Genomic DNA, 227,033 nt, shown 5'->3' on the forward strand with positions numbered 1-227,033 from the left:
TTGCCGGAGTGGACGGTTCGGTAGGGGATTCGGCGGCGGAGCATCCGGCCACCAGCACACAGGCTGTTGCCACCGCAACCAGGCGCGCCCTCATCGGCGGTACTGCTCGAAGTGCAGGGCGTCGTCGAGGGGACGCCGAGAGCGCCAACCGAAACGCTCCAGATCCGGCACCTCCTGGAACGACTCGACCGGGCCGACGCACAGCCAAGCGATGGGACGGACCGGAGCGGGGATATCGAGCAACTCGGTGAGGTACGCCTCGTCGTAGAACGAGACCCAGCCGACGCCGACGTTCTCGGCAATCGCTGCCAGCCAGAGGTTCTCGATCGCGAGCACAGCAGAGAACAATCCGGTGTCGTCGACGGTGTCGCGGCCCAGGACGTGCCGTCCTCCGCGGTTCGGATCGTAGGTGACCACCACTCCGGTCCCGCTTGTTTCGATCCCCTCGATCCGAATGGGGTCGAACGTCTTTCGGCGTTCGGCATCGAGCTTGTCGGCGAAGTCCTGTCGGCAGCCCGCGACGTGGGCGGCGAATGCGCTCAAAGTGTCGGGCTTGCGGACCACGACGAAGTCCCAGGGCTGGGTGTTGCCGACGCTCGGGGCCTGATGCGCGGCACCGAGGATGCGGCGCAGCGTGTCGTCGTCGACGACGGTTCCGTCGAACTCGGCACGGACATCGCGTCGAGATCGAATCGCAGCGTACACCGACAGGGCTGCCTCGGTCATGGTATCCGTTCTCCTGTAACAGTTTTCAAGCGAGTGTTCAGTTCGGCGACGAGGGCGGGCAGTAGATCCGATGAGGTGGGTCTGCCGAGGTGGTACCCCTGGGCACGCCCGCATCGCAGTTCGCGTAGCGCGGTCATCGTCATCTCGTCCTCCACGCCCTCTGCAGTCACCGACAACCCCAGCGTACGGGCGAGCTCGACGGTCGATCGTACGATCGCGGCGTGCGCGGGATCGTGGGCCATCCCGCCGACGAAGGCTCGATCCATCTTGAGCTCCTGCACCGGTAACCGTTCGATGTAGGCGAGCGAACTGTAGCCCGTGCCGTAGTCGTCGATGGCGACCTGTACGCCCATCGCATGCAGAATCGACAGCATCTCGGTTGCACCCACAGGATCGGTCATGGCCGAGGTCTCTGTCACTTCCAGTGTCAATCGTTCTGCAGGGCAGTGGAATTCACTCAACGCGGTGCGTACCTGCGCGATCAGGGTGTCGTCGAACAGGTTGCGGGTCGAGATGTTGACGGCCATCTGTAGATCCAGTCCGTCCATTGCCCAGAGGCTGCGTTGGGCGAGCGCACGGGTGAGCACGTAGCTCGTCAGCGGCCGGATCAGCCCGGTCCGTTCGGCGGTGGGTAGAAATGCGCTGGGTGCAAGCAGCATCCCGTTCGGATGATGCCACCGCAGCAATGCCTCCACGCCGACGACAGTCATCGACTCGAGATCGACCTGGGGTTGATACAGCAGTTCCAGCTGGTCGGATTCGAGTGCGGTGGTCAACTCGCCGAGCATGATCAGTTGCGCGCTCGTGTCGCGGTCCATGGACCGGTCGTAGAACGCGACGCGCGACTGCGTCGCCTTCGCGGCCTGCACGGCGAGATCGGCACGCTGCACCAGGCGATCCGGGGTGGCCTCGTCCTCGCCCTCGGCGATGGGAAGGCTGAACGCCACCCCCACACTCGCCTCGATCAGCAGCGTCATGGTGCCCACATCGAACGGGGCGGCGAACCGGCGCTGAATCTCGTGAGCCAGCGCGGTCGGGTTCATCGAATCCGCCGTCCCGCACAGTGCGAACTCGTCACCTGCCAAGCGCGCCAACATGATCGAATCGTCGACGACACCCCGCAGTCTGTCGGCGACCGCCACGAGAACCTGATCGCCCAGGCCGCGTCCGAACGTGTCGTTGATTTCTTTGAATCGGTCGATGTCGACAGTCAGCAAGGTTGTGTCGCCCGCGTTCTGCCAAATTCTGTGTTCCAGGGCGCGAAGGTTGGCGAGACCGGTGAGGTGGTCGGTGTCGGCGGCGGCGCGGAGCCGCACGGTTTGCGTGTGGAGCAAGCGCAGCAGATCGGTGATGCGGTATATCACCAGAATCACCAACGCCGATGCACAGAGCAGAACTGCCCAGCCCCATTGCGCGATCGGCTCGTCGCGAATCACCTCGATGAACATGACCGTCGGAGCCGTCAGGGTGGCAGCGGTCAAGACGACGACCGTAGGGGTGGTGAACGACGCCATCAGGTGTGCTTCGGGTTCGATGTTCGGGCTCGTTATTCGCCGCATGGACGGATGCAGGGCCGCGACGCCGATGAGGACGTACGACATGGTCCACCCGACGTCGATCAGTGAGCGCTCCGACGACGGCTCCGAAACGATCGAAAAATTGTTGACGATATCGGTGACGACCAGCAGCAATACTCCCGCCGTCAGGAACCGGTACGACAGAGTGCGCCATTGTCGTGAGCCGACGAAGTGGGCCAGTAACCCGAGTAGAAAGATGTCCATGGCGGGGTACGCCACGTCGACCAGGCCTGCTGTCCCCGAAACAGCGTCGTCGCCGAGCGTCGGCTGCACGGCGAACACCCAGGTGAGCAATCCGAACGCGACCATGACGATGGCGCTGTTGGCGACGTGACCGCGCTCGCTCGCTCGCCATTTGTGCCGGACCAGCAGAAACAGACCGAACCCGTAGATCGGGTAGGCCGTCAGATAGACCGCGTCGGCGAGCGAGGGTTCGGGAACGCTGCCCCGCGTGACATCGATCCACTCGAACACGATGTCGCCGACGACCCAGAGCCCGGTGCCCAGCGCGATGGTCAACCACGCAGTGCGATTGGTCGGACGGTGCATCCTGGTGCCGATCACGGTGGCCGCAACAGCGGACGCACCGACGAGCACGAAGATCGACTGTGCCGCGGCGATGCTGGGAACTGCGAAGTAGGCGACGCAGCCGAGTACGCCGAGGGCTGCGTACCACCGCCACCAGGCCGTCACGATTCTCTCCAGCCGTTCACGCCGATCCGACGACATCAACAATGGCACACTCGGTGATCTGGGTCACTTCGGCTGTCTCGATTGCTCTGCTTGTGTATCAAGAGTATGTCGGTAGCCCGTGCGAGCATGGATTCGTGGAGTCCACCGGCAGACCCGTGGCGAGCATCATGCACGCCGACCTGGACTCCTTCTATGCCTCGGTGGAGCAACGTGACGATCCCCGGCTGCGCGGTAAGCCGGTCATCGTCGGCGGGGGAGTGGTGCTCGCCGCCAGCTACGAGGCCAAAGCGTTCGGGGTGCGCACCGCAATGAGTGGCGGTCAGGCCAGGGCCGTGTGCCCCCAGGCCATCGTGGTGCCGCCGCGCATGGAGGCGTACTCGCAGGCGAGCAAGGACGTGTTCGACGTCTTTCACGACACCACCCCACTGGTGGAGGGCATCTCCATCGACGAGGCTTTTCTCGACGTCGGTGGGTTACAGAAGATCGCGGGCAGTGCAACGGAGATCGGACAGCGTCTGCGGCAGGAGGTGGCCGAGCAGGTGGGGCTGCCCATCACCGTCGGGATCGCCACCACCAAGTTCCTGGCGAAGGTCGCCAGTGCGTTCGCGAAGCCGGACGGTCTGCTGCTCGTACCGCCCGGCGGCGAACTCGAGTTCCTGCACCCGCTGAACATCGAAAGACTCTGGGGCGTAGGGAAAGTGACCGCCGAGAAGTTGCACGTTCTCGACATCAGGACCGTCGGCGACATCGCGGCCTACGGCGAGCGGTCGTTGGCCTCGGTGCTGGGCAAGGGTGCGGGCGCGCATCTGTATGCGCTGGCCATGGGCCGTGATCCCCGACGCGTCCAGCCCGGCAAGTCGCGTAGTTCCATCGGCGCACAGCGGGCTCTCGGACGCGGCAGGCACGACGCAGCCGAGGTGGAGGCATCGTTGATCGGGCTCGTCGATCGCGTCACACACCGTATGCGCGCAGCGGAGCGAACCGGTCGAACTGTCATGTTGCGCTTGCGTTTTGCCGACTTCACCCGCGCTACCAGATCGCACACACTCGATCGCGCAACCGCCGACACCCGAGATATTCTCGACGCCGCGCTGGAATTGCTGCACGACGCGGCACCGATGATCACGGAGAAGGGCATCACCCTCGTCGGTGTCACCGTCTCGAGCATCGACAAGGGCGGCGCGGAGCAACTGGAACTGCAGTTCGACGCACCGCAGGTGCGCAAGCCCCCGGAGGCATCGGCTCTCGACCGTGCGCTCGACGGGGTGCACAAGAAGTTCGGCTCCACGTCGTTGACGCGTGGGGTGCTGCTCGGCCGAGACCCGGGAATCTCGGTCCCCCTCCTACCGGACTGACTACGTGCGAACTGTGGGCCGAACCCGAAAGCCCTCGGGCATCATGGTCAGTCGCTCCTGGACCTTCAGACGGTACGACGGGTCGGCCTGCAGATCGAAGCGCTGCAGGATGGTCCCGAGTACCAGAACTGCTTCGTGGATAGCGAATTGTCTTCCGATACAGGCGCGTTCGCCGGTACCGAAGGGTTTGTACACGTGCGCGGGGCGTGCCTTGATGCGATCGGGTAGAAAATTGTCGGGATCGAAGTCGCTCGGACGGTCACCCCACACCGGATCGCGGTGCAAGGCCGTCACCAGAACGACTGCCCAGTCGCCGGCCGCCATGCGGTAGTCGTCGCCGATGACGGTGTCTGCCCGCGCGCCGCGTCCGAACGCGGGAACCGTCGGCCACAGGCGCAGCGATTCGTCGAGGACTCGGCGGACGTACCGCAGTTTGGGAACCTGACCGAACTGGGGTTTGCCCGTGCCCCAGACCTCGTCGACCTCGGCGCGGGCGCGCTCGAACACCTCGGGGTGGTTCGCCAAGTAGTACAGCGCGAAAGACAGTGCACCCGAGGTGGTCTCGTGGCCGGCGATCAGGAACGTCAGGATCTGATATCCGATGTTGGCCTCGCTCAGCGCATTCGGATTGTCGGCGTCCTTCGCCGCATCCATCATGATCTGCAGCAGGTCGCTGAAGTCCTCGTTCGATCGGCGGCGGGTTCTGACGACATCGGCGAGGACGTCGGCCAAGTACTGCTTGTTGTGTGCGTATCTGCGATCGGACTTGGCGAACAAGGGCCTTGCGAACGCAGGGATCGACAGCAGCGACCGCCGCTGGTTGTACGTCAGTGCGCCGACCATGGCGGCCACGAAGGGATGCGGCTCGGCGCGCGCGAACGAGCCGAAGCTGTAACTGAAGCCGGTGCGTCCGATGGTCTCGAGTGTCAGTTTTGTCATGTCCGAAGAGACGTCGGTGTCGGCACCGCTACGAGAGCGGCCCTCCCAGTGCTCGATCAGGTCGTCTGCGACGTCGACCATGATCTCGTGGTACCCGCGCATGGCACCCGCAGTGAAGGCCGGACGCAGAAGGTCATGGGCGCGTTGCCAATTCGGCTCGTGGTTGTAGGCGGTGAACAATCCGTCCGCCCCGATATCCCGTAGATTCTCGACTCCAGGGGGCAGGAACTTCTCGAAGCGTTTTTCGTCGCACAGCTCGCCCACCACGTCGGCACCGGAGGCGAAGACGAAGCGTCGCCCGAGAATTTCGCGCTCGAACATCGGGCCGAGTCGGCCGGCCAAGACGGTGGAGTCCTGAATCGGGGTGCGGGGATCGACGCCCACGACATCGCCGAGTACGGGGAGTCGGTAGGGAGGATGCGGTAGCGAGCCGTTTCGCACCGCGAACTGTGTCGACATTGCCGCTCCCTCGTTGACGAACCGCGTGCTGTTGAACTGATGTGTAATAGTGACCGTACTCACTGTTGAACTCGTGTCAAGTAAGATCCGAAGCCCATGACCACACCCCGTAAGCGCATGACGCCGGCGCAGCGTCGCGCGCAGTTACTCGAGATCGGTTCCGCATTGTTCGCCGAGCGGCCGTACGAGGATGTGTGGATCGAGGAGGTCGCCGATCTCGCGGGAGTGTCCCGTGGGTTGATGTACCACTACTTCCCGTCCAAGCGGGAGTTCTTCGTCGAGATCGTGCGCACCGAATCCGAGCGCAACCTCGACGTCACCGCGCCGGACACATCGCTGCCCGTCCTCGAGCAGGTCGCAGCCGGACTCGACGCCTACATCGCCTACTCCGACGAACACGCGCACGGCCTCCGTGCCGTCAACCGGGGCGCGTTGCTCGGCGACCATCGGATCAACGACATCCTCACGCGAGAGTTCGCTGTTCAGCAGGAGCGGATCCTTGCTGCGCTGCCCCCGGCATTCGCCGACGACGAGATGGTGCGAACAGCGCTGCGCGGCTGGATCGCGTTCGTGCGAGCGGTGTGTCTGGATTGGGTGGAGCGAAGAACCCTCGATCGTGAGCAGGTTCGTGAGCTGTGCCTTCGCGCGCTGTCGGGTCTTCTCGAGGTGTGAGCTGCGGGGTTATCGTCGACACATGTGCCGAAACATCACCACCCTTCGAGGGTTGGAACCACACGCAACCGACGAGGAAGTCGAAGCTGCCGCGCGACAGTACGTCCGCAAGATCAGTGGCGTACAGAAGACGTCCGACGCCACGCGCGACGCCTTCGAGCTGGCCGTCGCCGAGGTGACAGCAACGACGCATCGGCTCCTCGATGCACTGCCGGACCGGCGTCAGCCACCTCCCACGGTGCCGCCGCTGCGGCGTCCCGAAGTGCAGGCGAGGATTGTAGCCAAGGCCGGCGCGTCCTAACGGGTGCTGTCCGGTGGCACCGCCGGCAGTCCCTCGCTCACGCGCAGTTTCTCGGCCATCGAGCTGAGTAGGTTCTGCGATTCCTCGGACAGGTCGAACGCGCGGGCAGACAGGCGGCGTAGGCCGTATCCCTGCAGTCGGCCCAGCAATTCGAGGTCGTGATCGACCTTGGCCGCGTAGATGTTGTCGAAGAAGTAATCGGGCTTGACCTTGAAGAAGGCAGCCAGTGCCGTCACGGTGTCGGCGGACGGGTTGGCGCGTTGGCCCGACCGCAGTTGCGAGATGTACGGCTTGGAGATCTGGTGCCCGCGCAGGGCGAGAGCGTCGGCCACCTCCGCGTTGGTGTGTGGCTTGCGTCCCGCAGGGTGGATCGTGGAGAACAGATGGTTCAGACGTGCGGCGAAATCAGCGGACATCGGGGATGTGTTTGCCTTCCTGACACGGCCGCTGCCCACCGGGCAGATCGATCCGCCGAGGACCGAACCGGTTGATAGTAGCCGGTGCCATGGTTCCGCTGGACCATGGCTGACCTGCAGAAACTTAGCCGAAGATAGTACTGATCGGTTTCCTGATCTTGCGGGCACGCCGGTGGGTCCAGCGTGCTTCTATAGTGGACCGTCTCGATCGAACAGATGGTTTTCGAGCAGAATTCGTCGCACGATCGGCACCTCGGTGGCACACTGGATTGCCAGGCGAAGGGGGTGGAGATGGCCGATCGTCGACGACGAACGTTCGATTCACGCGACGGTGACGCGGAGGTGGTCGAACCACTGCTGCGCGCGGTTCTGTCCTACGCTCCGCGGGACGAGTCGCCCCCGCCGCATCCTTCCGAGGGAATCACTCTTCGAGCCGAGAACGGCTCCGGCTGCATTCGGCTCGAACTTGCCATCGCGGGCGATCTCGGCACGGGCATTCCCGGGCCGTTCGGATCCAGGTTCTACGAGTGCGGATCGTACGAAGTCATTGTGCCGCAGCGAGATCCGCACGACGGCGCGCTGCTGATGATCCATCTTCTCGCCCCGCAGGCACCGCACAGATTCGAGTTCACGACGTCGATGCCGCCGTTGTGGAGTCTGCGGCTCGAGCACGATGGCTCGGTGTCGGTACTGGACGAGGTCGGCATCGCCGTGATCTTCATCGGCCGTCCGTGGGCGTTCGACGGTGATCTGCAGCCGGTGCACGTGCACTACACCATCGAGAACGGTCTGCTGGTGCAGAACGTCGGAGTTACCCCGGATACCGGATACCCCATCCTCATCGATCCCGATCCCGATGCCATCATCACCGGAGACGGCCGACTCGTCACCGAGGCCTGGACTCCACGTCTGGTGGTCGGCGGGGTTGTCGAGGACGTGCCACCGAAATCGTTGTCCAGCTGAAAAGCGTTGCGGCACAATCAGAATGGATCGTGCTGAACATGCTCCATCGGGGTACCGACCTTGCGTAGTGCGTACAGCGTGGTGCGCACCATCGACGGCGACCCGCAGATCTGAATCTGGCGATCGGCCCACGAGCCGAATCGGGTGACGACCTTTCCCACCGCACCGTGCAGTCGATGGTGCATTCCCCACGGCAGCTCGCGCGCCGGGCCGGAGTACCACCACGGATCTTCCAGCTCCTCGGTTACCGGGACCACCGTCAGCCATGGATTGGACAGCGACAACTGCCACAGGGTGTCCAGATCGTAGAGATCGCACGGATACGTACCGCTGACGAACAGATGCACCCGCGGATTGTTGCTGCGCTGAGCCATCTCCATGACCTGAGCACGCAACGGAGCCAGGCCGGTGCCTCCCGCGATCATCAACACGTCCTCGTGGATCGCGCGATCGACGTGCATCCCGCCCAGTGGTGGACTGATGGACCAGCGATCACCGACCCGAGTCTCGGTGACCATGGCGGGAGACACCCAGCCGCCGGATACGCGTCGAACATGGAACTCGATCTCGCCGTACGGGTTGCTCGGAATGGCCGGGGACAGGTACCGCCACAGCTTGGGTCGCTGCGGGATCTGCACACTCACGTACTGCCCGGGGAAGTACGGGATCTCGCCGTCGGTCTTCAGTCGCACCACCGCGAGGTCGTCGAGGAGCCGTTGGTGTTCGACGACGGTGGCACTCCAATACGGCGGCAGTTCGTCGTTGTCTGCGGCGGCGGCCATCGCGTTGCTGACCACGGTGAGTGCGTCGTGCCAGGCCGTCTCCACCTCGTCGGTCCACATCTCGGTGCCGGCGAACGTGCGGAACGCGCTGATCAGAGCCGAGCTACCCGCGCGGAAGTGCGCGCCCGAGATGCCGTGCTTGCGGTGGTCTCGGCCGAGTTGCTCGAGGAAAGGCTCGACGCGGTCGGTGTCGTCGAGATGCTCGAAGACGTAGCCGAGCGCCAGTACGAAGTGTTCGCGAAGTGAATCCATCGAGGCGGGAAACAGGGATCGGAAGTCCGGGTACTCGGCGAAGAGGTGTGCGTAGAAGGACCTGGAGAGTCGGGCAGGGCCGTCCGGCGACGCGACGACGGCTTTGAAACCGGTGCGAACCAGGGAGATCGTTCGTGCGTCGAGCATCGATCAACCTCCACCCCACCGATTCGCCACCGAGTTCGCCGCCGATGACACAGCCACTGTCGACCGTCACCAAAGTAGACCGATCGAGACTTTCGCGCGAGAGGGCGCTCGAGAAATCCAAGGTTGAGCGGAACAGACTCAACTTGTCTATGGTTGTACCCAGCGACACGCAAGAACCGATCCGAGAAAGAAGGTGACCGGTGGACAGTTTCACTCCCACCACGAAGTCGCAGGCAGCGCTCTCTGCTGCTCTGCAGGCCGCATCCGCGGCCGGCAACCCGGATATCCGTCCGGCACATTTGTTGGTGGCGTTGCTCGATCAGACCGACGGCATCGCCACTCCACTGCTGAAGGCCGTCGGCGTCGACCCTGCAACGGTGCGTCGAGAAGCGCAGAACCTCGTCGACCGCCTGCCCTCGGCATCCGGCTCGACCACCACTCCGCAACTCGGCCGTGAAACCCTCGCCGCGATCACCGCAGCGCAGCACCTGGCCACCGAACTCGACGACGAGTACGTCTCCACCGAGCATCTGATGGTCGGGCTCGCGACTGGTGACTCCGACGTCGCCAAGCTCCTGACCGGCCACGGAGCCGGACCCAACGATTTGCGCGACGCCTTCCAGGCCGTACGGGGCAGCGCTCGGGTGACCAGCGCGGATCCGGAGAACACCTATCAGGCGCTGGAGAAGTACAGCACCGACCTGACCGCGCTGGCCCGAGAAGGCAAGCTCGATCCCGTCATCGGTCGCGATACCGAGATCAGGCGCGTCGTGCAGGTTCTTTCGCGCCGCACCAAGAACAACCCGGTGCTCATCGGCGAACCCGGCGTCGGCAAGACGGCCATCGTAGAAGGACTCGCGCAGCGCGTCATCGCCGGCGATGTACCGGAAAGCCTGCGCGGCAAGACCGTCGTCTCGCTCGATCTCGGTTCGATGGTCGCGGGCGCGAAGTTCCGCGGTGAGTTCGAGGAGCGGCTCAAGGCCGTGCTCGACGACATCAAGAACTCCGCAGGCCAGGTCATCACGTTCATCGATGAGCTGCACACCATCGTCGGAGCCGGCGCGACCGGCGAATCCGCCATGGACGCGGGCAACATGATCAAGCCGATGCTCGCCCGCGGCGAACTGCGACTCGTCGGTGCGACGACCCTCGAGGAATACCGCAAGTACATCGAGAAGGACGCCGCCCTCGAACGCCGCTTTCAGCAGGTCTACGTCGGTGAACCGTCGGTCGAGGACACCGTCGGCATCCTGCGCGGGCTCAAGGAGCGCTACGAGGTGCACCACGGTGTCCGGATCACGGACTCTGCCCTGGTCGCCGCGGCAACCCTGAGTGACCGGTACATCACGGCCAGGTTCCTGCCCGACAAGGCGATCGACCTCGTCGACGAGGCCGCGTCGCGGCTGCGCATGGAGATCGACTCGCGGCCCGTCGAGATCGACGAGGTCGAACGCGCCGTGCGTCGCCTCGAGATCGAGGAGATGGCGCTGGCCAAGGAGACCGACGACGCGTCGAAGGCTCGCCTGGACAAGCTGCGTCAGGAACTCGCCGACCTGCAGGAGAAGCTGGCCGGGCTCAGCACCCGTTGGCAGAACGAGAAGAACGCCATCGACTCGGTGCGAGTGCTCAAGGAAGAGCTCGAGAATCTGCGTGGCGAATCCGACCGCGCCGAACGCGACGGCGATCTCGGCAAGGCAGCCGAGCTTCGATACGGACGCATCCCGACGCTCGAGAAAGAACTCGCCGTCAAGACCGAGGCGTCACCCGCGCAGGGTGACGTGATGCTCAAGGAGGAGGTGGGGCCGGACGACGTCGCCGACGTGGTGGCGGCCTGGACCGGAATCCCGGCAGGCCGGATGCTCGAAGGCGAGACCGCCAAACTGCTCCGCATGGAAGACGAACTCGGCAAGCGAGTCGTCGGACAGAAGGACGCGGTGCAGGCGGTGTCCGATGCCGTCCGTCGAGCGCGCGCAGGTGTGGCCGACCCCAACCGTCCTACGGGATCGTTCCTGTTCCTCGGGCCCACCGGCGTGGGTAAGACCGAGCTCGCGAAAGCGTTGGCGGAATTCCTCTTCGACGACGAACGCGCGATGGTGCGGATCGACATGAGCGAGTACAGCGAGAAGCATGCCGTCGCTCGTCTGGTCGGGGCACCTCCGGGCTACGTGGGCTACGAGGCCGGCGGACAGCTGACCGAGGCGGTGCGCAGGCGGCCGTACACCGTGGTGCTCTTCGACGAGGTCGAAAAAGCGCACCCCGATGTGTTCGACATCCTGCTCGCAGTGTTGGACGAAGGCCGCCTCACCGACGGCCAGGGCCGGACCGTCGACTTCCGCAACACGATCCTGATCCTCACCTCGAACCTCGGTGCCGGCGGTACCAAGGAGCAGGTTTTGGACGCGGTGCGACGCTCGTTCAAGCCCGAGTTCGTCAACCGACTCGACGACGTCGTGGTGTTCGACGCCCTGTCCGAGGACCAGCTCGAGTCGATCGTCGACATCCAGCTCGGCTTCCTCACCAAGCGTCTTGCCGCTCGTCGTCTGACGCTCGAGGTGTCTTCGCCGGCGAAGATGTGGCTCGCGGCCAGAGGCTACGACCCGCTCTACGGCGCTCGGCCGCTGCGGCGACTGATCCAGCAGGCCATCGGCGATCAACTGGCGAAGCTGCTGCTTGCCGGGGACGTCCACGACGGCGACGTGGTGTCGGTCAATGCAAGCCCGGACGGCGAACGCCTCATCCTGGGTTAGCAGGTCTGCGAGACGGGCCCGCACGAGCACTGCTCGTGCGGGCCCGTTCTGTGTCGCCACCTGCGTTCTGCCGGGTAGGTACCCTCGTGGAATGACGAATCCGGACGACCCACGGTCACCGCGGGAGCGCGACCAGGATGCGGCCGAGCGCAACCGACCCGACGACGCTCATCCCACCGAGGCGTATCCGACTCAGGCGTACGGAAGTCCGGGGTACCAGAACCCGGGGTATCAGGACCCGGCCCAGCAGAACCCGGCCCAGCAGAACCCGGCCCAGCAGAACCAAGACCCACAGGCGTATCCGCCGGGGTATCAGCCCACGCAGGCGCTGCCGCCGTACGACCCCGATCAACAGGCAGCAGCAAATCAGGCCTACGGCCAGACCCAGCAGTACGGCCAACCGCAGTACGGCCAACCGCAGTACGGCCAGACTCAGCAGTACGGCCAACCGCAGTACGGCCAGGCCCCGGGTTACGAGACTCAGCAGTTCGGCCAACCCCAGCAGTTCGGCCAACCCCAGCAGTTCGGCGGGCCACCCGCCGAGGAACCTGCCGCCGATTCGGGTGGCAAGGGTCCTCGCCCCTGGGTTCTGGCCCTGATCGGTCTCGTCGTCCTCGCGATCGTCGTAGTTTTCGGAATTTCCTTCCTGAGCGGTGGATCGGACGACTCGAGCACCACGGCTGCTGCGCCGTCGACGTCCATTCGGCCCTCGCCGTCGAGTACGCCCACGACCACGCCGCGTCCCGCGGAATCGGGTGCGACGACCACGCCGGAGCTGATCCCCGGTGGAATTCCGGAGATCCTCGGTCAGCTCGGTTCGTCGGTGGGAACGATCAGCGCCAACGATGGTTCGAGTCTGACGATCGACGGACTCGATGGTGCGCCGGTCACGGTGCAGACCACGCCGCAAACCCAGATAATCTCGTTGTCCGGCACCGATGTGGCGTCGCTGAAGGTCGGCGCTTTCGTCGTGGTGCAGGGAGAAGCCGTCGAGGACGGGACCATTCGCGCGAACGTCATCATCGAGACCCCGAATCTCGGCGGTTAGCAACCAGCATTGTCGTAGGGATCGTTCACAGGACCCGGCGGTGGTGGGCGGAGACGGTGTGGATGTCGATTAAGGTGGTTCGCGATGACGGCAATGTGGTTCGGCCTGGCGGCGATTGCACTGGTAGGTGCAGTGGCCCTGCTCTACATCGACAGGTCCAAGCGAGATCAATCCGGGCGGCTGCGGCAGATGTGGGCCAAGGCGCAGGGATACGAGTACCGACCGCACGATGAAGAACTGGTCACCCGGTTCTCCCGTGCGGCCCTGTCCAAGCCCGAGTTCGACGTGGCTCTCGGCGTGGTGACCGGTGTTCGACGGGGTGAGGAGTTCGTTCTCTTCGACGTCGAGGAAACGGGCACCATCGTGGCCGTGCAGCGCTCGGTCGGTTCCGATGTCGACATAGACCTACGGCCTCGCTCGACGCCACCGCCGCGCGACGAGGACATGGAACTGCTCGGGTCCATCGGCCCGCGCGTGGTGTTCGCCACCGATGTCGATATCGCTCGCCGGGTCTGCGATCAGCGAATGGCCGCTTTCACCGAATCCGTTCCCGAAAATCTTCAGTTGCTGTGGAGCGAGAAGGACTGGACACTCGGATCGCTGCCGCTGGGCAGCTCGGGACGTGATTGGGACGCGGCTATCGATGCGGTCGCACGACTGTCCGGCATGCTGCACGTGCTTCCCCCCGTGCGCGGTAGCGCGGTCTACGGCGCCCGCGCTGGCGAGCCCGGCCGTGATCGAGGCGATCCGGGCCGGCCGTTGGTCAAGGAAGCTCGCCCCCAGCAAGCCCAGCCGCAGCCGCGAGTTGCCGAGCCCACCAGGTCCGAGCCGCGGGTTCGACCTCCCCAGGCGGCTCGTCCCCAGGTAGCGCGTCCCGAGATATCCCGCCCTCAGGAGCCCCGTCCTCAGGAACCCCGTCCTCAGGAACCCCGCGACCACGAGCCGCGTCCTCAGGAACCGGGTCGCAGGCCGCGTCCACCCAGGCCCGATGCGGCGGGTCCGCAGGCCGTACGTTCGGCGAATCCGTCGCGTTCGGTACCGCGTCCGCCTGCGTCGCGTCCGATTCCCTTCGATTCGGAGCGTCGGCGCAATCAGCCCTGATTTCTTTCGGGCGTGTTTACGGGCTCGGAAGCTCGGACGCGGCTAAATTCGTACCTCGTGACGGTTTTTGTGGTTGTGGCCATCGTGGTTGTCGTAGTCCTGTTGCTGGTCGGTTACGTCGCGAGCACGGTGCGTCGGCTGGGTCGGTACAGCGAGCAGACCGAGCAGAGTCTGCGGCTGGTCGACGTAGAGCTCGAGCGGCGGCACCAGCAATTGGTGCCGTTCATCGAGGCCGCAGACGCTTCCGGGTTGTCCGCCGATGCAGTGCGCCAGCTCGGCGGTGCTCGCTCGTGGTCCAGGGCCGTGCGTGATCGCGACCTGGGACCGTCGGCACAGGCGGCTGCCGAGAATGCGCTGTCCGCCGCCTTTCACGCCGTTCTCGCCGAGGCGGACGCGGGCCGGAACGTGTTGGGCAACTGGGCGTTTCAAGGGCCGGCCGGGGAGCTGGCCGTGACCGAACGCCGAATCGCGGGGGCGGTGCGGGTGTACAACGACACCGCCTACCGACTGTCGCAGGCGATCGGCACCTTCCCGTCGTCCATCGTCGCCAAGTCTCGTTCTCTGACGGCCCCCGAACCGTTCGTGGAGACGAGGGACGTCCTCGACGAGCAGTTGTCGGACCAGGTCGCAGCGTAGGGGCGGAGCGGCCGGAGTGGCGAGCCGCCAGGAACGACCCGCTTTGTTGTGGGTAAGTTCGTAGCGACCTTCGAAGATCCGTGGTGCGACGAGAGGAACCCCGACATGGCCGAGAGTGCCGCGAATTCGGACCGGCAGGAACTGGCCGACTTGGTGAAAGAGCTTGCCGTGGTGCACGGGAAGGTCACGTTGTCCTCCGGCAAGGAAGCCGATTACTACGTGGATCTGCGTCGGGCGACGCTGCATCATCGGGCGGGCGCGTTGATCGGCTCGCTGATGCGTGACTTGGTTTCCGATTGGGATTTCGTGTCGGTCGGCGGGCTGACCATGGGCGCAGATCCGGTGGCGATGTCGATCATGCATGCCCAGGGTCGTCCGATCGACGCGTTCGTGGTGCGCAAGGCTGCGAAGGCGCACGGCATGCAGCGTCAGATCGAGGGACCGGACATCGTCGGCAAACGTGTTCTGGTAGTGGAAGATACGACAACGACCGGTAACTCACCGCTCACTGCCGTCAAAGCTCTGCGGGACGCGGGCGCGACGGTCGTCGGGGTGGCCACGGTGGTGGACCGGGCGACCGGGGCGGACGAGGTCATTGCTGCAGAGGGGCTCGAATATCGATCCCTGCTCGGCTTGGCAGACCTCGGCCTGTAACCCCGGCCCGAATCGGCTTGCTAGCGCACCAATTGCGCGACGACCACAAAGTTGTCGTCGGTCGGTTCGCCGCCCTGGACGTCGCAGTTGGCCAGGATCAATCGTCCCGGTACCGAACGTCTGAGTTCGTTGTCGGCCAACAGGGATCCCTTCGGCAGGGGACCGACCGATTCGACGGCGTACTCCAGAGTGCCGCTTGCCGTACGCAGCACGACCGTGTCGCCAGGGGTCACCACCCGCAACGCCTTGAACGGAGCGTCCCGCTTCGAATAGTTGTGTCCGGCAACAACTACCGTCTGCTCGGTCGAGGTACCCGGCATGCCGCTCTCGGCCCACCAGGCCGGTAGTTCGTCCACTGGGTTCAGCACCTGGCCGCTCTCTCCGCCGCGGTAGAGCGGATCGGGGTGGATGGGGCTGCTCAGATAGGTGGTGCCGTCCGAAGATCGGAGCTCGATGTACTCGGGCTGGGCAGGAGCGACGTCGCCCGCAGGCGCAGCCACCGAAATCTGTGACTGCACCGGCGAGCGATCGGGTGCGGCGATCCCGACTTCGTCACTCGCACAACCTGATACGAGTAGAACGAAAGTCAGGATCGCCGTACACAGCCAGCGGGTACTACGAGGTGGCATCGGAAGAGTTGCGGCGACGCAGGTAGAACGCTCCACCCGCTGCCGCTACTACGACCACGCCCACTCCGGCGAGAATCACCGGGGTGTTGGACGAGCTGTCCGATCCGCCCGACGCCTCGTTCGAGGAGTCGCCGAGTGCGAGATCGACCGGCGGCAGATCGCCGGCAACGCTGACGACACCGTTCTCGTCGGTGGTGAAGTAATCCGCGACGGTGAACGATCCGTCCTCGTTCTTGACGCCGACCAGCGAGACGCCGGTCTTGTCGACGACGACGGTGTTCTCGTCGACCTCGGTGACCGGAACATCTTCGCGGACAACACTTCCGAGGTTGATGGTCCAACTGAACTTCGGTCCGCTGGCGGCCAATTCGGCTGCTTCGGCCTTGAGGTCCGCCTCGGCCTTGGCCTTGGCGTCGGAGTTCGCCTTGGCTGTCGTCGCCTCGGCCTGTGCGGCGGTAAGCGCGGTTGCGGCGTCCGTGGCCTTGACCTTGGCAGCAGCGGCTGCGTCGGTCTTGGTCTGCAGATCGGCATCGGCTGCTGCTGCGGCAGCGTTGGCATCCGTCAGTGCCTGCGCGGCTTTGTCGGCCTCGGCCTGCAGGGCTGCGATGTCGGCGTCGGACGGCGCTTCGTCGAGTGCTGCCTGAGCGGCGGCTGCTGCCGCCGCCTTGGCGTCGGAATCGGTCTTGGCTGCGTTGGCCTTGTCGCGGGCCTCGGCTGCTGCCTGCTCCGATGCGGTGTCCTCGCCGGCGGCGGCCTCTGCTGCTGCTTCGAGGTTCTTGGCGTTCTGCTCGGCCATTGCCGCTACTGCTGCCGCGGTCTGCGCTTCGACGTGCAGTGCGAGTGACTTTGCTGCGGTGGCAGCTGCGGCCCTGGTTGCTGCGATGACCTTGGCGAGATTGAAGTTCTTGAACGACTCCTGCAGCGCCGCGACCGAGTCTTCGACTGCCTTGTTCGACGCATCGGCCTCGGCCTTGGCGGTTGCGGCCAGTTCGGCTTTTGCAGTGGCGTCTGCGCGAGCGGCCTCGGCTGCTGCTGTCGCTTCGGGGTCTCCCGAGACGGCGGCTGCTTCGAGGTCGGCGGCAATCTTCTCGGCTGCTGCGGCGTCGGCTGCGGCCTGATCGGCTGCGGCCTGGGCCTCGTCGGCCGTGGTCTTCAGCTCAGCGGCGTCGTTCTTGGCTGCGGTGACCGCGGCGCTCGCGGCCTGGCTGGAGACTCCGGCCTTCTTGGCTTCCGCGGCGGCGGCCTTTGCCTTGACGTCGGCTTCGGCGGCAGCAACCTCGGCCTTGGTGGCGTCGCTACTCGCGGCGGTGTCGGCGGCCTTGGCTGTGTCGAGGCGCACCTGAGCGGCGGCTGATGCTTCAGCGGCGAGCTTGCTGGCGGCTTCGGCGTCGGTGATCGCCTGCTTCTCGGCGTCGGACAGCTGCGGAATGATGTCGACGTTCACGGTCGCGGTGCCGTCGTCGTTGAACACGACGCCACCGGTGATCTGCGGCATCGGGCGGATGTCCGACGGGGCCGCGGGAGCCGGCACGGCTGCGGCGGCAGCGGCGGCCGCCGCTGCATCCTCGGGGGTGACGGCCGGAGCGGGTGCTTGGATCTGCCCCTCGACCGAGGCTGTGCCCGATCCGTCGACGGTCGCACCCTCTTCGGCTGTGGGGGCTCCGGATTCGGTGCTGCCTTCGGTGGCCGGCTGCTCGACAGCGGGGCTTTCCGGCGTTGGAGTCTGCGCACTGGCAATTCCCGGTGCGGCGATGGAGAGGGACAGTGCCATGGCGGCCCCGGCAGCGGCGAGGCGCGCCTTCTTGGACCTGGCGATCGACTTCTGCGACATGGAGATTGAGGCCCTTCGGTCAGTGGCAGCATCGTGCTGCGCGCACCCGTCCTCCCACGCGGAACGAGTGTTGTTGGTGAGTCACACGAACAACCGTGATGGGGGAACCGTAAACCAACCGTCCGGTCCAGCAAACAGAAAAGGGCTTTACCAGTGGTTTGGTTATAAAAGTGTTACGGATGAGGCTCATGTGACGAAAGGGGCCGCGGATACGACGCGACGGCCGAGATCCGTGATCTCGACCGTCGCGAAAAGGCTTTCGGATGAACGTAATTCAGTCGCCGACCGTCACAGCCCGGGCCTCGTCGATGCTGTGAGGTGCAGGTTCGTGGTCGTCGACGTGAGCGAGCACCTTCCGTCCGGTGGCAAGGACGACGATCGCCAGCGCGGTGCACGCGGCACCCACCCAGAACGGCACGTGCATGTTGGACTCGCCCAGCTTGCCTGCCAGGTACGGCGCCGCTGCTCCACCGGTGAAGCGAACGAAGCTGTAGGCAGCCGATGCCGTCGACCGCTCGACCGGTGCCGAGATCATGACCGTCTCGGTGATCAGGGTGTTGTTGACGCCGAGGAACAACCCGGCCACGACGGTGCCCACGATCAGGACCGTCTTGTTCTCGGTGAACATCGCCATGACGGCCAGGTCGACGGCGAACAGCAGGAGCGCGAGCATCATCATGTTCAGCGTTCCGAAGGCCCGCTGCAGCTTCGGTGCGATGAACACCGACGCCACGGCCAGGCACAGGCCCCAGCCGAAGAAGATGAATCCGATCGAGTAGGTGCCCATGTCCAGCGGGAACGGCGTGTAGGCCAGCAAGGTGAAGAAGCCGTAGTTGTACAGCAGAGCAGTGATCCCGACGGTCAACAGTCCGCGGTGCCGAAGCGCGCGAAACGGATCGAGGATCGATGTGGTGTGCGCGGGCTTGGGGGTGTCCGGGAGCATGACGATGAGCAGGATGAACGCGACGGCCATCAGTGCCGCGACGCCGAAGAACGGTCCACGCCAGCTGAATCCACCCAGGACACCGCCGACGAGGGGGCCGGTCGCGATGCCGATGCCCAGCGCGGCCTCGTAGAGGATGATCGCGCGCGCGACTCCACCCGACGCGGCACCGACGATGGTCGACAGCGCCGTGGCGATGAAGAGCGCGTTGCCCAGTCCCCAGCCGGCGCGGAAGCCGATGATCTCGCCGACCGATCCGGACGTGCCGGCCAGCGCGGCGAAGACGACGATGATCGCCAGGCCCACCAGCAATGTCCGCTTCGGGCCGAAGCGGCTGGACACCACTCCGGTGATCAGCATCGCGACGCCGGTGACGAGCATGTAGCTGGTGAACAGCAGTGACACCTGGGACGGCGAGGCATCGAGTTGCTCACCGATGGGCTTGAGAATGGGATCGACGAGGCCGATGCCCATGAAGGCGATGACGCTGGCGAATGCGACTGCCCATACCGCGCGCGGCTGCTTCAGCAGGCTGTCGGGGGAGGTGCTGGTGGTCACGAAAGAGTTCCTCTCATTCCGTGATCGACGGGCTCGAGGATGCTGCGAAGCTCGCCCAAGCCGTCGGTCAGTTTCTGGATCTGTTCTGGGTCGAGGTCGGACAGGTAGGGGACCAGTCCGTCGACGAGGTGACGTCGACCGTCGGCGAGCCAACGGTGGCCGGCCTCGGTCATCTCGACGAGCACGGCGCGCGAGTCGTCGGGGTCGGATCGTCTGGTGACGAGGTCGGCGTTGCTCAGCTTGGCGAGTAACGCCGTCGCCGACGGTTGGGAGCATCGATCCAGCTCGGCGAAGGTGCTGATGCGCAGTGGCTGATACTCCTCGAGCAACGACAGGGCCCGCATCCATGCTCGCGGCCATTCGTCGCTGCCGAACCGGGCGGCCAGTCGGACGAAGCGCGACGAACTGGTGACCAGCTGCGAGAGGAGGTCCCGGATGTCTTCGTCGGAGTGGCTCACCGATTTATTGTTACATACACTAACTATCTATCGCAACGCGGGGCTGACCCCGCGGATAACGGGGGAGCCAGGGGGCGAGTCAGTGTCGGCTCAGGAGATCGGCGATGTCGCGATCCCACTCGGCATTACGCCGACCGTCGTACCGGAAGCACATCACGTGGTAGAAGCCGATGAGAACCACCGCGACCAGCACCCAGCTACCGACTGCGTTGAAGATGGATGCGGCGACGACGTCCGCCGACGTCAGTGGTCGCAAGCTCAGATTGCCGCTGTTGTCGACCCAGATCTCGGTGGTGGTGCCCGCCGGAGAACCGGTGTCGACGCTGACGCGCCCGGTGTGCTCGACGCCCCGATAGACCCAGCGCGAGTCGACGGCAGTGGCAGCGGCGGCCCCGGACGAGCCGAACTCGGTCGAGGCAACGGACGTCGTCTCCGCGGTTGCCGTAGTGGTTGCGGTGACCTGGTGGATCGAGCTGCTCTGATTCTCGAGGCGTTGTTGCTGATCGGCGTGGGCGCTCAGCCCGAGCCACAGCGACACCGGAGTCATGACGATCAGCAACGCGGTGACCCAGTGCCTGATGCGGGCCTGACGGACGTCGCAGTCCCGGAGCAACGGGTTGGGGTAGCCGGAGAAGTCGGTGTGTGCCGAGCGGGCCTGCCCGGTGAGTTTACGGCGCATGATGGTCCCCACTACTTCGAAATGATTCCGACCGACCTTTCCACGATGACGAGCCGACCTGCGAGTATCAAGCAGGAGGGGTCAGCGTCACATGTGATGTCCGTTGTGATGGGCTCGGTGAAAGGAGTGGAATGACTGTCGACCGGGTGCGTCGTGCCCGCGGTGCTGCTCTGGTTGCCGGGGCCGTGACGGTGGTCGGAGCCTGGACCGGCTCGACGCCGTTGCAACGCATCGCCAAGCCGCTGATCGTGCCTGCGCTGGCGACCGGGCTCGATCCGGCTCGCGATCGAGTGCTGTTGGCCGGTCTCGCCGCGGCGACGGCAGGTGATGTTCTGTTGATCGATCCCGACGACGATTCCGCGCTGGAATGGGGCGCGCGTGCATTCGCGGTGATGCAAGGAAGTTATGCGTGTCTGCTTCTTCGCCGGGGTGCACGACCGGCACCGATCGACGCGATTCCGAGGTACGCCGGATGGGCGGCCGCGGCGGTACTGCTGGCCCGACGGCAGCCGGCGGTGGCGTCGACCCTGTCGGCGTACGGAGCGGTGCTGGCGACCACGTCGACGCTCTCTGCCGTTTCCCCGGCGCGCGGCGGCGATCGACGGCTGATGATCGGCGGCGCGCTGTTCACCGCATCCGATGCGCTGATCGTGTTCCGGCGACTGTTCCTGTCCGAGGAACGTCATCGCAGGACGGCGGAGGCGATCATCCTGTCGACGTACGTAGCGGCGCAGGTGCTACTCGTCGAGGCTCTGCGGTCGGGGCAATAGCAGCACCCGTTCACGATGGGCCGGGTCGACGCGGACCGCGATCACCGTCCCCGGCTCGAACCGGGCGGTATCGGATTCTGGGATGTCGTAGACGATCTTGCCGAAGTAGCTGCTCGAGCCCGGCACGGTGAATTCCAGGTCCAGCTCGGCTGTGTCGTGGTCGATCCGGCGGATGGCATCCACCGTCGCCCAGCCTTCGACGCCGTGCTCGATCAGTTCCTTCTGCTCACGCGTCGGGCGGCCGGCGATCATCATCGCCAGTCCGAGAGCCGCGCCGAATCCGGCGACCAGGGCGGCGAGCTGGTACGGAAGCGTTCCGGGCGGCGTTCGAGGGTTCAGCCAGCCGATCCAGATCGCCAGCACGACCGCGTACACGACCGTCACGACGACGACGGCACGCACGATTCTCGTGTTGTTCACTTCGACACTCCTGGGCCGCCTGCAGCGGTGCTTCGATATTCGACGATAGGGGGTTACCGGTAAGTAGGGTTACATGTACGGTGTTCGATGTGACTCGACCAACTGTCTTCATCTCAGGCGCGGCAGCAGGTATCGGCCGCGCAACTGCTCTCAAGTTCGCGGCCGGTGGCTACCTCGTCGGTGCGTACGACATCGACGAGACCGGCTTGGCATCACTCGGCAAGGAAGCTGCCTCGCTCAGCGGCCGTGTAGTTACCGGCGTCTTGGATGTAACCAACTCCGACCAGTGGGAAACCCGGTTGAAGGAGTTCGTCGGGGAGGGCGACGGTCGACTCGACATTCTGATCAACAACGCCGGAATCCTTGCCGCGGGTGCCTTCGAGGACATGCCGCTGTCGGTGCACCGTCGTCAGATCGACATCAACGTCAACGGGGTCATCTACGGCACCCTCGCGGCCTTTCCCTACCTCAAGGACACCCCCGGCGCGCAGGTCGTCAACCTGTGCTCCGCGTCGGCCATCTACGGTCAGCCCGAGTTGGTGACCTACGGTGCGTCCAAGTTCGCGGTGCGCGGCATCACCGAGGCGTTGGATCTCGAGTGGAGCAAGTACGACATCTCGGTCAAGGCCATGTGGCCGCTGTTCGTTCAGACGGCGATGACCCAGGGTGTCTCGACGGGCACAACCAGTTCGTTGGGAATCAAGCTCACAGTGAAAGACGTGTCCGACGCGATCTTCGCCGCGACCCGTCCGGTGAAGCGGCGGTTGCACAAGGTGCATTTCCCGGTCGGCTTGCCGTCCAAGGCGCTCTCGCTCGGGTCACGCTTCTCGCCCGCATGGCTCACTCGTGAGGTCAACCGGCGCCTGAGCCACACCTAGGACTTCTCACCGAACGATGCCGGCGGCACGCCGGTATCGTCGGTCTTTCGAGCAATCGGTGTCGAAAGGTGGGTCGGGGTTTTTTCATGCTGAGCACGTGTGGTTCGAGCAAGTTGGGTTCGAGCAGGGCCAGGAAAATTCGTTCGGTGCGAGGTTGGCTGGTCGGGATCGGGGCGGCCACGGCCCTCGTTCTCTCCGGTTGCAGCGGTGAGTCGGCCGCTCAGCCCCCACCGCCGACGTCGACCACAACGCCTGCCCCGACGACGACCGCGCCCACCACCACCGTCGCTCCGGTGACGACAACCGAGGTGCCGCTCCCTCCGCCTCCGCCGCCAGTCGAACCGCCGCCCACCGCCGAACCGCAGACGACGTACGCCGCCATCGGTGGTGCGTACTACTTCAGTTCTCCCGACGGTCTGTTCCAGTGCGGCATCGTGCCGTTGTCCAGCCGTACCGAGGCCGGGTGTCAGGGCACCACCAACCCGGTTCCGCCACGGCCTGACGATTGTATGATCAACTGGGGCAACGGAATTCGGGTCACCAACGAGGGTCCCGCGGCATTCATGTGCTCGGGCGGAGTGGTGTACACCTCGGGCGGGGAAACGATCGATCCACCGTTGGCTGTGGGCGCGACCATCGCGGAGGCCGGCTTCACCTGTACATCGGCCGAGAACGGCATCTCGTGCGTCGACGACGCAACCGGCCACGGATTCCGCATCGCACCGGACAGCAACGAAGTCTATTGAGCGGCGACAGCGCAACTCCGTCGGAGGACATCGGACCCACCGAGTGGGGCGACAACCCCAACGGCGTCGGCCCCTGGGCCGATTCCCACTCCGAACCGCCACCCGACGATCCGCGGTTGGATCCCGAGCTTCTCGCCGGTGGTGACCGTCGAAACGTCGTCGACGCCTACCGCTATTGGCGGCGCGAGGCCATCGTCGAAGACATCGACACTCGACGCCACTCGCTGCACGTCGCTATCGAGAACTTCACCAACGACGCGAACATCGGCACGGTGGTGCGCACTGCGAACGCCTTCGCCGCCCAGGCTGTGCACATCGTCGGGCGACGTCGATGGAATCGCCGCGGCGCCATGGTCACCGACCGCTACCAACATCTCCATCACCACGATTCGGTGGAGGCGTTGATGGCGTTCGCCGCCGAGCAGGGCTTGGTGGTCGTCGCCGTCGACAACACCCCGGGATCGGTACCGATCGAGACGGCCGAGCTCCCGCGAGAGTGCCTGCTGCTGTTCGGCCAAGAGGGACCGGGCGTCACCGACGGAGCCCGCGAATCGTCGTCGATGACGGTATCGATCGCCCAGTTCGGCTCCACACGCAGCATCAATGCAGGTGTCGCCGCTGGGATCGCCATGCATGCATGGATTCGGCAGCATGCCGACCTCGACACTGCCTGGTGACAGCGCGCTGATCCGGGGCGGGATGTAACGAATCAGCAACGGTAGTGGCAGGATCTTCGGTATGCAGGAGTTGTGGTCGCAGCGTGCGGACGCTGCGGAGGGGGCCGTCGTCGCGCGGCACATGCGTCGGCTGTGGGGGCTGCCGGGCACGACGCTCGGGGTCGTCGCCTGGCCTCCGGTCCGCCGTGAGCGGCTGTTCCTGCGTTGGCACTACTGGTGGCAGGCCCATCTGCTCGACTGCGCAGTCGACGCCGCAGATCGCGAACTCACTCCCAAGCGCCGTCGCAGACTGAACAAGATCACCCGAGCGCATCGCACCCGCAACATCAGCGGATGGACCAACAGCTACTACGACGACATGGCCTGGCTCGGGCTGGCACTCGAACGCGCGCAGCGGCAGCACTTCGTCGGCAATCGCGGTGGCATTCAGCAGATCGAGATGGAGCTGTTCGACGCCTGGGCTCCGGCCGAGGGTGGCGGCATTCCGTGGCGCAAGAAGGACGACTTCTACAACGCCCCGGCCAACGGTCCGGCCGCGATCATGCTCGCGCGTACCGGTCGACTGTGGCGTGCCCAGGAGATGTCGGACTGGATGAATCGGACTCTCCGGGACCCGCGAACCGGCTTGATCATCGACGGAGTGCACTCCACTCGCGCGATCGTCGACGCGGGTGAACAGGCCGAGCTGGAACGTGCGATCTACAGCTACTGTCAGGGAGTTACGCTCGGCCTCGAGACCGAACTCGCGGTCCGACTCGGCGAGCCCCGGCATGCGAAGCGAGTCCACACACTGGTCGACGCCGTGGAGAATCACCTGACCCGCAACCTCGTCATCACCGGCGGCGGCGGGGGAGACGGCGGACTGTTCAATTCCATCCTGGCGCGTTACCTGGCCGTGGTTGCGGTGGAGCTCCCCGGAGACTCCGACGCCGACGATCGTGCCCGCGAACTCGCCGCGGCAATCGTGCTGCACTCGGCCGAGGCCGCGTGGGAAAACCGACTCGAAGTGGAAGACAACCCGCTGTTCGGAGCCGACTGGACCCGCGAAGCGCGATTCCCGGGCCAGGGACTGCATATCGCCACCTTCGCCGAAGGCACCGTCCGACCGTCCGACGTACCCGAGCGAGATCTGTCGGTCCAACTCGGCGGCTGGATGCTGATGGAAGCGGCCTACCGCGTCAGCGCAGCAGGTTTCTAGGGCCTACTCGACGACCTCTTCGACCTCGATGGTCTCCTCGGGCCGTGCCATTTCCTTGCGGTATTGCCAGATTCCCAAGCCGGTTCCGACCACGAGCAGCACGATCATGCTGATGAGAACCGCGGGCAGCAGCCACGGGATCTTCTCCAGGAACGACCCGAAGTAGAAACCGATCAGCAACAGCACCGGTGCCCAGATGATCGCGCCGAGGGTGCTGGCGATGGTGTAGCGGCGGTGATCCATCTTTGCCGCGCCTGCGACGAGCGGGCACAGCGTGCGCACCCAGGGGATCCATCGTGCGACCAGCACCGCCCAGAATCCGTGCTTCTCGAGCAGGAGATTCACCTTGTGCAGGTTCTTGGTGTTGAGGTATTTGCCGTTCTTGCGGGCCACCAGCGTCGAGCCGGTTCGGTGGCCGATCATGTACCCCACCTGATTACCGGCGATGGCGGCAACCATCGCACCGACCGACAGTGCCCAGATGTGACCGGTGCCCGACGCGTGCGTCGCCATCACGATTCCTGCTGTGATCAGCATCGAGTCCCCGGGGAGGAACAGGCCGATGATGACGGCGCATTCGATGAACACGAAAGTCATCACGACGACCCAGACGACGAGCGGGCCCGCAGTCTGCAGTGGGCCGAAGCTACCGGCTGCTTGCGTGGACATGTCCTGCAGCGCCGTTGCGCTCAGAGCGGTGGTAATCGAATGCACAGGCTCGATCACTTTCGGAAGATCACTATCAGGACTTGGTGTCCGGGGCGTCGGCTTCGATCGCGTCGGTTGCCTCGCCGAGCGGAGTCTTACGGGCCTTGATCATTCGCTTGCCGACCTCGATCACGATGGGCAGTACGGAGACGGCCACAATGATCAGGAAGATGATGTCGACGTGCTCGCGGATGAACGCGATCTGCCCGAGCAGGTACCCCAACACCGTCACGCCCGCGCCCCAGAGGATGCCGCCGACGACGTTGTAGGTGAGGAACAACGAGTACTTCATGTGCGACGCACCGGCGACGACCGGCGCGAACGTCCGCACGATCGGAACGAAGCGCGCGAGGATGATGGTGATCGGACCGTGCTTCTCGAAGAACAGGTGCGACTCGTCGATGTATTTCTTCTTGAAGAATCGAGCGTCGTTGCTCTTGAAGAGAGCGGCACCGCCCTTGGTTCCGATGAGGAAGCCGACCTGGTCGCCGAGAATCGCCGCGATCGGAATGAGGATCACGAGCGTCCAGATCGATGCGAACGGCTCGATCTCGGTGGACTTCGACGCTGCGATCAACCCGGCCGTGAAGAGCAATGAATCGCCGGGTAGCAGCGGGAACAGCAGGCCCGACTCGATGAACACCACCAGCAGGAGCCCGATGAGCACCCAGTGTCCGAAAGAGTTGAGCAGGTTCACCGGGTCGAGGAATCCGGGCAACAGGGCCAGATTGGTCGTCACCGATTCCGAGGCAGCTAGAAGACTCACCGCGCCCACACTACCGGCCGAAACTGGTAACTCCTGAACAGTCGGTGAGCGGGAGTGAAGCCTGCGGAATGACCGGGGTGATGCGGGTATGCACGACACCGAGCCCGGTAGTTGCCATACTGCACGGGACACAATCGAACTTTCAATGGAGGAATGACGCCGTGCCTATCGCAACTCCCGAGGTCTACGCCGAGATGCTGGGCCGGGCGAAGGAACACAAGTTCGCTTTTCCGGCAATCAACTGTGTGGGTTCCGAGTCCATCAACGCCGCTATCAAGGGCTTCGCCGACGCTGGTAGCGACGGCATCATCCAGTTCTCGACCGGTGGCGCCGAGTTCGGATCCGGACTCGGTATCAAGGACATGGTCGTCGGCGCCGTGGCGCTCGCCGAGTTCGCGCACGTGATCGCCGCCAAGTACGACGTCACCATCGCTCTGCACACCGACCACTGCCCCAAGGACAAGCTGGACACGTACGTGCGTCCGCTGATCGCGATCTCGCAGGAACGCGTCGACGCAGGCAAGAACCCGCTGTTCCAGTCGCACATGTGGGACGGCTCGGCCATCCCGATCGACGAGAACCTCGAGATCGCCAAGGATCTGCTCGCCCGCGCTGCAGCAGCGAACATCATTCTCGAGGTCGAGATCGGTGTTGTCGGCGGCGAGGAGGACGGCGTCGAGGCCGAGATCAACGACAAGCTCTACACCTCGAACGAAGACTTTCTCAAGACCGTCGAGGCGCTCGGTGCAGGCGATGCGGGCTCGCGGTACCTGCTGGCGGCCACTTTCGGCAACGTGCACGGCGTGTACAAGCCGGGCAACGTCAAGCTCAAGCCTTCCGTGCTCGCCGACGGGCAGAAGGTCGCGACGGAGAAGCTCGGTCTGGCTTCGGGTTCCAAGCCGTTCGATTTCGTCTTCCACGGCGGATCGGGCTCGGCGAAGAGCGAGATCGAAGAGGCTCTCGAGTACGGCGTCGTGAAGATGAACGTCGACACCGACACCCAGTACGCGTTCAGCCGTCCCATCGCCGGACACTTCTTCTCCAACTACGACGGTGTGCTCAAGATCGACGGCGAGGTCGGCAACAAGAAGGCCTACGACCCGCGCAGCTACCTCAAGAAGGCCGAGGCCGGCATGACGGCCCGTGTCGTCGAGGCGTGCAACGACCTCAAGTCCGCCGGTCGCAGCGTGAGTGCCGGCTAGCCGGCAGTGGCGTGGATAAGTGCCCCCTGGGGCACATAGGAGCGGAGCCTGCGGAGCGACCCGCAGGCTCCCTCGCGCCACTGCAGCGTCAGCTGCACACCTTCCACTGATCGCCTTCCAGGCTCAGGTCGAAGGTGCGCGGCGACCGATCGTTCGGATTGGCATCGGTGTGCGCGATCACCTGCGCGATCGCGGTGGTGGCGTCGGTGACCTGAATGGCGTCGATGCTGTCGACGGTCGGAATGCTGCCCTGCTCCACGGAGACACGGTGGACGTCGGCGAACTCGGTGTCCGGGATATCGCGGTAGAAGGTCGCCAGATCCCCGCACGAGGTGCTGCGAAGCGTGGCCAGGTCACCGCTGGCCAGCGCCCTCGTGAACGATTCGACGGTCGACCGGATCTGCGCTTCCGGTGAGTTGTCCTCGCTCGTACGGTCGATCAGCAGGTATGCCCCGGCGGCAACCACTGCGATCACGACCACCGCGGACACCAGTGCCGCCCACCACTTCTTGTGGCTCGGCTTCCTCGGCTCCGCCGGCGGCGGTCCGACGCGCTGGGGAACTGCCTGTTTGGCACCGGCACCGACCTGTTTGGCACCGGCCTGCTGCGGATCGATCTTGCGGGGCCCGACCGGTTGCGGCACCACTGCCGGTGCTTTCTTCTCTGCCGCAACAGCTTTCGAGGAACCAGCAGTGGTGTCTCTTGGCGGAATACGACGCGGTGCTGCGGTCGGTTTTGCGACAGGCTTGGCTGCCGGTACCTCCGCTGGATCAGTGGCGATCTTCTCGGTCGGAGTGTCGGCGGGCTCGTCGACCGGCTTCTTCTTGCCCAGATCGATTTTCTCGGTGGCGGCGTCGTTCTCGGCGGCGGCGTCGGCCTCGGAGGGTGCATTCTTCTTCTCGTCCGGCATGCGTTCTCCCTCGTTCACCGAATTCTTGCAAGAGCGGTATGTCTGAAATTTCGTCAGCTGGCAGCCTATCGACCGCATCTGCGGTCCGGCACGAGCGATGCGGGGGTGTTCGGACACGATTCGGTGACGTAGGGGCACAATGAGCGCCATGACTTCTTTCGGTGATCTGCTCGGACCCCAACCCACACTGTTGCCCGGCGACGACGAGGCCGAATCCGCACTGCTGAATCACGAGGCCCCCGAGACGGTCGCAGCTGCGCATCCGACCGCGTCCATCGCGTGGGCATATCTTGCCGAGGGCGCGCTCGAATCGGGTGCCACCATCACCGCCTACGCCTATGCGCGTACCGGATATCACCGAGGTCTGGACCAGTTGCGTCGTAATGGATGGAAGGGATTCGGGCCGGTCCCGTACAGCCATGAGCCCAACCGCGGATTCCTCCGATGCGTCGCAGTCCTCGCCAAAGCCGCCCGCGACATCAACGAGAACGACGAGTACGCCCGTTGCCTCGACCTCCTCGAAGACTGTGACCCCAAGGCAGCAGAAGCGCTCGGCCTGGGCTGATCGAGCCCGCGCCAGCCGCTCGCGGGGGCGCACCCGGCTGAAATCGGGCAGTGCTCGGCTGAAGTTGTCGCTGCTGCCCATCATTCAGTGCGCGTTGGCCGCAGGTGTGGCGTGGTTCGTCGCGACGGACATCGTCGGTCACGAGAGCCCGTTCTTCGCGCCGATCGCCGCTGTCGTCTCGCTGGGCGTCTCGCTAGGCGCTCGCCTGCGCCGATCGGCGGAGCTCGTCGTCGGAGTGACGGTGGGTATCGGCATCGGCGATCTGTTGATCTCGCTGATCGGTAGCGGGCCGTGGCAGATCGCGTTGGTGGTCGTGTTGGCGATGTCGGCCGCGGTGTTCCTCGACGGTGGTCCGATCATCGCGATGCAGGCCGGATCGTCCGCCGTGCTGGTGGCGACCCTGATCCCGCCGGGCAACATGGGTGGCCCCAACCGCATGGTCGACGCGTTGGTCGGCGGTTTGGTCGGCATCGCGATCGTGGCGTTGATTCCGACGCATCCGGTCTGGCGGGCCCGCAAGGATGCCGCGAACGTCCTGGCTACGGCTGCAAGTGTGTTGCAGAAGGTGGCCGACGGTTTGGTGGCGAACGATCCCAAACCGATCGAGGAGGCGCTGCGTAAGGCGCGTGCAACGCAGTCGGGTATCGACGCGCTCCGAACCGACCTCAAGGGCGGCCGGGAAATCGCCCGGATCTCGCCGATGTACTGGAATCATCGCAATCGTCTGGCCGCGCTCGCGGCGACGGCCGATCCCATCGACAATGCCGTCCGCAACATTCGGGTGCTCGCTCGGCGGTCGCTGACACTGGTGCGAGACGACGAGATTCTCGATCCACGTGTCGTCGACGAGGTGGAGAAGCTGGCGCATGCGGTGGAAGTTCTACGCCAGATGATTCTCGCCGATCCGGGACAGAAGCCGGATGCGGCGGAGGCTGCGCGGGTATTGCGTTCGGTTGCGGCCGGTGCCAAGCCTGAGTTGATCTCGAATGCCGGTCTGTCGGCAACGGTGGTGTTGGCGCAGTTGCGGTCGATCATCGTCGACTTGCTGCAGGTCGCCGGGCTCAAGCGCATTTCTGCGTTGGCGACGCTTCCGCCGACGGTGAAGCATCCGCACGTCCCGCCGGAGTTGTGAACCGGAGCCTGTAGGCCGCACGACACCATTGCATATATGCGTATGTACGCATATGGTGACTGCCGGAAGCAGATACAGGCACGCAAAGGGGAGTCATGGGCGCCGGTCACGGGCACAGTCACGGTGTGGGCGGTCATTCGCCCGCAGGGCCACCCAAGTCCCGCGTACGCAAGATGGTTGTCGCTCTCGCCATTCTGGTGGTGTTCCTCGTCGTCGAGGCAACTGTGGCGCTGGCGATCGGCTCGCTCGGACTGCTCGCCGACGCCGGCCACATGCTGACCGACGTACTCGGTATGTCCATGGGTTTGATTGCACTTCTGTTGGCACGTAAGGGAAGTGCTGCCGCGGCAAGAACTTTCGGTTGGCACCGCGCTGAGGTGTTGACCGCCATCGCCAATGCTGTTCTGCTGCTGGGTGTTGCGGCCTTCATCATGTACGAGGCAGTATCGCGGATCGGTGACGCTCCCGAAATCCCGGGCCTACCACTCATTCTCACTGCGGCCGCCGGTCTCGCGGCCAACATCGTTGTCATGCTGCTCATTCGCGGAGACGCCAAGGACTCGCTCGCGGTCCGCGGCGCATACATGGAAGTCCTGGCCGATGCGGTCGGCAGTGTGGGGGTGCTCGTCGGCGGTGTGCTGATGCTGCTGTTCCAGTGGACCTGGGTGGACATCGTCGTGGGTGTGTTGATTTCCCTGTGGGTGATTCCGCGAGCGATCAAGCTGGCCGGCTCTGCGCTACGCATTCTCACCCAGGCCAGCCCGGCGGACGTCGACGTGGACGCGTTGACCGGGGACCTGAGCGCACTTCCCGGAGTGACCGGGGTGCACGACCTGCACGTGTGGACGCTCACCACCGGAATGGATGTGGCCACAGTGCATCTCGAGTGCGAGGGTTCGTCGTCGATGGTGCTCGATCGTGCCAAGTCGTTGTTGTCCACCTACGGACTCGACCACGCCACGGTGCAGGTCGAGCCGGCGGCACACGGCCGAACGTGCAAGGAAGAGATCACCTGGTGACGGTGCGAACCTCGCTGCCCGGACGCCAGACGCCGATCTGCATGTGATCGTCCACCAGGGACGTCAGCACGACCTCGGTGATGTCGAGGTCGAACACGTGGTACGGCACCAGTTCGCCCGGCGCGGCGTCGAATATCGGTTGCAGCACAGCGGGATCGGTGATCTCTACGGCCACTCCGCCGATCTTCGCATCGCCGCCCTCCATGGAATGGTGCCCCGGATTGCTGTGCAGCGCGAACCGTCCGTCGCGTTGGAGGTCCCGCGCCTTGACCGCACCGAGCATCGACCCGAGGCGCACTACGCCGCTCGCGTCGAATTCCACCTCGGTTCCGCTCACGCGCGGCGAGCCGTCTGCTCGTAGCGTCGCAAGAACATGGTGCTTGTGAGCGGTGAATCTTGCCCGCACCGCCGAGGCCAGGTTCGGTGCTGCTGTCGAGAACTCGTTCCACGTCGTCATGGTGACGAGTATTCGCCACCATTACTGACACCTTGTGTCAGTAATATCGAGACATGCGTTCCGCGCGGTTGCTCCGCATCATGCTGCTGCTCCAGCAGGGGCGAACGGCGACTGCACAGTCCCTGGCCGACCAGGTCGAGGTATCCGTCCGAACCATCTACCGCGACATCGGCGCACTCGGTGCGGCCGGAGTGCCACTGTGGACCGAAACCGGCCCCGGCGGCGGCATCCGGCTGCTCGACGGGTGGCAGTCCGCACTGACCGGTATGACCGGGACCGAAACGTCGGCGCTGATGCTTCTCGGGATGCCCTCGATCGCTGCCGACCTGGGTCTGTCCGATGTCACCGCTGCGGCCGAGAGCAAGCTTCTCGGCGCATTGCCGGTTCCGTTGCGGGCGAGCGCGCAACTGTGGCGTGAGCGTGTGCACGTGGACGTCCCCGGGTGGTTCACCGTGCCCGCCGCGAACGATGTCGTGCCGGTGCTGGCTCGTGCTGTGCTCGGTGGTCGGGAGATCGAGATGGCTTACCGCGGTGGGAGACGGGTCGTCGGGCCGCTCGGTCTCGTGGTGAAGGCGTCGGTCTGGTACCTGGTGGCCACGCGTGGCGAGCGCGTCCTGTCGTTTCGGGTCGACCGGATCGGCAGCGTCACGGAGTCGAAAAATCCCGTCGTTCGGCCCGAGGGATTCGACCTCGCGCAGTGGTGGAACGCGTCGATGGCGGAGTTCGATCGGTCGCTGCTGACGTACGCATGTCGTGTGCGTCTGTCCGACTCCACAATTCGCGCTCTGCCCCGGGTGATCGGTGCCACGGCGATGCCGGCGACTGCGCCGCCCGACGACGACGGCTGGACCACCGTGGACCTGATGCTCGAGAGCGAGGAAGTGGCGCTCGGACAACTGATCGCGCTCGGTGGGGGAGTCCGGGTGCTCGAGCCGACCTCTCTGCGTATATCTCTGCGCGACCTCGCGTCGAACATCGCACTCGACAACGGTTGAGCTACACCCAGAATCGCATCAGGTAGTTGCCGTTACCGGCGAAGAACTCGGGAACACCGGACAGCCCGAACAGGGTGTAGATCGCTCCGAAGAATGCAGAGTTGACTGCGGGCACGAACAGCAAGGCCACGAGTACGAGCAGACCGTACGTCTTGAACTGCGCCAGCGATGCCCGCGTGGCGGGTGAGAGCGAGGGCTCCAGCGCGGCGTATCCGTCGAGTCCCGGTACCGGAATCAGGTTGAGGATGGTGGCCATGATCTGCAGGAACGCCAGGAAGCTGAGCCCGTACCAGAACGCGGGGTGAGTACCGTCCGTGCCGAACAGTCTGATGACGACCAGAAGTGCTACGGCGACAACGGCATTGGCGAACGGACCGGCCAGGGCGATGCGCCGTTGCGTCGACGCCGAGAACTGGCCGGTGCGCAGGTACACGGCGCCGCCCGGTAGTCCGATTCCGCCGATCGCGATGAACACCACCGGCAGGATGATCGAGAGCAACGGGTGGGTGTACTTCAGCGGGTTGAGCGTCAGATAGCCGCGGAGCTCGACTTCGCGGTCGCCGGCGCGAAATGCGGTGAAGGCGTGGCCGAACTCGTGCAGGCAGACCGAGGCGATCCAGCCGGCGAGGACCAGAACGAATACCCCCAGCCGCGCCGTGAACGACGTGACGTCCTCGGCCGTCCAGGCCAGCGCGCCGCCCACTCCTGCGACAGCCAGAACGGCGACGAACACCGGGCTCGGCAGAACGGGACTGCGCCGCAGCGGAACGGTCATCGGATCAGTGGGACGGTCATCGGACCAGCAACCACTCCTGATCGTGGCGGTAGAACGTGGATCTCTTCACCGTTCTGTCGCCGGCGATGCCGTCGCGCAGCAGTTGAGCTGCGGGGGAGCCGAGTTGCATCGCCCGCCCGCTCACCCAGCGGCGGGGCAGCAGACGTCGACGGCCGATGACTCGCGCGCGCAGGCCCGGCAGCTCCGGGGTGGGTGCCACCTCGACGCCGGGTACGACGCCGGAGAACAGGCGAGTGTCGTCGACGTACGCCTCGCCCTCGAGTTCTGCTCCGTCGGCACCGCCGAGGAGCGCCCGACCGACGACGGCTTTGCCTGCGTCGTCGCGAATCAGGGGTGTGCTCGACGCCGTCCCCGTGAGCGCCACTTTGGCGGCGCGCGATCCGGTACCGAGCTTGTAGATGTGGGCTGCGTTGGTCGCGGTCTCCGGTACGAAGGCGACTTCGACGTGCAAGCGGTCGGTACGCATCAGTCGGGTCAGTACTGCGGCCAGGGAGGCGTCGTCGCCCAGGACGATGATGCGGGGTGCAGGAGCGGATTCGATGTCGGCGAAGAGAGCGCTGCAGTCGTCGTCGGTCGGTACGGCATCGGCGCTACGCAGCGGGACGTCGGTCAGCGCGATCGGCAGCAGCGGACTTCCGCAGTGCAGAACGAACGGTGTCACGGCGCTCCTCGGTCTTCGGTCGAACCTCGTCACGACCATAGTGCCCTCGTTTCGGTTCCACCGTAGCGGCATGCGGGCCAGCTCACCGGCTCGGCTAGACTGTTCTCCCGGCCACTGTCGCGCCTGCGACAAATGGTGACTGCTGCATTCGTTCGAGCAAATCTGCAGCACGTCCTCGCACGAAAGCAACGTAGGAGAGCACATGCCGGCGATAGTCCTGATCGGCGCCCAGTGGGGCGACGAGGGCAAAGGCAAAGCCACCGACCTTTTCGGCGAACGCCTCCAGTGGGTCGTTCGTTACCAGGGCGGAAACAACGCCGGGCACACCGTTGTGCTTCCGAACGGCGACAAGTTCGCGCTACATCTGATCCCGTCGGGAATCCTCACGCCGGGCGTGAAGAACGTCATCGGCAACGGCGTCGTCGTCGATCCCGGTGTGTTGCTGACCGAGCTCGACGGGCTGGAAAAGCGCGACGTCGACACCTCGAACCTGCTGCTCAGCGCCGATGCGCACCTGATCATGCCGTACCACGTGGCCATCGACAAGGTGACCGAGCGTTTCCTCGGTGCCAAGAAGATCGGTACCACCGGACGCGGTATCGGGCCCTGCTACCAGGACAAGATCGCCCGCGTCGGAGTCCGAGCGGCCGATGTGCTCGACGAGAAAATTCTGACCCAGAAGGTCGAGGCCGCACTCGAATTCAAGAACCAGGTGCTCTCGAAGATCTACAACCGGCGGGCGTTGGATTCACAGCAGGTTGTCGACGAGGTGCTCGAGCAGGCAGAGGGCTTCAAGCACCGCATCACCGACACCAGGCTGCAGCTGAACCTGGCGCTCGAGCGCGGCGAGACCATTTTGCTCGAAGGATCGCAGGGCACGCTTCTCGACGTCGATCACGGCACATATCCCTACGTGACGTCCTCGAATCCGACGGCGGGAGGCGCATCGGTCGGCTCCGGCATCGGCCCCAACAAGATCGGGACCGTGCTCGGCATCCTGAAGGCCTACACGACGCGTGTCGGCTCGGGCCCGTTCCCGACGGAGCTGTTCGACAACCACGGCGAGTACCTGGCCAAGCAGGGCGGCGAGGTGGGCGTCACCACCGGTCGCGCCAGGCGCACCGGTTGGTTCGATGCCGTCATCGCGCGATACGCCACCCGCGTCAACGGCATCACGGACTACTTCCTGACCAAGCTGGACGTGCTGTCCAGCTTGGACACCGTGCCGATCTGCGTTGCCTACGACGTGGACGGTGTGCGGCACGACGAAATGCCGATGACTCAGACCGGCTTCCATCACGCGAAGCCGATCTACGAAGAGATGCCCGGTTGGTGGGAAGACATCTCCGGTGCCCGCACATTCGAGGAACTGCCGATCAATGCGCAGAACTACGTCCTGCGTCTCGAAGAGCTGTCGGGTGCGTACATGTCGTGCATCGGTGTCGGACCGGGTCGCGACGAAACCATCGTTCGCCGGGACATCCTGCGGTAGGTATTTCGATCGAGACCGAAGCCCCGAGGCATTGAGCCTCGGGGCTTTTTCGTGCGCTCCGGACGACGCACCCACGCTGATCTCCGCGGCTCTACGAAAACAGCGGGCAGTGTTGGGAAATTGCGTCAAGTGATGACGCATCCGCTGTTGAGTGCGGTCTCACCAGCAGCGTCGTCCAGCGGAGCAGGCAATCTTACGTTCTCTGATGCTTTACAACAAAGAATAATGTGTAAACGTAGAGTTCGAAATAACCGACCAAAAAGTCTTCTGGACTTTTACCTTCACTTGGGTAACGGGCCACGTAGTCGTGGCGAAACAATGAGCATCGCACCAGTTGCGGAGGCCTCTTCGGATGGCCGACGACCCGACCGGGTCACCCCCCTCGGCCTTGCAAGGCCACCGAAGAAAGTAGAACGAATGAACAAGGCAACCAAAGGCGCCATAGCCGCGGGGGCGGCAGCTGTACTGCTGCTCGGCGGTTTGGGATCCTATGCATTGTGGCAGGACGAGCGAACCATCGCGGGCGGCGAGATCAACTCCGGTGAACTACAATTCGTGTCGAACGCGCCGGGTGCGTGGACCGAAACCACATCCGGAACTGCCATTGGGTCAGATCCGTCCGGCTTCCTGATCGTCCCGGGCGACATCCTGACATACAGCAGCTCGTACACCATCGAGTCTGCCGGCCCGAATATTCGGGCAACGTTGACGGCCGATTTCGACGAGGTCTTCGCGGATGACACGAGCGATCTGGCGGCGGCGCTCGACCCTGAAATAACCGTAACGGGGGCGGGTGGAACGGTCACGTCCGGTCAGATTGTGCCGCTGACCCTGACAGCTGGCAGCCAGGTTGTAAACGTCACGGTGAAGTTGACCTTCGACGCGGATACCACAGACTTGATCGCACAGAACGAGAGCGTCGACCTCAACGCCATGACCCTCACGCTCGACCAGGTTCGTCCCTGATCTGTTGCAGTGACGAACAAGTACGGCCGGTATTGGGCATTGGCAGCCGCGTCCGTCGCCGTGGTGGTCTTCGGATCAGCACAGGCGACGGGCGCGCTGTGGCGTGACCAGCAGACCATCGCCGGCGGGACCATCAATTCCGGCACCCTGGATATCAAAGTCGGTCAAAACGGAGCAGAAGTGAACGATTACGTGCTCGCTGCGCTCGGTTCGGCGAACCTGGGTCCCAACGGCTTCTCCCAAGCTCCACTGTCGATTCGCAACGCCGGTAACGTGCCGTTCAACTTTCGGCTGCAAGGGACCACATCGACCGGAACGGTTCCTCTCGCCCTGACCGTCACAACTGTTGTCGCCGAATCGAACTGCCCGGCTACGGGTGCGCCGACAGGGCCCGCGACGGTCCTCTACACCGGAAACGCCGCTGGAGCTCAAACTTCTGCCACCGGGCCCCTGGCTGCAGGTGCGCGTGAGCTGTGGTGTTTTCGTCTCGCTGCCGGTGTCACCCCGCCGCAGAGTGCGTCGTCGACGGTGACGTTTTCGTTCAGGGCTGATCAGACATGAACGCCGACGACGATACAGATGTGATCGACACTGTGGCAGCCGTTTCCGATGGCGAACGGACTGGCCTCCAGTGGTGGGTGAGCCGGATCGTGTCGTATACGCTGCTGGTGGCAATGTTGTTCGTTCTCGCTGTGACCGTTGTGATTCCGAGGGTCACCGGTTCGACGCCCTACACGATTCTCACCAGTTCGATGAAACCGACGTACCCGCCCGGAAGTCTGGTCGTGGTCAAGCCGGTCGATGCAGTCGAGCTTGCAGTCGGGACGGCCGTCACCTACCAGATCCGTTCCGGGGAGCCCGATGTGGTGACGCACCGCATCGTGGCGACTCGGCAGAGTGGCGCGGGGGAGCTGACGTTCATCACTCGCGGCGACAACAACGGTTCCGACGACGAGAATCCTGTGCAGCTCGGGCAGATTCGCGGAAAAGTCTGGTACTCGGTCCCATACATGGGATATGTCAACAACTGGCTCAACGGTGAACAGCGAAAGATCACAGTGACTGTCATCGTCATCGGATTGGCCGGGTATGCACTGTTCATGTTCGCCGGTGCCGCCGTCGATCATCGAAAGAAGCGGAAGGAGTCCACGCCGCCATGACGAACAATGCGGCTGTGGTGACCGCCGCTGGAGGTGCACTGCTCGCGATCGTCGTGCTGATCGGGGCCGGAACTGCGCGTCCGGTTCAGTCCGTAAGCTACAGCACCGACGGTCGGCTGTGGCTGCAGAGCTTGGCCGAGCCTCTGTTGGACAAGGACATCCGGTGGGTTCCGGGTGACAGCCGGACATCGGAGTTTCACATTCACAACGGCACCGACAGAGACGGCCGACTTCAGGTGATCGTGAACAGCGATAATTCGGCTTTCGTTCGCGCACTGAGCGTGTCCATTGCCGGCGGGTCATTCGGTGCCTGCGCGCCGGTGGAGGTGCCCGCCGGTGAGAAGAAGCGAATCGACGCAACGGTCACCATGTCCGATGTGGCCGGAAACGATACTCGAAACTCCTCTGCCGAAGTGGATCTCGTTCTGCAGTGGAGCGACAACACCAGCTCTGTGTGTCCGGAATTCGCGGGCCGAGAACTCGAACAGGAAGGGGCGCAGCCCTGATGGCGCGTCATGAAGACGCCGTCGGATTCGCGACGGTTCTCCGCCGGATCGGTACTGCGCTGATCAGTGCCCGCGCCCGGGCCATCATGTCGATCGGTATAGTTCTCGGCCTCGGAGCGGTGGGAACGCTTGCAGCATGGTCGGATACGGCAACGGCGACGTCAGGCACCTTCACGACCGGCAGGCTCGATATCAAGGTCGGCAACCCCGCCGTGGACAACGATCCGACTGCGTTCTCGACGACCCTGGCCAATCCCGCAATTTTTCCCGGCGATACCGTCGCGGCCGGACTGCTCGTGTCCAATGCGGCCGGGTCCGTAGCCAACACGTACACGATCTCAGTGGTGGCCAGTAACGCCGCTCTGGGAAACAGGCTCAACTCTTCGGTGCACACCGGTCTCCCATCCGGCGCGGCGTGCGCGGGTCCGACAATCAGTACAGTCACCGGCCTGGAAACCTCGAAGCCGTTTCCAGCTCTGAGTCGGCCTCTCGTCGTGAACGGATCCGATCAGCTGTGTATCAGCGTGACGATGACAGCGGGGGCTCAGCCGAGCCCCGCGCTGTCCGGCACCGTCACTTACACAATCACCGCGACGTCGAGCTAGATCATGTCCGACGCCCACACCGCCCCCAGCACCCGCGTGCGATCCGGCCCGCGTCTGCTTCGCGAGATCGCGCTGACCGCAGGCGCTGTCGCCGGGCTCGTCTGTGTGCTGTTCGCGCTCGCAGCCGTGTTCTTCGGTATCACCCCGTTGGTCTTTCGGTCCGGGTCGATGGCCCCCGCGATCGATACCGGCGCATTGGCTTTGAGCAAGTCGACCGCGGCCGCGGACATCGAGGTCGGCGACATCGTGAAGGTGACGAACGCGTCGGGTACCGGAATCACCCACCGCGTCGTGCAGATCGGGGCGGTCGGAACCGATAGCGCACAGCTGTTCCTTCAGGGTGACGCGAACGCTGAGCCCGATGCCGAGAGCTATGTGGTGTCCGAGGCCGATCGTGTGTTTTTCAGCGTCGGGAAGCTCGGTTACGCGGTCACCTGGCTCAGTGGCCCGGTCGCAGTGTTCATCGGCGGCATCGCTGTCGGCGCACTTCTCATGACCGCGTTCGGATTTCGTAGGTACACCCAGGAGTCTCCTGCGCAGCCCGACGACGACGATCGACGTCAGGAACGGTCCAGTGGGCGGCACAGCGCCCAGGGACGCGGGACGCCCACCCTCGGTGTGGTGCTCGCGCTTGCGGCCATCTCGGCGGTTGGCATCAGTGCCTCGAACACTCCGACAACCCTTGCGGCTGGACAAGATACGGCGACGGCCCTAAGTGGCACCATCACCACGGCGTTGCCGATTCCGGTACCGCAATCGATATTGTGTACCAACCGTGCTGGAATTGCTGGACTCCTCGGAAATTATGTGACTCTGTCCTGGACGTCCGCGGGAGCGGGATTCACCTACAAGTGGACCATCCGTCAAGCCGGTCAAACGGATGTCACAGGCAACGTCTCGGTGAACTCGGTCGACCTTCAGAACGGACTTCTGCTCGGTGGCACCCGGACCGGTACCTGGATCTTTTCGGTCCAGACCGTATCCGGTGCTCGATCATCTACTGCTAGCGCTACCCAGAATGTGATTATGAACGGGGGACTGCTGCCCAGCTCTCGTTGTGAGACGCCAGGCACCGCCGCCCGCAGCGCCCCGCGAGCGATCGTTCCCGAAGCCACAACGCCGTCCCCTACAGTGACGTCCCCGCTCGTTCCGGAGTCGACACTCGTACCGGTCCCGACAACAACGGATCCTTCGCTGACCGATGAGGCTCCGGCTCCGCCGCCAGTCGAGGTTCCGTCGACCACGTCGACAACGACGACCACGACAGTTCCGCCGATCACGACGACAACCACAGTTCCCGCACCACCACCACCGACCACCACGACGGCACCCGCAGCTCTTGCGTCTCCGCAGACTTCGCCTTCGGGTGCGTCGACTGCCCGGGTCGTAGATGTCGACGGCGCTCCGACGCTGCAGATCGTCGACTCCGCCGGCACCGTTCAGTACAGCGCTCCCGCCACGTCCAGTGAGGCCTACGGCTACGGCGTGCAATGGTCGACGGGAGATCAGCTGTGGATACTCGGCCCCGTTCAGCTGGTTCGTCTCGACAGCACCGGCGGTTCATGGTCCCGGACGCTGATCGATCCGACGGCCACCGATCAGATTCCACCGGACATTCTTGCGCTGTTGAACTAGTTATTCATACATATATGTCCGAATCGAACTGCGCATCTGCTCAACGGAGTGGATAATTGCCGTCAGGTAAAGCGACGGAAGGTCGGGCGATGACTGAGAATTACAATGGATTGGAAGTTTTCAGCTACCAATTCGATCGCTTCGCTTACGAACACCCGTGGATCGGCGCGCAGACCGGTGAATTCATGCTCGGGCCCGAAGGCGGGGGAATGCTCGATTTCACGCACGCCACCGTGTTCGCGCTACCCGAAGGTGGCGCGCACGAGGTGCACGGTCCCATCCTGGACTGGTACCTGGGACATGGGGGACCCTATGGCGCACTTGGCTATCCGATCAGCAACGAGCGCCCGACACCCACCGGTTCAGGTAGATACAACCTTTTTCAGCGTGGAGCCATCGGCTGGTTGCCGGAAGTGGGTGCGTTCACCATCGGTGGTCGATCGGATGAATCGGACGTCAGCCCCGGGCCGGACGCTGTATTGGTATCGGCAGTCGACGGCCCTCTTTCTTCGCTGGAAGTTTCTGCCTGAAAACTATTCCTCTTCCCTGTTTCACGCCTCTTATCCGATCGTGGAGTCCGAATTACGACCGCGGTAATTCAGAACAATGTCGGCTCGTCGAACCCCGGTACTCCCTCGATGCCGAGAATTCGTTGTTTGGTGTTCGCTCCGCCCGGTGCCGAGAAGCCTCCGACTTCCGTGCCCGCGCCGAGTACTCGATGGCACGGAACGATGATCGGCACGGGATTGCGGCCGAGTGCTCCGCCTACCGCTTGGGCCGCACCGGGATGGCCGAGTCGGCGGGCTATGTCGCCGTAGGTGAGGGTCGAGCCCCGGGGAATTTCGCTGCACACGGTGTATACCGTGGCGTCGAACTCGGAGACGTCGAGAACCAGCGGAATCGGCCTCATATCGACGTTACGTCCGCCCAGCAGGCCGACAATACGGTCGATCGCATCGGCGGCGAGTGCATCTACCTGCCCGTGCGCCGCGCCGAAGCCGGCCAGGTAATCCTCCATTGCCTCGTCCGACGGTTCGGGCAACGCAACGGCGACTACTCCGTCCTCGGTCCACGCGATACCGCAGCGTCCGATGGCGGTGTCGAAGAGCGTGCTGCTCGGCATGGATCCAGTATCCACCCGTTGCCTTGGAGCAGTCCAGTTGATCGGTGAATGGACTTGAATGTTCGATACCAGTGCGCGAATACTGGGGAGCATGGCCTCGAGAGTTCTCAATGCAACGTCACTGGCCCGCGATCTCGGTAGCTGGCGCGCCGACGCCTCCGCAGATGGATCCGGCAAGCGCAAGGCCTCGCGTCCGACGTATCGCGCGTTGGCAGACGGCGTGCGTCTGCTGATTCACGACGGCCGGATTCCGCTCGGCGTAGGGCTGCCGAGCGAGCGCGATCTGTCGGCGGCACTCGATCTGAGTCGCACGACGATCACCTCCTCGTATTCGGTGTTGCGCGACGAGGGATACCTGATCAGTAAACAGGGCTCGCGCAGTACGGTCGCGTTGCCTTCCGCGCCGACGCCCAATGGCATGTTGATCCAGTCGACGTCGCCGTCGGGTCCGGTGGTGGACATGTCGCACGCGGCGATGTCGGCCGCGGACGGCACCATGACGGCCGCGTACGAGTCTGCGCTGCAGGCACTTCCGGCGTACCTGCCGACGCACGGTATGGAGCCCATCGGTCTCGCGGTGCTGCGGGAGGCCATCGCACAGCGCTTCGTCGAACGTGGACTGCCGACAACCGCGGACCAGATCATGGTCACCTCCGGTGCGCAGCAGGCAGTTCGGCTTCTGCTGGGCACACTCACCTCGCCCGGCGATCGCGTGCTGATCGATCACCCCACGTATCCCAACGCGCTCGAGGCCATCAGGCGCGTCGGCGCGCGGCCCGTGCCGGTGCCGGTGCGCCCCGCGGACGGCGATTGGGATCTCGACGGAATCCGCAGCGCGGCGAGACAAACAGCAGCCAAGGTGGCGTATCTGATTCCGGACTTCCACAACCCGACCGGGCAGGTGCTCAGTGCCGAGGGGAGGGCCGAACTCGCGCGCATCACCCGTGACACCCGAATGACGCTCATCGTCGACGAGACCATGGTCGACCTGTGGCTCGACGCGCCGCCGCCGCCACCGGTCGCATCGTTCGGGCGGGTCTCCGGATCCGATATCGTCACGATCGGTTCGGCGTCCAAGTCGTTCTGGGGTGGCCTGCGCATCGGGTGGATCAGGGCACACCCGTCGCTGGTCTCTCAGCTCGCGGGTTCGCGGGCAGCACACGACCTTGGTACGTCGATCATGGACCAGTTGGCGTCGTCGTTTCTGCTCCAGGACGCGGAACCGGCCCTGGATCTGCGTCGATCCCAACTGCGTGAGCGTCGGGACATTCTCGAAGATGCTCTGGCCGAACATGTTCCGGACTGGCGCTATCGCCGTTCCGAGGGCGGCATGTCGCTGTGGTTGCAGCTGCCCGCTCCGGTATCGAGTGCATTGGCCGCCACGGCTCCCGCATTCGGAGCGGTGCTGGCCGCGGGGCCGCGATTCGGCGTGGAGGGTGCTTTCGAGCGCTACCTCAGGCTGCCGTACACCCGTGAGCCGCAAGAACTTCGGGCTGCGGTGATGGCCACGGCTGCTGCGTACCGAGCCCTTGCCCCCAGCTCCGAATCGGAACAGCCGGCACTGGTGTTCTGAGCGGCTGTGTGCTGACGGCGAACTCGAAGTTACGGACGGAAATCAGCCGAAAATTGTCCACAACTTCGAGTTCGGCACACGTCAGCTCCAGACCGACGCGATGTCGGTTGCGGTGGACGGCGGTGGCGTCGGGACTCCGTTTTCGGTGCGCGAGAACCGCGGTGCCGGACGGTGCTGCGTGACGCCGCCGACGTCGATGAGCGAGTCTCGATCTTTCATGTGCGGGTGGTTCGGGGCCTCGGCGAAGGTGAGGACCGGCGACACGCACGCGTCGGTGCCGTCGAAGATCGTGGCCCATTCGTCGCGGGTCTTGGTCAGGAATGTCGAGGTGAATTTCTCGCGTAATTCCGGCCAGCGCGACTTGTCCATCTGCGACGGTAGGTCCGCATCGGAGAGGCCGAGTCCGGTGAGCAGCTGGGCGTAGAACTGTGGCTCGAGCGAGCCGACTGCCATGTACTGGCCGTCGGAGGTCTCGTAGGTGTCGTAGAACGGTGCGCCGGTATCGAGAAGGTTGGTGCCACGGTCGTCGCTCCACGCTCCGACGCCACGCCACGACCAGATCATGTGCGAGAGAGCGGCGGTGCCGTCGACCATGGCCGCGTCCACCACCTGGCCCTGCCCGGAGTTCTGTCGCTCGTAGAGCGCCGCCATGATGCCGAAGACGAGGAACATCGAGCCGCCACCGAAATCGCCGACCATGTTCAGCGGCGGCACCGGGCGCTCGCCCGCACGGCCGATGGCGTTGAGCACCCCGGTGACCGAGATGTAGTTGATGTCGTGGCCCGCGGTCTGGGCCCAGGGGCCTTCCTGGCCCCAGCCGGTCATGCGGCCGTAGACCAGGCGCGGGTTGCGGGCAAGGGCGTCGTCGGGTCCGAGGCCGAGTCGCTCGGTGACACCGGGGCGGAATCCCTCGATCAGCACGTCGGCGCGCTCGACGAGGCCGAGAACCTTCTCGATGTCGGCGGGGTCCTTGAGGTTCGCCTCGACGATGGTGCGGCTGCGCAGCTGGTGGTCGTGGGGAGAGATCTGTCCGGCGCGTTGCACGCGCACGACGTCTGCGCCGAGGTCTGCCAGCAGCAGTGCCGCGTGCGGGCCGGGCCCGATTCCTGCGAGTTCGACGACGCGGAGCCCTGCGAGCGGTCCACCAGTGTTCGACACGTTGATTGCCTCGTTCCGACGTTGTGCGCTGCGATTGTGCATGGAGACTAACTTGTACTAGGTCGTCCAAGTAATGTGGGTGTGGATAATAGGGCTGTGACTGCCCCAGATCCCGTCCGCATCGGTACTCCACTGACTCCCGGCGCGACCCGGGTCATGCTGCTCGGCTCAGGTGAGCTGGGCAAAGAAGTCATCATCGCGTTCCAACGCCTCGGTGTCGAGGTGATCGCCGTCGATCGCTACGACAATGCTCCCGGCCATCAGGTGGCCCACCACGCATTCACCATCGATATGAGCGACCCGGAAGAGCTTCTGGCACTGATCGATTCGCAGCAGCCCGACTTCGTGGTCCCGGAGATCGAGGCCATTGCCACCGACGCCCTCGCCGAGGTGGAAGCCCGAGGCCGAAGCGTGGTGATTCCCACGGCTCGGGCGACGCAGTTGACGATGAACCGCGAGGGCATCAGGCGATTGGCAGCCGAGGAACTCGGGCTACCGACCTCGCCCTACGCTTTCGCCGATTCGCTGGACGACGTTCGTCAAGCATTGTCCACCATAGGTTTTCCGGCCGTCATCAAGCCGGTCATGTCGTCGTCGGGCAAGGGTCAGTCCGTTGTTCGCAGCGACGCCGATGTCGTGGCGGCCTGGGAGTACGCCCTGAAGGGTGGTCGCGTCGACCTCGGCCGCGTCATCGTCGAGGGATTCGTCGACTTCGATTACGAGATAACACTTCTCACCGTGCGAGCCGTCGACGGAACCTTCTTCTGCGAGCCTGTCGGCCACCTGCAGGAATCCGGCGACTACATCGAATCCTGGCAGCCGCAGCCGATGTCCGACGCGGCCCTCGCCGGTGCCCGCGACGTCGCCGAGCGCATCACGACGGCGCTCGGTGGGCGCGGGCTGTTCGGTGTCGAGTTGTTCGTTCAGGGCGACACCGTGTACTTCTCCGAGGTCAGCCCCAGGCCGCACGATACGGGTCTGGTAACGCTTCGGACGCAACGGTTCTCGGAGTTCGAGCTGCATGCCCGCGCCGTGCTCGGTTTGCCGATCGACACGACGCTGCTCTCGCCCGGCGCGTCGGCCGTGATCTACGGCGGTGTCGATGCGGACGGCATTTCCTTCGAAGGCGTCGCCGATGCGTTGGCGGTTCCCGAGACCGACCTGCGCCTGTTCGGTAAGCCGACGAGTTTCGTCCGGCGCCGGATGGGTGTCGCGGTGTCGACCGCGTCGGACATCGAGACGGCGCGGAGCCGGGCCCGCGAGGCGGCAGGCAAGGTTCGTCCTGTCGTCTGACCCGGCACAGGGCACACTGAGCTCATGAGCACGCTCGGAGAGGTCCTGGTCGGCCTGGTGATTCTGGTCGGCCTCGTCGGCATCGTCGTCCCGATTCTGCCCGGCACCATCTTGATCTTCGCGGCGGTCGCGGTGTGGGCGTGGCTCACCGGCGGAGCAGCCGCGTGGACGGTGTTCGCGATCGTGACGATATTGCTGGTGCTGAGCGGCGTCGTGAAATACACCTGGCCGGGCCGTCGCATGCGGGAGGCGGGCGTGCCGATGCGGTCGTTGATGGTCGGCGGCCTACTCGGCATCGTCGGATTTTTCGTCATCCCCGTCGTCGGGCTCTTCATCGGTTTCATCGCAGGCGTCTACGTGGCCGAAGTGCCCAGGCACCGAAACCATTCCGAGGCCTGGCGATCGACGGTGCACGCCACCAAGGCCGCGGGGTTGTCGATCCTGGTGGAACTGTTCGGCGCGCTGCTCGCCTCAGCGGTGTGGCTCGGGGGAGCAGTACTCGTCTGAGGGCCTAGGGGACCCGATACCAAGCCCGGGCATTACCGTCGAGCACGGCGGGTAGGTCGCCGCCGACAGCATGGGTGATGATGTCGATGTCGTTCTCCGAGAACGGGCGTGGGGCACGGGTGCCCGGCAGATCGGTGCCGAACATCAACGCCGCGGGGTTGACTCGATGGATCTGCTGGAGTGTGTCGGCGATGTCGAGATCCACTCGGCCGAATCCCGTTGCCTTGACGCGTACTCCGCGGTCGACGAGATTCAAAAGGTACGGCAGACCCTGGGTCGACAGCCCCAGGTGGTCGATGCTCACGGCCGGTAGCTTCGCGAGAATGGGTTCGAGCGAGAGCAGCAGGGACGCGTCGACGTACAGCTCGGCGTGCCATCCGACCAGTTCGTGCACACGACGTGCCTGGGTGGTGAGCATCTCGACATCCGTCTCGCCGCGTTTGAGGTTGAACCGCATACCGCGCACGCCCGCCTCGTCGAGCGCGACGATGTCCTCGTCGGAGCAGTCCGGATCGATCTGGGTGACGCCCACCCAGCCGCGCCCGAGGGTCTCCAGAGCGGCCAGCAGGTAGCTCTGGTCGGTGCCCTGAAACGATCCCGAGATCACCGCACCGCCGGTGATGCCGAGCCCGTCCACGTCGTACAGATAATTCGAGACGGTGTATGGATCGGGCAAGAATCCGTGGTTCTCGATCAGCGGAAAACGGGGGTCGATGATGTGCAAGTGGGCGTCGAACACGGGTCTCAGCATGCCAGCTCGCTGATTCGCCGTCGCGGCCCGGTGTCGCGGTGTTTGAATGCGAAACATGAAACCGGAGACCACTGTCGTTCTCGACGGCTACACCTATTTCGAATGTCCGCGCTGGCACGAAGGGAGGATCTGGGTATCGGACTTCTATTCGCATCGCGTCGTCTCTGCCCTCGAGGACGGATCCGACGTGCGAGTCGAAGCCGAGGTGCCCAATCAGCCGTCTGGCCTGGGGTGGTTGCCCGACGGCCGGTTGCTGATCGTGTCGATGCGCGACTACAAACTGCTGCTGCGCGAGCACGACGGTTCGCTGACCGTCCACGCCGACCTGTCGACGTACGTGACGGCGAACCTCAACGACATGCTCGTGGACGCCCAGGGGCGCGCCTACATCGGGAATTTCGGGTTCGATCTGATGAACTTCGCTCCCGTCGAGACGGCCGATCTGATTCGCGTCGACCCGGACGGTTCTGCACACGTCGTGGCATCGGATCTGTACTTCCCCAACGGGATGGCGTTCACGGGTTCGGGTGAACTGCTGGTCGACGAGACGGTCGGTAACCGGGTCAGTGCGTTCGACATCGCCGAGGACGGTTCACTGGGGGAGCGGCGTGATTGGGCGACGTTCGGTGAGCTGCCGTCGTCGACGGACATGGCGACGGCTCTGGGCGAGGTGAAAGTAGCTGCCGACGGATGTTGCATCGACACCGACGGCACGATGTGGATCGCCGATGCGTTGGGTCAGCGGGTGCTGCACGTCGCGCAGGGTGGAGAGGTACTCGATCAGCTCGATTTCGATCTCGGAGTATTCGCCTGCGGACTCGGCGGATCCGACGGCCGCACGCTGTTCGTCTGCGCTGCACCGGATTTCAACGAGCATCAGCGCAAGATCGAGACCGAGGGAAAGCTGCTGGCGGTTCGGGTGTAGAGCGCTTCGCGCAGTGGTGTGGTCATGTGCCGCAGAGGGCACACGGGAGTGGAGCCTGCGGAACGACCCGCAGGCGCAACCACACCACTGCCGCAGGCACTCAGGCCTTGTCGGGCTCGGAGGCCTTCAGCATGTCCTCACGCTCGACGACCTTCACGCGCTCGCGGCCCTCGGGCTCACCGAGTGAACGCTCGTGGGCGTCGAGGCGGTACCAGCCGTCCCAGGTGGTGAAGGGCACCTGCTTGCCTTCGAGGAACGACGTGACGGCATCGAGATCCGGCTCGGCCGCACCGGCGAAGTTCGGCGCATCCTCGAGCAGGTTCGCGACGGTTTCGTTGGCGTCGCCCTTGGTGTGACCGATGAGGCCGACGGGTCCGCGCTTGATCCAGCCAGTGACGTACGTGGCGGGGACGGGAGTGGTGGAGTGCGGTGACTCGACGACGCGTCCGGCCTCGTTGGGGATGGTGCCTGCCTGCTCGTCGAACGGGAGCTGGCTGATGTTCTGGCTGAGGTAGCCGACGGCGCGGTAGACGGCTTGAACGTCCCAGTCGTTGTACTTGCCGGTGCCCTTGACGTTGCCGGTGCCGTCGAGCTCGGTGCGTTCGGTACGCAGTCCGACGACCTTGCCGTCCTCGCCGAGTACCTCGCTGGGCGATTCGAAGAAGTGCAGGAACAGCTTGTGCGGGCGGTTGCCGACGTCGCGGATGGCCCAGTCCTGCAGGGTGTTGGCGACCATGTCGACCTGCTTGGAGTTGCGGCGGGCCTGCTCGGAGCCTTCGTCGTAGTCGATGTCCTCGGGGGCGACGATGACCTCGATGTTCGGCGAGTGGTCGAGCTCGCGCAGCTCCAACGGGGTGAACTTGGCCTGAGCCGGTCCGCGACGTCCGAAGACATGCACCTCGATGGCTTTGTTGGCCTTGAGACCTTCGTAGACGTTGGCCGGGATCTCGGTGGGGAGCAGTTCGTCGCCGGTCTTGGCGAGGACGCGTGCGACGTCGAGGGCGACGTTTCCGACGCCGAGAACGGCGACCTTCTCGGCCTCGAGCGGCCAGGTGCGTGGGACGTCCGGGTGGCCGTCGTACCAGGAGACGAAGTCCGCGGCACCGTAGCTGCCGTCGAGGTCGATGCCGGGGATGTTCAGTGCGCGGTCTGCGTTGGCACCGGTGGAGAAGATGACGGCGTCGTAGAAGCGACGCAGGTCGTCGAGGTTGATGTCGGTGCCGTAGTCGATGTTGCCGAGCAGGCGGACCTGTGGCTTGTCGAGCACCTTGTGCAGGGCGGTGATGATGCCCTTGATGCGCGGGTGGTCGGGGGCCACGCCGTAGCGAATGAGCCCGAACGGTGCAGGCATCCGCTCGAAGAGATCGATGCTCACGCCCGGTCCGCTGACATTGTGGTCGGACTTCATGAGCGCGTCGGCGGCATAGATGCCGGCCGGTCCGGCACCGACGATGGCGACGCGGAGTGGACGAGTCTGATCAGTCATGTGCAGCGAGCTACCTTCTTCGAGGGAAGTGCGGACACCCCAGCATAAATTAAGCATCACCTGAGCTGGGGCAGTGGGCAACTTGCCGTATTTCCCGGTTTCCGGTAGGAATTGACCCGTGGAGACGACATACCTGGTCCGACGGTTCACCGTCGACTTCTGTCGTACCTGCACCAACATGTGTTGTCGGTGACCTGACCCGACGCCCTTCCCCTCCTTCCGGACGAGATCCGCTGGGACGGGATCCCTCTTTCGACGGCAGCGCTGCCTGAATCAGCCCTTTCGCCGTGCACAGATTCGAGGACACATGACCACTCTGGAACAGACCGCCACCCTCACGCTCGACAAGCTCGGCCCGTCGTTCGGGGCCGAGGTCATCGGCCTCGACGTCGCATCGGCGTCCGATGCGCAGATCCACGCCGTGCGCCGAGCCCTCGTCGAATACAAGGTTCTGGTGCTGCGCGGGCAAACGCTGGACGACGCGGCACACGTCGAATTCGGCCGCCGTCTCGGTGACCTCACTGCCGGTCACCCGGTTCACGACAGTGGCCACGTCGCCCCCGAGGTGTACGCGCTCGACAGTCAGGACAACGGGTTCGCCGACGTCTGGCACACCGACGTCACCTTCATGGAACGTCCGCCGATGGGGTCGATCCTGCGCCCCGTCGTCCTGCCCCCACACGGCGGCGACACCAACTGGGCCGACAGCCAGCTCGCCTACGAGTCCCTCTCCTCGCCGGTACGCCGAATGATCGACGGGCTCACCGCGATTCACGACGGTAACCGCGAATTCGGCTACTACCTCGCGCAGAAGCGCGGCGGTAAGGGCAACGTGTGGGACGGCAAGGAAGTCACCGCGCTGGTCCCCGTCGAACATCCCGTCGTGCGGGTGCATCCGGAAACGGGCCGCAAGGGGCTGTTCGTCAATCCTGGTTTCACCTCCCACATCGTGGGCGTGTCGGAGGCGGAGAGCCGCGGGATTCTGGACCTGCTCTACGCGCACCTCACCAAGCCCGAGCACATCGTGCGACACCGCTGGCGTCTCGGTGATCTGGTGCTGTGGGACAACCGGAGCACCTCGCACTACGCCAACCGCGACTACGGCACCGAGCACCGCAAGATGCACCGCATCACGTTGCGCGGAGACATTCCCGTCGGACCCCGGTAGTTCCGGGCCCGTTGGATCGAGGAAGATTGCCTACATGGCGTCGTGGAGTGAACGTAGGCAGCAGTGGGTCGACAGTCGTGAGGAAGCGCGCAACAACGCGTCCGAAGCGGCCGCAGACTCCGGTGAGCAGCGTCCGCCCAACGCGTGGCCGTTCATCATCGCCGCGGGCATCGTCGTCGTTCTGCTCGTCGGTATCTTCGCGGCGTCGAAGTTCGCGCCCGCCGAGAACAACGTGACGCAGGCGCAGCTGCTCACCGACGCCGTCGACGGATTCCTCGAAGCACAGAACACCGGCGATGCGGATCTGTTGCGCGAGAACACCTGCTTCGACCAGGTTGCGCTCCTCGTTCCCGGCGACGACGCGCAGTACCGAACCGATCGAGCAGGCGAGGTCGAGCGCAACGGCGAGACGTCGATCGACGGGGTGCCGTCGGAGTACGAGGTCAACGGCGACCGCGGCAGGGTGACCGTCCCGCTGAAGGAAGAGAAATCCGGAGTGCAGACCGACGACGAGTGGAAATTCGTCCGCGTCGACGACAAGTGGCTGGTCTGCAATGTCTGATCTCGGTATGTGTGATGTATTGGCAAGTGACGGAAGGCTGATCCAGTGACCTACGCAGGTGACATAACCCCGGAAGCGGCGTGGGAGTTGTTGCAGAGCAACCCCGAGGCTGTGCTCGTGGACGTTCGGACGCGCGCCGAGTGGCAGTACGTCGGTGTTCCGGACACCTCCGGTATCGACCGTCCGACGCACCTGATCGAGTGGGTCAGCTACCCCGACGGTGCGCGCAACACCGATTTTGTCGAAGACCTGAAAGCCGCAGGCGTGGACGGCGATCGGCCGGTGGTCTTCCTGTGCCGCTCCGGTCAGCGGTCCATCGGTGCCGCGGAAGCCGCGACGGCAGCGGGCATCGGTCCGTCCTACAACGTGCTCGACGGTTTCGAGGGTGCCACCGACGCCGACGGCCACCGCGGAGCCACGGGTTGGCGTGCGGTCGGGTTGCCCTGGAGGCAGTCGTGAGCGGGAATCCAGGCGGCGGGCAGGAGCGCAGCGACAAGGGGATTCCCAAAGGTGGCGGATTCGACAAGCCCTTGCCCGAGGGTGTGGGTCAGGGAACGCTGGGAGTTCGCGGCGGCCTGATGCGATCCGGGTTCGACGAGAACGCCGAAGCGCTGTATCTCTCTTCGGGTTTCGTGTACGAGAGTGCCGGCGCGGCCGAGCAGGCCTTCACCGGCGACATCGATCACTTCGTGTACTCGCGGTACGGCAACCCGACAGTGAAGATGTTCGAGGAGCGACTGCGGTTGATCGAGGGTGCCGAGGCATGCTTCGGGACGTCCAGCGGCATGTCCGCGGTGTTCACCGCGCTCGGTGCGCTGCTGAAGGCCGGCGACCGATTGGTCGCTGCGCGTAGCCTTTTCGGGTCGTGCTTCGTGGTGTGCAACGAGATTCTGCCGCGCTGGGGCGTCGAGACCGTCTTCGTCGACGGCGAAGACCTCGAGCAGTGGGAGCAGGCGCTGTCGGTGCCGACGACGGCGGTGTTCTTCGAGACCCCGTCCAACCCGATGCAGTCGTTGGTCGATGTCAGGCGCGTCTCCGAGCTGGCGCATGCTGCCGGCGCAACGGTGGTGTTGGACAACGTGTTCGCGACGCCCCTGCTGCAGCGCAGCCTCGAACTCGGGGCCGACGTGGTCGTGTACTCGGGCACCAAACACATCGACGGCCAGGGCCGGGTACTCGGCGGTGCGATCCTGGGCTCGAAGGAATACATCGAAGGCCCGGTGCAGACTCTGATGCGGCACACCGGCCCTGCACTGAGCCCGTTCAACGCCTGGACCCTGCTCAAGGGGCTCGAGACGATGCCGGTGCGGGTGCGGCATTCGGTGAACTCCGCGCTGCAGATTGCCGAGTTCCTCGAAGCTCACCCTGCGGTGCGCTGGGTGAAATATCCTTTCCTGCAATCACATCCGCAGTACGAGCTGGCGAAGTCGCAGATGTCGGGCGGCGGAACCGTCGTGACCTTCGAGCTCGAAGCACCTGAGGGTGAAGGCAAGAAGCGCGCCTTCGAGGTGCTCGACGCGTTGCGTATCGTCGACATCTCCAACAATCTCGGCGACTCGAAGACACTGATCACCCATCCGGCCACCACCACGCACCGCGCGATGGGGCCGGAAGGTCGTGCGGCAGTGGGCATCACCGACGGCGTCGTGCGCATCTCGATCGGCCTCGAAGACACCGAGGACCTGATCGGAGACCTGGACCAGGCGCTGAAGTAGCTGGGTCAGAGTGTCACCGGTACCGGCTTGTCGATGAGGGAGTAGTGCGCGGCATCGCCGGCGACCACTCGGCTCTTCTCTCCGTTGGGGTGTACCGGCACGTCGCCCGCCAGGGTGATGCGTTCGAGGCGGCGGTACTGATCGTCCCAGTCTGCGACGGCGTAGTGCTGGGTGGCGCGGTTGTCCCAGATGGCGACGTCGCCGAGGCTCCAGGTCCAGCGAACAGTGTTCTCCAGCTTGGTCACTCGATTCTGTAGGAGATCGAACAGCGTCTGCGACTCTTTGGTCGACAACCCGATGAAGTTCTTCACGAAGTGGCCCAGAACCAGGGTCTTCTCACCGGTCTCGGGGTGTACTCGCACCACCGGATGCTCGGTCTCGAAGTAGGTGGACTGGAATTCCTTCCGGTACTCCTCGGTCTTCGAGTTCTGAATTTTCTCTGCCGCTGTCGCCGCATAGTCGTAGGTGTTCGAGTGGGTGGCCCAGAGGTTGTCGACCAACGCCTTCAACGAATCCGGCAGCTGCGCGTAGGCGGCAGTCTGTGACGCCCACGTGGTGTTCCCGCCGTACTCCGGGAGGCTGACCGCACGCAGGATCGAGGCCTTCGGGATGCGGTCGACGAAGGTCACATCCGAGTGCCAGCTGTTGGCCTTGCCGTAATCGGAGTCGATGGACAGCGTTCTGGTGCCGCGAGAAGTGACCGTGGGGTGCGGAGTGGTCGGCGATCCGAGTAGCTCCGCGAACGCATACTGGCTTTCGTCGTCGAGGTGGTGCTGGCCGCTGAAGAAGATCACCTTGTGTTCGAGCAGAGCGCGCCGAACGAACTCGACGGTGTTCGCATCCAGGTCGCCACCGAGTCGTACTCCCTCGATGCGGGCACCGAGATTGCCGCCGATCTTGATCGCACGCAGAGCTGTGTCATTCTCGACAAGAGTGTCCACCGACATGTCGGTACCTTTCGCTGGTTGAAGAACTGCCCGAATTGCGCCGGTGCAGTGTGGAATTCAACAAGCTGACCATTGTCGATCGTCGATGTACACAGTTCGATTCACCGTGATCTCAACGCGACGGGCGATCGGTAGCGGTGTACGGAGCGACGTCAGTGCTCGAAAACGCTGAGTACCGTGCGGAACTTGGCCGTGGTTTCGTTCAGTTCGGCGTCGGGGTCGGAATCTGCGACGATGCCGCCGCCCGCTGTGGCCGTTCCAGAAAGTCCGTCCGCAGCGAGTTCGATGCAGCGGATCGTGACCATCCACTCGCCGTCGCCGCTGCCGTCGGTCCACCCGACGGCTCCGGCGTAGAAGCCGCGGGAGCCCTCGACGTCTGCGATCGCAGCCATGGCCGCGGCTCGGGGTACGCCCGCGACGGCAGCGGTGGGATGTAGCGCCAGCGCGAGGTCGAGCGCCGAGGTCGCGGGATCGGCCAAGGTGCCGACGATGGGTGTCGACAGGTGCCACAGCTGCGGAGTGCTGCTGAGTTGAGGTGACTCGGGCACATCGAGCGTCTCGCAGTACGGCTCCAACGCAGCACGGATCTCGTCGACGACAAATCGGTGCTCGGCCTGATCCTTGGCGCTGGCCGCCAACGCTGTGGAGATGCGCGCTTCTTCGTCTGGATCGGTGGAACGCGCAGCCGTGCCGGCAAACGGATGGCAGGTGACGACGTTGCCGCGCTTGCGAACCAACAGTTCCGGGCTCGCGCCGATGATGTGCCTGCCGGTCTTACCTGCGGGCGACAGATCCGCCAGAAAGCCGTTGCCCATCGGATCTCGGGTGACCAGCGCGCTCAACACGGAGGCGGGATCGATCTGTGCATCTGCGGTCACTTCGATGGCCCGAGCGAGCACGATCTTCTCGGCCACACCGGCTTTCAGCTGCTCGACGACATCGCGTACTCGCTGCACATGGACGTCAGGATCGGGAATCTGGCGCGCGACGGTCACCGCCGGTAACGGCGGTTGAGCATCGACCGTCGACCAAGGCCCGTCGAGTCGGTAGAACTCCTCCGGCTCGATGAGGGCGGTGGCGTCGGACATGTCGAAAGGAATTGCGCCGACGACGTTTCGGCCCTCCCGCACCGCGGCCACCGCGTCGGCGACATCGGGAAAAGCGTGCCGGACGCCAAGTCCGACGACGTGGTGATCCTGCCGGGACAGGACGAATTCGAGTGTCATCAGAACGGGTTCTGAGTGCGGCCCACCAGGTCTGCGACGGAATCGAGGACCTTGGTCGGTCGGTACGGATACTGCTCGACGGACTGGACCGTCGAGATTCCGGTGAGAACCAGGATGGTCTGCAGTCCGGCTTCGAGACCGGAGAGCACGTCGGTGTCCATCCGGTCGCCGATCATCAGTGTGTTCTCGGAATGGCCGCCGATCGCACGCAGAGCCGACCGCATCATCAACGCGTTGGGCTTGCCCACGTAGTAGGGCTCTTTGCCGGTGGCCTTGGTGATGAGCGCGGCGACCGAACCGGTCGCCGGCAGCGAGCCCTCACGGGACGGGCCGGTGGCGTCGGGGTTGGTGGCGATGAAGCGCGAACCCTTCTCGACGAGACGAATGGCGGTGGTGATGGCCTCGAACGAGTACGTCCGGGTCTCGCCGAGTACCACGTAATCCGGGCTCGAGTCGGTGAGGGTGTAGCCGATGTCGTGCAGGGCCGTGGTCAGGCCCGACTCGCCGACGACGTACGCGCTGCCGCCGGGACGCTGATTGCCGAGGAACGTCGCGGTGGCCAGAGCGGAGGTCCAGATCGACTTCTCCGGAATGTCCAGACCGGTGAATGCGAGACGTGCGCGCAGGTCACGGGGGGTACGAATCGAATTGTTGGTCAGCACGATGAACGGGATCTCGTTGGCCTGCAGCTCGGCGAGGAACGTGTCGGCACCGGGAATCAGGTGATCCTCGTGCACGAGAACACCGTCCATGTCCATCAGATACGTCCACTGCTGGGGCTTCTCGGTTTCGCTCACCCCTCCATTGTGAACTACCGGGTCGAGCCGCAAGGTCGACTGCCGAACTATCGGGTCGTTCCGCCGGCTTGACTCCTGCTACTAGCTCGCCTGCCGTTCGTCGGCACGTCGGGAGCTGGCTCGGTGCTGTTGTCGCTCGCGGGCAGTCGTTCCGCCCCACACTCCGAACGGTTCGTTGGCTGCCAGCGCGAACCGTTTGCATGCGTCGAGCACTCCGCAGCCGGCGCACACCTGCTTGGCGCGATCCTCGCGTTGGCGACGCGCCGTTCGCCCCTCACCCGACGGGGAGAAGAAGATCTCCGAGTCCTGACCTCGGCACAGTGCGTCGATCTGCCAGTCCCAGGATTCGGTGGTGGAGGAGATTCTGCGTTCGATCATGGCGATTGCGGTGTTCTTCGACGTGGCAGAGCTGTTCGGCATCGTGGCGACCCATTCCTTTCGTCGACGCTGCGCGAGACCCAGCCCGCACAGAACGATTCGCTACCGACAAGGCTCGCCGCGTCGGGGGCGCGACGCAATGGTTGAAATCAGGCTGATTCGAGGGGCTGTACTCGGTGCGCTGCCGACGTCTGCGCGGTGTTCCGGCATGTGTCTTCGTGGCATGGTGGCGGTATGACTCGGCCGCTCAGGTTTTCCGCATTCGTCATGAACACCACGTCTCATATCGTGCACGGTGCGTGGCGCAGTCCGGAAGCAGAGCAGACGAATTTCGCGTCCCTCGAACACTGGGTCTCGCTGGCCCGACTGCTCGAGCAGGGGAAGTTCGACTTCATCTTCTTCGCGGACGTCGTCGGCCTGTACAACGACCACCGAGGCTCGTCGCGCAAGTTCGTCGAGTCCGGATTGCAGATCCCGAGCCACGATCCATCCGTAGTTGCGTCGGCGATCGCCTGTGCGACAGAACATCTGGGCATTGCGATCACGTCGTCGATCCTGCAGGAGCATCCCTTCAACTTCGCTCGCAAGATGTCCACCCTCGATCACGCGTCGCAGGGTCGGATTGCCTGGAACATCGTGACGAGTATGTCGGCCAACGCGTGGCGCAACTTCGGCTTCGGTGATCTGGCCTTGCACGAGGACCGATACGCCTGGGCGGACGAGTACGTCGAGGTGGTCTACAAGCTCTGGGAAGGTTCCTGGGACGACGGAGCTCTGCTGCAGGACAAGGAGACCGGGGTGCACGCGGACTTCTCCGAAGTGCACACGATCGATCACGTGGGCAAGCGCTACCGCGTCGAAGGGCCGCATCTGTCTGCGCCGTCGCCGCAGCGCACGCCGGTGCTGTTTCAGGCAGGTTCCTCGCCGACGGGTCGACGCTTCGCGGCCCGAAATGCCGAAGCGCAGTTCATCGCGTCCCCGTCACCCGAAGCCGCCCATGCGCTGATTGCCGACACGCGACGGCTGGTGGTCGACAATGGCAGAGCAGCACACGATCTCGAGTTCTATCAGGGGCTGTCGTTCGTCATCGGGAGCACCGATGACGAAGCGCGGCGGAAGGAAGCGGAGCTGGACGAGTTCGTCGACGACGAGGCGATGATCGCGCATGCCGCCGGCGGAATCGGCATCGATCTCGGCTTCTACGATCTGGACACCCCGATCGGCGAAGTGCAGGGGGAGGGGTCGCAGAGCACGTTGGCGTGGCTTCGCGAAGCGATCACCGACCGAGAACCCACCGTTCGCGATCTCGCGCACATGCGGACTCGGAGCGGCCGTGTAGTGGGAACGCCCGAGTCCATCGCCGATCGTCTCGAACAGTGGCGCGACGCCGGTGTCGACGGGATCAACGTCATCAACTCCACCCTTCCCGGAAGTTACGTCGAGTTCGTGGACCACGTACTGCCGGTCCTGCAGCAGCGGGGGTTGGCCAAGCGTGAATACGAGGCCGGCACCGTCAGGCGCAAGCTGACCGGTCTCGATCGCCTGCCCGACGCGCATCCCGCCGCCCGCTTTCGGGGAGCATTCGGCCGATCGCTCTGACGGCAAGGGTTGAAATCATCGTGATTTCAACCCGAAGTGACACTCGCACTTGACTTTTCAATCCGACGTTCTATACATTCCTGTCACCATCCAGAGCGACCGAGAGACCTTGGCTCGATGACGTCGCAGCAACCCCCTTCCTCGCCGAAGGTGTGGGTGCTACCGCCAGGACCGATGGAGGCACTGCTGATGAGCACCTGTACCTGTACGCACGTTTGACGATTCGCGTACTCACAGCTCGAATTCCTCGAAAGGCAACACAGCGATGATCGCTGCCCATCCGGCCCGGCGGTTCCGGTGACTCAACTACAAGCTCGACCGGCGGCCTCGAACCCAGGTGATGACGCACAGGTCCCCGACGAGCAACTCGTGCTGGCCAGAAAATGGCATCCATGGCGTTGGGTGATCAGCATCGCCACCCTGGTCGTGGTTGCCCAGTTCCTGCACGGCTTCGCTACCAATCCGGGTTGGGACTGGGGCACGTTCGCCCAGTACTTCACCGCGCAATCGGTGCTCTCGGCCCTGTGGCTCACCATCCAGCTCACGTTCTGGGGCACCCTGATCGGCTTCGCGCTCGGTATCGCTTTGGCGGTCGCGAGATTGTCGAACAACCCTGTCCTACAGGTGATTGCGTGGTTCTACATCTGGGCGTTCCGATCCATTCCTCTGATCGTGCAGCTGCTGTTCTGGTTCAACATCGCGTATCTCTACCAAACCCTGTCGGTGGGAATTCCGTTCGGACCCAGCTTCTTCGAGTTCGACGTCAACAACGTCATCAGCGGGTCGACGGCTGCGATCGTCGGACTCGCTCTGCATCAGGCTGCATACTCCGCCGAGATCGTCCGCGCCGGTATCATTTCGGTAGACCAGGGGCAGCTGGAAGCATCTGCAGCACTGGGCATTCCGAAAAGACGAGAGTTCGTCAAGATCATTCTTCCGCAGGCGATGCGAGGCATTCTCCCCAACGCTGCCAACGAGGTGATCAGCCTGTTCAAGGGCACCTCGATCGTCTCCGTCATGGCCATCGCCGAGCTGTTCTACCAGGTCCAGGTCATCTACGGCCGAAGCGGCCGAGTGGTACCGCTGCTCATGGTGGCCACCGTCTGGTACATCATTCTCACCTCGATTCTGTCGGCGGTGCAGTACTACGTGGAGCGGCACTACGCCAAGGGTGCTGTCCGCAACATCGAGCTGACGCCGATCCAGAAGCTACGGAAGCAGCTGGCCGAGATCACTCTCGCACCGCGAGGAGCGACACGATGACCACACTCGATGCCACGACGACCGCGAAGACCTATGCCGTCGAGGTGCGCGGCGTACACAAGTCCTACGGTGCCCTCGAAGTGCTCAGAGGCGTCGACCTCGTCGTCCGGCCCGGGGAGGTCACCGCCGTCATCGGCCCGTCCGGATCGGGTAAATCGACCCTGCTGCGCATCATCAATCACCTCGAGAAAGTCGACCAGGGCACCGTGCGGGTGGACGGCGATCTGGTCGGCTACGAACGCAAGGGTGCCAAGCTGCACGAGCTGAGCAACCGTGAGATTCTGCGTCAGCGTTCGCAGATCGGGTTCGTATTCCAGAACTTCAACCTCTTCCCGCACCTGACCGTGCTCGAGAACGTCGTCGAGGCTCCCATCTCGGCGCAGAAGCGTAAGCGCGTCGACGTCGAGCCCGAGGCGCTTGCGCTGCTCGAGCGGGTCGGTGTCGGCGCGAAAGCGCACGACTACCCGCGTCGGCTTTCCGGGGGCCAGCAGCAGCGAGTGGCCATCGCGAGGGCACTGGCGCTGCGCCCCAAAGTGATTCTGTTCGACGAGCCCACCTCGGCGCTCGATCCGGAGCTCGTCGGCGAGGTACTGGAAGTCATCCGCGGACTTGCCCGCGATGGTGCCACGCTGGTGATCGTCACCCACGAAGTCGCCTTCGCCCGCGACATCGCCGACACCATTGTATTCATGGACGCCGGCGTCATCGTCGAACAGGGAACTCCTGCAGCGCTTCTCGATTCACCGCAGCACGAGCGGACCAGAGCTTTCCTCTCCCACGTTCTGTAAACCACCTCACTTCAGCGAAAGACGGACAACACTCATGTCGAAACCATCACGCAGGCTGACGGTCATGGCCGCAGCACTGGCCATCGTGGCGCTCACCGCGACCGCCTGCAGCGAACCCGAGGCCGAGTCACAGGTCGTCACCGAGGACGGGCAAAGCTTCGACCTCACACCCGAGCAGACCGAAAGAGTCCGAGTCGACAAGGTCGACGAGATCGCCGCAAAAGTGCCACAGGCCATTCGAGATCGAGGCACGCTGATCGTCACCGGCGCGGGCGGAACTGCGCCGCCGCTGCGCTTCTACGCCACCGACGACACCACCATCGTCGGATCCGAAGTCGACTTCTCCTACCTCGTCGGAGATATTCTCGGGCTGGACGTCGATCTGCAGGTTGCCGATTGGTCGCAGAACTTCGTCAAGATCGACTCCGGTGAGAACGACGTGTTCATCTCCAACGTCACGGTCACCGAGGAGCGAAAAGACAAGTACGACTTCGCCACCTACCGGCTCGACAATCTTGCGTTCGAGACCCAGAAGGACACCGACTGGAAGGTGGAGAAGCGTCAGGACATCGCCGGCAAGAAGATCGGCGTCGGGTCCGGCACCAACCAGGAACAGCTGTTGGTGGACTGGAACGAGGCGAACGTGGCCGAGGGTCTCGCGCCGGCTGAGCTGGCCTACTACCAGAACACCTCCGACTACTACTTGGCATTGGGATCCAAGCGCATCGACGGTTATCTCGGGCCGAACCCCTCTGCCGTCTACCACGCCGCGACCAGTGGCGAATCGAAGGTTGTCGGCACCTTCTCTGGGGCCGGTGACGCGCTGCAGGGTGAGATCGCGGTGCTGACCAAGAAGGACAACGGTCTCATCGAGGCCGTCCGCGAGGCGCTCCAACATGCCATCGACGACGGCAGCTACCAGAAGGTGATCGATCGCTGGGGTCTGCAGTCCGAGGCTGTGTCCGAGTCGGTCATCAACCCGCCCGGGCTGCCCCGCAAGCCCGCAGCGTAGGCAGACGGTGAAAGTGGTAGTCGTCGGTGGCGGCATCATCGGAGCGTCGTCGGCGTGGCAGATTGCGCGACGCGGTCATGACGTCACCCTGCTCGAGCAGTTCGGGCCGGGGCACAAGAACGGTGCCTCGCACGGCAGCTCGCGAATTTTTCGGCACGCATATGCCGACGACTACTACGTGGCACTGGCCGCCCGGGCACACGGACTTTGGCGTGAGCTCGAAACCGCTACCGACTCAGAATTGTTGGACATCACGGGAGCCGTCGATCATGGAGATCCGAGCACGGTGAATCCGAGGATCGGCGCACTCGAGCGGGCGGGTCTGGAGTTCGAAGTGTTGGAACCCATTGCTGCGCAGCGGCGGTGGCCCGGTCTACGATTCGACACCACAGTGCTGTTCCATGCTGCGGCCGGGCGACTTCACGCCGATCACAGCGTCGCCGCAGCTGTAGCGGCAGCTCGCTCACGCGGTGCGACGGTCGAATACGAGACGCCCGTGCGTGAGATCTCCGGCTCCGACGTGGTGACGGATACCCACACCTACGGTGCGGACGTGGTCGTTCTCGCGGCGGGAGCATGGACGGCCGAGTTCGCGCCGTACGGTGCCACTCCGCCGTTGGTCACCACGCAGGAGCAGCCGGCGCATTTCGCGCCGTTGCTTTCCGACGAATTGTGGCCGAGCTTCATCCACCACCCCGGTGCACTTCTCGATACTGCCGGCATCTACGGGTTGTCGTCGCCCGACGGCATCAAGATCGGCGAGCATGCCACCGGACCGGTCGTCGATCCGCACACCCGCGACTTCGTGGCCGATCCCGCGGGAGTCGATCGCCTGATCGAGTACGCACGGACGTGGCTTCCTGGAGTGAACGCCGATACGGCCGACCCGCTGACGTGTCTGTACACCAGTACTCCCGATTCCAACTTCGCTATCGGGCGCAGTGGCAACACCGTTGTCGCTGCGGGATTCTCGGGCCACGGATTCAAGTTCGCCCCTGCGGTCGGGGAATTGGTCGCAGATCTGGTCGACGGATAATCGAGACAGGAAGCTCATGAGCGCAACGTTCGATCTGAACACTCGCACTGGCGACACCGGTCCAGTTCGGCTGAACTTCGTCGAAGTCGATCAGAACGATCCACTTGCGACGCCTCTGCTGCAAGAGCTGGCGGCCGAGTATGCGTCCAGGTACGGCCGCAGTCCCGGCGTTCAATATCAAGAACTGAAGTCCTATCCCGCTCAGGAATTCGCCCCTCCGGGCGGTGTGCTGGTGATGGCGTTGGACGACGGTGTTCCGGTTGCCGGCGGCGCGTACCGGCAGTACGACTCGACTACCGCCGAGCTCAAGCGAATCTGGACCTCGAAAGCGCACCGCGGTAGGGGATTCGGAAAACTCGTTGTGGCCGAGTTGGAACGCAGCGCACGCGATCGTGGATATCGCCGGGTGTATCTGACAACCGGCTGGAATCAGCCTGAAGCAGTTGCCCTGTACCTGGCAGCCGGATACACCCCATTGTTCGACCGGAGCTTGCCGCCCAAGACTGTCGGATCACATCCCTTCGAGAAGAGTCTCGAATGAATCCGCGGCAGTGAGTTCCCGGCTTACTCCGTAGGTGGGTGCGGCACAGCCGAGGAGCGTTTCGGTGCCGGTCAGCCGGCCGCGGTGGTGTTGTGTTCGAGCGCCGCGGCGATCCAGAATTCCAGCGCTGTTTCGCCCGTCAGTGCGTTCGCATCGACGGTGATCCACCCTGCGCCCATCGACCGACCTTGGCCCATCACGGCATGGTCTGTTCCGTCGCGCTCGAGGTATTCGGGTTCGCGAACTCCGTCCACCCGAACCAGCAGAGCACGATTCCCGGTGCCGACGCACACCACCATCTTGTCTCGCACCATGAAGGCCAGACCGCCGAACATTTTCTGCTCGCGCAGACTTTCCTGATCGGAGAGGATGTCGCGAACGCGGTCTGCAAGTAGCTCGTCGTACGCCATGTGCTTGCGCCCCTTCGATGGTCGTTGCCCTTATCGAAGACCTGATCGGTAGTGGGCGCAAGAGTAGATCACTCGCCGTGTGGCATGCCCTTGGCTTCAGCGAATGTCTGTGCAGCAAGCAGAGCTGTGCCGTGATGCTGGTGTAGGTCGTCATGCGGGTTGTCGTGGTTCCTCGTCTCCGGTGTCGCCAGTGTCGTCGTGGTGTTCGGGTGGGTAGAGGACTTCTTCTGGGTGGTGTGCGTGGTTGATCAGCCCACGGCGCTTGGGGTCCATTCCGGTGGGTGGGTGCCAGAGGGTGCGGCCTGGGTAGCGATGTCCTGCTCCGGTTTTGGTGGTCGCCCATTTTCCTGGTCCGGTGCCGACGAGGGCGTGGTGCATGTCGCAACCGAAGGTGAGGGAGTCGATGTCGGTGTAGCCGCCCTCGACCCAGTCGTCGAGGTGGTGGGCTTGGCACCAGGTCGCGGGGCGGGTACAGGAGGGGAAGCTGCAGCCCCGGTCTCGGGCGATGAGCACGATGCGTTGGTCTGCGGAGGCGATGCGTTTGGATCGGCCGAGGTAGAGGGCACGTCCGTAGTCGTCGAAGATGGTCAGGTAGTGGTGGGCGTGGGACGCCATACGGATCGCATCGCGGATGGAGACGCGCGATCCGGTGCCGGTCATCGCGTAGCCGCAGCCGGCGTCGAGGTCTTTGAGGGTCATGGTGACGATGGCGGTGACGGGCAGGCCGCGGTGGGTGCCGAGAGTCCCGGAGGCGAGTGTGTGCCGGAGGGCCAGTTTCAGGGCGTCGTGACGGCGTTCGTTCTGGGTGCGTCGATCCCGCGCGGCAGCAGCATCCCGCGCGGCGGCAGCATCCCGCTCTGCGGCAGCATCCCGCGTAGCGGTGTCCGGACCTGCATCGTCGCCGCCGGTGTCCGATCCCAAGGCGTTGTCTGCATCGGTTGCGTCGTCTGAGTCAGCAGGGTCGTCGGGTGCCGCGGTGTCATTGGGTGCAGATGTGCCGTCGTGCGTTGTCCCACAACGATATTCGGGATATTCATCACATTCGTCGTCGCACTCGTCGTCGCCGTCGTAGTTCTTCTCATCCCACAGGCCTGCATCGCTGGAGTCTGCTTCGTGGGTGGTCGGCTCGGGCTTCGGCGCTGTAACACTGCCGTTCTCGTCGTCGTGGACGACCGATGTCGGGTCGGCCGGGTTGTTGAGTCCCGGCTTCGCGGCTTTGGAGAACAAAGCCTCGAGATAGGCGCGTAGTTCGGGGTCGACGCAGAAGTTGCCTTCCGACATCCCGTCGGCACCCTGCTCACCGAGGTAGAAGAACGCATCGCGTCGTTTGCGTGGCTTGGGCTTCCCGTCCTCGTCCTCGTCCTCGTCGTAGTCGCCGTCGGGGTTGAGGATCGAGTCCAGGTGCGCCACCAATGGTGCGAAGTCGTCGGGGAGTCTGGTCGAGGCGTAGCCCACCAATTGCTGTTCTGCGAGATCACGGGTCTGCGGGTCGACACTGGCCGGCAAGTGCTTGAAGAATTCGCGGATCATCTGCACATGCTTGGCATCGAGCAACCCCGCCCGTAGTGCTGCCGCGGTGTGCGGCAACAACGGAGGGAGGACTTCCCCGGACAGTGCGGTGCGATCGCCCAACTCCGCAGCCAGACGCACCCGTGCACCGGCTGCTCGTGGGGTGATCCGCAGCATCCACGCCACCGACGACGGCACCGACCCCGGATACACCTCGAGGCCGTGTTGAGCGATCAACTCGTTGAGCCAGGTGTACGAGTACGCGGTGACCGATCGGGTGAGTGTTTCCATGCGTTGGATCACCGCACGCCGGTCGGCGTTGGTCCACGACACCGACCCCTGTTCGGCCAATTCGGCGACCGCGGACTCGACGCGGTCCACCAACACCGACAACTCGGGATCGGACACGACAGGGGCGGGCGGCACCGTCTCGATGCCGTCCACCCCTGATCCGCCGTCCCCCGAAAGCATGAACAGAATCTATCGCGACCCACCGACAAGTATTCGAACACACGTTCCCGGTCGTATTTGTCCGTCGAAACCGGCGGAGCATCGCACTATGTGGGGGATTACACATCGATCGAAAGTGTGACGTTGTCGATCTCGCGTAACGAGGGGTCGCGTAGATGCTGGTGGCGGGGTTCAATATCCCCCAAGGCGGACGTAACGACCTCAGCAGCGTTGCTTGTTTCGGTGACGAAAGCCGCTGCTTGTCAGTACCTCCGAACTCGACTGTCGGGTCGGTGTCCAATGTTGTGTGTTGACCCAGTGGGGACGATCGACATGAACGACGCATTTCGTTTCGCCGCTTCGTGCAGTTCACCGAAGGAACTGATCACTCGACTTCAGTTCGGTACGACGGACCTGTGGCCAGAGGACGTCGCCCTTCCGACCCGTTGGCGCTACATGGCCGATCTGATCGATTCCGATCGAGGCATGCTCGTCGAACTCGACGGTGCACTGTCGCGACCGGTTGTGGACGCGCTCGTTGCGACGGCGGAATTGTGCAGGCAATCGGCCACCGAGTCTGTGCCCGCGGCCGACTGGGAGTATCTCCGGCGGGCGTTGGGATGGCTCGAGCGCGGTAGTTCCGGTGTCGATCGCGCTCTCATCGCCGTGGGCGACGAGTTGGCACTCATGGGCCTCGACGGGGTGGAACAGGATTTCTCGGTTGCGACCTGGCTGTGCATGGACGTGCTGGATCGGTTTGCCTCGGCCGACGAAACGGTCGGGTATTGGGTGCATCGTGTGAACGCTCGGGTGTCGAATATGGCTGAGCAGCAGCTTGATTCGGTCCCAATCGAAAGCGAGAACGCTGAGCTGACAGTGGCCGTCTGATTGGTAGGATTGGTCCTGTCCGGACTCTTCGAGGCTTCAGTCGGTGTGGGATTTCTACCCCAGTTGGCAAGTGCGCCGACCCTCTCGTAGTATCGGACACGTAGGACCATCCAGAGCGACCGAGAGACCTGGCTCTATGACGTCGCAGCAACCCCCCGCTTGTCGGGTGAGGGTGCTACCGCCGGGACCGATGGAGGAATACACGTGAACACTCGAGTCGCCTCAGGTTTCGTCGACGGATGCCGTCGGATTCATGTCGATCTGTGCCGTCTGAACGGTTCGACCTGTCTTAGCTGACATTTCGGCACCGCACTTTTCGACACCACACCTCATCATCTGCACGAACTCCTTCCTGGGCGCACCTGGCTCGGACGCGGGAGCTCTCGTGCGATCGACCAGATACCGGAGACACCCACGTGTCCACTCGCCCTGTTCTTCTGGTGGCCGGAGTAATCGCCGCCACCGCCACACTGCTCGCCGGGTGCGCAGGTAGCGCCACCACCTCGGCCGCCGACGCGGGCCCACCGCAGTCCGGAGGGACGCTGCGTTACGGCCTGTCCGGGGCTCCTACCTGCTCCGACCCGGCTCAGGCGGGTACAAATCAAACCATCTACGTCACCCGGCAGGTGATCGATTCGCTTACCGACCAGAACCCTGAAACCGGAGAAGTCGAGCCATGGTTGGCCGAGAGTTGGGAGGTCGGTGCCGACGCGAAATCCTTCACCTTCCAGCTGAAGGACGGTGTGACGTTCAGTGACGGCACCCCGCTCGACGCCACCGCCGTCAAGGACAATTTCGACGCCATCACCGGCACCCTCGGTGCCGCCAAGGCACCGCTGGCTGCGAGTTACCTGACCGGATATCAAGGTGCCACGGTCGTCGACCCGCTCACCATCCGCATCGACTTCTCGGCACCCAATGCGCAGTTCCTGCAAGCGAGTTCGACGCCTCAGCTCGGCATCCAGGCCGTCGCCACCTCGGCGCAGTCGGCGGAGTCGCGGTGCTTGGGTACCAACATCGGATCGGGACCGTTCACCTATGCGGACTACCAGCAGGACCGTTCCGTCACGTTGGCCAAGCGAAGCGGATACGACTGGGGCTCTGCGGTATTCGGTCACGAGGGCGAGGCATACCTGGACCGTATCGAGTTCACCATCGTGCCCGAATCGGGTGTACGTACCGGCAGTCTTTCCTCTGACCAGCTCGACGCCGTCAGCGACGCGCTACCGCAGGACGCTCCGCAGATCGAGGCGACCGGTGGCCGGATTCTGACGGCATCCAACCCGGGCGTTCCGTTCGGCATTCAGCCCAACGTCACTCGCGGTGCGCTACAGGACCCCGCCGTCCGGACGGCCCTTGTACCGGCGATCAACCGTCAGGAACTCGTCGACACGGTCCTCGGACCCGACTTCCGAACGGCGACAAGTACGTTGGCCAGTGCCACCCCGGGTTACGTCGAACTCGCCGATGTCACCTACGATCCAGAGAAGTCGAAGTCGTTGCTCGACGCGGCCGGATGGGTTCCAGGTGGAGACGGCATCCGTGAAAAGGACGGGCAGAAGCTGAGTTTCAAGGTCATGTACTCGGCGGTGTTCGCCGGCAACCAGGCGATTCTGGAACTGACCCAACAGCAGCTGCGGGCCGTGGGTGTCGACCTACAGCTCGAACTGGTCTCCACTTCGGAGGCGACGGCACGGCAAGGCACAAAGGACTACGACGCGACGTACTACAACAGCACCCGCGCCGACGGCGACATTCTGCGCACCTCGTTTGCCGTGGACGGACGGAACTTGAACGCGCGCGGCCCGATTCCGGATCTGGATGCATCGTTGACGGAGCAGCTCTCGACCACCGACGTGGCGGCCCGCAACGAGATCCTCGCAAGCGCGCAGCAGCAGGTGCTCGACAACGGACTGTGGATTCCCACGATCGAACTCTCGCAGGCAGTCGGCGCGGCGTCGAAAGTACAGGATCTGAAGTTCGAGGCCTCCGCTCGCCTGCAGTTCTTCGACACTTGGCTGAGCGGGCAGTAGAGCCATGACCCGCTACATCGGACAGCGAGTACTGCAGGCACTGGCAGTGCTGTGGGCTGCGTTCACCATCTCGTTCATCGTGCTCTTCCTCCTTCCCTCGGACCCGGTCAGTCTTGCCGTGGACTCGGCCGGCTCGGGCACCCCGGCAGATGCTGCGGCGATCGCTGAACTGCAGGCTCGTTACGGTCTCGATCAGCCGGTGCTGGTGCAGTACTGGCACTCGCTGGTCGGGGCCGTGCAGGGTGATTTCGGATTGTCCATCGCCACCGGCCAGCCGGTGACGACGGCCATTCTCGACGCGGTGCCCAGCACACTCGGCTTGGCGGGGACGGCCCTGGTGCTGGCCGTCGTATTCGGATCAGCGGTGGCTTACGCAGCCACGTACACCCAGATCGTCTGGCTGAAGAACCTGCTGCTCGCGCTCCCACCGCTCGGGGTGGCGGTGCCGACGTTCTGGGTAGGACTACTGCTGCTGCAACTGTTCTCGTTCCGACTGCGCTGGTTCCCGGCGTTCGGTGACGACGGGGCAGCGTCGTTGGTGCTGCCTGCGGTGACACTGGCACTGCCGACCGGTGCTGTCATCGCTCAGGTCCTGGCTACCAGCATGGCCACCACGTGGAAGCAGCCGTTCGTGGATGTGGCTCGCGCCAAGGGGGTCTCACGCCTTCGGGTGCAGACGCGACACGTTCTGCGACTGTCGTCGATCCCCGCCTTCACGATTGCCGGGGTCTTGGTGGGCACCCTGCTGGCCGGATCGGTGGTGGTCGAGACGGTGTTCTCGCGCGCCGGAGTCGGACGGCTTACCCAGACATCGGTGCTGGCCCAGGACATTCCGGTGGTGCAGGGCATCGTCGTTCTGACCTCGCTGGTCTTCGTCCTGGTCAATCTCGTAGTCGACCTGCTCTATCCGCTGATCGATCCGCGCATCGTGCGCGAATACCGGCCCGTGCAGGCCAGTGCAGAACCGGAGAAAGCTCATGTCTGACATCCTGATTCGCGAGACCGCCGTCCATTCGGCAGTTCCCCCGGTAGTCGAAGAAGCACCGGCACCCGCGCGGCGCAGGGGTCCGCGAGACGTGCTGAAGCACATCTGGCTCGGTGCCTCCGTGGTCGTGCTGTTGCTGGCTCTCGGGTTCGCGCTGTTCCCGACCGTCTTCGCCAGCGGCGATCCGCTGGTGGGTACACCGGCCGACAAGCTGCAGGCACCTAGCGCGGCGCACTGGTTCGGCACCGACAACATCGGCCGTGACGTCTTCACCCGAGTGGTCCACGGTTCCGGATTGTCGCTGACGGCAACGCTGTTGGCAGTCGGCATCGCCCTGGTGGTCGGCTCGATCATCGGTCTGGTCTCGGGGGCCGTCGGCGGAGTAGTTGACGCCGTGCTGATGCGCATTGTCGATGTGCTGCTGTCGATTCCGACGCTGTTGCTCTCGCTGGCGCTGGTGACCGCTCTGGGCTTCGGCACCGTCAACGTTGCTATCGCCGTCGGAGTCACGCTGATTGCCAATTTCGCCAGAGTGATGCGCTCGGAGGTGCTGCGGGTGCGCAGATCACTGTACGTCGAAGCGGCCTACGCCTCGGGTGTGCGGTGGTTCGATGTCTTCCGCAGGCACATCCTCAGAAACTCGTACGGCCCCGTGATCGCGCTCGCTGCAGTCGAATTCGGTATGGCAGTTCTCGCGGTATCGGCGCTGAGCTTCCTCGGCTTCGGCGCTGCTCCGCCCACCCCGGAGTGGGGATCGCTGATTTCCGAGGGCCGCAACTTCCTGGCCACCGCCTGGTGGATGACCACACTGCCGGGATTGGTGATCGTGGCCGTCGTCGTGTCCGCGCACCGCGTAGGGCACGCGCTCGAGAGGCGATCACAATGAGCCCCATTCTCGAAGTAGAGAATCTGCACGTCAATTACGGTGAGACGACCGCCGTCTCCGGCATCGGGTTCACCGTCGACCGCGGTGAAGTGGTGGCCGTGGTCGGCGAATCGGGCTCCGGAAAGTCGACGACTGCCCACGCCCTCATCGGTCTGCTCTCGGGTTCCGGCCGCATCGTGGGCGGATCGGTGACGTTCGACGGGCAGCGGCTCGACACAGCCTCGGACAAGACGTTGAACCGGTTGCGCGGCCGTCATATCGGGCTCGTCCCGCAGGATCCGACCACCTCGCTGAACCCGGTGGTTCGCGTCGGCGACCAGGTTGCCGAGGTGCTGCGGGTGCACGGTCTCGCAGATCGCCGGTCCGCGAAGGTCGAGGCAATTCGCATCCTCACCGAAGCGGGTCTGGACAACCCCGAGGTGCGGGCGCGGCAGTATCCGCAGGACCTGTCCGGTGGGCAGCGTCAGCGCGTACTGATCGGAATCGCTCTCGCGTGCCGCCCGGAACTGGTGATCGCCGACGAGCCGACCAGCGCCCTGGACGTCACCGTGCAGCGACGCATCCTCGATCATCTCGACGCCAGGATCGCCGAGACCGGTGCCGCTGTCCTGCTGATCACTCATGACTTGGGCGTGGCTGCGGACAGAGCCGATCGCCTGATTGTCATGAGCGCGGGTCGGATTGTCGAAACCGGCCCCACCGCAGAGGTACTGGCGAACCCGACGCACGCGTACACACGTCAACTGTTGGCCGCTGCGCCGTCGCTGAATACGACCGTACGACCCGCGCGCACCACGGCAGTCGATCCGATCCTGACGGTCGGCGACGTCTCGAAGCGGTTCACCATAGGCCGAGGCGTCCACCTCGATGCGGTCAAGGGAGCCACGTTGACCGTCGAACGTGGGCGGACGGTCTCGCTCGTCGGCGAGTCCGGGTCCGGCAAGTCCACGTTGGCGCGCATCGCGATCGGCCTGGAGACCGCGTCGTCGGGATCGGTCACGTTCGACGGTGTGGACGTCACCGGTCTGCGCGGTAAGGCCAGGCGTGAACTGCGACGGCGTGTTCAGATCGTCTATCAGAACCCGTACGCGTCACTGAACCCAAAGCTGCGCGTCGGCGAGATCGTGCGAGAACCGTTGGACGCGTTCAAGGTCGGTTCCTCGCGTGAGCGTTCCGAGCGTGCCCGGACGTTGCTGGATCAGGTGGCACTCACCAGCGACTACCTGGCCCGCCGGCCTGCCGAGCTGTCGGGTGGGCAGCGCCAGCGCGTCGCCATCGCCAGAGCGTTGGCTCTCGCGCCGGAACTGGTGGTGCTCGACGAGCCGGTCTCGGCCCTCGACGTATCGGTGCAAGCACAGATCCTGACATTGCTCGACGATCTGCAGTCCGAGCTGGGCCTGAGCTACCTCTTCATCTCGCACGATCTGGCCGTGGTTCGTCAGATCAGCGACACCGTGGCCGTCATGCAATCCGGCGTCATCGTGGAATACGGCGACACCGCAGCACTGTTCGACAATCCACAGCAGGATTACACCCGCGAGCTACTCGGGGCCATTCCCGGAAGCGCGCGCGAGAAAGCGAGTACCAGTGTCTGACAAGCTGTTCCTGACCGCGATAGAGCTGAAAGGCACCGGCGCACATCCGCAGGCCTGGCGTCGCCCTGACTCTCGCGCCGAAGAGGTGTTCACAGCAGGGTTCTGGATCGACCAGTTCCAGACTGCAGACCGAGCGGGTATCGATCTCGCGTTCCTGGGCGATTCGTTCGCCAGTCGGACGCTCGAGGCCGCAGCCATCGCGGCACGGGCAGCCGCCGTCACCGAGAAGATCGGGCTGGTGCCCACGATCACCGTCACGCACACCGAGCCGTTCCACATCTCGAAGCAGATCGCGAGCCTCGATTTCGCTTCCCACGGCCGGGCCGGATGGCAGGTCGAGGTGAGTCCGGGTGCCGAGCAGGCAGCGCTGTTCGGTCGGAAAGCGGAGCAGGACAACGGCAGCCTGTGGCGCGAGGCGGACGAGGCAATCGAGGTCGTCACCAGGCTCTGGGACAGCTGGGAGGACGACGCGGAGATCCGTGATGTCGAGTCGGGGCGGTTCATCGACCGAGACAAGCTGCACTACATCGACTTCGAGGGTGAGAACTTCTCGGTCAAGGGTCCGTCGATCACTCCGAGGTCTCCTCAAGGACAGTCGCTGGTCGTGATTCGCGGTGACTCCACGGAGTCCGTGTCGGTGGCCGCTGCGCGTGCCGACATCGTCCGAATCGTCGCCGACTCGGTCGAGGATGCGGCAACGACCGCCGCCCGCGTTCGACGGGCGGTCGTTGCCGAAGGCCGTGACCCGGCCGAGGTGTTCGTCCTGTTGGACGTGGAGACCTTGGTATCCGACTCTGCCGCTGAGGAACTCGCTCAGCTCGACAACTGGGCGGGGCACGTCAGAGCCGCTGAGAGCGTGTCGCATGTCGGCGACCTAGCAGGCTTGCATCTCCTGCTCGGTTCCATCGAAGCGGCCGGGCTGGACGGGGTCACCCTGGTACCGCTCGCCCTGCCGTCTGGAGTGGCGGCACTACCGGCCACCGACACCCGCAGCGGATCGACTCTGCGCGAGCGTCTCGGCCTGACTCGCCCCGTCAATCGCTATGCACTCGAAGGGAAGAGCCTGTGACGAAGAAGCAGATACATCTGGGTGCCCATTTCCCCGGCGTCAACAACACCACCGTCTGGGCCGATCCGGAATCGAAGAGCCAGATCGAGTTCGATTCGTTCGTACACCTCGCCGAATCGGCCGAACGCGGTCTGTTCGACTTCTTCTTCCTCGCCGAGGGACTGCGACTTCGGGAGCATCGCAACCGGATTCACGATCTCGACGTGGTCGGTCGACCGGATACGCTCACCGTCCTCAATGCGCTTGCGTCGGTGACGACCAAGCTGGGACTTGCCGGGACGATCAACACCACGTTCAACGAACCGTTCGAGCTCGCCAAACAATTCTCGTCGCTGGATCACCTGTCCGACGGTAGGTCGGCATGGAACATGGTGACGTCCTCGGACGCGTTCACCGGCGAGAATTTTCGGCGGGGCGGCTATCTCGATCGTGCCGACCGTTACGTGCGGGCCAACGAGATCATCGACGTCGCGCGAAAGTTCTGGGATTCTTGGCAGTCCGACGCGCTAGTCGTCGATCGTGAGCGGGGAATCTTCGGTCGCGAGTCCGGGATCCGAACCGTGCGGCATACCGGGCCACAGTTCGAGGTCGAGGGCCGCTTCACACTTCCGCGCAGTCCGCAGGGGCATCCGGTTCTGCTGCAGGCGGGCGATTCCGACGAGGGCCGAGAGTTCGGTGCGGCCAAGGCCGACGCCATCTTCACCATCCACGGCACGCTCGAGGACGGACAGAAGTTCTACTCCGACGTCAAGGGTCGGCTCGCCAAGTACGGCCGCGAGCACGACGACCTGAAGGTGCTGCCCGCGGCGACGTTCGTGCTCGGAGATTCTGCGCAGGACGCGGTCGACAAGGCGGACCACATCCGGCATCAGCAGGTCAGCGGTAAGACAGCTATTTCGTTCCTCGAACAGGTGTGGGGACAGGACTTGTCCGCGTACGACCCGGACGGGCCGTTGCCGGATATCGAACCCAGCGGCGATGTGTCCATCAGCCGTGGCCGTGCGCGACACGGCGACCCCAGAACCATTGCCCAGCAGTACCGCGAGCGCGCCGAAGCAGACAACCTGAGCATTCGTGAACTGATCATCGCGATGACGACGCGGCAGCAGTTCGTCGGAACCCCAGCACAAGTGGCCGAGGAAATCGACAGCTACGTGCAGAACAACGCGAGCGACGGCTTCATTCTCGTCCCGCATATCACCCCAGCCGGCCTCGATGAATTCGTCGACAAGGTGATTCCGGAACTTCAGGACCGCGGCAGCTTCCGCACCGAATATGCCGGAACCACCTTGCGTGACCATCTCGGTCTGCGGCACCCGTACGAACAGCGTGAAGGAGTGCGAGCATCATGAGCGATTTCGAGCAGGACTGGACGCAATGGCATGCCGACCGAGAGGCGTCCTACGGTGATCCTCTGGGTTGGGTGTCGTTGACCGGTTTGTATTGGCTGACGGATGAATTCGAGTCCGTCGCGGACCTTCCCGGCCGTTGGAAGGCCGATGCCGATTCGGTGACTGTCGAGGGGTTCGACGGTGTGACGACGCTGAATCCGGTGGAGGGTGCACCGGGCATCCTGGTCGAGGACGGAGATCGACGGATCGAGGTGATCCGTCGGACCGGTTCGGTCGCGCTGCGGGTACACGACCCGGATGCGCAGACCCTGCAGTCCTACAGCGGTATCCCGATCTACGAGCCGAGCGAGAAGTTCGTTGCCACCGGGACGTTCACGCCGTACGACTCACCGGTCACCGTCACGACCGGAGCAGTGGTGGAAGGACTCGAACACCATCACTCGGCCGTGGGCACTCTCGACTTCGAGTTGGCCGGTACCGCTGCGCAACTGATTGCGTTCGGCGGCATCGGCAACGGTCTGAAGGTGCTGTTCACCGATGCCACGAGCGGGGTGACCACCTATCCGGCTGCGCGGATCCTAGCAGTGCCCGCTCCGGTAGACGGAACCGTCGTTCTCGATTTCAACCGGGCATCGAATCTTCCGTGTGCGTTCACCGACTACGCGACGTGCCCCGTCGCGCCGGCCGAGAACAGACTGACCGTCGCCGTCGAGGCAGGGGAGAAGAACCCGAGATGACGCGAGTTCCGTTGTCCGTTCTCGATCTGTCCCCGATCAGCGAGGGGTCGACCGTCCAGCAAGCGCTTCGTAACACCCTGGATCTGGCGCGCCAGACCGAAGAGTGGGGGTACGAGCGCTATTGGGTGGCCGAGCACCACTTCGTGGCGGCGGCCAGTTCTTCACCCGCAGTGTTGATCGGTCTGATTGCCGCTGCCACCAACCGGATTCGTGTCGGATCGGCAGCGGTCCAGCTGGGTTTCACTACAGCTGCTGCCGTCGTCGAATCCTTCGGCACGGTCGACGCCCTGTATCCGGGACGCATCGATCTGGGTGTCGGTAGGTCCGGGCAGCGCAGAGCAGCAGCCCTGGCCGGTGCGCAGCAGGCTGCGCCCGAGCGCGCGGTGTCTTCGGAGCCCGGCGGACTGTTCCCAGTTGCCCCGGCTTCGGCGGCACCACGGAAGACCCCGCTGCTGGCTGCGTCTCTGGCTGCGCTGCAGCAGCCGCACGCTCAGTCCCCGGATTTCGTCGATCAACTCGACGACCTTGCTGCGCTGCTTGCCGGTACTTACGAGCGCGACGGGGTGCCGTTGACGGCACGCCCGGGTGTCGGGGCCGACGTGGCGCTCTGGCTGTTCGGCAGCAGCGCTGGGCCGACTGCCCGTGAGGCCGGTGCCCGCGGTTTGCCGTTCGCAGCGAGCTACCACTTCAGCCCGGGGACGACTCTCGAGGCGATCGACGAGTATCGCCGTGCTTTCGTGCCATCGGCTCGGCTGTCCTCGCCGTACGTGGCGGTGTCGGCCGATGTGGTTGTTGCAGAAACGGATTCGCAGGCGCGAGAGCTGGCAGCGTCTTTCCCGCACTGGGTACACAGCATTCGCAGCGGTCATGGCGCGATTGAGTATCCGGATCCGAAGAACGTGGCACCGCTGACCGGCGAGCAATACGAGCTCGTCGCTGATCGAGTGGACACCCAGATCGTCGGATCCGCGGCAACGGCATCGGAGAAGTTGGAGGCGCTGCAGGAAGCAACCGGCGCGGACGAAGTGGTGATCACCTCGGCCACGCACGACCACGCGGACCGGCTGCGCTCGTACGAATTGCTCGGTAAAGAATGGGGACTGCCGCGCCTGCGGGTCTGAGCGGAACATTTGCGTCGTGGTGACCGTTGTACCGCGCATGACACGAGTTGCAGTTGCAGCGTCCTACGGTGGACCGGACGCCATCGAGATCGTCGAACGAGAGCTGCCCGAACCGTCCGAAGGCGAGGTTCTGATCGAGGTCAAGGCGATCGGCGTCAACCCCTTCGACTACAAGAGTTACAGCGGTGCATTCGGCACAGACGAATCCAAGCTCCCGATTGCGCTGGGCAGCGAGGCGTCGGGCATCGTGGTGGCGGTCGGCGGAGTCGTCGAGGGCCCGAGCGGGCCTATCGCCGTCGGCGACGCGGTTGTCGTGTCGGGCCAGAACGGTACCTACGCCGAGCGGATTCTGGTTCCCGCGCGGTTCGTGTTCCCGAAGCCGGAAGCACTGGACTGGAACGTTGCTGCGGGTGTACTCGCCGTGGCCGGAACTGCGTACGACGCACTGGAATCCGTCGGTGTCAAGAGCGGAGACACTGTTCTCGTGCACGGAGCGGCAGGCGGTGTCGGGTCCGTGGTGGCCCAGCTCGCTGTCGAGCGCGGTGCCACCGTCGTCGGCACTGCGCGCCGACAGAACCACGATGCACTCCGGGCGTACGGTGCCGAGCCCGTCGAATACGGCGACGGGCTGATCGACCGTGTACGGGCAGCCGCACCGAATGGGGTGGACGCGGCAATCGACACGGTGGGCACCGACGAGGCCGTCGACGTATCGCTCGAATTACTCACGGACAGATCGAGATTGGTCAGCACGGCAGCTTTCGGCCGGGCGTCGGCAGACGGGTTCCTCACCGTTGGTGGGCCGGCGAGCATGGAGCGTCGACGCCTCGCGTCACCGGTGCTGCTGGAGCAGGCAGGTGCAGGTGTGTTCGAGGTGACGGTCGCGAAGACCTTCCCGCTCGCCGACGCCGCGACGGCGCATGCTGAACTGCAATCCACGCACCCGCGCGGAAAGTTCGTCCTGGTTCCATGACGAAAGGGCTTGACGTAGTGGGTCTCACGAGTGCCCGCTGGGTCTGATGAACTCCTCGGTCACCCGGTGCGCGATGCCGTCGGGGTAGGGGCCCGGGAGGATGAGAACGACGTGATCAAATCCCGCGGCTACGGCGTCACCGATGTCGTTTCTCGTCTTCTCGGGTTCCTCGAACGACACCCCGAGAGCGACCGATCGGGTGATCGTCGCTGGATCGCGCCCGATCTCGGCACAGAACCGGTCGAGTAGTCTCGCTCGGTCCATTGCGTCGTCGAGGTCCCCGCCGGGGATGTTCCACGTGTCGGCGTGCGCGGCGACGAGACGCAGCACACCTGCTGCTCGGCCGCCGATCACGATCGGTGGGCCGGGTCGCTGAACAGGTTTCGGGTTCTGGAAGGCCCCGACGAGGTCGACGTGGGTACCGTGAAAGTCGAAGGGTTCGTCCTCGGTCCAGAGCCTGCGAATCACGGTGAGCGATTCACCGAGTCGCGCCACCGCTTCCGCGGCGCCGCTGTACGGCAGACCGTTGCCGTCGTACTCCCGTCTCGCCATGGGCACGCTCGGCCGTGACCCGGCACCGATGCCGAAGTCCAGCCGACCATTCGACACCACATCGACCGTAGCGGCGATCTTTGCGAGGATCGCCGGCGGACGAATGCGGTTGCTGGTGACCATGATTCCGAGTCTCAACCGCTCGGTCTGGGCGGCCATCGCGGCCAGCATGGTCCAGCCGTCGAAGATCGGGCCGTCGAGATCTCCGCCGATGGGCATGAGGTGATCGAACAGCCACGCATGCTCGATCTCCGGAATATCGTCTGCCTCGCGCCACACCCGGCGCAGGTCTACGTAGGAGACATTCTGCGGAGGGGTCATGATCCCGAAACTGGCCATGTCAGCGTCTCCGCAGTGACGCGTCTAGCAGGGCGGGTGGGGTGTCGAACTTGTCGCCGGGAGCGAGATCGACACCGGGCGCCACGATCTCGTCGAGCCTATCGAGGATATCGCCGGTCAGGATGGTGTCTGCAGCAGCGAGTTGCGAGTGTAGATGGGCGACAGTACGCGGCCCGACGATTGCACTGGTGACTCCCGGATGTGCCGTCACGAAACCGAGAGCGAGTTGGATCAACGTCAGCCCGGCATCGTCGGCGACAGCGACAAGTTTCTCCATAGCGTCGAGTTTGGCCTGTCCGGTGGGAGTGTCGGTACCGAAGCGTTCGGGCATCATCATGGCGCGTTGGGAGGTCGCGGCCTGCCCGGCCCGGATGGCACCGGAGAGGAATCCGCCCGCCAGGGGGCTCCACGCGAGCACTCCCATTCCGTATTCCTGGGCGACAGGAAGGACATGAGATTCGATGCCGCGCTGCAGGATCGAGTACGGCGGCTGCTCGGTGACGAACCGTGCGAGATGGTGTTCCTTCGCGGCCCATTGCGCCTGCACTGTTCGGTAAGCCGGATAGGTGGAGGAGCCGAAGTAGCGGATCTTCCCGGCTCGCTGCAGATCCGTCAGGGCGGAGAGGGTTTCCTCGTCGCTCGTCGTGGGATCCCAGCGGTGTATCTGGTAGAGGTCGACGTGATCGGTGTCGAGTCGGCGCAGGCTGTTCTCGAGTTCGGCGACGATCCAGCGGCGGGAGCTGCCCTGATGATTTCGTTCGTCGCCCATCGGGTTGAACACTTTGGTGGCCAGCACGACGTTCTCCCGCCGACCTGCGATCGCCCTGCCGACCATCTCCTCGGACTGCCCCTGGCTGTACATGTCCGCGGTGTCGATGAGGTTGATGCCGCCCTCGAGTGCGGCATCGACGATTGCGGTGGCCTCGTCCTGCGTAGTGCGCCCGATGGCTCCGAAGTTCATCGCGCCGAGCGAGAGCGTGCTGACCTGGACGCCGGTTCGTCCCAGTGTGCGGTACTGCATGGTGATCTCCTCTTGGCCACTGTGGGGCTACTGTGTGGGTAAGCGGAACGATGTTCCGTAAGCCAACATACGGAACATTGTTCCGTTTGTCGATGCATGGAGGGACAGTGACCGAGGCCGAAGCCGAGCAGCCCAGGAAACGAGCGGATGCGAGGCGGAACGAAGCGACGTTGCTCGACGCGGCTGCAACTGCGTTCGTCGACTCGGGAGTAGAGGTACCGGTGCGCGAGATTGCCCGGAGGGCCGGCGTCGGCGTGGGCACCATCTACCGGCACTTCCCGACGCGTGGTGACCTCGTCGTTAACGTCTTCCGGCATCAGGTGGAGGCGTGTGTCGTCGCGGGTCAGGAGCTCCTCGCCGGCCGCGAATCACCGCACGCCGCGTTGCTGCTGTGGATCGACCGATTCGTCGACTTCCTGGCCACCAAACATGGTCTGGCCGAGGCAATGCAGTCGGACAGCGCCGGATTCGAAACTTTGCACAGCTACTTCCTGGATCGGCTGATCCCCGTGTGCGAGTCACTGCTCGACGCCGCTGCGGACTCGGGGGAGATTGCACCGGGGCAGACCGCCCTGGAGCTGATGCGCGCGGTCGGCAACCTCTGTATCGGTGCACAGGATTCTCGCTACGACCCACGAAAAATGGCGCGGGTCTTGGTAGCGGGACTGCGTATCACGACGGAACCTGACCGGATCGGTTGACGGACGGTCACTTTCGCTGGGATCGGATAGCGTGGGCGCATGAACTCGGCCACGGACTACCTGGTGAAGCGCTACCTCGACGCCCTGCATCGCGCCGACCTCGATGCGATCGTGAGTCTGTTCGCGCCCGGTGCCGTCGTGCATTCGCCGTTGTACGGTCCCACGCCAGCACCCGACTTCTATCGGGCATTGTTCATCGATACCTCAAGCGCCGAGCTGACGTCGAAGGGCGTGGCCGAGGGACGCACCTCGGCAGGAACGCGGCTCGTCACCTTCTGGTTCCATTTCGACTGGCGGTTACCCTCCGGGGTGGCTGCCCCGACGATGGCCGCATCACAACACTGTCGATCGTGTACGACACCGTTGACGTGCGACCAGCTTTCGAGCGGGAGACCGGATCTTCCTGGAGGTCGACGGAACAGGATCGGTAGCGCCAGCCTTTCGAATCAGCGTGATTGCAACGGGTGCACTATCTGAGCGGCGAGCCTAGCGTCGCGTCCATGACCTGGCTCAGAACACGACTGACGGCGATCATCGATCGCCTGGGATCGCAGCCTGCCTGCACCCACGCTGCCGTCGACTTCGGAATCCGCGGGTGATGATGCACCCGCAATGTAAGCGTCGAACTGAAGTAGACGCTCACTGCATGTCCGTACGCAGGCACGATCAGCCGTAGTAGGAATCCCACCACGTCAGCACTCGGGTTCCGATCAGTGTCAGCCACTTCGAGCGTTCACCCTCTGGTACGTCGGTCGCGAACCACGCCTCACCTGGATGAGGGTGACCCTGCAACCACGTTCCATCGTTCTGGCGGGCGGCTCTGATGATTCCTATCGCCTCCTCCATGCGGGGATCCGGCGCTGTCCCATCGAGCAGGGAAGCCTGCCGAAAGTAGTCGGCGGCACTGAGGGCGTTGTACGTCCAACGGGATGGGTAGAAGAATTGATCCACCCATGGCCCGACTTTCTCAGCCGTGGACAACGTGTACAGGAGCTTTCGCGTCAGCAAGTACTTTTCACCGGCGCGCCGGGCAGCTCGAGTTTCGTCCGTGCCGCCGAGGGCTGTGTCGTACTCCAGCAATCCTTTCAACGAGTTCAGTGTCGAGTGAAATGACGAGCGGGTCGATCCCTCGACCCACTCGCAGTTCCAACCACCGTCCGGCAGTTGGTGTTCGAGAAACCACTGAGCGATGCCCTCGACGTCTGCACCCAGCCACACCCCGTTGGCGACCGTCCACGCGTTGATGCAGCAGTCCACCTCGCCGCCCCAGTACGGCAGGTTGTCGTACTCCCACCGACTGTTCCTGTCGAGCAACTCGACCGTGCGGCGCGCTCGCAGGACCGCGGGGTCGAGACCCCACTCGCGCAGCGAATTCAGCGACCACGTGGTGGCAGTCCAGGGTTGCCCCGGAGCCGCGGAACTATCGAAATTCGCAGGGAAGAATGCGCCGCCGGCCCATTGCCCGTCCGGATCCTGCAGCGCAAGAAGCCTTGCACCGAAACCTTCGGTGGCAACTCGGGCGCGAGTTGCTTCCCAAACTTCGGACGGCTCGTCCAAGAGATCGCGCTCCACCTGCCAACGCAGCGCTGGGTCCGAGTCGACAAGCCAGTTGCGCAGGAAATCGGCGACCATGATCAGGCAGCCTATCGTCGTTCGGCCATTCGTCCTGAGTGTTCACATCTGTATTCCTCGGTTTGCCTCATGCTGATTCGAACCCTTCATTCTCGAGCGCATCTGCGGCAACGTGGGCTGTTGCGCAGATATCGATGCATGCCCCGGAGAAAGCAGGATCACGATGAGTTCGGAGTTGATCAGCCTCAGCGAAGCCGTGGCGGGCGAGGCCACGTTGGTGGATGTGCGAAGCGCGCCATCGAGGGTCGAATTCGGCACGGTGGCAGGTGCGATCGTGGTCGACAATGGCTGACACCTTGTACTTTGCCCTCGAACTCGACGGCTACGACGAGTCACCCGAGCGGCTTCGCCGCAACGTCGCGGAGGCCGAACGCGCAGGTTTCACGTTCGTCACCTTCGGTGATTCTCTGGTCTCGGCCCGGAATCGACTCGATGCAGGCACGCGCGCTGCGTTCGTCGCCTCGACCACGTCGACCATCGGGCTGGCTCCCACCGTCCACACAGTCACTACCGAACCGTTCTTTCTCGCAACACAACTCGCCAGTCTCGACCATGCATCCCACGGCCGAGGAGCCTGGGTGATCGGCGCAGACAATTCGCCGGCCGCTCATGCAGCAGTGGGATCGGAGGTGCGGTCGAGCGTGACCGCCGAGATCCGTGACGTCATCGACGTGTCTCGGCGGCTGTGGGATTCGTGGGAGGACGACGCGGTTATCCGTGACGCGACGACCGGTCGATATCTCGACCCAGCCAAGGTGCATCACGTGCGGTTCGAGGGCGAGTTCTTCGATGTCGTCGGGCCCTTGATCACTCCACGTTCGCCGCAGGGTCAGGTGGTCGTCATCGGAGATGTAGATCTGGGCGTCACCGATCTGCTGGATGTGGCGTTGGTGCGCGGCGACGATGTGGCGGATCGGGCGGCAGCGGCGCGCGCCGATGGAGCAGCCCTGGTGTTCGCCGACATCGACGATCTGTCCGACGCCCAATCGCTGGCCGGCGTGGTCGACGGCATCCGGTTACATCTCGGGACTGACGCCGTGAAAGACCTTGCCGTCCCGGCACATCTGCTTCGCAGGCCGACCCCTGGACTCTCGCTGCGCGAGAATTTGGGACTGGCGCGTCCGGTCAGCCGCTACGCCGCTTCGGCTCGGAAATAGGGAGAAGAATCATCGTGAGCACCAACGACCAGCACCCGGACACCGGCGCACCGTTCGACCCGAATGCACAGATTCATCTGGGCGTGTTCTATCCGGGAATCGGTGCCCAGACGGTCTGGGAGGATCCGAAGGCACCCGATCAGGTTGCGACGGACACCTTCGTCGAGGTGGCAACCAAGCTCGAACGCGGTCTGTTCGATGCATTCTTCCTCGGCGACGGTCAGCGGGTTCGGGAGAACCGCGGTGCGATCCTCTCCACCGACATCGCCGGCAGGCCGGACGCGATCACACAGCTCGCTGCGTTGGCGTCGGTGACCGAGCGCATCGGACTGGTCGCCACGCAGAACACCACCTACAGCATCCCCGTCGAGCTCGCGCGGCGGTTGGCGAGCCTCGACGTCCTGTCCGACGGGCGCGCCGGATGGAACATCGTCACCACCGACAACGCATGGACGGGTGAGAATTTCCGTCGCGGAGGTTGGCTGGACCACGAACGACGCTACGAGCGGGCAACCCAGGTAGTCGAACTGGCGAAACAGTATTGGGCGGGTTCGGATATCGACGCAGATACCGATCTGCTGAAAGCCCATGCAGCACCTAATGTTCGGTCCAGTTCGCAGGGCAGGCCCGTGCTCTTTCAGGCCGGGGATTCTTCGGGTGGACGCGATCTGGCAGCGAGGCACGCCGACGTCGTTTTCTCGGCCAACAACGCCTACGACGCGGCGGTGGCGTACGCGCGAGATCTCCGCGCACGAACGGCTGCGTACGGTCGCGCCGCCGATGCGGTCAAGATTCTGCCGGGTGTCACCGTGGTACTCGGTGACACCGAGGCGGAGGCGGAGGAGAAGGTTCGCTGGCTACGGTCCAACGCCTACAACGGAGTTCGCGCCATCGCGTTCCTCGAGCACTATTGGGGTAAGGATCTCTCGAGCTACGACCCGGAAGGTCCGCTGCCCGACATCGAACCGGTAGAGGACGAGCTCGATCCGTCCCGTGGCACCCTCGCGGTCGACGCGCGGACCGGCAAGCTCGATCAGATTGCCCAGTGGCGCGCGTTGTCCGAGGAGAAGGGCCTGTCGATCCGCGAACTGGTACTCGAGATCTCGCCTGCGTCTCGGTTCCATTCCGGCACGCCTGCGGCTTTGGCTGATCGATGGGCCGATCTGGTGCGGCACCGGGTGGTCGACGGATTCAACATCAACCCCTATCACTTGGCTGATGCCATCGACGACCTCGTGGACAAACTGGTCCCTGCCCTACAAGAGCGCGGGGTGTATCGAACCGAGTACACGAGCACCACGCTGCGCGGGCACCTCGGTCTCGACGAGGAGACCGCGTCGGAGCGGGAGCAGGCCTCGTAGGGCGCTTCGGAGCGCCCTACGAATCGGGCCGAGGGACGAGCTCGGTCAGCTCAACTCTGCGCGCGACCATTCGTTCACGAACTCCAGGCCACTGCGCACGAAGAGCTGGGTCACCGGGCAACGGCGAGCGACCTCGGAGACGAACCTGTCGAAGGTCTCCTGGTCGGCGTCGGTCTGTACCGTCGCCTCGACCTTCACGGCCTCGAAGTTCGCATTTCCTTCGTCACCGTTCACGAGCACTGCGGTGTCGAGGTCGCCTTGGATGCGGAACGTGAACTCGCCGAGTGTGATTCCCAGATCCTTGGCGACGAGGGCGGCCGTCACCTGGTTGCACGAGGTCAACGCACCGAGCGCGTAGAACAACGGGCTGGGTGCCTCGTCCTTACCGCCGAATGCGGGATAGGCATCGGTGTCGAATTGGTGGCCTGCATCGCCCTCGGCGACGAGGTGCTGGGCGACCCCGGTGCCGCTGGCATTGATCACGAAGGGAACGACGGACGTTCGAATAGAGCTGGTTGTCATGAATTCCGACGATGGCCCTCCGACGACCGAAGCGGAACGGTTCGGCTCACAGTGATTCGAACTCGGCACGAGCACGGGCTGTCCGGGACGCGCGCCGACGATGGAAGCTAACGATCAGGTCTCGACTCGAGTGGGGTACTGCTCTGCACGATCTACGATGTCCTCATGACTGCCGATCCGACCACGCCCGCACCGTCGACCAGCTCGGCGAACTGGAAGAGGCGGGGCATCCTCGTCGGAGCCGGCATCGTCCTGTTGTTGATTGCGTACTTCATCCTGGCGGCGTTTCTTCCGCGCTGGTGGAGTCTTCGGGTCGAAGAACTGGCCGACCGTACGTTCACCAAGGGCATTCTGTGGGGCCTGTTGTTCGGCATCGTCTGCACGTTTGCACCGCTGGTGTTCTTCTGGAGCGCCTGGACGGTCCGCAAGGGTAGGGCGGGTAAGCAGCTTGCCATCGGCTCGGTGATCCTCGCTGTCGTCACTGCGATTCCGAACCTGTTGACCCTCACCATCGTCCTCGGTACCAGCAATGCCGCCCATGCCGGTGAACGCACCCTCGACACCAGCGCGCCGGGTTTCCGCGGCGCAACGGCACTCGGTGCAGTGATCGCCGTGGTTCTGGTTGCACTGCTCGTGTTCGTAGTGGTCCGTCGAAACCGTCGACGCAGAACTGCTGCTCTGCCGCAGTAACTTTCAGGCGCTGCGCAATATCGTCGGTTGGGTGACTACGCGGATTCCCGGTTCCGGGTCGAAGCGGTACCCGGTTCCTCTGACCGTGGTGATCAGTCGACCGAATTGGCCTAATTTGGTGCGCACCCTCGACAGGTGGACGTCGACGCTGCGTCCGCCGTCGGATGTGTTGAGCTCGGATCTCGCAACGACGACCCGTGGATGCTGAGCCAGATACGCGAAGATCTCGAACTCGGTGTGACTGAGCCGAATGCTTTTTCCGCCGAGGATCACGTCTCGGGCAGGGATGTCGATGACCAGGGGAGCGTTCAGATCGTTGACCCGAACATCGAATCGCGTCAGGATCTTCGCATGCGGCGCATAGCTTTTGGTGGCACTGCGAAGCGCATCGGCGAGTGCGTGCAACTGCGGTCGGGTCAATCCCTGCAGGGACGATGTGCCGGAATCGGAGATGTGGACAACGACGGTGGCTTCGGTGGTCATGCTGGAGAGCTCCTGAGACAAGGGTGTGCTGCGGATACCGGGCAGTTGGTCAGCGTGGGCAGCGACAGTTCTTGTTCACCGTCACAGAGTGATCGACGGCGGGCTCGTGCGCCAGAGATGCGCTCACCGTGATCGCAATTGTTGACCCCATGACCGTCGACGTGTTGCGATCGGGCGTGACCGATGTATGCCGATCCCGCGCCGCCCTGTTCACCCGAGCCGTCGACTGGGATCACCCCGACGCCGAAACCCTGCGCGCGGCGATGGCCGCCGAGGTTGGTCCCCGCTACGCAGACCGGGCCGCTCTGATGTCGAAGACCCAGGCCAACGCCGTCGACGAGAGCACTGTGCACCGGACGTTCGTCGTGTATCGCCGTGAAGCGGAGGGGGATGAGCATGCCGTCGGGCATGCAGCGCTGCGTTGGAACGGGGCGGACCTCGAGCTCAAGCGCATGTTCGTGCACCCCGACCATCGCGGCACGGGAGTATCGGCTGCCCTGCTGGAGGCGTCGGAGAATGCCGCCCGCGACCAAGGGCTGCCGCGGCTGATATTGCAGACGGGAGACCGTCAGCCCGACGCGGTTCGACTGTACGAGAAGAGCGGTTACACCCGAATCCCGGTGTTTCCTCCCTACGAGGTCCTGCCGTTCTCGAACACCTTCGAGAAGCGCCTGTAGTCAGACCCGCAAGGTCATGATTTCGGCACCGTCGTCGGTGATGACCACCGTGTGCTCGCTGTGCGCAGTACGGCATCCCGTCGTACTGCGCAGGGTCCAGCCGTCGTCGTCGGTGATGAGCTCGTCGGTGTCTTCCATGATCCACGGCTCGAGTGCCAACATCAGGCCGGGACGAAGTCCGTAGCCGCGGCCCGGCCGCCCGTTGTTGGACACATGTGGGTCCTGATGCATGGTGGACCCGATGCCGTGACCGCCGAACTGCATGTTGATCGGGTAGCCCGCCTCGCCGAGGACGGTGCCGATGGCATGCGAGATGTCGCCGATCTTGTTTCCCGGACGTGCCGCTGCGATCCCCGCAGCCAGAGCCCGTTCGGTGGCGTCGATCATGGCGGTGTCTTCTTTTCGGGGCTCGCCGATTGCGAAGCTGATGGCAGAGTCCGCTGCGACGCCGTCGAGGACCACAGCGAGATCGAGAGTCAGCAGATCGCCGTCAGTCAATGCGTAGTCGTGTGGAAGGCCATGCAGCACAGCATCATTGACGGAGGTGCAGATGTAGTGACCGAACGGGCCGCGACCGAAGGACGGCGCGTAGTCGACGTAGCAGGACGTTGCCCCGGCTCCGAGGATGATGTCTTTGGTCCACTCGTCGATCTCGAGCAGGTTGGTGCCGACGGTGGCACGCTCGCGGACGGTCTCGAGGATTTCGGCGACCAGAGCGCCGGATTTGCGTGCGAGGGGGATCTTGCTGGGTGGGAGAATCTCGATCATGTGATGCCTTTCGTCGTGTGACGAATAACTATACCGGTATAAGTATTGGTGTCGACATTGACGGTGCGTTGACCGTCGACCGTTCGTGCGACTCTATTTGCTGTGTCTGCTCATCCTCTCGACGACCCCGTCCGCAATTCCCTCGACGGCGCACTCTCGCGCTTTGCGGTCCGGCGCGGACGGGTCGTGCGGGCGGATCCCGAAGTGTCTCCGTTCCTGGTGCACCCTGACGTGCTCGATCCGCAGGACTGGGACGACATCGCGGCCTTGTTCGGCCCCCGAACCGTGGTGGCGCTGAACGGACCGGAACGCGCACTGCCCGAGGGGTGGTCGCATGTGGAGACCTTCGGTTTGGTGCAACTCGTGGGCACGCACCTCGAGACGAGGCCCTTCGCTGACGCCGTCGCGCTCACGGCAGCAGACGTCCCCGAGATGCTCGAATTGGTTCGCCGCACCGAGCCCGGACCGTTCCTGCCCCGGACCATCGAACTCGGCACGTACCTCGGAGTCCGACGCGGAGGGGCGTTGATCGCGATGGCCGGTGAGCGCATGCACCCTCCGGGGTGGACGGAAATCAGCGCGGTGTGCACCGACCCGGCATTCCGAGGGCAGGGTCTGGCCACGGACCTGGTGCGCGCGATCGGTCACGGTATCCGCGCCCGCGGTGAGGAGCCGTTCCTGCATGCATCGGCCGCGAACGTGCGCGCCATCGACCTCTACCTGTCCATCGGATTCGAGTTGCGTCGTACCTCCCACCTCACGTTGGTCCGTACGCCCGCACCGAACGCGGGGCATGCCGACTGACGAGTGCGATGGTCGGTCGGTGGCTTCCGCTGGACGTGATGCGTCCCAGGAAGGACACTGCAGTGGTGCTGACTATCCGCCGCATCTCGCCGGTTTTCACCCCCGACGATCCTGAACTGGTTGCCCATCTGATTCGCGAGCGCATGACCGCACGCGCGTGACGCGCCCCGACGAGCGGTTCACGCTCGCCAGTGAGCGCACCTTTCTCGCGTGGCTGCGGACCTCACTCGGGCTCCTGGCCGGCGGTATCGCGATCGTCCATCTGGTTCCCGATTTCAGTACCGGATGGGTGCGGACGGCACTCGGTCTGATTCTGATCGGACTCGCCGCCGCGGCACCGGTCATCGGCCTGCGGCGGTGGATGCGGGTGCGCGCTGCCCTGGAACGCGGTGCACCGATGCCGGAGTCCCGGGACCTGTGGATCTTCGCGATCGGTATCGGTGCGGTGGCCGTATTGGCTGCAGTGGTCACCGTTCTGGGGATCCAGTAGTACTCAGCCGACCACCGCGGGTGCACAATCGAAGAACTAGGACGACCAACGACAGGAGTTCGGCGTGGCGCAGGGTCTCAAACTCGGTTACAAGGCATCGGCGGAGCAGTTCGGGCCGCGTGAGTTGGTCGAGCTCGGTGTTCTCGCCGAGCAGCACGGAATGGACTCCGCGACGGTCAGCGACCATTTCCAGCCGTGGCGGCACGAGGGCGGGCATGCGCCGTTCTCGCTCGCGTGGATGACTGCCGTCGGTGAGCGGACGAACACGATCCAGCTCGGTACCTCGGTGCTCACCCCGACGTTCCGCTACAACCCGTCGGTCATCGCCCAGGCATTCGCGACGATGGGCTGCCTGTACCCAGAGCGCATCATGCTGGGTGTCGGTACCGGCGAGGCGCTCAACGAGATCGCTACCGGATTCACCGGGGAATGGCCGGAGTTCAAGGAACGATTCGCGCGCCTGCGTGAGTCCGTGCGCTTGATGCGCGAGCTGTGGCTCGGTGACCGTGTCGATTTCGAGGGCGAGTACTACACCACCAAGGGTGCGTCGATCTACGACGTCCCCGAGGGCGGCATCCCGGTGTACATCGCGGCCGGCGGACCCGTCGTGGCGCGGTATGCAGGACGCGCGGGCGATGGTTTCATCTGCACCTCGGGCAAGGGCATGGAGCTCTACACCGACAAGCTGCTTCCGGCTGTGGAAGAGGGTGCGGGTAAGGCCGAGCGCGACGCCGGTGAGATCGACAAGATGATCGAGATCAAGATCAGCTACGACACCGATCCCGAACTGGCACTGGAGAATTGCCGCTTCTGGGCCCCGCTGTCGCTGACGCCCGAGCAGAAGCATTCGATCGACGATCCGATCGAGATGGAGAAGGCCGCCGACGAGCTGCCGATCGAGCAGGTCGCCAAGCGCTGGATCGTGGCATCGGATCCGGACGAGGCCGTGGAGAAGGTCAAGCAGTACACCGACGCGGGCCTGAACCACCTGGTGTTCCATGCCCCCGGTCACGATCAGAAGCGGTTCCTCGAACTCTTCGAGAAGGACCTCGCGCCGCGCCTGCGGAAGCTCGGTTAGTTACGACGAACCACCGAGATCGGCCGCGAGTGCGAACAATCGCATGTCGCGGTCGGTCCTGGTTTCGTACTCGCCGTACACCTCGACCATCGCGTCGAACTGTCGGTAGATGCGGGCCTTCTCGTCGCCGGTGATGCGGGTGGCCGTCACCGGAATCTTCTTGCCGCCGATGGCCACCACGGCCTTCGGATCGGCGAGGAGGTTGGACGTCCATGCCGGGTGATGTTGCTGACCGAAATTGGAGCCCACGACGAAGATCTTGTCGCCTTCGCGGTAGTAGAGCAGCGGGCTCGTCCTCGGCTTGCCGGATTTGCGGCCGGTGGTGGTCAGCAACACCACCGGTGCCGCGATAGGGCCGAGGACGGTGAACCGGCCATCGGATTTGGTCAACAACCAGCGGTCGACGCCCGCGAGGTTCCTGATCACCCACGAACCGGGCTTGGTCGACGCGAACTTGACGGCGGGCTTGCGGATGAACGAGGTCTCGCTGCCCCAGCGCACGTCCGGGAACGGTGAATCGGCCATGGTTCATAGGACAGCCCGACCGCGCCCGGTGTCAACACCCCACCCACTGGGCAGGAGTGGAGCCTGCGGAACGACCCGCACTAAGCTGGCGGGCATGGCTGAGCCCAGCGGCACCGACGCGTCGGACATGTATCCCTCGAGCATCTACATCGCGTCACCGGAAGGCGACTCCGGCAAGTCCACCATTGCGTTGGGTGTGCTGCAGATGCTTGCTGCTACCGCAGCGAGGGTCGGAGTGTTTCGGCCCATCGCGCGCTCCACGGACGAGCCCGATTACATTCTGGAACTTCTCGTCGAGCACACCACCGCAGATCTGACGTACGAGCAGTCGCTCGGCGTCACGTACGAGCAGGTGCACACCGACCAGGATGGCGCGCTCAGCGAGATCGTCAATCGCTATCACGAGGTTGCTGCTCAGTGCGACGCCGTGGTGATCGTGGGCAGCGACTACACCGATGTCGGCAGCCCGAGTGAGCTCGGCTTCAACGCCCGGATCGCCGTCAATCTCGGTGCCCCGGTGCTGCTCGCACTGCGTGGATCGGATCGCACACCCGACGAGATCGCGCAGTTGGCTGCTCTGTGCCAGGCCGAACTACGCCAACATCACGCTCATCTGGCCGCCATCGTGGCAAACCGCTGTGCCCCCGACGATCTCGATGCGGTCACCGATGCGTTGGCGTCGGTCGGGGTGCCTGCGTGGAGCTTGCCGGAGATCCCCCTCCTCGTGGCCCCGACCATGGCCGAGCTGCTCGACGCCGTCGACGGCACCCTCTACAGTGGTGACTCGTCGCTGCTGCAGCGAGAAGCGTTGCGGGTCATGGTCGGTGGCATGACAGCCGAGCACATCCTCGAACGCCTCACCGAAGGTGTGGTCGTCATCGCGCCTGCGGACCGATCGGACGTACTGCTCGCACTGGTGAATGCCCATGAGGCCGAGGGCTTTCCGTCGCTGGCCGGCATCATCATGAACGGCGGCATCGAGCCCCATCCGGCCATCGCGCGTCTGGTGGCGGGACTCGGCCCCCGGCTGCCGATCCTCACCACCGATCTCGGCACGTTCGATACCGCCTCTGCCGCGGCGCAGACCCGCGGCCGTGTCGCGGTGGGATCGCAGCGCAAGGTCGACACCGCGCTGGGGTTGATGGAACAGCGAGTGGACGCGAAAACCCTTCTGGGACGGCTCGACATCGCCATCCCGACCATCACGACTCCGCAGATGTTCGAGTACCAGCTGATCCACCGGGCCCGTGCCGACCGCAAGCACATCGTCCTGCCCGAGGGCGGCGACGATCGCATCCTTCGGGCTGCCGGCCGACTGCTGCAGCGTCAGGTTGCGGACCTCACGATCCTCGGCGAGGAAGGTCCTGTTCGCCGACGCGCGTCGGAACTGGGTGTCGACCTCGACAAAGCCACTGTGCTCGATCCCAACAACTGCGAGTACACCGAGGACTTCGCGGCCGAATACACCGAACTGCGCAAGCACAAGGGCATGACGATCGAGCGCGCTCGCGAGATCATGGCCGACATCTCTTACTTCGGAACGATGATGGTGCACAAGGGAATCGCCGACGGCATGGTCTCGGGCGCGGCGCACACCACCGCGCACACCATCAAGCCGTCCTTCGAGATCATCAAGACAACCGAGGGAGTGTCGACGGTGTCGTCGATCTTCCTGATGTGCCTGTCCGATCGCGTACTCGCCTACGGTGACTGCGCCGTCGTGCCGGACCCGACAGCCGAGCAGCTCGCAGACATCGCCGTGTCCTCGGCGCAGACGGCGGCCCAGTTCGGCATCGAACCGCGGGTGGCCATGCTGTCCTACTCCACCGGAGAATCCGGTTCCGGCGCCGATGTGGACAAGGTTCGACAGGCCACTGCGATTGTGCGCGAACGGAATCCGGAACTACTCGTGGAAGGTCCGATCCAGTACGACGCGGCCATCGAGCCGTCCGTCGCCGCGTCGAAGCTGCCCGACTCCGAGGTGGCCGGCCGCGCGACGGTGTTCATCTTCCCGGATCTCAACACCGGTAACAACACCTACAAGGCCGTCCAGCGCAGCGCCGGTGCCGTTGCCGTCGGACCGGTTCTGCAGGGCCTGCGCAAACCCGTCAACGATCTGTCCCGCGGCGCACTCGTCGAGGACATCGTCAATACCGTTGCCATCACGGCTATTCAGGCACAGGGCATTGCCGACGCAGCCAAGGAGAACAGCGAATCGTGAGCATCCTCGTCGTCAACTCCGGGTCGTCGTCGGTCAAGTTCCAATTGGTCGACCCCGGCACCGGCGAGTCCGTGGCCAGCGGGCTCGTCGAGCGCATCGGTGAATCCGACGGCCGCGTCGAACTCGACCATCGTGGCGAGAGCGTCGAGCGTACCCAGCACATCGAGGATCACGGTGTCGGTCTGGCACTGGCGTTCGAGATGCTCGCCGACGCCGGGATCGAACTGGGCTCCGACGTCACCGCCGTCGGGCACCGCGTCGTCCACGGCGGTACGGTGTTCTACCGTCCGACGATCATCGACGACGCCGTCGTGCAGCAGATATCCGATCTCAGTAGCCTTGCACCGCTGCACAATCCGCCGAACGTACTCGGCATCGAGGTCGCCAGGAAGCAGCTGCCGAACGTCCCGCATGTGGCGGTGTTCGACACGGCCTTCTTTCATTCACTGCCCGACGCGGCCGCTACCTACGCCATCGACGCGAGCGTCGCCGCCGAGCACGACATCAGGCGCTACGGCTTTCACGGCACCTCGCACCACTACGTCTCGGACCAGGTGGCGCAGTTCTTGGGACGCGATCTCGCAGACCTGAACCAGATCGTCCTGCATCTGGGCAATGGAGCCTCGGCCTCCGCGGTCTCCGGTGGCAAGGCAGTCGACACCTCGATGGGCCTGACCCCGCTCGAAGGACTCGTCATGGGGACTCGCAGCGGCGACATCGACCCCGGCGTCATCATGCATCTGCGCCGCAGCGCAGGCATGAGCGTCGACGACATCGATGCCTTGTTGAACCGGCGATCCGGACTGATCGGACTGTCCGGCGTCAACGACTTCAGGCAACTGCAGCAACGGATCGACGACGGCGACGCCTCCGCGCGGCTGGCGTACGACGTCTACATCCATCGCCTGCGCAAATACATCGGCGCGTACATGCTCGGACTCGGCCGGCTCGACGTCGTCACGTTCACCGCCGGTGTCGGCGAGAACGCGGCCGCCGTGCGTGCCGACGCCCTGGCGAACCTCGAGGGATTCGGCATCGAGATCGACCCGGAGCGTAATACGGTGCGCAGCAGGCAGGCTCGCGTCATCTCGACCGATTCGTCGACCGTGACCGTGTTGGTGGTGCCGACCAACGAGGAACTGGCGATCGCTCGGGCGACGGACAATCTGGTTCGTGACGGCGACTAGAACAGTGAACGTGGCCGGATAGCGTTCGCCAGGTCCACCAGTGAGAAGCGATGCGCGCGATCGGTGGCGTTGCGGGCCAACGCCCGCAGCCCCTTCTCGGTGCCACGCCGCAATCCGTCCTCGGTGAACGGGACGCTGAGAATCGGCTCCCGTTCGGCCGTGGCGGCGTGGCCGGAGACGATCCAGTCCAGGGCCATCGCGAGCACCAGCGTCCGCATCTGTAGTGCCCGGCTCTCCGCCTTGGGTAGCAACGCAACTCGGCGTGCGGCGGAACGGAAGTCGGCTTCGGACAGTTCGGCTCGCGAGCGGTCCATCAGCAGCGTCAGCACACTGGTCATGCGCGCCATAGAGTAGTGCCGTGAACTGATCGGTACCTGGTCGAGAGCGGCGATGGCCCCGGTCTGATCACCGCGCCGCTGCAACTGCCGGGCCAAGCCGAACGCCGAGCTCACGATGCCGCGGTTGGTACGCCACACAGCTCGGTAGAGGCCCTCGGCTCGGGCTCGCCACTTCTCGGCTTCGTCGGCTTTGCCCGCGGCGACATGACCGAGCAATTCCGAGGTGGCACCGAGAGCGAGCTTGGGGGCCAGCTCTCCGGGCATCGCTCCGAGCACGTTGTCGAAACTCGTGAACGCAGAATCGTATTCGTGATGCAGCAGCGCGATCAGGCCTGCGTACCACTGCACCCGCCACGGATCGGCGGCGTCGTCCTCGGACTGCACCTTGGCCAGAATCTCGGTGGCCTCGACGACGTTCCCCAGATCCAGATTGGCTTTGACCTCGGCGAGGGTGATCTCGACCCCCAGGTCGACAGGAGACGAGGAAGTCGTGGAGTCCTTGGGCTTGTCCGCGCCTGCAGTGATGCGTTCGATGCCGTTGCGTTTGGCGTGCTGCAGCGAGTCCAGGGTCTGGCGAGGTTCGACGTGTACGGCCGCCGCGAGCAAGGGCGCGCTCGGATCGTTGGGGTCCACCAGTGGAACGGGTAGCGCCGCAACAACTTCGGCTGCGGTCATGCGTTCGTGGCGTACCGTACCGTCCACGTAGGTGTCGGTCCGGCCCACCGACTGCTCGGTTCCGAAGGTGGTACGGGGCGGGCTGAACACCGTGGACAGGCCGGGGCGCTCGACGCCCGTTCGGATGGCCAGAATCTCGCGTAGCACCCCGGTCGCCTGCCCGGCGAATTCGTCCGCTGATCGAAACCGTCGAGCGGGGTTCTCGTGCGTCGCGCGCAGTAGCAGTCGGTGCAATGACGGAAATTGCTGCAGCACTTCGGAATCTTCGACCGACGGCAGGCCGTCGAGATATTTACCGTTCTTCGAGGGCATGTCCAGCGTCAATACCGCGAGCGTGCGGCCCACCGTGAAGATGTCCGACGCCACCGTCGGTCCCGTCTTGACGATCTCCGGTGCCTGGTAGCCCACCGTGCCGTACAGGTAGCCGTAGTCCTCGATACCCGCGACCGCGCCGAGGTCGATGAGTTTGATCTGGTCGTCGGAGACCATGATGTTCTCGGGTTTGAGGTCGTTGTAGACCAGGCCGATCGAATGCAGGTAGCCCAGTGCCGGAAGCACTTCCAGGACGTAGGCTAGTGCCTGCTCGACGGGCATCCTTCCGCCGTCGCACGTACCGAGGATGTCGCGCAACGACCGACCACCGACGTACTCCATGACGATGAAGCCGACGGTCGACCCGTCGCTGCGGGGTTGCTCGACGAAGTTGTAGATCTTGACGACGCCGGGATGCGCTACCTCGGCCAAGAATTGACGCTCTGCGACCGCGACCGCGTGGGCTTCCTCGTCGCCGAAGTGCAGTAGTCCCTTGAGTACCACCCAGCGGTCGCTGACGTTGCGGTCGATGGCGAGATAGATCCAACCGAGTCCGCCGTGCGCGATACAGCCCTGCACGTCGTACTGGCCGACCACTCGATCGCCCGGCTCGAGCAGGGGCGTGAAGTCGAATGTCGTGCCGCAGTGCGGACACACGCCCTTGGCGATGTCGGGCTCGCCCGGCTCGCTGCGGCCGACCTTGGCGTTGCACTTCCAGCAGAACCGCTTGTGCTGCGGCACCGTCGGATCCGACATCACCGCAGTTTCGGGATCGACCGGCTCCACCCGGGGTACGTCGACCAGCCCGCCCCCGAGTCGACGTCGAAGGCCGGTGCTGCGCGATCGACCTGATCTGGACCTACCCGTCCTGGAACGGGTGGATGCCGCCCGTGTTGCAGCCGACTTCGCTGTTCCGCGTTCGGTCGAGCCGGCGTCAGGAGAAACGGGGCCCGGCGTCCGTGCGGTCCGATCGTCGATCGGTGCCCGTGACACGGCTGGGCGTCTCGACACTGCTTGGGTGCGTTCGATTCCGTCGGTTCCCGACTCGGCCCGAAAGACTGCCTGCGTCTTGTCCGCTGGGGCAGTAGCTTGCTGTTCGTCGTCGTCCATGATGCCTCTAGTCGCTGTACGACGCGGTAGGCGGGCCGGGGGAGGGGCCGAGGACCGTCAGCCATCGGTTGTAGATGCGATTCCAGGTTCCGTCGGCGCGAATGCGCGCCAGCGTTCCGTTGACGAACCGCACCAGATCCTCGTTGTCTCGGTTGATCCCCACCCCGTACGGCTCCGGGCTCAGGCTGTCGCCGACGATCTCGAGGTAGGGATCCTGCGCAGCCAGACCGGCGAGAATGGCGTCATCGGTGCTGATCGCGTCGACCTGTCGTTGTTGCAGCACCACAAGGCAATCCGACCACATCGGCACAGTGACCACGGTTGCTGCAGGTTGCACTCGCTGCAGTCGTCGCAGTGAGGTGGTGCCCTCGACGGCGCACACGCGCTTGCCCGCCAGGTCGCCGACGCCGCGGATACCCGAACCCTGCACCACCAGAATCCGGTGCTGCGCCTGGAAATACACGGTGGAGAACTGGACGTCCTTGCGTCGAGCGCACGTGATGGTCATGGTCTTCACCACGATGTCCACCGAGGAATCCTGCAGGGCCTCCAGCCGTTGTGCCGAGGTCAGAATGCGAAAGTCCAACCTGTTCGGATCGCCGAAGAGGTCCCGCGAGATTTCCCGCGCGATATCGACGTCGAACCCGACCAGCTGCCCGCTCATCGGATCACGGAAGCTGAAAAGGTTGCTGCCCGTGTCGAGTCCGACTACCAGGCGGCCCTTTGCGCGTAGTGCGTCGATGGTCGGTTGCGGTACCGGCGGTGCATCCGTGCCGGTCGTGAGTGGGCGCAGGCTGGCGGTGGGGCGGGCGCACTCGTCGTCGGCCGGGGTCTCGGTCGGCCGAGCGGCCACGGATGCGCCGTCCGGTAGCGGCGGTTCGGAGAACGTCGTATCGACTTGTGGCGCAAAGCTTTCCGGCGGAGTGCAGCCGACCAGCAGTGCGGTGGTCACGAGGCCGACGGCGAGCAGACGTTTCACAGGTACTCACGCAGCCTCGGGAACAGGCCGACACCGAACGCCACCGAGGCGACGACGGTGAGCACGTACGCGCCGTTGGACAAGCCGGACAACACACCGACCGAGCGGTCGATGTTGGACCGTAGTTCGGCTCGCGCGTTCTCTATGCCGTCGACCAGAACACTGTCCAGTGCAGTGAAGGCGGCGGCCGAATCGGATTCCGAGGTTCCGGTGGCGATGGCGACCGCGCCGTTGAAGTCGCCGACTTCGAGCGCGGAATCGATGCGCGCATGCGAGCCGGACCATGTGTTCAGCGCGTCGATCACCGCGGTATCACCCTGGAACATCTCCGACATTCGAGAGACGTTGGCGTCGAACGATTGTCCGTAATCCTGACTGCCGCCGCGGCGTGCGAGATCGAGGGTCTCGTCCGCTCTGGCCTGTTGCGCCATGATGAAACCCGTCGTGTACGACTTCAGCGGCGCGACACCGCGATCGAGCGCGCGGTCGGTAGCGATCGAGGAGATCAGTCCTACCACCAACATCCAGCCGAGCAGGCCGACGACAGCGGCTGTGGCACCGAGGAATCCGACGTTCAACGTTCGACGCGTCGTTCGCGAGAGGTACCACTGCGCCAGGCCGGTCATCATCAGCAGGAACACCACCGACCCGATCGCGAAGAACGGCGGGCTGGTGAACCGTTCCTGATCGGCCGACACCCGTGATGCCTGCTCGGTGTACAACTTCTCGGCCAGCGGCAGCAGACTTGTCTGCATCATCGTCGAGGCCTCACCGAGATATGCCGCCCCCACCGGGTTCCCGCTCCGGTTGTTGGCCCTGGCCGTCTCGACCAGACCGCTGTACACCGGCAGTCCGGCGGCGATCTGCGTCAGCACGGCACTGGTGGCCTCGTCGTTCTCGGTCACTCCGGCCGACGCTGCGATCAGTTCGGACGACGCCTCGCCGAGTGCCTGCGAGTAGCGTTCGCGTACCTCGGCCGGTTCGAGACCGCCGGCGATGAATGCGGTTGCGGCAGCGGAATCGGCCACCGACAGTGCCCCGTACAGATTCTGCGCCGAGTTCGCGAACGGTTCGGTCCGCACCAGCAGCGTGCCCAAGGTGTCCACCCGCTCGGTGACAGCCGTGGACGCCAGATTTCCGACCGTCAACGCCAACACCACCAGCGCGGTTCCCATCGCGACCAACCGCGCAGGCGTCGAACGCATCGTGTAGCGAACCGGTGGCTTGCCGGCAACGGTACCGACGGGAGTGGCCGTTGTCGGAGGCACGGCAGCGGAGGGGGTAATGCCGGCCGCGATCACGTCACCGAGCATATAAGCAGGCGGACCGTACTGCAGCCACTACAGCACAGTCACTACAGGCGGACGATTCCCCTAGGGTGGTGAGCATGCGAGGTGACGGGGACGGGTGGGTGATCGGTGCCGACGGTTCTCGGCACTGGGGAAAGCACGGGGCCGCCGGACTGTTGCTCCGCGCACCGTCGAACACCGGAGAACCACTCGTACTGCTGCAGCACCGCGCACTGTGGAGCCACCAGGGCGGAACGTGGGCGCTGCCCGGCGGGGCCCGTGACTCTCACGAGAGCACCGAGCACGCGGCCGTACGCGAGGCTCACGAGGAAGCCGGTATCGCTGCCGAACAGCTGTGCGTGCGGAGCGAACGGGTCACTGCGAGTGTCGCGAGCGGCTGGTCGTACACCACCGTCGTTGCCGATACCGATCATCCACTGACCACCGTGCCCAACGGTGAGAGCACCGAACTGCGCTGGGTACCGGAATCGATCGTCGCCGACCTCCCGTTGCACCCGGGGTTCGCATCGAGCTGGTCGGCGCTGCGCACCGTGCCGCTGCGGGTACTGCTGGACACCGCCAACGTGCTCGGCTCACGACCGAACGGCTGGTGGAAGGACCGCGCCGGATCGACCGGCGCACTGCTCACCTCGCTCGCCGAGACGTTGCCACGCACCGTCGAACTGCCCGGCGGCCAATACGGGTGGCTCACCAGAATCGAGGCCGTCCTCGAAGGCGAGGCCCGCGACGCGGTGGTGAACGACCCGCGCACCAGGACGATTCTCGCGAACGCCAGCGGCGACGACACCTTGGCCGATCAGGCCCGTCTCGACGGGGATCTGACGGCGCTGGTCACCGCCGACCGCGGATTGCGCGACCGGCTGCCCGACTCGGTGCAGGTGTTGACGCCGTCGACCGTCCTCGGCTGGTTGTAGAGAACCTGGCGTTCGACCGCGGTCGGTTCTGCTCACATGCAGCACACCGGGTACGTCCGTACGGTCGAAGAGGTGCGCAAGAAGTGGCGGTGGCTGGCGGTGGTGCTCGGCATCGCCGTGCTTGTCGCCACCCCCTCGTTGATAGCGCGTTGGCCCGTCGAGGCGTCGAACATCACCGCGGCCGAATTGCTCTCCCGAGTCCAGTCCTCCACCGCGACGCCGTACTCGGGCTACGCCCAGGCGGTCGGCGGTGTCACTCTGCCGGTGACCGACGGACTCGGCGGCCTTCCGGATCTACTGGGCGACACCACGACCCTGCGCGCCTGGTATCGCGGCCCGGACAGCTGGCGCGTCGACACCGTGCGCCTCGCCGGGGAGCGTGGCCTCTACCGGAGCCCGGCTCGGCTGTGGAGTTGGGACTACGAACAGAACACGGCAGTGGTGACACCGGTACCCGAGCCGAGCCTGCGCCTGCCTCGTGAAGCCGACCTGCTGCCCCCGGAGCTCGGGCAGCGGTTGCTCAGCGAAGCGAACGCCGATGAGGTCACCCGGCTGCCGGATCGTCGGATCGCCGGCCGGGACGCCCCTGGCCTCCGACTGATCCCCAGCGAGCCGCAGAGCACCGTCACCGAGGTAGACGTGTGGGTCGATCCCGACAGCGGTCTTCCGCTGCAGGTCGACGTGCTGGGCGACGGGGCCACTCGCCCTATCGTCAGCACCGCGTTCCTCGACTTCTCCTCCGCGACCCCGGACGCCGACACCGTCCGCTTCGTCCCGCCGCCAGGAACCGATGTGCAGCAGCAGGACGGTCTCGACATCGCTTCGTTTGCCGACGGGATCGACGCCGCCGGTCTTCCGTCGACGCTGTCCGGACTCGACCTGATGGACCGCGGCGGCCAGGGTGCGGTGGGAATCTACGGCCGCGGGGTGACCGAGTTGATCGCCGCTCCGCTGCCGCGTCGCGCCGCGCGCGGGCTCATCGACCAGCTGCGGGAAGCCCCTGGCGCAGTCGTCACCGGCAACAGCGTCGCGCTGTCGATCGGGCCGCTCAACGTCCTGATCACCGAGCCCACCGCCGACCGGCGTCGCTACCTGCTGTCCGGCACCGTCACCGCAGAAACCCTGGCCACCGCCGCCCTGCAGCTCGAAGGAGCAGCCACATGATCCGCACGACCGGCCTCACCAAGAGCTACGGATCGGTGCGAGCAGTCGACGGCGTCGACCTCGATGTGCGTGCCGGCGACATCTACGGCTTCGTCGGTGCCAACGGCTCCGGCAAGACGACGACCGTGCGGATGCTGCTCGGCCTGGTCCTGGCCACCTCCGGGCAGATGCAGGTGCTCGGCGAGGAGATGCCGCGGCGACGCAGGAGCGTGCTGCCGCGGGTGGGTGCGCTGATCGAGAACCCCGCCGCCTACCCCAATCTCTCGGGACGCCGGAACCTCACGCTGCTCGACGCGGCCGGGCCGGGTGGTGCCCGGCGCACCCGGACCGCCCGTGTCGGCGAGGCCCTCGAACAGGTGGGCCTCGCCGGGGTGGGACGCAGACCGGTCAAGCAGTACTCGCTCGGCATGCGGCAGCGCCTCGGCTTGGCCGCGGCACTCATGCGCACCCCCGAGCTGCTGATACTCGACGAGCCGACCAACGGTCTCGACCCACAGGGAATCCTGGAGATTCGAGAGTTGCTCCTCGGCCTGCACGCGAAGGGCACCACAGTGTTCCTCTCCAGCCACCTGCTGGCCGAGGTGGAGCAACTGTGCGATCGAGTGAGAGTGCTCGATCGGGGTCGCCTCGTTCTGCAGGATCAGCTCTCCGCGTTCCAACAGCCCACCGGCCGAGTGCTCGTGGGCACCCCGGACCCGGCCGAGGCCGTCGCCGTGCTCGCCGGAGTCCAGCACGCCACCGTGCTCCACCGTGAAGGGCAGCAGCTCGTGATCGAACACCCCGACTCGGCCCTGCTCAATCGACTGCTCGTCGAAGGTGGGGTCCGAGTGAGCGAGCTGACGACGCAGCAGATGAGTCTGGAGCAGTCCGTGCTGGCTGCCACCGGCGCCAGCGCCGACCGAGTCGACGGTCCTGTCCGCTCAACCCGGACGGAGGTGACCGCATGATCGGCGTCGAGCTGCGCGCGATGCTGAGTCGACCCCGCACCTGGGTCGTCATCCTCCTGCTGAACCTGCTGCCCACCATCGTCGCGGGCCTGTTGGCACTCACCGACATCGGTCCGCGGCCCGGCGAAGGCCCTGCCTTCCTGTCGGCGGTGACCACCAACGGCCAGCTCTTCCCGCTCGCCGCGCTCGCCATCGTGCTGCCGCTGTTCCTGCCCGTCGCGGTGTCGGTCATCGCCGGCGACGCCGTCGCGGGCGAGGCCCAGGCCGGCACCCTGCGCTACCTGCTGGCCCGCCCGGTGGGAAGGACCCGACTACTGGTGGCAAAGCTGATCTCGGTGGCCGCCTTCGTGTTGCTGGCCGTGGTCATCGTGGCCGCCGTCGCGTATTTCGTCGGTACGACGCTGTTCGACACCACGTCGTTGGCCGGCGTTTCCAGCGTGTCCGGCACGGTGCTGACCGATCAACAGGTCGCCGTGCGCACCGTCATCGCCGTGCTCTACGTGACGCTGTCCATGCTCGGAGTCGCTGCCATGGGGTTGTTTCTCTCGACCCTGACCGACTCCCCGCTCGCCGCGACGTTGGGCGCGTTGGCCTTCCTCATCGCCAGCTCGTTGCTGCTGACACTGGACGCGGCCGACGCCATCGCGCCGTACCTGCCGACGCGATACTGGCTGGCTTTCGTCGACCTGTTCCGCGATCCGGTGCCGACGCGGGACCTGGTGCGCGGCGTCGGGTTGCAGGGTGTCTACGTCGTGGTGCTCCTGGGTGCGGCGTGGGCGAACTTCACGACCAAGGACATCACTAGCTGAGACGGCTGCAATCAGCTGCGCCGAGCTGGGTGGTGGAGCTGCCCTCCAACTGGGCCGAGACCATCGCCGCGACGAGAGGATCGCGGGGCAGGTTCCCGTGATCGACGGTGGAGTCGGCACACACGCTCTGGACGGGGATGTCGATCGCCCCGTCGAGTTCGGCCGAGGTAGGCGGGGTCACCACCTGATCCACGTCGGTCCAGATCGACACCCACTGCGGCCCCTCCGGGGTCTCGTCGCCGGAGTTCAGGGCGGCCAACACGGAGCTGTCCGGGGCGAGCTGCTGACAGGCCGTCGGGCATCGATCGGGCAGGACCTGGGCCGCCAGCCCCGCCACCTGGGTGCCGTGGTGCGGGGAGCCGAGGGTCACGATGCGCCGGGCCTGCTCGGCGCCGCCCAGGTCGGCGGCCCAGATCCGGGCCACCACGCCGCCTGCGGAATACCCGACGACGTCGACCGACGTCGCTCCCGTCCGAGTCAGAGCTGCGTCGGCAGCGTCACGCAAGGTGCCCGCCTGGGCGGTCAGATCGCCGACGCCACCGTCCGGCAGGGCCACCACGGTGGCGTCGCGACCGTCTTCTCGCAGCGCGGACGCGAGCACATCGAGCGCATCGGTGGAACCGCCGAAACCGGGGACCAGCAGCACCGGGCCGGGCACCGCCTGGTCGACGCTCGCGACGGGGTCATCGGTACGGAGCGACGATGCAACAATCGCGGCGACCACGACGACCCCGACTGCAACCAGGACGAGGAGAGCGAGGACGAACCGGCGACGGGCCGGGGCGAGGGAGGAGAACACTCCGTCCAGTGTGCCCCGGCTAGGCCTGCAGAGCCTGGACCAGCGCGCGAGCGGCTGCCTGTGGGTCCCGGGCCTCGGTGATGGCGCGGACCACCACGATGCGGTCGGCACCGGCTGCCCTGACCTGATCCACGTTGGTGGCATCGACGCCGCCGATGGCGAACCACGGCCGCTCCGGCAGCGCGTCCGCGGTGGCCCGCAGAGTCTCGAGCCCGGCGGCCGATCTGTTGGGCTTGGTGGGCGTGGGCCAGACCGGCCCGACGGCGAAGTAGTCGACGCCGTCCTCGATCGCAGCGAGCGAGGACTGGGCCCGGTTCTGCGTCGAGCGGCCGATCACCACGTCCGGACCGAGGATCTGGCGGGCGTAGTGCACCGGCAGATCGCCCTGACCGAGATGCAGCACGTCCGCGCCGGAGGCCAGCGCCAGGTCCGCGCGGTCGTTGACCGCCAGCAGTGCACCGTGCCGCTTGGTCGCGCCGAGCAGAATCGCCAGTGCAGCCAGCTCGTCCTTGGCCTCGAGCGGCCCGAACTGGCGCTCACCGGCGGAGTTCTTGTCGCGCAGCTGAATGATGTCGACGCCACCGGACAACGCGGCCTCGGCGAACTGCGCGAGATCGCCCTTGTCGCGCCTGGCATCGGTACACAGGTACAGGCGAGCGGACGCAAGACGCTCACGGGGAGTCTGATTGCGGGCGGTCTGAGATGGATGCACAAAGCGAACTGTATTCTCATGGTGGCCGCCACCGACGACGGAGTGGCCGAGATATCGCGGGAGTCCCGAGGATCGTGGGGCTGAGAGTGGGTTCGCCGCCCTTACCGTCAATACCTGAACCCGATCATGCGGGCGCAGGGAGTGAGGACGTGAATCGCGTGCACATCGTCGTTATCGGCGGAGGCGTCATCGGGCTGTCGACGGCGCTGCGCCTGAGCCAGGACGGTCACCGAGTGGTCGTGCACGATCCTGCTCTGGGCAAGGGCGCGTCCTGGGTGGCCGGCGGCATGCTGGCCCCGCTGTCCGAGGGGTGGCCGGGCGAACACGAACTCCTGCACCTGGGTGCTGCCTCGCTGGCGCGGTGGCCGGACTTCGCCGAGCGCCTGCCCGGCCCGTCGGTGTTCTCCGCGTCCGGATCGGTGACGGTTGCCCTCGACTCCGCCGATGCCGCCGATCTGCGGACCGTTGCCGAGTGGGTGGGCGAGCAAGGACACGAATTGGAGATTCTCGGCCGCGCACAGCTGCGTGAGCTCGAACCTGCTCTGGCACAGAACATTCGGCTCGGCCTGCTGGCACCGACCGAGCTGTCCGTCGACAATCGAGCGCTGGTTGCCGCGCTCGAGCAGGGATGCCTGGATGCGGGAGTGGAGTTCGTGACCGCCCCGGTGGAGACCATCCCCGACGTCGATCAGGTGGTTCTGGCCGCCGGGGCACAGTCGGCCGCGCTGTGGCCCACGCTGCCCGTCCGGCCGGTGAAGGGCGAAATCCTGCGGCTGCGTCGTCGACCGAGCGCCGCGCCCCCGCCGCACCGCACAATTCGCGGAACCGTACACGGCAGACCGATCTACCTGGTGCCACGCGGGGACGGATTGGTCGTCGGCGCAACACAATACGAATCCGGGCAGGACACGCAGGTCACCGTCGCCGGGGTACGCGACCTGATAGCCGACGCCGAACGGCTCATGCCGAGCATCGGCGAATACGAGCTGTACGAAACAGCTGCCGGACTGCGGCCCATGAGCCCGGACGGACTACCCATCATCGGCAGGCTGTCTCCCCAGGTGATCGTCGCCACGGGCCACGGCCGCAACGGGATCCTGCTCGCCCCCATCACCGCCGACGCGGTAGCCACACTGATTGCCGGCGAAGTGCTGCCCGAGGCGAAAGCGGCCGACCCCGAACGTTTCTCGCACATTCACAGCCCGCAGATCGAAAGGACACCATGACACAGGTTGCCATCGGCATCACCGTCAACGGCGAGGATCACCTGCTCACCGAGGACATGACCATGACTCGACTCCTCGACAAGCTCGGAATGCCGGAGAAGGGTATCGCTGTTGCCGTCGACGGAGCCGTGCTGCCCAAGAGTCGGTGGGACACCACCGACGTCCAAAAGGGTTGGACCATCGACGTTCTTACGGCGGTTCAGGGTGGTTGATCAACTGGTCATCGCCGATCGCACTTTCAGCTCTCGGCTCATCACCGGCACCGGGGGAGCGGCCAATCTCGCGGTACTCGAAGAGGCCCTCGTCGCGTCCGGAACCGAACTGACCACTGTTGCGATGCGCCGCGTCGACGCCGCGGGTGGGACGGGAGTGCTGGATCTGCTGCGCCGGTTGAACATCGCGCCGCTGCCGAACACCGCAGGGTGCCGAGGATCGGCCGAGGCAGTGCTCACCGCGCAGCTGGGCCGTGAGGCGCTCGAGACCGACTGGGTGAAACTCGAAGTGATCGCCGACGAGCGAACCCTGCTGCCCGACGCCATCGAATTGGTCAAGGCTGCAGAGCAACTCGTCGACGACGGCTTCCAGGTGCTGCCGTACACCACCGACGACCCAGTTCTGGCCAAGCGCCTGGAGGACATCGGCTGTGTGGCCGTCATGCCGCTCGGCTCGCCCATCGGCACCGGTCTCGGGATCGCCAACCCGCACAACATCGAAATGATCGTCGACGCCGCAACGGTGCCGGTGATCCTGGACGCGGGAATCGGTACCGCCAGCGACGCCACCCTCGCGATGGAACTCGGCTGCGACGCGGTGCTGCTCGCCACCGCCGTGACCCGCGCGAAGGATCCCGCGCTGATGGCGTCGGCAATGAGACATGCGGTAGCGGCTGGTTACCAGGCCCGACACGCAGGACGTATACCGAAACGATTCTGGGCGCAGGCCAGCTCGCCGATGTGAGCGGCTGCGTCGGCGGCCCGGCACCTTCCAGGGTTTGCGGCTGCGCCTGGTTGGCCGCGTGCCGCCCATATGACCGACTGTCTCAGGGTGTGTGTCATCCGAAAGGATGATGCAATCGGCGACTGTAGGTCGATGTGCGGACGCGTTCGATCGGGGAAGGTTGACCCCATGATCGAAGTGACAGGATTGACCAAGCAATACGGCGCGGTGACGGCGGTCGACAACCTCACCTTCACCATCAAACCCGGCATCGTGACCGGCTTCCTCGGCCCCAACGGCGCAGGCAAGTCGACCACCATGCGGATGATCCTCGGGCTCGACCGACCCACCTCGGGCTCGGCGACCATCGAGGGCAAGAGCTACAGCCACCTGAAGCAACCACTGCGTACCGTCGGTGCTCTGCTCGACGCCAAGTGGGTGCACCCCAACCGTTCGGCACGTGCTCACCTCGAGTGGATGGCCGCGTCCAACGGCATCCCCAAGTCGCGCGTCGAAGAGGTGCTGCGTCTGGTGGGACTGTCCGAGGTCGCGAAGAAGAATGCGGGCGGCTTCTCACTCGGCATGTCGCAGCGGCTCGGTCTCGCCGGCGCTCTGCTGGGCGATCCCAAGGTGTTGCTGTTCGACGAGCCGGTCAACGGCCTCGACCCCGAGGGCATCGTCTGGATCCGAAAGTTCATGCAGCGCTTGGCAGCCGAGGGTCGTACGGTGCTCGTCTCGAGCCACCTGCTCTCGGAGATGGCCCAGACTGCAGAGCATCTCATCGTCATCGGACGCGGCAAGCTGATCTCGGATTCCTCGGTGCAGGAATTCATCGACCACGCCTCCGAGGCGTCGGTGCGCGTGCGCAGTCCACAGCTCGACGGGCTCCGACAGGCCCTGACCACGGCCGGTCTCACCGTGCGCGAGCCGGACAAGACCGATGAGCTTCAGCCCTCGCTAGTGGTGCTGAACTCCACGACCGACACGATCGGCGATATCGCCGGACGCGCCGGAATCACCCTGCACGAGTTGGCCTCTCAGCGAGGCTCGCTCGAGGAAGCATTCATGAAACTCACCGGAGACACAGTGCAATACCACGGCGCGGGTGCCGAAGACCAGAACACTCAGCAAGCGATGGGCGGGTCACTCTGATGGGCGTCTTGGCAGCAGAAAGAATCAAGTTCACCTCGACCAAATCGCCGTGGTGGTGCAGCGCGATCGTGGTGGTGTTCGGCCTCGGGTTCGGAGCCATCCTCGGTTGGGCCGCAAAGACGGCCATCGGCCCGGATGCTCCGGAGGGGCTACCGCCGACCACTGCGTACGACGTCGTCGGCAGCGGTGTAGGCGGGCTGGGGATCATGGTGCTGATGATCCTGGCGGCCCTCACCGTCACCAGCGAATACCGCTTCGGCCTGATCCGGACGACATTTCAGGCGGTCACCAACCGGGCCTCGGTGCTCGGCGCCAAGGCGCTGATCGTCGGCGTGTACGGCGCGGTGCTGTCTTTGATCCTCGCGTTCGGTGCATTCTTCCTGGCGAAATCGATCGCGGGTGAAGAAGCGGGCGCGCTCCTGAGCTTCGACGTCGACGGCACGTGGCGAGTCATCTACGGCACTGCCGTCCTGGCGTTCGTACAGATCGTTCTCGCTGTTGCGGTGGGTGCGCTCATCCGGCAGTCCGCCGGTGCCATCGCCGTCCTACTGTTGTGGCCGTTGCTGATCGAGAGCCTCGTCGGAGTCATCCCGAAGGTCGGCGAAAAGATTCAGCCGTTCCTGCCCTTCAAGAACGCCGACCATTTCCTCGGCGGCTCGACAGGTACGGACTTCCATTGGGGTCCGGTCGGCAGTCTGATCTACTTCGTCGTCTTCACGGCGGTGATCTTCGGCGCAGCAGTGTTCGTGGTCAATCGTCGGGACGCCTGACACCCTGCGATTTGTCTGGGTAGGGTGTCCGCTATGCGGATTTCCTTGCTTGCAGGTAGCGCCGTCACTGTGTTGATTCTGGCCGGTTGCTCGTCCACCTCGGACGAGGAACCGGCCAGAGTTTTCGCGACACCCGACGGGCCGGGGCTGTCGGCCGCGGTCACCGAGGACGCCCTCGTCGGGCACCTCCAGGAATTGGAAACGATCGCCGCCGCGCACGACGGAAACCGTGCCGCCGGTACCGCCGGATACGACGCGAGTGTCGATTACGTTGTCTCGCAACTCGAATCGGCCGGTTTCGAGGTCACCACTCCGGAGTTCGAGTTCGAGACCTTCGAGGCGCAGACTCAGACCCTGTCGCTCGCGGGCACCGAGATTCCGGTGTTCGCGCTCAGCTATTCACCGACCACGCCTGCAGAGGGCATCACCGCGCGCGTCGTCGGGGCTCCCGCCGGTGCAGACGGATGCGAGGCAGCGGATTACGCGGGCCTCGATCTCGCCGGTGCCGTCGCCGTCGTGCCGCGCGGCGTGTGCCCGTTCGGTGCGAAGCAGACCGTCGCCGCCGAACTGGGTGCGGCAGCCACGATCATCGTCAACAACGAACCGGGACCGCTGGATTCGGGGACACTCGGCGATCCCGAGACCGCAAAGATTCCGACCGGCGGCGTCAGCCAGGAGGACGGCGCAGCGGTCCTCGCGGCACCCGAGGTCACGTTGACCCTCGTCACGACGACCGACACGACCACGAGCCGCAACATCATCGCCCAGACCACCACCGGCTCGACCGAGAACGTTGTGGTGGCGGGTGCTCACCTCGACAGCGTGCCCGAAGGCCCCGGCATCAACGACAACGGCACCGGCACATCGGCAGTGCTCGAGACGGCCCTGCAGATGGGTAGTGCGCCTGAGGTGACCAACGCGGTCCGCTTCGCGTTCTGGGGTGCCGAGGAAGACGGGCTCGTCGGTTCCACCAAGTACGTCGAGGGCCTGTCCGACGACGACAAGCGGAACATCGCCCTGTACTTGAACTTCGACATGATCGGCTCGCACAACGCCGGCTACCTCGCGTACGACGGCGACGACTCCGACAAGGTCGGTGAGCCCGCGGGACCGGCCGGATCCGACGCCATCGAGCGCACGTTCGTCGAGCGGCTGGCCGCCGACGGTGTCGCCGCGGACGGCACCGATTTCGACGGTCGATCCGACTACGGCCCGTTCATCGAGGTCGGTATTCCGGCGGGCGGCGTGTTCAGCGGCGCGGACGAGAACAAGACGGCCGAGCAGGCTGCAAAGTGGGGCGGCACTGCCGATCAGACCTTCGACGAGAATTACCACACCGATCAGGACACCCTGGCGAACGTCGACCGCGCCGCACTGGCGAAGAACGGTGCCGCCGTCGCCTACGGAATCGGCGTCTACGCGCAGTCGGTGGAGGGCCCCAACGGAGTTCCGGTCGGTGCTGCGCGCGAGGCCGCACGCGCCGAAGGGTGAGGCTAAGTATGTGTAACCGTGGGTTACGCTCGATGCTGTGAACGCAGTCGTCTCCTCGGTGGTGGAGTGGGTCCGCACCACCAATCGAGCGCCCACGGTGGTCGGGGCGGTTCGACGTGTGCGGCGAGCACTACCCGGCGACCCCACGTTCGGCGATCCGATGTCCATCGACGGCCCGGGACGAGCATTGGCCGTCGCCCGCGTAGCGGATCGGTTTCTGGCCGCCAACGGACTCGACGACGAACCGGGTGCATCCCGTGAAGTCGGCCTCGGTGCCCTGCAGGTGTGGCAGGCAATCCTCGAGCGGGCCGGCCGCGGCCGCGGCGAATCGGACGTCACGATCGTCTTCACCGACCTCGTCGGATTCTCGTCGTGGTCGCTTCGTGCGGGCGACACCGCCACCCTGACTTTGCTTCGCAAGGTCTCGAAAGCCGTCGAACCCGAGGTCGCGTTCCGCGGCGGTCACGTCGTGAAAAGGCTGGGCGACGGCATCATGGCCGTGTTCTCCGATGCGGACAAAGCCGTCGAGGCCGTGTTCGCAGCACGGGATGCCCTCGGCGCCGTGAATGTCGACGGATACACCCCGACGATGCGAGTCGGTATCCACACCGGCAGCCCGCGTCAGGTGGGATCGGACTGGCTCGGCGTCGACGTCACCGTCGCCGCCCGCGTGATGCAGACCGGCGGAAACGGCAACGTCATGATCTCCGCCGCGGCCCTGGAGGCGGTCCCGCCGGAGGTGCTCGACGCCCTACACGTGGTGGCCAAGCCCTATCGCCGCAGCTTCTTCGCTCCCAAGATCAAGGGCGCGCCCGACGACCTACGCATCCTCCGACTCGTGCAGTCGCCACAGCGGTGACACCGGGCCGTGGCCCGCACCCAGGTCGTAGGACGCGGCCAGGCAACGGGTGACCCATTCCTTACCGAAGGCCACCGCGTCGGGCATCGAGTATCCGTGTGCCAGTGCCGACGCGATCGAGGCAGCGAGGGTGTCGCCGCCGCCGTGATCGTTGCCGGTGTCGATGCGGTCACTGGTGAATTCGAGGAACGTGTCGCCGTCGAACAGCAGGTCTGTGCTGTGGGTGGATGTGCGCAGATGACCGCCCTTGACCAGTGCCCACTGCGCGCCCAAGCCGTGCAGGGCTTCCGCGGCGCGATGCGCGGACGCGTCGTCGACCACCTCGATGCCGGTGATCAACCGGACCTCGTCGAGGTTGGGGGTCACCAGCGAGGCGATGGGAAACAGGGTGTGGCGGATGGCGTCGAGCGCTTCGGCGTGCAGTAGCGGATCGCCGTGCATCGATGCGCACACCGGATCGACGACCAGGGGTACCGGCCGGTCGCGGCCGATGCCCACCTCGGTGCACACGGCGGTGACCGCTTCGATGATAGCGGTGGACGCCAACATCCCGGTCTTCGCTGCGCCGACGCCGATGTCCGAGACCACCGAGCGAACCTGGGCCGCGACTATCTCGGGCGGGATCTCGTGAAAGCCCGTCACGCCGACGGTGTTCTGGACCGTCACCGCGGCGACGGCAACGCACGCATGGACGCCCAACATGGCCATCGTGCGGCTGTCCGCCTGGATTCCGGCCCCGCCGCCGGAGTCGGTTCCGGCGATCGTCAGCGCGCGGACGGGAGTCTCGCCGTTGGGCGTGAGCGGTAGGAACTTCACGAGAGACGACAGTACCGGCGGGCCGGAGGCGACCGTCTCGGTGGCCGAATCCGAACCTGTGAATATTCGGTGAAAACGCGACGTGGCTTCGAATGTTGTTGTATCACAACGTCGAACAGGGCAGCTTATGACCGATACCAGCATTCGAGTCGGGATGGACGGACAAACCTACGCATCCGAAGGTTTGTTGGTAGAAAAGGTGACAGAGCCACCGCGCGCATGTTTAATAGTGGTGCACGTCACATTCGATTCACTCGTTCACCACCCCATACACAGCGAAGGAGGCGTCCCATGCTTGCGAGTTCTCCTAGCGCTGATGTCTCGATCAACAAAGATCAGAACCGGTTCGAGCTTCGATTGAACGGCGATCTCGTCGGGATCGTCGGATTCTTCGAGGTGGAGGGAAACGGCACGCGCGCAACGCGCACGCACGTCGTGTCCTTCATGCACACCGTCGTCACCGAGGACTTCGGTCATCAGGGCTTGGCCGGAATCTTGGTACGGCGCGCGCTGGACAGCGCACGTTCCTACGGTTGGAAGGTCAGGCCGGTCTGCACCTACGTGCAGCGATTTGCCGCGGCGAATCCGGAGTACAACGACATGCTCGTCGCCCTCTGACCGCTGCTGGGATCGTTGCCGGTCGCGGTAGGGCTGGTCACATTCAGGACTCGACTCGGCGACGATCGAGGCACTCGCCTCGCGTCACACGAGCAACACTGGTCTCATAAGTGACATGAGTCACATCATCTCTCGTCGCTCGATCCAGGCGGCACCCGTCGAGCGACCCGTCGTCCGCATCGAGGACGACGTCGATCACAGCAGATTCGATCTCTTCGTCGACGACGAGCTCGTCGGCATCCTCGGCTACCGCTTCGGTGACGGGGATGCGAGCGACGGCTGCGTCGTCGCACTCATGCACACGGTCGTCAAAGAGGAGTACGGCGATCGCGGTTGGGCGGGTGTGCTGGTGCGAGCTTCGCTCAACACCGCGCGCGATCGTCAATGGCGCATCGTCCCGATTTGCACGTACGTCCGGCGCTACCTGGCGCAGCACGAGGAATTCCTGGACCTGATCGCCGAATAGAGAGCACTGCCTCTGCATCGCCGCGCGAGCAGTGGCCGTCGGCCCGGTCCGGCCTGCTCAGCCGATCTCGACGATCACCGGCGCGTGATCGCTGGCTCCCTTGCCCTTGCGTTCCTCGCGGTCGATCGACGCGCCGGTCACTCGGGCCGACAGTGCAGGCGAGGTCAGCGCCATGTCGATGCGTAGGCCTTGCTTCTTCGGAAACCGCAACTGCGTGTAATCCCAGTAGGTATACGTTCTGGGCTCGGGGGTGAACTGCCGCGTCACCTCGGTGAATCCGGCGTCGGCGAACGCGGCGAACGCATCGCGCTCGGCCTGGGAGGTGTGGGTCTTGCCCTCGAACAGTGCAGGATCCCAGACGTCGTCGTCGGTGGGCGCGATGTTCCAGTCGCCCACGAGCGCGATCTGGGTCTGCGGATCGGCCGCAACCCACGCCTGAGCGTCGGCATTCAGTGCGGCGAGCCATTCGAGTTTGTAGGTGTAGTGCGGGTCGGCGAGCTCGCGGCCGTTCGGCACGTAGAGGCTCCAGACGCGGACCCCGTTGCACGTGGCTCCGATGGCGCGGGCTTCCTGCGCGGGATCGATCTCGGGATCCTTGCTGAAGCCGGGCTGATCCTCGAACCCGATCTGAACGTCGTCGAGACCGACCCTGGACGCGATCGCGACGCCGTTCCACTGACTCAGTCCGACGTGGGCCACCTCGTACCCGATATCGGTGAAACGCTCGTACGGAAACTGTGCGTCCTTGCACTTGGTTTCCTGCATTGCCAATACATCGACATCGGATCGCTCCAGCCAATCGACGATTCGATCCTGACGAGAGCGGACGGAGTTCACGTTCCAAGTAGCCAAGCGCACGGGAAGGAACCCTATAGAACCCCTCCGACAGGGTGTTCATCCGATCGCGTCATCACGAATCCGGTCGCGCGTAGCGATAGTGATGATGGTCGACGAAGCCCAGGTCTCGGTACAGGGCGAGCGCGACGGTGTTGTCGACGGCCACCTGCAGGTACGCGTGGGTTGCGCCGCGCTCGCGTCCCCACCGCACCAATTCGCCGCACATCAATGTGCCCAGACCGTTGCGGCGATGCTCGGGAGAGACCCAGAGCGAGGTCAGCCCCACCCAGCGACGACCGTCCGGGGCGGTGGTGACGGCCGCTCGCCCGACTGCGATCGTGCCTGATCCGACTTCGCCGGCCCCGAGCATGCCGAACCCGAGGGTGCCCTCGTGGATCGCCGACGCCACTTCTGCAGCGCCGCGAGGTGCCGCACGGCCCTGGTAGTGCAGTGACGTCAACCAGTCGGCGGTCGGCTCCGCCGTGACGGTGATGGCCGAGTCGCCCTCGCGCAGAACAAGATTCGAGATGTCTGCCGCCATGACGGCACTCTCGTTGTACGACGTCCACCCGGCCGGAGCGGTGCCGAGACGATCGGGTAGCGACAGCGTCGGCGTCAATCCCCGTGCGGTGTATCGATCGCAGATTCTCGCCAGCGTCTCGGGCGTCGTCGACGCCCCGGGCTCGAGCGGTGCCGCCGAATTGGCGCGACCGGTGAAACCGTGACCGAAGCGCAGCTGCCAACCGTCGATCCATTCTCGCTCGACGCCCGGCCATCCGTCGGCGGCGGCAGCTTCGAGTGCCCTGATCTCCGACGTCCGAATCGGCTTCGGGCCCAACGGTTTCAAGGCTACGACGCGCTCGGCGGCAACCTGCACCAACGATCCGTCCCGGCCGCGGACCGAGACGGCATCGGCGTCGAGCGTCACCAGCTCACCGATCACGTCCGTCATCGGATGGGTGTGCCCGGGCGGCAGCCGATAACGGAGCATCACCCGGGTACCCACCGGAATGCTCACTGGTCGACGATCATCGGGTCGGTCAGTCTTCGTCTTCGTCGTCGTGCCCGAACGGATCGTCGACGGTGCCGGGCGTCCAGCTCAGCCCCGGCACGCCCCAGCCGGCGCGCTTGATGGCCTTCTTGGCCGCCCGTGCGTGTCGTCCGATGAGTACATCGGTGTAGAGGAAACCGTCGAGATGGCCCACTTCGTGTTGGAGCATCCGAGCGAAGAAGCCTCGGCCCTCGATGTCGACGGGATCGCCCTTCGCGTCGGTGCCGGTCACCCGAGCCCAGTCGGCGCGGCCGGTGGGGTGCTGCTCGCCGGGAACCGACAGGCAGCCCTCGTCGTCGTCATCGGGATCGGGCATCGTCTCGGGAATCTCGGACGTCTCGAGGACGGGGTTGACGACCTCCCCGCGTCGCCGGAAGACCTTGCCGTCGGCGCCTTGGTCGGGGCAGTCGTAGATGAACAGACGTTTGCCGACGCCCACCTGGTTCGCCGCGAGACCGACGCCGTTCGCGGCGGCCAGGGTCTCGTACATGTCGGCGATCAGCTCGGCCAGCTCGGCGGGTGACTCGGTGACGGGAGCGGTTGCGGTGTGGAGCACCGGATCGCCGACGATCCGGATGGGAAGAATTGCCATGGTCGACAAGGATAGTGGTGCGGGAGTGGAGCCTGCGGAATGACCCAGGGGGGGGTGGTGCGTGTGGTCTCTTGCGCTGCCGGTCTTCGTCGAACACGCCACGCGCCGGTACCTCGCGGGAGCCGTGCCTCGGGCGTCGAGCATGGTTGAATGATTCTCGAAACACAACTGTGTAATTCGGTCGGTGCGCGTACGGGTGCCGGCAGTACTGGGGGAAGCAGATTTCCCCAGGGTCTGTGGTCTCACGAGTTGGTGATCGCACAGGTCCAGGGAGTCGAGAAGTCGAGGAGTGGGATGGACGGCGCAGCAGCGCGTGACTCGAACCAGGCTCAGCAACCGGGAAGTTCGGACGGCTCGCAGGATCCGAACGAAGTCGGTGCAGACGGCCTGAGTCGACGAGAGCACGACATCCTGTCCTTCGAGCGGCAGTGGTGGAAGTACGCCGGTGCGAAGGAAGAGGCCATCAAGGAACTCTTCTCCATGTCGGCCACCCGCTACTACCAGATTCTGAACGCATTGGTCGATCGGCCGGAGTCGCTCGCCGCGGATCCGATGCTGGTCAAGCGCCTGCGCCGCCTGCGGGCGAGCAGGCAGAAGGCTCGCGCGGCACGTCGGCTCGGTTTCGACGTCTGAGCAGGTCCGACTATCGGCGTGTTCCGAGTCGCCGTCGACGGTCGGCTAGGGTCGAGTACGTGAGCAGCCCCAACCCGGAACAGACCGGGCCACCACTCCGCGCTCTGGCCATGGTGTTGATTTCGCTCGCGATCCTGTTCGCGGCGATCGGTGCACTCTCGCTCACCGGCTCCGATTCCGACGAAGCGGCCGCCGAGCCCTCCGCTTCCGAGACGACGAGCGCGCCGGCTGCGGTCGCACCGACCTCGCAGGCCCCCGCAGCGCAGGTACCGGCCGGTGACGCGTCGACCAGCTCCGCGGCCCCCACCACCTCGGGCACCTCCGCCGACGTCGAAGTGCGGGTTCTCAACAATTCCAACGTCTCCGGTCTCGCGGCCGGCACAGCGAGCACGTTGACCGCCGGCGGGTGGAACGTCGCCGAGACGGGCAACTTCAGCGAGGCCCAGTTCGCCCAGACGGCGGTGTACTACGGAACTGCTGCAGGTGAGGAACAAGCTGCGCAGTCGATCGCCACGGAACTCGGTGTTCCGGCCGAGCCCAAACCGACCTCGCTCGAATCCACGGTCGGCGTCGTCGTCATCGTGACGCAATAGGTTATCCAGACCCGAGAGTTCACCACATCGACGACGTGCCCGGTTCGGTCGAATCGGGCGGCACGTTATTATTTTCGAGCCCGGCGAAACTGCCTGAAAGAGGAGCGATTTCCGATGGACATGTTCAAGCGACGCACTGCTGCGACCCGATCGTTGCGTTACGCGGTGCCGGTCCTCGCGATCGCAGCGCTCGGTCTCTCTGCCTGCAGCAACGGCGAGGTTGCGTCCGATACCCCCGGCACAGTTCCGCCGGTCTGGACCGGCGAGTCCGATCCGTCGGCGGCCGCTACGGCAGGCGACGGCCGGGCCGAGTCCGGGTCGGGCTCCGAGGAGACCATCGAGGGCACCCTCCGCAACGCTTCCGGTGCCGAGGTGGGCACAGTGTCGTTCGCGGCCGAGGGTGAGAAGCTCACCGTCACCGCCGAGGTCGAGAACATGACTCCCGGATTCCACGGCTTCCACGTTCACACCGTGGCCGCCTGCGAGCCGAACTCCGTGGCACCCACCGGCGGGGAACCGGGCGCGTTCCTGTCTGCGGGCGGTCACCTGCAGGTCGACGGCCGCACCGAGCATCCGGCCAGTGGTGATCTGACGTCCATCCAGGTCGGCGAGGACGGCACCGGACGTCTCGTCACCACCACCGACACGATCACGCTCGACGATCTGCGCGCCGGCGGTGCGGGAACCTCGGTGATCGTGCACGAGGGTGCCGACAACTTCGCGAACATTCCGCCGCGGTACACACTTCCCGACGGTGCCGCGGTGCCGGACATGACGACCCTGATGACCGGCGACGCCGGTGCTCGGGCTGCGTGCGCGGTACTGCAGTAGTTTGAGCGCTCCCCGGATCGACTTCGCGAGTTCACCTCGCCCGACGCTCGGCGTCGAGTGGGAGATCGCACTGGTCGACAAGAACACGCGAGACCTGGTCAACTCCGCCGAAGCGGTCATGGACGGCGTGCGCGATATCGCCGGGGACACCCCTCGGGTGACGAAGGAATTACTGCGCAACACCGTCGAGCTCGTCACCGGAGTGTGCGAGAACGTCGGGGAGGCCATGGAGGACCTCGGCGGCTCGTTGGACCTGGTGCGCCGCGCCGCGGATCCGCTGGGAATCGACCTGTTCTCGGCGGGCACGCACCCGTTTGCCGAATGGTCCACCCAGCAGCTCACCAGCTCGCCGAGCTACGACGAGCTGATCGCGCGCACCCAGTGGTGGGGTCGGCAGATGCTGATCTGGGGAGTGCACGTGCACGTGGGAGTCTCGTCGCCGCACAAGGTCTTTCCCATTCTCAACTCGCTGCTCCTGCAATACCCACACCTGCTGGCGTTGTCCGCCTCCTCGCCGATCTGGGCTGGAAACGACACCGGATACGCCAGCAATCGTGCGCTGATGTTCCAGCAACTTCCGACAGCCGGTCTGCCGTTCCAGTTCGAGGACTGGTCGCAGTTCGAGGGATTCGTTCGCGATCAGCTCAAGACCGGCGTCATCGAGCAACTCGGCGGCATGCATTGGGACATCCGGCCGGCACCGAAGTGGGGAACCATCGAGGTTCGAGTGTGCGACGGGGCGTCGAGCAAGCGGGAGTTGGCGGCCCTCGTCGCGTTGACACACTGCCTCATCGTCCACCTCGACGAGCGACTCGAAGCGGGGGAGACACTGCCGTCCATCCCGCCGTGGCACGTGCAGGAGAACAAGTGGCGAGCGGCCCGATACGGCCTCGATGCCGAGATCATCCTGGACTCGAGCAGCAACGAACGCCTGGTCACCGACGATTTGCACGACCTGCTCGAGAAGTTGACGCCGACGGCCGTGCGGTTGAACTGCGTCGACGAGTTGGCCGCGGTGGCCGACATTCCCCGGCGCGGGGCGTCGTACCAACGCCAGCGTGCGGTGGCTGCGCAGTCCGGCGGAGATCTGCGAGCCGTCGTGGAGTCGTTGGTCACCGAGCTCCAATCGTGACCGTTTGTATTTAACTTTGTGTTCACTCACCGTTTACGATCAACGGCGTGCTGCAGGGGGACGTCGGGACCGTCGAGGTCGATTCGACACGTGAGAACTCTGTTCGTCCCCTGATCGTCGGCGCTGCCCTCGTTGCCGCGTTCCTGGTGCTGCTGCAGATCATCGCGACGGTCTGGAACTTCCCCGGCCCGCTGCCGAGCGTGTGGAACGACCTGTTCGGCACACCGAAGTCGATGTCGCTGCCGTGGGCGGCGCTGGTCCTGGCCACTGTAGGACTGAACCCTGCTCTCCGTCTGCGCACCCTGGCCATCGCAGCGCTGATCGATGCTGCTGTGCTCGGTGTCCGATTCGGTTTCGACGCCACCCTGACGGTCGGCAACGGCCCGTCCCTCGTGTTGGTCGGGCTCGGGGTCCACGTCGCCCGTCGGGGGGACACTCGGGCGATGCGCGGTGTTGCTCTGGGAGCACTGCTGTTGCTCGCGACCAAGGCGGGCGACGCCTGGTTGCACATCACCACCGTCGCCCGGCCCTACGTTCTGGACGAATACGCATACGCCGCCGATCATGCGCTGGGGAATCCGTCCTGGGTGCTGGGCAACATCCTGGACCGCCTCGGACCGGTCGCCGAAGGAACGCTGCACTGGATCTACATCCAGCTGCCCGTCGCGGCGATCGTCGTTGCGCTGTACCAGCTACGCGGAGTGGCCGCGGGTGCAGCCTGGCCGAGGCACTTCCTGTTCCGCACGTTCCTGCTCATCGGACTCGTCGGACCGGTGTTCTATCTGCTGTTCCCGGTGGTAGGACCGATGTTCGCGTTCGATTCGTGGCCGTCGCAGGTCATGCCGCTCTCGGGCGCGCTCGGCGGGATTCCGTTCGACTCGGAGACTCCGAGAAACTGCATGCCGAGCCTGCACACCGCATGGGCGCTGAGCATCTTCATCCATTCCCGACGCGGCCCCTGGTGGCTGCGCGCCGGCGGCACCCTGTGGTTGCTCGGTACGCTCGCGGCCACTCTCGGATTCGGATACCACTACGGCGTCGATCTGGTGGCCGGTGCAGTGCTGTGCCTGACCCTCGAATCCGTCCTCCGTGACCCCGAGCGCGGCTGGGATCGGGCCCGAATCACGTTGGTGGCCTACGGCTGCGCCGCGATGGCTGCGCTGTTGGTGAGCTACCGCTACCTAGCCGCCGCATTCGCGTCACACCCTCAGGTGTTCGGGCCGCTCGTTCTCGGCGTACTGGCAGCCATGGCGGTCGGCTTCCATGCGGTGTTCTTCGCCGATTCGCCCAGAGCTACCGATCGGACTCGTCCGGTTCCATCTCGTTGACGATCAGCAGGCCGTCGCGGCCCCGCTGCTCTCGGTAGGCCACGCGGCCGACCGTATGAGCGATGACCGGAGCGGTCACCAGGGTGAAAATACCCACCAGCACGAGCATCCAGATGTCGACGTTTCCGCGCAGGCTGATGATTGCCCCGATCAACACCATGATCAGACCGACCACCTGCGGCTTGGTGGCCGCGTGCATCCGCGAGAGAGTATCGGGGAAGCGCACTATGCCCACGGCGGCGGTGAACGCCAGTAGCGCCCCCAACAGAATGAAGATGGATGCAATGACCTGCGCAACGGTGCTCATTCGTCCCTCACCCTGAATCGTGCGATGCTGACCGATCCGACGAAGCTGACCAGCGACAGCGCGACGATGGCCGGTACCAGCGTGGTGTCGCGGCTGTAGACGGCCCATACCGCGAGGCCGCACATGGAGACGGCAAGAATTGTGTCCATCGCGACGAGTCGGTCGAGTGTGCTGGGGCCGTCGAGCAGTCGGAACGCGGTCAGGATCGCGGCGGCGATCAGGAGGACGCCTGCTACGGCGAGTACGACGGTCACGACCAGTCCCCCTTCCTCTTGTCGTCGGTCTTCTTGTCGTCCCGAGGAGCGTCAGAATCGGCCTCGACGGGGTCGTCGCCGAGCACGCCGTGGTACTGCTCGTACTCCTGGTAGTGCAGGGGGCTGGGCTTCCAGTCGGAATCACGCTCGAAGCCGGCGATGAACAGCTTCTCCAGATGTCGGACGTAGGCGTAGAAGCCGTCGACCGCCTTCTGGGTACCCATGTCCAGCACGTGCACGTACAGCAGGCGTCGGGTTCGGTCGATCTCGAGCACCATGGTGCCGGGCACCAGATTCATCGCGTCGACGAACAGGGTGAGCACCAGATCGGATTTGATCGCGATCCGGCAGCGCAGCACTCCGGTGACCGGCGGGGCCTTCGGCCGGATCGCCAACCAGGCGACGCTGACGCTGGATTCGATTGCGTAGTAGAGGAATACGACGGCAAGCTTGACGAGCGAGAACACGTGGATGCGGCCCTCGACCGGCACCCGCGGCAACGGCAGCAGCACCATGATCAGCAGACCCACCGCGATACCGCCGAGGATGTTCGCGGCAGAAACGTTGCCCCACAACAGAACCCAGATGGCCGTCAACCAGGCGAGGGTCCACAGGCGCAGCAGAATCGAGCGGTCCATCTTCATCTTCATCGGGTGCCCTCCTCGTCTGCACGAGCCTGCTCGTAGGCCTGATCGCCGACGAATTCCGCACCGCGCACCGCGTCGATGTACACCGAGCGATCGCGGAGGTCCGCTGCGGCGCGGTCGCTGATGTCGATGATGCGGCCGGCGAATACCGTCATCGCCAAGCCGACGACGACGAGGCCGATCGTCGGGATCAACATGAAGGCCGGCATCCGGCCGACGTCCTCGCGGTCACCGAACTGAATGTCGGACGAGTCGTCGAGCAGGGCGGACGGGCTGTTGTCCGCCAGATCGCCCTCGGGGGCGTCGGCGCGAGCCCGCCAGAACGCCTTGGTCCACACGCGCGCCACCACGTACAGCGTCAGCAGGCTGGTCACGGTGCCACCGGCGACGAGCAGCCAGGCCAACACGCTGCCCTGTTCGCTACCGGCCTGCAGCAGTGCGACCTTGCCGATGAAGCCCGAGAACGGTGGAATGCCACCGAGATTGAGGGCCGGGACCAGGAACACGATCGCCAGCACGGGGCTGGCCGCAGCCAAACCGCCGAGTCGCCGTAGCGACGACGAACCGGCCTGGCGCTCGATCAGACCGACGACGAGGAACAGCGTCGTCTGCACCAGAATGTGGTGCGCGACGTAGTAGATCGAGCCGGACAATCCCGATTGGGTCGACAGCGCGACACCGAAGATCATGTAGCCGATGTGGCTGACGAGGGTGAACGAGAGCAGTCGTTTGATGTCGCTCTGTGCGATGGAGCCGAGGATGCCGACGAGCATCGTCAGCAGGGCGCAGACCATCAGCACGTTGTCGAGTGAGCCGTCCGGGAACAGCAGGGTATGTGCGCGAATGATCGCGTACACACCGACTTTCGTCAGCAAGCCGGCGAACACTGCCGTGACCGGGGCCGGGGCGGTGGGATACGAGTCGGGAAGCCACGTCGACAGCGGGAACACCGCGGCCTTGATGCCGAACGCCACCAGCAGCACGGCGAAGATCGCGGTTCTCGTGCCCGACGGGATGTCGTCCATCCGCACCGCGATATGTGCCAGATTCAGCGTTCCGGTGGCTCCGTAGACCAAGGCGATACCGATCAGGAAGATCAGCGAGGACACCATCGAGACCATCACGTACGAGACGCCTGCTCGCACGCGGTCGGCGCTGGCTCCCAGAGTCAGGAGCACGAACGAGGCGGCAAGCAGTACCTCGAAGCCGACGAACAGATTGAACAGGTCGCCGGCCAGGAACGCGTTGCACACGCCCGCGGTCAGTGCGAGGTATGTCGGCAGGAAGATCGAGACCGGCTGATTCTCACTGCCGTCGCGGATACCCTGACCGATCGAGTACACCATGACCGCGAGCAACACGATCGAGGAAACGACGAGCATCATCGCCGAAAGTCGGTCCACCACAAGGGAAATGCCGAGCGGTGAATCCCAGCCGCCGACCTGAAGTGCGCTGGTGCCGTCGCGATCGGCGAGGTAGAGCATCATCGACGAGATCGCGACCACGGCAGTCAGGGCGACGATGGTGATGAAACGCTGTGCGCGGGGTTTGCGGCCGAGTACCAACGTCAGGGCCGCGGCGAGCATCGGAATGAGAACGGGTAGTGGAGTCAGGGCATCGATCACGCCCGGGGAGATCGTCACTTGTCGTCTCCCTTCGTGTCGTCGGTGCTGCGGTCCTCGGTGCTGCCGTTCTCTGGGCGGCTGTCGTCCTTCTCGGCCGTATCGAGACCGTCGAGCCCGCGGAGCTGTGGGTTGTCGTCGTCGTTGTCGAAGTCGCCGTCGTGCAGATCCTCGTAGCACTCGAGGTCTTCGAGGTTTCTGATCTCCTCGAGGGGAATCGGATTGCCCTTCGAGTCGAATGCATCGCCGCCGAAGCTCGGTTCGCCTGTAACCGGGTCGTCGGAGCGGTCGCGGTCGGGTGCCTCGGCCATCGACCGGCGCTTGGACACCTTGGTGTCCTCGGGGTCGTTCTCGACGTCGTCCTTGGTGTTGAGCGTGAACGATCGGTAGGCGAGTGCGAGGACGAAGGCCGCGATACCCATGGTGATGACGATTGCCGTCAGGATCATCGCCTGCGCCAACGGATCGGCCATGCTTTGGCCCAGGGAATTGTCCCGGCCCACGATGGGCGGCGTACCGGCCGGCCCACCGACGGTGAGCAACAGCAGATTGACGCCGTTGCCGAACAGCAACAGGCCGAGCAGCATCTTGGTGATGCTGCGTTCGAGCAGCAGGTAGACGCCGGCGGCGACGAGGACGCCGACGATTATGAGCATTCCGAGATCAGCGGTCATGGGGCGCTCACTCGGCCTTGGCTCTGCATTTCCACCTGTGCGTCGAGACGTGCGCCGAGGCTGCGCAGCACGTCGAGTACCAACCCGACCACGATGAGATACACACCGAGGTCGAAGAACAATGCGGTGACGAGCTTGATGTCACCGAGAATCGGCAGCGTCACTTCCAACGTCGCCGAGGACAGTGCAGGTGCGCCGAGGAACATCGACGCCACCGCCGTACCGGCCGCGAAGATCAACCCGAGACCCAGGATCTTTCCGGCATCGATCGGCACCGCCTCGCCGAGCTCGTAGCGGCCGCCCGCGAGATACCGCAGCACCAACGCCAACCCGGCCGTGAGGCCACCGGCGAAACCGCCGCCGGGGGCGTTGTGGCCGGAGAAGAAGAAGTAGATCGAGAGCACCATGATCGTCGGGAAGATCAGCCGCGTCGTCACTTCGAGAATCAGCGACCGATGACGCGGATCGATCAGGTCGCCACCCAACAGCCACGTCGTCTCCGCCGCGTAGTTGGAGTCCGAGTTCGACGAGGAGGCGTTCGATGCGGGGGCGTCGGACACCCGCGGAGCGCTGCCGAACCGCCGGTTGCGGAAGACCAGGCTGGCCACGCCAGTTGCGGCCACGAGCAGTACGCAGATCTCGCCGAGGGTGTCCCAGGCTCGGATGTCGACGAGGATCACGTTCACGATGTTCTTGCCGTCGCCCAGCTCGTACGCGGCCTCGGGGAACTGCAGCGACACCGGAGCTGCGCTGCGGGCGTTCATCGCGAATGCGCCCAGCACGCTGACCGTTGCGCCGACGGCGACGGCGAGCGCGGCGCGGGGTCCGCGAGATCCGGCCGAGCCTCGATCGTCGACCTCGGCCGGTAGCTTGCGCAGCACCAGCACGAAGACCACGAGGGTCAGGGTCTCGACGAGGAACTGGGTCAGGGCGAGGTCGGGTGCACCGTGGATGGCGAAGATGACGCCGCAGCCGTAGCCGGTGAGTCCGACGAGGATGACGCTGGCCAGTCGGTTTCGCATGACGGTTGCGCCGAGGCCACCCGCGATCATGATCACGCCGATGACCAACTGGAGCGGGGTGTTCCACAGGGTGTACTCCAGGCCTGGCTTCTGCCCGACGAGCAACACGATGATCGGCAGCAGCACCAGGGTCAGCAGGATGGTGCCCTGGGTGAGGGGGAGCGAACCGCGCTGCGTGGTGCCGGTGAGGCGGATGGACAGGGTGTCCATGGACTTGAGTACGTTGTCGTAGATGCGGTCGGCGTTGCCGAGCGGTGGGTGCTCGAACTTGAGTCGGTTGACCACACGATGAGCGATGAACAGCCCGACGCCGCCGGTGACGACGACGACGGTCAACGCCAGCGGCAGGTTGAACCCGTGCCAGAGCGCCAGGTGATACGGCTCCTGCCCGTACGACGGCAGGGTGCGTGCGTAGGGGCTCACGATGCGGTCGACGATCGAGGACGCGAATCCCGCGACCACACCGAGGACGGCCAGGAATGCAGGCGCGGCCAGGAACAGTGCGGACGGCGCGTGCATGTTCTTCACCGACGGACTCGGACGCTTGAGTTGCTTGCGGCCGAACGCGCCCCAGACGAATCGGATGCTGTAGGTGACGGTGAGAATCGACCCGATCACCAAGCCTGCGACGACGAGGGCGGCGACGGTCGGATCGAGCGTCGGAGTGCTGATCACCGCCGAGAGGGCTGTTTCCTTACCGACGAAACCGATCATCGGGGGCAAGCCGGCCATGCTGGCGGCAGCGAGCGCTGCGATGGCGGCGAGCCACGGGGCCTTCTTGCCCAGGTGGGCGAGCTTGCGGATGTCGCGCGTGCCGGTGGTGTGATCGACGATGCCCACGACCATGAACAGTGTTGCCTTGAACATCGCGTGCGCGATCACCATCGTCAGGCCGGCCAGCATGGCTTTTTCGGAGCCGATGCCCACCAGCACCATCAGGAAGCCGAGTTGGCTGACGGTGCCGAACGCCAGGATGAGCTTGAGGTCGAACGCACGAAGCGCGCGCCACCCGGCCAGGATCATCGACAGCAGCCCCAAGCTGATGATGGTCGCGCGCCACGGACCCGAGTCGGCGAAACCCGGTGCGAGGCGCGCCACCAGGTAGATGCCGGCCTTCACCATGGCCGCGGCGTGCAGGTAGCCGCTGACCGGTGTGGGGGCGGCCATGGCTCCGGGGAGCCAGAAGTGCATCGGCACGATGGCCGACTTGCTCAGCGCGCCGATGAGGATCAACACGATCGCCACGCCGGGCAGCCAGCCGCCCGGGGCGTTCGTGACGACCTCGGACAGGTTGTACGTGCCCGCGGCCTGGCCGAGGACGATGATGCCCACCAACATCGCCAGCCCGCCTGCGGTGGTGACGAGCAGAGCCTGCGTGGCCGCGCGCCTACTCGAGGCACGCTCGGCGTAGTGGCCGACGAGCAGGAACGACAGGACCGTCGTGATTTCCCAGAAGATGTAGAGCACCAGCATGTTGTCGCTGGTGATGAGGCCGAACATGGCACCGGAGAACGCGACCATTTCGGCGGCGAACAGGCCGAGCCGTGGCTCGTCGTCCTCGAAGTAGCGGGCGCAGTAGAGCAGAATCAACGCGCCGATGCCCAGCACCAGCAACGACATGATGGCGGCGAGGGAGTCGAACCGCATATCGATGTCCATCGACAGGCCGGGAACCCACTCGATACTCAGCTTCTGCTCTGTGTTCCAGTTGACGAACACCCAGATCAGACTCAGCAGGGGAACGAGTGCGAGCGGGAAGAAGGCAGTGCGACCCCACCACCGGACGAGGAGCGGGGCGAGCAGCGCGGCGGCGGTGTGCGCAAGAAGAATGGCGAGCAAAAATCACTCCGTCGTCTCGGGTCGCATCGGCTGCGGGGCCGAGGCGGTGGTCGTAGGGCGGCGATGAGTAGGGTTTGGAAATCTGTGTGAAATTCGACCTATGGCTTTGAGAAATAACGAACCGGCCACCGAACGGTGGCACCTCGGTTGTCGGATTCCATCCTACTTTGCGTGGTCGACGGCGGACCCAGCGGTACAAATCGGACGTATCTCGGAAAGAGGAACTGTGCCCGCGAACGGTGAGAGGCTCATTCGGACGGCCGGGTTGGCCTACGTTCGGGACCGTCGAATGATCCAGGCGCGATCGGTTGGCAAATCCGCGTTCTACATGGCGGGCGGCAAGATCGACCCCGGTGAGACGTCAGAGCAGGCATTGCACCGGGAGATCAGGGAAGAACTGGACGTCGCAGTGATCGAAGCTCGGCTCCTCGGAGTGTTCGAGTGCGAGGCCTGGGGACATCCGACGGGAACACCGCTCGAGATCACCTGCTTTCTGGCCGATCTGGTGGGCGAACCGTCGCCGACCAGCGAAATTGCCGAGATCAGGTACTTCACCCGGGACGAGTACGCCGCGATGCCCGACGTCGCGCCGGGATCGCTGATGGTGTTCGACCGGATGAAAGCCCTCGATTTGATCGACTGAAGCGCGTATGTTGGTTGTCGAGAGAACGTACGTTCTCCACAGCCACCGCGAAGGAGTCTTTTATGACGAACCTGTCCCAGAAAGCCACCACCCTGCTCGAGCTGCACAAGCCGGGCAACCCGGTCGTGTTGCCGACGGTGTGGGACGCCTGGTCCGCCAACCTTGCCGTCTCCGCCGGATTCACTGCGCTGACCGTCGGCAGTCACCCGGTCTCGGACTCCATCGGCAAGCCGGACAACGAGGGCATCACCTTCGACGAACTCCTCGCCCGCATCACGCAGATCTCCGGAGCCGTCGACGCACCGCTCTCGGTCGACATCGAATCCGGCTACGGCGAGGACCCCAAGCGCCTGATCGACGGACTGATCTCGGCCGGAGCCGTCGGCCTCAACATCGAGGACACCGTCCACAGCGAGGGCGGACGCCTCCGTGAGGCGCAGGAGCACGCCGACTTCGTCGGAGCACTGCGCGCGGCGTCCGACGCCACCGACGTGCACGTGGTCATCAACGCCCGCACTGACCTGTTCGTCAAGGAGATCGGCGACGAGAACGATCGCGTCGACCGCGCCATCGCGCGTCTGAAGCTGGCCGCCGCTGCCGGAGCCGACTCGCTCTACCCTGTCGGTTTCCACAACGACGCCGACTACAAGCGTCTGGCCGAGGAACTCCCGCTGCCGATCAACGCCATCGCCAACCCCGCCGAGGGCGATCTCTCGCACTTCGCATCCCTCGGTGTCGGTCGCATCAGCTTCGGACCGATCTTCCAGATGGTGCTCGCCAAGCGCGCCGAAGAGGTCCTCGCCCGCTGGAAGTGAGTGCGGCTCCGCCGCAGTGGCGTGTTTAAGTGCCTCAGAGGGCACTCAACCACGCCACTGCCGCTAGGCACTCCCGTAGGCCTGCAGATGCGCCACCTGCTCGGGATCGAGTGACGGCTTGACCGTCGCCCGAGCAGTGGCGACATCGGCAGCAGTGACGGCGGCGGCATCCATCGACCGACGCATCGCCGTCAATGCCGCCTCGCGCAGCAGCGCCGCGCAATCGGCGGCGGAGTAACCGTCGAGATCGCGGGCGAGAGATTCCAGATCGACGTCCTCGGCCAGCGGAATGGACTTGCCCGACGCCTTCAGGATGTCCACCCGGGCATCGGAATCCGGCGGCGGCACGAACACCAGACGCTCGAGCCGGCCGGGCCGCAGCAGAGCCGGGTCGATCAGATCGGGCCGGTTGGTTGCTCCCAGGACCACCACGTCACGCAACGGTTCGACGCCGTCGAGCTCGGTCAGCAGCGCTGCCACGACCCGATCACCGACGCCCGAATCCGAGCTCTGCCCGCGCCGGGGTACGAGCGCATCGACCTCGTCGAGGAAGATGAGCGAGGGGGCAGAATCGCGGGCCCGCTGAAAGAGCTCTCGCACAGCCTTTTCCGAGGAGCCGACCCACTTGTCCATCAGCTCTGCGCCTTTGACCGAGTGCACGCTGAGCTGGCCGGAGCTGGCGAGAGCGCGCACGAGGAATGTCTTGCCGCACCCGGGTGGACCGTAGAGCAGCACACCGCGCGGCGGTTCGATTCCCAAGCGCGCGAACGAATCCGGATGACGAAGCGGCCACAGCACCGCCTCGGTGAGTGCCTGCTTGGTCTCGACCATGTCGCCGACGTCCTCGAGGGACAGGCTGCCGATCGCGAGCTCCTCACTACCCGAACGTGACAGCGGGCGGATCACCTGCAGAGCGCCCACCAGATCGTCCTGAGTCAATGACGCTGCGGCCGAGCTATCCGACGCGCGGGCCGCGGCACGCAACGCCGCCTCACGTGTCAGTGCAGCGAGATCCGCGACTACGAAACCCGGTGTTCGTGAAGCGATCTCGACAAGATCGACGTCGTTCTGCGGCACCTTCTTCAGCAAGTGTTCGAGCAATCCCTTGCGGCCGGCGGCGTCGGGCAGGGTGAGCGTGAGCTCGCGATCGCACAGGTCCTGGCCCCGGAGTCGGGCGTCGGTGGCCTCGGGATGCGCGGTCGTCGCGATCAGCGCCAGCCCCGGAGTGTCGACGGCCCGGCGCAGCACGTCGAGCACGAAGGTCGACGCCGGTTCGGGATCGGACGGCAACAGTGCGTCCACGTCGGTGATCATGAGAACCCCGGAGCCGGCGAGTTCGTCCACCGCCGCAGTGACTCGCTCGACGCGAGCGGACGCCTCGAGCGCGCCGATCGACGGACCGTCCAGTACGACGCAGGCCCGCTCACCGATCACCGCGCGGGCCAACGTGGCCTTGCCCACCCCACCCGGCCCGGTGATCAGCACTCCCAGATGCGGCGACGCGCCGAGTGTGGCCAGCAGTTCCGATTCGTCCAAGGCCAACCGCAGCCACTCGGTCAGCTTGGCGGACTGAACGTTCACGCCCACAAGATCAGCAGCGCTCACTCGTGGGGGAGCAGCCCTGGGCGCATGCGACGCGGATTGTGTTGTACCGGAAGCAGCCACGGTGCCGGTTCCCCAGCTCACCGCCGAGTTGGGCTGAACACTCACCGGCCCACCCGACGGGTCGACGGCCGAGACCGTCAACAGTTCGGTGGTCCAGGCAACCCCGAACGTCCTCGACAGTGCCTGCGTCGCCGAACTCGTCGACGTACCGGGGCCCAGGTCGCGGGGGAGCAGAGATACCGTGTCGCCCACCGTCAACACCTTGCCGAGCAACGCTTGTCGCAGGGTGGCGTCGGAGATGGAACCGGTGGCGAGCGCGGAGCCGGTCACCGTGACGGTCTTGGCGCCGTAGACGGTGACGGGCGCGACTGCGACAGTGGCATTTTCGCGCAAGCCGGCATTGGAGAGAGTGACGTCGTCCAGCAGTGCGGTGCCCTGTGGCGAACCCTCGGGAGCCGCAGCGACGACGGCCGCAGTACGCCGAGAACCGATGAGCGACAACGCATCCCACTCCCGCAGGCCGAGGGCGGCGAGTACCTCCGGATGCAGTCGCACGACGCCTCGTCTGGCGTCGGCCGCCGAGGTGTTCAGTCGGGCGGTGAGAACGAGCTCGGGTGCCTTCGATCCAGAATCGGTCACACGGTCAACAGTAGCGGCGAGGCGCTAACTACGAGGCCGACGCAGTCCCAGGCGTGCCTGCGACCGCCGATTGTTACCCGGCGCGCGTCGGATGGCCCGTCGCTCGGCGCGGCGCTCGGCCGGCTTGGCGTCCCACGTGTACGGGCGCGCGGCAGTCCAGCGCTGTGATCGCACCGCGAACGGGATGTGGACCAGGTAGGCCAGCACCAATCCCATCAGGAGAACCAGCGGGAAGGTGATGAGCGCGGCGGCGAGCAGGGCCACCAGAACCAGCAGGATGGCCGCCAACCGAGGCGGGACCGAGACCGTCTTGAGCGCGAGGGTGGGGATGCGGCTGACGATCAGAGCCGCGGTGACGATCGACCATCCGGCGACGACGTAGAACGATGCCCACCAGCCGTCGCCGAATTCCTCGAATGCGGCGATCGGGGCCAGCGCGATGAGTGCCCCGGCGGGTGCGGGAACGCCGGTGAAGTATTCGCGGGCGTACGCGGGGGTGTCATCCTCGTCGAGCAAGGTGTTGAAGCGGGCCAGCCGGAGAACGATGCTCACCGCATAGACCAGTGCGACGATCCAGCCGCCGCTGCTGCCCTCGAGCAACGTGACGTACAGGACCAGTGCCGGGGCGACGCCGAACGAGATGGCGTCGGACAGCGAGTCCAGTTCGGCACCGATCTTGCTGGTGGCGTCGAGCAGACGCGCGATTCGCCCGTCCAACGCGTCGAGAATGGCGGCGGCACCGATCATGGCGAGTGCGGTGCCGAGCTGACCGTCGAGGGCGAACTTGACCGCGGACAGGCCGGAGCACAGCGCGAGAATCGTGACGACGGACGGGAGCAGACGGATGGCAGCAGGCGGCTTGGCGCGTCTGGTGATCATGTCGGTGTCTACTGCGACAGCTCGGCGAGGACCGTCTCGGCACCGACTGCGCGTTGGCCGCGCTCGACCAGCAGCGTCGTGCCCGCAGGGAAGTAGGTGTCGACGCGTGAGCCGAATCGGATCAGGCCGTACGTGTCGCCGATCGAGAGGGTATCGCCCACCTTGGCGTTGTTGATGATGCGTCGCGCGATGAGACCGGCGATCTGCACGACGGCGACGTCCTGACCGGAGTCGGTCCTGATGTGCATGCTGTTGCGTTCGTTGACTTCGCTGGCTTCGGCTAGATCAGCGGATTTGAACTGGCCGCGGCGATGAACGACCTCCATCACTCGCCCGCCGACGGGAACACGCTGTACGTGCACGTCCAGGACCGAGAGGAAGATGCTCACGCGCGGGACCGGCTCGGAGCCGAGATCGAGCTCGGCCGGCGGGACCGCAGTATCGACGAGCGTGACGAGACCGTCGGCCGGGGCTACGACGACGCCGGGGCGGTTCGGCGGCACCCGTGACGGGTGGCGGAAGAAGGTGGCGCAGGCTCCGGCGGCGACGAGGCCGGCATTGCGAACCCACTTCGAGCGGCGGCCGAGCACTGCAACTGCGAGCGGACCACCGACGAACGGAAGCCCTGCTGGGTGTAGCGGTGGAACCGTTTCACGGACCAAGTCGACGATGTGAGCCACTCCGGTGCGGGGCGGTTGACCAATCGGGGCGGGACGGCGTGCCACGGTCTCCTCTAACTTTTCGTCGGACAGGTGTTGGCAGGTCGTGGTGCTGGAGCAATCGAGTCGCAGACGCACGACTGCCGAGGCCCTCACAGCGTACGTGAGGTGCCCCGGCAGTCGGGAGCTGCGAGTCGATCAGACGCGGCTGCGACCTGTCACGAGCTTGACCAGGAAGAGCAGGATAACTGCGCCGAGGATGCAGGTGATGAAGCTGAAGATCAGTCCGCCACCTTCGACGTCGACGCCGAAGACCTTGAGCAGGTATCCGCCGATCAGGCCACCGATGATGCCGACGACGATGTTCAGGATGATGCCCATCTGAGCATCCGTCTTCATGATCTTGCTGCCGATCCAACCTGCAAGTCCGCCGATGATGATCCAGCCGATGAATCCGAGACCCAACATATGTTGCCCCCACTTTCCGTTCGTGTCGTTTGCTTGTCGAAACGACGGATGCCCGAGGGAAACAAACCTGAAACCTTCCTGAGAAGAATTATTTTTTTCCCAGCTTCTCGCTCTCGACCTTGATGCGGCGCAGGGTGCTGTTCATACCCTCTACGAGTTCGACGTCGAACTGGTCGATGCCGCCGAGGATGCGCTTGACCAGCAACGACGACACCGCCGACGTGCCGCTGGGTGCCTCCCGCTTCTCGACGACGGTGGTTCCGGTGGCGGTGGGGGTCAGGGTGTAGGACCAAATCGTCTTGTTCTCGACGACGCGAAACGCGAGTTCACGGTTGGGCTCGAAGGTGACGACCTTGGACGTCGTCGGCCAGACGAGCAGGCCCTTGCGGTTGACGTTGAGCGTCTTGGTGCCCTTGCCGACCGGTCCGCCGAGGACCTTCATCTTCTTGCACTGCGGGCTCCATTCGCCCATGCGCTGGAGGTCGGAGACGATCGACCAGACCGTCTCGGGGCTCGCGGCGATATCGATCGTGGCTTCGAGAGTCTTGCTCAACGTGGGCCTCCAATTGGTCGTGGTAAGTGCAACTGACTGTCACACACAATCGTGCGCATCCTATGTGTCAGCGGACACAGTTGGCCAGCTAGGTGAGCGGAACTTCGTACCGTGCTACGAGTTACCGCTCACCTGCGAGCGAAGCGAGCTCCACTCCCGCTCACATGCGAGCGAAGCGAGCCAGCACGAATGCGTACAGCCCGTAGAGCGCAATTCCCACTCCGGCGAGGACCAGCAGAACCTGCCCGTACGGCTGGGCACCCAGTGTCTTGACGGCACCGTCGATTCCGGTGGCCTTGGAGGGATCGGACTGCAGTACCGCCACGACGACGAGGATGCCTGCCCCGACCAGCGCCGTGCCCTTGGCTGCGTATCCGGCGATACCGAGTTTGACGACGGCGCCGCTCTGGTGGCCTTCGAGATCATCGAGGAAGTTCTTCGAGACGCCCTTGTAGACGTGGTAGCCGCCCACACCGATGACGACGAGGGCGACGACGATCAGCACCAGCTTGCCGCCGCCGGATTCCATCAACCGGGCCGAGTAGCCGGCGTTCTGCTGGCCACTGGACTTTCCGGAACCGGTCGCGAAACCGTAGGTGGAGAACGCGAACGCGATGTAGACGACGGCCAGTGCCGCAGCCTTGAGACGATCGAGCGCACTTCCCTCGTCGGCGTCGGATTTCTTGCCGACGATCGCTTCGACGATTCGCCACAGGGCCAATGCGACAAAGGCGACCACGGCCACCCACAGGGCGATCTTTCCGCCGGGCTTGTCGGCCAGTTCGGCGAGCGCGCCGGACTGGTCGGCGTTACCCGCCTGACCGAACGCCAGCCGGATCGCGATGTATCCGATGAGGATGTGCAGCACTCCGCTGACGAAGTGGCCGGCGCGCGCCGCTTTCTCGAATGCACCGTTGTCTTGAACGGTGTTGGCCACAGACTTTCCCGACGTGTTCACGAACGTTCCCCGATCAGTTGATTTGAAGAAATGTTTACCCCGAGGAGGGGCCCGAGAAACCGTGTTTCCCCACGAAACGCCGCACGAGATCCCACTGCTGCGTTAACACCGAGCGGACACTGACCGATGTAGCAAGCGGAGTGTCGGGACCAACGAAGAAATTGTTCGGAGTGATCCACCGTGAAATTACAGTCGATAATGCGTCGTACCAGCAGTGATCTACCCCTGTTGAAGACCGCCAGGATGAGCGGGAGCCCGCGCACCTGGCCGGCCGAGAAGCTCGAACGACTCCTCACCCCACACGAACTCGATCTGATCAGACGCGGCCGAATCTGACCCTGCTGTTTCCAGGCCCGCTTGCCTCCCATTCGGGGCGAGCCGGTGGCATGCTCATGAGGTTGGTGAGCATCAGTCCTGGAGGGTCATGAAACCGGTCATTCTCAGTGTCGACGACGATCCCGGAGTATCGAGGTCGGTCGCCCGCGACCTGCGCCGCCGCTACGGCGAGCAGTACCGCATCGTGCGCGCCGAATCCGGTGCCGGGGCACTGGACGCACTCAAAGAACTCACGCTGCGCGGCACCCCGGTCGCGATTCTGTTGGCCGACTACCGCATGCCCCAGATGAGCGGCATGGAATTTCTCGAACAGGCGATGGACCTTTTCCCTACGGCCCGCCGCATTCTGCTCACCGCCTACGCGGATACGGACGCGGCGATCGACGCCATCAACGTCATCGACCTGGATTACTACTTGCTCAAGCCGTGGGATCCGCCCGAGGAAAAGCTCTACCCCGTGCTCGACGCCCAACTCGAGGCCTGGTGCGCGTACGACCACCGCGCCGTCGAGGACACCAAGATCGTCGGCCACCGCTGGTCTGCGCGGTCGTCGGAAATTCGCGAGTTCCTCGCCCGCAATCAACTGCCCTACCGCTGGTACATGTCCGACGAGTCCGAGGGCGCGCGACTGCTGGCCGCGGCAGGTGTGGCAGACGACCGACTACCGGTGGTCATCACCACCGAGGGTGATGCGTTGATCGAACCGTCCGACGCCGAACTCGGTAACCGGCTCGGTCTGACCGTGTCGCCGTCGGAGGAGTTCTACGATCTCGTCGTGATCGGCGGCGGTCCGGCAGGACTCGGAGCGGCTCTGTACGGCGCGTCGGAGGGTCTGCGGACGACGCTGATCGAGCGGACCGCGACGGGCGGTCAGGCCGGTCAGAGCTCTCGCATCGAGAATTACCTGGGATTTCCCGACGGGGTCTCGGGTGCGCAGCTGGCCGAGCGAGCCCGGCGGCAGGCGTTGAAGTTCGGTGCCGAGGTCGTCACCACGCAGGACGTAGTGGGTCTCGACGTCAACGGATCCGCGCGTACCGTGCGGTTCGCCGACGGCCGCAGTATCAGTGCGCAGACGATCATCCTGTCCACCGGCGTCGCCTATCGACGATTGGACGCACCCGGAATCGACGACTTCACCGGCCGGGGTGTGTTCTACGGGTCTGCGATGACCGAGGCCGCACGCTGTGCCGAGCAGGATGTCTACATCGTGGGCGGCGCGAACTCGGCCGGTCAGGCAGCGGTGTACCTCTCGCGCGGAGCCAGGTCGGTCACCATTCTGATCCGTGCCACCTCGCTGGAAGCGTCGATGTCGTACTACCTGATCAAGCAGATCGAAGAGAATCCGAAGATCAGCGTTCGGCCGTGTACCGAGGTCGCGGGCGTGGCAGGCGACGGTCACCTGGAGTCGATCACGCTGCGCAACCGGGCCACCGACGAGACCTCGACGGTCGACGCGCAGTACCTGTTCCTGTTCATCGGGGCTGCCCCGCGTACCGAGTGGCTCGACGGAGTGCTCGTTCGGGACGATCATGGATTTGTGGTCACCGGACCGGATCTCGTCACCGACGGACGCGGACCCGCCGGGTGGACGCCCACCCGACTTCCGCATCACCTCGAGACGAGTGTGCCCGGGGTGTTCGCGGCCGGGGACGTTCGATCCGACTCGGCCAAACGTGTCGCGTCGGCAGTGGGAGAAGGAGCGATGGCCGTGATGTTGGTGCACAGATATCTGGCGAACCCGTGAGCACGCTCGCGTGTGATCCGGAGGAGTTGCGGACGCTGTTCCTGTTCGAGCATCTCACCGACTCTCAGCTGGCGGAGCTGTGTCGGGACGGGCGCATCGAGACGATCGAACCCGGACCGGTGTACGCCGAGGGCGACCCGGCGACGTGCTTCTACGTGTTGATGGACGGTGCGGTTGTCCTCTCGAAGCTCTCGGGCGGCGAGGATCTGGTGATCAACCGAACGTCGCAACGCGGGGTGTATGCCGGTGCGTGGCAGGCATATCTGGGTGATCGGGTGCCGCAGACGTACCAGGGTTCGATGCGGGTGAGTGAGCCCTCGCGCTTCTTCGTGCTCGACGCGGACTGTTTCGCATCGATCGTGCGCGAGTGGTTTCCGATGGCCCTGCATCTGCTCGAAGGATTGTTCTTCGGAAATCAGAACACCAAGCAAGTGGTGGAACAGCGAGAGCGATTGCTGGCGTTGGGTTCTCTGTCGGCAGGGTTGACGCACGAGCTCAACAATCCGGCCGCGGCCGCGGTGCGGGCGACGTCCGCGTTGCGTAATCGGGTGGCGCACATGCGGCAGAAGTTGGCGATGATCGCCGGCGGAACCCTCGACCGCGCCAGCCTGGCGCGTCTGGTCGAACTGCAGAACGAGGCCGTGGAGTTGGTGGCCAAGGCGCCCAAGTTGACGGCCATGGAGGCGTCGGACCGCGAGGACGAACTCGGAGAATGGTTCGAGGACAAAGATATTCGAGACGGCTGGGATCTTGCCCCCACGTTCGTCTCGGCGGGGCTCGATGTGCCGTGGCTCGATCGTGTATCGGCGACCGTCGACGATCCGACCATGCTCGAGGGCGCGATTCGGTGGCTCAACTACACGGTCGAAACCGAGTTGCTGATGAACGAGATCGCGGATTCGACCACGCGAATCTCCACCCTGGTCGGTGCCGCGAAGCAGTATTCGCAGATGGACCGCGCGCCGTACCAGACCGTGGATGTGCGGGAGTTGCTCGACAGCACACTGATCATGTTGGGCCGGAAGATCGGTGACGACATCGCGGTGGTCAAGGAATACGATCCAGCGGTGCCGCCCATCCCCGCCTATGCCGCCGAACTCAACCAGGTGTGGACGAACCTGATCGACAACGCCGTGCAGGCGATGGACGGGTCGGGGGTTCTGACTGTGCGCACGTCTTTGGACGAGGATCAGGTGCAGATCGAGATCTGCGACACCGGACCCGGTGTGCCGCAGGAGATTCGGTCACGCATCTTCGAGCCGTTCTTCACCACCAAGGCCGTCGGCGAGGGTACGGGTCTCGGCCTCGACATCTCGTGGCGCATCGTGGTGAAGAAGCACCAGGGTGACCTGCAGGTGGTGTCCGAACCTGGGAACACGCGCTTCATCGTGAGACTGCCAGTCCAACCCGCTGTCGAGGAGGCATCATGACCATCGAAGGCATCGACCCGCAGGTTCCGCCGTCCGGACCCGGCTGTGTCGAGTGCACGCAGACGCAGGGCTGGTGGGTGCACCTGCGTCGGTGTGCGCAGTGCGGTCATATCGGGTGCTGCGATTCCTCGCCGTCGCAGCACGCCAGCAAGCACGCCGAATCCACTCGACATCAGTTCGTGCGGAGCTACGAGCCCGGCGAGGAATGGTTCTACAACTACGCCGACGAGCAGATGTACGACGGCCCCGAACTTGCTCCCCCGCAGCATCATCCACTCGACCAGACGGTTCCCGGGCCGCGTGAACGGGTGCCGTCGAACTGGCAGAGTTTGATCAACTGACTCGTTCGGCACCGGTGAAACACTGGGTATCGAGAAGGTGAACACCGCAAATCGGGCGCGCGTTGTGGGTAATCTCGCTCCATGACGTTGATTGCGGAGGATCTGCTGCTGTTGTTGCTCGACGACGAGTCGGGCAAACCGTCGGCAGACAGCACCAAATTGCCGCGCGTGCTGGCCGGCGCGTTGGTCGTCGAGCTCGCAATGAGTGGATCGCTGCGCATCACCGGCCCCGATGAGCAGATCAAGAAGGATCACGTGGTCGTGGCGGGGGAGCCGCCCGAAGACGCACTGCTGCGCCGTGTGTTCGATCTCGTGGCAACGACATCACGGCCGATGAAGCCGCAGAAGGTGATCGAGAAGTCGCAGAAGAATCTGGCCAAGGAACTGGCCGCGCGTCTGGCGGCGCAGGGTTTCGTCACCGAGAAGCAGGACAAGGTGTTTGGGTTGTTCCCGACGACGACGTGGCCCGCGCGCGATACCTCGCGGGAGAAGGTGCTGCGAGATGCGCTACGAAGCGCGCTCGTCGACGGCACGACTCCCGAGCCACATTCCGCGGCCCTGATCTCGCTCGTCTCGGCCGTGGATCTCACGCACAAGGTCATCACAGACGCGGACAAGAAGCTGTTGAAGAAGCGGGCCAAGGAGATTGCCGAGGGTGAGTGGGCAGGAGAGGCAGTGCGCAAGGCCGTCTCCGATGTGAACACTGCGGTGATGGCTGCGGTCATGGTGCCCGTCATCGTCTCGACCACGAGTAGCTGAGGCGACATGAGAAGCATTGCGATTCTGTTGTTCGACGACGTCGAGGTGCTCGACGCCTGCGGGCCGTTCGAGGTGTTCTCGGTGGCCAACCGGGTAGCCGAACGTGCCGGTAGCGCAGCGCCTTTCGAGGTTGCGCTCGTCGGGCTCGATGACGGATCGGTACGCGCGCGAGGTGGCATGAGGATCGGCGTCGACACCACGATCGACGATCCGCGGACCTACGACCTCGTCTTGGTTCCCGGCGGCGTCGTCGACGCGGTCGAAGCGGACGGCCGAGTCCTGGAGTGGCTACAGCGAACTCGACCCACCGCAGAAGTGGTCGCGTCGGTGTGCACCGGTGCGTTCGTGCTCGCGGCAGCGGGACTGCTCGACGCGCGTCCGGTCACCACACACTGGGAAGATCTGGAATTGCTGCGGACAAGGTGGCCCGCGCTCGTTGTGCACGAGGGCGTTCGGTACATCGATCACGGCGATCTGGCGACATCGGCCGGTATCAGTGCCGGCCTCGATCTCGCGCTGCATCTGGTCGCGCGGTGGGCGGGCGCGGATCACGCCCTCGCCACCGCGGGCCAGATGGACTACGACTGGTCAGGCGCTGAGCACCCGTAGAACCAGCGCCACGACGGCGAACACGGCGAGTCCGGCGGCTGGGGCGAAGTCCTTGTCCTTGGCGCGAAGGTGCGCGGCAACCGCACCGACGAAGTAGAGGATGACGCCGACAGCAGCTGCCACGCCGATGGGCCAGACCAACAGGCCGACCAGGAGGCCGATGGCACCGAGTATCTCCGCGTAGGCCAACCACGGAATCTTGTCGGCGGGGACGCCGACCTGCTCGAGCATCGGGATGACGGAGGGATTTTTCGTCAGTTTGCCGATTGCCGAGAACGTGAGCGCCACGGCGAGCAGTACCGAGACGACGAGGGTTGCGATGAACATGATCCCTGCTTTCATTTCTGGGGCCACTAGTAAATCAGAAGTAGCAAGGCGGACTGTAGCACCTCGGTAGGGTGGAGTCATGGTCACGAACGAACAGCCACATGACTCCCGTGCCTGTGACGGAGCGTTGACCAAAGCCTTCGGCTTTCTCGGCAAGAGATGGAACGGAATTCTTCTTGCGACGCTGATGAACGGGCCGATGGGATTCTCGGACCTGCGCCGCGCCGTCGGCGGCATCAGTGACTCGGTGCTGTCGGAGCGACTCGGAGAACTCGGCAAAGCGGGGCTGGTGGCGCGCGCCGTCACGGACGGGCCCCCCATCTCGGTGGAGTACAGCCTGACGACCTCGGGTGAGGCGCTGTTGCCGTCGCTCGAGGCGCTCACCGACTGGGCTTCGAAAAACCTCTGACCCCCGCAACACTGTCGCGAGGGCCAGAGATGGATCGATCGGTCAGCCGGGGTGGTTGCTGTCTTTCTGTCCCTCGGCCGAGTCCGCGAACTCCTGAGTGTCGAACACCTCGCCGCCCAGCGGATCGACGGGAGCGTTGTTACTCGAGTATTCGACGGCTCCGGTCTCGGGATGAACCTCGAGCTGTTCGGTGGACACCTCGTGCACCGCGAGCACGACGGTCCCGGTGCGACCGGGCGAAGTGAGTCCCTCCCGTGACGCTGTCAGGCCGGAGAACGTGCTCGAGATGCCTGCCGACGCCCTCTTGCGCGGAGTCGACCGAGCTGGGTCCTGTTCGCTGTCCGCGACCTCCGGCGTAGTGGTCACGCGCACGTACCGCGGGGTGGTGGCGACGTCGTAGCGGAAGGCCTTGAGCATCGACACGCACGCGAGCACCAGAATGATCGAGAACGGCACGGCCGTGGCTATCGACATCGTTTGCAAGGCCGTCAACGATCCTGTTCCGCCGATGAGGAGCAGAACCGTCGCTGCCACGCCTTCGAGAATCGACCAGTACACGCGGGTGATCTTCGGGGGCTCTAGATCGCCGCCAGTGGAAAGGATGTCGATGACCAGCGAGCCGGAGTCGGAGGACGTCACGAAGAAGAACACGATGACGAAGATCGCCAGCACGCTGCTGATCGTGGCCAACGGCAACGTGTCGAGCAGCTGAAACAGGCTCGTGTTGGTGTCGACGGCACCGTCGACCAACAGGTCGCCGTTCTCGCGCTGACGCAGGATGCCGGCATCACCGAAGATCGTGAACCACAGCGATCCGATGATCGTCGGTGCCAGCAGCACTCCGAACACGAACTCGCGGATGGTGCGGCCGCGTGAGATGCGGGCGATGAACATGCCGACGAACGGCGCCCAGCTCATCCACCAGCCCCAGTAGAAGATGGTCCAGTCGCCGGTCCAGCCGTCGTCGGAGAACGGTGATGTGCGCAGCATCAACTCGGGCAACGCCTGGATGTAGCCGCCGAGGTTCTGCACCCACGACTGCATGAGAAACAGGCTCGGTCCGGCAATCAGAACGAAGACTGCCAGAGCCGCGGCCATTCCCATGTTGATGTTGGAGAGCCATTTGAGACCGCGTGAGACGCCGGACACGACGGAGAACGTCGCGAGACCGGTGACTCCGGCGATGATGATGACCGTCACCCAGTTGTTGGTATCGACCCAACCCAGGTACTCGAGGCCGGCCGAGATCTGTTGCACACCGAATCCGAGCGAGGTGGCAACGCCGAACAACGTGCCGATGATGGCGACGGCGTCGATCGCATGGCCGATGCCGCCCTCGATGCGCTTGCGCCCCAGAAGCGGCTCGAGCAGCCAACGCACGGACAGCGGGCGTCCCTTGCGGTAGGTCATGTAGGCCAGCCCGAGGCCGACCACCACGTAGATGGCCCAGGCGTGCAGACCCCAGTGGAACAGGGTCAGCTCCATCGCCTGACGGGCTGCCGGGTCGGTGCTGCCGGGAACGCCGCCTGCTTCGGGTGGTGTGACGTAGTGCGAAAGAGGCTCGGCGACGCCGTAGAACACCAGGCCGATGCCCATGCCGGCGCTGAACAACATCGCGAACCAGGACAGGACGCCGAATTCGGGCTTCTCGTCGTCACGTCCGAGGCGGATGTTGCCGACTTTGCTCAGACCGCAGTACAGCGCGAACAGCACGAAGCCGGTGGTGGCCAGGATGTACCACCAGCCGACTCCGCTGGTGATGGCGTTGTTGAGATTGTCGAATGCGTCGGCAGCAGTGCCGGCGTAGATCACCGAGAAGGCGATCATGACAAAAATGACGATAGATGCGGGGACGAAGACCGGCTTGAGCAGGCCGCCCCACGCTTCTTTTACTGCTTTCACTTACTTGACTTCCTTACAACTCGAGTCGAGGTGATCGGCTGACCACTATCGGTTTGCCGTTCTTTTTCCCTTGTTTTGGTCAAGTACCGGTAATCACCATAAACGACGTCGGCGCGGGCGACGAAACGTGACGGAGCCGGTGAGCAGGGGAGACAAGCCCGCGTCGACAGTCTGCCGAGTCGCCGCGAAGATCCGAACGGACTACAGTTCTGTCGATGTTGCGGTCTCGCCCGGTCGTCCTTCGTGGGAGTCGATGTGCCGCGAGTAGTGCTGTTGCACAGGTGATTCCGTGACTCTCGGTCGGTTGCAGCCGGGCACCGAGTTTGCGGGCTTTCGAGTGCAGCGTCGCCTGGGCGTCGGCGGCATGAGTGAGGTGTACCTGGTCCTCGGTCGCGGACACGATCGGCTCGAAGCGCTGAAGGTTCTCGATCGTGACGCATCGCGGTCACCGCGACTACGCACCAAGTTTCGGACCGAGGCCACCGTTGCCGCGCTGTTGGTGCATCCGAACATCGTGTCGGTGCACGAACACGGTGAGTTCGAGCACCAGCTGTGGATGTCGATGCACTACGTCGACGGGTACAGCGCGGCGCGGCTGGTCGCTCGCGGTCAGATCGCGCTCGACGTCTCCCGGGTGGCGCGCATCGTCGCCGAGGTGGCCAAGGGGCTCGACTACGCCCACTCGAACGGCGTCCTGCACCGGGACGTCAAGCCGTCGAACATCCTCATCTCCACCGAGCGGGTGGACGGCTACGAGCAGGTGTTGTTGTCCGACTGGGGAATTGCGCGTCTGGTCGACGACTCGACGCCGTTGGTCGTCGGCGGAACGGTGCTGGCGTCCATCCACTACGCGGCACCGGAACTGCTCCGCGGGGAAGTGCTGAGCGCGCAGACCGACGTCTACGCACTGGGGGCGACTCTGGTCGAATTACTCACCGGGCGAACGCCGTACCCCTTGGCCACGCCACTCGCGATCACCGCAGCCCATCTGTCGGCCGAGCCGCCCGCGGTGACGCGGCGTCGGAGATCACTACCGCGGGGTCTCGACGCGGTGGTCGCACGCGCGTTGGCCAAGGACCCCGCCGATCGTTTCGAGACCTGTGTGGAACTCAGCGACGCTGTAGCGGCAGCAGTGAAGGCCGGGGTTCCGGAGCCGCCCGTGCGGCGTTCGCCCTTCACTCGATCGAGATGGCTCAGGTTCTCCTGACGATCGGGTGAGCTGCCCGTGCGGGAGACTAGGACATGACGATGACCCGCCGCATGGTTGCGGGGACCTCGGATACGACCGAGTCAGAAGCCGAAGGCTGATCCGGTAGGGAGGCAGACTGATCCGGTGCAGCTGGGGGCGGCGCTGCCGACTGTGAGGGTTACTGGTTCGCTGGTCATTTGGCCTTCTCCGAACAGCGCACCGAATCCGGGTGTTCCATCTACGAGTTGTCTGTATTGGTTACTGTCGATTGTTCTTGTGTAGCAGAACCACGCGATTGTGTAGGTGCCGTCAGGGACGCTGGTATCGGAAATCGTGAGCACGGCGTCCTGGGGGTCCGCGACGTCCACATCGGCATTGAGGATCTCGCCGCCTGGCAAGCCGTCGCCGCTGTCGTCTTCTGCGAAGCCGCAGTAGAACGGAAAGTAGCCGGGTTGTGTGGAGGTGAAGGTGCCGGTGACGGTGTTGCTGCCGTCTGGGTTCGGTGTGGTGCTGAATGCGGCGATTGTGTCGCCGGGTGCGGCTGTGGCTGGTGCGGCGCTGAGGAATGCGAGGGGTATCGCCGTTAGTACGGCGAGTGCTGTGGTCAGGGTTGTGCGCATGTGGTGGGCTGCTTTCGTTTTGTTCGGCTCCCGACCGATTTGTCTGATGCTGCCATGGGTGCTGATGCTGGACTCGTTATATCGAAAATCGGCCATCCGACGGCCCGGGTCTGCGCACTCGAAGCACAGGGGCAGTTCCTCATGCAGCATCAAACATTGACCATCGGCCGTCCAGACATCTTGACGGCATGAGCAGGGCCCCGCATCGAGTCGATGCGGGGCCCTGTTCCTCGGGGTGTGTAAGGGTCACTCCTCCGGTTCGGTCGGACGATTCGCCACCACCGGGTACTGACCGGTGTAGCCCAAGCGTTCCTCGGCGACCGTGAGCACCTTGGTGCGTACCAAGTACCAGCCACCGATCAGGGCGGGAATGATGACCACCAGGGTGGCGATGGTCCACGACCCGATAGGCGCGTCGAAGGCCATCAGTACCAGCACGCCGAACAGGAACACCAGCGTCGCGTAGCTGGTGTACGGCGCGCCGAAGAGGCGGAACTTGGGCCGCTCCACGATGCCCTTCTTGGACCAGCGGTACAGCTGGATCTGGCACAGGACGATGGTTGCCCAGCTGGCGATGATGCCCAGTGCAGACATGTTGAGCACGATCTCGAACGCTTCGCCGGGGGCGATCGCGTTGAGGGCGACTCCGAACAAGGTGATGAAGCAGGTGAGCAGAATGCCGCCGAACGGCACTCCGCCCTTGGTCATCTTCTTGGTGAACTCCGGCGCGCTGCCGTTCATGGCCATCGACCGCAGGATGCGGCCGGTCGAGTACAGGCCGGCGTTCAGGGAAGACAGTGCCGCCGTGAGCACCACGATGTTCATGATGGTGCCCGCGCCGCCGAGGCCGATACTCGAGAAGAACGTCACGAACGGTGAGGTACCGGACTGGTATGCGGTGTACGGCATCAGCAGTGCGAGCAGTACGAGCGAGCCGACGTAGAACAGTGCGATACGTGCGATGACCGAGTTGATCGCCCGCGGCATGATCTTCTCCGGGTTCTCGGTCTCACCCGCGGCAGTGCCCACCAATTCGACTGCGGCGTAAGCGAACACGACGCCGGAGATGACGATGACCAGCGGCCACGCGCCCGACGGGAACAACCCGCCGTTGTCGGTGATGAGACTGATGCCCGGCATCTGGGTACCGACGGGAATTCGGCCCGCGAGGAACACGACGCCCACGATCAGGAAGGTCACCAAGGCGATGACCTTGATGATGGCGGCCCAGAATTCCATCTCGCCGAACCACTTGACCGACACGAGATTCAAGCTCATGACGATGACCAGCGCGATCAATGCGATGACCCACTGCGGGATCACTTCGAAACTGCCCCAGTAATGCATGTACGTCGCGATGGCGGTGACGTCGACGATGGCCGTCATCGCCCAGTTCAGGAAATACATCCACCCGGCGACGAAAGCGGCTTTCTCGCCGAAGAACTCACGCGCGTAGGAGACGAAACTGCCCGACGAAGGACGGTGCAGCACCAGCTCGCCGAGGGCACGCAGAATGAAGAAGACGAAGATTCCACAGAGTGCGTAGGCGAGGAAGAGGCCGGGCCCGGCGCTGGCCAGGCGTCCGCCCGCGCCGAGGAACAGGCCGGTGCCGATTGCGCCACCGATCGCGATCATCTGCAACTGCCGAGGTTTGAGGCCCTTGTGGTAGCCCTCTTCCTCGTGGTCCATCGCCGAGTTGTCGTACGAGGTGTCGACCGTATCGGACATGTTTCGATCCTTACTGTCGGATTTGTAGGGTTTTGTCCGAATTTTGTGGCGTCGAAGCTGTTGTCGCTCAACGGTATTAGCGCCGAGGGTTCGATGCACAGTATTCGGATGTTAACAACGCGTACGGGTGTGAACAGTGTGTGACGAATGGCAGCTCGGCTGAGCATCTGCTCGAGACCTGCGTCGCGCGGTGGCGTCGGGCACGGGGGCGGTGGTGGTTTGCTCGAGGCGGACGACCTTGCACTCGCCATGGTCGAGTGCTAGAAATGCAGTTGGCACTCTCGACACGTGAGTGCCAGGTCGGGACACGGTGAGGCCGGGGAATCAACGACACCCCTGGTCGTCCGTCGCGGGCACCGAGCTCGGCCAGCAATGTGTCACCCCCAATCCGGAGGATCACTTCGCAATGGCCAAGATCATCGCGTTCGACGAAGAGGCACGCCGTGGCCTCGAGCGAGGCCTCAATGCCCTCGCCGACGCAGTAAAGGTGACGTTGGGCCCCAAGGGTCGCAACGTCGTACTCGAGAAGAAGTGGGGAGCTCCCACGATCACCAACGATGGTGTTTCCATCGCCAAGGAGATCGAGCTCGAAGATCCCTACGAGAAGATCGGTGCCGAGCTCGTCAAGGAGGTCGCCAAGAAGACCGACGACGTCGCAGGCGACGGCACCACCACCGCTACCGTTCTCGCCCAGGCACTCGTCCGTGAAGGCCTGCGCAACGTCGCAGCCGGCGCGAACCCGCTCGGCCTCAAGCGCGGCATCGAGAAGGCTGTTGCAGCCGTCACCGAGGCTCTGCTCGCGTCCGCCAAGGAGATCGACACCAAGGAGCAGATCGCTGCTACCGCTGGCATCTCCGCAGGCGACCCGTCCATCGGCGAGCTCATCGCCGAGGCAATGGACAAGGTCGGCAAGGAAGGCGTCATCACGGTCGAGGAGTCCAACACCTTCGGCCTGCAGCTCGAGCTCACCGAGGGCATGCGCTTCGACAAGGGCTACATCTCGGCGTACTTCGCCACCGATGCAGAGCGTCAGGAAGCCGTCCTCGAAGACGCGTACATCCTGCTCGTCAGCTCCAAGATCAGCACCGTCAAGGACCTGCTGCCACTGCTGGAGAAGGTCATCCAGTCCGGCAAGCCGCTCGTCATCATCGCCGAGGACGTCGAGGGCGAAGCTCTCTCCACCCTCGTGGTGAACAAGATCCGTGGCACCTTCAAGTCCGTCGCCGTCAAGGCTCCCGGATTCGGTGACCGTCGCAAGGCGCAGCTCGCCGACATCGCCATCCTCACCGGTGGCGAGGTCATCAGCGAAGAGGTCGGCCTCTCCCTGGAGACCGCCGGACTCGAGCTGCTCGGTCAGGCACGCAAGGTCGTCATCACCAAGGACGAGACCACCATCGTCGAGGGCTCGGGAGATTCCGACGCCATCGCCGGTCGCGTCAACCAGATCCGCGCCGAGATCGAGAACTCCGATTCCGACTACGACCGCGAGAAGCTGCAGGAGCGCCTGGCCAAGCTGGCCGGCGGCGTTGCAGTCATCAAGGCCGGAGCCGCAACCGAGGTCGAGCTCAAGGAGCGCAAGCACCGCATCGAAGATGCAGTGCGTAACGCCAAGGCAGCCGTCGAAGAAGGCATCGTCGCCGGTGGCGGCGTGGCACTGCTCCAGGCAGCGCCCGCACTCGACAACCTCAAGCTCGACGGTGACGAGGCAACCGGCGTGAACATCGTTCGCGTCGCGCTGTCCGCTCCGCTCAAGCAGATCGCATTCAACGCAGGCCTCGAGCCCGGCGTCGTTGCGGACAAGGTTGCCAACCTGCCCGCCGGTCACGGCCTCAACGCCGCGACCAACGAGTACGAGGACCTGCTCGCTGCAGGCATCAACGACCCGGTCAAGGTCACCCGCTCGGCACTGCAGAACGCAGCGTCCATCGCGGCTCTGTTCCTCACCACCGAGGCCGTCGTCGCCGACAAGCCCGAAAAGGCCGGAGCGCCCGCCGGCGATCCGACCGGTGGCATGGGCGGCATGGACTTCTGAGTCCAGCCCCTCGCTGAAGAAGCCCGACTCCCTTTCGAGGGGGTCGGGTTTTTTCGTGCGTACTCGTCAGTCCCGGTGATACGCGATATTGATGACGTTGCCGTCGGGAGCGCGCACGAAGAAGCGGCGCACACCCCACGGCTCGGTTGTCAGTGGATGCACGATCTCGTAGCCGAGCTTCTGCGCTTCGGCGTACGCGCCGTCGACATCGTCGGTGTGCACCGACATCACCGAATCCTCCGGTGCGCTTTCGTCACGGGTGACCAGCTGAACGCTGACAGGGCGATCGGGCGACGTCAGCCGCGCGACCCACCCCATGTCGAACTCCTCGGACGCCAGACCGAGGAACTCGGCGTAGAACGATTTTGCCGCGTCGACGTTCGGAACCCGCAGATTGGTGATGATGCTCGTCGTTCTCATCGAACTCCCTCCGAAACGTGGCCGGTCGACACGAACCGGACGGTTCGACGCTAGCTGCGGAGTCTTTGCTCCGCAGTTGTTTCCCATTGAGTGCGACACCGCGCAGTGGTTAGGGTCGGTCATGACTCGTATTCGCTCGATGGTCGCCGCAGCGGCCGTGACCGCGGCCGTGGCGGGCTGCTCCACCTCGGGAACCGCCACGCCGGCGTCGGCACCGACGACCACTGATGTCACCGTCACGACCGAGCGAGCCGAGCCGACGAGTACAGCGCCGCCCACGACCTCGAATGCCGCCGAGCCGTACGTCGTCGGCAGCACTCGGATCACCGGATCGACGGAGCATGCCACGTACGACGTCGCCATTCCGCAGCTCAGTGGTGGGAATCCCGCCGTGACGGCGGAGTTCAACGAGTCGATGCGGGCGGCATTGCAGGACTTGATCGACGGCCACAACGGACAGGACTTCGCCCTCAGCGACGGCTACTCGACGGGTGCTACCTACGTCGGTCGACGCGTGATCAGTGCCGAGCAGATCACCGATTGGATCGCCGTGCCGCCCGGTGCCCATGGTGACTCGCTGATCTCGACCGTGACGATCGACGCCGACACCGCACAGCCGATCTCCCTCGGCGATGCCTTCACCGACCTCGACACAGGCCTGGCACGGCTGTCGGACCGAGCAGCGAAGATCTTGCCGACCACCCGCGCGGGCGAGAGTTTCGAGCGCTCGGGAATCGAACCGACGCTGGCCAATTTCGCGAACTGGACGGCATCACCGGAAGGGATGAACATTCACTTCGGTGACTACCAGGTGGGGGCCTATGGCATCGGCCTCATCACCATCACCGTGCCATGGACCGACCTGTCCGACGTCCTCGCTCCCGGCATGCAGGACGTGCTGAGCAGTTGACTGTCGGCGCCGACCGCCACCGCAATGCGAGCATGGACCCATGATGATTCGCGCAGGGGTGCTGGACATCGCCTTCGACCGCTTCGGTGATCCGTCCGGCCGCGCAGTGGTGCTGCTGCACGGGTTTCCTTACGACACCAGGTCCTACGACGACGTCGCCAGGCTGCTCGCCGAATCCGGCTACTACGTGGTGGTGCCGTACTTACGCGGCTTCGGACCTACCCGGTTCGTCGACGCCGACACGATGCGCTCCGGTGAACAGGCCGCGATCGGCCACGACCTCCGCGAGCTGATCATCGCGCTGGAACTCGACAAGCCCATCGTCGCGGGCTACGACTGGGGTGGGCGAGCCGCCTGCGTCGTCGCCGCGCTGTGGCCGAAGCTGGTGTCGGGCCTGGTGAGTGTCTCCGGATATCTGGTCCAGGACATCGCTGCCGCTGTGTCCACGCCGGTGCCGCCGCACCTCGAGAAGCGGTACTGGTACCAGTACTACCTGCACTCCGAGCGGGGCCGGGCCGGGCTCGCGGCCTACCGCGCAGAGATCGCCCAGACACTGTGGACGGATTGGTCGCCTACCTGGAGGTTCGGTGACTCCGAATTCGCCGCCACCGCATCCTCGTTCGACAACCCCGACTTCGTGGACGTGTCCGTGCATTCCTACCGTCACCGATACGGCATCGAGGCCGGGGATGCGGACTATGCAGAAACGCAGGACTTGCTGACGCGGCAACCGAGGATCACGGTGCCCACGGTCGTGATCGATCCGACCGAGGACACCGTTGCCTCGCTGTACGGCAGCCCGGACCACGCGGCGCACTTCACCGATCTGATCGATGTTCGTCAGGTCGATTGCGGCCACAACCCGCCTCAGGAGTTGCCCGGGCAGTTCGCCGACGCCATCGTGACGCTGGGCCAGGTGGTCCGGGATCGCGAAAGGGACTAGTCGACCGCGAGCTCGCCCAGTTCGTTCCAGTCGGTGCCGTCCACCTCTTGGCTGATGATCTTCGGCGTCTCCTGCAGGTACGGCGGGAGGTCCTTCTGCGCCTGCTTGAAGTGATCCGAGTTCACGTGCGTCGCACCGGCATCGGGATCCTTGAAGGCCTCCACCAGGACGTACTCGGTGGGGTCGTCGAGGGTGCGCGACCAGAAGTACCAGAGACATCCTTCTTCGGCTTGGCACGCTTCGGTGAAATCGCGTGAGATCTCGGGCCAGTTGTCGGCGTGCTCGGGCTTGACCTTGAACTTGGCGGTGATGAAGATCAACGTTGCTCCCTGTGTTCGATGTGACGGTAGTTGTGGTGACGGCTTTTGGTACTACCCGGTTTCACGGTACGAGAATCGCGCGGCCGCGAACCCGTCCGTTGTCGAGGTCGTCGATGGCGCTCTGGAAGTCGTCCAACGAGTAGGTCTGCGTGTGCAGATTCACCGCGCCGCGTGCGGCGAGGGACATCAGATCGCACAGGTCGTTGTAGGACCCGACGAGATTGCCGACGATGTTCTTCTCCGCCGAGACCAGGTCGATGGTCGGCACGTCGACGTTCTCGCCGTACCCGATGACGTGATAGTCACCGGCCCGCCTGGTCATCGCCAATCCTTCTGCGGTGGAGCCGTTCTCGCCGACGAAGTCGAGTACCACCTCGGCCCCGAAGCCGCGGGTGAGTTCCATGACCTGATCGACCTGGGTACCGTCGGCGACCACCGCGTGATCTGCGCCCAGGGTGAGCGCCAGCTTCACGGCATCGGCATTGCGGTCGATGACGATCAACTCGGCCGGGGACAGCGCCTCGAGTACCTGAATACCGATGTGGCCCAGGCCGCCTGCTCCGATGACGACGCACTTGTCTCTCGGCGTCAGACGCCTGGCCGCCTTCGCCGCCGCGTGGTACGCCGTCAGACCGGCATCGGCCAGCGCGGCGACGGCAGACGGTTCGAGTGAATCGTCGATCTTCACGACTGTCCTGGCGTTGGTCCGCAGATAATCCGCGTACCCGCCGTTGGTGTCGATGCCGGGGAAATCACTCGTCTCGCAATGGACGTCGTCTCCGGATCGGCAGGCGCGGCACAACCCGCACGTCACCAGCGGATGCAGGATCACCTTGTCGCCCTCGCGCACGTTGGTGACCGCCGAGCCGACGGCATGGACCCACCCGGCGTTCTCGTGCCCGATCGTGTACGGCAGTGTGACGCCGGACTTTTCGGCCCATTGGCCTTCGAGGATGTGCAGATCGGTGCGGCACACGCCGGCCCCGCCGATCTTGACGATGACGTCGAGTGGGCCCTGTACTTCCGGAATCGGAACCTCGGCCATCTCCAGATTCCTGTGGTACCCGACCACCTGGACTGCGCGCATCGTGCTCATCGTGACTGCTCCTGTGTAGTGCTGTGCTGGACGGTGAGGGTGGTGAGGGGGATGAACGCGCCTTCCATCCGAGGTATTTGCTGCTCTTCCGACCCCGGGTAGCGGGTCTGCAGCAGTCCGCGACAGAAGTGCGCGTTGCCGTCGATCGAGACGCGGGTGGCGCGGGCGCGCCGCATCACCATCGTCAGATCTCCGGTGTGTGGACGACCGGTGTGATCGACCAGAGCGGGAGCGGCCGGATCGACCCTGAGGCCGAGTGCCTCGCGTCGGCGAAGCAGCGCGGTCGAGGTGCGATCGTCCGCTAGATCTCCGAGAACCACTGCAGCCAAGTCATTTTCGGTCAAGTCGGGATTGGCGCGCAACCATGCCATGAGCGAGCGTTCCATGGCCGCCACATAGGCCTTGCGTCGGAACGTCGCTCGTAATTCCTCGAGATCCTCCTCGGCCTCGTGTCCGAACGTGCCGCGGTAACCGGCGTCGGCGGCGAGGCCGGCGTTGATCTTGTCCGAGTCGTGGTGATCGTCCAGTTCGACGAGAACGCGCTCGGTCCACGGCAACGCCGTCAGCACGTCCTTGGAGTCTCCCGCCATCAGATACGCGAAGTTCGGCGAGCAGAACGACGTCGGCAGTCGAAGATGAACGTGCACCGTGCCGTCGTCGACCTCGAGGGATCGAACGAAGCCGAGATCGGTGATGGGCTCGTCCAATTCGGGATCCAGGACAACACCGAGGGCGGCGTAGGCCTCGTCCTTCCTGGTAGTCGTAGCGGTCGTCATGTCACACCGCCGCGAGGTCGGCGCGTTCGGGCTGACGAGGACCGGTCTCGGTCTCGTCGGCGTCGGGCAGCTGCAGCTCGGCGGGCACCGGGATGTCGTAGAGCTTGGCGGCGTTCAGTCCGAGCACCTTCTTCTTCTGCTCGAGCGTGATGGGTGCGTATTCGTCGAGGGACTCGTGGATCTGGAAGTCGACGAATCCTTCGACCAGCCACTTGGGTGTCCACAGCGCGTAGTCGGAAGAGAAGAAGATGCGGTCCTCGCCGAGCCAGTACAGCAGTTCACCCATGATCTGACCGAAGTACTTCGGGCGCGTGTGCATGAACGGAATGGCCACGGCGAGGCCGGCGTACACGTTGGGCTCCTGGGTGGCGATCCAGCAGAAATCCTCGAGCCGGGGCAGTCCGCAGTGTTCGACGACGAAGTTCAGATCGGTGAAGTCGGTGGCCACGTGATCGACATCGGCGACGTCGAATGCATCGCGATCGAGCGGGCGGATGGTCGGCCCCTTGTGCACGTGGATGTTCTTGATGCCGACCTCTCGGCACACTTCGAGGTAGCGCCGCGTCCAGTCGTCGTCGAGCTTGTAGCCGCGGGAGTCGCCGTGCCACTCGGCGGTGTAGAGCTTGACGCCCTTCAGTCCGAAGCGTTCCGCGTCGGCACGCAGTTGGTCGAGGCCACGCTCACCGTTGCGGGGGTCGAAGTGATGGTTGTAGGTCAGTTTGTCCGGGTGAGCTGCCGCGAGTGCAGAGGCCTCCTCGGTCTGGCCGAAGCCGGTCTTGTAGAACTCCCCGAGGTGAGCGGGCTGGAAGATGGCGTGATCGACGTATCCGATCTCGAACAGGTCGTGCATCAACCGCTCGCCACCCTGGTAGAGGTACTCGTCGTACGTCCACAGTTCGCTTTCGGGGGAAAGATTGCGGTGATAGTCGTAGAAGCAGTCGATGAACTGCTTGCCGTGAATGTTGCGTTGGTTCTCCTGCCGCGCGTCCCACAGTGCGACGTGGGCGTCGACGATGAAGAAGTTTTCGCCGTTTTTCGTGTACATGCGTGAGCCTCCCGAAGTGCGGTTCGTGACGTGGGTCACGTTTGTCTGTGCACGACGGTAAGGCGGTGAGGCCGCCTCCAGGGCCTCTCGTTGTCTCAATTCGAGACGATCGACAGATCGGTATTGCGACTTGCGAATGTAACGTGGGTCACATGGCTGAATCGGAGGGTCTCGCGCGAGCCCGACTCCACTCGGAGCCCCTCGCTGCCGTCTCACACCGTCTTCTCGCGTCCTGGCACCGCAGTCAGCGGTACGGCGTCTCGCTGGACGAGGTTGCTCCCGTCTTCTCGGGAACCTACGACGGTGAATCCCTGTTCTACCGGTGCGGCCGGGAAGTGCTCGACGGCCTGCGTGACACGTTGGCGAACGAGCCGGTATCGATGATGCTGACCGACGCCGACGGCCTCGTACTGGATCGCGTCAGCGCCGACCGTGAATTGCTCGCCGCCCTCGATCGCGTCCATCTGGCACCCGGGTTCTCGTATGCCGAGGATCAGACGGGGACCAACGGACTCGCGCTGGCGCTCGCGGATCGGGTGCCCGCGGTGGTCAGAGCCGACGAACACTATTCACTGTCGCTGGCCGGGTACACGTGTGCGGCCGCTCCGGTGCTCGATCCACTGACCGGCCGGGTCGAGGGGTGCGTCAATCTCACGACGTGGTCGCAGTCGTCGTCGGATCTGCTTCTGGCCCTTGCTCAATCGGCGGCCGGGAACACCTCGGCCATGATGCTCGCACGGTCGCAGGGCCAGCAGCCTCGGCCGGCTCCGCGCGGTGAGGTGTTCCGGGTCGAGACCGCGCACAGCGGAGCGGGATCCGGCATCGTCGACGACCTCTCGCCGGCGTGGCGCAGCGCGTTCGGCGCCGCGAGATCGGCTCTCGCCGATCATGGTTCGGTATTGATGGTCGGCGAGGCAGGATCGGGTCGAGCCACCGCCCTTGCCCGAGCGCTGCGGGCAGCTCGGCCCCGTGGCCGGATCCTCAGTGCCGGTGCACCCGCTGCCCGTGACGCCGAAGCTTGGCTCGACCTGTGGACTCCCGAATTGCCGAAACCCGATACTGCCGTGGTCATCCGTGACGTCGACAGGCTGCCCGCCCGCGCGGCGGATACGTTGGCCGAGCTACTGCGCCGCGCGGGAGCAGGCGTGCCGGTGACCGTGACGGCATCGAACTACGACGACGTGCCGCATGCACTGGCCGGATTGCTGCGCACGGTCGTCGAATTGCCTGCACTTCGGCATCGGCCCGACGACATCGCGCCGCTCGCACTGCACCTGGCGGGCCGGGTGCGCGGCCGGGCAGTCACGCTGACCGGCGCGGCCCAGCGGGCATTACGTGAATATGCCTGGCCGGGCAACGTGGCGGAAGTGGCGACGGTGATGCACCGCGCCGCGATTCGAGCCGATGTCATCGGCGTCGAACACCTTCCGCCGGAGGTGCTCTCACACACCACCCATCGGCTCACTCGCATCGAGACGTTCGAGCGCGACGAGATGATCCGCGTGCTCACCCGCCCCGGCATCACGATGAGCGAGGCGGCGGAGGAGCTGGGTATGAGCCGCGCGACCATCTACCGCAAAAGAGACCGTTACGGCATCACGCTGCGTTCTTGATCGCTTACCCTCGACCTCATGGCCAGTAGCTCTCCGTCGATCGAGTTACCGGTCGGTGACCGCATCGTTCGCATCTCCAATCCCGATCGGGTGTATTTCCCCGAGAGCGGTGCCACCAAGCTGGATCTGGTGAACTACTACCTGAGCGTCGGCGACGGCATCGTGCGCGCGCTACGGGAACGCCCGTGCATGATGCACCGCTTTCCCAAGGGTCTGGCCGGCGACAAGGTGCACCAGAAGCGCGTGCCCAACGGCGCGCCGCCGTGGCTCGAGACGGTGCAGGTGACGTTTCCCCGCTACAACCGCACCGCCGACGAGCTGTGCGTGACGGAATTGGCCCATGTGGCCTGGGCCGTGCAGATGTCGACCGTCGAATTTCATCCGTGGAACAGTCGCCGCGCCGACGTGGAAATGCCCGACGAGTGGCGCATCGACCTCGATCCGATGCCCGACTGTTCCTTCGACCGAGTCCGACGCGTGGCCGGGGTCGTTCAGGAGGTACTGAGCGATCTCGGTGCCGTCGGCTGGCCCAAGACCTCGGGAGGTCACGGCCTGCACATCTACGTTCGGATCGATCCGGCCTACGGATTCAAGGACTTGCGAAGGGCTGCACTGGCTTTCGCGCGTGAGGTGGAGCGTCGCGCACCGGACGACGTGACCACCACGTGGTGGCGCAAGGATCGGGACCCGGCGAAACTGTTCGTGGACTACAACCAGAATGCCCGTGATCACACCATCGCCAGCGCGTATTCGGTTCGCGGAAATCAGCAGGCGACGGTGTCGACGCCGATCGCGTGGGACGAAGTAGCGAGCGTGGATCCGCGAGAATTCACGATCCACACAGTGCCTGCCCGATTCGCCGATCTGGGTGACCTGCACGCCGGCATCGACGATGCGGTGTTCGCCATCGACGAGCTTCTCGAGTGGGCTGAGCGCGACGAGCATGAAGGGCTTACCGAGCCCGAGGAGTAGCCGAACTCGAAGTTATGGACGGAAATCAGCGGAAATCCGTCCATAACTTCGAGTTCGGCGGCAAAAATCAGTCGGTGCCGGACTCGATGGCGGCGTGGTCGAGTGCAGAGGAGTCCACGGAGCTCCCGGGGCTGCTCGCGGCGATGGCGTCGGCTCCGCCTGCGGGCAGTTCGCCGATCAGGTCGCCCCAGGCCGTGAGCTGATTCTGCGCGGCGTACTGCTCGAGTTTGCTGCGGGAATCGGCGATGTCGAGGTTGCGCATCGTCAGCTGGCCGATGCGGTCGCCGGGGAAGAACGCCTGGCCCTGGCTGCGTTCCATCGACAGCTTCTCGGGGTGGTAGCTGAAGTTGGTGCCCTGGGTGTCGACGATGGTGAAGTCCTGGCCGCGGCGCAGACGCACCGTCACACTGCCGCTGACGACGTTGCCGACCCAGCGCTGCAGACCCTCGCGCAGCATCAGCGCCTGCGGGTCGAACCAGCGTCCCTCGTACAGCAAGCGCCCGAGTCGACGGCCCTCGTTGTGGTACGAGGCGACGGTGTCCTCGTTGTGGATGGCGTTGACGAGGCGCTCGTAGGTGATGTGCAGCAACGCCATTCCGGGGGCCTCGTAGATGCCGCGGCTCTTGGCTTCGATGATGCGGTTCTCGATCTGGTCGCTCATGCCGAGGCCGTGGCGTCCGCCGATGGCGTTGGCTTCCATGACGAGGTCGACGGGGCTGTCGAAGCTCTTGCCGTTGATCCGCACCGGGCGGCCGCGCTCGAACTCGACGGTGACCTCTTCGGGAGCGATCTCCACCTCGGGGTCCCAGAACCTGACGCCCATGATGGGGCTGACGATCTCGAGGGACGTGTCGAGGTACTCGAGCTTCTTCGCTTCGTGGGTGGCACCCCAGATGTTGGCGTCGGTGGAGTACGCCTTCTCGGCGGAATCTCGGTAGGGGAGGGTGCGCTGGGTGAGCCACTGCGACATCTCGTGGCGGCCGCCGAGCTCGGCGACGAACGCCTCGTCGAGCCAGGGCTTGTAGATGCGCAGCTGCGGATTGGCGAGCAGACCGTAGCGGTAGAACCGCTCGATGTCGTTGCCCTTGTACGTCGAACCGTCGCCCCAGATCGAGACGCCGTCTTCGGCCATCGCGCGAACCAGCATCGTGCCGGTCACCGCACGGCCGAGCGGGGTGGTGTTGAAGTACGTCTGCAGCGACGAGCGAATGTGGAATGCGCCGCAGGTCAGCGCAGCCAGGCCCTCCTCGACGAGCGGCTCACGGCAGTCGATGAGCCGCGCTTGCTCGGCCCCGTAGGCCAGGCCGCGCTCGGGCACATCGGACAGATCCGGCTCGTCGTACTGGCCGATGTCTGCGGTGTAGGCGTACGGAATCGCGCCGTGCTCGCGCATCCATGCCACGGCCACCGAGGTGTCGAGACCGCCGGAGAATGCAATGCCGATTCGTTCGCCGACCGGGAGGGAGTTCAATACCTTCGTCACGGCAAGCAGCCTAGTCGGACGGGCTACTCGGGCTGTTATGGGTGATCGGCGAGCGACTCCACTGCACCCCGGACCGCATCGAGATGCGCGGTCATGGCGCGTGCTGCCGCGTCGTACTCGCCTGATCGGATGCCGTCGACGATCGCATCGTGCTCCACATTGGACTGCTGCTGGCGGTGGGCGACGAGATTGAGCGTCTCCGATTGCCGCGTCAACGCATCCCGGATGTCGACGATGATCGCCTCGAACACTCGGTTCTTGCTCGCCCGCGCGATCGCGGTATGGAACTGCGCGTCCAGCAGCACCCAGGCCTCGTGGTCGTCCTCGGAGCGCATCTCGTCGGCCAGGCCGGCGAGCACCGTCAGCTCCTCCTCGGTGCGACGCTCCGCGGCCCAGCCGGCTGCGGGGATCTCCACGTGCGGGCGGGCCTCCATCAATTCACGGGCGGCGTAGTTACCTATGTCGAGGTCGCTGCCGACCCGATCCCGGACGACAAAAGTGCCGAGGCCCGTCTTGGTTTCGGTCAGACCGAGGGCATGGCACGAGCGCAGAGCCTCGCGGATGACGGAACGGCTGACGCTGTGCCTGGCGGCAAGGGCCGCCTCGGACGGCAACTTCTGGCCGACGGGGAGATCTCCCGACGAGATAGCTGCGCGTAGATCTGCGAACACCGCCTCGGCTGCGCTCATGCGCGCAGTGGTGGGCTGCCTGACCGCCCAGCTGTCCGACAGGTCCATAACGTGATCCTAGCGTGGGGTTGACCGATGAGGTGTTCTGCGCCACACTATACCTGTCAGACAGCCGGACAGCTGGACACCCCCACTTAGGAGCGCACTGTGGCCGATACCCGTATCGAGAAGGATCTTCTCGGGGAACGTGACATCCCGACGAGCGTGTATTGGGGAATCCACACTCTGCGAGCCCTGGAGAACTTCCCCATCACCGGGCGCCCGATCTCCACCAACGCGCACCTCGTTCGCGGACTCGCGGCGGTGAAGTGGGCGGCCGCCTCGGCCAATCAAGATCTCGGAATTCTCGACGCCACCCGCGGGGAAGCGATCCGCACGGCGTGCCAGGAGATCCTCGATGGTCAGTGGCACGAGGAGTTCGTCGTCGACGTCATTCAGGGCGGCGCGGGCACCTCGACCAACATGAACGCCAACGAGGTCATCGCCAATCGCGCCCTGGAGATCCTCGGGCATTCGCACGGCGATTACAGCATGCTGCACCCCAACGAGCACGTGAACGCCTCGCAATCCACCAACGACGTGTACCCGACGTCGGTCAACATCGCGACCATCTTCGCCGTGCACGAGCTCATCGCCTCGATGAAGGTGTTGCGAGACTCGTTCTCCCGCAAAGCAAGCGAGTTCGCCACCGTTGTCAAGATGGGCCGCACCCAGCTGCAGGATGCGGTGCCGATGACCCTCGGCCAGGAGTTCGGCACCTACGCGATCATGATCGACGAGGACTGCTCACGGCTGGAAGAAGCCGCACTGCTGGTCCACGAGATCAACCTCGGGGCCACCGCAATCGGCACCGGCCTCAATGCACCCGCCGGCTACACCGAATCGGCCGTAGCGCATCTGCGCACCATCACCGGCCTGCCGCTCGTCACCGCGACGGACCTCATCGAGGCCACCCAGGACGTCGGGCAGTTCGTGCACCTGTCCGGTGTGCTCAAGCGAGTCGCAGTGAAGCTGTCGAAGATCTGCAACGATCTGCGGCTGCTGTCCTCCGGACCGCGCGCCGGCTTCAACGAGATCAATCTGCCTCCGATGCAGGCGGGTTCGTCGATCATGCCCGGCAAGGTGAACCCCGTCATCCCCGAGGTACTCAATCAGGTTGCCTACGAGGTGATCGGCCACGACGTCACCATCACGATGGCCGCCGAGGCAGGACAGCTGCAGCTCAACGCATTCGAGCCGATCATCGTCAAATCCCTGTCCGACGGAATGGCGCATCTGAGTGCCGCGTGCCGCACCGTCGCGCATCGATGTGTCGACGGCATCACCGCCAACGTCGACCTGCTGCGTGAGCGCGTGGAGAACTCCATCGGTCTGGTCACCGCGCTCAGCCCCTACCTCGGATACGTGGAATCGACTGCCATTGCGCAGGAAGCACTGGTCAGTGGCCGCAATGTCGTGGATCTCGTACTCGAAAAGGGCCTGCTGGCGCGCGAGGAGCTGGATCGACTGCTGAGCCCCGAGCATCTCGCGAACCTGCGGGTGGCTCCCACCGAGCATGCCGTTGCTCCCGAGACGTCGACGAGGTGACACGATGAGCACCGAGAACCCGACACAGAAGCAGGCCTTCAGCGAAGAGGACCTGGGGTATCGAAAAGAGTTGGCCCCGCGCCAGATTCAGATGATCGCCATCGGCGGCGCGATCGGCACGGGCCTCTTCATGGGTGCCGGTGGCCGACTGCACGACGCTGGGCCGGCCCTGGTGCTCGTGTACGCGCTGTGCGGCTTCTTCGCGTTCTTGATCCTGCGCGCACTGGGCGAGCTGGTGATGCACCGGCCGTCGTCGGGATCGTTCGTCTCGTACTCCCGCGAGTTCTTCGGGGAGAAGGTCGCGTTCGCCGCCGGCTGGCTCTACTGGATGAACTGGGCGATGACGGCCGTCGTGGACGTCACGGCCGTCGCGCTGTACATGAACTTCTTCAAGAAGTACTGGGCACCACTGGGCAACGTCGACCAGTGGGTGTTCGCGCTAGCAGGCTTGGTGCTCGTGCTCGGCTTGAACCTGGTGTCGGTCAAGGTGTTCGGCGAGCTGGAGTTCTGGTTCGCGCTCATCAAAGTCGTTGCGCTGGTGACCTTCTTGGCGATCGGTACCTACTACGTCATCTTCGGCACGCCCATCGACGGGCAGGAACCGGGTCTGAGCGTCCTCACCGACAACGGCGGTCTCATCCCCAACGGACTGTTGCCGGCGATCGTCGTGATCCAGGGCGTCGTGTTCGCCTACGCCTCGATCGAGCTGGTCGGCACCGCCGCCGGGGAGACGCAGAACCCGGAGAAGGTCATCCCCAAGGCCATCAACACGGTCATCGTTCGCATCGTCGTGTTCTACGTCGGCTCGGTTCTGCTGCTGTCACTGCTGTTGCCGTACACCGCCTATCAGGCCGGTGAGAGTCCGTTCGTGACGTTCTTCGGAGCCATCGACGTCGACGGTGCCGACGCGATCATGAATCTGGTGGTCCTCACTGCGGCGCTGTCCTCACTCAACGCCGGGCTGTACTCCACCGGGCGTATCCTGCATTCGATGGCCGTCGCCGGCTCGGCGCCGAAATTCGCTGCACGGATGAACAAGTCGGGTGTACCGTACGGCGGCATCGCGCTGACGTCGGTGGTGACATTGCTCGGCGTCGTCCTCAACGCCGTTGTGCCGGCGCAGGCATTCGAGATCGTGCTCAACCTCGCTGCACTCGGCATCATCAGCGCCTGGGCCGTCATCGTGGCGTGTCAGCTGAAGTTCTGGTCGCTGTCCAAGACCGGCGCGGTCACCCGACCTGCATTCCGACTGTTCGGTGCTCCGTACACCGGATACGCAACGCTAGGCTTTCTGACGTGTGTACTCGTGCTGATGGCCTTCGACAAACCGGTGGGAACCTGGACGGTGGCGTCGATCCTGCTCATCGCGCCGATGCTGATCGGCGGTTGGTACCTGTGCCGCAACAGAATTCGAGAGGTGGCGGCGCGCAGTGAGTGAGCATGTCGCCTTGTTGACCACCGGCGGGACGATTGCCAGCAGTCGAGACGAGCACGGGGTCTCTCGTCCGGTTGCCGGCGCGGGGATCGAACTCGACGGTGTGCGAGTGCGCGAGGTGATGTCGAAGGACAGCTCCGCCCTGGACTTCACGGATCTCGACACCATTCGCACGGCAACGGCCGACGCTCTGGCCGAGGACGGCTGCGTCGGAGTGGTGGTGCTGCACGGCACCGACACGATGGAGGAGTCGGCGTTGTACGTCGATCTGTTCCACGACGACGAGCGTCCGGTGGTGTTCACCGGTGCGCAGCGCACCTCGGATCATCCCGATCCGGACGGTCCGAACAATATCGCTGCAGCGGTGGCGGCAGCGCAGTCCGAGCAGGGTGTCCTGATCGCCTTCGGCGGACGGGTGCTGCCTGCCCGCGGTGCCATCAAGACGCACACCACCGAGCTCGATGCGTTTCGGTCTGCGGCGCTTCCTCGGCCGAAACCCCTGCAGTGGAAGCCCGTTGCCGGGATTCGGGTCGACATCGTCGCCCTGTACCCCGGTGCCGACGGTATGCAGATCGACGCCGCCCGTGAAGCCGGGGCGTCGGGGATCGTGCTCGAGGCGCTGGGCTCGGGCAACACCAATGCCGGAGTCGTGCACGCAGTGAAGGAGGCGGTGGCGGCCGGGGTGCACGTGGTCGTCACGACGCGGGTGCCGTTCGGTGAGACCTCACCGACGTACGGCGGCGGCGGAGGTGGACACGATCTGCTCGATGCAGGTGCAGTGTTCTCGCGGGAACTGCGCGCGGGGCAGGCACGTATTCAGTTGGCGGCGCTGATTGTCACCGGAGCAAGTGACGTGATTGTCCACAATTCCTTCGCGTAAGCGGAAACCCGCCTGCGAAACCGAATAGTGGACACTCAGCGCACCACACCTGAGCCATACCGTTACTCTGGGTAACTATGGTCGCCCTGATCGAGATCGAATTCGCTCCGCATTGGGTGAACGCGGCGCTGGTGCGCACGCTGGCACGGCCGTTCGTCACGATCGACGGCGTCGAGCATCGGCAGTCGTGGACCGAGCCGTCGACCTATGCGCTCGAGCCGGGTAGGCACGAACTCACCGCCTTCATCCGGTACCGCGGCACGAACGCTGCGCTGGGCACCGGCCGGAGAACGGTGAGTGTGCAAGCAGGGCAACAGGTTTCGCTGCGCGCGCGCAACGGCTGGGCCAATCACATGCCGTTCGAGCTAGAGCTCCGACGCGCCCCAGGTCTCGACGTGTAGTTCGTCACCGATCGACACGGTGCCGTTCTGCAGCACCGAGAACTTCGCTCCGAAGGCCACGCCCTTCTGCCGCGCGCGGCGATAGGTGGCCAGGGTGCGCAGGGGTTCGGGGCCGCCCCGCTCACCGGTGGTCTGCTCGACCGTCGTCACCGCACACCGGATGGCCAGTTTGGTGTACGCGAGGCGAGCGGACCCGATCCCGACCTCGCGAACCTCGTCTTCCCGATGCGGTTCTTCCCAGCCGTCGACGACGATGTTGGGGCGAAATCGATCCATCGGCAGTGCGATGTCGAGTCGGGAGTTGAGACCGGCCAGCGTGGCGGTCGAGAGGATGTGCACGGCGGCGCTGTCGGCGAATTGTGCTGACCCGGGTGAGATTCCATCGGTGACTCGGCCGTGGCCGCGTGGGGCGGCGACCAGCCTCGACGGTTCTCCGATCACCTCGGTGAGCCAGGCGGCGACCTCGTCGCCCTGATCGATTCCTCGCATGGGTGCGCGGAACATCGTGATGTCTCGAGGCGCGGAGTCCCGATCGACAGACACGGTCATCGAACCTGCCGATGCGTGTTCGAGAGTCAATGCCCCGTCCGTCATCGAGCACCGAACGACCGCGAGAACGGGATCGCTGCGCTGACTGCGAAAAGCGCCGTCGTCGTCGACGATCATGAACGCCCGATCGTGTTCGAGCCCGGTGGCACTCACCGAGGCCGAATTCAGTGCGACACCTGCGCATCCCTTGACGGGGTAGGTGACCAGAGACGAAATGCGCACGCGTCGAGGATACTGGGCTCCATGACACGTGCTCTGTTGGTAGTGGATGTGCAGAACGATTTCACCGAGGGCGGCGCGCTCGCGGTGACCGGCGGCGCGGAGGTCGCTCGCAAGGTCAGCGCGTACCTGGCGCGTCACGGCGACGAGTACGACCTCGTGGTGTCCTCGCGCGATTGGCACGATGCGGAGGGCGACAACGGCGGACACTTCGCTACCGATGCCGCCCCGGATTTCGTCACCACCTGGCCGGTGCACTGTGTGGCGGGCACGGTCGGAGCCGAGTATCACCCGGACTACGCGACCGGTTCGGTCGACGTGCACGTCTACAAGGGGCAGGGGAAGCCGTCGTACTCCGCGTTCGAGGGCGTCACCGAGGACGGGACACCTCTGGCCGAGGTACTCGCCGCCAACGAGGTCACGGCCATCGACGTCGTCGGACTTGCGACCGACTACTGCGTTCTGGCGTCGGCGAAAGACGCTGTGACCGAGAAGCTCGACGTCCGCGTTCTCACCGACCTCGTTGCGGGCGTTGCGCCCGAGACCTCGGCCGCGGCCCTCGACGATCTGCGGGCGTCCGGCGCGGCGGTGGTCTAACCGTCGATCGTCGTGGTGATGAGGGTGACCGACGGTGCGGCGGGCGTGCTGCCGAAGCCGAAGGTCACCGGGGGAGTGACCGGGGTGAGTGTCCCGAGGTCCTCGCCCTGCCACGATGCCGAGACGTCGGTGACGCGGTGTTGCCCTCGCGCACCGTAGTACTCGCGTCGGCCGCCTCCGGCGCTGCCGCGGGTGCGTACTCCCCGCAGTATCACTCGGGCGATGGGGTCGCTGATCGCGCAGAACCACGGCGCCGTGGACACCGCGTCGGGAACGAGGCTCAGCGCGCGCCCGAGCAGGGTGGGTCCGGCAACGCGGATTCTCACGGACAGATCACCCGCTGTCACCGACCGCCAGTTGTCGGGCTGAGCGGCGAATGTCACCGGCACGATCTCGGTGGCGTCGAAGGTGTATGTGGCGGTGACGAACTCCCGAACGTCCTCGTTGGGCGCGACGAGCAGGCGTCTACCGTCGGCGAATTGGATCATGACGTCGGTGAACTCGCCGAGTGGCGATCGAGTCCAATGCCCGACGACGATTCGCACACCCGACGCTGTGCCTACCCCGTAGATCTCACCGTGAAACCGTGATCTTGTCATCGTGCACCCTTCCCTCGTCAGCACTGTGCGCTCCCGAACTGTGCGGTGCATAGTGGAGGTCATGGCGTCCTCTCAACCCACTGTATTCGTCCTGTTCGGCGCAACCGGAGACCTCGCGAAGCGAATGGTCCTGCCGTCGTTCTACCAACTTCACATCGAAGGCCTGCTGCCCGAGAAGTGGGTCCTGATCGGCAACGGGCGTAAGGACTCGTCCGACGACGAGTTCCGCGATCATGTCCGCAGCGTTCTCGACGAGTTCGTCGAGAACGTGGCCGAGGACGATTGGTCGGCATTCTCCGAGCGAATCCGCTTCGCGGGCAACGGCTTCACCGTCGACGATCCCGGCAAGCTGCCCGAGGTCGTGGCCGAGGTGAAGAAGGACATCGGCGACGACGCCCAGTTGGTGCACTACATCGCGTTGCCGCCGAGCACCTTCGTCGATTACACGAAGGCCCTCGGTGCACACGATCTCGCCGACGGTGCCCGGGTGGTCTACGAAAAGCCCTTCGGCACGTCGCAGAGCAACTTCGAGGAACTCGACAAGGCCGTCCACGAGGTGGTCGACGAAAAGCAGGTCTATCGAATCGACCACTTCCTCGGTAAGGAAGCGACACAGAACCTGCACGTGGCACGGTTCGCCAACGGAATGATCAGTGGCATCTGGAACGCCGAGCACGTGGCGCAGGTACAGATCGACGTCCCCGAGACGCTCGACATCGACGACCGTGCCGAGTTCTACGACGCCACCGGTGCCGTGCTGGACATGCTCGTCACGCACCTGTTCCAGGTCGCGGCCGAGGTGGCGATGGAACCGCCGGCATCGCTGAAGGCCGATGATCTGCAATCGGCTCGCGAGACGGTGATCGGCCAGTTCCGGCCGCTGGACACAGCCGAAGTGGTCCTCGGTCAATACGACGGTTACCGCGACGTCGAGGGCGTCGACGAGGACTCGAAAGTCGACACGTTCGTCGCAGCCAAGTTGTGGGTCGACACCGACCGCTGGCGTGGGGTTCCGTTTGTGCTCCGCACCGGAAAGATGTTGGGTGTCAGCGAACAGCGCGTCTCGTTGGTGTTCCGCAAGCCGGCCGACAGTCCGCTGGGTGAGCTGCCGGAGGACGGCGCGGTGCTCTCGTTCGACCTCTCCGGCGACGGCAGCATCGACATCGCCATGACGGTCAAGGAGCCGGGTCCGGATTTCGACCTGTCCGTCGGACACCTTGCGCTGCCGCTCGAGTCGGTGCCCGATGCCGAGCCGCTCAGCCCGTACGCGCGCCTGATTCTCGACGTGCTGGCCGGCGACCGATCGCTGTTCACTCGGCCCGACGGTTTGGCGCACGTATGGGACGTGGCTGCGCCGTTGCTGAACGACCCGCCCGCAGTGCAGAGTTACGCACCCGGTTCGATGGGTCCTGCCGCGGCCGACGAACTCGCGGCACCGTGCGGGTGGTTGATCACGGGAAAGTGACGACGGCCGATGAGATTCGGCTCCGACGAGTAGGTTTCGTGTCGTCAAACAGTCCGTAGGTCCTTTTTGTCCGAAACCGTGGACCAGGTTGTGAGCGGAACGTTATGTTTCACCCCGCCTGGTCACACGTCCGGACCGGGCCTCAGTCCTGCCTTCGAAAGGTAACCATTCTCATGCTTCTCGATCTCATCACCGGTCTGCTCGGCGGCGGCACCGACGGCGGCGGCCTCGGCGGAATCATCACCGACGGCATCGCCGCAGGCATCTCCGACGCGATCACCGGTCTGTTCACCGGTAGCGCCGAGGGAATCTCCAGCGCCAGCTAGCCGCGAAGCCCCGGCCCGGTTCGTTCGGGTCCGGGGCTTCCTCGTGTTCGGGCTGCGCTGTCATGCGCGACGCGGCACCAGCATCAGGGCGGCAAGGTAGATCAGCACGACGGTACCGCCGGTCAGGACCGCTCCGGCGACGGTGGCGAGTCGGACGACATTGACGTCCCAGCCGAAATATTCGGCGATGCCGCCGCACACACCTCCGATCATCTTCTGTGAACTGGACAGGGTGAATTCTCTGGGTGAACCGCTCTCGAATGTCATGATGAAAAGTCTGCGTCATCAACGGCTTTCGGCACATCGGGGGTTTCACCCATATCGACCCCGATAAACGGATGGTCCGAAAGCGCAGCGCGAACAAGATTCTCGACTTTTCCGGTCGAGCCCTGGACCGGAGGCTTCGGCGAGGATTACGGTCGGACGTGTCGGATGCTTCCGGTCCGTCCCCCTTGCGGACCGGAAGCGCTCTCGATGTGATGATGCGTCGGCTGTTCACCGAATCGCCATGGATTGGTCACCGAGGAGCACTAACTTTCGGCACATGACCGCCAACGATCTTCGCAACGGTGAGGCTTCGCGCACCAACCTGAGCGACTTGCTCGACGTCACCAAAGCTGTGGATCTTGCCGATACGTCGGGTTTCACCGTCGACGACTCCGATGACGACGACCCGGTTCTGCTGACGGTTCCCGACGGGCACGTCGTCGATACCTGGCGGGAGAACTACCCGTACGACGAGCGCATGACCCGGGCGGAATACGACCTGGAGAAGCGCCTGCTGCAGATCGAACTGCTCAAACTGCAGATGTGGACCAAAGAGACCGGTCGACGTCACGTCATCATCTTCGAGGGCCGTGATGCTGCCGGTAAGGGTGGCACGATCAAGCGTTTCATGGAGCACCTGAACCCCCGCGGTGCCAGTGTCGTCGCCCTGGAGAAGCCGTCCGCCCGTGAGTCGACGGAATGGTACTTCCAGCGGTACATCGCGCATCTGCCTGCTGCAGGCGAGATCGTCATGTTCGACAGGTCCTGGTACAACCGGGCAGGTGTGGAGCGCGTCATGGGTTTCTGCACCGACGAGCAGCACGCTCAGTTCGTTCGGCAGGCTCCACTGTTCGAGCAGATGCTCGTGGACGAGGGCATCAGCTTGACCAAGTTCTGGTTCTCGGTGTCGCAGCACGAGCAGCGCACCCGCTTCGCCATTCGGCAGGTGGACCCGGTGCGGCAGTGGAAACTCTCGCCCATGGACCTTGCATCGCTGGACAAGTGGGACGCGTACACCGCTGCGAAGGAAGAGAACTTTCGCGCTACCGACACCGACGTCGCACCGTGGACGGTCGTCAAGAGCAACGACAAGAAGCGCGCCCGCATCAACGCGATGCGGTTTGTGCTCAACAAATTCGACTACGCCAACAAGGACCCCGAAATAGTCGGGGAAACAGACCCATTGCTCGTAGGTCGCGCGAAAGACGTGATCGGCGAATAGTTTTCGACCGGAACGCGGTGCGCTTTCCGGCAAAACGTTGCGGTACCGACTCTTCGGGGTCTCGAGTTGGTACCGGGTACTGCACCGGAGGTGAGTGTGCGGTAGGAACGAGGTAGGTCGTATCACCTACGGCTGTACGTACACACGAGCATCAGGAGATCCCATGGGTTCAGCAGCGCAGTTCATTTCCGACATTGCCACCGGCGTCTACGACGGCATCGTCGATGCGATCGTCGACCAGATCGTCGGCGTGCTGACGTCGGGTAGCGCCGCTTAAACAGTGCGTGACGTGCCGCGGTCGCCGTCGGGGGGCGGCCGCGGCATCGGCGGCACCGTGACCGTTTTGTGATGGCTCACTAAGATTTTCGACTTTTAGTTCCAAATGCGTATACAGAACGTTATCTGTTCGGGTAGAAATCTTCTTGCAGAGGTAATCGAGTGACGACCGTCACGTTCGATCTGCACATCCCCCTCTATCAAGGAGTCTGTCGCATGTCCGCTGAACTCGGTGACCTCTTCACAATCCTCCTCCAGCTCTTCTCGGGTATCAGTTCTTCCTCGGACTAGCCGACCGCCGCGCCGTGGGCCTGAAGGCCCGAACGGCTGACCGCAGTCTCTCGTCCGACGAACCTGCAACGATTCACGATGCTGTGCGGCATCGAATCCCCCTCTCTCGAAGGAGTTTTCATGGAATTGCTCACAATCCTGCTGCAGCTGCTCGCTCTCGGTAGCTCGGAAGGTACCGGCTCGTCCCTCGACGTCCCCGGCCTCCCCACCTGATTCATGGCTTCCTGACCCACGGCTTCGAGCCGGGCCCGACGTACCGTCGGACCCGGCTCTCGTCGTTCGAGGTGTCATCCTGTCGATCGAAATATCCTGAGACAGTGCACTGTTCGGCGGCGGTCCGGTCGATCTGAGTCGACGTCGTCGATGCGGCCGGTAACTCCCATCCGATCATCAGGTGAGGTAGCCCCTCGGGGGATGGGCAGTCGAAAGCCCGCTCCGTCATAGAAGGCCCGCTCCGTCATAGGGTGGGCCGATGCAGACGGTTCCGATTCAGATGCCCGACGGTTCGACGGTGCCGGTGTCACTGTTTCCCGGCGAAGGACGTGACGATGCGCCTGTGATCGTCGTTCTTCCCGGCCTCGGCATTCCCGGGGGTTACTACCGCTTGTTTGCCGAGGCGCTCGTCGCGCGTGGGTTTCATGCCGCGATAGGCGACCTACGCGGTCAAGGCGACAGTGTCCCGAAACCGAGTTCGGCGAGTCGGTACGGCTACCAAGAATTGGTGTCGGTCGATTTTCCGGCGATCTTCGAGGTGGTTCGGGAGCAGTTCCCGGAGGCGACGCCCTACCTTCTCGGTCACAGCATGGGTGGGCAGCTCGGGTCGATGTACGCCGCCCGTATCCGTGGCAGGCTCGGCGGATTGATTCTGGTGGCGTCCGGGTCGCCGTATCACCGTGGCTTCGGCACGACCCGCGGCGTTCCGCTGTACGTGGGCGCGGCCGCCATGGCGATCACCAGCAGCATCGCTGGATTCTGGCCGGGGGACCGAATCGGTATCGGCGGCTTCGGTCGTCAATCCCGTGTCCTGATCGACGATTGGTCCCGATTCGCGCGCACCGGATCGATCGAGCCGGCGGGGGCGGACATGGACTACGAGGAACGCATGGGCAGGCTGACGCTTCCGGTGCTCGCGGTGACCATCGAAGGTGACGACCTCGCACCGCGCGGCTCCATGGACAACCTCGTCCGCAAGCTCGTTCGTGCCGACGTCACCTCGAAGCACGTGGACGAGCCGCTCGGTCACAACGGCTGGATCCGTAACCCCACCGCGGTGGCCGACCTCGTCGCCGAGTGGATGCGCAAGTAGTTCACTCGAATTAACTTTCGGTATTTCGCTCGCTACTCGTCATTTCTACATACTTTCGGTTCGTTTTGGTGTAGAAAGCTTTTGAACCAACAATTGTTCGACGACGTTAGTGAGCACGACTATGAACGGCGTGGGGGATTCGATTCGTCGACGCAGGGGTGGGACGAGGGTCGTCCGGTCGTCCACAGGGCGCAGACTGGCCGTTCTGTGTGTAGCCGCCTGCATGACGGCAGTGGTGCACCCTCTCGCGAACGCGACGCCGATCGACCCGCTGTCGATTCCGTCCACATCGTCCTACGTGGTACGCACCGAGGCGACCGACGACGTGGCCATGACCGCGTTCGTCCACTCGGCGGCGATGGATCGAACGATTCCCCTCGAGATTCTGCGCTCACCCGACCGGACGGCGCCGAGTCCCACGCTGTACCTGCTCAACGGTGCGGGCGGTGGAACCGACGGAATGGACTGGTACACCCAAACCGACGTCGTATCCTTCTTCGCCGACAAGAACGTCAACGTGGTGACGCCGGTGGGTGGGGCCTACTCCTACTACACGGACTGGCAGCACGACGATCCCGTCCTCGGCCGCAACAAGTGGGCGACGTTCCTGGCGGACGAACTGCCCCCGCTCATCGACGACCTGCTGGACACCGATGGGCGCAATGCTATTGCCGGTATCTCGATGGCGGCGACCTCGGTACTGAATCTGGCGATTCGGAATCCGGGGCTCTACAAGGCCGTCGGCTCGTACAGCGGCTGTGCTTCGACGACCGATGCGTTGGGCAAGGCGTACGTCAAGACGGTTGTGTCCATGGCGCTCGGTGCGAACGTGGCGAACATGTGGGGACCGGACAACGACCCGGATTGGATTCGCAACGACGCTGTGGTCAATGCCGAAAGTCTGCGTGGCACAGCGCTGTACGTCTCCAACGGCAGTGGTCTGGCCGGGGCGTCGGACACTCTGGACGGCACCAATCCCAACGGACCGGGCTTCGTGCTGCTCAACCAGATGGTCGTGGGCGGTGCGATCGAGGTGGCCACCGGCGACTGCACTCGGCGTTTGAAGACCGCCCTCGAACGGCTCGACATTCCGGCTCATTTCGAGCTCCGTGACCGGGGTACCCACTCGTGGGGTTACTGGCAGACCGACCTGCACAACTCGTGGCCGATGTTCGAGGCCGCTCTCGCCGGGTGATCAGCGGTCTCCCCCTAGGTGTCGCCACAGAAACTCGTAGGTCAGCGCCGTCTTGAAGGCCAACTGCGCATTGTCCGACGCCCCGCCGTGTCCACCTTCGATGTTCTCGTAGTAGCTCACGTCGTGGCCGAGTTCGGCCAGTGATGCGGCCATCTTGCGAGCGTGTCCGGGGTGGACGCGGTCGTCCCTCGTCGACGTCGCGATCAAGATCGGTGGGTACCGGCGCTCCGACGCGGGCACCACGTTCTGGTAAGGGGAGTACTGCGAGATGAACTCCCACTCGTCCGGGTCGTCCGGGTCGCCGTACTCGGCCACCCAGGACGCGCCCGCGAGCAGCAGGTGGTATCGCTTCATGTCCAGGAGTGGGACCTGACATACCAACGCTCCGAACAGTTCCGGGTACTTCGTCACCATGATGCCCATCAGCAGGCCGCCGTTGCTACCGCCCTGCGCGGCCAACCGATCGGTGGTGGTGATGCCTCGGGTGACGAGATCGCGTGCGACAGCCGCGAAGTCCTCGTGCACCAGATGGCGTCCGGCGCGCAGTACCTGGGTGTGCCAGGACGGCCCGTACTCGCCGCCGCCGCGGATGTTGGCCACGACGTAGGTGCCACCACGTTCGAGCCACGCCCGTCCGGTTGCGCCGCTGTAGCCGGGGGTCATCGAGATCTCGAAGCCGCCGTAGCCGTACAGGAGCGTGGGACCGGGCCCGGAATCGGCGCGGCGGACGACGAAGTAGGGGATCTGTGTTCCGTCGTCCGAGCGGGCGAAGAACTGCTCCACCGTCATACCGTCGGCGTCGAAGAACGCCGGGGCCTGCTTGAGGATCTCGAGTTCTGCTCCCACCGTGCCGAGCAAAAGCGTCGCCGGAGTGAGATAGCCGGAGGAGGAGAGGAAGAACTCGTCACCGTTCTCCTCGGCGTCGGTGCCGACGATCTCGGTGGACGTCAGGTCCGACAACCCGTCGATCGTGCCGGCGTCCCACTCCTTTTCACGTGGGTTCAGGACGTGCAACTGCGTTCGTACGTCCTGCAGCGTGACCAACAGCAGGTAGTTCTCGGTCCAGGCGTACTGATGTAGAGAAGTATGCTCGTCCGGGGCGAACAGAACCGTCAAGGATGCTGTGCCGGACATGAACTCGTCGAAATCTGCAGCGAGCAGTGCGCCGGCAGGATAAGTTTCGTCGCCGACGGTCCACGGCGTCATGGTCCGAACCAGCAACCACCTCTCGTGCACCGAGGTCGACGCGTCGGTGGGCGTCGGGATCCGGGTCAACGTGGACCCGTCGAGTACGTAGGTCTCGGAGTTGTAGAAGTCGGTGGCCCGCTGGACGAAGTCGCGCTCGAAGCCGGGGGTGCGATCGTGCCAGGCGGAGATCGAGATGTCCTGTGCTTCACCCTCGAAGACGGTCTCGGCCTCGACGAGGGGAGTGCCGCGCCGCCACCGCTTGGTGATCCGCGGATAACCCGATTCGGTCAACGAACCGGGTCCGAAATCGGTTCCGACGAAGACGGTGTCGGCATCGATCCAGCCGATGTCGGTCTTGGCCTCGGGTAGCGCGAATCCGCCGTCCTCCGGGGCGCGGAACGTGCGGGAGTCGAGATCGAACTCACGGACCACCGTCGCGTCGGCTCCGCCGCGCGAGAGGGTGACCAACGCCAGCTTCTGATCGGGCCGCAGCACCTGGGCACCGCCCCAGACCCAGTTCTCGCCCTCGCTCTCGGCCAGCACGTCCAGGTCGAGCAGAACGTCCCACACCGGATTCTCGGTTCGGTATTCGTCCATCGTGGTTCGACGCCAGAGGCCGCGGATGTGCTCGCCGTCGCGCCAGAAGTTGTACAGGAACTGCCCGCGGCGTCGTGCGTACGGTATGCGGGCGTCGGTGTCGAGAATCTCGCGGATGCTCGCCTCGGTGGTTTCGAAGCCCGGGCCGCTCAGCGCCTCGACGGTGAGCTCGTTCTTCTCGCGCACCCACGCGAGCGCAGCGTCGCCGGTGACGTCTTCGAGCCAGAGGTACGGGTCGTCCGAAATTGCCATTCCACAGTTCTAGCAGCAGACGCGTCCTCGGGTCGGCCGGTGATCGAGAGGCTACCGACGGGTAACGAAGACCAGGTCGAGACAGTGCGGCAGAGCACGACTACGCTGGGGCCTCGTGACCTCACACTATGACGTCGTTGTCCTCGGAGCCGGTCCCGGTGGGTACGTCGCTGCTATCCGCGCGGCACAACTCGGACTCAGCACTGCCATCATCGAGAAGAAGTATTGGGGCGGTGTGTGCCTGAACGTCGGCTGCATCCCCTCGAAGGCCCTTCTCCGTAACGCCGAGTTGGCGCATCTCTTCACCAAAGAGGCCAAGCTGTTCGGTATTTCGGGTGAAGCGTCCTTCGACTTCGGCGCGGCATTCGACCGCAGCCGCAAGGTTGCCGACGGCCGCGTCAAGGGCATCCACTTCTTGATGAAGAAGAACAAGATCCCCGAGTACGACGGCCAGGGCACGTTCACCGATGCCAACACCATCGAGGTCGAGCTGACCAAGGGCGGTACCGAGACGATCACGTTCGACAACGCGATCATCGCGACAGGCAGCACCACCAAGCTGCTCCCCGGAACCGAGCTGAGCAAGAACGTCGTCACGTACGAAGAGCAGATCATGACCAAGGATCTGCCGGGTTCGATCCTCATCGTCGGTGCCGGTGCCATCGGTATGGAGTTCGGCTACGTGCTCAAGAACTACGGCGTCGACGTCACCATCGTGGAGTTCCTCGATCGGGCGCTGCCCAACGAGGACAAAGACGTCTCGAAGGAAATCGAGAAGCAGTACAAGAAGCTCGGCGTCAAGGTCATCACCGGCGCAGGCGTGCAGAGCATCGACGACGACGGCTCCAAGGTCACCGTCGAGATCAAGCACAACAAGTCCGGTGAGAGCGAGACGTTCACCGTCGACAAGGTGATGCAGTCCGTCGGTTTCGCCCCTCGCGTCGAAGGATTCGGCCTCGAGAAGACCGGCGTGGAGCTCACCGATCGCGGTGCCATCGGCATCACGAACACGATGCAGACCAACGTCCCCCACATTTACGCCATCGGCGACGTCACGGCCAAGCTTCAGCTCGCCCACGTGGCCGAGGCACAGGCCGTCGTGGCTGCCGAAACCATCGGCGGCGCAGAGACATTGCCGATCGACGACTACCGCATGATGCCGCGTGCGACGTTCTGCCAGCCGCAGGTCGCCAGCTTCGGTCTCACCGAGGATCAGGCCCGCGAAGAAGCGCAGGCTCGTGGATCCGACATCAAGGTGGCGAACTTCCCGTTCGCCGCCAACGGCAAGGCACACGGCCTGGGCGATGCCACCGGCTTCGTCAAGCTCATTGCCGACACCGAGCACGGCGAGCTTCTCGGCGGCCACCTCATCGGACCTGACGTCTCGGAGCTGCTGCCCGAGCTGACCCTGGCCCAGAAGTGGGACCTTACGGTCAACGAGCTGGCCCGCAACGTCCACACCCACCCGACTCTGTCGGAGGCACTGCAGGAAGCGATCCACGGCCTCGCAGGCCACATGATCAACTTCTGATCCTCTCCCCGAACACAACGGCGGCGACCACTTCGGTGGTCGCCGCCGTTCGTTCTGTGTGCTCTGCCTACGACTTTCGCCAGTGATCGAACCTGCCCTTGATGTCCGACGCCACGTCGCCGATTCCGTTGCCGACGGCGTCGACGGCACCGGTGAAGCCACTTCCGATGTCGCGAACCGTTTTGATCAGCGGGTCCTCCGAGGTGTCGAAGTTGTTCTTGTAGGTGCGCGCCGCGTTACGGAACTCCTCCGACACCTTGGCCTCGTGGTCGGTGGACCTGCGCGGGTAGTCGCCTCGCAGTACGGTCGCGTAGTCGCCGCTGTCGACCCACTTCTCGAGCTCGGCGGCGCGCAGCACGGAGAAGGGGTGCGAGAGTAGTTCGAGATTGAGCAGTTTGAGTACGCCGTCACGCAGATCCCCACTGGCCTCGTACTCGGCAGCTTGCTCGAGGAATGCGTCGACGTCGATCTCGCTGATGCGTGCGCCGCCCGCCAACTTGAGCTGCACGCGGATCGCGGTGTGCACATCCTGTCCGCACAGCAATCCCGCTCTGTCACCGGACAATTCGGACTTGCGCTGCCATTCCATCAGGCCGGCGATGACCGCGCGCAGGGCCCAGCCGCCCACCGGAACCCAGCCGACGGTGCCGGCGAGGCGCATCAGATGCATCAGCACGGTGCGATACACCGCGTGACCGGACAGCGCGTGGCCCAGTTCGTGGCCGACGACGAATCGCTGCTCCTCGTAGGTCATGATGTCGAGCATGCCGGTGGTCAGGACGATGAACGGGCGGTCCATGCCGATGGTGAACGCGTTGACCATCGGCGACTGAACCACGAACAGTTCGGGTGTCTCCTCGGCCCCGAGAATCTGCACGCAGTCGGTGCGCAGGTCGTTCAGGTCCTTGAACTGGCGTTCGTCGACGCGCACTGCGGTGGCGAGGTACATCAGGCGATGCTGTCGTTCGCGCAACAGCCCGGACAGCGTGCGCAGAACGGTGTCGAACCCTTTGAGGGTGCGCAGGGTGACCAGGGCAGCTCGGTCCGACGGGTGCTCCCACGTGCGAGAGGAGATATCGGGGAATTCGATGCGAGTGCGATCCGGAGGGGTGGTCAATCTGTTTCTCCCAGTAGTCGGTGGAAAATTAAAGTATCAGTAAAGCGGGGCGAGTGGTCCGAACTCGAATCATGAAGCAGTGCTATCGATTCTGTGAACAGTCATAGCCCAGCTGCTGATGAAAACGTCACTTGGTCGAGTGCAGGCTGGTAGCTTTCGATTCTGCGCGGGGGAGTCGCGCTTCTCGTAAGGCCTGGGGGTGGGGAATTGTCGTCGCGAACTTCGACGCTCGCGCGCGTCAGCGACGGGGTGTCCGGTGGATTCAGAACATTCGGTCAGACCCTGGAACTGGGCGTACTTGCCTTCGTTCACCTCTTTCGCGATGTCGTCACGCTGCGTCATCCGTGGCGCGACACCATCGACCAAGCCTGGTTCGTCGTCACCGTCACCGTGATTCCAGCAGTATTGGTGTCCATTCCGTTCGGCGTCATCGTGTCCGTCCAGGTCGGCAGTCTCACCGATCAGATCGGCGCGACGTCCATCGCGGGAGCCGCAGGTGGCCTCGGGGTGATTCGTCAAGGTGCCCCGATCGTTGCGGCGCTGTTGTTGGGCGGCGCCGCAGGCGCGGCGGTCGCTGCCGACCTGGGAGCGCGCACCATCCGTGACGAGATCGATGCCCTGTCGACGATGGGAATCGACCCGGTGCGCAGACTCGTTGCGCCGCGGCTCGCAGCCATCCTGCTGGTGGCGCCGTTCCTGTGCATCCTCATCATCTTCATGGGGTTGGCCGCAGGCTATGCGATCAACGTCGGCTTTCAGAGTGGGACGCCCGGCAGCTACATCAGCTCGTTTGCGTCCTTCGCTTCGGTGGCAGACCTCGTCGTAGCTGTGGTGAAGACCGAGATTTTCGGAGTCATCGTCATCATCGTCGCCTGCCACCGCGGGTTGTCCGCCGCCCACGGACCGCGAGGCGTCGCCAACGCGGTCAACGCCTCCGTGGTTCTCGGTGTGGTGTCCGCGTTCACCGTCAACGTCGTCATCACTCAATTGGTTGCGATGTTCATGCCACAGAAGTTGGGCTGAGATGGCAACTCCTTCTCGGTACACAGTGCACGGCACCGCCCATCTCACGCGTGGCGTCAGATATCTCGGGCGCAAGCCGTTCGATGTTCTCGAAATGCTGGGCCATCAGCTCACGTTCTGCGTCAAGGTGCTGGCGGCCATCCCCCACACCGTTCGCTCCTACCAGCGTCAGATGCTGCTCATCCTCAGTGATATCACCTGGGGCAGTGGCAAATTGATCGTCGGTGGCGGAACGGTCTCGGTTCTGGTGGTGTTGGGTGTCGCGGTGGGTGCATCCGTGGGAATCGAAGGATTCAATTCCCTCGGCATGGTGGGCATGGAGCCGTTGACCGGTTTCATCTCGGCGTACGCCAGCACTCGCGAACTGGCCCCGATGATCGCGGCCATCGGATTCGCGACGCAGGCAGGATGTCGGATGACGGCCGAGATCGGTGCGATGCGTATCTCGGAAGAGATCGACGCCCTCGAAGCTCAAGGCATACAGTCGATGCCGTTCGTCGTCACCACGCGAGTGATCGCGGGAATCGTCACGATCGTGCCGCTCTACCTGCTGACACTCATTCTCAGCTACGTATCGTGCGCCGTGGTGGTTCGCGTGGTCGGCGGGCAGTCGTCCGGCACGTACGACCACTACTTCAGTGCATTCCTGCAGCCGACGGATGTGCTGTTCTCACTGCTCAAGGCGGCTGTTTTCGTCGTGACGATCATCCTGATCCACGGTTATCAGGGGTACTACGCCTCGGGCGGTCCGGAAGGTGTGGGGCGTGCATCCGGACGTGCCATCAGAGCCAGCCTCGTCGCTGTGGTGGTGCTGGACATGATCATGACGTTGGTTCTGTGGGGATTCGACTCTGGCATAAGGATTTCGGGGTAGAGATGGCAGTGTTCGACGATCTGACCGGTCGATCGGCCGGTCCCGCTACGCTCCGTCTGCGGGGCCTGGCGGTTGCGGTTGCCGCGGCTGTTCTGGCCGGCGGCCTCACGGCGTATGCGCAGGGTGCCTTCGACTCGCCGTTCGGGCTGACTCTGGACGCAGCGTCGGTCGGGGACGGTCTGACGCCCGGGTCGGAGGTGAAGTTCCGTGGTGTGTCGATCGGAACGGTGGACAACATCGAGACCGTCGGGTTCGGACGTCAGAGACTGCAATTGGAGATCGATCCGAGTCAGGCGGGTGAGCTGACCGACACCATGCAGGCGCAGTTCTCGTCGTCGAATGTGTTCGGTTCCACTGCAATCGAATTGGTGTCGGACGGGACGGGAAGTCCCCTCGCTGCGAACTCGACGCTCGAGATATCCGGGAACCAGCGGGGTGCAACTGTCACCGGTGTGTTCCGGCGAGTCGCCGACCTCACCGCAGTTCTCGACACCGATCAAGTACAGCACCTGCTGGACGTCATCTCCAACACCTCTGTCGAGGTGAGTCGAAATCTGAAGCCGTACTTCGATACTGCACAGATGATGGCGGACCACCAGATCGATCCGTTGGCCTGGAAGCTGCACCGAGGGGCAGAACTGGGTGATGGAATCGCGAACCTGATTCCGCCCCTGCTCGACCTGGTGGTGGGAGTGGTGGACAAGAGCGTGTACGTGGAGGCCCCCGAAGATCGGGCCAGGACCATCGCCGCCAACGACGGCCTGAGCGATCAGTTGATGGTTCCCGTGGGCGACTTGCTGAAGAAGAACAATCCGGACCTGACCCAACTGCTGTCGACGACGCTCGATCTTCTCGTGCCCATCACGGCATCGATCGGCACCTTCGCGCCCAGCTACAACCGGGTGCCACAGGTGCTCGACGGCATCTCCGACGCATTCCCCATCGTCGACGGCAAGCCGCAGTTGCAACTCGATCTGATTGTCGAGACCATGCCCAATCTGGCCGGAGCCGTTGCCGCACACGAGGAGGCGAACAGGTGAAGAACGTAGCCGGCCCAGCGATCAAACTGCTCGTCTTCTTCACGGTGACCGCGCTGTGTGCGGTGATCATCGTTGCCGCCCTTCGTACCCCGGTCACCGGGCCGCTGTCGTCCTACGGCGCCGAATTCGAAGACGTATCGGGGTTGTACGCCGGTGACGACGTGCGCATGTCCGGGGTACAGATCGGCAAGGTCTCGTCGGTCGAACTCGACGGAGGCATCGCGCGAGTCGAGTTCGAGATCGAAGGCCAGCGGCCGATCTTCGCCAACACACAGGCCGCTGTCCGCTATCAGAACCTCCTCGGGCAGCGGTATGTCGAGCTGATCCAGAAGGACGCCGCCGCAGGTGCCCCGCTGGCGGACGACGAGACGATACCGCTGGATCACTCGATTCCGTCGTTCGATATCTCCACACTGTTCAACGGTTTCAAACCGATCTTCGACACCCTCGACACCGCGCAGCTCAATCAGTTCACGGAGAATATTCTCCGCATGGTCCAGGGTGATGGTTCCGGCCTGGGGCCGGTGCTCCGGGACGTGGACCGCATCACCCAGTTCGCGGTTCAGCGCGAGTCGATCATCGGACTGCTGATCGACAATCTCGGCCAGATCTCCGATTCGATCGGTGGTCAGTCCTCTTCCGTTGCCGACCTTCTCGAACAGCTGCACGGTTTGGTGTCGAAGCTCAGCACCCAGATGGACGGGGTACTGGCCTCGTTGGACCAGGCCAACTACGGGCTCGCCCCGTTCGTCGGTCTGCTGGAGAGTTTGCAAGATGCGTACGACAACAGTTACGCACCGGTCGATGGTGCGCTGCGTCGGTTGCTTCCTCAGACCGATCAGGTCACCGAGTTGCTCGCGCTCACACCGTCCCTGTTGACGGGACTGAACGCAAGCATCCCCAAGCCGGGCAGCCGGACCTACACCTGCAGTCATGGGCAACAAGACATCCCGGGCATCGGCCAGATAGTGCTCGGCGGGCAAAATTTGGTGGTGTGCAAATGACACGGGTGGTTCGCAAGGGTGTTCGCGACGAGCAATCGGAGAACAAGACCCATTTCTTCTGGGGCACAGTCGGTGTCGCGTTCGCTGTGGTGCTCCTCCTCGCCGCGGCTGCGCTGTACACGATCCCGTTCGGTGAGCGGACCTACACTGCGGAGTTCGGTTCGGCAGCAGGGGTGAAGCCCGGTGACGAAATTCGAATCGCCGGTATCTCCGTCGGTTCGGTGCGCTCGGTCGAGCTGGCTGGTGATCATGTCGACGTCGACTTCAGCGTTCGATCGGACGTGTTCGTCGGGGATGCGTCGACGATGACCGTGAAGTTGCTGACACCGATCGGTGGTCACTACGTCATGCTCACCTCGCACGGTGACGGCGAGCTCGGCTCGACGCCGATCCCTCCGGAACGAGTCGAACTTCCGTACGAGCTGTCCGACGCGATCCAGCAAGCAACACCGCTGGTTCGAGATATCGACGGGTCGACGCTGCGCCGGACCGTGGCCGAGTTGGACGAGGCCGTCAGCACGCAGCCACAGTCGACCCGGGCCATCGTGGACAATCTGTCCTCGCTGACCGACGTGATCGCCACCCGCTCGGATCAGCTCGAACGTGGACTCGTCGTATCGGACGAGTACGTCGGCGCGTTGGCCGCCGATCGTGTGATGCTCACCGAGCTGGTACGTGAACTCGGCACCCTGACAAAGGGATTCGGTGACAAGCGCGCAGACGTCGTCAGCGCCTTCGACCTTCTGGGACGAATGTTCAAGCTCTTCCATCGACCCGTGGTCGCGTTCGAGAAGGGGCTGGAGCCGTCGATCGTCCAACTCGAAGAGATCACCCAGAAGCTCTTCGCACAGCTCGGTGACTTCGACGGAGCGATCACGACCATGCAGCAAAGCACGGACGGCCTCGCCGCCCTGATCGGCGGGGGCGAAGGTCCCGTGATCGATCAGTCACAGGACACGGTCGTCGGTGTCGGCGTGTGTATTCCATTGCCGGCGAGAGTGTGCTGATGAGACGCAGAACCGTGCGGATCGCCGTGGCGGCAGCAGTGGTGGTCACGCTCGTCGGTTCGGTCGCATCGGCGACCGCGGTCATCGACACCGCCCCGACCAGTTCCTCACTGTGTGCCGAGTTCGGCGACACGGTCGGGTTGTACGAGGGTAATTCGGTGACGATGCTCGGCGTGACCGTCGGAACGGTGAAAAATATCGAGAACACCGACGGCTCAGTGGTGGTCACGATGGATGTCGACGACGGTCTCAGGCTCCCCGCCGACGTCGGAGCCGTGACACTGTCGAGCTCGATCGTCACCGATCGGCACGTGGAATTCACGAAGCCGTACACCGACGGGCCCGAACTCGATCGTGCGAACTGTATTCCGTTGGAACGCACTCGAACCCCGCTGGGGATCAGCGACACCCTCGACGCCGTATCGGGGCTGGCGTCGGACCTGCTGGGTCCGGCAGACGCCGACGGCAAGCACGAGGAAATCCTGGGCGACACACTTCGTTCGGTCGATGGTTCGCTGCGAGGATCCGGTGCCCAGCTCAACGACAGCCTGCGCCAACTGGCCCAACTGGTCGGCGATCCGGCCGACCGTGACACGACCGTGCGGCGACTGATCGACAACCTCGACGGTCTGATCGATACGTTCGTGGTGAGCTGGCCCGAGGTGGCGAAGCTGCTCGACAACCTCAAACGAGGAATGATCACGCTGTCGGAGTTCACCCAGTCGTTCGGCACCACTGTCGCCCTCACGACCGAATTCATTCCGCCACTTGCGAGCAACGTCGCCAAGTACGACGACAAGGTCTACGCATCTCTCGACCAGGCGGCCCCCGTGGTCGATGTGCTGCTCGGACGGGTGGGCGATATCAAGGACATTCTGGAACAGGTGCCGACCATAGGGCAGAACTTGATGACGATGTACGACAACGACTCCAAGAGTGGTCGCGTGATCTATCACCCGCCGCAGTTCGAGATCGACACCAACTCGCCCAACGAGGTCTGTGCGCTGCTCAACAAGTACGCACCGACGTGTTCGGCGAACCAGCAGCGCGGCGATGTCATCGACGTCGGACTGGTGCAGCTGGTACTCGGTTCGGCGGGATGGCGATGAGGCGCGTCGCCGCCGGGCTGTGCTGTGTTGCGCTGCTGTCGGCGTGCAGCGTCGACCCGGCAGACCTTCCGATTCCCGGTAGCTACGTGTCCGGAGACAAGTACTCTCTGAAGATCGAATTCGCCAGTGTCCTCAATCTTCCCGAGAAGGCGAAGGTCATCGTCGAAGGCGTCGATGCGGGCGTTCTCGACAAGGTCGACCTCGTGGGTTCCACTGCTGTGGCGACGGTCGACCTGTCCGCCGACGTTCAGCTACCCACCGACACCGTCGCCGAGCTTCGGCAGTCGTCGATTCTGGGAGAGATCTACATCTCGCTGCAGCCACCGGCCGATCCCGCGGTGAGCTCGGGCTCGGGCTCGGAGGGACCGTACCTTGGAGATGGTGACGTGATTCCCATGGAGCGGACGGTGCCGGCCGACAATGTCGAGGACGTGTTGCGAGGACTGTCGAACATCGTGACCGGCGGTCATTATGTGCAATTGCAGGAGGCGGTCGACAACGTCAACGCCGCTGTTCCTCCGGATCCGGCCGAGGTCGACAAGATCAATCTGGCCGCTCGGACTGCGCTGACCGATATCGGTGACAACACCGGCGAGATCGATCGGATACTCGCAGCTGCGGAGGGAGTCTCGAATACCGTTGTGTCGCAGCGCGACGGTGTCGAACGCGTGCTCGAGCTCGGTCCGAAGCGATCGGAGGGCCTGTCCGAGGTCCTGTTCAGTGTTGTACACATGATCTTCATGCTGGGATACATGTCGCAGAATATCGGTGACGTTCTCGCGGGCCCATATCCGGAACTCGAGGATGCCGTCGACATCATCGCGCCGGCTCTGATCACGATCTCGAACGCCGACACCACGGTGCCGATGAACGTCGACAAGGTCAATACCCTGTTGCGAGAGCGCTTGATTCCGTACTTCGAGTCCACGCCCAACATTGCAGTTCGGTCGGTGTCGACCGACCAAGGTCCGAGCGCCCTCGCCGACAACATGATCGGGATTCTGCGCGGCATCGGGATCGTCCGATGAAGCCGGGAACAGTGGTCTCGCTCGTTGCGCTGGTGGTGATGACGGTGGCCAGCGTCGGGTACCTGGTTGTCGGTGTACTCGACATCGATCCGACCCGAACGACCGACCACGTGGTGGTCCACATGGAGACTTCCGGCGGACTGATGGATACCTCGCAGGTGACATCCCGCGGAATCCAGGTCGGCCGGGTCGAGTCGATCGCCGTGGTGCCGAGTGGTTTGGACGTCACGCTCGCGCTCGACGCCGCCCACCGCATTCCGAAGGACTCGGAGGTGGTCGTCGCAAACCTGTCTGCCGCGGGCGAGCAATACATGGATCTGCGCCCACGAGGGACAGGCGGGCCGTACCTCACGGACGGGGACGTGATCGGCAGCGATCACGTACGCGCGTCCGTCACCGTCAGCGAAGCACTGAGCCTGGGTGATTCCCTTGCATCACAACTGGATACGAACGCGTTGACGGGATTGACGGAGACTGCATCGGCGGCGATCGACGGTCGTGAAGGCGATGTCGACCGTCTGGTGGAAGCCTTCCGATTCCTGGCGGCGACCCTGCGCGACAAGAGCGGCGAAATTCGACGCCTGTACGACAATGCTCAGCAGGCGGGACGCAACGCGTACGGATACGGCCCGGTGATGACCGACGCCGCACCGTACGTGGGTGCGACGGGCGCGGGTGTCGCGAATCTGCTCGAGGGCTTCAACCAGTATTCCTACGTCGGCGCGGACGTCTGGGACGATCCGCTCGGAAAGATCGGACCGAAGATCGACGAATATCTCACGCCTCTGTCGCCCGACTTGGCTCTGATCGCAACACTTCTCAAGCCGTACACCGAACCCATCAAGCCGATGCGGGTAGATGCGGGGTCCATCGTGGACGTATTGCAGACGGTGTTTCCTCCCGGCGGCCCGGCGAAACTCTCCGTAGAAATTCCGAACTGACAGGAGTCACCCCCTCATGGTCGAGACAGAAGCATCCGAGGCGAAGGCAGCAGTGCCCGATGAGAACACGGCAATGCCCGAGGAGAAGGCGGCAGTGCCCGAGAACTCCACCCGGCGCCGGCGAATTCGGTGGTCCGTGGTCGCTGCCGCGGTACCGGGCATTGCGCTCGCGGTGGTGTTCGGTGTGCTGTGGCGTTCGGCAGCAGGCGATCTGGCCGACGAGCGTACCCATGATCAGGACCGGCAGATGGCGTTGAACACGGCGACCGAATACACCGCGCGGTCGTTGACGTACGACTACCGCAATCTCGACGCCTTCTTCGAGGGTGTCGATCAGGGGGCGTCGCAGTCCCTGCAAGACAGGTACGACGGTGTCCGCGAGGCGCTCACGGCGATCATGAACGAGTCCCAGGTGGTGGCGACCGGCGAAGTTCTGTCGGCAGCAATCGATTCCGAGTCCGGAGGCGAGTACAAGGTTGCGGTGTTCGCTCAGCAGACGACGCAGAACGTGCAACAGCCCGACCCCGGCAAGGTGCCCAACCTTCTGTTGGTGACGGTCACCGATCAGGACGGGCAGTGGATCGTGAGTGACTACGGACCCAAGACTTAGGTCCGTCGGTTCAGCGGACGTTGGTAGCGCTGTTGGTAGCGCTGACGAACTGCGCGAGGCCGCGCACCTCCTGCTCGATCTCGGTCATGCCGTGTGTCTCGAAGATCGACGTGAACTGATTCTTGTCGAACATGCGGATCCCGACGTGTCCCGACACCGCACCCAGAATCGACTTCACCGGCGCGGCACTGCGGCCGTAACTCGTCATGATTGCAATCCGGCCGCCGGGGCGAAGGACGCGGATCAGTTCATCGACGACTGTCAGCGGGTTGGGCATCAGGTAGAGAGCCGCGTAGCAGCAGACGGCGTCGAACGTGTTGTCGGCGAAGGGAAGTGATTGCGCATCACCTCGCATGTAGGCGGCGTGAGGACCGCGATTGTCGCGGACGGCACGCCTGATCATCTGCTCGGAAATGTCGAACCCGATGGCGATGCCATCACCGCTCAGGTGGTCGGAGAGGTACCTGGTGAAATTTCCCGGTCCTGATGCCACGTCCAACACACTCATGGCTCCGGACAGGCGCAGGTCTGCGACGGCCTTTGCCCGTTCGGCGGACATGGACAGTCCGCCGACTCCCATCATCGCGACGCCGGCGGGCCGCCAGAGCTTTTCGTAGATAGACGCCACCAGCGGGTTGTTCATGGCCCGGCTGGCCGCCGTGGGTGACGGTGCAGGCGTGCCGCCGAGCAGTTCCACATAGCCGTCGGTGGTGACGGCACCCGCGCGAAATTCGGGTTCGAGCAATGCCGCGGCGCGTTCGAGAGCCCGACTCTCGAGTTTCGGCGCAACGACGCCGTCGGCCCCGCTGTCCGGATCTACGTCGGGTTCGAGCGGATACGGCGGCATCCCGGTGCCCTGCAAGCGGTATCGGCCCCATGGGTCCACGTCGCTCACCAGGACGGGCACGTCACCGCTGTCGGTGCTGAGTCTGCCCTTGCGGCTGCTGCCTGCGGCCTCCATGAACCCTTGGAGTGCTTCGTGTGGCCGTACTCGTCCGTACCACCGGAAGACGCCGTCGATGGGTTGGGAGTGCCCCCGTAGATCGATCTGAACATCGAACTCCGCGGCCGGATTGTCGAAGGTCAGCATGGCCGGGCCGCGGTAGTCGGGCTTGCCGGACAGATCACTCACGGGTTACTTCCTCCTGGTCGCGAACGAATGCGAGATGCATGGGTCGATCGGATTCGATGCGAATTTCGAGGAGCGCACTCGAGGACTCGACGAGTCCGCGCACGATGGCCGCCAGATGGGCGGTGAATCGTTCGATCGTCATGGCGGGTTCGTGCTGGTCGGAGCTACCCAGCCACCAGTCCGTCGCGGTCGCCACCGCTCCGAACGTCGAATAGGAAACCATCTCGACGGTCGAATTGTCCACTGCCGGTACCTGTATGGCGTCGGCCAGCACGCGGGCGACCATGTTCGACGCGGTTCGCGCGGAATCCAGGGCCGGGTCACCCGCGGAGCCGTCTGCGGTCCGGCGGTCGCCGGTCCGGGTCAGGAAGTGGCCGTGCACGAGAAACCGAAACAGATTGGGGTGATCGGTGACCACTGCCGCGTACGCGGCAACGCCATGATCGATCAGATCGGCAACCGAATCCTCGAAGAGGTTGACGGTGCCCATGATTCGGTCCCACAGCAGGTCCTGGACGTGCTGGACGATCGCGGCATGCAGATCCGATCGGTCGGCGAAATGCCGGTAGAGCTTGGGCTTGGCCGTACCGGCGACCTTCGCGATGTCGCCCATGCTCACGTTCGGACCGTGAACCTCGATTGCCACCAGAGCGGCGGCGACCAGGTCCTTGCGCACCTGAAGTCGGTGCTCACGCCAGCGCTCGGTACGCGCATCGATTTTCTTGCAGTGGGACGAGTGACGACCATGTTCGGGGTTGACACGTCCGGTGACTTGAACCACACTCGTCATATTACCTACTACCGCCGGTACTGGCTACCGCGAGTTTCGGTTACAAGAAGTCGCGGGGGCGTCATCGATCACGAGGGGGATCGGTTGTGAAGCGAGCAAGTGTCGATGAACGGGTGAGTGGCGTGGGGGCCGCGGGGCGCACGGTGCTGACGACCGAGGACCTGTCCGCCACCCGGGCGCGGGCCGTCGGGCCTCGTGAGAAAACCGCGAATCGCTTGCTGAAGTCGACTGCCAACAAGTTCTACGACGGCGAAATCGACATCGACTGGGCTGCTCCGGTAGTCGACGGTATGCGGTGGATGCCGGAGCATCGAGTCTCGCTGTACCGAACCAAGCTGTGGGACAAGCTCTCCGAAGAGCAGCGTCGCGAACTGGGTCGGCACGAGATCGTCAGCATTCTCTCGTTCGGTATCTACGCCGAGGGTTTTCTCAGCGCAAACCTGCTACGGGTGTTCGGAAAAGGGACGTTCTCCGACCATTCGATGTACTCGATAGCCGAGGTGGGCGAGGAATCGCGCCACTCGATCATGTTCGGAAAGCTGATCGAGAAGGCGGGCCTGAAGCCGTACCTCATGCCGAGAGCGGGTCTGATCATCGCGAAGATCGGTCAGTTTCTTCCTCTCGGGCCGGCGACCTACGGCGGGACGCTTCTCATCGAGGAGGTACTCGATCGGGCGCAGCGAGAAGCTCAGAACGATCCCGAAATGCAGCCGCACCTGCGGCAGATGATGCGCATTCACGTGATCGAGGAATCCCGGCACATCACCTACGCCCGTGAGGAAATGGTGCGGGCGATGAAATCGACCAATCGGGTCAACCGCGCGGTCCACCGCGTCATCCTTGCGACGATCGCCAACTTCACGTACCTCGCACTGATCAATCCGCGCGTGTACAGATCCGTCGGTATCAATCCGATTCGCGGGATCGTCACCGCAATGGCCAGCCCCACCTACAAGACCAACATGCAGTTCTTCTCCGAACCCATGATTCGGTTCTTCGCCGATGCCGGCATGTGCGAGGGCGTTGTGACCCGTCGCCTGTGGAAAATGACGCGGGCAATGCCGGACGATCTGGCATGAGCCCACGCTCGTCGGCGGTTCAGTACGATCCGCACGTCGACATCGACTGGGAATCACCCTGGCAGAGTGAGGCGTCGGCGTTGCCGCGAGACTCGGTGACGTTGTACGGGACCCGCCTGTGGGGCAGGTTGGCCGAGCAGGACCGGCGTACCTTGGCTCTGCACGAGGCAGTGAGCAGATGGAGCACGGTGTCGTATCTGTCGGCCATGCTGATCGGAACCCAGCTCAGGCGAGTAGCGGAGGAGGGGCTCAACAGCGCCGATTCTCGCAATGCTCTCGACGAGGTTGCGGGCGGTTCGCGGACCACGATCACTTTCGGACGGCTGGTTCGCGCCACGGAAGTGGCACCCTACAAGCCGCCGCGGGGCACGACCACAGCCGTCAAGCTGTTGGGCTTTCTACCGCTGGGTGCAGCATCGCATGCGTCCGTCTTGTTGGTCGAGGAGACCTTCGCTCGGTCGATGGCCGGTGCGGTGACCGACCCCGGTATCGAGCCCCACGTTCGACAGGCCGTGAAGATCCATGGGCTCGGTAGCGCCGATCGTTTTGCGTCCGCTCGATCGGAAGTGGTTGCTGCTCAGAGTAACTCGAATGCGGTGGCTCGCGCGTACAACCGTGTGCTGCTCGCTCTGCTGGCCAACGTGATTCTTCGTCTCGGAGTGTCGTTCGAGGTGTACCGATCCATCGGCATCAGTCCTGCTCGGGGCGCGTTCGTGTCGCGGCGTCGGCGATCCGAGATCAGGCGGCGGGACGCGGAGAACACCGTTGCCTTCCTCGATTCGGCCGGGATGCTCGACGGCACTATCACCGCAGCGCTGTGGAGACTGACCGGTGTGGTGCCATCGAACGGTCGACGATGACGGTGCACCGCACGGGTGTGCTGATCGTCGGGACGGGGTTCTCCGGGCTCGGCATGGCGATCGAACTCCGTAAGCGCGGGCGCGAGGACTTCCTGGTGCTGGAGAAGGCAGACGAGGTCGGCGGAACCTGGCGCGAGAACACCTACCCCGGATGCGCCTGCGATGTGCCGTCGCACCTGTATTCGCTGTCGGGAGAGCCGAATCCGTACTGGTCGAAGATGTGGTCGGGTCAGCCCGAAATTTTCGCGTACCTGAGGTCCCTCTCCGACAAGTACGACGTGCGCCGGAGCGTCCGTTTCGGCAGCACCTGCTCCGGCGGGTACTGGGACGAGAGACAGGCGCGCTGGCACGTGAGCACCACCGAGGGAGACGAGTACATCGCACAGTTCCTGGTCTCGGGCGTCGGTGCGCTCCACATACCGAACATCCCGACGCTCCCCGGCATCGAGAACTTCACCGGCAAGGCGTTCCACTCGGCCCGGTGGGACCACGAGGTCGATCTCACGGGCAAGCGAGTGGCCGTGATCGGAACCGGTGCGAGCGCAGTGCAATTCGTGCCGGAAATCGCCGGACGAGTGGCGCAGTTGCAACTGTATCAACGCACACCGGCGTGGGTGCTGCCGCGTCGGAACTTCTCGGTGCCGCCGGTGGTGCAACGAGTGTTCGCACGGGTACCGCTGCTACGGAGAGCTTTTCGGAACTCGGTGTACTGGAGCGCGGAGGCGTTGGCCATCGGCCTCAACGGCCACTCCTCGCTGTTGCGTCCCGTCGAATTCGCAGGCAGACGCTTCATCCGCAGAGAGATCTCGGACCCGACACTGCGCGAGAAGCTCACCCCGAGCTACCGAATCGGCTGTAAGCGAATCCTCGGCTCCAACACTTACTACAAGGCGCTGAATTCCACACGTGCCGAGGTGATCACCGGCGGCATCGCCGAGGTACGCGAACGCTCGATCGTCGACCGTGACGGCACCGAACGCGAGGTCGACGTCATCGTCTATGCGACGGGCTTCCACGTCACCGACGGCTTCGACGGCATGAACGTCGCCGGCGTCGGCGGTCGAAAGCTTGTGCAGCACTGGCAGAAAAACGGCATTGCAACCCACCTGGGTATCACCGCAGCGGGATATCCCAACGCGTTCTTCCTACTCGGGCCGAACACCGGCCTCGGTCACAACTCGGTGGTGTTCATGATCGAGCAACAGATCAAGTACGTGCTGCGGGCAGTGCAACTGGTCGAGCAGAGCGACGCGGATGCGATCGCCGTTCGTGAGCAGGTACAGGACCGCTTTGACACAGAGATACAGCGCAAGCTGAGAAACGGGGTGTGGAGCACCGGCGGTTGCACCAGTTGGTATCTCGACAGCACCGGGGTGAACCGAACCGTCTGGCCGGGTTTCACCTGGCAGTACTGGCTGCGTACCCGCACGATCGATCCCGCCGAATACGAACTGCTGCAAGCGAAAGAGAACGTGAACGTATGAAAAATCTCGGAAACAAAGTCGCCGTCGTCACCGGAGCCGGCTCGGGCATCGGACGAGCACTGGCGATCGACCTGGCCGGCCGGGGTGCGCAACTCGCGCTGTCCGATGTCGACGCAAGCGGACTCGCCGACACGGTGGCTGCGTGCGAGAAGGCCGGGGCCAAGACCCGTTCGTACGAGTTGGACGTGTCCGACCGCGCCGCGATGTACTTCCACGCAGACTCGGTTGTGAGCGACTTCGGCCGGGTCGACCTCGTGGTCAACAACGCCGGAGTCGCGCTGAATGCGGACGTGCTCGACATGAGTTGGGACGACTTCGAGTGGGTCATGAACGTCGACTTCTGGGGAGTTGCCAACGGCACCAAGGCCTTCCTGCCCGCGTTGATCGACTCCGGCGAGGGGCATCTGGTGAACATCTCGAGCGTGTTCGGTCTGATGGGTATCCCGGGCCAAAGTGCCTACAATTCCGCCAAGTTCGCTGTTCGCGGATTCACCGAGGCCTTGCGTCAGGAGATGAAGATCGGGCGACACCCCGTCGGCGTGACGTGCGTGCACCCGGGCGGCATCAAGACCAACATCGTGGCCAACGCCCGAGGCATGGACAGCCTGGGCGACGCCGACAAGGTGTCCGAAGCGTTCCAGCGGATCGCCAGAACAACACCCACTCGCGCAGCACAGGTCATTCTCGCGGGCGTGGAGAAGAACAAGCCACGAGTGCTCATCGGCCCGGACGCACGTGGTTTCGACACCATTCCTCGCATCATCGGCCCGCGCTATCAAGACATCATGGCGCCGCTCAATCGACTCGGCACCGCAGCGGGCAAGAAGTTTCGCGTCAGCCAGTAGCGGATCATCTATTCCGGGAGTGGAGCCTGCGGAACGACTATTGGGCCCGGTCTCGCCACTGCTGCTCGGCGACGCCGAGTTCGGTGGCGGGGGAGTCTCCGTAGATCCATTCCCGAGCGATCCTGTGCCAGTTGGCCGTTGCTCCCAGCTGGCCGAGAACGCCGAACGTCAGAAAATCTGCGCGACGTGAGAACAGGTGCTCGGGAGGCAGGCTCTGTCGCTTCATACCGGTGAATTGACCGCCGCGCGGATCGATCGCGAGCATCAGACCACTCGACGCCAGCGACGGTGTCACTGTCATCGCCCGGTCCACGAGGTTCCATTCGGACGCCGCGTAGACGTACTCGAGACACTCGTCGGGGGTGACCCCGGAGGACGCGTCGACGATGCCGCGGGCGATCATTGTGGCGAGCAGATCCTCACCGCGTTCCTCCGAAGCCATCCGTAAGCAGTCGATCTCGAACGCGACGTGTTCTGCTCGCATGCGGTTGAACAGACCGAAGTCGATGAATCCCACGCGGCCGTCGGTGCCGAGCAGGAGGTTTCCCGGATGCGGGTCCCCGCAGAATTCGTCGTACAGGTAGAGCGAACCGATGTAGAAGCGGTAGACGATCTCGCCGATGCGATCACGCTCGGCAACCGGTAGCGAGCGGATGTGATCGAACGAGACGCCGTCGAAGAACTCGGTGACGAGAACTCGCCGTGTGCACAGTTCCTCGATCGCGTCGGGAACGGCGACGAACGGGTGACCGCGAAATCGTCGAGCCAAGACCGATTGGGTGCGGGCTTCTTCGATGTAGTCGAGCTCCCGCTCGAAATTCTGTCGTAGTTCTTCGATCAGCTCCGGTGCCGCCACTGCAGGCAATGCGTTGCGCCAGAACTCGAGGAACAGTGCCAGGTTCTTCAGGTCCGCGCGCACGGCCGCGTCGACTCCGGGGTATTGGATCTTGACGGCGACGGCTCGGCCGTCGGGCAGGTGGGCGCGATAGACCTGGCCGATCGAGGCTGCGGCAATGGGCTGTCGATCGAAGTCTGCGAAGAGGTTCTCCACGGTCTCGCCCAGCTCGTCCTCGATGACGGACAGCATCACCTCGACATCGACTTCCGGTGCGCGATCGCGCAGAGCGGCGAGCTTGTCCTGGAAGCGTTGTCGATGCTGCTCGGGTACCAGGGCGAGGTCGAGTACCGAGAGCATCTGGCCCAGCTTCATCGCCGCGCCCTTCATGCTACCGAGCACTGTCACGAGTTGATCGGCTGCCTGAAGCGATCGTTTCTCCGAGATCCGTTCTCGCAGTTCCTCGGACCGACCGATCATCGACATCCGGGCCCCGGCACCGCGGATGGCCTGACCGGCCACCGCGCGGCCGAGGGCGCTTCCCCGCGCGGCCCGCGAGGTGGGTATCGGACGATCGGTGGGCATCTTCAGCGTTCGGTGTAGTCGCGTTCGACGCGCAGGGTACCGAGAGTGGTTGCCAGGCCGTCGTATTGGGTGACCAACAGCATGAACTCGAGGAGTCGACGTTCGTCGAACTGCGTCGCGAGCTCCGCCCAGGTGGCGTCGGCGAGGGTCTTGGTGGCAACGAGCTCGTCGACGGCGGTCAGAATTGCGCGGTAGCGCGAAGACAGACCCGGTGCATCGGGTCCGGTCTTGATCGACTCCAGCAGGTCGCGGTCGATGCCTGCGCGCCTGCCCAGCCGAATGTGGTGGTCCATCTCGTACGCAGATTCTCGGAGGTGAGCCACGCGCAGGATCACCATCTCGGATTCCTTGCGCGAGATCTTGCCGCCGGGCATCAGGTGCCCGCTGTAGAACAGCCATGCTCGGAACAATCCGCCGGTGCGACCGAGGGTGGTGAACAGATGGGGATTCGGCACACCGGCTCCCTTGGCGATCACCTTGCAGATGACCCAGTTGATGGGCCCGAGAGTTGTGGCGGTACCGGACGGAATGCGTGGAGTGGTCACAGCCACACCGTACCGACTGGGAGGCCGTGAGTCACCGGATACAAATAGGGTAGGCTACCCTATTTGTGATTCCGAACTATGTTCTCACGGAGGACCCTTGACGAAGTTCCATGCCCGCATCACGGCCCTCGCCCTCACCGTCGCCGCCTTCGGGGTGACGGCGACCGCGTGTTCGTCCACCGACGCCTCCTCCGACGGGGCAGGCAGCGCAACGCGATCGATCGAGACCGTCCGGGGAACGGTCGACGTTCCGGAAACCCCACTGCGCGTGGTCACACTCGAGCCGGTCGAGCTCGACACCACCGTCGCGCTCGGCGTCGTGCCCGTCGGCACCGCGGTGCTCAGTGAGGTGAGCGGCGTACCGTCGTATCTCGGTACGGAAGCGGCAGGCATCGCGACCGTCGGCACGGTGGCCGAACCGACCATCGAGGACATCGCGGCCCTGCAACCCGACCTCATTCTCGGCACCGAGACTCGGCACACCGAGTACTACGACCAACTCTCCGCCATTGCGCCGACGGTATTCATCGCCTCCCAGTCCGATCCGTGGCGCGACAGTGTCCGGTTCGTCGGGCGCGTACTCGGCAGAGAGGCGAAGGCCGAGGAACTGCTCACCGCATACGACGACCGTTGCGCGGAGATCGCCGAGAAGTTCGGAACCGAGGGGGAGACAGCACAACTCATCCGGCCACGCAACGGTGAGCTGACCTTGTACGGACCGTCCTCTTTCGCGGGCAGCACCCTCGAGTGCGCAGGGTTCACCACTCCGCCGCGGCCGGAATGGGCCGACGAGATCTCGGTGGACCTCTCGCCCGAACTGGCAGCCCAGGCGGCAGCGGACTTGATCGTCGTCACCGCCACCGATCCGTCGGACCCGGCGGCGATCCCGGCGTCGATCACCGCCAACGCGGTCGCGCTGCCGAATCCGCACGCGGTGGATCAGTCCTACTGGATCACCGGCGTCGGACCCAAGGGTGGACAGGCCGTGCTCGACGACATCGATCGAATCCTGTCGGGGCGCGGTTGACACTGTCAGATCCGGACGGCACCCGCCAGGGCCGCGGCCTGCTGGGCTCGCTCGACCACTCGATCGCGCGAGGAATCGATGTGGGCGAGAAGTAGTTCCAGAGCCGTATCGAGGGTCCCCGCCAATACGTGCTCGACGATGTCGATGTGCTGATCGATCGCCGAGACGACGGCCGATGCATCGAGTCCGCCGAGTATCCGTACCGGACGTACCTTGGCATTGACGGCGCACAGCGCCTCGGTGAGTGCCGAATTGCCGGACGCCGCAAGCAATGTGACGTGGAAGTTCTCGTCCAGCGCCACCAGGTCGTCGGTGGTGTCGGGTGGGTCGGTGCGTAGCGCGACCCAGGTGTCCAGCAGAGTCGACAGTGCTGCCCGATCGAAGGACTGCGACGTCGAACGTGTGATGCCGCGGGCCTCGAGTGTGGCCCGTAACTCGTAAAGATCGGGCAGGTCGCCGAGTCGGGGTCGATAGGCGTGCAGGCCGGCCTCGTCGCGGGTGACGAGGCCGTCGGCCTGCAACCGTGCCAGGGCCTCCCGCACGGGAGTGCGTGAGACCCCGTACAACTCGGCGAGACGCTCCTCGCCGAGCCGCTCGGTGGAGCTGATGGCACCGGAGATCAGATCCCGGCGCAGTGACGAATAGACCTTCTCGCGAAGGTCACTGCGCGGCACGATTCGTCCGGTCAGATCGCCATGGCTGCGCGCACGTCGGCCTCGGACTCGCTACCGCCGACGCCGGTCGAGGTGATGCGGCCGGCCTCGAGGATGTAATAGTTCTGCGCCGACTCGAGGGCGAAGCCGATGTGCTGCTCCACCAGTAGCACTCCGAGACCACCGCGGCGAGTGAGCTCGAGGATGGTGCGTTCGATCTCGGCGACCACCGACGGCTGGATACCCTCGGTCGGCTCGTCGAGAATCAGCATCCGAGGTTCGGTGATCAATGCCCGCGCGATGGCGAGTTGCTGGCGCTGCCCGCCCGAGAGCAATCCCGCTCTGCGGCCGAGCAATTCCTTCAACGCCGGGAACAGGTCGAGTGCCTCGTCGATCAGTGCCTTGCCGCGCTTGCGGCCGTCGGCCACCACCTGCAGGTTCTCGGCCGTCGTCAACTGGCCGAAGGACTGCTGACCCTGCGGCACGTAGGCAAGGCCACGGGCGACGCGAGCGCTGGGTCGCAACGCACTGACGTCCTCACCGTCGAACATGACCTTGCCGGAGTTCACTTTCAACAATCCGACCGCTGCGCGCAGCAGCGTCGTCTTGCCCGCACCGTTGTGGCCCATCACCGCGGCCACACCGTCGGCCGGAACCGTCAGCGAAGCACCGTGAATCACTTCGCTGCGGCCGTAACCGGTACGCACATCGACCAGTTCAAGCATGACCGGCTCCCTCTTCTGCGATCTGTTCGAGTTCCTCGCCCGCCGCTGCGGTGCCGAGGTAGACCTCCTGGACCTTCGGGTCGGCCTGTACCTCGGCCACTGTGCCCTCGGCCAGAACGCGTCCGGCAGCCAACACCGTCACCGAGGTGGCGAACATGCGCATGAAGTCCATGTCGTGCTCCACCACCACCACGGTCCGCTCACCGCCGATGCGCTGCAGCAGCTGGCCCGTCTCCTCGCGTTCCTCGTGGCTCATGCCGGCGACCGGCTCGTCGAGCAGAAGCACGTCGGCGTTCTGCACCAACAGCATTCCGATCTCGAGCCACTGCTTCTGACCGTGCGCGAGGATTCCGGCCGCCTTGTCCCTTTCGGCCGTCAGACCGATGGTCTCGAGGGCCTCCTCGATGGCAGGCAGCACCGATCCGCGACGACGCAACATCGTCAGTACCGATCGTCCGGATCCGGCGGCGATGTCCAGGTTCTGCAGCACCGTCAGATTCTCGAAGATGCTGGCGGTCTGGAAGGTTCGGCCGATGCCGAGCCTGGCGATCTGATGCACCTTCTTGCCCAGCAGTTCGACGCCGGACTTGGTGACCGAGCCGGTGGCCGGAACGAGACCGGTGATGGCGTCGATCAGCGTGGTCTTACCGGCACCGTTGGGTCCGATGAGAAAGCGCAGATCGCCCTGCATCAGCGTCAGATCGACGTTCGTGTTGGCCTTGAAACCGTCGAAACTGACCGTCAGATCGCGGACTTCGAGGTACTGACTGGACATGCCGGCGTTGCCGCCGAACGTGGGCTGCGGGCCTTCGACATGAATCATCGTGCGAGTTCCTTCTCTGGTTCTGCGCTCGACTCGGGGACCGATTCGGCTTCCTGCTTTCGCTTGCGCAAGGCGAAGAGTCCGGCGATGCCTGCGGGGAAGAATCCGACGACCACCACGAACAGCAGACCCTGCGCGTACGTCCAGCCGGACGGGAACTGCTCGGACAGCGTGGTCTGAGCCCACGCGACCCCGAGGGCTCCGAGGACCGGGCCGAGAAGGGTGGTGCGGCCGCCGATGGCGACGCCGATGAGGAACGCGATGGACGGGACGATGCCGACGTCGTTGGGGGAGATGATGCCGACGATCGGAACGAACAGTGCCCCGGCCAGACCGGCGAAGAAGGCCGCGGCGACGTACGCCACGATCTTGACGTTGGCCGGGTCGTAACCGAGGAAGCGGACGCGCTCCTCCTGATCACGCACCGCCACCAGCAGCTCGCCGTAACGCGAGTACATCAGCTGGCGGGTGATGGCGACGACGGCGAGCAGCACGCCTGCGGCGATGAAGAAGAGCATCTGCTTGTTCGCGGGGTCGTTGAGGTTGAACCCGAAGAACGTGCGGAACCTGTTGAGCCCGTTGGATCCGCCGGTGCTCTGCTGTCCGATGAGCAGGATGGCGAAGGCCGCGGCCAGGGCCTGGCTCAGGATCGCGAAGTACGCGCCCTTGACTCGGCGCTTGAACACGCCGAGGCCGAGAACCAATGCCACCAGGGCCGGCACGAACAGGATGCCCAGGATCGTCGAGATGGGTGAGGTGAACGGCACCCAATACGAAGGCAATTCACGGATACCGGCGATGGACATGAAGTCCGGTACGTCGTCGCCGCGTAGATCTGCGTCCGAGATCTTCAGGTGCATGGCCATGATGTAGGCACCGATACCGAAGAACACGCCCTGGCCGAGAGTGAGCATTCCGCCACGACCCCAGGCCAATCCGATTCCGACGGCCACGATCGCGTAGCAGATGAACTTGCCCAGCAAATTCAACCGGAAGTCGCTGAGGACGGCCGGAGCAACGGCGAACAGCAGGATCGCGGCGAGGGCGAATCCCAGTAGAGCGCCGCGCTTGGCGATGAACTCGCTCATACCAGGCTCCTTGTCTTGACGGCGAACAAGCCCTGCGGGCGGGCCTGCAGGAAGATCACGATGAGGACGAACACGATGACCTTGGCGATCGAGGCCGTGGTGCTGTATTCGATGAACGAGTTGAGGATTCCGAGGGCGAAGGCGGCGATCACCGCGCCCTTGATCTGGCCGAGTCCGCCGACGACGACCACGAGGAAGGCGTCGATCAGATAGCTCTGTCCCACAGTGGAACTGGTGGATCCGATCAGAGTCAGTGCCACGCCCGCGACTCCCGCCAAACCGGAGCCGAGGAAGAACGTCGAGATGTCGGTCCTGCGGCTCGAGATGCCCGAGGTCTCCGCGAGATCGCGGTTCTGCACCACCGCGCGGATGCGTCGACCCATCGCGGTCTTCTTCAGCGCGATCGACAGTGCGACAACGGCGACGACCGCGAGGACGAGAATGAAGATTCTGGTCTTGGGCACCACCGCACCGAGAATGTCGACGCCGCCGCTCAGCCATTCCGGGGACACGACGTTGACCGCCGGAGCGCCGAAGATGTCGCGAGCGAGCTGCTGCAGGATGAGCCCGACGCCGAACGTGACGAGCAGGGTGTCCAGTGGACGGTGGTACATGCGCTGGATCAGCGTCACCTCGAGCAGCACACCCATCGCGCCGCCGACGAGGAAGCCGACGATCAGCGAGATGAACAGTGATGCGCCGCCGGTCGAGACGATCTGCTGCACAACGTAGGCCGTGTACGAACCGGCCATGATGAACTCGCCGTGCGCCATGTTGATGACGCCCATCTGACCGAACGTCAGTGAGAGCCCGAGGGCGGCGAGCAGAAGAATGGATCCGATCGACAGGCCGGTGAACAACTGTCCGATCACGACGTCCATGGGGGAGCTCCTTCGGAGCATGTGAGTGGAACCTCGTAGCAGGCTACGAAGTTCCACTCACATGGGTGGTGGTCAGTTGAGGTCGGAGGCCCAGTCGTAGGTCTCGAGGAACGGGTCGGGTGCAATTGCTTCGGGGGACTCCCACACCGTGTAGATCAGTCCGTCGGGGCGGATCTCACCGATGCGGGCGGTCTTGGAGATGTGGTGGTTGTCGCCGTCGATGACGACCTCACCCTCGGGAGCGGCGAAGCTGACGCCGTCGGCCGCGGCCTGAATGTCGGCCACCGCAAAGGAATCGGCCTTCTCGACGGTGTTCTTCCAGAGGTAGACCGAGGTGTAGGCGGCTTCCATGGGATCCGAGGTGGGCTTGTCGGCACCGTACTTCGCTTTGTAGTCGGCGACGAACTTGGTGTTCTCCGGGGAGTCGACGGTCTGGTAGTAGTTCCAGGCGGTCAGCTGGCCCTCGATGTTGGCTGCTCCGATGCCCGCCACTTCCTCCTCGGCGATGGACACCGAGATGACCGGCATGTCAGCAGCTTTGAGGCCGGCGTTGGTGTACTCGCGGAAGAACGCGACGTTGGAGTCGCCGTTGAGGGTGTTGAACACCGCGTCGGCGTCGGCGGAGCGCACCTTGTTGACGATGGTGGAGAAGTCGGTCGAGCCGAGCGGGGTGTAGTCCTCGCCCTTGATCTCGATTCCGTTTGCCGCGGCGTAGGCCTTGATCTCGCGGTTGGCCGTCTGCGGGAAGACGTAGTCGCTACCGACCAGGTAGAGCGACTTGACGCCCTTCTCTTTCAGGTAGTCCAGGGCCGGAATGATCTGCTGGTTGGTGGTGGCACCGGTGTAGAAGATGTTCTTGGATGCCTCGAGGCCCTCGTACTGCACGGGGTAGTAGAGGAGAGCGTCGTTGTCCTCGAACACGGGCAGCATCGCCTTGCGCGACGACGAGGTCCAGCCGCCGAAAACTGCTGCGACACAATCGCTGCTGATCAGCTTCTCGGCCTTCTCGGCGAACACAGTGGGCTCGGACGCGCCGTCCTCGGCGACGACCTCGATCTGCTTGCCGTTGACGCCGCCGGCTGCGTTGATCTGCTCGACGGCCAGCGCGATCGAATCACGCACCGTCACTTCGCTGATCGCCATGGTGCCGGACAGGGAGTTGAGCGAGCCCACCTTGATGGTGTCACCCGAGGTGTCCACGCACGAGGTGGCTGTGCTGCCGCCGCCGTCCGCGGAGGTGGTGTCGCTCGCCTTGCTGCCGCAGGCGGTGGCGACCAGGCTCAATGCAGCCAGAGCTGCGGGAACGACCATGACGCGCTTGACGGACATGCGCTTCGAGACAGCAGGCATCTACGGCCCTTTCGGAGTTTGTATACAGAGGTGTATTCGCGATTGCGAACAGTAAAGGGAAGTTATTGCGCCGGTATGTTGCGCGGTGACGAGTCTGTTTCCCGCGTTACGTCGACGTAAAAGCAGGCGAGTGACAATCATCCTTGACATTTTTTGACAAGCAGAGTTGACTTTTGGGAAATCCGTAGCCCAAAGGAAGGGTCGATCATGAGTGCATTCGTCACAGCAGCCCGATTCGTCGGAGACCTCGACGACGAGTTCTATGCCGACGAGCTGCAACGCGACATCTGGAACGAGGCCTCGGCCGTCGGATTTCAGTCTCTACTGTGGATCGGACTGATCGGTGGCGCGGTCCTGCCCTACGCGGCGGGTGTCACCGGAGCGTGGATGGCGCTCGGCCTGTTCTTCGTGCTGATCTCCGTGTCCTTCGTGGTGTTGGGATACGCCAGGGAGCGAGGGATCGACATGTACGCCTCGCAGAAACTGCGACGCTCGCGGATAGCGTTCGCCGGACTGCTCTTCTTTCTCGCCGGTGCAGGAGCGGCCCTTCGCCTCCTGGCTCACTACGGCGGCGGCAATCTTCAGTCCCTGTGGATCGGGGCTGCGATCGGTGCGCCGGTGGGGCTCGCCGCTGGAGTGGTGGGTATCAAGAATCGGCGGCGTCGGGTGCAGGAGGCCGAGCGCGCCGCCGAGAAGGCCGAACTGCTCGGGTTCGACCCGAACAAGTGACGTAATTACTGTGAATCGTCCTAGACCTGGGATTACAGGACGTAAGGATACGTAAAGGTATCGGTTTCGATCAGTCCGTTCGCAGTTCCGCCGTCCGGGAGGTATGTTCTGTCCGATGACATCACGATTGTCCGGTGTCAGCGGCTGTTGCAGGGCTGGTCGGACGCGGGTTCGTAACGTGGCCGAGCGTGCGCCCGATGATAAGAGAGGCTCGGTTCGAGGCCGATGACGATGTGCACTACCAATCCGCCCTTCGTCGCGCCACGAAGTACCAACGAGACCACGTCGGACGTTCACCTCACGGTGGAGCACGCTAACAGGGAAGTCGAGGCCGTGCGCAGAGACAAGAGCTACCTCAGACTCGTTGGATCGAGCACGCCGCAGCCCACCATCGAGGTTCACGGCGGACCCAAGACCATCACCGTTCACGTCGACAACGTCCTGCCGGGTCAGATGTGCGAGATTCTGCACAACGGCATGCTGTCGCTGAGCCACCGCGTCACCGTCGGCGACAACATCTCCAGCATCGACATCATCACGTTCGCCCTCAAGCCGGGCGAATACAACGTGTCACTCCGTCTCGACGGACGCTTGGACTGCGTCACCGAAGCGCAGACCGTTGTCGTCGGCGAGCAGTTGGAAGTTCGACGCAGCTCGTAGGACTTCCGAACGCCGACCGTCAGCCGCGATCGCGCGCCGACGGTTGGTGCTGGGTGATGCAGTGGATGCCACCGCCTCTCTCGAACAGTGGCCTCGCGTCCACGCTCACCACCTTTCTTCCTGGATAGGCGTCTCGCAATACCGCCGCTGCCTCACGGTCGGCCGGGTCGTCGTAGCTGCAGGCAATCACGCCGCCGTTGACGACGAGATGATTGATGTAGCTGTAGTCGACGAATCCATCCGCATCCCGCAACGTCTGCGGAGCCGGCACCTCGACGATGTTCCACTCTTCACCCGAGCCACTGTGAGTGGCGCGCAGAGTGTCGATGATCAGCGCGCTGACCTCGTGATCGGGGTGAGCCCGGTCTCGTTGACTGTGCACCAGAACGGTTCCAGGAGACGGGATGGCCGCGACGATGTCGACGTGGCCACGGGTGCCGAACCGCATGGAATCTCGCGTCAATCCGCGTGGCAGCCAGATGACATGCTGCGCACCGATGGTCCGCGCCAGCTCCGCCTCGATGTCGGCTTTCGTCAGGCTCGGATTGCGACCGGGATCGAGTTGCACGGTTTCGGTGACCAGTACGGTGCCTGCGCCGTCGACCGCGATGCCGCCGCCCTCGTTGACGATGGGTGACGTAATCCTCTGTACTGCAGCCTGATCGGCGACGAACTCGCCTATGCGGCAGTCCTTGTCCCACTGCGCCCAGTCCTGTGCGCCCCAGCCGTTGAAGATCCAGTCGACGGCAGCAACCGAACCGTCGTCCGAATGAACGAATGTCGGGCCGATGTCGCGCATCCATGCGTCGTTCAGCGGTGCTTCGACGATGTCGATATCGCGAGAAAGGTACGTCGCGGCCACCGCGCGCTCGGCCGGATCGACGACGACGGTCACCGGCTCGAACTCCGCTACCGCATGCGCGACGGCCGCCCAGGTGGAGCGGGCCTCGTGCTTTGCTTCCGGATCGTCGCCGAGGGAGTAGCCCTCGCACGGGAACGCCATCCACACCTTGTCCTGCGGTGCCGTCTCGGACGGCATCGTGTATTGCGTTGCGGTCGTGGTCACTTGATCACCGGCGTCGCAGCGTGTCCGTCGCCGTAGGGGGCGTCCGAGCGCACCGGCTCGGTCAGGCGTGAGTAGGTGTCCGGTCTGCGGGTGAGCAGAAAAGGAAAGAGCTCCAACCATTCTCGACGCTGATCGAGGTCGAGATCCGCGACGAGCACGGCTGGTTCGTCGCGCGGTGCCTGAACCAGGATGCGGCCGTAGGGATCGGAGATGAACGACGACCCGTAGAACGTGATCTCGCCTTCGTCGCCGCACCGGTTGGGCACCACCATGAACAGGCCGTTGGAAATTCCGTGTCCGACGATGACGTGCTGCCACAGCGGCTGGGTGTCGAACGCCGGGAACGACGGCTCGGACCCGATGGCCGTCGGGTACGCGAGTATCTCGGCGCCGCCGAGTGCGTAGCTGCGTGCGACCTCGGGAAACCACTCGTCCCAGCAGGTGGGTAGACCCACCCGGGCACCACCGAGTTGCTCCGGTGAGTAGACGGGGTACGGGTCGTCGGCCGGGCCGGGGCGGAAGTAGGTGTCTTCGTAGTAGCCGGCCGAGATGGGGATGTGCAGCTTGCGGGTTCTGGCCAGTAGTTCGCCGGAGGGCGAGACCATGATGGAGGTGTTGAAGCCCAATCCGTCTGCTGCCTCGGACTTCTCGTACAGCGAGGCATGGACCACGATGCCGTTGGCGGCGGCGGCCTCGGCGGCCAGACCGAATGTGGGCCCGGTCGTCAGATCCTCGGCCGCGCGGCCGGGGTTCGCACCGGCGGGGGTGTCGGCCGGGTAGCGCAGCAGGGTGATCTCGGGCAGGAAGACGACCTGCGCCCCGAGGCCTGCGGCTGTGGAAATGGCCTCGAGCAGTTCGCCTTTCGATGCGGCTGCATCGGGATTCCAACGATGCTGCACCAGACCGACCCGCAGTGGCGGCCGATCGGTCGGGGTGGTCCGGGTCAGCGCCTCGGGTGGCGTGAGGTTCGTGAGGGTCAGCATGCCGATCTCCTGTTAAAACGAATGTGATTCGTTAAGTATCGTTGATGTCTGCCCCGAACGCAACGGATACGGGAGAAATGCTGTGGGAAGACCGTCGGCACCCCTTCTCGACGTCGATCGCATCACGACGGCGGCCCTGACTCTCGTCGAAGAGTCGGGTGGATTCACCATGCCTCAGCTGGCCAAGAAGCTGAAGGTCAGTCCGTCCTCGCTCTACAACCACGTGTCCGGACGTGACGAGATCATCGAATTGCTGCGGGGTCGGGCGATGTCCGAGGTGGAGATGCCGGACGCCGGTATGCCGTGGCGTGAGGCGCTCGCCTGGATCGCGCGCGGGTATCGAAACAGCTACGGGCGCTACCCACGGTTGATCCCATTGCTGACGGCTCAGGCCGTGAACAGCAGTGCTGCGTTCGGGATGTACAACACGTTGGCGCGGGTGCTGACAGATGCCGGCTTCGCGCCTGCCGACGTGCTCCGCATCATCACCGTGCTCGACAGTTACGTGTTGGGTTCGGCCTTGGATCTGGCAGCTCCCGAAGCACCGTGGCTCAGTAGCCGCGACGTGGAACCGGAACTGAAAGCTGCACTGGACGCTGCGGGGGAACTGCACGAGCGGTCCGAGGATGCCTTCGAGTTCGGGCTGCAGGCTCTCCTGATGGGCCTCGAGCCGCGGTAGCGACGCCGCATCGTTGTTGATGACAAGAGGGGTTGACATTTTTTGACAAGTCCGCTTGACTTCTGTCATGAACAACGCGCTGAAAACCAATGCGGTGCGTGAACACCGGAAGGCTGCGCGGCTGACCCAGGCGGAGCTCGGTAAGGCCTGCGGGGTTTCCCGGCAGAGCATCGTCTCCGTCGAAGGCGGCGACTACGCACCGAGCGTCTACCTGGCACTGAAGCTGGCCGGGGCATTGGACACCACTGTCGAAACATTGTTCGGAAACGAGGAGTGACATGAGCACATTCACCAAGACCATGCGAATCGTCGGCGATCTGGACGACGAGTTCTACGACGACGAACGCCAGCGTGATGTGTGGAACGAAGCCTCCGCCATCGGTTTTCAACTGTTCCTCTGGGCAGGCCTCATCGGCGGTGCAATTCTGCCATGGGCGGCGAACACGACCGGAGCATGGATTGCGCTCGGGATTCTCGTCGTCTCCACGTTGATCAGCTTCGCGACGATCGGCTATTCGGCGGTCCGCGGGGTGAACATCTACACCGCAGCAAACGCGGGACGGCTCCGAGGGATCATTGTCGGTGTGATCGCAGCAGTCGGCTACGTCGGAGTCCTCGTCAGGCTGCAGCCGGACGTCTACTCGCAGGTGAGCTCGTGGGCAGGCGCAGCCGTAGGTGCGGTGGTCGGGGGCGGCGTCGTCGCACTGATCATCTGGCAGATGCGTAAGCGCAACGCGCGTTTCGAGGCCGAGGAAATCTGAGCAGCAGTCCTGGGTCGGTCGTCGACGGGTCGCGACTCAGCGTCGAGGTCCGTCACGCGCTGCCCTCGTGTCGGCATCGTGGCCCGATGTGCACGCACAGCTTGACCTTGACGCAACGTCAATGCAGATCATCGAAGCATGAGTCGTATCCGTCTTGCTGTTCCGCTGTACATCGGTGGCGCGTCGTTGTCGCTTTTCGGCAACTCGGCCATCACTATCGTCCTGCCCTGGTTGGTGCTGGCCACGACAGGAAGCCTGGCGTCGGCAGGTCTGATCGCTGCGGCAGCGGGCATCGCAGCGGTGCCGGCAACGTTCGCCGGTGGTCGACTGATCGACCGATTCGGGGCACGCAACGTGGCCGTCGTCTCCGATCTCGGTAGCGCGACTGCGGTATTCGGCCTGATCGTGGTGAGTGCGACGGTGGGGTTGTCGGTGCCATGGTTCGTGGTGCTCGGAGTGGCAGGCGCTGTCTTCGATGTGCCGGGGATGACGGCTCGTCAGGCGATGCTCGCCGACGTCGCGTCGATCTCGGGGACGTCGGTCACGGCGGTGGCCGGGTTCTTTCAGACCGGTTTCTCGCTGGCGTTCCTGGCCGGACCGGCTTTGGCGGGTTTGCTGTTGAGCATGCTGGATCCGATCGACGTCGTGGCCGTCACGGCCGCCTCGTCGGCGGCCGCTGCGGTGCTGACTGCGTTGGTTCCGGTTGTGGGGCAGGCGTTCGCGGCCGGTGCCGCGGGGTCGGGGAGTGCGCTGGACCTGATCCGTCGCACACCCGCGCTGCGCGCGATGCTGCTGTTCGCGTTTCTCGCGAGTCTGGTCACCCCGCCGATGATCAGCCTGCTGCTGCCCGGTCACTTCAACGAGATCGGCGAACCCGGGCAGCTCGGCCTGGCCATGTCGGCGTACGCCGTCGGTGCCTTGGCGGGGTCGGCCTTGTTCGCTTTTGTGGCCGCCCGATCGCGACGGGCCACGTTCGTGACGGGAATGGCTGCGATGACGATCGGTATCTGGCTGTTCGCACAGCTGCAGGGGTTCTTGATCGTCGCGGCCGGGATGCTCGTGATGGGTCTCGGATCCGGGCTGTTCGGTCCGATCTGGAATGTCTACGTGGCCGAACAGGTCCCCGCAGATGTTCGGGGGCGCGTCCTCGGCTGGTTGAACATGAGCGGGCTCGTGGCCGGTCCGATGGGGTTGGGACTGATGTCGGTGGTGCTCCTCGGCGGCGATCTCGGTCTCGGGGCCGTCGTCATGGGAGTCGGATGGACAGCTGTTGCTGCCTATGCGGTGCTGAGTCCGGGTGCGCGTGAGCTGACCGAACCGGTGCAGCACTCTGCCGGAGTGGACGGTTGATCGGCAACAATGGTCGCCATGCTGCGTATCGGTGAGCTGGCTTCCTATGTGGGAGTGACGACCCGAACCGTGCGGTTCTACCACCAGCAGGGGCTGTTGGACGAGCCACGACGCGACACGTCGGGTTACCGTCTGTACGACGGGGAGGCCGTGCTGCGGCTGTCACGTGTTGTTGCTCTTGCCTCGGCCGGTGTGCCACTGGCGCGCGTCCACGAGCTACTCGACGCCTCGCAGGAAACACTCGACCTCGCCTTGCTCGAGATCCACGCCGACCTGAACAGCAGGATCGAACGTCTGGAGAAAGATCGCGACAGACTGGGGCTGTTGCGCGCGGGCGACGCGCTGGTCCTTCCCGATCTGATCGTCGGCCTGATCCAGCACCTGCGCGACGCGGGCATCGATACCGGAGTGGTCGATCACTATCGCGACGCCTGGATACTGACGTATGCCGTCTACCGGCCCCGGCTCGATCCCTGGCTGAAGGAGTTCGGTGCCGTCATGCTCAGGGACCCGGGCTATCTGGCACTCATGGTGCGCTCTTTTCGAGCAGCCGAGCTCGAACCCGAGGACCCACGGATCCAGGAGCTCGCGGACGACACGGTCGAATGGATGATCGACACCTGGGCCAGTAACGCCCGCGAATGGTCGTTCGAGCGCGGTCTCGACGACCCTGCGGCCAACGCACTACTCGCGGAGCAGTGGGCCGACCGGCCTGCCTGGGTGCGCGTCACCGAGCTGATCATGCAAGGTCTGCAGGAGCGCGGCATCGAGCATTCCCCACCCTGACGAAGGCCAGGGGGATCGTCAGTCTTCGACGATCAGTGACGGAGTATCGCGGCGGAGAATGTCGCCCTTGAAGAACTCCGGCTTGCGCAGTGCCACCACCAACATGATGACGATGCCGAGGACGATGATCCCCACGCCGATGAGGAAGACCATCCCGATACCGAACAGTGATGAGCCGCTGCCGAACTCGGGATCCCACGCATCGACCGAGGTCTGCACGAACACCACGGCCATCCCGACCCCGCCGAGTAGCGGCGCGAGGAACTTGAAGAACACGTTGCGCGTGCTGGTGAACAATTCCTCGCGGAAGTACCAGACGCAGGCGAACGCCGTGATGCCGTAGTAGAAGCAGATCATCAGTCCGAGTGCGGCGATGGTGTCGGTGAGTACGTTGTCGCTCACCACCCGCATCACGGCGTAGAAGCCGGCCGACGCGCCGCCCGCCACCAGCGTCGCGAAGCCTGGAGTGCTGAATCGCGGCGTGATGGAAGCGAACCGCTTCGGTAGAGCCTGATAGTGGCCCATCGCCAGCAGAGTGCGCGCCGGTGAGATGAACGTGGCCTGCAACGAACTGGCCGAGCTGCTCAGCACGGCGAGCGAGAGCAGAACCGCGAACGGTCCCATCACCGGCCCAGCGAGAGCCGCGAACACGTTGTCGGTGGTGTCGGGATTCTGCAGTCCGTTCCCGGTATCCCCGGTGCCGGCGAACAGCAGGGTGGCGACCGCGGTGAGCAAGTACAACACGATGATGAAGAACACCGTCACCAGAGCGGCGCGGCCGGGAATCTTTGCGCTACCGGACGTTTCCTCGTTGACCGTCAGACAGACGTCCCAGCCCCAGTACATGAAGATCGACAGCGACAGGCCGGCCGTGAATGCAGAGAAGCTCGGAATGCCGAACGGATCGAACCAATCCAGGCTGAACGAGATGTCGTCGGCCCCGTCGCCTGCCCCGACCTTCACGAACGCGGCAACGATGAACCACGCCATCACCAGCAACTGGAAGCCGAGCATCGTGTATTGAACGCGCTTGGTCTCCTGCATACCGCGATAACACAGCCACGCCGACAGCGCCATGAACACCAGGCACGTGACGATGTTGACGAGCTTGTTGCCGGTGAGGTCGGCCACCGAATCGTTGCTGGTGACCTGCGCGAGAAAGAGATAGAAGAAGTCGACGGCCACTCCGGCGAGGTTGGAGAGCACGATGATGGTGGCCGCGATCAGACCCCACCCGCCCATCCAGCCGACGTAGGGGCCGAAGGCCTTGGACGCCCACGTGAAGGACGTACCGCTGTCGGGTTCGGCCGCGTTGAGCTCTCGATAGCCCAAGGCCACCAACAACATCGGGATGAAGCCCACGATGAAGATCGCAGGCAGGTGCACCCCGACCTCGGTGACCGTCGGCCCGAGCGATGCCGTCAATGCGTACGCGGGTGCGATGGTCGAAATGCCCAGCACGACACTCGCGAGCAGCCCGAGCTGGCCGGCCGACAGGCCCTTGGACTCGACGTCCACTACCTTGTGCTCATTCATCGCCGGCCTCTCTCGGAACAACGATCATCGGAACGGGGACGACCCGAAGCATCTTGGCGGCAACCGATCCCAGGAAGAGCCGGTGAGGCTGCGCGAGTCGAGACGAGCCCACCATCAACACGTCACCGCCGTGCCAGTCCAGGGAGGAGGCGGCCTTCTCGATGCCGGAACCCTCGGCCACCGTCAACTGCACCTCCGAACCGTCGGGCAGTCCGGCTTGTACGGTGCGCAGCACGTCCTCGGCCTTGGCGAGACCTCCTGGCCCCGGTGCTGATCGCTCATCTGCGGAAACGAGGGAGAGCAGGCGCAGTGGCAACTCGGCGGTGGCAGACAGGTCGGTGGCCGCCTCGACGAGTTCGGCTGCCCCCGGACGATTTCCGATGGCGCAGGTGATCTCGCGAATGCGCTGCGGGGGAGAGTGCCGATACCCGCGCGGTGCCAGCGCGAGGGGCACGTGCGCGACGTGCAACAAATCGCTGGTGACGGTGCCGATCGAGTGGCGTCCGAGCAAACCGTCACCGGCCGCGCCGACGACGATCATGTAGGCGTCACACTCGTCCACACAGTCGAGCAGGCCCTGTGCGAACGACTCGTCGAACAGCAGGTGAGTACGAGCCTCGACGTCCTCGGGCACCAATTTCAGTGCCTCGTCCAGCCAATCGGTGGCCTGGTCGATCAAGATGTCGTCGTAGGCCGCCTCGACCGGCGCCTTGGAGGGCACCGGACGCTCCTGCGGCAGCACCAGGCAGATGTCCAGCGAGGCCTGCAGCGAACGCGCGAGCGTTGCGCCCAGGGCGATTCCGTCCGCGCCACTCGGTGTTGCCTGGTACCCCACGATCAGACGCATGGGCGGACCTTCCCTGAGTTCGGGCGAGCTAATGACAGGTGCTACCGGGATCGGTATGGCACGACTTCTGCTCCGACGCCACAACGTCGAGAGAAGGGTTTCGATCGAAGAACCCGAAGGGTTTGAGCCAGAACGAGACCGTGTCCGCGGGCATCACCGGCCAGTCCTCCGGCCGGGTGATGTGGTGGATGCCGAAGGTGTACCAGACGACTACATCGGTGTTCTCGATGCTGCGATCCTTTTCGGTCCACTCCGGCAGGCCGTGATCGATACCGCTCTGGTTGACGAATTCACCACTGGGCCAACGCTCGTCGGGCGAGTTGGGGGTGACCCACACGGTGTGGCCGATCACCTGGGCGCGCTGGAAGATCGGTGACGCCGGATCGAACATCGACGGAATCGCCGCGCCCGGAACCAACTTGTAGGCGGGACGGGTGCCAAGACCGTTGGTGACGTTGTCGTTGACGACCTTCCATGCCTTCTGGGTGTTCCAGTCGTAATCCTGCTTGCCCTCGGACTCGGTGGTCAGGGGAGTGTTGACCTGAGTGAGTGCGAGGCCGTACGGATTGTCGGTGCCCATCGGAACCCGTTGCGTCTCACTGGCATACACGGTGTTCTCGGTGCCGTCGATGTCCAGATCGAGCCGGGCGACGAGAAAGTGCTGGTGATACGGCGCGTACGTACGGTTGTCGACCAGCGTGCCCGACGGGTGGGCGGTGCCCTCGTCGAAGTGCGTGACGACCATGATTCCCGTCGCGCGCACCTCGCACTCGATATTGCCGTCCTGGTAGAACCGCCAGTAGACGAGGTACTCGTAGTTGGCGACCGTTGCGTGGAAGCTGACCGTGAGGCGGCGCATGCGCCGTACTTCGGCTCCGGCGTCGTGATCGACGTGCTTCCACAGCACGGCGTTGTCTTCCTCGTGGATGCAGATCGCATTGGTGATCGTGTACGGCTCACCCTTGCTGTTGTGCAGCACCGCGTCGAGGTAGCGGATCTCGCCGAGGCAGTCGCAACCGAGCTCGAGCGAGGTGGTCATGAAACCCAAGCCCCACTCGCCGATGTCGAACGCGGTACGCCGATAGTGATCCTCGGTGTGATCGCGATAGGGAACGACCATCTCCGCAAACGACATTCGATTCGCAACGGAGCGCACATTTCCGTTGTCGTTGTAGCTGACGGCATGCAGTGTCATGCCCTCGCGGTAGTTGAACCCCACGCGCAACGACCAGTTCTGCCACGTCAACTTGTTGCCGTCGAGCTCGAACGACGGCCCGTCGGATTGAGTGATCTCGAGGGGCTTCAGCGGCGGACGCGTGCTGGCGTTTCTGATTCGCTCCGGGATATGGCGAGGGACGTACTCGCCCATGATCTCCGGCCGCTCGACGCGATACGTGTCCTCGATCTCGAGCAATTCCATCGTGTTCACGTCGATGACGCAGTGGAACCCACCGACCGGCCCGGCGTAGGGATTGGCACCCGCTGCGGCCTTCACCCAGGTATCCGACCAGCCGAGGCGTCGACCCTTGTACTTCTCGGGAGTCACCGCCTCGCCGTAGGTCCAGGTGTCCATGAACACCAGATCCAGATCGGTGATGCCTCTATCGGCAAGGGCGGCAATCACATCGGGGTGGGCGCGTAGGGCCGCGTCGGCCTCCTCCCACTCGTCGACGGTGAAGTTGGGCTGCACGTCCGGAATGTGCGTCCACGATTCGGTGGTGCGATCGTCCAGCGATACGACGGCCTTGAAGGTCGTGTTCTCGTTGCTGTTCAGCACCACTGACACCGCCCGACGCGCAGGCACGGTCCCATCCGCGTCGAACGCGGCGATCTCGGGCTTGGCCGGTTCGATCATCTCGATGGAGGCGTAACGCCAACCGTCGCCGACGCCGTGATCGCGGCCGAGAATCTCGGCTACGGTGGCGAATTCGTCGCTGGACAGGGGATCGAGGGGGTGAGAGGTCATGCGATGGTCTCCGTCGAGCTCATGACGTGCTTGATGCGGGTGTAGTCCTCGACACCATAGGCCGAGAGGTCCTTGCCGTAGCCGGAGTACTTGAATCCGCCGTGCGGCATTTCCGCGACCAACGGGATGTGGCAGTTGACCCAGACGGCACCGAAGTCCAGAGCTGCCGAGATACGCAGTGTGCGTGCGTGATCAGAGGTCCACACGCTCGAAGCGAGGCCGAAGTCCACATCGTTGGCGAGAGCGATCGCCTCGGCCTCGTCGGTGAACTTCTGCACCGTGAGCACCGGGCCGAACGTCTCCTCCTGCACGATGGGATCGGACTGTTGCACGCCCGTGATGATGGTGGGCTCGAAGAAGAAACCCTTGTCGCCGATGCGCTTGCCGCCGGTGACGATGGTGGCATGTGCGCCGATGCCGTCGACCTTGGCGCTGACCTGACCGAAGTGGTTGACGTTGTTCAGTGGCCCGAGGAAGGTATCGGGGTCGTCGGGGAGGCCGACTTTCAGTGTCTTCGCCTTGGCCACAAGGGCATCGACGAGGGTGTCGTGTACCGACTCGTGCACCAGGACGCGGGTGACAGCGGTGCAGTCCTGACCGGCGTTGAAGAACGCGGCCTCCGCGATGCCGTCGGCTGCCTTGGTGATGTCGACGTCGTCGAAGACGATCGCCGGTGCCTTACCGCCGAGTTCCAGGTGCGCCCGCTTGAGCTGCTTGGCGGCGGCCACCGCCACCGCGATGCCGGCGCGCACGGATCCGGTGATCGACACCAGTCCGGGAGTCTTGTGCTCGACGATCGCCGCACCGGTGCCGCCGTTGCCGAGGACGACATTGAGCACGCCGTCCGGAACGATGCCCTTAGAGAGCTTGGCCAACACCAACGTGCTCTCGGGGGTGGTGTCACTGGGCTTGAGCACGATCGTGTTGCCGGCGGCCAGTGCGGGCCCGATCTTCCAGATCGCCATCATGAACGGGTAGTTCCACGGGGTCACCTGGCCGACGACGCCGATCGGTTCGCGGCGCACGTACGAGGTGAAGCCGTCCATGTATTCGCCCGCGGACTTGCCCTCGAGCATCCGGGCGGCACCGGCGAAGAAGCGGATCTGATCCGCGCCGACCGTCACCTCCTCGGCGGCGATGGTGGCCTTGGGCTGGCCGGTGTTGCGGCTCTGCGCTTCGACGATCTCGTCGCTGTGCGCCTCGATGGCGTCGGCGAGCTTCAGCAGCACCTTCTGTCGCTCACTCGGCGTCGTCTTGCCCCAGGTCTCGAATGCACTGGCGGCGGCCGACATTGCGGCCTCGACGTCGGCCGCGTCGGAGATGGGGGAGTGGGCGACGACCGTCTCGTCCACCGGACTGATCACCTCGAGCATCTCGGTGCCCGAGGGCGTGACGAACGCCCCGTCGATGTAGTTCTGCAGGACAGGCACCGTCATCTCACAACCCCTAGCGTCGTCACTCCACCAATATTTCGGTTCTGCAAAGCCTGCACCTACGGACGAGACTTCGCCACCCGACAACATGTCCAACATTCGCCGAAGGATCAGGACGAAATGTCACCGTTGTCGGCAAGAGCTCTGACGCCGGCGATATACGTCTCGAGACCGAGCTTCTCGAACGCCGGACGGGAGGTGGGATCGCCGAGATGTTCGGCCGACGCCAGGATGTGTGGGAACTCCTCGGGATCGAGTGAGTCCATCGTCGACGCCACCTCCCGCTCGACGTGTGCCCGACGCTCTGGCTCGACCTCGACACCGGTGAACAAGGGCTCGGTGATGAGCGAGATGGCGACCCGGACGCCATGGCGGGCGAGTTGGGTGGCATCGGGAAGGGAGAAGCCGGCCTCGCCGAGAGCCTTCAGTGCCAGCTCCATGGCCTCCCTACTGTTGGAAGAGAACAACATTCGAGGAACAACGATGTCGGCTGCGCCCGGGTGGGCGCGCAAGGCGCGCATGAAGTCCTCGAGCACGGTGCGTAGCTGCTGCCACCACGGGGCAGCGGGATCGACGGTGAGCGCTAGGTCTTGGCACACGCGGTCGCCCATAGCGTCGAGCAGCTCGTCCTTGTTCTTCACATGCCAGTAGATCGCCATGGGGGAGACGCCGAGTTCGGTGGCGATCTTGCGGATGGTGAGCGAGTCCAGGCCATGGCGGTATGCGACGTCGAGAGCGGCGTCGACGACGGCAGTCCTGCTCAGGCGCGGCATCGATCGAACTATACAGGCGTACGAGTCGGTGCTAGCGTGACTTGTACTTAGTACGAGAAAGGGGCGGACGGTGGACGACGTCATTCTTGTCGGCGGCGGAATCATGAGCGCAACGCTCGGGACGCTGCTGCAGAAACTTGAACCGAGCTGGTCCATTCGGGTGCTCGAGCGCCTTCCGCGGGTGGCCGCGGAAGCATCCGACGGGTGGAACAACGCCGGGACCGGACATGCCGGTCTGTGCGAAACCAACTACACGACAATACGATCCGACGGTTCCGTCGACATCGACCGTGCCATGCGGATCGCCGAGCAGTTCGCAACGACTCGGCGTTTCTGGGCGACGTTGCCCCAGGCCGACTTCGTGCGCCCCGTGCCGCACATGACTCTGGTCCAGGGTTCCGACAACGTCGAGTTTCTCCGCGCTCGGCATCACGCGCTGAGCAGTCACCCGATGTTCGAGGCGATGGAGTACACCGAAGACGCTGCGGTGCTGCAGCAGTGGTCACCGCTGGTTGCGGAGGGCCGCACCGGCAGCTGGGCTGCGACCCGAGACGTGACGGGTACCGACGTCGACTTCGGCGCAGCGACGCGGCAGCTGTTCGACGCCATGACTTCGGCAGGGGCCAGCGTGGAGACCGGACGGGAAGTACGTGGTCTTTCGCAGGATCGGGATGGATCCTGGCGACTCTTCGTCCGAGGTGGTCGACCGGTGGAGCGCGCCCGATTCGTGTTCCTCGGTGCCGGGGGTTGGGCCCTGAAGTTACTGCGCAGAGCCGGAATTCCCGATGCGCGTGGCTTCGGGCTGTTGCCGATCAGTGGACAATTTCTGCGCTGCGACCGGAGCGAGGTAGTCGATCGCCACGACGCCAAGGTGTACGGGACGCCGCCCATCGGCGCGCCACCGATGTCGGTTCCGCACCTGGACACTCGCATCGTCGACGGGCAGCGCTCCATCCTTTTCGGCCCGTACGCAGGCTCGAACCCGAAATTCCTGAAACACGGTTCGCTGATGGACCTTCCGCGTTCGATCAGTCGAGACAATATTGGATCGCTGTTGTCGATGGCCTGGGCCAACACGCCGCTGATCAGGCTGCTGCTCTCCGAGTTGACCGCCACCAGAGGGAAGAAGATCGCCGCGTTACGCGAGTTCGTGCCGAGTGCCGATTCGGCAGACTGGTCGATCGTCAGTGCCGGTCAGCGTGCCCAGATCGTGAAAAACGGAGAACTGCGGTTCGGCACCGAAGTGGTCGCCTCGCAGGACAGCACGATCGCATCTGTACTCGGTGCGTCACCGGGCGCATCGACGGCCGTACCCATCATGATCGAGGTGCTGAACAGATGCTTCCCCGAACGACAGTGGGACTCACGCCTACGCGAGTGGCTCACCGGCTAGCCTGAGGCGGTGACGGACACAGAGGTGGGATACCGGCAGATCGCCGACGGGACCTGGGCTTTCATGCGGCCGCCCGGCAGTTGGGGACAGACCAACACCGGACTGATCGTGGGCCCCGGTGGCGCGTCGATGTTGATCGACACCGTCTGGGACACGAATTGGGCAGCGCGCGTTGCCGCCGATACTGCCGAACTGATCGTCGATGCGCCGATCACCGAAGTGCTCAACACCCATTCCGACGGCGATCACTGGTGGGGAAACGACTCGGTTCCCGCCTCTGCGCGCATCACCACCAGCGCCGCGTCGTTGCACGCAATGAAGGAAGAGACACCACCCAAAGGGGTGGACGCGTTCGCCTCCTTCGGCGGCAAGATCGGGTGGATACCCGGACCGGTCGGAGCAATGGGCTCGTACATGAACCGAGTCCGGGGTGATGCCACCTTCCCCAGCGCACTGCCGCGGCTGCCCGACCACACCTTCGAAACCACCGAAACCATCGACGTCGCAGGGCGATCCGTCCACCTGCGCTACCTGGGACCGGCGCACACCGAGGGCGACCTCATCGCTCACCTACCCGATGTGGGAGTCGTGTTCGCCGGCGATCTGCTGTTCATCGACGCCACACCGGTGCTCTGGCACGGACCGCTGCAGAACTGGATCGATGCCCTCGACCACCTCCTCGAACTCGATGCAGCCGTCTACGTTCCCGGCCACGGCCCTCTGTGCGGCACCGACGAGATCCGCGCCGTCCGCAACTATTGGACCTGGGTGGGGGAGGCCGGACGTAGCTGCTTCGACGCCGGGCTCGGATCCACCGAAGCTGCCCTGAACCTGCTGAAATCAGGCGAATTCGGGCAGTACGCCCACTGGGACTCGCCGGAACGACTCATCCTGAGCATGAGCACCCTCTACCGCCTGTGGCGAGGCGAGCCGCCAGCGCCACCCACGCTGACGCGTCGAGCACGGGCGTTCGCGGATGCAGGGCGGTTCTTGCGGGAGCGGTAGCTTTCGAATCATGCCGAGCGCAACTGTGGCGCGTCGGCGATGGCAGGGGCACTCTGGAGTCCGTGACCTCCTCTTCGGCCTCGTGGGTTCAGCAGCGCTACCGCGATCCTGCTCTGACAGCGTTGGCGTACACGAACGAGACCATCGACGTTCTGCTGTCGCATCATTCGGTGCGGACGTTCACCGGGGATCCGATCGACAACGCGACGATCGAGACGATCGTCGCTGCAGCCCAATCCGCGCCGACGTCGTCGAACCTGCAGGCCTGGAGCGTCATCGCAGTACAGGACCCGGCGCGCAAGAAGCGCCTTGCGGCGCTGGCGGCGAATCAGGCGTTCATCGCCGATGCGGCGGTGTTCCTGGTGTTCGTGGCCGATCTCGGGCGTGCCCGACGCCTCGCCGCCGGGCACGACGCCGAGCTCGGTGGTGCCGACTACTTCGACAGCACGATTCTCGGTGCCATCGATGCTGCACTCGCGGCGCAGAACGCCGTCGTCGCCGCGGAGTCGCTCGGATGGGGCACCGTATACGTCGGGGCGGTGCGCAACGCACCCGACGAGATTGCTGCCGAGTTGGGGCTGGCCGAACAGTCGATCCCGGTAGTGGGCTTGGCCATCGGCCGGGCGGGCGACGAGACCGCCGGGGTGAAGCCGCGTTTGCCCATCTCCTCGGTGCTCCACCACGAACTGTACGACCCCCAGTCAGCGGACGCGGCCGTGCCCGTCTACGAGCAACGACTTGCGGAATACTATGCAACGCAGGGCCGTACGGCATCCTGGACCGCGTCGGTGTTGTCCCGCTTGCGGAGCGGCGAGGCGATCGGCCCGCGCGTGACACTCAGAGAGTCGTTCGAATCGCTCGGCTGGAAGTCTCGGTAGCACTATGCGCTTTCAGGTCCTCGACATCGTGTTCAACCCTCCCCATCCGGTCACCGGTGCAGTGGTGACTCCGGCCGACAGATTCGACCGGTTGATCGAACTTGCCGTTCTCGCAGAAGAACTGGGGATCGACTCGTTTTCGGTGGGAGAACGGCACGCGGGAGACGTGCTCTCGTCCTCCCCGACGGTCATTCTCGGCGCGCTCGCCCAGGCCACGCAACGCATCCTGTTGTCCACCGGCGTCACCGTACTGTCGGTATTGGATCCGATCCGCGTTGCCGAAGACCTCGGCACCATCGACCAACTGAGTCGAGGTCGCCTCGAAGTCGTCATCGGCAAAGGCAACGAAGTCCTGCAATACCCGCTGTTCGGACTCGACATCGCGCGCCAGTACGAGTATCTCACCGAAAACTACGAACTGCTCCGCAGACTCATCCGCGAGGAGCACGTGGATTGGACCGGCCGGCATCGACATCCGTTGTCCGACGCCACGACACTGCCCAGGCCTTTCGACGGCCCCTTCCGGATCTGGCACGGCTCGGCCACCTCGGTGGAGGCGGTCGATCTGGCCGCCGAGTGGGGGGATCCCATCTTCACGGCAAATGCATTGCAGCCCAGGGAGAACTACAAGGTTCTGATCGACCGCTACCGCGAGCAGTACCTTCATCACGGGCACGACCCGGACAAGGCCTACGTGGGTTCGGGCTCCGGAGGTCTGTTCCTCGGTGCGACGACCGAGGCTGCCGTTGCCGAATATCGGCCGATCTACGAGGGCATCGTCGCGCAGCAGGACAAGCGCACCCACGACCCGGCGGCCAAAGGTAAGGTGACGAGCTTTCGGACCATCGACGACGCCGTCGCGAGGGGGCCGGCCCTGGTGGGTTCCTCGGAACGGGTCGCCGCGAAGATCCTCGATTATCACGATGCGTACGGGCATGACCTGCAGTCGGTTTCGATCAACCACGTCCTGGACTTCGAGCGTCAGAAGGACACGTTACGACAGTTCGCCGAGGAAGTGATTCCGTTGGTGCGGGCCGAGGTGACGACCACGCTGTGGACGACCGAGGACAAGGACCGCGCCCGGGGATTCACTGCGACCTGAACCGCGCCGTCGCAGTCGCCGCGTGAGCGAACAACGTGGTCGGATCCGCTGCGTCCGCGGAGGGTTCGAGTACGACGGTGGTGGCACCGGCATCGATCCAGCGTTGGATATCGATCGTGGCTGCATCCGAATCGGATCCGACCGACACGTAGACGACCACGTCGTGGTCGGGTCCACCGTCGATGTGGTCGATGGCTGTACGAACCTGTTCCGGTGTCGTCTCGCTGGTGAGAATTGTTCCAACACTGTGTCGACCGCTCAGGGCGAGCGTCTTCGGCCCGGTCGCACCGACGAGAAGGGGCGGTGGTTGCAGCGGCGGCCAGTTCAACTTCACCTCGTCGAGCGAGACATAACGACCTTGCACAGTGACCATGTCGCCCGCCAGCAGACTCGTCAGCGCGGTCATCTGCTCGCTCAGCAACGTCAGAGGAGACTGCACTCGCGCGCCGATCTGGCCCATCCACGACTGGACGCCGTGACCTAGTCCCACACGGAGCCGACCCGGGTGGACCCGAGCAATGGTGGCAATCTCCATCGCTGTCGACGCCACGTTCCGCATCGGAGTGGGCAACACCCCGATGCCGACGTTCACCCGATCGGTGCTCGCGAGAATCAGTGCAGCAGTGGACAGTCCGCCGGAGAAGAAGCAGTCCTCCCACAACCACACTTCGTCGACGCCCGCGGCGTCGGCTGCGCGGGCCGCTTCGACCAATGCCTCCGGAGCAACTTCCGGTCTGAGTACAACGCCGATTCGCGTCATGGGAATTCTCCTTCTTCTCAGCGAACGAGATACGGGGACACCGAACTTCGGTGCTCGTCGATGTCGAGGTCCTTGCCCAGCGGCGGGAAGGCGCGTTGTGGGCAATTCGAGCGTTCGCAGACTCGGCAACCCGCTCCGATCGGCGTGGCAGCTGCCGAGCCCTGCACATCCAGGCCGTCGGCGTACACCAGCCTTCCGGCGTGGCGGAGTTCGCAACCGAGGCCGATGGCAAAGGTCTTGCCCGGCTGGCCGTAACGCGCGGCTCGACGCTCCACAGTGCGTGCGATCCACAAATAGCTGCGGCCGTCGGGCATCTCGGCGATCTGCGTCATGATCTTGCCGGGATAGGCGAACGTCTCGTACACATTCCACAGAGGGCATGTGCCACCGCTCGACGAGAAGTGAAAGCCGGTGGCGGACTGCCGTTTCGACATATTGCCCGCGCGATCCACCCGGACGAACGAGAACGGCACACCCCGCAACTCCGGTCTCTGCAAGGTGGAGAGTCGATGGCAGATGGTCTCGTAACTGACCGAGAAAAACGCCGAGAGCCGCTCGATGTCGTACCGGAAATCCTCGGCTACGTCGTGGAAGTGGTGGTACGGCAACACCGTCGCGGCAGCGAAGTAGTTCGCGAAACCGAGCACCGCCAGCTTCTTCGACGACTCGCTGGAGAAATTGCCTTCCTCGGCCATCCTGTTCAGCAGATCTCCGCATTCGAGGTAGGCCAGTTCGGCGGCGTACCTGAACACCTTCTGCCCACCGGACAGATGTGGTGAAATCTCCAGCACTCTGGTCTGCGGGTCGAAACGGTGCAGCACGTTCTCGCCGAGGTCGATGCGATTGACTATCTGCACGTCGTGCACCGTTCGGAGCCGCTTGGCGATCTCACCGCCCACGTCGGCGCGATGGAATCGAATCCTAGATGTCAGTGCCTCCGCCGCAGTGTCCAGATCGTGTAGATAGTTCTGTCGCTGATAGAAGTAGTCGCGCACTTCTTCGTGAGGCTTGCTGATCGAACCACTGCCACTGCCGTCGGAGAATCGTTCCTCGGTCGCGGCCAGCAGCTGAGCCGTCGTATTGCGGTATCGGCGGTGCATGTTGACCATTGCCCGCGCCAACTGTGGGTGCGAGCTGACCATCTGGGCAATCTCGTGTGCGTCGGCGTCGATGCCCATGTCCTGATCGAGCGCTACTTCACGGAGTTCGGCAACCAACCTGGTGTCGTCCTCGGAGGAGAAGAACGACGTGTCGACGCCGAACACCTCGGAGATCCGGAGTAGCACCGGTACCGTCAGCGGGCGCACATCGTGCTCGATCTGGTTGAGGTAGCTGGCGGAGATCCCCAGCTTCTGTGCCAGCGATACCTGACTCATGCTGCGTTCGCTGCGGAGCTGCCGTAGCCGCACACCGACGAAGGTCTTGGACACATCGCCAGGCTACGCCTGCGAAGAAATGCCTTAACACCGTTCGCAACTAGCTGCTGGATCACAATTCGGTGATCATCGGGAACATTAGCCGAAGTAAAGGCGTATACCGGTATACGAGCTATTCACCACGCACCTCGAGGAGCGGTCATGTCCAACCGTCAACGCACATCGGAAATCGTCAGGGACGTCGTCGTCTTCGTCACCGGAGCAGTTCTCGTCGCATCCACCGTCTGGCTCCCGGTTCAGGGAGACCAAGAAGTCACCGGTGCCATCCTCGTACTCGGCATACTCGCGGCATCGTCCGCTCTGTGGGCCATCGGATCCTCGTCGAGGCAGAGCCACTGGACCCACGTGGGCCTCGGTCTGCTGCTCGCGGTGTCTCCCGCATTGATGGTGTTCCCGTCCGGACTGTTGGCAGCGGACCTGTTCGCCATCGTCGGCGGACTCGTGATCGCAGCCATGGGCGCGCTCGGAGTGGTTGCGTCGCGTCGGGCCCCGATCACCTCGCGGGTGGTCGCGTCCAGCGACGAGCACACCGGCGTCCGCATCTGATCCTTCCCTGCAACTGATGCTCCACTCCCGTGGGCGCGTGCGATGAATCTCGTACGCGGGCATGGGAGTGGAGCATTTTCTGCTCTGTGGGTTCATCGCGGCGCCTGATGCAATGGGTGCTCCACTCGGCGCGGTGGATCCGGTAAATCCCTCGTGCGGCCCGGCGAGTGAAGCACGGTGTGCTCTCTCATCGCCGCGATTCCCGACGCCGCCTGACAACCGACGCGATTTCGGCAGCCACCACGTCCGGCGCGGCAAGCACATCGAACGCCGAGTAGCGCAGCACCAACCGGCCACCGAGTACCAGGGCGTTCTGTCTACGTCGATCCTTGCTGAACACCTCTCCTGCACTGTGGAATTCGCGTCCGTCCACCTCGATGATCGTTCGGCTGCGACGGTCGACGAGGTCGCAGACGAACGAGCCGACTGTCGCATTCATCTCCAGATACGGGCCGATCCGATGCAATGCCCGGCCGAAGGCCCGCTCCGGTTCCGAGGCGAACCTCGTCACTGCCAACCGGACCTGACGGGCCAACTCTGTGTTGCCGCGTCGACCAGGGAATCGCTCGAGTAGGCAGATGAGCGACGCAGGGTCGAGTCCGAACTTCAGGCGCTCGTCGATCAGCAACTCGGCCTCTTCTCGGGGGAGTACCGCTAGGCAATCGAGCATCGTCTGCGCAGGAGTGGTGCAGGGCAGAGACTCGACCTCGTCGACGAGCCGGGAATCGAGTGCGCGACGGTGCAGCCGAAGCCACGACGGCGGTCGCAACCGGGCAGTACGAGGGACGGTTGCATCGAGAGTGGACGGCTCGGTAGTCCAACCGCGCAGGTACGCGGCCGACCGGTGACTGAGTACGGCGTCGGGTCGCCACAGCGAGATGGCCCGGCACCGATCCATGGTCGACGGTTCCCCGCGCATGTGGACCGTTGGGAGAACGCGGGTGAACCGACGCGAGACGGTGCTGGGATGGAGTCCGGAGGCGACGAGCTCTCGGAGGGATGTGGGAGTGGAGCCTGCGGAATGACCTTGGGATGTGGGAGTGGAGCCTGCGGAATGACCTTGGGATGTGGGAGTGGAGCCTGCGGAATGACCTTGGGATGCGGGAGTGGAGCCTGCGGAATGACCTTGGGATGCGGGAGTGGAGTTGGCTGTCATGGGTGCAGCGTCGGCGATGGCGTGGGTGGTCTTCGATGCTCGACCTGGGGAAATCGAAAGCCCTGTGGACAGGTGCCAGCCTGTGGACGAGTGCAATTTCTGCTCCACTCGGTGGCGTCGGTCGGGGGATCCCCGCGAAAGTGGTGTCGAGTGGAGCAACCCGTGCCATGCTCACATCGTGGGACGAGACAGCTGTGATGTCGATCACATCACGCTGCAGTTCTGACTCGATTCAGACGCCGTCGCCAAACCGTACAAGCGTCCTGTATGAGTTTTTGTGCATTGCGTTCATCAACTGGGGATTCGTCGCTACCGGCGAGTAACACAGCCGTCCGATCGGCGAGGTTTGTTGCAGTCGAAAATTTGCAAACTTAGCAAGGGTGCGGGGAAAGCTAGCCAAGATTGGCACTAACAACTGGTAGACGCATGTTTTCGGTTGTGCCATTGTTTTGGAGTACACCAGAAGGGCCTGGCAACGATGTGAAGATTCGTCTCGAGGCAGGCCGAGAAGCAGAAGAGACTGGAGCTGAAGATGTCGACCACCGGCACCCCGAAGACCACCGCCGAGATCCAGCAGGATTGGGACACCAACCCCCGTTGGAAGGGCGTCACCCGTAACTTCACCGCACAGCAGGTCTCCGACCTCCAGGGCACCGTCGTCGAAGAAGCGACACTCGCTCGCCGCGGCAGCGAGATCCTCTGGGACCTCGTGAACAACGAGGACTACATCAACTCGCTCGGTGCCCTCACCGGCAACCAGGCCGTGCAGCAGATTCGCGCCGGCCTCCAGGCGATCTACCTCTCCGGCTGGCAGGTTGCCGGCGACGCGAACCTCTCGGGCCACACGTACCCGGACCAGAGCCTCTACCCGGCCAACTCGGTGCCGTCGGTCGTCCGCCGCATCAACAACGCACTCCTGCGCGCCGACGAGATCGCCAAGATCGAGGGCGACACGTCCGTCAAGAACTGGGTCGCACCGATCGTCGCCGATGCCGAAGCCGGCTTCGGTGGCGCACTGAACGCCTACGAGCTGCAGAAGGCCATGATCGTGGCCGGCGCCGCAGGTGTGCACTGGGAAGATCAGCTCGCGTCGGAGAAGAAGTGCGGCCACCTCGGCGGCAAGGTGCTCATCCCCACCCAGCAGCACATCCGCACCCTGACCTCCGCACGTCTGGCATCGGACGTCGCAGACGTGCCGTCCGTCATCATCGCCCGCACCGACGCCGAGGCAGCCACGCTGATCACCTCCGACGTCGACGAGCGCGACCGCGAGTTCCTCGACGGAACCCGCACCGCAGAAGGCTTCTTCGGCGTCAAGAACGGCATCGAGCCCTGCATCGCTCGCGCCAAGGCCTACGCACCGTACGCAGACCTCATCTGGATGGAGACCGGCGTGCCGGACCTCGAGGTCGCCAAGAAGTTCTCCGAGTCGGTTCGCAGCGAGTTCCCGGACCAGCTCCTCGCCTACAACTGCTCGCCTTCGTTCAACTGGAAGGCACACCTGGACGACGCCACCATCGCGAAGTTCCAGAAGGAGCTCGGCGCGATGGGCTTCAAGTTCCAGTTCATCACCCTCGCAGGCTTCCACTCGCTCAACTACGGCATGTTCGACCTGGCTCACGGCTACGCCCGCGAAGGCATGACCGCATTCGTCGACCTGCAGGAGCGCGAGTTCAAGGCTGCCGAAGAGCGCGGCTTCACCGCCATCAAGCACCAGCGTGAGGTTGGCGCAGGCTACTTCGACCGCATCGCCACCACCGTCGACCCCAACACCTCGACGGCAGCACTGAAGGGCTCCACCGAAGAAGGCCAGTTCCACTAAGCAGTTCCGCCTCCCCGGATCTTCAGCGCACTAGTCAGGCGGCCCCAGCGTTTCGTTGCGGGCCGCCTGACTCGTATCTGGGCACGTTTGCTCGTACCCCATCAGAGTTACCCTCATCTCGCCTAAAGCTGTTGTTGTGCAATGCATTTCTAAGGAGTTTGCCTTGACGGTCGAGAGGGTGGGGATCGTCGGAGCCGGGCAGATGGGGGCAGGAATCGCAGAGGTTTGCGCCCGCGCACACGTCGACGTGTTGGTGTACGAGCAGACTCGCGAACTCGCGACAGCCGGTCGCAGCCGTATCCTGCAATCGCTCGACCGCGGTGTCAGCAGCGGCAAGATCACCGAACGCGAGCGTGAGCAAGCAGCATGCAGCCTGCGTTTCACCTCCGATCTCGCAGACTTCGCCGACCGTCAACTCGTCGTCGAAGCGGTACTCGAGGACGAAAAGGTCAAGGCGGACATTTTCGCCGAGCTCGACGCCGTTGTGATCGACCCCGGTGCCGTACTTGCCTCGAACACCTCCTCCATTCCCATCACGACGCTCGGATCTGCCACCACGGCCCCGGACCGAATTGTCGGACTGCATTTCTTCAACCCGGTGCCGGTACTGCCGCTCGTCGAGCTCGTCACCACCGATGCGACCTCCGAGGCAGTTGCCGACCGCGCCGAGAGGTTCGCAGGTGACATTCTCGGCAAGCAGGTGGTGCGCTCCGCAGACCGCTCGGGCTTCGTCGTCAATGCACTGCTCGTGCCGTATCTGCTCTCGGCCATTCGGATGGTCGAATCCGGATTTGCCACCAAGGAAGACGTCGACAAGGCAACAGTGCTGGGACTCGCACACCCGATGGGGCCACTTGCACTCGCCGATCTGATCGGCCTCGACACGGTGAAAGCCATTGCGGATTCGATGCACTCCGAGTTCGCGGAGCCGCTGTTCGCCGCCCCTTCGCTGCTGTTGCGCATGGTGGAGGCCGGGCAGGTGGGCAAGAAGTCCGGAGCCGGGTTCTATCGCTACGAGAACGGCCGGGTCGCAAAGTAGCCGCCGTCTCGTAGCGCTATTGTCGTTTTGCCAGTTCAACCACGTCGATCGCAGGGAGCGCGTCAGTGAGCAAGTCCAAGAAGTCGAACGGTCTGGTCACCAAGGCATTCGGAATCGGATTGGCCGCCACCGGCGCCGCCCACTTCGTGGTCCCCGAGGCTTTCGAGGGAATCACCAAGCTCCCGTTCCCGAAGGACACGCGAACCTGGATCAGTCGCAACGGTGCCACCGAATTGGCAGTCGGCATCGCGATCGCGTACCCCAAGACTCGCAAGATCGGACTGGTCGGTCTGGGTGCGTACGGCCTGTGGCTCGGAGCGAACATCGCCAAGAACGGCTGACGTTACTGTTGCGAACGACTCGTTTAGCCCAGGAATAGCCTGGTCGAAGCGGTAGCTGTGTTGCGCTTACACAGATGCGTAGGTAGCAATGTAGTTATGACTTCAGCTACCGCTTACCAGGCCACTGCTCCGGACGCTCCGCTCGAGAAGGCGACGATCGAGCGACGCGCTCTCGGCCCCAACGACATCCTCATCGACGTCAAGTTCGCCGGCATCTGCCACTCCGACATCCACACCGCCCGCAACGAGTGGGGCGGCACCACGTACCCGGTCGTTCCCGGACACGAGATCGCCGGCATCGTTGCCGAGGTCGGCACCGATGTGACCAGCCGCAAGGTGGGCGACCGCGTCGGCGTCGGCTGTTTCGTGGACTCCTGCGGCGAGTGCGAGGCATGCAAGGACGGCGACGAGCAGTACTGCACCAAGGGCGTCGTCCAGACCTACAACTCGACGACCTACGAGGGTGAGTTCACCAACGGCGGTTACTCCACCCAGATCGTCGTCACGGAGAAGTTCGTGCTCGGCATCCCCGAGGGCGTCGAGCTCGACGTCGCGGCACCACTGCTATGCGCAGGCATCACGCTGTACTCGCCGCTCAAGCACTGGGGAGCGGGCCCCGACAAGAAGGTCGCCATCATCGGCATGGGCGGCCTCGGACACATCGGCGTCAAGATCGCCCACGCCATGGGTGCACACGTCACCGTGCTGAGCCAGACGGACGCAAAGGAAGCCGACGGCAAGGCCTACGGTGCAGACGAGTACTACGCCACCAAGGACACCTCCGCGCTCAAGGATCTACAGGGCAAGTTCGACCTGATCCTCAACACCGTGTCCGCGAACCTGCCCATGGGCAAGTACCTGGGACTGCTGGCCCGCAACGGCACCCTCGTCGAGCTCGGCGTTCCCGAGAAGCCCCTCGAGGTGCCCGCCTTCAACCTGCTGGCCAACCGCCGGTCGTTCGCAGGCTCCATGGTCGGCGGCATCGCCGAGACCCAGGAAATGCTGGACTTCTGCGCCCAGCACCACATCGGTGCCGAGATCGAGGTCATTCCGGCCGAGAAGATCAACGAGGCCTACGACCGCGTCGTCAAGTCCGACGTGCGCTACCGCTTCGTGATCGACGCAGCGACGTTCTGATCCTCGTCACGCTCCACCGAGCATAAAAAAAGGGCCCGCGACCATACGTCGCGGGCCCTTTTCTTTCAGCTCTCGGCGAGACGTTTCTTCTCGAGCTCGACGTCGAAATCGGGTGCGGGCCAATCGAGATCGAGCTGCTCGAGTGCGTCGATCAAGATCTCGGTGACAGCCAAGCGGCTGTACCACTTACGGTCGGCCGGCACGACATACCAGGGTGCGTAATCGGTATCCGTGCGATCGAGAACCCGCTGATACGCCGTCCGGTACTGCGGTAGGAAACCACGCTCGGTGACGTCACCCGGGTTGTACTTCCAGTACTTGTCCGGCCGATCGAGCCGTTCTTGCAAACGCTTCTTCTGCTCGTCCGCCGAGACGAACAACGCGACCTTGACCACGATGGTCCCCTCGTCGGTCAACTCCTTCTCGAAGGCGTTGATCTCGTCGAACCGCTGCTCCCACACCTCTCGTGGAACCAGATCGTGGACCGCGACAACGAGTACGTCCTCGTAGTGGGAGCGATCGAACACCCCGATTCGACCGGCCCGCGGAAGTGCCTTTCGGATGCGCCACAGGTAGTGGTGTTGCTTCTCCTCCTGCGTCGGAACTCCGAACGACGCCAGGTCCACCCCTTGCGGATCGACCATGCCGATGACGTGCTTGACCATCCCGCCCTTGCCCGCGGTATCCATTCCCTGCAGCACCAGCAGAACCGATCGACTGTCACCGGTTCGGCCGTGCGCGTAGAGCTTCTCCTGCAGCGCGGCCAGGACCGCGCCGCGCTCTTCGAGGACGTCGTTGCCGTGTGCCTTCTTGCCGTCGAAACCCGGTGTAGCCGTGAAATCGATGTCCTCCACGCGTGGAGAGGCACTGGCGCGCAGCACATCGACGGGAGATTGCGTCCACAATTTCGACTTGTCGGCCATGACCGATGAGACTACTTCTCTACGATGGAATGCATGGCCCCTACGATTGCAAAAGCTGAATCCGCAACGCGTGAGCAGCTACTCGAGTTCGTCTCTCCGCGGCATCACCACACATTGATCACCCGCAAACGCGACGACGGTCTGCAGGTCTCGCCGGTGTCCGCCGGAGTGGACTCCGAAGGCCGCATCGTGATCGCCACCTACCCCGAGCGTGCGAAAGTGCTGAACATTCGCCGCAATTCGGCCGTCACGGTGCTGGTGCACAGTGACGATTGGAACGGCGACTACGTGCAGGTCGACGGTACGGCCGAGATCATCGATCTACCCGACGCCGTCGAGCCTCTGGTTGAGTACTTCCGCAGCATCGCCGGCGAGCACTCGGATTGGGACGAGTACCGCGCGGCGATGGTGAAGCAGGGAAAGTCGTTGATACGCATCGTGATCGACACCTGGGGCCCGATCGCCGCGGGTGGCTTCCCCCCGGGGAGGGTGTGACAAGCCCCCCGGGGAGGGTGTGACAAGCCCACCAGGGAGGGTGTGACAAGCCCCCCGGGGAGGGTGTGACAAGCCCCCGGGGACTTGTGATCTAGCCCTTCAGTGGTGCTGCGAACAGTGGCACGGCGTTCTCGAGTGCGTATCGGGTGCCCGCGACCGAGGCGGCCGAGAACGCGTTGGACAGGTTCTGGTCGCCGAGTACGACGAGACGTCCGTCGCGTGCGGACGGTAGGCCCTGGATGGACGGGTTGTCGGTGATCACCTCGGGTCCGGTGCCGATGGGGAACATGACGGTGAGGTCGGCGTCGAGGGCGGCGACGTTCTCCTCGGACAGTTCGATGCTGAACGCTCCCGGCTCGGCGAGGTTCTGGACGGCCGGGGTGTTCGTCAGGCCGAGGGACTCGAGGAAGTCGACGCGGGTGTCGCCGCGCACGTAGGCGCCGATCTGTCCGCTGTAGAGCGTGCCGACGGCGACGGTCTTGTTCGCGAACTCCGGGTTGGCGGACACGGTGTCGTCGAAGAGTGCCTTGGTGTCGTCGACGAGCTTCTTGCCCTCGTCGACCTTGCCGAGCGCTTGGGCGACGATGTCGGTCTGGCCGTCCCAGGTGGTGCCGTAGGCGACGTCGGTTCCCGGTGGGGCCGCGACGGTGGGTGCGATGTCGGACAGCTGGTCGTACACGGCTTTGTCGTTGGTGCTGCGCGTCCAGAGGATCAGGTCCGGTGCCAGAGCCGCGACCGATTCCATGTCGACGTCGAAGGTGCCGACGATCGTGGGGTCGGTGTCGTAGGACTCGTCGACCCACGGCCCCAAGCCGTTTCCGCCCACACCGAGCCAGTCGCTGGCTCCGACAGGTTCTACACCCAGAGCAAGCGCTGTTTCGGCATCGGACCAACCGAGGGCCACCACGCGCTGGGGGTTTGCCGGTACTTCGACGTCGCCGAACATGTCGGTGACGACGATGCCGCCGGCCTCGGAGGGATCGGCGCTGTCGCCGTCACCGGCGTCGGAGCTGCATGCGGTCAGGGTGAGAGCGAAGGCGAGGGCTGCCGCAGGCAGAGCCAACGAACGAGAAATGCGCATAGGGCACGCTAACCTATCAAGCGGCGAAATGCTCCACGATCTTTGCGCAGAAGGCCGGCAGGTCGTCAGGGTTCCGGCTCGAGACCAGGTTGCCGTCCACGACTACTTCCTCGTCGACGACCGTCCCGCCTGCGTTGCGGATGTCGGTGCGGATGCTCGGGTAGGACGTCAACGTTCGTCCCTTCAGTACGTCGGCTTCGACGAGCGTCCAGGCTCCGTGGCAGATCACGCCCACCGGCTTGCCTGCGGCGACGAGATCACGCACGAAGGCAACCGCTTCGGCGTCGACGCGGAGTTGATCGGGGTTGGTGGTTCCGCCGGGCAGGATCAGCGCATCGAAGTCGTCGGCCGAGACTTCGGCGACGACGCGATCGACCGTGAAGGTGTCGGCGGCATGGACGTCGCTCTCCATCGCTTGGATGTCGCCGTGGTCCAACGAAACCAACGTGACTGTGGCTCCGGCATTTTCGACGGCTTCACGAGGCTGCACCAGCTCGACTTGCTCGACGCCGTCGGTAGCGAGAATGGCGATGCGGCGTCCGGTCAAGGTATCGGTAGTCATACCCGTTCGAATGTCCGACCGGGCCGATTCTCAAACTGACGAGCGTCAGGACTCGTTCGGCTCGTCGACCAGCGGGTGCGGTTGTGATTTGAATTTGGCGGGGGAGCCGTCGGCCATCGCGACCCCGTGGATTCCGCCCCACATCATCATGCAGAGGTAATCGATCAGATCGTCCGCCGACATGGATTTGTTGGAAATCCACCAGTGTGTTGCCAACTGGACCGCGCCGACGATGGCGAAGGCCCACGGCACCGATCCGCCGGAATCCATCTCGCGCTGGCGGAGTCGCTCACCGAGGACGGTGGAGAGCAGCTCGGCGATCATCCGTTCGGACTCGGCGACGACGTCGCGGTTGTTGCCTGCGTTGTTCGCCATGACGTAGAGGTACACCTCGGGATCGGTGGCGACGGTCTCGACGTAGGCGGTCACCACCACACGGGTGAGCTCGTACTCGTCGAGTTCGTGCGAGATGGCGGAGTAGATCCGCGGGGCGAGCGTCGTCTCGACGTACCGCGACATGGTGGCGCTGGTCAGATCGTTCTTGTCGGTGAAGTACCGGTAGAGCACCGTCTTCGAGATACCGATCTCCGACGCGATCTCGTCCATTCCGATCTCGCGGCCGCGCAACCGGATCGCGGCCAACGTGCCGTCGACGAGTTCCTCGCGTCGAGCGATCTTGTGCTCGCGCCACCGACGTTTGCGGCCGTCCGGCTTCTCGGCCTTGGGCTTCTCCTCGTTCGGCTCGGACTCGCCCAGCTTTGCCTCCGTCGTATTTCTCGCCACAACTCCACCCTATGCGCCTTCTCCGACACCATTGCAGGCCGTGTCCGGTTGATCCGACACATTTCTGGGCACAATGTCGGTTGTGCAGCTCATGAACTTCGACGACGACACCAAGCGTCGCGACCTCCGCAAGATGAAAACGGTCGCGACGGGCTTCCTCGTCTTCGCATCCATCGTCTATCTGTTCTGCCGGTGGCAGGAGTCGACGGGTGCGGGCGCGTGGGTGGGGTACGTACGCGCGGCGTCGGAGGCGGGAATGGTGGGCGCGCTCGCGGACTGGTTCGCGGTGACCGCGCTGTTCAAGCATCCGCTCGGCATCCCGATTCCCCACACGGCGTTGATCAAGAAGAAGAAGGACCAGCTGGGTGCAAGCCTGAGCTCGTTCGTCGGCAGTAATTTCCTTGCGCCCGAGGTGGTGTCGGAGAAGGTCGCGTCGGCGCAGGTTCCGTTGCGGTTGGGTACCTGGCTCGCCCAGCCCGACAACGCCGAACGCGTTGCGGCCGAGGCGGCGACGGTGTTGCACGGTGTGGTCGATGTGCTCAACGACGAGGACATCACCGCGGTGATCGACAGCACCATCGTGCGCCGACTCGCCGATCCGCAGTGGGGGCCACCCATTGGCCGCATTCTCGACGAGTTGCTCCGCGAGAACCGCCAATTGCCACTGATCGACATGCTGGCCGAGCGGGCTCATCAATGGGCTCTCGGCAGCCAGGAAATGATCGATCGCGTCGTGGCCCGGGACTCCCCGAACTGGTCGCCGAAGTTCGTCGACACCCTGCTCGGGGAGAAGGTC

Annotated in this window: 234 protein-coding genes and 3 riboswitches (2 of these 237 cut by a window edge); of the genes, 138 read left to right on the plus strand and 96 right to left on the minus strand. The window is 64.4% G+C overall.

Annotated features, from left to right (window positions below; translation table 11 throughout):
• The 3 genes in view from CH305_RS12710 to CH305_RS12720 are tightly spaced (at most 11 nt apart) and all read right to left on the minus strand, a layout consistent with a single transcriptional unit that may run on beyond the window.
• Window positions 1-94: the beginning of a hypothetical protein gene (locus tag CH305_RS12710; protein ID WP_094703880.1), read on the minus strand. It extends 950 nt beyond the left edge of the window; only the first 94 of its 1,044 coding nucleotides appear in the window; it begins with the start codon at window positions 92-94; the stop codon falls past the left edge of the window.
• Window positions 91-711: a 5,6-dimethylbenzimidazole synthase gene (gene bluB / locus CH305_RS12715; protein WP_170944735.1), complete on the minus strand. Its 621-nt coding sequence runs from the start codon at window positions 709-711 to the stop codon at window positions 91-93. The genes CH305_RS12710 and bluB overlap by 4 nt, the downstream gene beginning before the upstream one ends.
• An 11-nt stretch (window positions 712-722) precedes the next feature.
• A complete protein-coding gene (locus tag CH305_RS12720) occupies window positions 723-2,996 on the minus strand; it encodes a bifunctional diguanylate cyclase/phosphodiesterase (RefSeq protein ID WP_256983716.1) in 2,274 nt (757 codons plus the stop codon).
• Window positions 2,997-3,163: 167 nt separating this feature from the next.
• Here CH305_RS12720 and dinB point away from each other — a divergent pair, with 167 nt between their 5' ends.
• Window positions 3,164-4,351: a DNA polymerase IV gene (dinB, locus tag CH305_RS12725; protein ID WP_032402001.1), complete on the plus strand. Its 1,188-nt coding sequence runs from the start codon at window positions 3,164-3,166 to the stop codon at window positions 4,349-4,351.
• Here dinB and CH305_RS12730 read toward each other — a convergent pair whose 3' ends face one another.
• Entirely contained in the window at window positions 4,352-5,749 is a 1,398-nt protein-coding gene (locus tag CH305_RS12730) for a cytochrome P450 (protein WP_094703881.1), read from the minus strand.
• 96 nt (window positions 5,750-5,845) lie between these two features.
• Between CH305_RS12730 and CH305_RS12735 the strand changes: the two genes are divergently transcribed.
• The gene (locus CH305_RS12735; RefSeq protein WP_032401518.1) at window positions 5,846-6,421 is read left to right on the plus strand and encodes a TetR/AcrR family transcriptional regulator; all 576 of its coding nucleotides are present in this window, start codon (window positions 5,846-5,848) and stop codon (window positions 6,419-6,421) included.
• 22 nt (window positions 6,422-6,443) lie between these two features.
• The gene (locus CH305_RS12740; RefSeq protein WP_094703882.1) at window positions 6,444-6,722 is read left to right on the plus strand and encodes a DUF2277 domain-containing protein; all 279 of its coding nucleotides are present in this window, start codon (window positions 6,444-6,446) and stop codon (window positions 6,720-6,722) included.
• On the opposite strand, the gene CH305_RS12745 is transcribed toward CH305_RS12740, so the two are convergent.
• Entirely contained in the window at window positions 6,719-7,138 is a 420-nt protein-coding gene (locus CH305_RS12745) for a helix-turn-helix domain-containing protein (RefSeq protein WP_032380730.1), read from the minus strand. The genes CH305_RS12740 and CH305_RS12745 overlap by 4 nt on opposite strands.
• A 291-nt stretch (window positions 7,139-7,429) precedes the next feature.
• Here CH305_RS12745 and CH305_RS12750 point away from each other — a divergent pair, with 291 nt between their 5' ends.
• Complete coding sequence (locus tag CH305_RS12750) at window positions 7,430-8,101, plus strand: hypothetical protein (protein WP_141215841.1); 672 nt, start codon at window positions 7,430-7,432, stop codon at window positions 8,099-8,101.
• Between the two features lie 17 nt (window positions 8,102-8,118).
• Here CH305_RS12750 and CH305_RS12755 read toward each other — a convergent pair whose 3' ends face one another.
• Window positions 8,119-9,282, minus strand: coding sequence for a globin domain-containing protein (locus tag CH305_RS12755; protein WP_094703883.1), 1,164 nt, complete (start codon window positions 9,280-9,282; stop codon window positions 8,119-8,121).
• A gap of 200 nt (window positions 9,283-9,482) precedes the next feature.
• Here CH305_RS12755 and clpB point away from each other — a divergent pair, with 200 nt between their 5' ends.
• The 5 genes from clpB to pyrE all read left to right on the plus strand — a co-directional run bounded on the left by clpB (window position 9,483) and on the right by pyrE (window position 15,468).
• A complete protein-coding gene (gene clpB, locus CH305_RS12760; protein ID WP_094703884.1) occupies window positions 9,483-12,029 on the plus strand; it encodes an ATP-dependent chaperone ClpB in 2,547 nt (848 codons plus the stop codon).
• Between the two features lie 91 nt (window positions 12,030-12,120).
• Entirely contained in the window at window positions 12,121-13,077 is a 957-nt protein-coding gene (locus tag CH305_RS12765; RefSeq protein ID WP_094703885.1) for a DUF5666 domain-containing protein, read from the plus strand.
• Window positions 13,078-13,161: 84 nt separating this feature from the next.
• Window positions 13,162-14,178 (plus strand): hypothetical protein, encoded by a 1,017-nt coding sequence (locus CH305_RS12770; protein WP_094703886.1) that lies wholly within the window; start codon window positions 13,162-13,164, stop codon window positions 14,176-14,178.
• A 57-nt stretch (window positions 14,179-14,235) separates the two neighbouring features.
• Window positions 14,236-14,814: a LemA family protein gene (locus CH305_RS12775; RefSeq protein WP_032401525.1), complete on the plus strand. Its 579-nt coding sequence runs from the start codon at window positions 14,236-14,238 to the stop codon at window positions 14,812-14,814.
• Between the two features lie 105 nt (window positions 14,815-14,919).
• A complete protein-coding gene (pyrE, locus tag CH305_RS12780) occupies window positions 14,920-15,468 on the plus strand; it encodes an orotate phosphoribosyltransferase (RefSeq protein ID WP_032401526.1) in 549 nt (182 codons plus the stop codon).
• Window positions 15,469-15,488: 20 nt separating this feature from the next.
• Here pyrE and CH305_RS12785 read toward each other — a convergent pair whose 3' ends face one another.
• From CH305_RS12785 to CH305_RS12805, 5 genes are all read right to left on the minus strand, one after another.
• Window positions 15,489-15,986, minus strand: coding sequence for a class F sortase (locus CH305_RS12785; RefSeq protein ID WP_254925428.1), 498 nt, complete (start codon window positions 15,984-15,986; stop codon window positions 15,489-15,491).
• A gap of 97 nt (window positions 15,987-16,083) precedes the next feature.
• The gene (locus CH305_RS12790) at window positions 16,084-17,928 is read right to left on the minus strand and encodes a hypothetical protein (protein ID WP_094703888.1); all 1,845 of its coding nucleotides are present in this window, start codon (window positions 17,926-17,928) and stop codon (window positions 16,084-16,086) included.
• Between the two features lie 274 nt (window positions 17,929-18,202).
• Window positions 18,203-19,429, minus strand: a complete 1,227-nt coding sequence (locus tag CH305_RS12795; protein ID WP_032401529.1) for an MFS transporter — start codon at window positions 19,427-19,429, stop codon at window positions 18,203-18,205.
• The gene (locus CH305_RS12800; protein WP_052058227.1) at window positions 19,426-19,887 is read right to left on the minus strand and encodes a MarR family winged helix-turn-helix transcriptional regulator; all 462 of its coding nucleotides are present in this window, start codon (window positions 19,885-19,887) and stop codon (window positions 19,426-19,428) included. Before CH305_RS12800 ends, CH305_RS12795 begins: the two co-directional genes overlap by 4 nt.
• A 79-nt stretch (window positions 19,888-19,966) precedes the next feature.
• Window positions 19,967-20,566: a hypothetical protein gene (locus CH305_RS12805; protein WP_094703889.1), complete on the minus strand. Its 600-nt coding sequence runs from the start codon at window positions 20,564-20,566 to the stop codon at window positions 19,967-19,969.
• Window positions 20,567-20,697: 131 nt separating this feature from the next.
• Here CH305_RS12805 and CH305_RS12810 point away from each other — a divergent pair, with 131 nt between their 5' ends.
• Entirely contained in the window at window positions 20,698-21,336 is a 639-nt protein-coding gene (locus tag CH305_RS12810; RefSeq protein ID WP_037148953.1) for a lysoplasmalogenase family protein, read from the plus strand.
• Here CH305_RS12810 and CH305_RS12815 read toward each other — a convergent pair.
• Window positions 21,304-21,756, minus strand: a complete 453-nt coding sequence (locus CH305_RS12815; RefSeq protein ID WP_032380183.1) for a hypothetical protein — start codon at window positions 21,754-21,756, stop codon at window positions 21,304-21,306. The genes CH305_RS12810 and CH305_RS12815 overlap by 33 nt on opposite strands.
• Before the next feature lie 89 nt (window positions 21,757-21,845).
• Between CH305_RS12815 and CH305_RS12820 the strand changes: the two genes are divergently transcribed.
• The 4 genes from CH305_RS12820 (at window position 21,846) to CH305_RS12835 (ending at window position 25,255) form a co-directional block, all read left to right on the plus strand.
• Window positions 21,846-22,634: an SDR family oxidoreductase gene (locus CH305_RS12820; protein WP_032380733.1), complete on the plus strand. Its 789-nt coding sequence runs from the start codon at window positions 21,846-21,848 to the stop codon at window positions 22,632-22,634.
• 158 nt (window positions 22,635-22,792) lie between these two features.
• Window positions 22,793-23,380, plus strand: coding sequence for a DUF6636 domain-containing protein (locus CH305_RS12825; protein ID WP_179278285.1), 588 nt, complete (start codon window positions 22,793-22,795; stop codon window positions 23,378-23,380).
• On the plus strand, window positions 23,377-24,057 hold the full coding sequence (locus tag CH305_RS12830; protein WP_032401532.1) for an RNA methyltransferase: 681 nt from the start codon (window positions 23,377-23,379) through the stop codon (window positions 24,055-24,057). The genes CH305_RS12825 and CH305_RS12830 overlap by 4 nt, the downstream gene beginning before the upstream one ends.
• 61 nt (window positions 24,058-24,118) lie before the next feature.
• Window positions 24,119-25,255, plus strand: coding sequence for a glycoside hydrolase family 76 protein (locus CH305_RS12835; protein WP_037148952.1), 1,137 nt, complete (start codon window positions 24,119-24,121; stop codon window positions 25,253-25,255).
• Window positions 25,256-25,258: 3 nt separating this feature from the next.
• On the opposite strand, the gene CH305_RS12840 is transcribed toward CH305_RS12835, so the two are convergent.
• Window positions 25,259-25,924: a DedA family protein gene (locus CH305_RS12840; protein ID WP_032380735.1), complete on the minus strand. Its 666-nt coding sequence runs from the start codon at window positions 25,922-25,924 to the stop codon at window positions 25,259-25,261.
• Between the two features lie 73 nt (window positions 25,925-25,997).
• Window positions 25,998-26,738, minus strand: a complete 741-nt coding sequence (locus tag CH305_RS12845) for a VTT domain-containing protein (RefSeq protein WP_371828239.1) — start codon at window positions 26,736-26,738, stop codon at window positions 25,998-26,000.
• A 152-nt stretch (window positions 26,739-26,890) separates the two neighbouring features.
• On the opposite strand from CH305_RS12845, the gene fbaA reads away from it, so the two are divergent.
• Window positions 26,891-27,931: a class II fructose-bisphosphate aldolase gene (fbaA, locus tag CH305_RS12850; protein WP_032380186.1), complete on the plus strand. Its 1,041-nt coding sequence runs from the start codon at window positions 26,891-26,893 to the stop codon at window positions 27,929-27,931.
• Window positions 27,932-28,019: 88 nt separating this feature from the next.
• On the opposite strand, the gene CH305_RS12855 is transcribed toward fbaA, so the two are convergent.
• Window positions 28,020-28,841 carry a hypothetical protein gene (locus CH305_RS12855; protein WP_143545280.1) on the minus strand — a complete coding sequence of 274 codons (822 nt, stop codon included), beginning with the start codon at window positions 28,839-28,841 and terminating at the stop codon, window positions 28,020-28,022.
• Window positions 28,842-28,989: 148 nt separating this feature from the next.
• Between CH305_RS12855 and CH305_RS12860 the strand changes: the two genes are divergently transcribed.
• The 3 genes from CH305_RS12860 (at window position 28,990) to CH305_RS12870 (ending at window position 31,557) form a co-directional block, all read left to right on the plus strand.
• Complete coding sequence (locus tag CH305_RS12860; RefSeq protein ID WP_032380738.1) at window positions 28,990-29,406, plus strand: DUF3151 domain-containing protein; 417 nt, start codon at window positions 28,990-28,992, stop codon at window positions 29,404-29,406.
• 64 nt (window positions 29,407-29,470) lie between these two features.
• On the plus strand, window positions 29,471-30,538 hold the full coding sequence (locus CH305_RS12865; RefSeq protein ID WP_170944738.1) for an FUSC family protein: 1,068 nt from the start codon (window positions 29,471-29,473) through the stop codon (window positions 30,536-30,538).
• A 95-nt stretch (window positions 30,539-30,633) separates the two neighbouring features.
• Window positions 30,634-31,557, plus strand: a complete 924-nt coding sequence (locus CH305_RS12870; protein WP_032380187.1) for a cation diffusion facilitator family transporter — start codon at window positions 30,634-30,636, stop codon at window positions 31,555-31,557.
• Here CH305_RS12870 and CH305_RS12875 read toward each other — a convergent pair.
• A complete protein-coding gene (locus tag CH305_RS12875) occupies window positions 31,547-32,014 on the minus strand; it encodes a pyridoxamine 5'-phosphate oxidase family protein (RefSeq protein ID WP_179278278.1) in 468 nt (155 codons plus the stop codon). The genes CH305_RS12870 and CH305_RS12875 overlap by 11 nt on opposite strands.
• 53 nt (window positions 32,015-32,067) lie before the next feature.
• Here CH305_RS12875 and CH305_RS12880 point away from each other — a divergent pair, with 53 nt between their 5' ends.
• Window positions 32,068-33,009 carry a YafY family protein gene (locus tag CH305_RS12880; RefSeq protein WP_094703891.1) on the plus strand — a complete coding sequence of 314 codons (942 nt, stop codon included), beginning with the start codon at window positions 32,068-32,070 and terminating at the stop codon, window positions 33,007-33,009.
• A 1-nt stretch (window position 33,010) separates the two neighbouring features.
• On the opposite strand, the gene CH305_RS12885 is transcribed toward CH305_RS12880, so the two are convergent.
• Both CH305_RS12885 and CH305_RS12890 read right to left on the minus strand, forming a co-directional pair.
• Window positions 33,011-33,784 carry a site-2 protease family protein gene (locus tag CH305_RS12885; RefSeq protein WP_037148949.1) on the minus strand — a complete coding sequence of 258 codons (774 nt, stop codon included), beginning with the start codon at window positions 33,782-33,784 and terminating at the stop codon, window positions 33,011-33,013.
• A 16-nt stretch (window positions 33,785-33,800) separates the two neighbouring features.
• Entirely contained in the window at window positions 33,801-34,505 is a 705-nt protein-coding gene (locus CH305_RS12890) for a hypothetical protein (RefSeq protein ID WP_094703892.1), read from the minus strand.
• 163 nt (window positions 34,506-34,668) lie between these two features.
• On the opposite strand from CH305_RS12890, the gene CH305_RS12895 reads away from it, so the two are divergent.
• From CH305_RS12895 to CH305_RS12930, 8 genes are all read left to right on the plus strand, one after another.
• Window positions 34,669-35,958 (plus strand): adenylosuccinate synthase, encoded by a 1,290-nt coding sequence (locus CH305_RS12895; protein WP_032380192.1) that lies wholly within the window; start codon window positions 34,669-34,671, stop codon window positions 35,956-35,958.
• Between the two features lie 417 nt (window positions 35,959-36,375).
• The gene (locus tag CH305_RS12900; RefSeq protein WP_032401539.1) at window positions 36,376-36,924 is read left to right on the plus strand and encodes an alternate-type signal peptide domain-containing protein; all 549 of its coding nucleotides are present in this window, start codon (window positions 36,376-36,378) and stop codon (window positions 36,922-36,924) included.
• 9 nt (window positions 36,925-36,933) lie between these two features.
• Window positions 36,934-37,485 carry a hypothetical protein gene (locus CH305_RS12905; protein ID WP_032401540.1) on the plus strand — a complete coding sequence of 184 codons (552 nt, stop codon included), beginning with the start codon at window positions 36,934-36,936 and terminating at the stop codon, window positions 37,483-37,485.
• Entirely contained in the window at window positions 37,482-38,084 is a 603-nt protein-coding gene (locus CH305_RS12910) for a signal peptidase I (RefSeq protein ID WP_032401541.1), read from the plus strand. Before CH305_RS12905 ends, CH305_RS12910 begins: the two co-directional genes overlap by 4 nt.
• Window positions 38,081-38,590 carry a hypothetical protein gene (locus CH305_RS12915; protein WP_032401542.1) on the plus strand — a complete coding sequence of 170 codons (510 nt, stop codon included), beginning with the start codon at window positions 38,081-38,083 and terminating at the stop codon, window positions 38,588-38,590. The genes CH305_RS12910 and CH305_RS12915 overlap by 4 nt, the downstream gene beginning before the upstream one ends.
• A complete protein-coding gene (locus tag CH305_RS12920) occupies window positions 38,590-39,195 on the plus strand; it encodes a SipW-dependent-type signal peptide-containing protein (RefSeq protein WP_032401543.1) in 606 nt (201 codons plus the stop codon). The genes CH305_RS12915 and CH305_RS12920 overlap by 1 nt, the downstream gene beginning before the upstream one ends.
• Window positions 39,196-39,198: 3 nt before the next feature.
• On the plus strand, window positions 39,199-40,830 hold the full coding sequence (locus CH305_RS12925) for a signal peptidase I (RefSeq protein WP_094703893.1): 1,632 nt from the start codon (window positions 39,199-39,201) through the stop codon (window positions 40,828-40,830).
• 89 nt (window positions 40,831-40,919) lie between these two features.
• Window positions 40,920-41,360, plus strand: coding sequence for an LGFP repeat-containing protein (locus tag CH305_RS12930; RefSeq protein ID WP_032401544.1), 441 nt, complete (start codon window positions 40,920-40,922; stop codon window positions 41,358-41,360).
• A 68-nt stretch (window positions 41,361-41,428) separates the two neighbouring features.
• On the opposite strand, the gene CH305_RS12935 is transcribed toward CH305_RS12930, so the two are convergent.
• Window positions 41,429-41,953, minus strand: a complete 525-nt coding sequence (locus tag CH305_RS12935) for a methylated-DNA--[protein]-cysteine S-methyltransferase (RefSeq protein WP_032402005.1) — start codon at window positions 41,951-41,953, stop codon at window positions 41,429-41,431.
• 91 nt (window positions 41,954-42,044) lie between these two features.
• Between CH305_RS12935 and CH305_RS12940 the strand changes: the two genes are divergently transcribed.
• Window positions 42,045-43,526: a PLP-dependent aminotransferase family protein gene (locus CH305_RS12940; RefSeq protein WP_094703894.1), complete on the plus strand. Its 1,482-nt coding sequence runs from the start codon at window positions 42,045-42,047 to the stop codon at window positions 43,524-43,526.
• 81 nt (window positions 43,527-43,607) lie between these two features.
• Here CH305_RS12940 and CH305_RS12945 read toward each other — a convergent pair whose 3' ends face one another.
• On the minus strand, window positions 43,608-44,684 hold the full coding sequence (locus CH305_RS12945) for a CaiB/BaiF CoA-transferase family protein (RefSeq protein WP_094703994.1): 1,077 nt from the start codon (window positions 44,682-44,684) through the stop codon (window positions 43,608-43,610).
• Between the two features lie 96 nt (window positions 44,685-44,780).
• Between CH305_RS12945 and purT the strand changes: the two genes are divergently transcribed.
• A complete protein-coding gene (gene purT, locus CH305_RS12950) occupies window positions 44,781-45,977 on the plus strand; it encodes a formate-dependent phosphoribosylglycinamide formyltransferase (protein WP_037148924.1) in 1,197 nt (398 codons plus the stop codon).
• 24 nt (window positions 45,978-46,001) lie between these two features.
• The gene (locus tag CH305_RS12955) at window positions 46,002-46,484 is read left to right on the plus strand and encodes a DUF456 domain-containing protein (RefSeq protein WP_037148923.1); all 483 of its coding nucleotides are present in this window, start codon (window positions 46,002-46,004) and stop codon (window positions 46,482-46,484) included.
• A 4-nt stretch (window positions 46,485-46,488) separates the two neighbouring features.
• Here the strand turns inward: CH305_RS12955 and CH305_RS12960 are convergent, their stop codons facing one another.
• Entirely contained in the window at window positions 46,489-47,235 is a 747-nt protein-coding gene (locus CH305_RS12960; protein WP_032402007.1) for an amidohydrolase, read from the minus strand.
• Window positions 47,236-47,290: 55 nt separating this feature from the next.
• Here CH305_RS12960 and CH305_RS12965 point away from each other — a divergent pair, with 55 nt between their 5' ends.
• A complete protein-coding gene (locus tag CH305_RS12965; RefSeq protein WP_242459121.1) occupies window positions 47,291-48,160 on the plus strand; it encodes an SMP-30/gluconolactonase/LRE family protein in 870 nt (289 codons plus the stop codon).
• 100 nt (window positions 48,161-48,260) lie between these two features.
• Here CH305_RS12965 and CH305_RS12970 read toward each other — a convergent pair whose 3' ends face one another.
• The gene (locus CH305_RS12970; RefSeq protein WP_094703895.1) at window positions 48,261-49,646 is read right to left on the minus strand and encodes an FAD-dependent oxidoreductase; all 1,386 of its coding nucleotides are present in this window, start codon (window positions 49,644-49,646) and stop codon (window positions 48,261-48,263) included.
• A gap of 307 nt (window positions 49,647-49,953) precedes the next feature.
• Between CH305_RS12970 and CH305_RS12975 the strand changes: the two genes are divergently transcribed.
• The 4 genes from CH305_RS12975 to CH305_RS12990 are packed head-to-tail and all read left to right on the plus strand — an operon-like array spanning window position 49,954 to window position 53,091.
• On the plus strand, window positions 49,954-50,814 hold the full coding sequence (locus tag CH305_RS12975) for a TauD/TfdA family dioxygenase (protein ID WP_094703896.1): 861 nt from the start codon (window positions 49,954-49,956) through the stop codon (window positions 50,812-50,814).
• 34 nt (window positions 50,815-50,848) lie between these two features.
• Window positions 50,849-51,376, plus strand: coding sequence for a hypothetical protein (locus tag CH305_RS12980; protein WP_032380199.1), 528 nt, complete (start codon window positions 50,849-50,851; stop codon window positions 51,374-51,376).
• A gap of 45 nt (window positions 51,377-51,421) precedes the next feature.
• Complete coding sequence (locus CH305_RS12985; RefSeq protein ID WP_037148903.1) at window positions 51,422-51,835, plus strand: rhodanese-like domain-containing protein; 414 nt, start codon at window positions 51,422-51,424, stop codon at window positions 51,833-51,835.
• 41 nt (window positions 51,836-51,876) lie between these two features.
• Complete coding sequence (locus tag CH305_RS12990; RefSeq protein WP_037149234.1) at window positions 51,877-53,091, plus strand: O-succinylhomoserine sulfhydrylase; 1,215 nt, start codon at window positions 51,877-51,879, stop codon at window positions 53,089-53,091.
• 5 nt (window positions 53,092-53,096) lie between these two features.
• Here the strand turns inward: CH305_RS12990 and CH305_RS12995 are convergent, their stop codons facing one another.
• The 4 genes from CH305_RS12995 to CH305_RS13010 form a co-directional block, all read right to left on the minus strand.
• Window positions 53,097-54,038 (minus strand): TauD/TfdA family dioxygenase, encoded by a 942-nt coding sequence (locus CH305_RS12995; RefSeq protein ID WP_179278280.1) that lies wholly within the window; start codon window positions 54,036-54,038, stop codon window positions 53,097-53,099.
• A 152-nt stretch (window positions 54,039-54,190) separates the two neighbouring features.
• Entirely contained in the window at window positions 54,191-55,264 is a 1,074-nt protein-coding gene (locus tag CH305_RS13000) for an isochorismate synthase MenF (RefSeq protein ID WP_094703897.1), read from the minus strand.
• Complete coding sequence (locus CH305_RS13005; RefSeq protein ID WP_068053998.1) at window positions 55,264-56,022, minus strand: HAD-IIA family hydrolase; 759 nt, start codon at window positions 56,020-56,022, stop codon at window positions 55,264-55,266. The genes CH305_RS13000 and CH305_RS13005 overlap by 1 nt, the downstream gene beginning before the upstream one ends.
• A 120-nt stretch (window positions 56,023-56,142) precedes the next feature.
• On the minus strand, window positions 56,143-56,481 hold the full coding sequence (locus tag CH305_RS13010; RefSeq protein ID WP_371828240.1) for a WhiB family transcriptional regulator: 339 nt from the start codon (window positions 56,479-56,481) through the stop codon (window positions 56,143-56,145).
• Between the two features lie 192 nt (window positions 56,482-56,673).
• Here CH305_RS13010 and CH305_RS13015 point away from each other — a divergent pair, with 192 nt between their 5' ends.
• From CH305_RS13015 to CH305_RS13040, 6 genes are all read left to right on the plus strand, one after another.
• A complete protein-coding gene (locus tag CH305_RS13015; RefSeq protein WP_094703898.1) occupies window positions 56,674-58,038 on the plus strand; it encodes an LLM class flavin-dependent oxidoreductase in 1,365 nt (454 codons plus the stop codon).
• 83 nt (window positions 58,039-58,121) lie between these two features.
• Window positions 58,122-58,219: riboswitch (SAM riboswitch) on the plus strand.
• A gap of 188 nt (window positions 58,220-58,407) precedes the next feature.
• A complete protein-coding gene (locus CH305_RS13020; RefSeq protein WP_256983740.1) occupies window positions 58,408-59,301 on the plus strand; it encodes an amino acid ABC transporter permease in 894 nt (297 codons plus the stop codon).
• Entirely contained in the window at window positions 59,298-60,089 is a 792-nt protein-coding gene (locus CH305_RS13025) for an amino acid ABC transporter ATP-binding protein (RefSeq protein WP_094703900.1), read from the plus strand. The genes CH305_RS13020 and CH305_RS13025 overlap by 4 nt, the downstream gene beginning before the upstream one ends.
• Before the next feature lie 34 nt (window positions 60,090-60,123).
• Window positions 60,124-61,101: an ABC transporter substrate-binding protein gene (locus CH305_RS13030; protein ID WP_094703901.1), complete on the plus strand. Its 978-nt coding sequence runs from the start codon at window positions 60,124-60,126 to the stop codon at window positions 61,099-61,101.
• A gap of 7 nt (window positions 61,102-61,108) precedes the next feature.
• Window positions 61,109-62,137: an FAD-dependent oxidoreductase gene (locus tag CH305_RS13035; RefSeq protein WP_094703902.1), complete on the plus strand. Its 1,029-nt coding sequence runs from the start codon at window positions 61,109-61,111 to the stop codon at window positions 62,135-62,137.
• A 16-nt stretch (window positions 62,138-62,153) separates the two neighbouring features.
• Entirely contained in the window at window positions 62,154-62,678 is a 525-nt protein-coding gene (locus tag CH305_RS13040; RefSeq protein ID WP_094703903.1) for a GNAT family N-acetyltransferase, read from the plus strand.
• Between the two features lie 71 nt (window positions 62,679-62,749).
• Here CH305_RS13040 and CH305_RS13045 read toward each other — a convergent pair whose 3' ends face one another.
• On the minus strand, window positions 62,750-63,088 hold the full coding sequence (locus tag CH305_RS13045; protein WP_094703904.1) for a TfoX/Sxy family protein: 339 nt from the start codon (window positions 63,086-63,088) through the stop codon (window positions 62,750-62,752).
• A gap of 150 nt (window positions 63,089-63,238) precedes the next feature.
• Complete coding sequence (locus CH305_RS13050; RefSeq protein WP_094703905.1) at window positions 63,239-65,068, minus strand: HNH endonuclease signature motif containing protein; 1,830 nt, start codon at window positions 65,066-65,068, stop codon at window positions 63,239-63,241.
• 312 nt (window positions 65,069-65,380) lie between these two features.
• On the opposite strand from CH305_RS13050, the gene CH305_RS13055 reads away from it, so the two are divergent.
• The 10 genes from CH305_RS13055 (at window position 65,381) to CH305_RS13100 (ending at window position 76,686) form a co-directional block, all read left to right on the plus strand.
• The gene (locus CH305_RS13055) at window positions 65,381-65,935 is read left to right on the plus strand and encodes a hypothetical protein (protein WP_094703906.1); all 555 of its coding nucleotides are present in this window, start codon (window positions 65,381-65,383) and stop codon (window positions 65,933-65,935) included.
• Between the two features lie 103 nt (window positions 65,936-66,038).
• Window positions 66,039-66,132: riboswitch (SAM riboswitch) on the plus strand.
• A gap of 219 nt (window positions 66,133-66,351) precedes the next feature.
• Complete coding sequence (locus CH305_RS13060; RefSeq protein ID WP_094703907.1) at window positions 66,352-67,968, plus strand: ABC transporter substrate-binding protein; 1,617 nt, start codon at window positions 66,352-66,354, stop codon at window positions 67,966-67,968.
• 4 nt (window positions 67,969-67,972) lie between these two features.
• Entirely contained in the window at window positions 67,973-68,953 is a 981-nt protein-coding gene (locus tag CH305_RS13065) for an ABC transporter permease (RefSeq protein ID WP_094703908.1), read from the plus strand.
• Window positions 68,946-69,839: an ABC transporter permease gene (locus CH305_RS13070; protein WP_094703909.1), complete on the plus strand. Its 894-nt coding sequence runs from the start codon at window positions 68,946-68,948 to the stop codon at window positions 69,837-69,839. The genes CH305_RS13065 and CH305_RS13070 overlap by 8 nt, the downstream gene beginning before the upstream one ends.
• A complete protein-coding gene (locus CH305_RS13075) occupies window positions 69,836-71,434 on the plus strand; it encodes an ABC transporter ATP-binding protein (protein ID WP_094703910.1) in 1,599 nt (532 codons plus the stop codon). The genes CH305_RS13070 and CH305_RS13075 overlap by 4 nt, the downstream gene beginning before the upstream one ends.
• Window positions 71,427-72,503 (plus strand): LLM class flavin-dependent oxidoreductase, encoded by a 1,077-nt coding sequence (locus CH305_RS13080; protein ID WP_094703911.1) that lies wholly within the window; start codon window positions 71,427-71,429, stop codon window positions 72,501-72,503. The genes CH305_RS13075 and CH305_RS13080 overlap by 8 nt, the downstream gene beginning before the upstream one ends.
• Complete coding sequence (locus CH305_RS13085) at window positions 72,500-73,855, plus strand: NtaA/DmoA family FMN-dependent monooxygenase (RefSeq protein WP_094703912.1); 1,356 nt, start codon at window positions 72,500-72,502, stop codon at window positions 73,853-73,855. Before CH305_RS13080 ends, CH305_RS13085 begins: the two co-directional genes overlap by 4 nt.
• Window positions 73,852-74,592, plus strand: a complete 741-nt coding sequence (locus CH305_RS13090) for a DUF1684 domain-containing protein (RefSeq protein WP_094703913.1) — start codon at window positions 73,852-73,854, stop codon at window positions 74,590-74,592. Before CH305_RS13085 ends, CH305_RS13090 begins: the two co-directional genes overlap by 4 nt.
• The gene (locus CH305_RS13095; protein ID WP_094703914.1) at window positions 74,589-75,713 is read left to right on the plus strand and encodes an LLM class flavin-dependent oxidoreductase; all 1,125 of its coding nucleotides are present in this window, start codon (window positions 74,589-74,591) and stop codon (window positions 75,711-75,713) included. Before CH305_RS13090 ends, CH305_RS13095 begins: the two co-directional genes overlap by 4 nt.
• Before the next feature lie 37 nt (window positions 75,714-75,750).
• Window positions 75,751-76,686, plus strand: coding sequence for an NADP-dependent oxidoreductase (locus CH305_RS13100; RefSeq protein WP_094703915.1), 936 nt, complete (start codon window positions 75,751-75,753; stop codon window positions 76,684-76,686).
• Window positions 76,687-76,710: 24 nt separating this feature from the next.
• Here CH305_RS13100 and CH305_RS13105 read toward each other — a convergent pair whose 3' ends face one another.
• Both CH305_RS13105 and CH305_RS13110 read right to left on the minus strand, forming a co-directional pair.
• Window positions 76,711-77,577, minus strand: a complete 867-nt coding sequence (locus CH305_RS13105) for an LLM class flavin-dependent oxidoreductase (RefSeq protein WP_094703916.1) — start codon at window positions 77,575-77,577, stop codon at window positions 76,711-76,713.
• 1 nt (window position 77,578) lies between these two features.
• Window positions 77,579-78,598 carry an aldo/keto reductase gene (locus tag CH305_RS13110; protein ID WP_094703917.1) on the minus strand — a complete coding sequence of 340 codons (1,020 nt, stop codon included), beginning with the start codon at window positions 78,596-78,598 and terminating at the stop codon, window positions 77,579-77,581.
• 107 nt (window positions 78,599-78,705) lie between these two features.
• On the opposite strand from CH305_RS13110, the gene CH305_RS13115 reads away from it, so the two are divergent.
• Entirely contained in the window at window positions 78,706-79,299 is a 594-nt protein-coding gene (locus tag CH305_RS13115; RefSeq protein WP_218828584.1) for a TetR/AcrR family transcriptional regulator, read from the plus strand.
• Between the two features lie 39 nt (window positions 79,300-79,338).
• Complete coding sequence (locus tag CH305_RS13120) at window positions 79,339-79,776, plus strand: nuclear transport factor 2 family protein (protein ID WP_218828585.1); 438 nt, start codon at window positions 79,339-79,341, stop codon at window positions 79,774-79,776.
• Between the two features lie 189 nt (window positions 79,777-79,965).
• On the opposite strand, the gene CH305_RS13125 is transcribed toward CH305_RS13120, so the two are convergent.
• Entirely contained in the window at window positions 79,966-80,931 is a 966-nt protein-coding gene (locus CH305_RS13125) for a squalene cyclase (protein WP_094703918.1), read from the minus strand.
• Window positions 80,932-81,094: 163 nt separating this feature from the next.
• Here CH305_RS13125 and CH305_RS29470 point away from each other — a divergent pair, with 163 nt between their 5' ends.
• Genes CH305_RS29470 through CH305_RS13135 form a run of 3 tightly spaced genes read left to right on the plus strand, consistent with a single transcriptional unit; the run spans window position 81,095 to window position 83,449 of the window.
• Window positions 81,095-81,223 carry a hypothetical protein gene (locus CH305_RS29470; RefSeq protein ID WP_256983725.1) on the plus strand — a complete coding sequence of 43 codons (129 nt, stop codon included), beginning with the start codon at window positions 81,095-81,097 and terminating at the stop codon, window positions 81,221-81,223.
• A complete protein-coding gene (locus tag CH305_RS13130) occupies window positions 81,216-82,088 on the plus strand; it encodes an LLM class flavin-dependent oxidoreductase (RefSeq protein WP_094703919.1) in 873 nt (290 codons plus the stop codon). Before CH305_RS29470 ends, CH305_RS13130 begins: the two co-directional genes overlap by 8 nt.
• A gap of 14 nt (window positions 82,089-82,102) precedes the next feature.
• On the plus strand, window positions 82,103-83,449 hold the full coding sequence (locus CH305_RS13135) for an LLM class flavin-dependent oxidoreductase (RefSeq protein WP_094703920.1): 1,347 nt from the start codon (window positions 82,103-82,105) through the stop codon (window positions 83,447-83,449).
• A 45-nt stretch (window positions 83,450-83,494) separates the two neighbouring features.
• Here the strand turns inward: CH305_RS13135 and CH305_RS13140 are convergent, their stop codons facing one another.
• Window positions 83,495-83,971 (minus strand): OsmC family protein, encoded by a 477-nt coding sequence (locus tag CH305_RS13140; protein WP_094703997.1) that lies wholly within the window; start codon window positions 83,969-83,971, stop codon window positions 83,495-83,497.
• A gap of 165 nt (window positions 83,972-84,136) precedes the next feature.
• On the opposite strand from CH305_RS13140, the gene CH305_RS13145 reads away from it, so the two are divergent.
• Window positions 84,137-84,661 (plus strand): permease, encoded by a 525-nt coding sequence (locus tag CH305_RS13145; RefSeq protein ID WP_094703921.1) that lies wholly within the window; start codon window positions 84,137-84,139, stop codon window positions 84,659-84,661.
• A 3-nt stretch (window positions 84,662-84,664) separates the two neighbouring features.
• Here the strand turns inward: CH305_RS13145 and CH305_RS13150 are convergent, their stop codons facing one another.
• Complete coding sequence (locus tag CH305_RS13150; protein ID WP_094703922.1) at window positions 84,665-85,144, minus strand: winged helix-turn-helix domain-containing protein; 480 nt, start codon at window positions 85,142-85,144, stop codon at window positions 84,665-84,667.
• A gap of 149 nt (window positions 85,145-85,293) precedes the next feature.
• On the opposite strand from CH305_RS13150, the gene CH305_RS13155 reads away from it, so the two are divergent.
• Window positions 85,294-85,821 (plus strand): GNAT family N-acetyltransferase, encoded by a 528-nt coding sequence (locus tag CH305_RS13155; protein WP_052058270.1) that lies wholly within the window; start codon window positions 85,294-85,296, stop codon window positions 85,819-85,821.
• Here the strand turns inward: CH305_RS13155 and map are convergent, their stop codons facing one another.
• Window positions 85,822-86,589, minus strand: coding sequence for a type I methionyl aminopeptidase (gene map / locus CH305_RS13160; RefSeq protein WP_094703923.1), 768 nt, complete (start codon window positions 86,587-86,589; stop codon window positions 85,822-85,824).
• 102 nt (window positions 86,590-86,691) lie between these two features.
• Here map and CH305_RS13165 point away from each other — a divergent pair, with 102 nt between their 5' ends.
• From CH305_RS13165 to fgd, 3 genes are all read left to right on the plus strand, one after another.
• The gene (locus CH305_RS13165; protein WP_094703924.1) at window positions 86,692-87,393 is read left to right on the plus strand and encodes a GNAT family N-acetyltransferase; all 702 of its coding nucleotides are present in this window, start codon (window positions 86,692-86,694) and stop codon (window positions 87,391-87,393) included.
• Window positions 87,394-87,550: 157 nt separating this feature from the next.
• Entirely contained in the window at window positions 87,551-87,883 is a 333-nt protein-coding gene (locus tag CH305_RS13170; RefSeq protein WP_094703925.1) for a YidH family protein, read from the plus strand.
• A gap of 64 nt (window positions 87,884-87,947) precedes the next feature.
• A complete protein-coding gene (fgd, locus tag CH305_RS13175; RefSeq protein ID WP_094703926.1) occupies window positions 87,948-88,961 on the plus strand; it encodes a glucose-6-phosphate dehydrogenase (coenzyme-F420) in 1,014 nt (337 codons plus the stop codon).
• Here fgd and CH305_RS13180 read toward each other — a convergent pair whose 3' ends face one another.
• Entirely contained in the window at window positions 88,962-89,486 is a 525-nt protein-coding gene (locus CH305_RS13180) for a nitroreductase/quinone reductase family protein (protein ID WP_094609437.1), read from the minus strand.
• Window positions 89,487-89,580: 94 nt separating this feature from the next.
• Here CH305_RS13180 and pta point away from each other — a divergent pair, with 94 nt between their 5' ends.
• Together pta and CH305_RS13190 are read left to right on the plus strand one after the other, a co-directional pair.
• The gene (gene pta / locus CH305_RS13185) at window positions 89,581-91,707 is read left to right on the plus strand and encodes a phosphate acetyltransferase (protein WP_170944721.1); all 2,127 of its coding nucleotides are present in this window, start codon (window positions 89,581-89,583) and stop codon (window positions 91,705-91,707) included.
• Entirely contained in the window at window positions 91,704-92,894 is a 1,191-nt protein-coding gene (locus CH305_RS13190) for an acetate kinase (RefSeq protein ID WP_094703927.1), read from the plus strand. The genes pta and CH305_RS13190 overlap by 4 nt, the downstream gene beginning before the upstream one ends.
• Here CH305_RS13190 and CH305_RS13195 read toward each other — a convergent pair.
• The 3 genes from CH305_RS13195 to CH305_RS13205 are packed head-to-tail and all read right to left on the minus strand — an operon-like array spanning window position 92,891 to window position 97,609.
• A complete protein-coding gene (locus CH305_RS13195) occupies window positions 92,891-95,329 on the minus strand; it encodes a serine/threonine-protein kinase (protein WP_179278281.1) in 2,439 nt (812 codons plus the stop codon). The genes CH305_RS13190 and CH305_RS13195 overlap by 4 nt on opposite strands.
• Window positions 95,330-95,336: 7 nt before the next feature.
• Entirely contained in the window at window positions 95,337-96,308 is a 972-nt protein-coding gene (locus CH305_RS13200; protein WP_094703928.1) for a glutamate ABC transporter substrate-binding protein, read from the minus strand.
• A complete protein-coding gene (locus CH305_RS13205; RefSeq protein WP_230592338.1) occupies window positions 96,305-97,609 on the minus strand; it encodes a hypothetical protein in 1,305 nt (434 codons plus the stop codon). The genes CH305_RS13200 and CH305_RS13205 overlap by 4 nt, the downstream gene beginning before the upstream one ends.
• 86 nt (window positions 97,610-97,695) lie before the next feature.
• Here CH305_RS13205 and CH305_RS13210 point away from each other — a divergent pair, with 86 nt between their 5' ends.
• The 4 genes from CH305_RS13210 to CH305_RS13225 are packed head-to-tail and all read left to right on the plus strand — an operon-like array spanning window position 97,696 to window position 101,452.
• Window positions 97,696-98,532, plus strand: a complete 837-nt coding sequence (locus tag CH305_RS13210) for an NUDIX hydrolase (protein WP_094703929.1) — start codon at window positions 97,696-97,698, stop codon at window positions 98,530-98,532.
• A gap of 36 nt (window positions 98,533-98,568) precedes the next feature.
• A complete protein-coding gene (locus CH305_RS13215) occupies window positions 98,569-99,696 on the plus strand; it encodes a hypothetical protein (protein ID WP_094703930.1) in 1,128 nt (375 codons plus the stop codon).
• Window positions 99,693-100,643, plus strand: a complete 951-nt coding sequence (locus tag CH305_RS13220; protein WP_094703931.1) for an ABC transporter ATP-binding protein — start codon at window positions 99,693-99,695, stop codon at window positions 100,641-100,643. The genes CH305_RS13215 and CH305_RS13220 overlap by 4 nt, the downstream gene beginning before the upstream one ends.
• Window positions 100,640-101,452 (plus strand): ABC transporter permease, encoded by an 813-nt coding sequence (locus tag CH305_RS13225; protein ID WP_037148848.1) that lies wholly within the window; start codon window positions 100,640-100,642, stop codon window positions 101,450-101,452. The genes CH305_RS13220 and CH305_RS13225 overlap by 4 nt, the downstream gene beginning before the upstream one ends.
• On the opposite strand, the gene CH305_RS13230 is transcribed toward CH305_RS13225, so the two are convergent.
• Both CH305_RS13230 and thiE read right to left on the minus strand, forming a co-directional pair.
• Window positions 101,445-102,251: an alpha/beta fold hydrolase gene (locus CH305_RS13230; protein ID WP_094703932.1), complete on the minus strand. Its 807-nt coding sequence runs from the start codon at window positions 102,249-102,251 to the stop codon at window positions 101,445-101,447. The two genes, CH305_RS13225 and CH305_RS13230, sit on opposite strands and share 8 nt — an antisense overlap.
• Before the next feature lie 19 nt (window positions 102,252-102,270).
• Complete coding sequence (gene thiE, locus CH305_RS13235; RefSeq protein ID WP_032401758.1) at window positions 102,271-102,963, minus strand: thiamine phosphate synthase; 693 nt, start codon at window positions 102,961-102,963, stop codon at window positions 102,271-102,273.
• A gap of 46 nt (window positions 102,964-103,009) precedes the next feature.
• A riboswitch (TPP riboswitch) is annotated at window positions 103,010-103,121 on the plus strand.
• Here thiE and thiO point away from each other — a divergent pair.
• The 7 genes from thiO to CH305_RS13270 all read left to right on the plus strand — a co-directional run bounded on the left by thiO (window position 103,122) and on the right by CH305_RS13270 (window position 109,397).
• Window positions 103,122-104,189, plus strand: coding sequence for a glycine oxidase ThiO (gene thiO / locus CH305_RS13240; protein WP_094703999.1), 1,068 nt, complete (start codon window positions 103,122-103,124; stop codon window positions 104,187-104,189).
• Window positions 104,186-104,401, plus strand: coding sequence for a sulfur carrier protein ThiS (gene thiS / locus CH305_RS13245; protein WP_032380248.1), 216 nt, complete (start codon window positions 104,186-104,188; stop codon window positions 104,399-104,401). Before thiO ends, thiS begins: the two co-directional genes overlap by 4 nt.
• Window positions 104,394-105,146, plus strand: coding sequence for a thiazole synthase (locus tag CH305_RS13250; RefSeq protein WP_094703933.1), 753 nt, complete (start codon window positions 104,394-104,396; stop codon window positions 105,144-105,146). The genes thiS and CH305_RS13250 overlap by 8 nt, the downstream gene beginning before the upstream one ends.
• A 168-nt stretch (window positions 105,147-105,314) precedes the next feature.
• Entirely contained in the window at window positions 105,315-106,277 is a 963-nt protein-coding gene (locus CH305_RS13255) for an ABC transporter ATP-binding protein (protein ID WP_032401761.1), read from the plus strand.
• Window positions 106,277-107,047, plus strand: coding sequence for an ABC transporter permease (locus tag CH305_RS13260; protein ID WP_032401762.1), 771 nt, complete (start codon window positions 106,277-106,279; stop codon window positions 107,045-107,047). Before CH305_RS13255 ends, CH305_RS13260 begins: the two co-directional genes overlap by 1 nt.
• Window positions 107,048-107,080: 33 nt before the next feature.
• The gene (locus CH305_RS13265; protein ID WP_032401763.1) at window positions 107,081-108,538 is read left to right on the plus strand and encodes a M28 family peptidase; all 1,458 of its coding nucleotides are present in this window, start codon (window positions 107,081-107,083) and stop codon (window positions 108,536-108,538) included.
• A gap of 37 nt (window positions 108,539-108,575) precedes the next feature.
• Window positions 108,576-109,397 (plus strand): adenylate/guanylate cyclase domain-containing protein, encoded by an 822-nt coding sequence (locus CH305_RS13270; protein ID WP_037148841.1) that lies wholly within the window; start codon window positions 108,576-108,578, stop codon window positions 109,395-109,397.
• On the opposite strand, the gene thiD is transcribed toward CH305_RS13270, so the two are convergent.
• Window positions 109,359-110,213, minus strand: a complete 855-nt coding sequence (gene thiD / locus CH305_RS13275; RefSeq protein ID WP_032380254.1) for a bifunctional hydroxymethylpyrimidine kinase/phosphomethylpyrimidine kinase — start codon at window positions 110,211-110,213, stop codon at window positions 109,359-109,361. The genes CH305_RS13270 and thiD overlap by 39 nt on opposite strands.
• A gap of 291 nt (window positions 110,214-110,504) precedes the next feature.
• Between thiD and CH305_RS13280 the strand changes: the two genes are divergently transcribed.
• Entirely contained in the window at window positions 110,505-110,831 is a 327-nt protein-coding gene (locus CH305_RS13280) for a GNAT family N-acetyltransferase (RefSeq protein WP_032380255.1), read from the plus strand.
• 115 nt (window positions 110,832-110,946) lie between these two features.
• Window positions 110,947-111,297 (plus strand): GNAT family N-acetyltransferase, encoded by a 351-nt coding sequence (locus CH305_RS13285; RefSeq protein WP_037148839.1) that lies wholly within the window; start codon window positions 110,947-110,949, stop codon window positions 111,295-111,297.
• A gap of 57 nt (window positions 111,298-111,354) precedes the next feature.
• Here the strand turns inward: CH305_RS13285 and CH305_RS13290 are convergent, their stop codons facing one another.
• From CH305_RS13290 to CH305_RS13300, 3 genes are read right to left on the minus strand one after another with little or no spacing between them, the layout of a single operon-like run.
• A complete protein-coding gene (locus CH305_RS13290; protein ID WP_094703934.1) occupies window positions 111,355-112,155 on the minus strand; it encodes an exodeoxyribonuclease III in 801 nt (266 codons plus the stop codon).
• A 52-nt stretch (window positions 112,156-112,207) separates the two neighbouring features.
• Window positions 112,208-113,125 carry a GNAT family N-acetyltransferase gene (locus tag CH305_RS13295; RefSeq protein ID WP_094704000.1) on the minus strand — a complete coding sequence of 306 codons (918 nt, stop codon included), beginning with the start codon at window positions 113,123-113,125 and terminating at the stop codon, window positions 112,208-112,210.
• A gap of 49 nt (window positions 113,126-113,174) precedes the next feature.
• Entirely contained in the window at window positions 113,175-113,777 is a 603-nt protein-coding gene (locus CH305_RS13300) for a peptide deformylase (protein ID WP_032401768.1), read from the minus strand.
• Between the two features lie 294 nt (window positions 113,778-114,071).
• On the opposite strand from CH305_RS13300, the gene CH305_RS13305 reads away from it, so the two are divergent.
• From CH305_RS13305 to CH305_RS13325, 5 genes are all read left to right on the plus strand, one after another.
• Complete coding sequence (locus tag CH305_RS13305) at window positions 114,072-114,410, plus strand: DUF3263 domain-containing protein (protein ID WP_032380761.1); 339 nt, start codon at window positions 114,072-114,074, stop codon at window positions 114,408-114,410.
• A 59-nt stretch (window positions 114,411-114,469) separates the two neighbouring features.
• The gene (locus CH305_RS13310) at window positions 114,470-115,003 is read left to right on the plus strand and encodes a LytR C-terminal domain-containing protein (RefSeq protein WP_230592340.1); all 534 of its coding nucleotides are present in this window, start codon (window positions 114,470-114,472) and stop codon (window positions 115,001-115,003) included.
• Window positions 115,004-115,117: 114 nt separating this feature from the next.
• Complete coding sequence (locus CH305_RS13315) at window positions 115,118-115,834, plus strand: superoxide dismutase family protein (protein ID WP_032401769.1); 717 nt, start codon at window positions 115,118-115,120, stop codon at window positions 115,832-115,834.
• Between the two features lies 1 nt (window position 115,835).
• Window positions 115,836-116,966: a glutamate--cysteine ligase gene (locus CH305_RS13320; RefSeq protein ID WP_230592342.1), complete on the plus strand. Its 1,131-nt coding sequence runs from the start codon at window positions 115,836-115,838 to the stop codon at window positions 116,964-116,966.
• A 38-nt stretch (window positions 116,967-117,004) separates the two neighbouring features.
• Window positions 117,005-118,294: a phosphatase PAP2 family protein gene (locus tag CH305_RS13325; protein WP_094703935.1), complete on the plus strand. Its 1,290-nt coding sequence runs from the start codon at window positions 117,005-117,007 to the stop codon at window positions 118,292-118,294.
• On the opposite strand, the gene mnhG is transcribed toward CH305_RS13325, so the two are convergent.
• From mnhG to CH305_RS13355, 6 genes are read right to left on the minus strand one after another with little or no spacing between them, the layout of a single operon-like run.
• The gene (mnhG, locus tag CH305_RS13330; protein WP_032380261.1) at window positions 118,260-118,601 is read right to left on the minus strand and encodes a monovalent cation/H(+) antiporter subunit G; all 342 of its coding nucleotides are present in this window, start codon (window positions 118,599-118,601) and stop codon (window positions 118,260-118,262) included. The two genes, CH305_RS13325 and mnhG, sit on opposite strands and share 35 nt — an antisense overlap.
• Window positions 118,598-118,855 (minus strand): monovalent cation/H+ antiporter complex subunit F, encoded by a 258-nt coding sequence (locus tag CH305_RS13335; protein WP_032380262.1) that lies wholly within the window; start codon window positions 118,853-118,855, stop codon window positions 118,598-118,600. Before CH305_RS13335 ends, mnhG begins: the two co-directional genes overlap by 4 nt.
• On the minus strand, window positions 118,852-119,493 hold the full coding sequence (locus tag CH305_RS13340; protein WP_329955168.1) for a Na+/H+ antiporter subunit E: 642 nt from the start codon (window positions 119,491-119,493) through the stop codon (window positions 118,852-118,854). Before CH305_RS13340 ends, CH305_RS13335 begins: the two co-directional genes overlap by 4 nt.
• Window positions 119,494-119,501: 8 nt before the next feature.
• A complete protein-coding gene (locus CH305_RS13345; protein WP_032401770.1) occupies window positions 119,502-121,145 on the minus strand; it encodes a Na+/H+ antiporter subunit D in 1,644 nt (547 codons plus the stop codon).
• A complete protein-coding gene (locus tag CH305_RS13350) occupies window positions 121,142-121,798 on the minus strand; it encodes a Na(+)/H(+) antiporter subunit C (protein ID WP_037148830.1) in 657 nt (218 codons plus the stop codon). Before CH305_RS13350 ends, CH305_RS13345 begins: the two co-directional genes overlap by 4 nt.
• A complete protein-coding gene (locus tag CH305_RS13355) occupies window positions 121,795-124,659 on the minus strand; it encodes a Na+/H+ antiporter subunit A (RefSeq protein WP_032401772.1) in 2,865 nt (954 codons plus the stop codon). Before CH305_RS13355 ends, CH305_RS13350 begins: the two co-directional genes overlap by 4 nt.
• Before the next feature lie 289 nt (window positions 124,660-124,948).
• Here CH305_RS13355 and CH305_RS13360 point away from each other — a divergent pair, with 289 nt between their 5' ends.
• Both CH305_RS13360 and CH305_RS13365 read left to right on the plus strand, forming a co-directional pair.
• The gene (locus CH305_RS13360) at window positions 124,949-125,302 is read left to right on the plus strand and encodes an NUDIX domain-containing protein (RefSeq protein WP_094704001.1); all 354 of its coding nucleotides are present in this window, start codon (window positions 124,949-124,951) and stop codon (window positions 125,300-125,302) included.
• Window positions 125,303-125,364: 62 nt separating this feature from the next.
• Window positions 125,365-126,117 (plus strand): isocitrate lyase/phosphoenolpyruvate mutase family protein, encoded by a 753-nt coding sequence (locus CH305_RS13365; protein ID WP_037148829.1) that lies wholly within the window; start codon window positions 125,365-125,367, stop codon window positions 126,115-126,117.
• Between the two features lie 63 nt (window positions 126,118-126,180).
• Here the strand turns inward: CH305_RS13365 and CH305_RS13370 are convergent, their stop codons facing one another.
• The 6 genes from CH305_RS13370 to CH305_RS13395 all read right to left on the minus strand — a co-directional run bounded on the left by CH305_RS13370 (window position 126,181) and on the right by CH305_RS13395 (window position 131,878).
• Window positions 126,181-128,361 carry an AAA family ATPase gene (locus CH305_RS13370; protein ID WP_094703936.1) on the minus strand — a complete coding sequence of 727 codons (2,181 nt, stop codon included), beginning with the start codon at window positions 128,359-128,361 and terminating at the stop codon, window positions 126,181-126,183.
• 24 nt (window positions 128,362-128,385) lie between these two features.
• Window positions 128,386-129,240, minus strand: a complete 855-nt coding sequence (pssA, locus tag CH305_RS13375; protein ID WP_032380268.1) for a CDP-diacylglycerol--serine O-phosphatidyltransferase — start codon at window positions 129,238-129,240, stop codon at window positions 128,386-128,388.
• 8 nt (window positions 129,241-129,248) lie between these two features.
• Window positions 129,249-129,965, minus strand: a complete 717-nt coding sequence (locus CH305_RS13380; protein ID WP_032401775.1) for a phosphatidylserine decarboxylase — start codon at window positions 129,963-129,965, stop codon at window positions 129,249-129,251.
• Window positions 129,966-130,097: 132 nt separating this feature from the next.
• Window positions 130,098-130,367 (minus strand): GlsB/YeaQ/YmgE family stress response membrane protein, encoded by a 270-nt coding sequence (locus CH305_RS13385; protein ID WP_032393780.1) that lies wholly within the window; start codon window positions 130,365-130,367, stop codon window positions 130,098-130,100.
• 88 nt (window positions 130,368-130,455) lie between these two features.
• Window positions 130,456-130,920, minus strand: coding sequence for an SRPBCC family protein (locus CH305_RS13390; protein ID WP_037148827.1), 465 nt, complete (start codon window positions 130,918-130,920; stop codon window positions 130,456-130,458).
• 160 nt (window positions 130,921-131,080) lie between these two features.
• On the minus strand, window positions 131,081-131,878 hold the full coding sequence (locus CH305_RS13395; RefSeq protein ID WP_032401777.1) for a DUF1206 domain-containing protein: 798 nt from the start codon (window positions 131,876-131,878) through the stop codon (window positions 131,081-131,083).
• A gap of 424 nt (window positions 131,879-132,302) precedes the next feature.
• Here CH305_RS13395 and CH305_RS13400 point away from each other — a divergent pair, with 424 nt between their 5' ends.
• From CH305_RS13400 to CH305_RS13420, 5 genes are all read left to right on the plus strand, one after another.
• Window positions 132,303-133,958, plus strand: coding sequence for an FAD-dependent oxidoreductase (locus tag CH305_RS13400; RefSeq protein WP_037148826.1), 1,656 nt, complete (start codon window positions 132,303-132,305; stop codon window positions 133,956-133,958).
• Window positions 133,955-135,388: an ATP-binding protein gene (locus tag CH305_RS13405; protein ID WP_032401779.1), complete on the plus strand. Its 1,434-nt coding sequence runs from the start codon at window positions 133,955-133,957 to the stop codon at window positions 135,386-135,388. The genes CH305_RS13400 and CH305_RS13405 overlap by 4 nt, the downstream gene beginning before the upstream one ends.
• Window positions 135,385-135,729 (plus strand): UBP-type zinc finger domain-containing protein, encoded by a 345-nt coding sequence (locus CH305_RS13410; protein ID WP_032380273.1) that lies wholly within the window; start codon window positions 135,385-135,387, stop codon window positions 135,727-135,729. Before CH305_RS13405 ends, CH305_RS13410 begins: the two co-directional genes overlap by 4 nt.
• Window positions 135,730-135,810: 81 nt before the next feature.
• Window positions 135,811-136,488, plus strand: a complete 678-nt coding sequence (locus CH305_RS13415; protein ID WP_094703937.1) for a GPP34 family phosphoprotein — start codon at window positions 135,811-135,813, stop codon at window positions 136,486-136,488.
• A 6-nt stretch (window positions 136,489-136,494) separates the two neighbouring features.
• Window positions 136,495-137,097, plus strand: coding sequence for a DJ-1/PfpI family protein (locus tag CH305_RS13420; protein ID WP_032401781.1), 603 nt, complete (start codon window positions 136,495-136,497; stop codon window positions 137,095-137,097).
• Here CH305_RS13420 and CH305_RS13425 read toward each other — a convergent pair.
• On the minus strand, window positions 137,077-137,424 hold the full coding sequence (locus tag CH305_RS13425; RefSeq protein WP_032402070.1) for a DoxX family protein: 348 nt from the start codon (window positions 137,422-137,424) through the stop codon (window positions 137,077-137,079). The genes CH305_RS13420 and CH305_RS13425 overlap by 21 nt on opposite strands.
• 79 nt (window positions 137,425-137,503) lie before the next feature.
• Between CH305_RS13425 and CH305_RS13430 the strand changes: the two genes are divergently transcribed.
• Window positions 137,504-137,833, plus strand: a complete 330-nt coding sequence (locus CH305_RS13430) for a helix-turn-helix domain-containing protein (protein ID WP_032380276.1) — start codon at window positions 137,504-137,506, stop codon at window positions 137,831-137,833.
• A gap of 42 nt (window positions 137,834-137,875) precedes the next feature.
• Here CH305_RS13430 and CH305_RS13435 read toward each other — a convergent pair whose 3' ends face one another.
• Window positions 137,876-139,735: a BCCT family transporter gene (locus CH305_RS13435; RefSeq protein WP_179278282.1), complete on the minus strand. Its 1,860-nt coding sequence runs from the start codon at window positions 139,733-139,735 to the stop codon at window positions 137,876-137,878.
• 289 nt (window positions 139,736-140,024) lie between these two features.
• Here CH305_RS13435 and CH305_RS13440 point away from each other — a divergent pair, with 289 nt between their 5' ends.
• Complete coding sequence (locus CH305_RS13440; RefSeq protein WP_094703938.1) at window positions 140,025-140,942, plus strand: serine/threonine-protein kinase; 918 nt, start codon at window positions 140,025-140,027, stop codon at window positions 140,940-140,942.
• 83 nt (window positions 140,943-141,025) lie between these two features.
• Here CH305_RS13440 and CH305_RS13445 read toward each other — a convergent pair whose 3' ends face one another.
• Both CH305_RS13445 and CH305_RS13450 read right to left on the minus strand, forming a co-directional pair.
• Window positions 141,026-141,640, minus strand: a complete 615-nt coding sequence (locus CH305_RS13445) for a hypothetical protein (RefSeq protein ID WP_037148824.1) — start codon at window positions 141,638-141,640, stop codon at window positions 141,026-141,028.
• Between the two features lie 150 nt (window positions 141,641-141,790).
• Window positions 141,791-143,272: an amino acid permease gene (locus CH305_RS13450; protein WP_032380279.1), complete on the minus strand. Its 1,482-nt coding sequence runs from the start codon at window positions 143,270-143,272 to the stop codon at window positions 141,791-141,793.
• A gap of 406 nt (window positions 143,273-143,678) precedes the next feature.
• Here CH305_RS13450 and groL point away from each other — a divergent pair, with 406 nt between their 5' ends.
• A complete protein-coding gene (groL, locus tag CH305_RS13455; RefSeq protein ID WP_032380280.1) occupies window positions 143,679-145,304 on the plus strand; it encodes a chaperonin GroEL in 1,626 nt (541 codons plus the stop codon).
• A 66-nt stretch (window positions 145,305-145,370) separates the two neighbouring features.
• Here groL and CH305_RS13460 read toward each other — a convergent pair whose 3' ends face one another.
• Window positions 145,371-145,724 (minus strand): VOC family protein, encoded by a 354-nt coding sequence (locus CH305_RS13460; RefSeq protein WP_032401783.1) that lies wholly within the window; start codon window positions 145,722-145,724, stop codon window positions 145,371-145,373.
• A gap of 121 nt (window positions 145,725-145,845) precedes the next feature.
• Here CH305_RS13460 and CH305_RS13465 point away from each other — a divergent pair, with 121 nt between their 5' ends.
• Together CH305_RS13465 and CH305_RS13470 are read left to right on the plus strand one after the other, a co-directional pair.
• On the plus strand, window positions 145,846-146,634 hold the full coding sequence (locus CH305_RS13465; RefSeq protein ID WP_094703939.1) for an RsiV family protein: 789 nt from the start codon (window positions 145,846-145,848) through the stop codon (window positions 146,632-146,634).
• A 40-nt stretch (window positions 146,635-146,674) separates the two neighbouring features.
• Complete coding sequence (locus tag CH305_RS13470) at window positions 146,675-147,577, plus strand: alpha/beta fold hydrolase (RefSeq protein WP_094703940.1); 903 nt, start codon at window positions 146,675-146,677, stop codon at window positions 147,575-147,577.
• Here the strand turns inward: CH305_RS13470 and CH305_RS13475 are convergent.
• The 4 genes from CH305_RS13475 to CH305_RS13490 form a co-directional block, all read right to left on the minus strand.
• A complete protein-coding gene (locus CH305_RS13475; protein WP_027498443.1) occupies window positions 147,574-147,897 on the minus strand; it encodes a putative quinol monooxygenase in 324 nt (107 codons plus the stop codon). The two genes, CH305_RS13470 and CH305_RS13475, sit on opposite strands and share 4 nt — an antisense overlap.
• A 61-nt stretch (window positions 147,898-147,958) precedes the next feature.
• Entirely contained in the window at window positions 147,959-148,984 is a 1,026-nt protein-coding gene (locus CH305_RS13480) for an NAD(P)-dependent alcohol dehydrogenase (protein WP_094704003.1), read from the minus strand.
• A 5-nt stretch (window positions 148,985-148,989) separates the two neighbouring features.
• Window positions 148,990-149,769, minus strand: a complete 780-nt coding sequence (locus CH305_RS13485; protein WP_094703941.1) for an iron-sulfur cluster assembly protein — start codon at window positions 149,767-149,769, stop codon at window positions 148,990-148,992.
• Between the two features lies 1 nt (window position 149,770).
• Complete coding sequence (locus CH305_RS13490) at window positions 149,771-150,814, minus strand: amidohydrolase family protein (protein ID WP_037171974.1); 1,044 nt, start codon at window positions 150,812-150,814, stop codon at window positions 149,771-149,773.
• A gap of 152 nt (window positions 150,815-150,966) precedes the next feature.
• Between CH305_RS13490 and CH305_RS13495 the strand changes: the two genes are divergently transcribed.
• Together CH305_RS13495 and ligD are read left to right on the plus strand one after the other, a co-directional pair.
• A complete protein-coding gene (locus tag CH305_RS13495; protein WP_094703942.1) occupies window positions 150,967-152,427 on the plus strand; it encodes a helix-turn-helix domain-containing protein in 1,461 nt (486 codons plus the stop codon).
• A gap of 18 nt (window positions 152,428-152,445) precedes the next feature.
• Window positions 152,446-153,399, plus strand: coding sequence for a non-homologous end-joining DNA ligase (ligD, locus tag CH305_RS13500; protein WP_094703943.1), 954 nt, complete (start codon window positions 152,446-152,448; stop codon window positions 153,397-153,399).
• A gap of 67 nt (window positions 153,400-153,466) precedes the next feature.
• Here ligD and argG read toward each other — a convergent pair whose 3' ends face one another.
• Together argG and CH305_RS13510 are read right to left on the minus strand one after the other, a co-directional pair.
• Entirely contained in the window at window positions 153,467-154,882 is a 1,416-nt protein-coding gene (argG, locus tag CH305_RS13505) for an argininosuccinate synthase (RefSeq protein WP_032401789.1), read from the minus strand.
• A gap of 35 nt (window positions 154,883-154,917) precedes the next feature.
• Entirely contained in the window at window positions 154,918-155,619 is a 702-nt protein-coding gene (locus tag CH305_RS13510) for a FadR/GntR family transcriptional regulator (RefSeq protein ID WP_094703944.1), read from the minus strand.
• 99 nt (window positions 155,620-155,718) lie between these two features.
• On the opposite strand from CH305_RS13510, the gene aspA reads away from it, so the two are divergent.
• The 4 genes from aspA to CH305_RS13530 all read left to right on the plus strand — a co-directional run bounded on the left by aspA (window position 155,719) and on the right by CH305_RS13530 (window position 159,874).
• On the plus strand, window positions 155,719-157,158 hold the full coding sequence (gene aspA, locus CH305_RS13515; RefSeq protein WP_094609455.1) for an aspartate ammonia-lyase: 1,440 nt from the start codon (window positions 155,719-155,721) through the stop codon (window positions 157,156-157,158).
• Between the two features lie 4 nt (window positions 157,159-157,162).
• On the plus strand, window positions 157,163-158,596 hold the full coding sequence (locus CH305_RS13520) for an amino acid permease (protein ID WP_094703945.1): 1,434 nt from the start codon (window positions 157,163-157,165) through the stop codon (window positions 158,594-158,596).
• A complete protein-coding gene (locus tag CH305_RS13525; RefSeq protein WP_032401792.1) occupies window positions 158,589-159,473 on the plus strand; it encodes an asparaginase in 885 nt (294 codons plus the stop codon). Before CH305_RS13520 ends, CH305_RS13525 begins: the two co-directional genes overlap by 8 nt.
• Before the next feature lie 77 nt (window positions 159,474-159,550).
• Window positions 159,551-159,874, plus strand: a complete 324-nt coding sequence (locus CH305_RS13530) for a hypothetical protein (protein WP_052058201.1) — start codon at window positions 159,551-159,553, stop codon at window positions 159,872-159,874.
• On the opposite strand, the gene CH305_RS13535 is transcribed toward CH305_RS13530, so the two are convergent.
• Window positions 159,839-160,645, minus strand: a complete 807-nt coding sequence (locus CH305_RS13535; RefSeq protein WP_094703946.1) for an MOSC domain-containing protein — start codon at window positions 160,643-160,645, stop codon at window positions 159,839-159,841. The genes CH305_RS13530 and CH305_RS13535 overlap by 36 nt on opposite strands.
• A gap of 21 nt (window positions 160,646-160,666) precedes the next feature.
• On the opposite strand from CH305_RS13535, the gene CH305_RS13540 reads away from it, so the two are divergent.
• Entirely contained in the window at window positions 160,667-161,239 is a 573-nt protein-coding gene (locus CH305_RS13540) for an isochorismatase family protein (RefSeq protein WP_032380294.1), read from the plus strand.
• Here the strand turns inward: CH305_RS13540 and CH305_RS13545 are convergent.
• A complete protein-coding gene (locus CH305_RS13545) occupies window positions 161,236-161,838 on the minus strand; it encodes a hypothetical protein (protein ID WP_037148802.1) in 603 nt (200 codons plus the stop codon). The genes CH305_RS13540 and CH305_RS13545 overlap by 4 nt on opposite strands.
• Window positions 161,839-161,899: 61 nt before the next feature.
• Between CH305_RS13545 and CH305_RS13550 the strand changes: the two genes are divergently transcribed.
• Together CH305_RS13550 and CH305_RS29040 are read left to right on the plus strand one after the other, a co-directional pair.
• Window positions 161,900-163,303, plus strand: coding sequence for a glucose-6-phosphate dehydrogenase (NADP(+)) (locus CH305_RS13550; RefSeq protein ID WP_094704004.1), 1,404 nt, complete (start codon window positions 161,900-161,902; stop codon window positions 163,301-163,303).
• Between the two features lie 173 nt (window positions 163,304-163,476).
• Entirely contained in the window at window positions 163,477-163,629 is a 153-nt protein-coding gene (locus tag CH305_RS29040) for a hypothetical protein (RefSeq protein WP_155290872.1), read from the plus strand.
• Between the two features lie 60 nt (window positions 163,630-163,689).
• Here CH305_RS29040 and CH305_RS13555 read toward each other — a convergent pair whose 3' ends face one another.
• Entirely contained in the window at window positions 163,690-163,896 is a 207-nt protein-coding gene (locus CH305_RS13555) for a PspC domain-containing protein (protein WP_032380296.1), read from the minus strand.
• A gap of 277 nt (window positions 163,897-164,173) precedes the next feature.
• Between CH305_RS13555 and ppk2 the strand changes: the two genes are divergently transcribed.
• The 3 genes from ppk2 (at window position 164,174) to CH305_RS13570 (ending at window position 168,186) form a co-directional block, all read left to right on the plus strand.
• Window positions 164,174-165,118, plus strand: a complete 945-nt coding sequence (ppk2, locus tag CH305_RS13560) for a polyphosphate kinase 2 (RefSeq protein WP_170944722.1) — start codon at window positions 164,174-164,176, stop codon at window positions 165,116-165,118.
• 1,039 nt (window positions 165,119-166,157) lie between these two features.
• A complete protein-coding gene (locus tag CH305_RS13565) occupies window positions 166,158-166,991 on the plus strand; it encodes an alpha/beta fold hydrolase (protein ID WP_032401795.1) in 834 nt (277 codons plus the stop codon).
• Between the two features lie 223 nt (window positions 166,992-167,214).
• Window positions 167,215-168,186 (plus strand): alpha/beta hydrolase family protein, encoded by a 972-nt coding sequence (locus tag CH305_RS13570; RefSeq protein WP_165430232.1) that lies wholly within the window; start codon window positions 167,215-167,217, stop codon window positions 168,184-168,186.
• Here CH305_RS13570 and CH305_RS13575 read toward each other — a convergent pair whose 3' ends face one another.
• Complete coding sequence (locus tag CH305_RS13575; protein ID WP_094703947.1) at window positions 168,187-170,223, minus strand: prolyl oligopeptidase family protein; 2,037 nt, start codon at window positions 170,221-170,223, stop codon at window positions 168,187-168,189.
• A 115-nt stretch (window positions 170,224-170,338) separates the two neighbouring features.
• Between CH305_RS13575 and lpdA the strand changes: the two genes are divergently transcribed.
• Entirely contained in the window at window positions 170,339-171,754 is a 1,416-nt protein-coding gene (gene lpdA / locus CH305_RS13580) for a dihydrolipoyl dehydrogenase (protein WP_027498423.1), read from the plus strand.
• Between the two features lie 67 nt (window positions 171,755-171,821).
• On the opposite strand, the gene CH305_RS13585 is transcribed toward lpdA, so the two are convergent.
• The gene (locus CH305_RS13585; protein WP_094703948.1) at window positions 171,822-172,871 is read right to left on the minus strand and encodes a M48 family metallopeptidase; all 1,050 of its coding nucleotides are present in this window, start codon (window positions 172,869-172,871) and stop codon (window positions 171,822-171,824) included.
• Between the two features lie 282 nt (window positions 172,872-173,153).
• Between CH305_RS13585 and CH305_RS13590 the strand changes: the two genes are divergently transcribed.
• The 9 genes from CH305_RS13590 to CH305_RS13630 all read left to right on the plus strand — a co-directional run bounded on the left by CH305_RS13590 (window position 173,154) and on the right by CH305_RS13630 (window position 181,507).
• On the plus strand, window positions 173,154-173,894 hold the full coding sequence (locus CH305_RS13590) for an ABC transporter permease (protein ID WP_373454558.1): 741 nt from the start codon (window positions 173,154-173,156) through the stop codon (window positions 173,892-173,894).
• Window positions 173,895-173,988: 94 nt separating this feature from the next.
• Window positions 173,989-174,768 carry an ABC transporter permease gene (locus tag CH305_RS13595; protein ID WP_230592377.1) on the plus strand — a complete coding sequence of 260 codons (780 nt, stop codon included), beginning with the start codon at window positions 173,989-173,991 and terminating at the stop codon, window positions 174,766-174,768.
• Window positions 174,769-174,770: 2 nt separating this feature from the next.
• Window positions 174,771-175,808 (plus strand): MlaD family protein, encoded by a 1,038-nt coding sequence (locus CH305_RS13600; protein WP_094703950.1) that lies wholly within the window; start codon window positions 174,771-174,773, stop codon window positions 175,806-175,808.
• Complete coding sequence (locus CH305_RS13605) at window positions 175,805-176,812, plus strand: MCE family protein (RefSeq protein ID WP_037148787.1); 1,008 nt, start codon at window positions 175,805-175,807, stop codon at window positions 176,810-176,812. Before CH305_RS13600 ends, CH305_RS13605 begins: the two co-directional genes overlap by 4 nt.
• On the plus strand, window positions 176,809-177,819 hold the full coding sequence (locus CH305_RS13610; RefSeq protein WP_094703951.1) for an MlaD family protein: 1,011 nt from the start codon (window positions 176,809-176,811) through the stop codon (window positions 177,817-177,819). The genes CH305_RS13605 and CH305_RS13610 overlap by 4 nt, the downstream gene beginning before the upstream one ends.
• Window positions 177,819-178,928, plus strand: a complete 1,110-nt coding sequence (locus tag CH305_RS13615) for an MCE family protein (RefSeq protein WP_143545281.1) — start codon at window positions 177,819-177,821, stop codon at window positions 178,926-178,928. The genes CH305_RS13610 and CH305_RS13615 overlap by 1 nt, the downstream gene beginning before the upstream one ends.
• The gene (locus tag CH305_RS13620) at window positions 178,919-179,956 is read left to right on the plus strand and encodes an MlaD family protein (RefSeq protein ID WP_094609461.1); all 1,038 of its coding nucleotides are present in this window, start codon (window positions 178,919-178,921) and stop codon (window positions 179,954-179,956) included. The genes CH305_RS13615 and CH305_RS13620 overlap by 10 nt, the downstream gene beginning before the upstream one ends.
• On the plus strand, window positions 179,953-180,897 hold the full coding sequence (locus tag CH305_RS13625) for an MlaD family protein (protein WP_037148781.1): 945 nt from the start codon (window positions 179,953-179,955) through the stop codon (window positions 180,895-180,897). Before CH305_RS13620 ends, CH305_RS13625 begins: the two co-directional genes overlap by 4 nt.
• Window positions 180,898-180,913: 16 nt before the next feature.
• Window positions 180,914-181,507: a hypothetical protein gene (locus tag CH305_RS13630; RefSeq protein ID WP_094609463.1), complete on the plus strand. Its 594-nt coding sequence runs from the start codon at window positions 180,914-180,916 to the stop codon at window positions 181,505-181,507.
• 10 nt (window positions 181,508-181,517) lie between these two features.
• Here CH305_RS13630 and CH305_RS13635 read toward each other — a convergent pair whose 3' ends face one another.
• Together CH305_RS13635 and CH305_RS13640 are read right to left on the minus strand one after the other, a co-directional pair.
• Window positions 181,518-182,639 (minus strand): DUF4873 domain-containing protein, encoded by a 1,122-nt coding sequence (locus tag CH305_RS13635; RefSeq protein ID WP_094703953.1) that lies wholly within the window; start codon window positions 182,637-182,639, stop codon window positions 181,518-181,520.
• Window positions 182,632-183,420, minus strand: coding sequence for a TetR/AcrR family transcriptional regulator (locus CH305_RS13640; protein ID WP_242640209.1), 789 nt, complete (start codon window positions 183,418-183,420; stop codon window positions 182,632-182,634). The genes CH305_RS13635 and CH305_RS13640 overlap by 8 nt, the downstream gene beginning before the upstream one ends.
• 131 nt (window positions 183,421-183,551) lie before the next feature.
• On the opposite strand from CH305_RS13640, the gene CH305_RS13645 reads away from it, so the two are divergent.
• Genes CH305_RS13645 through CH305_RS13660 form a run of 4 tightly spaced genes read left to right on the plus strand, consistent with a single transcriptional unit; the run spans window position 183,552 to window position 187,697 of the window.
• Complete coding sequence (locus CH305_RS13645; RefSeq protein ID WP_052058266.1) at window positions 183,552-184,508, plus strand: diiron oxygenase; 957 nt, start codon at window positions 183,552-183,554, stop codon at window positions 184,506-184,508.
• On the plus strand, window positions 184,505-185,368 hold the full coding sequence (locus tag CH305_RS13650; RefSeq protein WP_094703954.1) for a diiron oxygenase: 864 nt from the start codon (window positions 184,505-184,507) through the stop codon (window positions 185,366-185,368). The genes CH305_RS13645 and CH305_RS13650 overlap by 4 nt, the downstream gene beginning before the upstream one ends.
• Window positions 185,365-186,852 (plus strand): NAD(P)/FAD-dependent oxidoreductase, encoded by a 1,488-nt coding sequence (locus tag CH305_RS13655; protein WP_094703955.1) that lies wholly within the window; start codon window positions 185,365-185,367, stop codon window positions 186,850-186,852. The genes CH305_RS13650 and CH305_RS13655 overlap by 4 nt, the downstream gene beginning before the upstream one ends.
• A complete protein-coding gene (locus CH305_RS13660; RefSeq protein WP_094703956.1) occupies window positions 186,849-187,697 on the plus strand; it encodes an SDR family oxidoreductase in 849 nt (282 codons plus the stop codon). The genes CH305_RS13655 and CH305_RS13660 overlap by 4 nt, the downstream gene beginning before the upstream one ends.
• Before the next feature lie 37 nt (window positions 187,698-187,734).
• Here CH305_RS13660 and CH305_RS13665 read toward each other — a convergent pair whose 3' ends face one another.
• Both CH305_RS13665 and CH305_RS13670 read right to left on the minus strand, forming a co-directional pair.
• A complete protein-coding gene (locus CH305_RS13665) occupies window positions 187,735-189,117 on the minus strand; it encodes an AarF/ABC1/UbiB kinase family protein (RefSeq protein WP_094703957.1) in 1,383 nt (460 codons plus the stop codon).
• 2 nt (window positions 189,118-189,119) lie between these two features.
• Window positions 189,120-189,668: a carboxymuconolactone decarboxylase family protein gene (locus CH305_RS13670; protein WP_094617546.1), complete on the minus strand. Its 549-nt coding sequence runs from the start codon at window positions 189,666-189,668 to the stop codon at window positions 189,120-189,122.
• A 91-nt stretch (window positions 189,669-189,759) separates the two neighbouring features.
• Between CH305_RS13670 and CH305_RS13675 the strand changes: the two genes are divergently transcribed.
• Window positions 189,760-190,689, plus strand: coding sequence for an ABC transporter substrate-binding protein (locus tag CH305_RS13675; protein WP_256983730.1), 930 nt, complete (start codon window positions 189,760-189,762; stop codon window positions 190,687-190,689).
• Window positions 190,690-190,694: 5 nt separating this feature from the next.
• Here the strand turns inward: CH305_RS13675 and CH305_RS13680 are convergent, their stop codons facing one another.
• From CH305_RS13680 to urtA, 6 genes are all read right to left on the minus strand, one after another.
• Window positions 190,695-191,363 (minus strand): GntR family transcriptional regulator, encoded by a 669-nt coding sequence (locus CH305_RS13680; RefSeq protein ID WP_032401809.1) that lies wholly within the window; start codon window positions 191,361-191,363, stop codon window positions 190,695-190,697.
• A gap of 11 nt (window positions 191,364-191,374) precedes the next feature.
• Window positions 191,375-192,067 (minus strand): urea ABC transporter ATP-binding subunit UrtE, encoded by a 693-nt coding sequence (gene urtE / locus CH305_RS13685; RefSeq protein WP_032401810.1) that lies wholly within the window; start codon window positions 192,065-192,067, stop codon window positions 191,375-191,377.
• Entirely contained in the window at window positions 192,060-192,890 is an 831-nt protein-coding gene (gene urtD / locus CH305_RS13690; protein WP_032380315.1) for an urea ABC transporter ATP-binding protein UrtD, read from the minus strand. The genes urtE and urtD overlap by 8 nt, the downstream gene beginning before the upstream one ends.
• Complete coding sequence (gene urtC / locus CH305_RS13695; RefSeq protein WP_094703958.1) at window positions 192,887-193,978, minus strand: urea ABC transporter permease subunit UrtC; 1,092 nt, start codon at window positions 193,976-193,978, stop codon at window positions 192,887-192,889. Before urtC ends, urtD begins: the two co-directional genes overlap by 4 nt.
• Complete coding sequence (gene urtB / locus CH305_RS13700) at window positions 193,975-194,859, minus strand: urea ABC transporter permease subunit UrtB (protein ID WP_027498414.1); 885 nt, start codon at window positions 194,857-194,859, stop codon at window positions 193,975-193,977. The genes urtC and urtB overlap by 4 nt, the downstream gene beginning before the upstream one ends.
• A gap of 72 nt (window positions 194,860-194,931) precedes the next feature.
• Complete coding sequence (gene urtA / locus CH305_RS13705; RefSeq protein WP_032401813.1) at window positions 194,932-196,209, minus strand: urea ABC transporter substrate-binding protein; 1,278 nt, start codon at window positions 196,207-196,209, stop codon at window positions 194,932-194,934.
• 207 nt (window positions 196,210-196,416) lie between these two features.
• On the opposite strand from urtA, the gene CH305_RS13710 reads away from it, so the two are divergent.
• Complete coding sequence (locus CH305_RS13710; protein WP_037148761.1) at window positions 196,417-196,938, plus strand: hypothetical protein; 522 nt, start codon at window positions 196,417-196,419, stop codon at window positions 196,936-196,938.
• A 225-nt stretch (window positions 196,939-197,163) separates the two neighbouring features.
• Window positions 197,164-197,598, plus strand: coding sequence for a hypothetical protein (locus CH305_RS13715; protein ID WP_052058185.1), 435 nt, complete (start codon window positions 197,164-197,166; stop codon window positions 197,596-197,598).
• Between the two features lie 19 nt (window positions 197,599-197,617).
• Here CH305_RS13715 and CH305_RS13720 read toward each other — a convergent pair whose 3' ends face one another.
• Complete coding sequence (locus CH305_RS13720) at window positions 197,618-198,637, minus strand: agmatine/peptidylarginine deiminase (RefSeq protein WP_094609617.1); 1,020 nt, start codon at window positions 198,635-198,637, stop codon at window positions 197,618-197,620.
• Window positions 198,638-198,660: 23 nt separating this feature from the next.
• Window positions 198,661-199,647: a nitrilase-related carbon-nitrogen hydrolase gene (locus CH305_RS13725; RefSeq protein WP_094703959.1), complete on the minus strand. Its 987-nt coding sequence runs from the start codon at window positions 199,645-199,647 to the stop codon at window positions 198,661-198,663.
• A gap of 82 nt (window positions 199,648-199,729) precedes the next feature.
• Here CH305_RS13725 and CH305_RS13730 point away from each other — a divergent pair, with 82 nt between their 5' ends.
• The 5 genes from CH305_RS13730 to CH305_RS13750 all read left to right on the plus strand — a co-directional run bounded on the left by CH305_RS13730 (window position 199,730) and on the right by CH305_RS13750 (window position 203,223).
• On the plus strand, window positions 199,730-200,326 hold the full coding sequence (locus tag CH305_RS13730; RefSeq protein WP_032401816.1) for a TetR/AcrR family transcriptional regulator C-terminal domain-containing protein: 597 nt from the start codon (window positions 199,730-199,732) through the stop codon (window positions 200,324-200,326).
• A 67-nt stretch (window positions 200,327-200,393) separates the two neighbouring features.
• Window positions 200,394-200,603, plus strand: a complete 210-nt coding sequence (locus CH305_RS13735; RefSeq protein ID WP_094703960.1) for a helix-turn-helix transcriptional regulator — start codon at window positions 200,394-200,396, stop codon at window positions 200,601-200,603.
• Between the two features lies 1 nt (window position 200,604).
• Window positions 200,605-201,087 carry a hypothetical protein gene (locus CH305_RS13740; RefSeq protein WP_032401817.1) on the plus strand — a complete coding sequence of 161 codons (483 nt, stop codon included), beginning with the start codon at window positions 200,605-200,607 and terminating at the stop codon, window positions 201,085-201,087.
• A gap of 138 nt (window positions 201,088-201,225) precedes the next feature.
• Window positions 201,226-202,437 carry an MFS transporter gene (locus tag CH305_RS13745; protein ID WP_094703961.1) on the plus strand — a complete coding sequence of 404 codons (1,212 nt, stop codon included), beginning with the start codon at window positions 201,226-201,228 and terminating at the stop codon, window positions 202,435-202,437.
• A gap of 18 nt (window positions 202,438-202,455) precedes the next feature.
• Window positions 202,456-203,223 carry a MerR family transcriptional regulator gene (locus CH305_RS13750; RefSeq protein ID WP_165430231.1) on the plus strand — a complete coding sequence of 256 codons (768 nt, stop codon included), beginning with the start codon at window positions 202,456-202,458 and terminating at the stop codon, window positions 203,221-203,223.
• Between the two features lie 18 nt (window positions 203,224-203,241).
• Here CH305_RS13750 and CH305_RS13755 read toward each other — a convergent pair whose 3' ends face one another.
• The 5 genes from CH305_RS13755 to CH305_RS13775 form a co-directional block, all read right to left on the minus strand.
• The gene (locus CH305_RS13755; RefSeq protein ID WP_032380325.1) at window positions 203,242-204,759 is read right to left on the minus strand and encodes an APC family permease; all 1,518 of its coding nucleotides are present in this window, start codon (window positions 204,757-204,759) and stop codon (window positions 203,242-203,244) included.
• Window positions 204,752-205,606, minus strand: coding sequence for a universal stress protein (locus CH305_RS13760; RefSeq protein WP_032401819.1), 855 nt, complete (start codon window positions 205,604-205,606; stop codon window positions 204,752-204,754). The genes CH305_RS13755 and CH305_RS13760 overlap by 8 nt, the downstream gene beginning before the upstream one ends.
• A 28-nt stretch (window positions 205,607-205,634) precedes the next feature.
• Window positions 205,635-207,572 carry a primary-amine oxidase gene (locus CH305_RS13765; protein ID WP_094703962.1) on the minus strand — a complete coding sequence of 646 codons (1,938 nt, stop codon included), beginning with the start codon at window positions 207,570-207,572 and terminating at the stop codon, window positions 205,635-205,637.
• A complete protein-coding gene (locus tag CH305_RS13770; protein ID WP_094703963.1) occupies window positions 207,569-209,008 on the minus strand; it encodes a gamma-aminobutyraldehyde dehydrogenase in 1,440 nt (479 codons plus the stop codon). Before CH305_RS13770 ends, CH305_RS13765 begins: the two co-directional genes overlap by 4 nt.
• A gap of 107 nt (window positions 209,009-209,115) precedes the next feature.
• On the minus strand, window positions 209,116-209,778 hold the full coding sequence (locus CH305_RS13775; RefSeq protein WP_179278283.1) for a TetR family transcriptional regulator: 663 nt from the start codon (window positions 209,776-209,778) through the stop codon (window positions 209,116-209,118).
• 70 nt (window positions 209,779-209,848) lie between these two features.
• Here CH305_RS13775 and mqo point away from each other — a divergent pair, with 70 nt between their 5' ends.
• The 4 genes from mqo (at window position 209,849) to CH305_RS13795 (ending at window position 214,156) form a co-directional block, all read left to right on the plus strand.
• Window positions 209,849-211,171 carry a malate dehydrogenase (quinone) gene (gene mqo / locus CH305_RS13780; RefSeq protein ID WP_218828586.1) on the plus strand — a complete coding sequence of 441 codons (1,323 nt, stop codon included), beginning with the start codon at window positions 209,849-209,851 and terminating at the stop codon, window positions 211,169-211,171.
• Window positions 211,172-211,180: 9 nt separating this feature from the next.
• On the plus strand, window positions 211,181-212,176 hold the full coding sequence (locus CH305_RS13785; protein ID WP_242640207.1) for an MBL fold metallo-hydrolase: 996 nt from the start codon (window positions 211,181-211,183) through the stop codon (window positions 212,174-212,176).
• 62 nt (window positions 212,177-212,238) lie between these two features.
• Window positions 212,239-213,054, plus strand: coding sequence for an NADPH-dependent oxidoreductase (locus CH305_RS13790; RefSeq protein ID WP_094703966.1), 816 nt, complete (start codon window positions 212,239-212,241; stop codon window positions 213,052-213,054).
• A gap of 4 nt (window positions 213,055-213,058) precedes the next feature.
• Entirely contained in the window at window positions 213,059-214,156 is a 1,098-nt protein-coding gene (locus tag CH305_RS13795) for an LLM class flavin-dependent oxidoreductase (RefSeq protein WP_094703967.1), read from the plus strand.
• On the opposite strand, the gene CH305_RS13800 is transcribed toward CH305_RS13795, so the two are convergent.
• On the minus strand, window positions 214,143-214,916 hold the full coding sequence (locus tag CH305_RS13800; RefSeq protein ID WP_094703968.1) for an LLM class flavin-dependent oxidoreductase: 774 nt from the start codon (window positions 214,914-214,916) through the stop codon (window positions 214,143-214,145). The genes CH305_RS13795 and CH305_RS13800 overlap by 14 nt on opposite strands.
• Before the next feature lie 17 nt (window positions 214,917-214,933).
• The gene (gene ramB / locus CH305_RS13805; protein WP_094609479.1) at window positions 214,934-216,346 is read right to left on the minus strand and encodes an acetate metabolism transcriptional regulator RamB; all 1,413 of its coding nucleotides are present in this window, start codon (window positions 216,344-216,346) and stop codon (window positions 214,934-214,936) included.
• A 147-nt stretch (window positions 216,347-216,493) separates the two neighbouring features.
• On the opposite strand from ramB, the gene CH305_RS13810 reads away from it, so the two are divergent.
• Window positions 216,494-216,898, plus strand: a complete 405-nt coding sequence (locus tag CH305_RS13810) for a hypothetical protein (protein ID WP_032401826.1) — start codon at window positions 216,494-216,496, stop codon at window positions 216,896-216,898.
• 187 nt (window positions 216,899-217,085) lie between these two features.
• On the opposite strand, the gene CH305_RS13815 is transcribed toward CH305_RS13810, so the two are convergent.
• Complete coding sequence (locus CH305_RS13815; protein ID WP_094703969.1) at window positions 217,086-218,054, minus strand: DUF559 domain-containing protein; 969 nt, start codon at window positions 218,052-218,054, stop codon at window positions 217,086-217,088.
• 532 nt (window positions 218,055-218,586) lie between these two features.
• Between CH305_RS13815 and aceA the strand changes: the two genes are divergently transcribed.
• The 4 genes from aceA to CH305_RS13835 all read left to right on the plus strand — a co-directional run bounded on the left by aceA (window position 218,587) and on the right by CH305_RS13835 (window position 222,393).
• The gene (gene aceA / locus CH305_RS13820) at window positions 218,587-219,876 is read left to right on the plus strand and encodes an isocitrate lyase (protein ID WP_027498404.1); all 1,290 of its coding nucleotides are present in this window, start codon (window positions 218,587-218,589) and stop codon (window positions 219,874-219,876) included.
• A gap of 163 nt (window positions 219,877-220,039) precedes the next feature.
• The gene (locus CH305_RS13825; RefSeq protein WP_032401827.1) at window positions 220,040-220,915 is read left to right on the plus strand and encodes a 3-hydroxybutyryl-CoA dehydrogenase; all 876 of its coding nucleotides are present in this window, start codon (window positions 220,040-220,042) and stop codon (window positions 220,913-220,915) included.
• Window positions 220,916-220,980: 65 nt separating this feature from the next.
• Window positions 220,981-221,256, plus strand: a complete 276-nt coding sequence (locus CH305_RS13830) for a hypothetical protein (protein ID WP_032401828.1) — start codon at window positions 220,981-220,983, stop codon at window positions 221,254-221,256.
• A gap of 96 nt (window positions 221,257-221,352) precedes the next feature.
• Window positions 221,353-222,393, plus strand: coding sequence for an NAD(P)-dependent alcohol dehydrogenase (locus tag CH305_RS13835; RefSeq protein WP_094703970.1), 1,041 nt, complete (start codon window positions 221,353-221,355; stop codon window positions 222,391-222,393).
• A 65-nt stretch (window positions 222,394-222,458) separates the two neighbouring features.
• Here the strand turns inward: CH305_RS13835 and CH305_RS13840 are convergent, their stop codons facing one another.
• Window positions 222,459-223,316, minus strand: coding sequence for a polyphosphate kinase 2 family protein (locus tag CH305_RS13840; RefSeq protein WP_094703971.1), 858 nt, complete (start codon window positions 223,314-223,316; stop codon window positions 222,459-222,461).
• A gap of 33 nt (window positions 223,317-223,349) precedes the next feature.
• Here CH305_RS13840 and CH305_RS13845 point away from each other — a divergent pair, with 33 nt between their 5' ends.
• Window positions 223,350-223,811 carry a PPOX class F420-dependent oxidoreductase gene (locus tag CH305_RS13845; protein ID WP_032380785.1) on the plus strand — a complete coding sequence of 154 codons (462 nt, stop codon included), beginning with the start codon at window positions 223,350-223,352 and terminating at the stop codon, window positions 223,809-223,811.
• A gap of 91 nt (window positions 223,812-223,902) precedes the next feature.
• Here CH305_RS13845 and CH305_RS13850 read toward each other — a convergent pair whose 3' ends face one another.
• The 3 genes from CH305_RS13850 to CH305_RS13860 are packed head-to-tail and all read right to left on the minus strand — an operon-like array spanning window position 223,903 to window position 226,237.
• Window positions 223,903-224,892, minus strand: coding sequence for an iron-siderophore ABC transporter substrate-binding protein (locus tag CH305_RS13850; protein ID WP_094703972.1), 990 nt, complete (start codon window positions 224,890-224,892; stop codon window positions 223,903-223,905).
• A 16-nt stretch (window positions 224,893-224,908) separates the two neighbouring features.
• A complete protein-coding gene (locus CH305_RS13855) occupies window positions 224,909-225,454 on the minus strand; it encodes a type 1 glutamine amidotransferase domain-containing protein (RefSeq protein WP_094703973.1) in 546 nt (181 codons plus the stop codon).
• Window positions 225,455-225,499: 45 nt separating this feature from the next.
• Window positions 225,500-226,237 carry a TetR/AcrR family transcriptional regulator gene (locus tag CH305_RS13860; protein WP_052058179.1) on the minus strand — a complete coding sequence of 246 codons (738 nt, stop codon included), beginning with the start codon at window positions 226,235-226,237 and terminating at the stop codon, window positions 225,500-225,502.
• 73 nt (window positions 226,238-226,310) lie between these two features.
• On the opposite strand from CH305_RS13860, the gene CH305_RS13865 reads away from it, so the two are divergent.
• Window positions 226,311-227,033, plus strand: partial view of a DUF445 domain-containing protein gene (locus CH305_RS13865; RefSeq protein WP_032380340.1) — the 5' portion only. It continues 552 nt past the right edge of the window; 723 of the gene's 1,275 nt are visible here — the first part of the coding sequence; the start codon lies at window positions 226,311-226,313; its stop codon lies beyond the right edge, outside the window.

This window comes from Rhodococcus sp. 15-649-2-2, assembly GCF_002258645.1.
In the GTDB taxonomy this organism is placed as follows: domain Bacteria; phylum Actinomycetota; class Actinomycetes; order Mycobacteriales; family Mycobacteriaceae; genus Rhodococcoides.

Bases quoted from the DNA above. Each gene is read 5' to 3' on its own strand.
- urtC (WP_094703958.1), bottom strand. From the start codon at position 193,978: ATGAGCGAGTTCATCGCCAAGCGCGGCGCTCTACTGGGATTCGCCCTC.
- CH305_RS13010 (WP_371828240.1), bottom strand. From the start codon at position 56,481: ATGCCGAACAGCTCTGCCACGTCGAAGAACACCGCAATCGCCATGATC.
- CH305_RS12880 (WP_094703891.1), top strand. From the start codon at position 32,068: ATGCGTTCCGCGCGGTTGCTCCGCATCATGCTGCTGCTCCAGCAGGGG.
- CH305_RS13300 (WP_032401768.1), bottom strand. From the start codon at position 113,777: ATGGCAATTCTTCCCATCCGGATCGTCGGCGATCCGGTGCTCCACACC.
- ppk2 (WP_170944722.1), top strand. From the start codon at position 164,174: ATGACCGCCAACGATCTTCGCAACGGTGAGGCTTCGCGCACCAACCTG.
- CH305_RS13365 (WP_037148829.1), top strand. From the start codon at position 125,365: ATGACGAACCTGTCCCAGAAAGCCACCACCCTGCTCGAGCTGCACAAG.
- CH305_RS13220 (WP_094703931.1), top strand. From the start codon at position 99,693: ATGATCCGCACGACCGGCCTCACCAAGAGCTACGGATCGGTGCGAGCA.
- CH305_RS13430 (WP_032380276.1), top strand. From the start codon at position 137,504: ATGGTCACGAACGAACAGCCACATGACTCCCGTGCCTGTGACGGAGCG.
- CH305_RS13315 (WP_032401769.1), top strand. From the start codon at position 115,118: ATGGACATGTTCAAGCGACGCACTGCTGCGACCCGATCGTTGCGTTAC.
- CH305_RS13090 (WP_094703913.1), top strand. From the start codon at position 73,852: ATGAGCGATTTCGAGCAGGACTGGACGCAATGGCATGCCGACCGAGAG.
- CH305_RS12900 (WP_032401539.1), top strand. From the start codon at position 36,376: ATGAACAAGGCAACCAAAGGCGCCATAGCCGCGGGGGCGGCAGCTGTA.
- CH305_RS13210 (WP_094703929.1), top strand. From the start codon at position 97,696: ATGCGAGGTGACGGGGACGGGTGGGTGATCGGTGCCGACGGTTCTCGG.
- CH305_RS12960 (WP_032402007.1), bottom strand. From the start codon at position 47,235: ATGCTGAGACCCGTGTTCGACGCCCACTTGCACATCATCGACCCCCGT.
- CH305_RS13550 (WP_094704004.1), top strand. From the start codon at position 161,900: ATGGCGTCCTCTCAACCCACTGTATTCGTCCTGTTCGGCGCAACCGGA.
- CH305_RS13665 (WP_094703957.1), bottom strand. From the start codon at position 189,117: ATGCCCACCGATCGTCCGATACCCACCTCGCGGGCCGCGCGGGGAAGC.
- CH305_RS12730 (WP_094703881.1), bottom strand. From the start codon at position 5,749: ATGTCGACACAGTTCGCGGTGCGAAACGGCTCGCTACCGCATCCTCCC.
- urtE (WP_032401810.1), bottom strand. From the start codon at position 192,067: ATGCTTGAACTGGTCGATGTGCGTACCGGTTACGGCCGCAGCGAAGTG.
- CH305_RS13460 (WP_032401783.1), bottom strand. From the start codon at position 145,724: ATGAGAACGACGAGCATCATCACCAATCTGCGGGTTCCGAACGTCGAC.
- CH305_RS13735 (WP_094703960.1), top strand. From the start codon at position 200,394: ATGAACAACGCGCTGAAAACCAATGCGGTGCGTGAACACCGGAAGGCT.
- CH305_RS13140 (WP_094703997.1), bottom strand. From the start codon at position 83,971: ATGACAACCAGCTCTATTCGAACGTCCGTCGTTCCCTTCGTGATCAAT.
- CH305_RS13740 (WP_032401817.1), top strand. From the start codon at position 200,605: ATGAGCACATTCACCAAGACCATGCGAATCGTCGGCGATCTGGACGAC.
- CH305_RS12810 (WP_037148953.1), top strand. From the start codon at position 20,698: ATGACTGTCGACCGGGTGCGTCGTGCCCGCGGTGCTGCTCTGGTTGCC.
- CH305_RS13360 (WP_094704001.1), top strand. From the start codon at position 124,949: ATGATCCAGGCGCGATCGGTTGGCAAATCCGCGTTCTACATGGCGGGC.
- CH305_RS13225 (WP_037148848.1), top strand. From the start codon at position 100,640: ATGATCGGCGTCGAGCTGCGCGCGATGCTGAGTCGACCCCGCACCTGG.
- CH305_RS13570 (WP_165430232.1), top strand. From the start codon at position 167,215: ATGACGGCAGTGGTGCACCCTCTCGCGAACGCGACGCCGATCGACCCG.
- CH305_RS12930 (WP_032401544.1), top strand. From the start codon at position 40,920: ATGACTGAGAATTACAATGGATTGGAAGTTTTCAGCTACCAATTCGAT.
- CH305_RS13565 (WP_032401795.1), top strand. From the start codon at position 166,158: ATGCAGACGGTTCCGATTCAGATGCCCGACGGTTCGACGGTGCCGGTG.
- CH305_RS13150 (WP_094703922.1), bottom strand. From the start codon at position 85,144: ATGACCACCGAAGCCACCGTCGTTGTCCACATCTCCGATTCCGGCACA.
- CH305_RS13050 (WP_094703905.1), bottom strand. From the start codon at position 65,068: ATGCTTTCGGGGGACGGCGGATCAGGGGTGGACGGCATCGAGACGGTG.
- CH305_RS13400 (WP_037148826.1), top strand. From the start codon at position 132,303: ATGAAACCGGTCATTCTCAGTGTCGACGACGATCCCGGAGTATCGAGG.
- CH305_RS13265 (WP_032401763.1), top strand. From the start codon at position 107,081: ATGCGGATTTCCTTGCTTGCAGGTAGCGCCGTCACTGTGTTGATTCTG.
- CH305_RS13615 (WP_143545281.1), top strand. From the start codon at position 177,819: ATGAGACGCAGAACCGTGCGGATCGCCGTGGCGGCAGCAGTGGTGGTC.
- CH305_RS13510 (WP_094703944.1), bottom strand. From the start codon at position 155,619: ATGGACCTGTCGGACAGCTGGGCGGTCAGGCAGCCCACCACTGCGCGC.
- CH305_RS13000 (WP_094703897.1), bottom strand. From the start codon at position 55,264: ATGACACTCGAATTCGTCCTGTCCCGGCAGGATCACCACGTCGTCGGA.
- CH305_RS13630 (WP_094609463.1), top strand. From the start codon at position 180,914: ATGGTCGAGACAGAAGCATCCGAGGCGAAGGCAGCAGTGCCCGATGAG.
- CH305_RS12790 (WP_094703888.1), bottom strand. From the start codon at position 17,928: ATGTCGCAGAAGTCGATCGCCAGGTCCAAGAAGGCGCGCCTCGCCGCT.
- CH305_RS13725 (WP_094703959.1), bottom strand. From the start codon at position 199,647: ATGCTGACCCTCACGAACCTCACGCCACCCGAGGCGCTGACCCGGACC.
- CH305_RS13025 (WP_094703900.1), top strand. From the start codon at position 59,298: ATGACCACACTCGATGCCACGACGACCGCGAAGACCTATGCCGTCGAG.
- CH305_RS12980 (WP_032380199.1), top strand. From the start codon at position 50,849: ATGGCGTCGTGGAGTGAACGTAGGCAGCAGTGGGTCGACAGTCGTGAG.
- CH305_RS13850 (WP_094703972.1), bottom strand. From the start codon at position 224,892: ATGCGCATTTCTCGTTCGTTGGCTCTGCCTGCGGCAGCCCTCGCCTTC.
- CH305_RS13855 (WP_094703973.1), bottom strand. From the start codon at position 225,454: ATGACTACCGATACCTTGACCGGACGCCGCATCGCCATTCTCGCTACC.
- CH305_RS12955 (WP_037148923.1), top strand. From the start codon at position 46,002: ATGAGCACGCTCGGAGAGGTCCTGGTCGGCCTGGTGATTCTGGTCGGC.
- CH305_RS13045 (WP_094703904.1), bottom strand. From the start codon at position 63,088: ATGGCGTACGACGAGCTACTTGCAGACCGCGTTCGCGACATCCTCTCC.
- CH305_RS12965 (WP_242459121.1), top strand. From the start codon at position 47,291: ATGAAACCGGAGACCACTGTCGTTCTCGACGGCTACACCTATTTCGAA.
- CH305_RS13660 (WP_094703956.1), top strand. From the start codon at position 186,849: ATGAAAAATCTCGGAAACAAAGTCGCCGTCGTCACCGGAGCCGGCTCG.
- CH305_RS12750 (WP_141215841.1), top strand. From the start codon at position 7,430: ATGGCCGATCGTCGACGACGAACGTTCGATTCACGCGACGGTGACGCG.
- CH305_RS13465 (WP_094703939.1), top strand. From the start codon at position 145,846: ATGACTCGTATTCGCTCGATGGTCGCCGCAGCGGCCGTGACCGCGGCC.
- CH305_RS12975 (WP_094703896.1), top strand. From the start codon at position 49,954: ATGACCACTCTGGAACAGACCGCCACCCTCACGCTCGACAAGCTCGGC.
- CH305_RS13445 (WP_037148824.1), bottom strand. From the start codon at position 141,640: ATGGCCGATTTTCGATATAACGAGTCCAGCATCAGCACCCATGGCAGC.
- CH305_RS12995 (WP_179278280.1), bottom strand. From the start codon at position 54,038: ATGTCGGTGGACACTCTTGTCGAGAATGACACAGCTCTGCGTGCGATC.
- CH305_RS13350 (WP_037148830.1), bottom strand. From the start codon at position 121,798: ATGACCGCTGATCTCGGAATGCTCATAATCGTCGGCGTCCTCGTCGCC.
- CH305_RS12890 (WP_094703892.1), bottom strand. From the start codon at position 34,505: ATGGTCGTGACGAGGTTCGACCGAAGACCGAGGAGCGCCGTGACACCG.
- CH305_RS13545 (WP_037148802.1), bottom strand. From the start codon at position 161,838: ATGACAAGATCACGGTTTCACGGTGAGATCTACGGGGTAGGCACAGCG.
- urtD (WP_032380315.1), bottom strand. From the start codon at position 192,890: ATGATTCATGTCGAAGGCCCGCAGCCCACGTTCGGCGGCAACGCCGGC.
- CH305_RS13385 (WP_032393780.1), bottom strand. From the start codon at position 130,367: ATGTTGGGTCTCGGATTCATCGGCTGGATCATCATCGGCGGACTTGCA.
- CH305_RS13625 (WP_037148781.1), top strand. From the start codon at position 179,953: ATGAAGCCGGGAACAGTGGTCTCGCTCGTTGCGCTGGTGGTGATGACG.
- CH305_RS13120 (WP_218828585.1), top strand. From the start codon at position 79,339: ATGAACTCGGCCACGGACTACCTGGTGAAGCGCTACCTCGACGCCCTG.
- CH305_RS13095 (WP_094703914.1), top strand. From the start codon at position 74,589: ATGACGCGAGTTCCGTTGTCCGTTCTCGATCTGTCCCCGATCAGCGAG.
- CH305_RS13040 (WP_094703903.1), top strand. From the start codon at position 62,154: ATGAGCGCAACGTTCGATCTGAACACTCGCACTGGCGACACCGGTCCA.
- CH305_RS12920 (WP_032401543.1), top strand. From the start codon at position 38,590: ATGGCGCGTCATGAAGACGCCGTCGGATTCGCGACGGTTCTCCGCCGG.
- CH305_RS13130 (WP_094703919.1), top strand. From the start codon at position 81,216: ATGGCTGACACCTTGTACTTTGCCCTCGAACTCGACGGCTACGACGAG.
- aceA (WP_027498404.1), top strand. From the start codon at position 218,587: ATGTCGACCACCGGCACCCCGAAGACCACCGCCGAGATCCAGCAGGAT.
- pyrE (WP_032401526.1), top strand. From the start codon at position 14,920: ATGGCCGAGAGTGCCGCGAATTCGGACCGGCAGGAACTGGCCGACTTG.
- CH305_RS13495 (WP_094703942.1), top strand. From the start codon at position 150,967: ATGGCTGAATCGGAGGGTCTCGCGCGAGCCCGACTCCACTCGGAGCCC.
- CH305_RS12935 (WP_032402005.1), bottom strand. From the start codon at position 41,953: ATGCCGAGCAGCACGCTCTTCGACACCGCCATCGGACGCTGCGGTATC.
- CH305_RS29470 (WP_256983725.1), top strand. From the start codon at position 81,095: ATGAGTTCGGAGTTGATCAGCCTCAGCGAAGCCGTGGCGGGCGAGGCC.
- CH305_RS13840 (WP_094703971.1), bottom strand. From the start codon at position 223,316: ATGGCCGACAAGTCGAAATTGTGGACGCAATCTCCCGTCGATGTGCTG.
- CH305_RS13485 (WP_094703941.1), bottom strand. From the start codon at position 149,769: ATGACGACCGCTACGACTACCAGGAAGGACGAGGCCTACGCCGCCCTC.
- CH305_RS13305 (WP_032380761.1), top strand. From the start codon at position 114,072: ATGGACGGCGCAGCAGCGCGTGACTCGAACCAGGCTCAGCAACCGGGA.
- CH305_RS13760 (WP_032401819.1), bottom strand. From the start codon at position 205,606: ATGCGTCTGATCGTGGGGTACCAGGCAACACCGAGTGGCGCGGACGGA.
- mnhG (WP_032380261.1), bottom strand. From the start codon at position 118,601: ATGAGCACCGTTGCGCAGGTCATTGCATCCATCTTCATTCTGTTGGGG.
- pssA (WP_032380268.1), bottom strand. From the start codon at position 129,240: ATGATCACCAGACGCGCCAAGCCGCCTGCTGCCATCCGTCTGCTCCCG.
- CH305_RS13610 (WP_094703951.1), top strand. From the start codon at position 176,809: ATGACACGGGTGGTTCGCAAGGGTGTTCGCGACGAGCAATCGGAGAAC.
- CH305_RS12910 (WP_032401541.1), top strand. From the start codon at position 37,482: ATGAACGCCGACGACGATACAGATGTGATCGACACTGTGGCAGCCGTT.
- CH305_RS12870 (WP_032380187.1), top strand. From the start codon at position 30,634: ATGGGCGCCGGTCACGGGCACAGTCACGGTGTGGGCGGTCATTCGCCC.
- thiS (WP_032380248.1), top strand. From the start codon at position 104,186: ATGACACAGGTTGCCATCGGCATCACCGTCAACGGCGAGGATCACCTG.
- CH305_RS12835 (WP_037148952.1), top strand. From the start codon at position 24,119: ATGCAGGAGTTGTGGTCGCAGCGTGCGGACGCTGCGGAGGGGGCCGTC.
- CH305_RS13155 (WP_052058270.1), top strand. From the start codon at position 85,294: ATGACCGTCGACGTGTTGCGATCGGGCGTGACCGATGTATGCCGATCC.
- CH305_RS12925 (WP_094703893.1), top strand. From the start codon at position 39,199: ATGTCCGACGCCCACACCGCCCCCAGCACCCGCGTGCGATCCGGCCCG.
- CH305_RS12745 (WP_032380730.1), bottom strand. From the start codon at position 7,138: ATGTCCGCTGATTTCGCCGCACGTCTGAACCATCTGTTCTCCACGATC.
- CH305_RS13075 (WP_094703910.1), top strand. From the start codon at position 69,836: ATGAGCCCCATTCTCGAAGTAGAGAATCTGCACGTCAATTACGGTGAG.
- CH305_RS13100 (WP_094703915.1), top strand. From the start codon at position 75,751: ATGACACGAGTTGCAGTTGCAGCGTCCTACGGTGGACCGGACGCCATC.
- CH305_RS13145 (WP_094703921.1), top strand. From the start codon at position 84,137: ATGACTGCCGATCCGACCACGCCCGCACCGTCGACCAGCTCGGCGAAC.
- CH305_RS13835 (WP_094703970.1), top strand. From the start codon at position 221,353: ATGACTTCAGCTACCGCTTACCAGGCCACTGCTCCGGACGCTCCGCTC.
- CH305_RS13595 (WP_230592377.1), top strand. From the start codon at position 173,989: ATGCTGGGCCATCAGCTCACGTTCTGCGTCAAGGTGCTGGCGGCCATC.
- CH305_RS13650 (WP_094703954.1), top strand. From the start codon at position 184,505: ATGAGCCCACGCTCGTCGGCGGTTCAGTACGATCCGCACGTCGACATC.
- CH305_RS13770 (WP_094703963.1), bottom strand. From the start codon at position 209,008: ATGACGGTGCCTGTCCTGCAGAACTACATCGACGGGGCGTTCGTCACG.
- CH305_RS13715 (WP_052058185.1), top strand. From the start codon at position 197,164: ATGACGATGTGCACTACCAATCCGCCCTTCGTCGCGCCACGAAGTACC.
- CH305_RS13775 (WP_179278283.1), bottom strand. From the start codon at position 209,778: ATGCCGCGCCTGAGCAGGACTGCCGTCGTCGACGCCGCTCTCGACGTC.
- CH305_RS12915 (WP_032401542.1), top strand. From the start codon at position 38,081: ATGACGAACAATGCGGCTGTGGTGACCGCCGCTGGAGGTGCACTGCTC.
- CH305_RS13555 (WP_032380296.1), bottom strand. From the start codon at position 163,896: ATGACATTCGAGAGCGGTTCACCCAGAGAATTCACCCTGTCCAGTTCA.
- CH305_RS13755 (WP_032380325.1), bottom strand. From the start codon at position 204,759: ATGAATGAGCACAAGGTAGTGGACGTCGAGTCCAAGGGCCTGTCGGCC.
- CH305_RS13800 (WP_094703968.1), bottom strand. From the start codon at position 214,916: ATGACGCGAATCGGCGTTGTACTCAGACCGGAAGTTGCTCCGGAGGCA.
- CH305_RS13600 (WP_094703950.1), top strand. From the start codon at position 174,771: ATGGCAGTGTTCGACGATCTGACCGGTCGATCGGCCGGTCCCGCTACG.
- CH305_RS13005 (WP_068053998.1), bottom strand. From the start codon at position 56,022: ATGGACATGGACGGTGTTCTCGTGCACGAGGATCACCTGATTCCCGGT.
- CH305_RS13015 (WP_094703898.1), top strand. From the start codon at position 56,674: ATGACTCGGCCGCTCAGGTTTTCCGCATTCGTCATGAACACCACGTCT.
- CH305_RS13340 (WP_329955168.1), bottom strand. From the start codon at position 119,493: ATGGACCGCTCGATTCTGCTGCGCCTGTGGACCCTCGCCTGGTTGACG.
- CH305_RS12970 (WP_094703895.1), bottom strand. From the start codon at position 49,646: ATGACTGATCAGACTCGTCCACTCCGCGTCGCCATCGTCGGTGCCGGA.
- urtA (WP_032401813.1), bottom strand. From the start codon at position 196,209: ATGCCTGCTGTCTCGAAGCGCATGTCCGTCAAGCGCGTCATGGTCGTT.
- CH305_RS13285 (WP_037148839.1), top strand. From the start codon at position 110,947: ATGAGTCACATCATCTCTCGTCGCTCGATCCAGGCGGCACCCGTCGAG.
- CH305_RS13655 (WP_094703955.1), top strand. From the start codon at position 185,365: ATGACGGTGCACCGCACGGGTGTGCTGATCGTCGGGACGGGGTTCTCC.
- CH305_RS13810 (WP_032401826.1), top strand. From the start codon at position 216,494: ATGTCCAACCGTCAACGCACATCGGAAATCGTCAGGGACGTCGTCGTC.
- CH305_RS13295 (WP_094704000.1), bottom strand. From the start codon at position 113,125: ATGCTCCGTTATCGGCTGCCGCCCGGGCACACCCATCCGATGACGGAC.
- CH305_RS13215 (WP_094703930.1), top strand. From the start codon at position 98,569: ATGCAGCACACCGGGTACGTCCGTACGGTCGAAGAGGTGCGCAAGAAG.
- pta (WP_170944721.1), top strand. From the start codon at position 89,581: ATGGCTGAGCCCAGCGGCACCGACGCGTCGGACATGTATCCCTCGAGC.
- CH305_RS29040 (WP_155290872.1), top strand. From the start codon at position 163,477: ATGCTTCTCGATCTCATCACCGGTCTGCTCGGCGGCGGCACCGACGGC.
- CH305_RS13490 (WP_037171974.1), bottom strand. From the start codon at position 150,814: ATGTACACGAAAAACGGCGAAAACTTCTTCATCGTCGACGCCCACGTC.
- CH305_RS12840 (WP_032380735.1), bottom strand. From the start codon at position 25,924: ATGTCCACGCAAGCAGCCGGTAGCTTCGGCCCACTGCAGACTGCGGGC.
- CH305_RS13450 (WP_032380279.1), bottom strand. From the start codon at position 143,272: ATGTCCGATACGGTCGACACCTCGTACGACAACTCGGCGATGGACCAC.
- CH305_RS12875 (WP_179278278.1), bottom strand. From the start codon at position 32,014: ATGACGACGTGGAACGAGTTCTCGACAGCAGCACCGAACCTGGCCTCG.
- CH305_RS13750 (WP_165430231.1), top strand. From the start codon at position 202,456: ATGCTGCGTATCGGTGAGCTGGCTTCCTATGTGGGAGTGACGACCCGA.
- CH305_RS13180 (WP_094609437.1), bottom strand. From the start codon at position 89,486: ATGGCCGATTCACCGTTCCCGGACGTGCGCTGGGGCAGCGAGACCTCG.
- CH305_RS13260 (WP_032401762.1), top strand. From the start codon at position 106,277: ATGGGCGTCTTGGCAGCAGAAAGAATCAAGTTCACCTCGACCAAATCG.
- CH305_RS13030 (WP_094703901.1), top strand. From the start codon at position 60,124: ATGTCGAAACCATCACGCAGGCTGACGGTCATGGCCGCAGCACTGGCC.
- CH305_RS13620 (WP_094609461.1), top strand. From the start codon at position 178,919: ATGGCGATGAGGCGCGTCGCCGCCGGGCTGTGCTGTGTTGCGCTGCTG.
- CH305_RS13110 (WP_094703917.1), bottom strand. From the start codon at position 78,598: ATGCAGTACCGCACACTGGGACGAACCGGCGTCCAGGTCAGCACGCTC.
- CH305_RS13195 (WP_179278281.1), bottom strand. From the start codon at position 95,329: ATGGACGACGACGAACAGCAAGCTACTGCCCCAGCGGACAAGACGCAG.
- CH305_RS13410 (WP_032380273.1), top strand. From the start codon at position 135,385: ATGACCATCGAAGGCATCGACCCGCAGGTTCCGCCGTCCGGACCCGGC.
- map (WP_094703923.1), bottom strand. From the start codon at position 86,589: ATGATCGAGATTCTCCCACCCAGCAAGATCCCCCTCGCACGCAAATCC.
- CH305_RS13415 (WP_094703937.1), top strand. From the start codon at position 135,811: ATGACGTTGATTGCGGAGGATCTGCTGCTGTTGTTGCTCGACGACGAG.
- urtB (WP_027498414.1), bottom strand. From the start codon at position 194,859: ATGGACGTCGTGATCGGACAGTTGTTCACCGGCCTGTCGATCGGATCC.
- CH305_RS13425 (WP_032402070.1), bottom strand. From the start codon at position 137,424: ATGTTCATCGCAACCCTCGTCGTCTCGGTACTGCTCGCCGTGGCGCTC.
- CH305_RS13280 (WP_032380255.1), top strand. From the start codon at position 110,505: ATGCTTGCGAGTTCTCCTAGCGCTGATGTCTCGATCAACAAAGATCAG.
- CH305_RS12860 (WP_032380738.1), top strand. From the start codon at position 28,990: ATGACTTCTTTCGGTGATCTGCTCGGACCCCAACCCACACTGTTGCCC.
- CH305_RS12755 (WP_094703883.1), bottom strand. From the start codon at position 9,282: ATGCTCGACGCACGAACGATCTCCCTGGTTCGCACCGGTTTCAAAGCC.
- CH305_RS13745 (WP_094703961.1), top strand. From the start codon at position 201,226: ATGAGTCGTATCCGTCTTGCTGTTCCGCTGTACATCGGTGGCGCGTCG.
- CH305_RS13845 (WP_032380785.1), top strand. From the start codon at position 223,350: ATGGCCCCTACGATTGCAAAAGCTGAATCCGCAACGCGTGAGCAGCTA.
- CH305_RS12885 (WP_037148949.1), bottom strand. From the start codon at position 33,784: ATGACCGTTCCGCTGCGGCGCAGTCCCGTTCTGCCGAGCCCGGTGTTC.
- CH305_RS13255 (WP_032401761.1), top strand. From the start codon at position 105,315: ATGATCGAAGTGACAGGATTGACCAAGCAATACGGCGCGGTGACGGCG.
- CH305_RS13105 (WP_094703916.1), bottom strand. From the start codon at position 77,577: ATGGCCAGTTTCGGGATCATGACCCCTCCGCAGAATGTCTCCTACGTA.
- groL (WP_032380280.1), top strand. From the start codon at position 143,679: ATGGCCAAGATCATCGCGTTCGACGAAGAGGCACGCCGTGGCCTCGAG.
- CH305_RS13530 (WP_052058201.1), top strand. From the start codon at position 159,551: ATGGTCGCCCTGATCGAGATCGAATTCGCTCCGCATTGGGTGAACGCG.
- dinB (WP_032402001.1), top strand. From the start codon at position 3,164: ATGCACGCCGACCTGGACTCCTTCTATGCCTCGGTGGAGCAACGTGAC.
- CH305_RS12735 (WP_032401518.1), top strand. From the start codon at position 5,846: ATGACCACACCCCGTAAGCGCATGACGCCGGCGCAGCGTCGCGCGCAG.
- CH305_RS12940 (WP_094703894.1), top strand. From the start codon at position 42,045: ATGGCCTCGAGAGTTCTCAATGCAACGTCACTGGCCCGCGATCTCGGT.
- CH305_RS13765 (WP_094703962.1), bottom strand. From the start codon at position 207,572: ATGACCTCTCACCCCCTCGATCCCCTGTCCAGCGACGAATTCGCCACC.
- CH305_RS13065 (WP_094703908.1), top strand. From the start codon at position 67,973: ATGACCCGCTACATCGGACAGCGAGTACTGCAGGCACTGGCAGTGCTG.
- CH305_RS13520 (WP_094703945.1), top strand. From the start codon at position 157,163: ATGAGCACCGAGAACCCGACACAGAAGCAGGCCTTCAGCGAAGAGGAC.
- CH305_RS13470 (WP_094703940.1), top strand. From the start codon at position 146,675: ATGATGATTCGCGCAGGGGTGCTGGACATCGCCTTCGACCGCTTCGGT.
- CH305_RS13815 (WP_094703969.1), bottom strand. From the start codon at position 218,054: ATGACAGCCAACTCCACTCCCGCATCCCAAGGTCATTCCGCAGGCTCC.
- CH305_RS12855 (WP_143545280.1), bottom strand. From the start codon at position 28,841: ATGCCGGACGAGAAGAAGAATGCACCCTCCGAGGCCGACGCCGCCGCC.
- CH305_RS13720 (WP_094609617.1), bottom strand. From the start codon at position 198,637: ATGCCGTCCGAGACGGCACCGCAGGACAAGGTGTGGATGGCGTTCCCG.
- ligD (WP_094703943.1), top strand. From the start codon at position 152,446: ATGGCCAGTAGCTCTCCGTCGATCGAGTTACCGGTCGGTGACCGCATC.
- CH305_RS13480 (WP_094704003.1), bottom strand. From the start codon at position 148,984: ATGCGCGCAGTCCAGGTGGTCGGGTACCACAGGAATCTGGAGATGGCC.
- CH305_RS13795 (WP_094703967.1), top strand. From the start codon at position 213,059: ATGCGCTTTCAGGTCCTCGACATCGTGTTCAACCCTCCCCATCCGGTC.
- CH305_RS12765 (WP_094703885.1), top strand. From the start codon at position 12,121: ATGACGAATCCGGACGACCCACGGTCACCGCGGGAGCGCGACCAGGAT.
- CH305_RS13540 (WP_032380294.1), top strand. From the start codon at position 160,667: ATGACACGTGCTCTGTTGGTAGTGGATGTGCAGAACGATTTCACCGAG.
- CH305_RS13420 (WP_032401781.1), top strand. From the start codon at position 136,495: ATGAGAAGCATTGCGATTCTGTTGTTCGACGACGTCGAGGTGCTCGAC.
- CH305_RS13055 (WP_094703906.1), top strand. From the start codon at position 65,381: ATGAACGACGCATTTCGTTTCGCCGCTTCGTGCAGTTCACCGAAGGAA.
- CH305_RS13070 (WP_094703909.1), top strand. From the start codon at position 68,946: ATGTCTGACATCCTGATTCGCGAGACCGCCGTCCATTCGGCAGTTCCC.
- CH305_RS12805 (WP_094703889.1), bottom strand. From the start codon at position 20,566: ATGCGCCGTAAACTCACCGGGCAGGCCCGCTCGGCACACACCGACTTC.
- CH305_RS12740 (WP_094703882.1), top strand. From the start codon at position 6,444: ATGTGCCGAAACATCACCACCCTTCGAGGGTTGGAACCACACGCAACC.
- CH305_RS12895 (WP_032380192.1), top strand. From the start codon at position 34,669: ATGCCGGCGATAGTCCTGATCGGCGCCCAGTGGGGCGACGAGGGCAAA.
- CH305_RS12770 (WP_094703886.1), top strand. From the start codon at position 13,162: ATGACGGCAATGTGGTTCGGCCTGGCGGCGATTGCACTGGTAGGTGCA.
- CH305_RS13710 (WP_037148761.1), top strand. From the start codon at position 196,417: ATGAGTGCATTCGTCACAGCAGCCCGATTCGTCGGAGACCTCGACGAC.
- CH305_RS13125 (WP_094703918.1), bottom strand. From the start codon at position 80,931: ATGGTCGCCGATTTCCTGCGCAACTGGCTTGTCGACTCGGACCCAGCG.
- CH305_RS13575 (WP_094703947.1), bottom strand. From the start codon at position 170,223: ATGGCAATTTCGGACGACCCGTACCTCTGGCTCGAAGACGTCACCGGC.